Annotated in this window: 217 protein-coding genes, 1 tRNA gene, 1 other RNA gene, 6 pseudogenes, 1 riboswitch and 6 other annotated features (1 of these 232 running past the window's edge); of the genes and pseudogenes, 196 read left to right on the top strand and 29 right to left on the bottom strand. The window is 42.7% G+C overall.

Annotated elements, in window-relative coordinates; all coding sequences use genetic code 11:
* The first annotated feature begins 92 nt into the window (after window positions 1-92).
* Window positions 93-773, top strand: a complete 681-nt coding sequence (locus tag FNL97_RS03855; protein ID WP_062679236.1) for a metal-dependent hydrolase — start codon at window positions 93-95, stop codon at window positions 771-773.
* 128 nt (window positions 774-901) lie between these two features.
* A complete protein-coding gene (locus tag FNL97_RS03860; protein ID WP_062679264.1) occupies window positions 902-2,212 on the top strand; it encodes a CBS domain-containing protein in 1,311 nt (436 codons plus the stop codon).
* A 25-nt stretch (window positions 2,213-2,237) separates the two neighbouring features.
* On the opposite strand, the gene FNL97_RS03865 is transcribed toward FNL97_RS03860, so the two are convergent.
* Window positions 2,238-2,549, bottom strand: coding sequence for a YtpI family protein (locus FNL97_RS03865; protein ID WP_015864793.1), 312 nt, complete (start codon window positions 2,547-2,549; stop codon window positions 2,238-2,240).
* Between the two features lie 124 nt (window positions 2,550-2,673).
* Between FNL97_RS03865 and FNL97_RS03870 the strand changes: the two genes are divergently transcribed.
* A complete protein-coding gene (locus tag FNL97_RS03870; protein WP_015864792.1) occupies window positions 2,674-3,621 on the top strand; it encodes a DHH family phosphoesterase in 948 nt (315 codons plus the stop codon).
* Between the two features lie 45 nt (window positions 3,622-3,666).
* On the opposite strand, the gene ytrI is transcribed toward FNL97_RS03870, so the two are convergent.
* Window positions 3,667-4,176: a sporulation membrane protein YtrI gene (ytrI, locus tag FNL97_RS03875; protein ID WP_015864791.1), complete on the bottom strand. Its 510-nt coding sequence runs from the start codon at window positions 4,174-4,176 to the stop codon at window positions 3,667-3,669.
* Window positions 4,173-4,514 carry a sporulation membrane protein YtrH gene (gene ytrH, locus FNL97_RS03880; protein ID WP_062679235.1) on the bottom strand — a complete coding sequence of 114 codons (342 nt, stop codon included), beginning with the start codon at window positions 4,512-4,514 and terminating at the stop codon, window positions 4,173-4,175. Before ytrH ends, ytrI begins: the two co-directional genes overlap by 4 nt.
* A 108-nt stretch (window positions 4,515-4,622) precedes the next feature.
* Between ytrH and dnaE the strand changes: the two genes are divergently transcribed.
* From dnaE to FNL97_RS03915, 7 genes are all read left to right on the top strand, one after another.
* Window positions 4,623-7,934, top strand: a complete 3,312-nt coding sequence (gene dnaE / locus FNL97_RS03885) for a DNA polymerase III subunit alpha (protein WP_062679234.1) — start codon at window positions 4,623-4,625, stop codon at window positions 7,932-7,934.
* Window positions 7,935-8,102: 168 nt separating this feature from the next.
* A complete protein-coding gene (locus FNL97_RS03890) occupies window positions 8,103-8,699 on the top strand; it encodes a FadR/GntR family transcriptional regulator (protein ID WP_062679233.1) in 597 nt (198 codons plus the stop codon).
* Window positions 8,700-8,777: 78 nt separating this feature from the next.
* A complete protein-coding gene (accD, locus tag FNL97_RS03895) occupies window positions 8,778-9,650 on the top strand; it encodes an acetyl-CoA carboxylase, carboxyltransferase subunit beta (protein ID WP_015864788.1) in 873 nt (290 codons plus the stop codon).
* A complete protein-coding gene (gene accA / locus FNL97_RS03900) occupies window positions 9,635-10,612 on the top strand; it encodes an acetyl-CoA carboxylase carboxyl transferase subunit alpha (RefSeq protein ID WP_143415078.1) in 978 nt (325 codons plus the stop codon). Before accD ends, accA begins: the two co-directional genes overlap by 16 nt.
* A 191-nt stretch (window positions 10,613-10,803) precedes the next feature.
* Window positions 10,804-11,763 (top strand): 6-phosphofructokinase, encoded by a 960-nt coding sequence (pfkA, locus tag FNL97_RS03905; RefSeq protein WP_062679231.1) that lies wholly within the window; start codon window positions 10,804-10,806, stop codon window positions 11,761-11,763.
* 30 nt (window positions 11,764-11,793) lie between these two features.
* Entirely contained in the window at window positions 11,794-13,557 is a 1,764-nt protein-coding gene (gene pyk / locus FNL97_RS03910) for a pyruvate kinase (protein ID WP_143416285.1), read from the top strand.
* Between the two features lie 65 nt (window positions 13,558-13,622).
* Window positions 13,623-14,012, top strand: a complete 390-nt coding sequence (locus FNL97_RS03915) for an FxsA family protein (RefSeq protein WP_143415079.1) — start codon at window positions 13,623-13,625, stop codon at window positions 14,010-14,012.
* 48 nt (window positions 14,013-14,060) lie between these two features.
* Here FNL97_RS03915 and ytvI (FNL97_RS03920) read toward each other — a convergent pair whose 3' ends face one another.
* Complete coding sequence (ytvI, locus tag FNL97_RS03920) at window positions 14,061-15,179, bottom strand: sporulation integral membrane protein YtvI (protein WP_143415080.1); 1,119 nt, start codon at window positions 15,177-15,179, stop codon at window positions 14,061-14,063.
* Between the two features lie 113 nt (window positions 15,180-15,292).
* Here ytvI (FNL97_RS03920) and FNL97_RS03925 point away from each other — a divergent pair, with 113 nt between their 5' ends.
* From FNL97_RS03925 to FNL97_RS04040, 24 genes are all read left to right on the top strand, one after another.
* A complete protein-coding gene (locus FNL97_RS03925; protein WP_143415081.1) occupies window positions 15,293-15,748 on the top strand; it encodes a DUF441 domain-containing protein in 456 nt (151 codons plus the stop codon).
* A 292-nt stretch (window positions 15,749-16,040) separates the two neighbouring features.
* Window positions 16,041-17,159, top strand: a complete 1,119-nt coding sequence (gene citZ, locus FNL97_RS03930) for a citrate synthase (RefSeq protein ID WP_143415082.1) — start codon at window positions 16,041-16,043, stop codon at window positions 17,157-17,159.
* Window positions 17,160-17,233: 74 nt separating this feature from the next.
* Window positions 17,234-18,508, top strand: a complete 1,275-nt coding sequence (gene icd / locus FNL97_RS03935) for an NADP-dependent isocitrate dehydrogenase (protein ID WP_015864779.1) — start codon at window positions 17,234-17,236, stop codon at window positions 18,506-18,508.
* Between the two features lie 21 nt (window positions 18,509-18,529).
* A complete protein-coding gene (gene mdh / locus FNL97_RS03940; protein WP_015864778.1) occupies window positions 18,530-19,468 on the top strand; it encodes a malate dehydrogenase in 939 nt (312 codons plus the stop codon).
* An 83-nt stretch (window positions 19,469-19,551) separates the two neighbouring features.
* Window positions 19,552-20,022 carry a MaoC/PaaZ C-terminal domain-containing protein gene (locus FNL97_RS03945; RefSeq protein ID WP_015864777.1) on the top strand — a complete coding sequence of 157 codons (471 nt, stop codon included), beginning with the start codon at window positions 19,552-19,554 and terminating at the stop codon, window positions 20,020-20,022.
* A gap of 88 nt (window positions 20,023-20,110) precedes the next feature.
* Window positions 20,111-20,815 (top strand): response regulator transcription factor, encoded by a 705-nt coding sequence (locus FNL97_RS03950; protein ID WP_015864776.1) that lies wholly within the window; start codon window positions 20,111-20,113, stop codon window positions 20,813-20,815.
* Complete coding sequence (pnpS, locus tag FNL97_RS03955; protein ID WP_143415083.1) at window positions 20,808-22,565, top strand: two-component system histidine kinase PnpS; 1,758 nt, start codon at window positions 20,808-20,810, stop codon at window positions 22,563-22,565. Before FNL97_RS03950 ends, pnpS begins: the two co-directional genes overlap by 8 nt.
* A gap of 113 nt (window positions 22,566-22,678) precedes the next feature.
* Entirely contained in the window at window positions 22,679-25,315 is a 2,637-nt protein-coding gene (polA, locus tag FNL97_RS03960) for a DNA polymerase I (protein WP_143415084.1), read from the top strand.
* Between the two features lie 15 nt (window positions 25,316-25,330).
* Window positions 25,331-26,155 (top strand): DNA-formamidopyrimidine glycosylase, encoded by an 825-nt coding sequence (mutM, locus tag FNL97_RS03965; protein WP_062753172.1) that lies wholly within the window; start codon window positions 25,331-25,333, stop codon window positions 26,153-26,155.
* 105 nt (window positions 26,156-26,260) lie between these two features.
* Window positions 26,261-26,860 carry a dephospho-CoA kinase gene (coaE, locus tag FNL97_RS03970; protein ID WP_062753170.1) on the top strand — a complete coding sequence of 200 codons (600 nt, stop codon included), beginning with the start codon at window positions 26,261-26,263 and terminating at the stop codon, window positions 26,858-26,860.
* Between the two features lie 122 nt (window positions 26,861-26,982).
* On the top strand, window positions 26,983-28,011 hold the full coding sequence (locus tag FNL97_RS03975; protein ID WP_015864771.1) for a glyceraldehyde-3-phosphate dehydrogenase: 1,029 nt from the start codon (window positions 26,983-26,985) through the stop codon (window positions 28,009-28,011).
* A gap of 465 nt (window positions 28,012-28,476) precedes the next feature.
* Complete coding sequence (gene speD, locus FNL97_RS03980; protein WP_003248680.1) at window positions 28,477-28,851, top strand: adenosylmethionine decarboxylase; 375 nt, start codon at window positions 28,477-28,479, stop codon at window positions 28,849-28,851.
* A 135-nt stretch (window positions 28,852-28,986) separates the two neighbouring features.
* Window positions 28,987-29,385 (top strand): hypothetical protein, encoded by a 399-nt coding sequence (locus FNL97_RS03985; RefSeq protein ID WP_062679221.1) that lies wholly within the window; start codon window positions 28,987-28,989, stop codon window positions 29,383-29,385.
* A 69-nt stretch (window positions 29,386-29,454) separates the two neighbouring features.
* On the top strand, window positions 29,455-29,916 hold the full coding sequence (gene nrdR / locus FNL97_RS03990) for a transcriptional regulator NrdR (protein ID WP_015864769.1): 462 nt from the start codon (window positions 29,455-29,457) through the stop codon (window positions 29,914-29,916).
* Window positions 29,917-29,989: 73 nt separating this feature from the next.
* On the top strand, window positions 29,990-31,375 hold the full coding sequence (locus tag FNL97_RS03995; protein WP_062679220.1) for a replication initiation and membrane attachment family protein: 1,386 nt from the start codon (window positions 29,990-29,992) through the stop codon (window positions 31,373-31,375).
* A gap of 15 nt (window positions 31,376-31,390) precedes the next feature.
* Window positions 31,391-32,326: a primosomal protein DnaI gene (gene dnaI, locus FNL97_RS04000; RefSeq protein ID WP_041269723.1), complete on the top strand. Its 936-nt coding sequence runs from the start codon at window positions 31,391-31,393 to the stop codon at window positions 32,324-32,326.
* Window positions 32,327-32,424: 98 nt separating this feature from the next.
* Window positions 32,425-33,297, top strand: a complete 873-nt coding sequence (ytxC, locus tag FNL97_RS04005) for a putative sporulation protein YtxC (protein ID WP_015864766.1) — start codon at window positions 32,425-32,427, stop codon at window positions 33,295-33,297.
* Between the two features lie 349 nt (window positions 33,298-33,646).
* On the top strand, window positions 33,647-35,581 hold the full coding sequence (gene thrS / locus FNL97_RS04010; RefSeq protein ID WP_062679219.1) for a threonine--tRNA ligase: 1,935 nt from the start codon (window positions 33,647-33,649) through the stop codon (window positions 35,579-35,581).
* A gap of 167 nt (window positions 35,582-35,748) precedes the next feature.
* Window positions 35,749-35,882, top strand: a sequence feature (ribosomal protein L20 leader region).
* Between the two features lie 43 nt (window positions 35,883-35,925).
* Entirely contained in the window at window positions 35,926-36,498 is a 573-nt protein-coding gene (gene infC / locus FNL97_RS04015) for a translation initiation factor IF-3 (RefSeq protein WP_073967889.1), read from the top strand.
* Window positions 36,499-36,519: 21 nt separating this feature from the next.
* Entirely contained in the window at window positions 36,520-36,720 is a 201-nt protein-coding gene (rpmI, locus tag FNL97_RS04020) for a 50S ribosomal protein L35 (RefSeq protein ID WP_003248690.1), read from the top strand.
* A 25-nt stretch (window positions 36,721-36,745) separates the two neighbouring features.
* Window positions 36,746-37,102, top strand: coding sequence for a 50S ribosomal protein L20 (rplT, locus tag FNL97_RS04025; protein WP_062679218.1), 357 nt, complete (start codon window positions 36,746-36,748; stop codon window positions 37,100-37,102).
* A 64-nt stretch (window positions 37,103-37,166) separates the two neighbouring features.
* Window positions 37,167-37,418: a DUF1294 domain-containing protein gene (locus FNL97_RS04030; protein ID WP_062679217.1), complete on the top strand. Its 252-nt coding sequence runs from the start codon at window positions 37,167-37,169 to the stop codon at window positions 37,416-37,418.
* A 12-nt stretch (window positions 37,419-37,430) separates the two neighbouring features.
* Window positions 37,431-37,916, top strand: a complete 486-nt coding sequence (locus FNL97_RS04035; RefSeq protein WP_062753162.1) for a dUTP diphosphatase — start codon at window positions 37,431-37,433, stop codon at window positions 37,914-37,916.
* Between the two features lie 66 nt (window positions 37,917-37,982).
* Window positions 37,983-39,068 carry a M42 family metallopeptidase gene (locus FNL97_RS04040; protein WP_143415085.1) on the top strand — a complete coding sequence of 362 codons (1,086 nt, stop codon included), beginning with the start codon at window positions 37,983-37,985 and terminating at the stop codon, window positions 39,066-39,068.
* Window positions 39,069-39,345: 277 nt separating this feature from the next.
* On the opposite strand, the gene sspI is transcribed toward FNL97_RS04040, so the two are convergent.
* The gene (gene sspI, locus FNL97_RS04045) at window positions 39,346-39,561 is read right to left on the bottom strand and encodes a small acid-soluble spore protein SspI (protein WP_062679211.1); all 216 of its coding nucleotides are present in this window, start codon (window positions 39,559-39,561) and stop codon (window positions 39,346-39,348) included.
* A 180-nt stretch (window positions 39,562-39,741) separates the two neighbouring features.
* On the opposite strand from sspI, the gene msrA reads away from it, so the two are divergent.
* From msrA to FNL97_RS18295, 8 genes are all read left to right on the top strand, one after another.
* Window positions 39,742-40,269 carry a peptide-methionine (S)-S-oxide reductase MsrA gene (gene msrA, locus FNL97_RS04050; RefSeq protein WP_062679261.1) on the top strand — a complete coding sequence of 176 codons (528 nt, stop codon included), beginning with the start codon at window positions 39,742-39,744 and terminating at the stop codon, window positions 40,267-40,269.
* Window positions 40,270-40,272: 3 nt separating this feature from the next.
* Window positions 40,273-41,037 (top strand): TrmH family RNA methyltransferase, encoded by a 765-nt coding sequence (locus FNL97_RS04055; protein WP_143415086.1) that lies wholly within the window; start codon window positions 40,273-40,275, stop codon window positions 41,035-41,037.
* A gap of 119 nt (window positions 41,038-41,156) precedes the next feature.
* Window positions 41,157-41,393: a binding site (T-box leader), on the top strand.
* Between the two features lie 171 nt (window positions 41,394-41,564).
* On the top strand, window positions 41,565-42,647 hold the full coding sequence (locus FNL97_RS04060) for an RNA-guided endonuclease InsQ/TnpB family protein (RefSeq protein WP_143415087.1): 1,083 nt from the start codon (window positions 41,565-41,567) through the stop codon (window positions 42,645-42,647).
* Window positions 42,648-42,784: 137 nt separating this feature from the next.
* Complete coding sequence (gene pheS / locus FNL97_RS04065; protein WP_143415088.1) at window positions 42,785-43,819, top strand: phenylalanine--tRNA ligase subunit alpha; 1,035 nt, start codon at window positions 42,785-42,787, stop codon at window positions 43,817-43,819.
* A 16-nt stretch (window positions 43,820-43,835) separates the two neighbouring features.
* Window positions 43,836-46,250, top strand: coding sequence for a phenylalanine--tRNA ligase subunit beta (gene pheT / locus FNL97_RS04070; protein ID WP_143415089.1), 2,415 nt, complete (start codon window positions 43,836-43,838; stop codon window positions 46,248-46,250).
* A 427-nt stretch (window positions 46,251-46,677) separates the two neighbouring features.
* A complete protein-coding gene (locus FNL97_RS04075; protein ID WP_286173477.1) occupies window positions 46,678-47,292 on the top strand; it encodes an ABC transporter permease in 615 nt (204 codons plus the stop codon).
* A gap of 122 nt (window positions 47,293-47,414) precedes the next feature.
* A complete protein-coding gene (locus FNL97_RS04080; protein ID WP_143415090.1) occupies window positions 47,415-49,085 on the top strand; it encodes an IS200/IS605 family accessory protein TnpB-related protein in 1,671 nt (556 codons plus the stop codon).
* A gap of 585 nt (window positions 49,086-49,670) precedes the next feature.
* Window positions 49,671-49,970, top strand: a complete 300-nt coding sequence (locus FNL97_RS18295; RefSeq protein ID WP_286173478.1) for a DUF5946 family protein — start codon at window positions 49,671-49,673, stop codon at window positions 49,968-49,970.
* A 206-nt stretch (window positions 49,971-50,176) separates the two neighbouring features.
* Here the strand turns inward: FNL97_RS18295 and FNL97_RS04090 are convergent, their stop codons facing one another.
* Entirely contained in the window at window positions 50,177-50,743 is a 567-nt protein-coding gene (locus FNL97_RS04090; RefSeq protein WP_143415091.1) for a Uma2 family endonuclease, read from the bottom strand.
* Window positions 50,744-50,948: 205 nt separating this feature from the next.
* Here FNL97_RS04090 and FNL97_RS04095 point away from each other — a divergent pair, with 205 nt between their 5' ends.
* The 3 genes from FNL97_RS04095 (at window position 50,949) to FNL97_RS04105 (ending at window position 55,229) form a co-directional block, all read left to right on the top strand.
* A complete protein-coding gene (locus FNL97_RS04095) occupies window positions 50,949-51,341 on the top strand; it encodes a MarR family winged helix-turn-helix transcriptional regulator (RefSeq protein ID WP_502707807.1) in 393 nt (130 codons plus the stop codon).
* On the top strand, window positions 51,338-54,460 hold the full coding sequence (locus FNL97_RS04100) for an MMPL family transporter (protein ID WP_143415093.1): 3,123 nt from the start codon (window positions 51,338-51,340) through the stop codon (window positions 54,458-54,460). Before FNL97_RS04095 ends, FNL97_RS04100 begins: the two co-directional genes overlap by 4 nt.
* A gap of 106 nt (window positions 54,461-54,566) precedes the next feature.
* Window positions 54,567-55,229, top strand: a complete 663-nt coding sequence (locus tag FNL97_RS04105; RefSeq protein WP_062677851.1) for a type 1 glutamine amidotransferase domain-containing protein — start codon at window positions 54,567-54,569, stop codon at window positions 55,227-55,229.
* A gap of 49 nt (window positions 55,230-55,278) precedes the next feature.
* Here FNL97_RS04105 and rnhC read toward each other — a convergent pair whose 3' ends face one another.
* The gene (rnhC, locus tag FNL97_RS04110; RefSeq protein ID WP_143415094.1) at window positions 55,279-56,184 is read right to left on the bottom strand and encodes a ribonuclease HIII; all 906 of its coding nucleotides are present in this window, start codon (window positions 56,182-56,184) and stop codon (window positions 55,279-55,281) included.
* Between the two features lie 121 nt (window positions 56,185-56,305).
* Between rnhC and zapA the strand changes: the two genes are divergently transcribed.
* The 12 genes from zapA (at window position 56,306) to trxA (ending at window position 67,539) form a co-directional block, all read left to right on the top strand.
* Window positions 56,306-56,569, top strand: coding sequence for a cell division protein ZapA (zapA, locus tag FNL97_RS04115; protein ID WP_015864740.1), 264 nt, complete (start codon window positions 56,306-56,308; stop codon window positions 56,567-56,569).
* A 4-nt stretch (window positions 56,570-56,573) separates the two neighbouring features.
* On the top strand, window positions 56,574-57,113 hold the full coding sequence (locus tag FNL97_RS04120; protein ID WP_062677853.1) for a CvpA family protein: 540 nt from the start codon (window positions 56,574-56,576) through the stop codon (window positions 57,111-57,113).
* A gap of 96 nt (window positions 57,114-57,209) precedes the next feature.
* Window positions 57,210-58,928, top strand: a complete 1,719-nt coding sequence (polX, locus tag FNL97_RS04125; RefSeq protein WP_143415095.1) for a DNA polymerase/3'-5' exonuclease PolX — start codon at window positions 57,210-57,212, stop codon at window positions 58,926-58,928.
* Between the two features lie 52 nt (window positions 58,929-58,980).
* Window positions 58,981-61,335 carry an endonuclease MutS2 gene (locus tag FNL97_RS04130; protein ID WP_143415096.1) on the top strand — a complete coding sequence of 785 codons (2,355 nt, stop codon included), beginning with the start codon at window positions 58,981-58,983 and terminating at the stop codon, window positions 61,333-61,335.
* Between the two features lie 15 nt (window positions 61,336-61,350).
* A complete protein-coding gene (locus FNL97_RS04135) occupies window positions 61,351-61,758 on the top strand; it encodes a DUF350 domain-containing protein (RefSeq protein ID WP_015864736.1) in 408 nt (135 codons plus the stop codon).
* 13 nt (window positions 61,759-61,771) lie between these two features.
* Window positions 61,772-61,936: a hypothetical protein gene (locus FNL97_RS17900; RefSeq protein WP_167317814.1), complete on the top strand. Its 165-nt coding sequence runs from the start codon at window positions 61,772-61,774 to the stop codon at window positions 61,934-61,936.
* Between the two features lie 99 nt (window positions 61,937-62,035).
* On the top strand, window positions 62,036-63,709 hold the full coding sequence (locus FNL97_RS04140) for a long-chain-fatty-acid--CoA ligase (RefSeq protein WP_143415097.1): 1,674 nt from the start codon (window positions 62,036-62,038) through the stop codon (window positions 63,707-63,709).
* Between the two features lie 110 nt (window positions 63,710-63,819).
* Window positions 63,820-64,404 (top strand): fatty acid metabolism transcriptional regulator FadR, encoded by a 585-nt coding sequence (fadR, locus tag FNL97_RS04145; protein WP_062677886.1) that lies wholly within the window; start codon window positions 63,820-63,822, stop codon window positions 64,402-64,404.
* Window positions 64,405-64,438: 34 nt separating this feature from the next.
* Complete coding sequence (locus FNL97_RS04150) at window positions 64,439-65,212, top strand: enoyl-CoA hydratase (protein ID WP_143415098.1); 774 nt, start codon at window positions 64,439-64,441, stop codon at window positions 65,210-65,212.
* A 64-nt stretch (window positions 65,213-65,276) separates the two neighbouring features.
* Complete coding sequence (locus FNL97_RS04155) at window positions 65,277-66,050, top strand: electron transfer flavoprotein subunit beta/FixA family protein (protein ID WP_015864731.1); 774 nt, start codon at window positions 65,277-65,279, stop codon at window positions 66,048-66,050.
* 25 nt (window positions 66,051-66,075) lie between these two features.
* On the top strand, window positions 66,076-67,053 hold the full coding sequence (locus tag FNL97_RS04160; RefSeq protein ID WP_015864730.1) for an electron transfer flavoprotein subunit alpha/FixB family protein: 978 nt from the start codon (window positions 66,076-66,078) through the stop codon (window positions 67,051-67,053).
* 171 nt (window positions 67,054-67,224) lie between these two features.
* Window positions 67,225-67,539 carry a thioredoxin gene (gene trxA / locus FNL97_RS04165; protein ID WP_015864729.1) on the top strand — a complete coding sequence of 105 codons (315 nt, stop codon included), beginning with the start codon at window positions 67,225-67,227 and terminating at the stop codon, window positions 67,537-67,539.
* Window positions 67,540-67,667: 128 nt separating this feature from the next.
* On the opposite strand, the pseudogene FNL97_RS04170 reads toward trxA, so the two are convergent.
* Window positions 67,668-67,898: pseudogene (locus FNL97_RS04170) on the bottom strand (UPF0236 family transposase-like protein); the annotation flags it as partial.
* 198 nt (window positions 67,899-68,096) lie between these two features.
* Between FNL97_RS04170 and FNL97_RS04175 the strand changes: the two are divergent.
* The 3 genes and pseudogenes from FNL97_RS04175 to FNL97_RS04185 all read left to right on the top strand — a co-directional run.
* Window positions 68,097-68,648, top strand: a pseudogene (locus FNL97_RS04175) (nucleoporin-interacting protein); the annotation flags it as partial.
* A gap of 18 nt (window positions 68,649-68,666) precedes the next feature.
* A complete protein-coding gene (gene uvrC / locus FNL97_RS04180) occupies window positions 68,667-70,439 on the top strand; it encodes an excinuclease ABC subunit UvrC (protein WP_062677860.1) in 1,773 nt (590 codons plus the stop codon).
* A gap of 69 nt (window positions 70,440-70,508) precedes the next feature.
* A riboswitch (Lysine riboswitch) is annotated at window positions 70,509-70,689 on the top strand.
* Between the two features lie 113 nt (window positions 70,690-70,802).
* Complete coding sequence (locus tag FNL97_RS04185) at window positions 70,803-72,026, top strand: aspartate kinase (RefSeq protein WP_143415099.1); 1,224 nt, start codon at window positions 70,803-70,805, stop codon at window positions 72,024-72,026.
* A 29-nt stretch (window positions 72,027-72,055) separates the two neighbouring features.
* Here FNL97_RS04185 and FNL97_RS04190 read toward each other — a convergent pair whose 3' ends face one another.
* Window positions 72,056-72,511 (bottom strand): YslB family protein, encoded by a 456-nt coding sequence (locus tag FNL97_RS04190; RefSeq protein ID WP_062677862.1) that lies wholly within the window; start codon window positions 72,509-72,511, stop codon window positions 72,056-72,058.
* 272 nt (window positions 72,512-72,783) lie between these two features.
* On the opposite strand from FNL97_RS04190, the gene FNL97_RS04195 reads away from it, so the two are divergent.
* From FNL97_RS04195 to yihA, 25 genes and pseudogenes are all read left to right on the top strand, one after another.
* On the top strand, window positions 72,784-73,392 hold the full coding sequence (locus FNL97_RS04195) for a succinate dehydrogenase cytochrome b558 subunit (protein ID WP_143415100.1): 609 nt from the start codon (window positions 72,784-72,786) through the stop codon (window positions 73,390-73,392).
* Between the two features lie 35 nt (window positions 73,393-73,427).
* On the top strand, window positions 73,428-75,185 hold the full coding sequence (gene sdhA / locus FNL97_RS04200; RefSeq protein ID WP_015864711.1) for a succinate dehydrogenase flavoprotein subunit: 1,758 nt from the start codon (window positions 73,428-73,430) through the stop codon (window positions 75,183-75,185).
* Between the two features lie 3 nt (window positions 75,186-75,188).
* Window positions 75,189-75,950: a succinate dehydrogenase iron-sulfur subunit gene (gene sdhB / locus FNL97_RS04205; protein ID WP_015864710.1), complete on the top strand. Its 762-nt coding sequence runs from the start codon at window positions 75,189-75,191 to the stop codon at window positions 75,948-75,950.
* Window positions 75,951-76,266: 316 nt separating this feature from the next.
* A complete protein-coding gene (locus FNL97_RS04210) occupies window positions 76,267-76,491 on the top strand; it encodes a helix-turn-helix domain-containing protein (protein ID WP_003248783.1) in 225 nt (74 codons plus the stop codon).
* 221 nt (window positions 76,492-76,712) lie between these two features.
* Window positions 76,713-77,193: pseudogene (locus FNL97_RS18300) on the top strand (MarR family winged helix-turn-helix transcriptional regulator).
* Window positions 77,148-77,942, top strand: a complete 795-nt coding sequence (gene racE / locus FNL97_RS04220; RefSeq protein WP_062677864.1) for a glutamate racemase — start codon at window positions 77,148-77,150, stop codon at window positions 77,940-77,942. The pseudogene FNL97_RS18300 and the gene racE overlap by 46 nt, the downstream one beginning before the upstream one ends.
* 103 nt (window positions 77,943-78,045) lie before the next feature.
* Window positions 78,046-79,122 (top strand): GerMN domain-containing protein, encoded by a 1,077-nt coding sequence (locus FNL97_RS04225; protein WP_015864707.1) that lies wholly within the window; start codon window positions 78,046-78,048, stop codon window positions 79,120-79,122.
* A gap of 125 nt (window positions 79,123-79,247) precedes the next feature.
* Window positions 79,248-80,015, top strand: a complete 768-nt coding sequence (gene rph / locus FNL97_RS04230; RefSeq protein WP_015864706.1) for a ribonuclease PH — start codon at window positions 79,248-79,250, stop codon at window positions 80,013-80,015.
* Window positions 80,015-80,620, top strand: a complete 606-nt coding sequence (locus FNL97_RS04235; RefSeq protein ID WP_062677865.1) for an XTP/dITP diphosphatase — start codon at window positions 80,015-80,017, stop codon at window positions 80,618-80,620. Before rph ends, FNL97_RS04235 begins: the two co-directional genes overlap by 1 nt.
* Window positions 80,621-80,626: 6 nt before the next feature.
* A complete protein-coding gene (locus FNL97_RS04240; RefSeq protein WP_062677866.1) occupies window positions 80,627-81,136 on the top strand; it encodes a metallophosphoesterase family protein in 510 nt (169 codons plus the stop codon).
* 1,178 nt (window positions 81,137-82,314) lie between these two features.
* Window positions 82,315-82,388, top strand: a tRNA-Arg gene (locus tag FNL97_RS04245).
* A gap of 260 nt (window positions 82,389-82,648) precedes the next feature.
* Window positions 82,649-83,548 carry a branched-chain-amino-acid transaminase gene (ilvE, locus tag FNL97_RS04250; protein WP_143415101.1) on the top strand — a complete coding sequence of 300 codons (900 nt, stop codon included), beginning with the start codon at window positions 82,649-82,651 and terminating at the stop codon, window positions 83,546-83,548.
* Window positions 83,549-83,571: 23 nt separating this feature from the next.
* Window positions 83,572-83,841, top strand: a binding site (T-box leader).
* Between the two features lie 74 nt (window positions 83,842-83,915).
* Window positions 83,916-85,649 (top strand): acetolactate synthase large subunit, encoded by a 1,734-nt coding sequence (ilvB, locus tag FNL97_RS04260; RefSeq protein WP_015864702.1) that lies wholly within the window; start codon window positions 83,916-83,918, stop codon window positions 85,647-85,649.
* Window positions 85,628-86,146 (top strand): acetolactate synthase small subunit, encoded by a 519-nt coding sequence (gene ilvN, locus FNL97_RS04265; RefSeq protein WP_041269720.1) that lies wholly within the window; start codon window positions 85,628-85,630, stop codon window positions 86,144-86,146. The genes ilvB and ilvN overlap by 22 nt, the downstream gene beginning before the upstream one ends.
* 28 nt (window positions 86,147-86,174) lie before the next feature.
* Window positions 86,175-87,200 carry a ketol-acid reductoisomerase gene (gene ilvC, locus FNL97_RS04270; protein WP_015864700.1) on the top strand — a complete coding sequence of 342 codons (1,026 nt, stop codon included), beginning with the start codon at window positions 86,175-86,177 and terminating at the stop codon, window positions 87,198-87,200.
* Entirely contained in the window at window positions 87,187-88,734 is a 1,548-nt protein-coding gene (locus FNL97_RS04275) for a 2-isopropylmalate synthase (RefSeq protein ID WP_015864699.1), read from the top strand. The genes ilvC and FNL97_RS04275 overlap by 14 nt, the downstream gene beginning before the upstream one ends.
* Window positions 88,735-88,754: 20 nt before the next feature.
* Entirely contained in the window at window positions 88,755-89,870 is a 1,116-nt protein-coding gene (gene leuB, locus FNL97_RS04280) for a 3-isopropylmalate dehydrogenase (RefSeq protein WP_062677872.1), read from the top strand.
* 19 nt (window positions 89,871-89,889) lie between these two features.
* Complete coding sequence (gene leuC / locus FNL97_RS04285; protein WP_062677873.1) at window positions 89,890-91,305, top strand: 3-isopropylmalate dehydratase large subunit; 1,416 nt, start codon at window positions 89,890-89,892, stop codon at window positions 91,303-91,305.
* Window positions 91,306-91,317: 12 nt separating this feature from the next.
* Window positions 91,318-91,911 (top strand): 3-isopropylmalate dehydratase small subunit, encoded by a 594-nt coding sequence (gene leuD, locus FNL97_RS04290; RefSeq protein WP_015864696.1) that lies wholly within the window; start codon window positions 91,318-91,320, stop codon window positions 91,909-91,911.
* A 125-nt stretch (window positions 91,912-92,036) separates the two neighbouring features.
* On the top strand, window positions 92,037-93,017 hold the full coding sequence (locus tag FNL97_RS04295) for a tetratricopeptide repeat protein (RefSeq protein ID WP_205729483.1): 981 nt from the start codon (window positions 92,037-92,039) through the stop codon (window positions 93,015-93,017).
* Between the two features lie 179 nt (window positions 93,018-93,196).
* The gene (gene tig / locus FNL97_RS04300; RefSeq protein ID WP_015864694.1) at window positions 93,197-94,483 is read left to right on the top strand and encodes a trigger factor; all 1,287 of its coding nucleotides are present in this window, start codon (window positions 93,197-93,199) and stop codon (window positions 94,481-94,483) included.
* 224 nt (window positions 94,484-94,707) lie between these two features.
* A complete protein-coding gene (clpX, locus tag FNL97_RS04305) occupies window positions 94,708-95,973 on the top strand; it encodes an ATP-dependent protease ATP-binding subunit ClpX (protein ID WP_015864693.1) in 1,266 nt (421 codons plus the stop codon).
* A 111-nt stretch (window positions 95,974-96,084) separates the two neighbouring features.
* Window positions 96,085-97,755 carry an ATP-dependent protease LonB gene (gene lonB, locus FNL97_RS04310; protein WP_062677876.1) on the top strand — a complete coding sequence of 557 codons (1,671 nt, stop codon included), beginning with the start codon at window positions 96,085-96,087 and terminating at the stop codon, window positions 97,753-97,755.
* Between the two features lie 156 nt (window positions 97,756-97,911).
* Entirely contained in the window at window positions 97,912-100,248 is a 2,337-nt protein-coding gene (gene lon, locus FNL97_RS04315; protein ID WP_143415102.1) for an endopeptidase La, read from the top strand.
* Window positions 100,245-100,826: a ribosome biogenesis GTP-binding protein YihA/YsxC gene (yihA, locus tag FNL97_RS04320; protein WP_097354823.1), complete on the top strand. Its 582-nt coding sequence runs from the start codon at window positions 100,245-100,247 to the stop codon at window positions 100,824-100,826. The genes lon and yihA overlap by 4 nt, the downstream gene beginning before the upstream one ends.
* Window positions 100,827-100,872: 46 nt before the next feature.
* Here the strand turns inward: yihA and FNL97_RS04325 are convergent, their stop codons facing one another.
* Complete coding sequence (locus FNL97_RS04325; RefSeq protein WP_015864689.1) at window positions 100,873-101,358, bottom strand: LiaI-LiaF-like domain-containing protein; 486 nt, start codon at window positions 101,356-101,358, stop codon at window positions 100,873-100,875.
* A gap of 165 nt (window positions 101,359-101,523) precedes the next feature.
* Here FNL97_RS04325 and hemA point away from each other — a divergent pair, with 165 nt between their 5' ends.
* The 8 genes from hemA (at window position 101,524) to ysxE (ending at window position 110,149) form a co-directional block, all read left to right on the top strand.
* Window positions 101,524-102,855 (top strand): glutamyl-tRNA reductase, encoded by a 1,332-nt coding sequence (gene hemA / locus FNL97_RS04330; RefSeq protein ID WP_097354822.1) that lies wholly within the window; start codon window positions 101,524-101,526, stop codon window positions 102,853-102,855.
* A gap of 16 nt (window positions 102,856-102,871) precedes the next feature.
* A complete protein-coding gene (gene ccsA / locus FNL97_RS04335) occupies window positions 102,872-103,705 on the top strand; it encodes a cytochrome c biogenesis protein (protein WP_143415103.1) in 834 nt (277 codons plus the stop codon).
* A gap of 14 nt (window positions 103,706-103,719) precedes the next feature.
* Window positions 103,720-104,655, top strand: a complete 936-nt coding sequence (gene hemC, locus FNL97_RS04340) for a hydroxymethylbilane synthase (RefSeq protein ID WP_143415104.1) — start codon at window positions 103,720-103,722, stop codon at window positions 104,653-104,655.
* Window positions 104,652-105,452 (top strand): uroporphyrinogen-III synthase, encoded by an 801-nt coding sequence (locus tag FNL97_RS04345; RefSeq protein WP_062677881.1) that lies wholly within the window; start codon window positions 104,652-104,654, stop codon window positions 105,450-105,452. Before hemC ends, FNL97_RS04345 begins: the two co-directional genes overlap by 4 nt.
* Entirely contained in the window at window positions 105,433-106,410 is a 978-nt protein-coding gene (hemB, locus tag FNL97_RS04350) for a porphobilinogen synthase (RefSeq protein WP_143415105.1), read from the top strand. The genes FNL97_RS04345 and hemB overlap by 20 nt, the downstream gene beginning before the upstream one ends.
* A gap of 18 nt (window positions 106,411-106,428) precedes the next feature.
* Window positions 106,429-107,724: a glutamate-1-semialdehyde 2,1-aminomutase gene (gene hemL, locus FNL97_RS04355; protein WP_143416287.1), complete on the top strand. Its 1,296-nt coding sequence runs from the start codon at window positions 106,429-106,431 to the stop codon at window positions 107,722-107,724.
* Between the two features lie 127 nt (window positions 107,725-107,851).
* Complete coding sequence (gene spoVID, locus FNL97_RS04360) at window positions 107,852-109,069, top strand: stage VI sporulation protein D (protein ID WP_143415106.1); 1,218 nt, start codon at window positions 107,852-107,854, stop codon at window positions 109,067-109,069.
* 69 nt (window positions 109,070-109,138) lie between these two features.
* Window positions 109,139-110,149 (top strand): spore coat protein YsxE, encoded by a 1,011-nt coding sequence (ysxE, locus tag FNL97_RS04365; RefSeq protein WP_041269951.1) that lies wholly within the window; start codon window positions 109,139-109,141, stop codon window positions 110,147-110,149.
* On the opposite strand, the gene FNL97_RS04370 is transcribed toward ysxE, so the two are convergent.
* Entirely contained in the window at window positions 110,115-110,303 is a 189-nt protein-coding gene (locus FNL97_RS04370; RefSeq protein WP_015864680.1) for a YszA family small membrane protein, read from the bottom strand. The genes ysxE and FNL97_RS04370 overlap by 35 nt on opposite strands.
* Window positions 110,304-110,458: 155 nt before the next feature.
* Window positions 110,459-110,697, top strand: a binding site (T-box leader).
* A gap of 44 nt (window positions 110,698-110,741) precedes the next feature.
* Between FNL97_RS04370 and FNL97_RS04375 the strand changes: the two genes are divergently transcribed.
* The 3 genes from FNL97_RS04375 to FNL97_RS04385 all read left to right on the top strand — a co-directional run bounded on the left by FNL97_RS04375 (window position 110,742) and on the right by FNL97_RS04385 (window position 117,654).
* Window positions 110,742-113,384, top strand: coding sequence for a valine--tRNA ligase (locus tag FNL97_RS04375; RefSeq protein WP_143415107.1), 2,643 nt, complete (start codon window positions 110,742-110,744; stop codon window positions 113,382-113,384).
* 95 nt (window positions 113,385-113,479) lie between these two features.
* The gene (locus FNL97_RS04380) at window positions 113,480-114,772 is read left to right on the top strand and encodes a bifunctional folylpolyglutamate synthase/dihydrofolate synthase (protein ID WP_143416288.1); all 1,293 of its coding nucleotides are present in this window, start codon (window positions 113,480-113,482) and stop codon (window positions 114,770-114,772) included.
* Between the two features lie 83 nt (window positions 114,773-114,855).
* A complete protein-coding gene (locus FNL97_RS04385) occupies window positions 114,856-117,654 on the top strand; it encodes a VWA domain-containing protein (protein WP_143415108.1) in 2,799 nt (932 codons plus the stop codon).
* Window positions 117,655-117,728: 74 nt separating this feature from the next.
* Here the strand turns inward: FNL97_RS04385 and FNL97_RS04390 are convergent, their stop codons facing one another.
* From FNL97_RS04390 to FNL97_RS04400, 3 genes are read right to left on the bottom strand one after another with little or no spacing between them, the layout of a single operon-like run.
* Entirely contained in the window at window positions 117,729-119,438 is a 1,710-nt protein-coding gene (locus FNL97_RS04390) for a hypothetical protein (RefSeq protein WP_143415109.1), read from the bottom strand.
* A 13-nt stretch (window positions 119,439-119,451) separates the two neighbouring features.
* On the bottom strand, window positions 119,452-120,021 hold the full coding sequence (locus FNL97_RS04395) for a PulJ/GspJ family protein (protein ID WP_143415110.1): 570 nt from the start codon (window positions 120,019-120,021) through the stop codon (window positions 119,452-119,454).
* Window positions 120,005-120,658 carry a prepilin-type N-terminal cleavage/methylation domain-containing protein gene (locus FNL97_RS04400; protein WP_143415111.1) on the bottom strand — a complete coding sequence of 218 codons (654 nt, stop codon included), beginning with the start codon at window positions 120,656-120,658 and terminating at the stop codon, window positions 120,005-120,007. The genes FNL97_RS04395 and FNL97_RS04400 overlap by 17 nt, the downstream gene beginning before the upstream one ends.
* A 116-nt stretch (window positions 120,659-120,774) precedes the next feature.
* Here FNL97_RS04400 and FNL97_RS04405 point away from each other — a divergent pair, with 116 nt between their 5' ends.
* Genes FNL97_RS04405 through FNL97_RS04430 form a run of 6 tightly spaced genes read left to right on the top strand, consistent with a single transcriptional unit; the run spans window position 120,775 to window position 128,263 of the window.
* Window positions 120,775-122,145 (top strand): hypothetical protein, encoded by a 1,371-nt coding sequence (locus FNL97_RS04405; RefSeq protein WP_286173480.1) that lies wholly within the window; start codon window positions 120,775-120,777, stop codon window positions 122,143-122,145.
* A 13-nt stretch (window positions 122,146-122,158) separates the two neighbouring features.
* Window positions 122,159-122,941: a PRC-barrel domain-containing protein gene (locus FNL97_RS04410; protein ID WP_143415113.1), complete on the top strand. Its 783-nt coding sequence runs from the start codon at window positions 122,159-122,161 to the stop codon at window positions 122,939-122,941.
* Between the two features lie 21 nt (window positions 122,942-122,962).
* A complete protein-coding gene (locus FNL97_RS04415) occupies window positions 122,963-124,321 on the top strand; it encodes a VanW family protein (protein ID WP_143415114.1) in 1,359 nt (452 codons plus the stop codon).
* 3 nt (window positions 124,322-124,324) lie between these two features.
* Complete coding sequence (locus FNL97_RS04420; protein ID WP_143415115.1) at window positions 124,325-125,995, top strand: GspE/PulE family protein; 1,671 nt, start codon at window positions 124,325-124,327, stop codon at window positions 125,993-125,995.
* 11 nt (window positions 125,996-126,006) lie between these two features.
* Window positions 126,007-127,065 carry a type IV pilus twitching motility protein PilT gene (locus FNL97_RS04425; protein ID WP_143415116.1) on the top strand — a complete coding sequence of 353 codons (1,059 nt, stop codon included), beginning with the start codon at window positions 126,007-126,009 and terminating at the stop codon, window positions 127,063-127,065.
* Complete coding sequence (locus FNL97_RS04430) at window positions 127,052-128,263, top strand: type II secretion system F family protein (protein WP_143415117.1); 1,212 nt, start codon at window positions 127,052-127,054, stop codon at window positions 128,261-128,263. The genes FNL97_RS04425 and FNL97_RS04430 overlap by 14 nt, the downstream gene beginning before the upstream one ends.
* Before the next feature lie 332 nt (window positions 128,264-128,595).
* Here FNL97_RS04430 and FNL97_RS04435 read toward each other — a convergent pair whose 3' ends face one another.
* Window positions 128,596-130,269, bottom strand: coding sequence for an IS200/IS605 family accessory protein TnpB-related protein (locus FNL97_RS04435; RefSeq protein WP_015864666.1), 1,674 nt, complete (start codon window positions 130,267-130,269; stop codon window positions 128,596-128,598).
* A 263-nt stretch (window positions 130,270-130,532) separates the two neighbouring features.
* Between FNL97_RS04435 and FNL97_RS04440 the strand changes: the two genes are divergently transcribed.
* The 23 genes from FNL97_RS04440 to pheA all read left to right on the top strand — a co-directional run bounded on the left by FNL97_RS04440 (window position 130,533) and on the right by pheA (window position 148,700).
* Window positions 130,533-131,000: a pilus assembly FimT family protein gene (locus FNL97_RS04440; protein ID WP_143415118.1), complete on the top strand. Its 468-nt coding sequence runs from the start codon at window positions 130,533-130,535 to the stop codon at window positions 130,998-131,000.
* 10 nt (window positions 131,001-131,010) lie between these two features.
* A complete protein-coding gene (locus tag FNL97_RS04445) occupies window positions 131,011-131,757 on the top strand; it encodes a prepilin peptidase (protein ID WP_143416289.1) in 747 nt (248 codons plus the stop codon).
* 14 nt (window positions 131,758-131,771) lie between these two features.
* The gene (pilM, locus tag FNL97_RS04450; protein WP_143415119.1) at window positions 131,772-132,725 is read left to right on the top strand and encodes a type IV pilus biogenesis protein PilM; all 954 of its coding nucleotides are present in this window, start codon (window positions 131,772-131,774) and stop codon (window positions 132,723-132,725) included.
* Window positions 132,715-133,311 carry a PilN domain-containing protein gene (locus FNL97_RS04455; protein WP_062677141.1) on the top strand — a complete coding sequence of 199 codons (597 nt, stop codon included), beginning with the start codon at window positions 132,715-132,717 and terminating at the stop codon, window positions 133,309-133,311. Before pilM ends, FNL97_RS04455 begins: the two co-directional genes overlap by 11 nt.
* Window positions 133,308-134,030, top strand: coding sequence for a pilus assembly protein PilO (locus tag FNL97_RS04460; RefSeq protein ID WP_143415120.1), 723 nt, complete (start codon window positions 133,308-133,310; stop codon window positions 134,028-134,030). The genes FNL97_RS04455 and FNL97_RS04460 overlap by 4 nt, the downstream gene beginning before the upstream one ends.
* A gap of 199 nt (window positions 134,031-134,229) precedes the next feature.
* Complete coding sequence (locus FNL97_RS04465; protein WP_286173481.1) at window positions 134,230-135,168, top strand: stage II sporulation protein B; 939 nt, start codon at window positions 134,230-134,232, stop codon at window positions 135,166-135,168.
* Between the two features lie 115 nt (window positions 135,169-135,283).
* Window positions 135,284-135,844, top strand: coding sequence for a Maf family protein (locus tag FNL97_RS04470; RefSeq protein WP_062677144.1), 561 nt, complete (start codon window positions 135,284-135,286; stop codon window positions 135,842-135,844).
* A 47-nt stretch (window positions 135,845-135,891) separates the two neighbouring features.
* A complete protein-coding gene (radC, locus tag FNL97_RS04475; RefSeq protein ID WP_143415122.1) occupies window positions 135,892-136,572 on the top strand; it encodes a RadC family protein in 681 nt (226 codons plus the stop codon).
* A gap of 161 nt (window positions 136,573-136,733) precedes the next feature.
* Window positions 136,734-137,753, top strand: a complete 1,020-nt coding sequence (locus tag FNL97_RS04480) for a rod shape-determining protein (protein WP_143415123.1) — start codon at window positions 136,734-136,736, stop codon at window positions 137,751-137,753.
* Window positions 137,754-137,774: 21 nt separating this feature from the next.
* Complete coding sequence (mreC, locus tag FNL97_RS04485; protein WP_143415124.1) at window positions 137,775-138,641, top strand: rod shape-determining protein MreC; 867 nt, start codon at window positions 137,775-137,777, stop codon at window positions 138,639-138,641.
* A complete protein-coding gene (gene mreD / locus FNL97_RS04490; protein WP_062753055.1) occupies window positions 138,638-139,156 on the top strand; it encodes a rod shape-determining protein MreD in 519 nt (172 codons plus the stop codon). The genes mreC and mreD overlap by 4 nt, the downstream gene beginning before the upstream one ends.
* 13 nt (window positions 139,157-139,169) lie before the next feature.
* Window positions 139,170-139,886, top strand: coding sequence for a septum site-determining protein MinC (minC, locus tag FNL97_RS04495; RefSeq protein WP_143415125.1), 717 nt, complete (start codon window positions 139,170-139,172; stop codon window positions 139,884-139,886).
* 2 nt (window positions 139,887-139,888) lie between these two features.
* Entirely contained in the window at window positions 139,889-140,692 is an 804-nt protein-coding gene (gene minD / locus FNL97_RS04500; RefSeq protein ID WP_143415126.1) for a septum site-determining protein MinD, read from the top strand.
* Window positions 140,693-140,793: 101 nt separating this feature from the next.
* On the top strand, window positions 140,794-141,555 hold the full coding sequence (locus tag FNL97_RS04505; RefSeq protein WP_015864651.1) for a M23 family metallopeptidase: 762 nt from the start codon (window positions 140,794-140,796) through the stop codon (window positions 141,553-141,555).
* On the top strand, window positions 141,548-142,411 hold the full coding sequence (locus FNL97_RS04510) for a M50 family metallopeptidase (RefSeq protein ID WP_062677148.1): 864 nt from the start codon (window positions 141,548-141,550) through the stop codon (window positions 142,409-142,411). The genes FNL97_RS04505 and FNL97_RS04510 overlap by 8 nt, the downstream gene beginning before the upstream one ends.
* 173 nt (window positions 142,412-142,584) lie before the next feature.
* Window positions 142,585-142,667: a sequence feature (ribosomal protein L21 leader region), on the top strand.
* 15 nt (window positions 142,668-142,682) lie between these two features.
* Window positions 142,683-142,991: a 50S ribosomal protein L21 gene (gene rplU, locus FNL97_RS04515; RefSeq protein WP_015864649.1), complete on the top strand. Its 309-nt coding sequence runs from the start codon at window positions 142,683-142,685 to the stop codon at window positions 142,989-142,991.
* Window positions 142,992-143,002: 11 nt separating this feature from the next.
* Window positions 143,003-143,335, top strand: a complete 333-nt coding sequence (locus FNL97_RS04520; protein ID WP_015864648.1) for a ribosomal-processing cysteine protease Prp — start codon at window positions 143,003-143,005, stop codon at window positions 143,333-143,335.
* Between the two features lie 15 nt (window positions 143,336-143,350).
* The gene (rpmA, locus tag FNL97_RS04525; protein WP_015864647.1) at window positions 143,351-143,641 is read left to right on the top strand and encodes a 50S ribosomal protein L27; all 291 of its coding nucleotides are present in this window, start codon (window positions 143,351-143,353) and stop codon (window positions 143,639-143,641) included.
* Window positions 143,642-143,833: 192 nt separating this feature from the next.
* Window positions 143,834-144,373, top strand: coding sequence for a sporulation initiation phosphotransferase B (locus FNL97_RS04530; RefSeq protein WP_143415127.1), 540 nt, complete (start codon window positions 143,834-143,836; stop codon window positions 144,371-144,373).
* Between the two features lie 207 nt (window positions 144,374-144,580).
* Window positions 144,581-145,828, top strand: a complete 1,248-nt coding sequence (locus tag FNL97_RS04535; protein WP_012749019.1) for an RNA-guided endonuclease InsQ/TnpB family protein — start codon at window positions 144,581-144,583, stop codon at window positions 145,826-145,828.
* Window positions 145,829-146,070: 242 nt separating this feature from the next.
* A complete protein-coding gene (gene obgE, locus FNL97_RS04540; protein WP_143415128.1) occupies window positions 146,071-147,357 on the top strand; it encodes a GTPase ObgE in 1,287 nt (428 codons plus the stop codon).
* 29 nt (window positions 147,358-147,386) lie between these two features.
* Window positions 147,387-147,830 carry a transcriptional regulator ThrR gene (gene thrR, locus FNL97_RS04545; RefSeq protein WP_015864644.1) on the top strand — a complete coding sequence of 148 codons (444 nt, stop codon included), beginning with the start codon at window positions 147,387-147,389 and terminating at the stop codon, window positions 147,828-147,830.
* 21 nt (window positions 147,831-147,851) lie between these two features.
* Window positions 147,852-148,700: a prephenate dehydratase gene (pheA, locus tag FNL97_RS04550; RefSeq protein ID WP_015864643.1), complete on the top strand. Its 849-nt coding sequence runs from the start codon at window positions 147,852-147,854 to the stop codon at window positions 148,698-148,700.
* Between the two features lie 63 nt (window positions 148,701-148,763).
* Here the strand turns inward: pheA and FNL97_RS04555 are convergent, their stop codons facing one another.
* Genes FNL97_RS04555 through FNL97_RS04565 form a run of 3 tightly spaced genes read right to left on the bottom strand, consistent with a single transcriptional unit; the run spans window position 148,764 to window position 150,954 of the window.
* Window positions 148,764-149,225, bottom strand: coding sequence for an NUDIX hydrolase (locus FNL97_RS04555; RefSeq protein WP_143415129.1), 462 nt, complete (start codon window positions 149,223-149,225; stop codon window positions 148,764-148,766).
* A gap of 48 nt (window positions 149,226-149,273) precedes the next feature.
* On the bottom strand, window positions 149,274-149,813 hold the full coding sequence (locus FNL97_RS04560; RefSeq protein ID WP_015864641.1) for a transcription repressor NadR: 540 nt from the start codon (window positions 149,811-149,813) through the stop codon (window positions 149,274-149,276).
* Between the two features lies 1 nt (window position 149,814).
* Window positions 149,815-150,954: an IscS subfamily cysteine desulfurase gene (locus FNL97_RS04565; RefSeq protein ID WP_143415130.1), complete on the bottom strand. Its 1,140-nt coding sequence runs from the start codon at window positions 150,952-150,954 to the stop codon at window positions 149,815-149,817.
* Window positions 150,955-151,059: 105 nt separating this feature from the next.
* Between FNL97_RS04565 and nadB the strand changes: the two genes are divergently transcribed.
* The 18 genes from nadB (at window position 151,060) to yajC (ending at window position 168,620) form a co-directional block, all read left to right on the top strand.
* Window positions 151,060-152,610 (top strand): L-aspartate oxidase, encoded by a 1,551-nt coding sequence (nadB, locus tag FNL97_RS04570; RefSeq protein WP_108430392.1) that lies wholly within the window; start codon window positions 151,060-151,062, stop codon window positions 152,608-152,610.
* A gap of 28 nt (window positions 152,611-152,638) precedes the next feature.
* Entirely contained in the window at window positions 152,639-153,490 is an 852-nt protein-coding gene (gene nadC / locus FNL97_RS04575) for a carboxylating nicotinate-nucleotide diphosphorylase (RefSeq protein WP_143415131.1), read from the top strand.
* Window positions 153,490-154,593: a quinolinate synthase NadA gene (nadA, locus tag FNL97_RS04580; protein WP_143415132.1), complete on the top strand. Its 1,104-nt coding sequence runs from the start codon at window positions 153,490-153,492 to the stop codon at window positions 154,591-154,593. Before nadC ends, nadA begins: the two co-directional genes overlap by 1 nt.
* A 169-nt stretch (window positions 154,594-154,762) precedes the next feature.
* Window positions 154,763-156,061, top strand: a complete 1,299-nt coding sequence (safA, locus tag FNL97_RS04585) for a SafA/ExsA family spore coat assembly protein (RefSeq protein ID WP_143415133.1) — start codon at window positions 154,763-154,765, stop codon at window positions 156,059-156,061.
* Between the two features lie 299 nt (window positions 156,062-156,360).
* Window positions 156,361-157,641: an IS110 family RNA-guided transposase gene (locus FNL97_RS04590; protein ID WP_143415134.1), complete on the top strand. Its 1,281-nt coding sequence runs from the start codon at window positions 156,361-156,363 to the stop codon at window positions 157,639-157,641.
* A 398-nt stretch (window positions 157,642-158,039) separates the two neighbouring features.
* Entirely contained in the window at window positions 158,040-158,441 is a 402-nt protein-coding gene (gene tnpA, locus FNL97_RS04600; RefSeq protein ID WP_143415135.1) for an IS200/IS605 family transposase, read from the top strand.
* A gap of 14 nt (window positions 158,442-158,455) precedes the next feature.
* A complete protein-coding gene (locus FNL97_RS04605; protein WP_143415136.1) occupies window positions 158,456-159,913 on the top strand; it encodes a transposase in 1,458 nt (485 codons plus the stop codon).
* Window positions 159,914-160,076: 163 nt separating this feature from the next.
* Window positions 160,077-160,943, top strand: a complete 867-nt coding sequence (locus tag FNL97_RS04610; protein WP_286173482.1) for a phosphotransferase — start codon at window positions 160,077-160,079, stop codon at window positions 160,941-160,943.
* Between the two features lie 38 nt (window positions 160,944-160,981).
* Window positions 160,982-161,722, top strand: coding sequence for an NAD(+) synthase (nadE, locus tag FNL97_RS04615; protein WP_062677157.1), 741 nt, complete (start codon window positions 160,982-160,984; stop codon window positions 161,720-161,722).
* 111 nt (window positions 161,723-161,833) lie between these two features.
* Entirely contained in the window at window positions 161,834-162,562 is a 729-nt protein-coding gene (locus tag FNL97_RS04620) for a YhcN/YlaJ family sporulation lipoprotein (protein ID WP_062677158.1), read from the top strand.
* A gap of 190 nt (window positions 162,563-162,752) precedes the next feature.
* Window positions 162,753-163,493, top strand: a complete 741-nt coding sequence (locus FNL97_RS04625; protein WP_015864632.1) for a YebC/PmpR family DNA-binding transcriptional regulator — start codon at window positions 162,753-162,755, stop codon at window positions 163,491-163,493.
* A 175-nt stretch (window positions 163,494-163,668) separates the two neighbouring features.
* A complete protein-coding gene (locus FNL97_RS04630; protein WP_143415137.1) occupies window positions 163,669-164,154 on the top strand; it encodes an intercompartmental signaling factor BofC in 486 nt (161 codons plus the stop codon).
* Window positions 164,155-164,278: 124 nt separating this feature from the next.
* Entirely contained in the window at window positions 164,279-164,884 is a 606-nt protein-coding gene (ruvA, locus tag FNL97_RS04635; RefSeq protein WP_015864630.1) for a Holliday junction branch migration protein RuvA, read from the top strand.
* A gap of 13 nt (window positions 164,885-164,897) precedes the next feature.
* Complete coding sequence (ruvB, locus tag FNL97_RS04640; RefSeq protein WP_143415138.1) at window positions 164,898-165,899, top strand: Holliday junction branch migration DNA helicase RuvB; 1,002 nt, start codon at window positions 164,898-164,900, stop codon at window positions 165,897-165,899.
* The gene (locus FNL97_RS04645) at window positions 165,896-166,102 is read left to right on the top strand and encodes a DUF2905 domain-containing protein (RefSeq protein ID WP_062753030.1); all 207 of its coding nucleotides are present in this window, start codon (window positions 165,896-165,898) and stop codon (window positions 166,100-166,102) included. Before ruvB ends, FNL97_RS04645 begins: the two co-directional genes overlap by 4 nt.
* A gap of 23 nt (window positions 166,103-166,125) precedes the next feature.
* Window positions 166,126-167,154: a tRNA preQ1(34) S-adenosylmethionine ribosyltransferase-isomerase QueA gene (gene queA / locus FNL97_RS04650; protein ID WP_143415139.1), complete on the top strand. Its 1,029-nt coding sequence runs from the start codon at window positions 166,126-166,128 to the stop codon at window positions 167,152-167,154.
* A gap of 17 nt (window positions 167,155-167,171) precedes the next feature.
* Window positions 167,172-168,314 (top strand): tRNA guanosine(34) transglycosylase Tgt, encoded by a 1,143-nt coding sequence (gene tgt, locus FNL97_RS04655; protein WP_143415140.1) that lies wholly within the window; start codon window positions 167,172-167,174, stop codon window positions 168,312-168,314.
* A 30-nt stretch (window positions 168,315-168,344) separates the two neighbouring features.
* Window positions 168,345-168,620: a preprotein translocase subunit YajC gene (gene yajC, locus FNL97_RS04660; protein ID WP_143415141.1), complete on the top strand. Its 276-nt coding sequence runs from the start codon at window positions 168,345-168,347 to the stop codon at window positions 168,618-168,620.
* A 43-nt stretch (window positions 168,621-168,663) separates the two neighbouring features.
* On the opposite strand, the gene FNL97_RS04665 is transcribed toward yajC, so the two are convergent.
* A complete protein-coding gene (locus FNL97_RS04665; protein ID WP_081188776.1) occupies window positions 168,664-169,038 on the bottom strand; it encodes a TIGR04086 family membrane protein in 375 nt (124 codons plus the stop codon).
* A 168-nt stretch (window positions 169,039-169,206) separates the two neighbouring features.
* Between FNL97_RS04665 and FNL97_RS04670 the strand changes: the two genes are divergently transcribed.
* Window positions 169,207-170,643: a DDE-type integrase/transposase/recombinase gene (locus FNL97_RS04670; RefSeq protein WP_143415142.1), complete on the top strand. Its 1,437-nt coding sequence runs from the start codon at window positions 169,207-169,209 to the stop codon at window positions 170,641-170,643.
* A gap of 319 nt (window positions 170,644-170,962) precedes the next feature.
* On the opposite strand, the gene spoVB is transcribed toward FNL97_RS04670, so the two are convergent.
* Complete coding sequence (spoVB, locus tag FNL97_RS04675) at window positions 170,963-172,525, bottom strand: stage V sporulation protein B (protein ID WP_097354784.1); 1,563 nt, start codon at window positions 172,523-172,525, stop codon at window positions 170,963-170,965.
* Between the two features lie 103 nt (window positions 172,526-172,628).
* On the opposite strand from spoVB, the gene FNL97_RS04680 reads away from it, so the two are divergent.
* From FNL97_RS04680 to FNL97_RS04735, 13 genes and pseudogenes are all read left to right on the top strand, one after another.
* Complete coding sequence (locus FNL97_RS04680; RefSeq protein ID WP_015864622.1) at window positions 172,629-172,925, top strand: post-transcriptional regulator; 297 nt, start codon at window positions 172,629-172,631, stop codon at window positions 172,923-172,925.
* 194 nt (window positions 172,926-173,119) lie between these two features.
* Window positions 173,120-175,372: a protein translocase subunit SecDF gene (gene secDF, locus FNL97_RS04685; protein WP_143415143.1), complete on the top strand. Its 2,253-nt coding sequence runs from the start codon at window positions 173,120-173,122 to the stop codon at window positions 175,370-175,372.
* Window positions 175,373-175,547: 175 nt separating this feature from the next.
* Entirely contained in the window at window positions 175,548-177,905 is a 2,358-nt protein-coding gene (gene recJ, locus FNL97_RS04690; RefSeq protein WP_015864620.1) for a single-stranded-DNA-specific exonuclease RecJ, read from the top strand.
* Complete coding sequence (locus tag FNL97_RS04695) at window positions 177,905-178,417, top strand: adenine phosphoribosyltransferase (protein WP_015864619.1); 513 nt, start codon at window positions 177,905-177,907, stop codon at window positions 178,415-178,417. Before recJ ends, FNL97_RS04695 begins: the two co-directional genes overlap by 1 nt.
* 199 nt (window positions 178,418-178,616) lie before the next feature.
* Window positions 178,617-179,396: pseudogene (locus tag FNL97_RS04700) on the top strand (HD domain-containing protein); the annotation flags it as partial.
* A 99-nt stretch (window positions 179,397-179,495) separates the two neighbouring features.
* Window positions 179,496-180,374 carry an IS982 family transposase gene (locus FNL97_RS04705; RefSeq protein WP_143415144.1) on the top strand — a complete coding sequence of 293 codons (879 nt, stop codon included), beginning with the start codon at window positions 179,496-179,498 and terminating at the stop codon, window positions 180,372-180,374.
* A 23-nt stretch (window positions 180,375-180,397) separates the two neighbouring features.
* A pseudogene (locus FNL97_RS04710) lies at window positions 180,398-181,825 on the top strand (RelA/SpoT family protein); the annotation flags it as partial.
* Window positions 181,826-181,839: 14 nt separating this feature from the next.
* The gene (gene dtd / locus FNL97_RS04715) at window positions 181,840-182,298 is read left to right on the top strand and encodes a D-aminoacyl-tRNA deacylase (RefSeq protein ID WP_062677168.1); all 459 of its coding nucleotides are present in this window, start codon (window positions 181,840-181,842) and stop codon (window positions 182,296-182,298) included.
* A 109-nt stretch (window positions 182,299-182,407) separates the two neighbouring features.
* Window positions 182,408-182,584, top strand: a complete 177-nt coding sequence (locus FNL97_RS17905) for a hypothetical protein (RefSeq protein ID WP_015864616.1) — start codon at window positions 182,408-182,410, stop codon at window positions 182,582-182,584.
* A gap of 68 nt (window positions 182,585-182,652) precedes the next feature.
* Window positions 182,653-182,885, top strand: a binding site (T-box leader).
* Between the two features lie 51 nt (window positions 182,886-182,936).
* On the top strand, window positions 182,937-184,208 hold the full coding sequence (gene hisS, locus FNL97_RS04720; protein WP_062677169.1) for a histidine--tRNA ligase: 1,272 nt from the start codon (window positions 182,937-182,939) through the stop codon (window positions 184,206-184,208).
* Between the two features lie 13 nt (window positions 184,209-184,221).
* Window positions 184,222-186,006 carry an aspartate--tRNA ligase gene (gene aspS, locus FNL97_RS04725; protein WP_062753010.1) on the top strand — a complete coding sequence of 595 codons (1,785 nt, stop codon included), beginning with the start codon at window positions 184,222-184,224 and terminating at the stop codon, window positions 186,004-186,006.
* Between the two features lie 51 nt (window positions 186,007-186,057).
* Window positions 186,058-186,242, top strand: a non-coding RNA gene (gene ssrS / locus FNL97_RS04730) — 6S RNA.
* Between the two features lie 174 nt (window positions 186,243-186,416).
* On the top strand, window positions 186,417-187,181 hold the full coding sequence (locus FNL97_RS04735) for a tRNA threonylcarbamoyladenosine dehydratase (protein WP_062677171.1): 765 nt from the start codon (window positions 186,417-186,419) through the stop codon (window positions 187,179-187,181).
* 33 nt (window positions 187,182-187,214) lie between these two features.
* Here FNL97_RS04735 and FNL97_RS04740 read toward each other — a convergent pair whose 3' ends face one another.
* From FNL97_RS04740 to FNL97_RS04745, 3 genes are read right to left on the bottom strand one after another with little or no spacing between them, the layout of a single operon-like run.
* On the bottom strand, window positions 187,215-187,865 hold the full coding sequence (locus tag FNL97_RS04740; RefSeq protein ID WP_205729484.1) for an RsfA family transcriptional regulator: 651 nt from the start codon (window positions 187,863-187,865) through the stop codon (window positions 187,215-187,217).
* A gap of 44 nt (window positions 187,866-187,909) precedes the next feature.
* Window positions 187,910-188,080 (bottom strand): hypothetical protein, encoded by a 171-nt coding sequence (locus FNL97_RS17910; protein WP_155116375.1) that lies wholly within the window; start codon window positions 188,078-188,080, stop codon window positions 187,910-187,912.
* Window positions 188,081-188,083: 3 nt separating this feature from the next.
* Entirely contained in the window at window positions 188,084-191,305 is a 3,222-nt protein-coding gene (locus FNL97_RS04745; RefSeq protein WP_143415146.1) for an efflux RND transporter permease subunit, read from the bottom strand.
* A gap of 27 nt (window positions 191,306-191,332) precedes the next feature.
* Between FNL97_RS04745 and FNL97_RS04750 the strand changes: the two genes are divergently transcribed.
* From FNL97_RS04750 to FNL97_RS04865, 24 genes are all read left to right on the top strand, one after another.
* Window positions 191,333-191,839 (top strand): hypothetical protein, encoded by a 507-nt coding sequence (locus FNL97_RS04750; RefSeq protein WP_286173483.1) that lies wholly within the window; start codon window positions 191,333-191,335, stop codon window positions 191,837-191,839.
* A 613-nt stretch (window positions 191,840-192,452) separates the two neighbouring features.
* On the top strand, window positions 192,453-193,745 hold the full coding sequence (locus tag FNL97_RS04755; RefSeq protein WP_143415147.1) for a replication-associated recombination protein A: 1,293 nt from the start codon (window positions 192,453-192,455) through the stop codon (window positions 193,743-193,745).
* A 66-nt stretch (window positions 193,746-193,811) separates the two neighbouring features.
* Complete coding sequence (locus FNL97_RS04760; RefSeq protein ID WP_015864608.1) at window positions 193,812-194,468, top strand: YczE/YyaS/YitT family protein; 657 nt, start codon at window positions 193,812-193,814, stop codon at window positions 194,466-194,468.
* Window positions 194,469-194,486: 18 nt separating this feature from the next.
* Entirely contained in the window at window positions 194,487-194,903 is a 417-nt protein-coding gene (gene cymR / locus FNL97_RS04765; RefSeq protein WP_015864607.1) for a cysteine metabolism transcriptional regulator CymR, read from the top strand.
* A gap of 20 nt (window positions 194,904-194,923) precedes the next feature.
* Window positions 194,924-196,069, top strand: coding sequence for a cysteine desulfurase family protein (locus FNL97_RS04770; RefSeq protein WP_062677176.1), 1,146 nt, complete (start codon window positions 194,924-194,926; stop codon window positions 196,067-196,069).
* Window positions 196,070-196,086: 17 nt separating this feature from the next.
* Window positions 196,087-197,202, top strand: a complete 1,116-nt coding sequence (gene mnmA, locus FNL97_RS04775) for a tRNA 2-thiouridine(34) synthase MnmA (RefSeq protein ID WP_015864605.1) — start codon at window positions 196,087-196,089, stop codon at window positions 197,200-197,202.
* 168 nt (window positions 197,203-197,370) lie between these two features.
* Window positions 197,371-198,075, top strand: a complete 705-nt coding sequence (locus FNL97_RS04780; protein WP_143415148.1) for a tetratricopeptide repeat protein — start codon at window positions 197,371-197,373, stop codon at window positions 198,073-198,075.
* Window positions 198,048-200,402, top strand: a complete 2,355-nt coding sequence (recD2, locus tag FNL97_RS04785) for an SF1B family DNA helicase RecD2 (RefSeq protein WP_143415149.1) — start codon at window positions 198,048-198,050, stop codon at window positions 200,400-200,402. The genes FNL97_RS04780 and recD2 overlap by 28 nt, the downstream gene beginning before the upstream one ends.
* Before the next feature lie 35 nt (window positions 200,403-200,437).
* Window positions 200,438-200,911, top strand: a complete 474-nt coding sequence (locus FNL97_RS04790) for a PRC-barrel domain-containing protein (RefSeq protein ID WP_143415150.1) — start codon at window positions 200,438-200,440, stop codon at window positions 200,909-200,911.
* Window positions 200,912-200,926: 15 nt separating this feature from the next.
* Entirely contained in the window at window positions 200,927-201,118 is a 192-nt protein-coding gene (locus FNL97_RS04795) for a YrzR-like zinc ribbon domain (RefSeq protein WP_015864601.1), read from the top strand.
* A 12-nt stretch (window positions 201,119-201,130) separates the two neighbouring features.
* A complete protein-coding gene (locus FNL97_RS04800) occupies window positions 201,131-201,265 on the top strand; it encodes a YrzQ family protein (RefSeq protein WP_015864600.1) in 135 nt (44 codons plus the stop codon).
* A 102-nt stretch (window positions 201,266-201,367) separates the two neighbouring features.
* Window positions 201,368-202,429, top strand: a complete 1,062-nt coding sequence (locus FNL97_RS04805; protein WP_143415151.1) for an AI-2E family transporter — start codon at window positions 201,368-201,370, stop codon at window positions 202,427-202,429.
* A 328-nt stretch (window positions 202,430-202,757) separates the two neighbouring features.
* The gene (gene alaS / locus FNL97_RS04810) at window positions 202,758-205,391 is read left to right on the top strand and encodes an alanine--tRNA ligase (protein WP_097354777.1); all 2,634 of its coding nucleotides are present in this window, start codon (window positions 202,758-202,760) and stop codon (window positions 205,389-205,391) included.
* Window positions 205,392-205,458: 67 nt separating this feature from the next.
* The gene (locus tag FNL97_RS04815; RefSeq protein WP_015864597.1) at window positions 205,459-205,725 is read left to right on the top strand and encodes an IreB family regulatory phosphoprotein; all 267 of its coding nucleotides are present in this window, start codon (window positions 205,459-205,461) and stop codon (window positions 205,723-205,725) included.
* A gap of 3 nt (window positions 205,726-205,728) precedes the next feature.
* Window positions 205,729-206,145, top strand: coding sequence for a Holliday junction resolvase RuvX (gene ruvX, locus FNL97_RS04820; protein ID WP_015864596.1), 417 nt, complete (start codon window positions 205,729-205,731; stop codon window positions 206,143-206,145).
* Between the two features lie 14 nt (window positions 206,146-206,159).
* Window positions 206,160-206,447, top strand: coding sequence for a DUF1292 domain-containing protein (locus FNL97_RS04825; protein ID WP_015864595.1), 288 nt, complete (start codon window positions 206,160-206,162; stop codon window positions 206,445-206,447).
* A 117-nt stretch (window positions 206,448-206,564) separates the two neighbouring features.
* On the top strand, window positions 206,565-207,659 hold the full coding sequence (mltG, locus tag FNL97_RS04830) for an endolytic transglycosylase MltG (RefSeq protein ID WP_015864594.1): 1,095 nt from the start codon (window positions 206,565-206,567) through the stop codon (window positions 207,657-207,659).
* A 139-nt stretch (window positions 207,660-207,798) separates the two neighbouring features.
* The gene (locus FNL97_RS04835; RefSeq protein WP_143415152.1) at window positions 207,799-208,452 is read left to right on the top strand and encodes an O-methyltransferase; all 654 of its coding nucleotides are present in this window, start codon (window positions 207,799-207,801) and stop codon (window positions 208,450-208,452) included.
* Entirely contained in the window at window positions 208,449-209,378 is a 930-nt protein-coding gene (locus FNL97_RS04840; protein ID WP_062677182.1) for a peptidase U32 family protein, read from the top strand. The genes FNL97_RS04835 and FNL97_RS04840 overlap by 4 nt, the downstream gene beginning before the upstream one ends.
* Window positions 209,379-209,405: 27 nt before the next feature.
* A complete protein-coding gene (locus FNL97_RS04845; protein ID WP_015864591.1) occupies window positions 209,406-210,674 on the top strand; it encodes a peptidase U32 family protein in 1,269 nt (422 codons plus the stop codon).
* 1 nt (window position 210,675) lies between these two features.
* The gene (gene udk / locus FNL97_RS04850; protein ID WP_015864590.1) at window positions 210,676-211,311 is read left to right on the top strand and encodes a uridine kinase; all 636 of its coding nucleotides are present in this window, start codon (window positions 210,676-210,678) and stop codon (window positions 211,309-211,311) included.
* Between the two features lie 140 nt (window positions 211,312-211,451).
* Window positions 211,452-211,928 (top strand): transcription elongation factor GreA, encoded by a 477-nt coding sequence (greA, locus tag FNL97_RS04855; protein WP_041269715.1) that lies wholly within the window; start codon window positions 211,452-211,454, stop codon window positions 211,926-211,928.
* A gap of 48 nt (window positions 211,929-211,976) precedes the next feature.
* Window positions 211,977-213,755: a peptidoglycan D,D-transpeptidase FtsI family protein gene (locus FNL97_RS04860; protein WP_015864588.1), complete on the top strand. Its 1,779-nt coding sequence runs from the start codon at window positions 211,977-211,979 to the stop codon at window positions 213,753-213,755.
* Window positions 213,756-213,839: 84 nt separating this feature from the next.
* The gene (locus tag FNL97_RS04865) at window positions 213,840-214,448 is read left to right on the top strand and encodes a YrrS family protein (RefSeq protein ID WP_041269948.1); all 609 of its coding nucleotides are present in this window, start codon (window positions 213,840-213,842) and stop codon (window positions 214,446-214,448) included.
* Window positions 214,449-214,476: 28 nt separating this feature from the next.
* Here the strand turns inward: FNL97_RS04865 and FNL97_RS04870 are convergent, their stop codons facing one another.
* Window positions 214,477-214,683 (bottom strand): YrzA family protein, encoded by a 207-nt coding sequence (locus FNL97_RS04870; protein ID WP_062677210.1) that lies wholly within the window; start codon window positions 214,681-214,683, stop codon window positions 214,477-214,479.
* A gap of 434 nt (window positions 214,684-215,117) precedes the next feature.
* Between FNL97_RS04870 and FNL97_RS04875 the strand changes: the two genes are divergently transcribed.
* The 5 genes from FNL97_RS04875 to FNL97_RS04895 all read left to right on the top strand — a co-directional run bounded on the left by FNL97_RS04875 (window position 215,118) and on the right by FNL97_RS04895 (window position 218,892).
* Window positions 215,118-215,759 carry a class I SAM-dependent methyltransferase gene (locus FNL97_RS04875; RefSeq protein WP_015864585.1) on the top strand — a complete coding sequence of 214 codons (642 nt, stop codon included), beginning with the start codon at window positions 215,118-215,120 and terminating at the stop codon, window positions 215,757-215,759.
* 24 nt (window positions 215,760-215,783) lie between these two features.
* Window positions 215,784-216,482, top strand: coding sequence for a 5'-methylthioadenosine/S-adenosylhomocysteine nucleosidase (gene mtnN / locus FNL97_RS04880; protein ID WP_062677184.1), 699 nt, complete (start codon window positions 215,784-215,786; stop codon window positions 216,480-216,482).
* Window positions 216,483-216,537: 55 nt separating this feature from the next.
* The gene (locus FNL97_RS04885) at window positions 216,538-217,461 is read left to right on the top strand and encodes a PLP-dependent cysteine synthase family protein (protein WP_015864583.1); all 924 of its coding nucleotides are present in this window, start codon (window positions 216,538-216,540) and stop codon (window positions 217,459-217,461) included.
* On the top strand, window positions 217,462-218,598 hold the full coding sequence (locus FNL97_RS04890) for a bifunctional cystathionine gamma-lyase/homocysteine desulfhydrase (protein ID WP_015864582.1): 1,137 nt from the start codon (window positions 217,462-217,464) through the stop codon (window positions 218,596-218,598). It begins immediately after the preceding gene.
* Window positions 218,599-218,661: 63 nt separating this feature from the next.
* Complete coding sequence (locus FNL97_RS04895; RefSeq protein ID WP_143415153.1) at window positions 218,662-218,892, top strand: YrhC family protein; 231 nt, start codon at window positions 218,662-218,664, stop codon at window positions 218,890-218,892.
* A gap of 635 nt (window positions 218,893-219,527) precedes the next feature.
* On the opposite strand, the gene sigK is transcribed toward FNL97_RS04895, so the two are convergent.
* Window positions 219,528-220,238 (bottom strand): RNA polymerase sporulation sigma factor SigK, encoded by a 711-nt coding sequence (gene sigK / locus FNL97_RS04900; RefSeq protein WP_015864580.1) that lies wholly within the window; start codon window positions 220,236-220,238, stop codon window positions 219,528-219,530.
* A 205-nt stretch (window positions 220,239-220,443) separates the two neighbouring features.
* Here sigK and gltP point away from each other — a divergent pair, with 205 nt between their 5' ends.
* The 4 genes and pseudogenes from gltP (at window position 220,444) to ytvI (FNL97_RS04920) (ending at window position 223,913) form a co-directional block, all read left to right on the top strand.
* Window positions 220,444-221,709, top strand: a complete 1,266-nt coding sequence (gene gltP, locus FNL97_RS04905; protein ID WP_143415154.1) for a glutamate/aspartate:proton symporter GltP — start codon at window positions 220,444-220,446, stop codon at window positions 221,707-221,709.
* Window positions 221,710-221,859: 150 nt separating this feature from the next.
* Complete coding sequence (uptA, locus tag FNL97_RS04910) at window positions 221,860-222,453, top strand: undecaprenyl phosphate transporter UptA (protein ID WP_015864578.1); 594 nt, start codon at window positions 221,860-221,862, stop codon at window positions 222,451-222,453.
* A 33-nt stretch (window positions 222,454-222,486) separates the two neighbouring features.
* A pseudogene (locus FNL97_RS18825) lies at window positions 222,487-222,657 on the top strand (undecaprenyl-diphosphate phosphatase); the annotation flags it as partial.
* A gap of 230 nt (window positions 222,658-222,887) precedes the next feature.
* A complete protein-coding gene (ytvI, locus tag FNL97_RS04920; RefSeq protein WP_143415155.1) occupies window positions 222,888-223,913 on the top strand; it encodes a sporulation integral membrane protein YtvI in 1,026 nt (341 codons plus the stop codon).
* A 66-nt stretch (window positions 223,914-223,979) separates the two neighbouring features.
* Here the strand turns inward: ytvI (FNL97_RS04920) and motB are convergent, their stop codons facing one another.
* From motB to pssA, 3 genes are all read right to left on the bottom strand, one after another.
* Window positions 223,980-224,735: a flagellar motor protein MotB gene (motB, locus tag FNL97_RS04925; RefSeq protein WP_015864575.1), complete on the bottom strand. Its 756-nt coding sequence runs from the start codon at window positions 224,733-224,735 to the stop codon at window positions 223,980-223,982.
* Window positions 224,728-225,519 (bottom strand): flagellar motor stator protein MotA, encoded by a 792-nt coding sequence (gene motA / locus FNL97_RS04930; protein WP_015864574.1) that lies wholly within the window; start codon window positions 225,517-225,519, stop codon window positions 224,728-224,730. Before motA ends, motB begins: the two co-directional genes overlap by 8 nt.
* Before the next feature lie 187 nt (window positions 225,520-225,706).
* A complete protein-coding gene (pssA, locus tag FNL97_RS04935) occupies window positions 225,707-226,246 on the bottom strand; it encodes a CDP-diacylglycerol--serine O-phosphatidyltransferase (RefSeq protein ID WP_081188067.1) in 540 nt (179 codons plus the stop codon).
* Window positions 226,247-226,366: 120 nt separating this feature from the next.
* Between pssA and FNL97_RS04940 the strand changes: the two genes are divergently transcribed.
* Complete coding sequence (locus FNL97_RS04940) at window positions 226,367-227,146, top strand: phosphatidylserine decarboxylase (RefSeq protein ID WP_062677192.1); 780 nt, start codon at window positions 226,367-226,369, stop codon at window positions 227,144-227,146.
* 19 nt (window positions 227,147-227,165) lie between these two features.
* Here FNL97_RS04940 and FNL97_RS04945 read toward each other — a convergent pair whose 3' ends face one another.
* Window positions 227,166-227,306, bottom strand: coding sequence for a sporulation histidine kinase inhibitor Sda (locus tag FNL97_RS04945; RefSeq protein WP_062677193.1), 141 nt, complete (start codon window positions 227,304-227,306; stop codon window positions 227,166-227,168).
* A 351-nt stretch (window positions 227,307-227,657) separates the two neighbouring features.
* Here FNL97_RS04945 and FNL97_RS04950 point away from each other — a divergent pair, with 351 nt between their 5' ends.
* The 5 genes in view from FNL97_RS04950 to FNL97_RS04970 are tightly spaced (at most 40 nt apart) and all read left to right on the top strand, a layout consistent with a single transcriptional unit that may run on beyond the window.
* Complete coding sequence (locus FNL97_RS04950) at window positions 227,658-228,173, top strand: YqeG family HAD IIIA-type phosphatase (RefSeq protein ID WP_143415156.1); 516 nt, start codon at window positions 227,658-227,660, stop codon at window positions 228,171-228,173.
* A complete protein-coding gene (gene yqeH, locus FNL97_RS04955; RefSeq protein WP_216368231.1) occupies window positions 228,173-229,285 on the top strand; it encodes a ribosome biogenesis GTPase YqeH in 1,113 nt (370 codons plus the stop codon). Before FNL97_RS04950 ends, yqeH begins: the two co-directional genes overlap by 1 nt.
* 33 nt (window positions 229,286-229,318) lie before the next feature.
* Window positions 229,319-230,152, top strand: a complete 834-nt coding sequence (gene aroE, locus FNL97_RS04960; protein ID WP_062677195.1) for a shikimate dehydrogenase — start codon at window positions 229,319-229,321, stop codon at window positions 230,150-230,152.
* 8 nt (window positions 230,153-230,160) lie between these two features.
* Window positions 230,161-230,454, top strand: a complete 294-nt coding sequence (gene yhbY, locus FNL97_RS04965) for a ribosome assembly RNA-binding protein YhbY (RefSeq protein WP_015864567.1) — start codon at window positions 230,161-230,163, stop codon at window positions 230,452-230,454.
* Between the two features lie 40 nt (window positions 230,455-230,494).
* Window positions 230,495-230,686 carry the beginning of a nicotinate-nucleotide adenylyltransferase gene (locus FNL97_RS04970; protein ID WP_143415157.1) on the top strand. 399 nt of this gene lie beyond the right edge of the window, so only the first 192 of its 591 coding nucleotides appear in the window; it begins with the start codon at window positions 230,495-230,497; its stop codon lies off the right edge, out of view.

The following is a 230,686-nucleotide window of genomic DNA, read 5'->3' on the forward strand; positions in this document are numbered from 1 at the left end:
AGGAATATAAGAAAATGTAAATGTTTATAAGCGTATGGGCAGGGAAATGCATCCACCACCGCGAATAATAATGATGAAAGGAGAGGATGATCATGAAAGTAACATATCATGGACATTCCGTCGTAAAAATTGAAACAAACGGGAAAACGATTTTTATTGATCCATTTATTACAGGTAACGGCGCGACAGATTTAAAATTGGAAGATGTGAAAGCAGATGTCATTTTGCTTACTCATGGTCATGGCGACCATGTTGGGGATACAGTGCAGCTGGCTAAGAAAAATAACGCGCTCGTCGTTGCTCCTTTTGAATTAGCTACATATTTAGGATGGCAAGGAGTAAATACCCACCCGATGCATATCGGGGGAGCGCATCAATTTGATTTTGGAAAAGTGAAATTAACGCAAGCGTTCCATGGTTCCGGTTATGTGACAGAGGACAAGCAAATTATTTATTTGGGTATGCCGGCTGGAATTTTATTCACCGCCGAAGGCAAAACGATTTATCACGCTGGAGATACGGGGTTGTTTTCGGATATGAAACTGATCGGTGAGCGCAATTCTATTGATGTCGCATTTTTGCCGATCGGAGATAATTTCACAATGGGACCGGAAGATGCTGCGGTTGCGGCGGAATGGCTTCGCGCGAAAATAGTCGTGCCGATTCACTACAATACGTTCCCGGTCATCGCCCAAGATCCGCACCAATTTGTTGCGCTGCTTCCTGATGGCGTAGGACGTGTATTAAAACCAGGAGAAGGTATTGAATTATAAATGAAAAAGCGTCTCTTATGGAGGCGCTTTTTTTAGGAACAAGTGTGTTTGGTCGTTTCATTGAATTGAATTTGCTCCACCCGTATAATGAAAATAGGAGACTATGTAAAGGGTGAAGAAACTTGGCGATGACAAAACACGAACAAATTTTGCAATATATTCATAGTTTACCGGTCGGTGAAAAAATTTCTGTGCGGCAAATTGCGAAAGAAATGGGGGTAAGTGAAGGAACCGCCTATCGCGCCATTAAAGACGCGGAAAATAAAGGGTATGTGAGCACGATTGAACGGGTCGGTACAATTCGGATTGAAAAGAAGAGGAAAGAAAATATTGAAAAACTTACGTATGCAGAAGTGGTAAACATTGTTGATGGGCAAGTGTTAGGCGGGCGCGAAGGATTGCATAAAACGCTGAACCGGTTCGTTATTGGCGCGATGCAGCTGGAAGCGATGATGCGCTATACAGGCGCTGGCGATTTGTTGATTGTCGGAAACCGTACGAAAGCGCATGAACGGGCGCTCGAAGCCGGAGCAGCCGTATTAATCACCGGCGGATTTGATACAGAAGACCATGTAAAAAAATTAGCAGACGAATTACAGCTCCCGATTATTTCGACAAGCTACGATACGTTTACAGTAGCGACGATGATTAACCGAGCGATTTATGACCAGTTAATTAAAAAGGAAATTGTTCTTGTCGAAGATATTTTAATACCGCTTGAAAAAACAGCATATTTATATACGACCGATCCGATTGAACGTTGGTATGAGCTCAATCGTGAAACAAGACATAGCCGGTTTCCGGTTGTGGATCAGCAGTTAAAAGTGCAAGGAGTTGTTACTACAAAAGATGTGCTTGATTTTGACCGAAAATTGCCGATTGAAAAGGCGATGACAAAGCACCCGATCACGGTAAAAGGAAAGACATCGGTCGCCTCCGCTTCCCATATCATGGTATGGGAAGGCATCGAATTATTGCCAGTTGTTGACGAACATAACCGGCTTCAAGGAATTATTAGCCGCCAAGACGTATTAAAAGCGCTTCAGATGATTCAACGCCAGCCGCAAGTTGGTGAAACCATTGATGATATTATTACAAGCCAATTTCAGGAAGCCAATAGTGACGGGAAAGAGGAGATGTTTCGCTGCACGATTACTCCGCAAATGACGAATCATTTAGGAACACTATCGTATGGAGTATTTACAACGATTGTGACGGAAGCGGCTACGCGCGCGCTTCGGGCATATAAACGCGGAGATTTAGTGATTGAAAATATTACGATTTATTTTATTAAACCAGTGCAAATCGAAAGCACGATCGATGTGAAAGCGAAACTGCTAGAAATTGGACGGAAATTTGGAAAAGTCGATGTGGAAGTGTATAACGAAGGTGTCGTCGTTGGAAAAGCGCTAATGATGTGTCAATTAATTGACCGTTAGAAGTCGTATCAAAACGGGACGCGATTTACGCCCCGTTTTTTGCTGTTTGTTTTGCTTCTTCCAAAACGAGAGGCAAATAATGCTTATAGGCGCGATAGCCCGCCCACGCGCTTCCGGCGCCAATTAGCAAGAAAATAGTACCGATAATATAGGTGACGGTGGAAGAATGGAGAAAAAACTGATTTAATCCGAAAAAGAACACGAATAGACCGAGAGCAATGCTTGATTTGGCGGAAAGCCAACGTCGTTCCATCGGACGGTGGGAGCGAAAATACTTTATTTTATAATAGACGTAAAAAGAAAAGGAAAATATAATGAAAATCACGAGTGTTGGCATAAATAGCACCCTCCATTATTTCTTTCTACCTTATTGTACATAGAAATGAGGAAGAATTCTAGCAATGACCTTTCTTGTTCGCGTATAATGAAAAAAAATACAGCCGCAAAAAAGGGGAAGAAAGATGAAAGAGAAATGTTTGGAAATTTTAAGAGCGATCCATCAATTTGATACGATCATCATTCATCGCCACGTGCGCCCAGACCCTGATGCGTATGGGTCACAAGGAGGATTGGCGGAGATTTTGAAAGCCTCTTTTCCAGAAAAAACGGTGTATACGGTTGGGAAGGAAGAAGAGTCGTTGCAATTTTTACGGCGGATGGATGTCATTGAAGACAAAACATATGAAAATGCGCTCGTGATTGTTTGTGATACGGCAAATACAGATCGGATTTGCGATGATCGTTATCGGCTTGGCAAACAATTGATTAAAATTGACCATCATCCAAACGAAGACCCATATGGAGACATATTATGGGTAGATACAAACGCAAGTTCCACAAGCGAAATGATTTATGAATTTTATTTAGCTGGTAAAGAAGAAGGACTTGTGATGACAAAAGAAGCGGCACGTCTTATTTACGCGGGGATTGTCGGAGATACAGGCCGTTTCCTTTTCCCAAGAACGAGCGAAAAAACGTTTCGTTATGCAAGCGAACTGATTCAATATGGATTTTCATTGACGGAGCTATATGATGGATTGTATCGTACGAAGTTGAATGTGGCGCATTTAAGTGGATATGTGCTGCAAAATTTTACGGTATCGAAAGAAGGAGTGGCAGCGATAAAAATGCCGAAATCGCTGCTTGAGCAATATGGCGTTACTGCTTCCGAAGCATCGCAGTTAGTTGGCCTTCTTGGCAATATCGAAGGAGTTGTCGCATGGGTATTTTTTATCGAGGAAGAGAAAGAAATTCGCGTCCGCCTTCGTTCCAAAGGCCCAATTGTCAATGAAGTAGCGAAAAAATATCGTGGCGGCGGCCATCCGCTTGCCGCAGGCGCTTCGATTGATTCTTGGGATGATGCGGACCGCGTCATTGAAGATTTGAAAGCAGCGTGTCTTTCTCAATAAAATGAAGGAATGTCCCGGTATGGCAAGATCCGGGACATTTTCTCTTTATGAGGAAGGCAGCGGTTTTAATTTTAGTTCAATCGATAAAGTAGTAAAGACGAACATCTGATAAATTTCCAGCTTATACGGTTGCTCGTTGATGGTGTATGTTTTATTTTCAATAGCCCGCTTTAGCAACTCCCGGCTGTTATAAACGGTTTCGATATCTTTTGCTTTTAAGTGGGAAACATCCTCCTTTACGCTTTCTTCAATGCGAAACGTCGTATAAGAGTCAAGTTTATATTGCTCCGCGTTGACGAGGTGGACAGAAATTTCTTGTACCATCAATTTTTTTTTGTTTATTTTATTCTGTTTGACATAGTCTTCTTGCCAAATGCGGATTTCATCTTCCAAATCGGCAATTTTGTCTTGAAGTTCGATGATTTTTCGAACTTGTTTTTCTTGCAAGACGCCGAATAAATGTAAAAAAACAAACCAGCTGATGAGCGCTCCGATCGCAACGCCGGCAAAAAAACGCTGCCATGTTGGATAGTTGTAATGAGGCGGGATTCTCATGAAGAAATATGCTCCTGTGTCAGCCAAGTAATAATGGTAACGCCTGTCTGCGCGCCTCCCATCGCGGAAAGAATGAGAAGAAACTGTTTAATAATGTCGCGAGTTTCCCCAAAAAAGAATCCCCGTTCTACCATATAAAACGTATCGAACGTTCCTCCAATGGCAGCAACCACAGCCCAAATTCGCAAATCACCGGCAAATCGATACATTGCCGTAAGCGGCTGTTCTCCGCTTAAAAACGCGCCGAGCGCCCCGATCATCGCACCGCCTAACAGCACGCCGACAGCAATAAAATAACTTTGAATAAAAGCAGACAAAAATGGCATCTTTTCGCTCATACTCGTCCCACCCTTTCTTTTACTATGTATATGGATGATCGGGGAAGAGTATGTTTTGCAATGAAAAAGTTTTGTCCACTATAATGGAGGAAAAGGAGGGGGAGATTGTTGTCGTTTGTTCACCTTCACGTTCGCAGCTGTTACAGCCTGTTAACAAGCCCAGCGAAAATCAGCGATTTGGTAAAAAAGGCAAAAGACCTGCAATTTTCTGCACTGGCATTAACAGATGAAAACGTATTGTACGGAGCAATTCCTTTTTATATGGAATGTAAACGTTACGGCATTCGGCCGATTATTGGGATGATCACAGACATTGTGCTGGAGGGGGAAAGCACATATCCGCTCGTTTTATTAGCAAAAAACGAAACAGGCTATCAGCATTTAATAAAAATAAGCAGTACGATTCAAACGAAAACACAAGAAGGAATTCCAGAAAAATGGCTATGGCATTATCGTGGCGGATTAATTGCACTAACCCCAGGAAAAAGCGGGCAAATTGAAACATTGCTTGCCCATAACGAAATAACAAAGGCAAAGCAAGTGTTAGAACGATATAAGCAAATTTTTGGAGATGATTTTTACCTTTCCGTACAGCGAGGAGAAAATAAGCAGCAAGAACCGTATGAGCAGCAGTTGATTCATTTAAGCAACGAAACCAATACCCCGCTTGTGGCAACAAACGATGTTCAATATATTGAAAAAGAAGATGCGTTTGTGCAGCACTGTTTATTAGCGATCAAACAAGGCGCGGTGATAAAAACGGGGATGGCGACAGATGGAGAACGATATTTAACATCGCCAGAGGAAATGAAAAAGCGGTTTTCTGATTTGCCCGAGGCGGTGGAAAACAGCAGAAAAATCGCGGATCAATGCCATCTTCATATCAGCTTGGACACATTAAAGCTGCCGAAATACCCTGTTCCAGAAAAGGAAAACGCAGATCATTATTTGCGGCACCTTTGTCTGAAAGGACTATATGAACGAGTTTCGTCCCCTTCTGATGCTTACATCAAACGGCTTGAATATGAACTCGATGTCATTCAGCAAATGGATTTCAGCGATTATTTTCTTATCGTTTGGGATTTTATGAATTTCGCTCGAAAAAAAGGGATTGTTACGGGTCCAGGGCGAGGGTCGGCAGCAGGATCGCTTGTCGCGTATACACTTTATATTACAGACATCGATCCGATTCAATACGGGCTATTATTTGAGCGGTTTTTAAATCCAGAACGGGTGTCGATGCCGGATATTGATATTGATTTTCCCGATGACCGGCGTGAAGAAGTTATTCAATACGTCGCCAATAAGTATGGACAACAATATGTGGCGCAAATCATTACGTTCGGTACGTTTGGCGCTAAAGCGGCCCTCCGGGACATTGGCAAAGTGTTACAGATTGATTCGAAAGAGATGGAAAACATCATCAAGTATGTTCCTAACAAACATGGAATAACGATTCAAGAAGCATATCATCAATCATTTGCTTTTCGCCAAGCGGTTCAAGCTTCTTCCTTGTTGAAACAATGGATTGCAATCGCAATGAAGGTTGAAGGGCTTCCGCGCCATACTTCGACACATGCGGCGGGTGTGATTATTAGCAGTGAGCCGCTTTCCCAAATCGTTCCGTTGCAGCAAGGCCATGGTGAATTGTATTTAACGCAATACCCGATGGACGTGTTAGAGCGGCTAGGTCTATTAAAGATGGATTTTCTTGGTTTGCGCACGTTAACATTGCTTGAACATATATGCCGTCTTATTCAGCAGCAAACAGGGAAAACCATCGATGTGCGTTCCATTCCGCTTGATGACCGCAAAACATACGAGCTGGTCAGCAAGGGAGACACCAATGGAATTTTTCAGTTAGAGTCGGATGGGATGAAGCAGGTATTAAAGCAATTGAAGCCGTCACAATTTGAGGATATCGTGGCGGTGAACGCGTTATATCGGCCTGGACCGATCGATTACATTCCTTCGTATATAAAGAGAAAGCACGGAGAAGAAAACGTTTCTTATCTTCATCCAGATTTAGCGCCGATTTTAGCGCCGACATATGGTGTTCTTATTTATCAAGAACAAATTATGCAAATCGCTGCGAACATTGCCGGTTTTTCGCTAGGAAAAGCAGATTTATTGCGCCGGGCAGTCGCGAAAAAGAAAAAAGAAATTTTAGATCAACAGCGGAATGAGTTCGTACAAGGCTGTATCGACCAAGGTTATGACGAAGGGTTTGCAAATGATGTATATGATATGATTGTCCGTTTTGCTAATTATGGGTTTAACCGAAGTCATGCCGTTGCTTATAGCATGCTTTCCTACCAACTTGCTTATTTAAAAGCCCATTATCCGCTTTATTTTTATACAGCATTATTAACGAGCGTGATCGGAGACGAAGAAAAAGTATCTTTATATATTTATGAAGCAAGACGAAAACAGATTGAAATATTGCCGCCTTCGATTAATCAAAGCCGTTATTCTTTCTCAGTGGAGCATGAAAAGATTCGCTACAGTTTAGCCGCAATTAAACATGTTGGAATAGCGGCAGTCAAAGCGATTGTACAAGAGCGAAAAAAGGGGCCTTTTGCGGACTTTTTTGATTTTTGTGTTCGCTTATTCGGAAAAGGCATCAACCGAAAAACGATAGAATCTCTTATTTTGTCAGGCTGCTTTGATGAATTTGGAATCGAAAGAGCATCATTATTAGCAAGCATCGATGTTGCTTTAGAACATGCGCAGCTTGTTGGTCCGTATGTCGAAGAAGGATTATTTTCAGATATATCATTGAAGCCAAAATATGTAGAAGCACCTTCTTTGTCATTAGAGGAAAAGTTAATGTACGAAAAAGAATTGCTCGGTGTTTATGTTTCTCCTCACCCAACATCTGCTTATCGGAAGGTGTTCCGTTTGGATGGTGTCCGCTCAGTCATGAGTGTAATAAGGGAAAAAACGGACTTTCCTGTTAAAGTGGGTGTATATATTGTGGAAGAGAGAAAAACACGTACGAAAACAGGAGAGGAAATGGCTTTCTTTACGGTTAGTGATGAAAGCGGGGAAATGGATGTGGTTGCGTTTCCAGATGTATATCGTCGTTATTCTTCAGTTTTAAAAAAGGGAACAGTGCGGTTATTAGAAGGAAAAGTAGAGGTTCGTAAAGGGAAAGCGCAGCTAGTCATTCGCAAAGCAGACGTACCTGCGATGGAGGCGCTTTATGTAAAAATTCGTCCGGAACATATAGCGTCTGGAAAATTGTTTACGCTAAAAGAGCTGCTGCAAAAATATCATGGAAAAACGCCTGTCTTTCTATATTACGAGCAAGTGCAAAAGATGGTGAAGCTTACGGAAGAATATGATGTCGCTTTAACAGATGAATGTATCGCTTCATTGAAAGCGCTGCTAGGAGATGAACATATTGTAGTAAAATAATTTATTTCTTTACTATTTTTCAATTTTGTTATATCGTATAAGCATTAAGTGGTCAGACCAGTGATGGAAATTGGAGGAAAGAAATACATGATTTCGTTAGAATTTCCTGAACAATGCATAGAGCAAGCATGCAGGGAGGGGTAACAAGTAAAAGACGCAAAAGTATACATTGAAACGCTCGAACAAATCCGCCGGATCATTCGCGAAGACGGACTTGTCGCCGGCGATAAACTACCTTCTGAACGAGAATTATCAGAGCGTCTGCAAGTCGGTCGCTCTTCTGTGCGCGAGGCGTTAAGAGCGCTTGAATTTCTCGGCTTAATTGAAACGCGAAGAGGAGAAGGAACGTATATCAAAGAAGTTGGGAATCATCAGCTTATTAATTTACTCGGAATGTTTATTTTACAAGATGAGCGAGCAAAAGAGGATTTAGCGGAAACGAAAAGGCTTATAGAACAGCTTTGTTTGCAGCTTGCTTGTCAACGATGGACAGAACAGGAACTGGCTCAACTTGAAAAAAGCGTTCGACAAAAAACGATCAGTTATGAGCTTTTTTTCAAATGGGTGACAGTAGCTTCACAAAACTATTTGCTCGAACGGATTTGGCGCGTGCTCCATAACTTTTCGCAAACAATCTATGATGAGGATGCATTTCCAGATGAATTTTATGAACAGATGCTAAAAGCGTTTGCGAAGCGGGATGTTGCCGCTGTGGCGAAAATTTGGGAAACATATACGCAACATCGATTGTCGAAAGAAAGATGACACCGTTTTACAAAAAATATTACTCATTTCCGATACAGTAGTAATGATAGAGTGAAAAAGTGGAGGAGGGAGCACCTCATGTGGAAAGACTTATTTACAAAAAAGAAGAAATATGCATCGATTCCTTCCGAAAAAGTGAGAAGTGAAGTTCCAGAAGGAATTATGACAAAATGCCCCAAGTGCAAAAAAATTATGTATACGAAAGAACTGGTAAAAAATTTGAGGGTTTGCATGAGCTGCGGCTATCATCATACGATGCCGTCCCGTGAACGAATTAATAGCTTGTTAGACGAAGGAAGTTTTCATGAATATGATGCGGATATGGTGTCAGTGAATCCATTGCAGTTTCCAGGATATATAGAAAAACTCGAAGAAGACCGCCGCAAATCGAACCTAAACGAAGCGGTCATTACTGGCGAAGGAACGTTAAATGGATACCCGATTGTGATCGCTGTGATGGATTCGGCGTTTCGGATGGGAAGCATGGGTTCTGTTGTTGGTGAAAAAATTACGAGAGCGATTGAAAAAGCGAGAGAGCTCCATGTACCATTTCTTATTTTTACGGCTTCCGGCGGCGCGCGCATGCAGGAAGGAGTATTAAGTTTAATGCAAATGGCCAAAACAAGCGCCGCTTTAAAATTGTTCAGCGATGAGGGCGGTCTTATTATTTCGGTGATGACACATCCGACTACCGGAGGGGTATCCGCAAGTTTTGCCTCGCTGGGAGACTATAATTTTGCAGAACCAGGAGCGCTCATTGGCTTTGCGGGCCGACGCGTGATTCAACAAACGGTAAGGGAGGAACTTCCAGAAGACTTTCAAACGGCAGAGTTTTTATTAAAACACGGGCAGCTTGATGCCGTCATTCATCGCCATGATTTAAAAGATACATTAACGACCGTGCTTGATATTCATCAAGGAGGAGGGGGACACGGATGGTGGCAGAGTTAGAATTTGAAAAGCCGCTTATAGAATTGCGCAAAAAAATTAGTGAGTTAAAAGAATTTATGAAAAGCACAGATGTAGACCTTTCATCGGAAATTGAAAAATTGGAAGCGCGCCTTGCAAAATTGGAAAATGACATATATGCGAATTTAACTCCATGGGACCGCGTTCAAATTGCGCGTCACCCGAATCGTCCGACAACGCTTGATTACATTGAGCGGCTGTTTACTCATTTTTTGGAATGCCATGGTGACCGCTGTTTTGGAGATGATGAGGCAATTGTTGGAGGGATCGCCAAATATGACGGTCTGCCTGTGACAGTCATTGGTCATCAGCGCGGAAAAGACACGAAAGAAAATATTCGACGTAATTTTGGAATGCCGCATCCAGAAGGATATCGAAAAGCATTGCGTCTGATGAAACAGGCGGAAAAATTTCAACGGCCAATCATTTGTTTTATTGATACAAAAGGGGCATATCCCGGAAAAGCAGCGGAAGAGCGCGGGCAAAGCGAAGCGATTGCCAGAAATTTATTTGAGATGTCAGGACTTACGGTACCGATTGTTTGCATCGTTATTGGTGAAGGGGGAAGCGGCGGCGCGCTTGCGCTCGGCGTTGGCAATCATATTCATATGCTGGAAAACTCTACTTACTCTGTGATCTCTCCAGAAGGAGCCGCTGCGATTTTATGGAAAGATGCATCGCTTGCCCAACGCGCAGCGGAAACGATGAAAATTACAGCGAATGATTTAAAAGAACTTGGGGTGATTGATGAAATTATTCCGGAGGTCCGCGGCGGTGCCCATCGCGATGTGGACCAACAAGCGGCGGAAATTGATAAAGTGCTGAAACGATCGCTAAAGCAGCTCTTAAAGCTTGATGGGGAAACGCTTGTTCAACAGCGATATGAAAAGTTTAAGCAAATTGGGCAATTTACGTATTCTCATGATGGAGTTCGGGCAAGATAAAAGCAGGGCTGTCTCATTTTATGGGGCAGCTTTGTTGTATTGTAAGCCGTTTCAATAAAAAATATTTAACAGCTTGTCTATTGTGTTCTTTTATGCTTCGTGTTATGTTATAGAATGTTAATGGGTTTTAAAGGTATGAGGTCGGACATTTTTGAATCTTTTGTGAAACAATGAACGAATGAGGTGGCAATATGAAACGTATAGGTGTGTTAACAAGTGGCGGAGATTCACCAGGTATGAATGCAGCGATTCGCGCTGTCGTCCGTAAGGCGATTTACCACGGAGTAGAAGTATTTGGAATTTATCATGGGTATGCAGGCTTGATTGCTGGGAAAATTAAAAAATTAGAAGTGGGTGATGTCGGCGACATTATCCATCGTGGAGGAACAATTCTGTATACGGCGCGCTGTCCGGAATTTAAGACAGAAGAAGGGCAGTTAAAAGGGATTGAACAATTGAAAAAACACGGGATTGAAGGATTAGTCGTCATCGGTGGAGATGGTTCTTATCAAGGTGCCAAAAAATTAACAGAGCACGGATTTCCTTGTGTCGGGGTGCCAGGAACCATTGACAATGACATTCCTGGAACAGATTTTACGATTGGTTTCGATACGGCTTTAAACACGGTGATTGACGCGATTGACAAAATTCGTGATACTGCTACATCGCATGAACGAACATATGTGATTGAAGTAATGGGGCGTCATGCTGGGGATATTGCGTTATGGTCAGGGCTTGCTGGAGGTGCAGAAACGATTTTGATTCCAGAAGCCGATTACGATATGAATGATGTTATTGCACGGTTAAAGCGTGGTCATGAACGAGGCAAAAAACATAGTATTATTATCGTTGCTGAAGGTGTCGGAAGCGGAGTCGAGTTTGGAAAGAAAATTCAAGAAGCGACAGGATTTGAAACGCGCGTCACAGTGTTGGGACATGTTCAGCGCGGCGGTTCTCCAACCGCGTTTGACCGTGTGTTAGCCAGCCGCTTAGGTGCACGGGCAGTAGAGCTATTGTTAGAAGGCAAAGGCGGCCGCTGCGTCGGCATCCAAAATAATCAGCTTGTCGACCATGATATTGTGGAAGCATTAGCAAACAAACATACCGTTGACCAAAAAATGTATTTGTTATCGAAAGAGCTATCCATCTAGTATATTTCCTGTGGAAAGGAAGAAGAAATGATGATGCGGAAAACAAAAATCGTCTGTACGATCGGTCCTGCAAGCGAAAGTGTAGACAAGCTTGTGGAATTGATCCATGCCGGGATGAATGTAGCACGCTTAAATTTTTCCCACGGTGACCATGTTGAGCACGGGCGTCGCATTCAAAACATTCGGGAAGCGGCAAAACGAACGGGAAAAACGGTAGCGATTTTATTAGATACAAAAGGACCGGAAATCCGTACGCATAATATGGAAAACGGGGCAATTGAGCTAAAAGAAGGAGAACAGCTGATTATTTCGATGGAGGAAGTGCTTGGAACACCGGAAAAAATTTCGGTTACGTATGAAGGACTGGTCGATGACGTCACTTCTGGTGCAAAAATTCTCCTCGATGATGGTCTAATCGGATTAGAAGTGATTTCAGTCGATAAACAAGCGCGAGAAATCGTGACGAAAGTATTGAATGGCGGTGTATTGAAAAACAAAAAAGGAGTCAATGTGCCTGGTATCCGCGTCAATTTGCCAGGTATTACGGACAAAGATCGCCAAGATATTTTATTCGGTATTGAGCAAGGTGTTGATTTTATCGCTGCTTCCTTTGTGCGGCGCGCTTCCGATGTATTAGAAATCCGTGAATTGCTTGAGGCAAACAACGCGCTTCATATTCAAATCATTGCGAAAATCGAAAATCAAGAAGGCGTGGATAATATTGATGATATTTTAGAAGTTACAGATGGACTAATGGTGGCGCGCGGCGATCTTGGGGTGGAAATTCCAGCCGAAGAAGTGCCGCTTATCCAAAAAGCGCTTATTAAAAAATGCAATATGCTTGGTAAACCGGTTATTACAGCCACACAAATGTTAGATTCGATGCAGCGAAATCCGAGACCGACGCGGGCCGAGGCAAGCGATGTCGCGAATGCGATCTTTGATGGGACAGATGCGGTGATGTTATCTGGAGAAACAGCGGCAGGACAATATCCAGTAGAAGCAGTAAAAACCATGCATCAAATTGCTTTGCGTACAGAACAAGCATTGCAATACCGGGAAATATTAGCACAACGGACAAGAGAAAGCGCGACGACGATTACAGATGCAATTGGGCAGTCTGTTGCGCATACGGCATTAAATTTAGACGTGGCGGCAATCGTAACACCAACAGTAAGTGGAAAAACGGCATATATGGTGTCAAAATACCGTCCAAAAGCGCCGATCGTTGCAGTTACTGCCAGTGAATCTGTATCGCGCAAATTAGCGCTCGTATGGGGAGTATATTCGCAAGTTGCTCCAAAAGCGAACACAACCGATGAAATGCTTGATATTGCCGTGGAAGCTGCGATAAAATCAGGAGTAGTAAAACACGGTGATTTAGTCGTCATTACCGCGGGAGTCCCAGTTGGAGAAACGGGGTCGACGAACTTGATGAAAGTGCATGTCATCGGTGACATTATTGCAAAAGGACAAGGAATCGGCCGCAAGTCCGCGTTCGGAAAGGCCGTTATTGCGAAAACGGCAGAAGAAGCAATCAATAAAATGGTAGAAGGCGGAATTTTAGTGACATATAATACGGATGCAGACATGATGGAAGCATTGGAAAAAGCAGCAGCGATTATTACCGAGGAAGGCGGATTAACAAGCCACGCTGCAGTCGTCGGTTTAAGTCTCGGCATTCCTGTTATTGTCGGTGTAGAAAATGCTACATCGATTTTAAAAGATGGGCAGGAAATTACGGTCGACGCTGGATTTGGTGCTGTTTATCAAGGACATGCAAGCGTGTTATAGGGCATAAATAAAAACAGAGAAGCAATTCTCTGTTTTTATTCTTTTCTCTGAAAGGAAGAAGAAAGATGAGATGGTTTATCAGAATGTTGATCGTTATTCTTGCCCTGGAAATCGCGTTGTTTATTCTTTCTGGCAAACTTATTGGTGTTTGGTCAACGGTTGCGCTGATCATACTGACTGGAATAATAGGGGTGCATCTTGCGAAACAGCAAGGGCTGTCGGTTGTTGAAGATGCAAAACGGGAGCTTTTCTATGGACGCCTTCCAAGCGGAGCGATACTCGATGGCGTTTGTGTGCTCATCGGCGGAGTACTTTTAATAACACCAGGTTTTTTTACAGATATCGTTGGCGTTTTTCTTCTTCTTCCTGCTACCCGGTCCATGATTAAGCCGTATATCGCCCGTTGGTTAAAATCATTGTTTGATACAAAAATGTTTTTTCGCATTTATAGATGAAAAAAGAGCCTTTCCGTGTGTTGAAAGGCTCTTTCTCTTTGATTGTGTTTATGTTGTTGGCTTTCCGATAATAAAATTCCAAATATCACGAAATACGTTGGCGCTGTGCAACGTACGGATAATGACAAGTGTAACAGGTCCAATAATTAATCCTAGGAACCCAATTAATTTAAATCCGACAAATAATGCTACTAATGTAGCCAGCGGGTCAAGTCCGATCGATGATGATAATACTTTTGGCTCCATGATTTGCCGTTGAACGAGGACGACAATATAAAGTACACTTAGCCCGATTGCAAACGGTACATCACCGCTTACCGCCGCATAAATAATCCAAGGAACAAAGACAATTCCCGTTCCTAAGTATGGTAAAATATCCACAAGCCCGATAATAAGCGCAATGGTAATAGCATAGTTGACACGAAGAATTAACAATCCGATCAAAACAATGACCGTAGTGATCGAAATAAGCGTAGCCTGCGCTTTGATAAAGCCGAATAGCGCTTTCTTTAAATCGAGAAATACTCTTTTTCCGCTCTTGCGTGCTTTTGCTGGCAAAATTTTTTGGGCGATTCCAGTGAGTCGATACCAATCTTTGCTAATAAAAAACGTAGCTAATAGCGAAAAAATAAAGACGGTAGCAGCATTTGGAAGCCAAGCGAGCAGCTGAGGAATGTTCTGAAGCACATGCTGAATAAATTGCCCGACTGTTGTTGCTATTTGTGTACCTGCTGCTTGGATGTTATTCATAATCGTATCTTGCTGGCTAGCATCTAAATTTTTAAATAAAGCGGCTAAATCATTATAAAGAGGAATGATTTGTTGGGCAACTAATGTTTCCATATACGTAATTAATTTTTGGAAATTCTCTGGTACAACATTTGCCAAGTATTGTGTACCTGAAACAATTTCCGCAATCAGTAAAGTAACAAGACCGGCAACGATTGCGAATAGTACAATTAATGTTACAATCACTGCCAGCCATCTTGGCATTTTCGTTTTTGTTTCTAGAAAATCGACTAACGGATTGATCAAGAAAGCGATAAAAAACGCAATAATAAATGGATATGTAACGGTGGATACATAATAAAGAGCCATTGCTCCGAATACGACTACAGCGATCACCAACAAAAAGCGAATAAAGCTATATAAATGATGGCGGGACAATGTTTCACCTCCATAAATTTTTCCATAGTTATATATTACAGGTTTCATTACGTATACGCAAAGAAGAAGGTTTCATGCTCTGGATATTTTAATTAAAGAAAGGAAGAGAGTCAGTGAGTGAACCAATATTATTTTTACTTATTTTATTTATTATCGGATTTATTGCCAAAAACCAATCATTAATGATTGCGGTTGCTATTTTATTAATTATTAAAATGGTCGGGATGGGAGAAAAGTGGCTACCTATCGTCCATGAAAAAGGAATTCATTGGGGAGTTACGGTGATCACGATTGCTGTATTGGCGCCGATTGCTACGGGAGAGATTGGTTTTAAGCAATTAATCGCATCATTGCAGTCGCTTTCAGCTTGGATCGCGCTATTATCAGGAATTTTTGTTGCATTAGTCGCTAAAGGCGGAGTCAAATTATTGTCAACGGACCCACATATGACGGCTGCTCTCGTATTTGGGACGATTATTGCAGTGTCGCTTTTTCATGGCGTTGCTGTCGGTCCACTAATCGGTGCGGGGATTGCTTATATGGTGATGAAAGTGATAGAATATTTTTAAATAGTTATTTAAGCCGAATTTATTTTTTTGTAATAATATTTAAAGAATAAGAGGTTTTGGATTCACAAAAGTCAGATAATTGTTTATAATATAGACGTAAGCCTATTTAGCGGCATCCCCGCTGCCGCTTTTTATTCTAGCAAAAGGCGGCGGACAACAGGGAATATATTATAAAATGTAAGCACTTTCTACATTAAACTTTTTTTACTTTTATTTCGAGCAAGCGCTCGCTCTCATATCGTATAAATTGCAATTGAGAGAAGGGGAATTTTAAAGAAAAGGAGAGATCACGATGACAGTTACACGCGGTCTAGAAGGGGTTGTGGCAACCACGTCAAGCATTAGCTCGATTATTGATGACACGCTAACATACGTAGGCTACAACATCGATGATTTGGCAGAAAACGCTTCATTCGAAGAGGTTATTTATTTGCTTTGGCATCGTGAACTTCCGACGAGACAACAGTTGGAAGAGCTAAAACAGCAATTGGCGGAAAATGCGGCAATTCCGAAAGAAATTATTGAACATTTTAAACAGTATCCAATCGACAAAGTTCATCCGATGGCAGCATTGCGGACAGCGATTTCTATGTTAGGGCTATACGACGAAGAAGCGGATGTAATGACAAAAGAAGCAAACTACCGCAAAGCGATTCGTTTGCAAGCAAAAATTCCTACAGTTGTTACAGCATTCGCCCGCGTCCGCAAAGGGTTGGAGCCTGTCGAGCCAAGAAAAGATTTAGGATTTGCAGCTAACTTCCTTTACATGTTGACAGGCAAAGAACCAAATGAAACGGCTGTTGAAGCGTTTAACAAAGCGCTTGTTTTACATGCGGATCATGAATTAAACGCATCGACATTTACTGCGCGTGTTTGCGTAGCGACATTATCAGATGTTTACTCTGGTGTGACAGCGGCGATTGGAGCGTTGAAAGGACCGCTTCACGGCGGCGCAAATGAAGCAGTCATGAAAATGTTAAAAGAAATTGGAACGATTGATAATGTAGAATCATATATCTACAAAAAGTTAGAAAATAAAGAAAAAATCATGGGCTTTGGCCATCGCGTTTACCGAAAGGGCGATCCGCGTGCGAAACATTTGAAAAAGATGTCGGAAAAATTAACGAAGCTTGTTGGTGAACCACATTGGTATGAAATGTCAGCGAGAATTGAAGAAATTGTTACTTCCGAAAAATCACTGCCACCAAACGTTGATTTTTACTCGGCATCTGTTTATCACTGCTTAGGAATTGATCATGACTTATTTACGCCGATTTTTGCAGTAAGCCGTATGTCTGGATGGCTTGCCCATATTTTAGAACAATACGATAACAATCGTCTCATTCGTCCGCGCGCGGAATACACAGGTCCGGCAAAAAGGGCATATGTGCCGATTGAACAACGCGGCTGATTATGTTTATAGTTTATAAAAGGTGAGAAGATATAATTATTCTCACCTTTAACAAAATATATTTGGAGGTTGTTATGGTGGCGCAAGGTGAAAAAATTACTGTAACAAATGGTGTGTTAAATGTACCAAACAATCCAATTATTCCATTTATTGAAGGGGATGGGACAGGTCCAGACATTTGGGCTGCCGCATCTCGTGTGTTGGAAGCAGCAGTAGAAAAGGCGTATAAAGGGGAAAAGAAAATCGTTTGGAAAGAAGTTCTCGCAGGGGAAAAAGCGTACAAACAAACCGGCGAGTGGCTTCCACAAGAAACCATTGATGTTATTCGGGAATACATAATCGCGATCAAAGGTCCGCTGACGACTCCAGTCGGCGGGGGCATTCGTTCATTGAACGTAGCGCTTCGCCAAGAGTTGGATTTATTCGTTTGCTTGCGTCCGGTCCGCTATTTTAAAGGTGTTCCTTCTCCGGTAAAACGTCCAGAAGATACAGATATGGTCATTTTCCGTGAAAACACGGAAGATATTTATGCTGGAATTGAGTATGCCAAAGGGACACCAGAAGTGAAAAAAGTGATTGATTTCTTGCAAAATGAAATGGGCGTTCGCAAAATCCGCTTCCCAGAAACTTCTGGTATCGGCATTAAGCCAATTTCCGAACAAGGAACGAAACGGTTAGTGCGCGCTGCAATCAACTATGCGATTGAACACGGACGAAAATCGGTTACGCTTGTTCATAAAGGAAATATTATGAAATTTACGGAAGGCGCGTTTAAAAATTGGGGCTATGAATTAGCAGAAGAAGAATTCAGCGACAAAGTATTTACGTGGGCGCAATATGACCGCATTGTCGAAACAGAAGGAAAAGAAGCAGCGAACAAGGCGCTGGCGGAAGCAGAAGAAGCCGGAAAAATTATTATCAAAGACGTCATTGCCGATATTTTCTTACAACAAATTTTAACGCGTCCGCGCGAATTTGATGTGGTTGCAACGATGAACTTAAACGGCGACTATATTTCTGACGCGTTAGCAGCACAAGTTGGCGGCATTGGTATCGCTCCGGGAGCAAACATTAACTACGAAACAGGGCATGCCATTTTTGAAGCTACTCACGGAACGGCTCCGAAATATGCAGGATTGGATAAAGTGAACCCATCATCGGTCATTTTATCTGGTGTGATGATGTTTGAGCATCTCGGCTGGAACGAAGCGGCAAAACTCATTGTCAAAGCAATGGAAAAAACGATTGCTGCAAAAATCGTTACATACGATTTTGCTCGTCTCATGGAGGGCGCTACGGAAGTAAAATGTTCAGAATTCGCTGACGCACTCATCCGGAATATGGAATAAAACTGGGAGAGGATGGAAAAAATGACAATGAAACGCAAAAAAATCTCAGTGATCGGTGCGGGATTTACCGGAGCAACCACCGCATTTATTTTGGCGCAAAAAGAACTAGGAGACGTCGTTCTTGTCGATATTCCACAATTAGAAAATCCGACAAAAGGAAAAGCGTTGGACATGTTGGAATCAAGTCCAGTGCTAGGTTTTGATGCAAATATTATCGGCACTTCCGATTATGCGGATACTGCCGATTCCGATATTGTTGTTATTACAGCAGGGATCGCACGCAAACCGGGCATGAGCCGCGACGATCTTGTTACAACAAACCAAAAAATTATGAAACAAGTAACAAAAGAAGTCGTCAAATATTCGCCGAATTGCTATATTATCGTATTGACGAACCCTGTTGATGCGATGACATATACGGTATTTAAAGAATCTGGATTTCCGAAAAACCGGGTAATCGGTCAATCTGGCGTATTAGACACAGCTCGTTTTCGCACGTTTGTTGCACAAGAGTTGAATATTTCTGTGAAAGACGTTACTGGTTTTGTATTAGGAGGACATGGTGATGACATGGTGCCGCTCGTTCGTTACTCCTATGCTGGCGGCATTCCGCTCGAAAAATTAATTCCGAAAGACCGCCTAGACGCGATTGTGGAACGCACTCGCAAAGGCGGCGGTGAAATCGTGAACTTATTGGGCAATGGAAGTGCTTATTACGCTCCTGCTGCATCGCTTGCAGAAATGGTGGAAGCGATTATTAAAGATCAACGCCGCATTCTTCCAGCAATCGCTTATCTTGAAGGCGAATACGGTTACGAAGGCATTTACTTGGGTGTGCCGACGATTTTAGGCGGAAACGGCATTGAAAAAGTCATCGAACTAGAGCTTACTGAAGAAGAAAAAGCGGCGCTTGCCAAATCCGTCGAATCTGTCAAAAACGTGATGAGAGTATTAGAATAATGGCAAAGGCAAAAATTCGGGAATCCCCCGAATTTTTGCCACATATTTATTGAAAGCGCTTTCTAAACAAAGGGGTGTTTTAAGTGCTGAGAAAACGAAAACTAGGGAGAAATATATCAGAAATCACGGTCGGGGAAAAATTAGTAATTAACGCCAAAATGGAAGATAAAGATTTATTGCTTTATCTTGGATTAACAGATGATGCGAATCCGTTATACATTCAACACGATTACGCTTCACAGACACCGTTTAAAAAGCCGATTGTTCCAGCGGTGATGCTGACAGGTATGATCACATCGGCTATTTCGAAATATTTGCCGGGACCGGGAAGCCATATTACAAAGCAGGAAATTCATTTTCTGAAGCCGGTTTACCATTATGAACAATTGCAATTTTTGTTTGAAGTGACGGAAATAGATGAAGAATGCCATCATATTGCGATTGCTGTCGAAGCGATACGTCAAGAATCAGAAAAAGTGTTAGAAGGTACTTTATCCGTCTGTCCGCCGTATGCACTGCCAACATTGGATAGCTGGGCATTAGAAAATTTTTAAATGAAAAAACCGCCTTATTTGAGGCGGTTTTTTGCATGTTTATGGTATGATAAAAACGAATAATATTATTGATGTGGTGGGGGCGTATATGTGTAAAAAAGTATTAGTCGTTGATGATGAGCAATCGATTGTCACACTTTTAACATACAATTTGGAACAAGCGGGTTTTACGGTTTTGACCGCAAATGACGGCGAGGAAGCAATAGAAAAGGTAGCTTTCGAACAGCCAGCATTTATTATTCTTGATTTGATGCTGCCAAAGCTCGATGGGGTGGAAGTATGTAAACAATTGCGCCAGCAAAAAGTGATGACACCGATTTTAATGTTAACAGCGAAAGATGATGAATTTGATAAAGTGCTTGGGCTTGAACTCGGCGCTGATGATTATATGACAAAGCCGTTTAGTCCGCGTGAAGTAGTAGCGAGAGTAAAAGCGATTTTGCGGCGCACGCAGCTTTCTAATGGAGAAATGGAAACAAAAGAAATAGTCATCGGAGATTTAAAGATTCTTCCTGACAGCTATGAGGCATATTTTCGTGGGGAGCGGCTTGAGCTGACTCCAAAAGAATTTGAACTGCTTGTTTATTTAGCAAAACATAAAGGTCGAGTATTAACGAGGGATCAACTGCTAAGTTCGGTATGGAACTATGATTTTGCTGGGGATACTCGTATTGTCGATGTTCACATCAGCCATTTGCGTGAAAAAATTGAACAAGATACAAAAAAACCTATATATATTAAAACAATAAGAGGGCTTGGATATAAACTAGAGGGGCCAAAGCGGAATGACTAGCTTCCGATCGCGTCTATTGTTTGGGCTTGTGACATTAATTGTCACGGTATTGATTTGTCTCGGTATATTGCTTGGGCAGTTGTTTAAAGACTTTTATGTGGAAACTATGAATATACGAATGGAAAAGGAAGCAAAAGCAATTGCCATTTTATTAAAAAATGAATCACTTGATCGAATTCGCCAAGATTTACAAGAGATGAGCGAAGCGTTATCGTCACGTATTACCATATTAGATAACCATGAAAAAACGTTGTTTGATACAGGACATGTTGCTCATATTAGCGATGAAGACCATGAACAGATCATTCGCAATATTTTGCGGAGAAACCAATTAAATCAATTTTCCGTTATTGAAAAAACAGATGATGTCTATTACTATATCGTTCCTTTTACAAAAAACGGGAAAAACGCGGGATATGTCATTTTAAGCTCCCCGACCAATTCGTTAAAAAAAGTGACTCAGCAAATTTGGGGGGTATTAATTAGCAGTTTAGGTACAGCACTTATTGTCATTATTTTGTTAGGGCTAAAAATAGCTGATCAATATATGAAACCGATCGAAGCAGCAACAAAAGTGGCATTTGAATTGGCAAAAGGGAATTATAAAGCGAGAGTTCCGCATGTAAAAAATAATGAAACAGGAATGCTCGTCCATTCTATTAACCGGCTTGCCCGCAATTTGCAAGAGATAAGCAAGGCGCGGGAAATGGAAACAGACCGTTTGCATACACTGATTGAAAACGTCGGAATTGGGCTCATTTTGATCGATAGCCGGGGATATATCAATTTAATTAACCGCGCCTTTAAAGAGAGTTTCCATATTCATCCGGTTGATTATTTATACCGGCCGTATACAGAAGCGTTTGCCCATAAAGAGATTGTTCAACTTGTAAATGAAATTTTTATGAAAGAAACAAAAATTCGCAAACAGCTGTTGCTGACGATCGGGATTGATCGAAAGCATTTTGAAGTATACGGTGCCCCAATTATTGGAACGAATGATGAATGGAAAGGGATTGTTCTTGTTTTCCATGATATTACTGAACTGAAAAAACTAGAACAAATGCGCAAAGATTTTGTTGCGAACGTATCCCATGAATTAAAAACACCGATTACGTCGATTAAAGGGTTTGCAGAGACATTGCTTGATGGCGCGATGAAAGATGAACAAACGCTGGAGTATTTTTTGTCGATTATTTGGAAAGAAAGCGAACGATTGCAAACGTTAGTGCAAGATTTGCTCGATTTGTCGAAAATAGAGCAGCAAGGATTTCGACTTCATTTGGGAACGGTGGATCTTGCGGATCTTTTGCGTGAAATTGCCGTCATGTTTCAACAAAAGGCCGAAGAAAAAGGGATTGATTTTTATTTGCATGCGCCAAAATCGGTATATATGGAAGGAGATGCGAACCGCATTAAGCAAATATTTATTAATTTAATTACAAATGCTTTAACGTATACACCGAAAGGCGGAAAAGTGGAATTAATGATAGAGGAAAAAGAAAAAGAAATTCTCGTTCACGTAAAAGATACAGGGATCGGCATTGATGAACAGGAGATCCCGCGCATTTTTGAGCGGTTTTACCGTGTGGATAAGGCAAGAAGCCGCAATTCCGGCGGGACTGGTTTGGGACTTGCCATTGTAAAACATTTAGTGGAAGCACATCATGGTCATATTACAGTAAAAAGTCGAGTTGGAAAAGGAACGACATTTACGGTGCATTTTCCGAAACAAATGCAAAGCGAGTGATGTGTTCCGGTTATTGAATAAAGAAGCGAGGACGAAAAAACGTTCTCGTTTTTTTTTCTTTATATAACAAATCGTGTTACAATAAGAACAAGATTGTTGGAGGAGGGAATGTGTTGAAAAAGAAACTTGTACTTATTGACGGAAATAGCGTTGCGTACCGCGCTTTTTTTGCGCTGCCGCTTTTACATAACGATAAAGGAATTCATACGAATGCGGTGTATGGATTTACGATGATGTTAATGAAAATTTTAGAAGAGGAAAAGCCGACACATATGCTCGTTGCCTTTGATGCGGGAAAAACGACATTTCGCCACAAAACGTTTGAAGAATATAAAGGAGGACGGCAGCAAACGCCTCCGGAGTTATCAGAACAGTTTCCGCTGTTACGGGATCTGCTTGATGCGTACCGAATTCGTTCGTATGAGCTGGAAAATTATGAAGCGGACGATATTATTGGCACGCTATGTACGAAAGCAGAGAAAGAAGGTTTTGAAGTAAAAGTTATTTCCGGAGACCGGGATTTAACACAGCTTGCATCGGATCATGTAACGGTAGATATTACAAAAAAAGGTATTACCGATGTGGAATCCTATACTCCGGAAACAGTGCAAGAGAAATACGGATTAGCACCAGAGCAAATTATTGATTTAAAAGGTCTGATGGGAGATAAATCGGACAATATTCCAGGGGTGCCGGGAATTGGCGAAAAAACGGCATTAAAGCTGTTAAAAGAGTTTGGCACGATTGAAAACATATTAGACTCGATCGAGCAAGTCAGCGGAAATAAACTGAGAGAGAATTTGGCGAAATACCGCGACATTGCTCTGATGAGCAAACAGCTGGCAACCATTTTACGCGATGCTCCAGTTGATCTTTCGTTAGAGGATATAGAATATAACGGATATGATGTTGACAAAGTGATTGCTCTATTTAAAGAACTTGGTTTTAACTCGCTTCTTGAAAAAATGGCGGCCCCGCAAGGCGAAGAAGAAACGGAGGTTGCGCTATCGGACATCGATTATACGATCGTCGATGAGGTGACAGAATCCATTTTGTCAGATGAGGCGGCCCTCGTTGTCGAGGTATTGGAGTCAAATTATCATAAGGCGCCGATTTTAGGCTTTGCGATCGCCAATGAGCATGGAAACTTCTTTATTCGAACGGATACGGCGTTGTCGTCTTCTTTGTTTACGCAATGGCTTGAGGATGAATCGAAGAAAAAAAGCGTTTTTGACGGCAAGCGGGCCATCGTTTCTTTAAAATGGCAAGGAATACAGTTGCGCGGTGTTCAGTTTGACTTATTAATCGCTTCGTATTTGTTAAATCCATCGCAATCTACAGAAGATGTCGCTTCTATTGCAAAAACGAAGCAATATACAGACGTTCAGTCAGACGAAGCAATATATGGAAAAGGCGCGAAACAAAAAATTCCGGATGAACCAGTTTTAGCGGAACATCTCGTGCGTAAAGCAGCGGCGATACGCGCATTAGAGCAAGATTTTATTTGCGATTTACAGGAAAATGAGCAATATTCTTTATTCACTGATTTGGAATTGCCCCTATCTTCCATTCTTGCGGAGATGGAGTTTACCGGTGTGAAAATTGATGTCAAGCGGTTAAAAAAGATGGGCGAAGAATTGACGGAACAGCTAAAAGAAATAGAACAAGAAATTTACGAATTAGCTGGTCAAGAGTTCAACATCAATTCACCAAAACAGTTAGGTGTCATTTTGTTTGAAAAGCTGCAACTGCCTGTATTGAAAAAAACGAAAACAGGCTATTCCACATCGGCGGAAGTGCTCGAAAAACTTGCGCCACAACATGAAATTGTCGAGAAAATTTTGCATTACCGCCAATTAGGAAAACTGCAATCAACGTATATCGAAGGGTTATTAAAAGTGGTGCATCATGACACGAACAAAGTTCATACGATTTTTAACCAAGCGCTCACCCAGACAGGACGGTTGAGCTCTACGGAACCAAATTTGCAAAACATCCCGATTCGTTTAGAAGAAGGGCGAAAAATCCGACAAGCGTTCGTTCCATCAGAACCGGATTGGGTGATTTTTTCCGCGGATTATTCGCAAATTGAATTGCGTGTGCTTGCCCATATTGCAAATGATGAAAATTTAATTGATGCGTTTCGTCACGATTTAGATATTCATACGAAAACAGCAATGGATATTTTTCATGTGAACGAAGATGAAGTGACGCCAAACATGCGCCGGCAAGCGAAAGCGGTAAACTTTGGCATTGTTTACGGCATCAGCGACTATGGGCTGTCGCAAAACTTAAATATTACTAGGAAGGAAGCAAGTGAATTTATTAAACGATATTTCGAGATTTTTCCAGGGGTAAAGCAATATATGAAAGATATCGTCCAAGAGGCAAAACAAAAAGGTTATGTTACTACGCTTTTGCATCGTCGCCGCTATTTGCCGGACATTACAAGCCGAAACTTCAATTTGCGCAGCTTTGCGGAACGAACGGCGATGAACACACCGATTCAAGGAAGCGCTGCCGATATTATTAAAAAAGCGATGATCGATTTATCAAATCGGTTGAAAAAAGAAAACATGAAAGCACGAATGTTGCTGCAGGTGCATGACGAACTCATTTTGGAAGCGCCTAAAGAAGAAGTAGAACGATTGCAACAAATTGTTCCGGAAGTAATGGAAAATGCGGTGCAATTACGGGTACCGCTTAAAGTGGATTATCATTTTGGACCAACATGGTATGACGCAAAGTAAAGGAAGGGATTACGTATGCCAGAACTGCCGGAAGTCGAAATCATTCGTCGCACTCTTATTCCATTAACCGCCGGTAAAACCATTGCTGATATCCAAGTATTTTGGCCAAAAATCATTAAGTATCCGGCAGATGTTACCGAATTTATTGAAACAATGAAAGGACAAACAATTCGTGATATTCATAGACGGGGGAAATTTTTAAAATTTATTCTTGATGAACATGTGCTTATTTCTCATTTGCGTATGGAAGGACGTTATGCGGTTTGTAAAAAGGAAGATCCTATCGAACCGCATACGCATATTATTTTCCGATTTATAGACGGCACAGAACTTCGCTATCGCGACGTAAGAAAATTTGGAACGATGCATCTTTATCGAAAAGGAGAAGAAGAGGCGCGGCTGCCTTTGTCACAGTTAGGTCCTGAACCGTTTTCGGAAACATTTACTGCCAATTTTCTTGCACAGCGGCTGCGAAAAACGAACCGTACGATCAAAACGGCACTTCTTGACCAAACGGTTGTCGTTGGGCTCGGCAATATTTATGTAGATGAGTCACTATTCCGTGCTGGAATCCATCCTGAACGTATCTCGTCGTCATTAACTGACGAGGAAGTTGCTCGCTTACATCGCGAAATGGTGACAATATTACAAGAAGCGATTGAAAAAGGAGGAAGCACGGTAAGGTCATACGTTAACACAAATGGAGAAGCAGGAACGTTTCAACTGCAGTTATTTGTGTACGGACGAAAAGGAGAGCCGTGCCAACGCTGCGGGCAGCCGATTCAAAAAACGGTTGTTGCCGGTCGGGGGACTCATTATTGTGCATTTTGTCAGCATTAATATAAATGCGACTTGATATGGCTGACGTAGGCAAGTCAATGACTTGCCTACGTCCCGCAAAGCGCACACAAATTTATTATTCTGCACTTTTAGGGAGAGGAAAATATGACACTTACGATCGGATTAACAGGCGGCATCGCGAGCGGAAAAAGCACAGTAACGGAGATGATTCGCGGTCTTGGCATACCCGTTATTGATGCCGATCAAGTTGCTCGCGATGTCGTCAAAGTGGGAGAGGAAGCGTACGAACAAATTATTAAGACGTTTGGACAGGACATTTTGCAGGAAAATGGGGAAATTGACCGAGCGAAATTAGGAGCGATCGTTTTTTATAATGAGCAGGAACGAAAAAAGCTGAACGCCATCGTGCATCCGGCTGTCCGCCGGCGTATGCTTGCCGAAAAAGAAGCGTACGTTCAAAAAGGGGCAAAAACGATCGTTTTAGATATTCCGCTTTTATTTGAAAGCGAACTTACTCACTTGATTGATAAAATCATTGTTGTATATGTTGATAATGATATCCAGCTTGAGCGCTTGATGAAACGGAACGGTTTTTCCGAAGAGGAGGCGCTTGCAAGAATTCGATCGCAAATGCCGCTTCATGAAAAGGTGAAAAAAGCGGATGCGGTCATCAACAATAACGGAACAATTGAAGAAACCAAACAACAACTTTTACAAATTTTAAAAGAATGGAACGCCCTATAAAAAAAGGGCGTTTTTTTTTATTATTTTGATGATTTTTTTCTCCACATATCATAAAAATATGATATACTATTTATGTACAAATCGGTTAATTAGTATAACATATATATGAGAGGAGAACATAAATGAAAGCGAAAGTGGCGATTAATGGGTTCGGACGAATCGGGAGAATGGTATTCCGCAAGGCGATTTATTCCCCGGATCTGGATATCGTAGCGATTAATGCAAGTTACCCATCCGAAACGTTAGCGCATTTAATAAAATATGATTCGAATCATGGGAAATTTGATGGTGAAGTGGTCCCACTAGAAGATGGGCTTCTTGTCAACGGTAAAAAAGTTAAGCTGCTCAGTTCGCGCGATCCGAAAGAGTTGCCGTGGAAAGAGTTGGATATTGACATTGTGATCGAAGCAACAGGAAAATTTAATTCCCGGGAAAAAGCAAGCCTTCACCTAGAGGCAGGAGCCAAACGAGTGATTTTAACAGCACCTGGGAAAAATGAGGATGTAACGATTGTCGTTGGCGTAAACGAACATGTGCTTGACATTGACCAACACTTTATTATTTCCAACGCCTCTTGTACAACAAACTGCCTTGCTCCTGTTGTGAAAGTTCTTGATGAGGCGTTTGGAATTGAAAACGGTTTAATGACGACCGTTCATGCATATACGAACGACCAAAAAAATATTGATAATCCGCATAAAGATTTGCGCCGTGCGCGCTCTTGCGGGCAATCGATCATTCCAACAACGACCGGTGCGGCAAAAGCGTTAGGATTAGTACTGCCTCACTTAAAAGGAAAATTGCACGGAATGGCGCTCCGCGTTCCGACGCCAAACGTATCGTTAGTCGATTTAGTCGTGGATGTGAAAAAAGAGGTAACAGTAGAAGAAGTAAACGAGACGTTTATTCGCGCAGCAAACGGTCCGCTAAAAGGAATTCTTGATTTTACAATGGAACCGCTTGTTTCCATCGACTTCAACACGAATCCACACTCAGCGATTATTGATGGATTGTCCACGATGGTGATGGAAGGGCGCAAAATCAAGGTGTTAGCCTGGTACGATAATGAGTGGGGTTATTCTTGCCGCGTCGTCGATTTAGCGAATATGATAGCAAATAAAATGAAGGAAAAGTTAAGCGTAAACGTATAATAAAAAAGCTGGCCATTGCGGCCAGCTTTTAGCTTTGGTGCGCCCCGAATCAGTCTACAGGAAGGAAAGCACGGAATTCGTTTAACAGTGTCCGCTGTTTTTTCAACACGGTCAATCATATGCCGGTTTACACGGCGATTCATATTTCCCTGCTGGAAAATCATGCGTGATCATAATGACCCTTTGATATCATTATAAAATGTGTTCCGTTCGGAAACAGTAACATGTAGATGGCAAAAAATACTCTCTTAATAACGTAAAAATACAAAAAAGGATATTGAAAAAAATATGTAAACAAAGTATACTATGTCTCGTGAACTTCTTAAAGGCAACGGTAATGTGACTACTTAAAGGGTTAGGACCTCTTAGGACTAACTTTCCCCCGTGGTAGTTATACATGCCATATTGCAAAAGAGTTTCATGCTTTATTTTTTTAGAAAATTTGTTTGAAGGGGGATTAATGGAATGGACACAATGGGTCGTCACGTTATCTCAGAATTATGGGGATGCGATTTTGATAAGCTGAACGACATCGAATTTATTGAGAAAACGTTTGTTGATGCTGCGTTGAAATCTGGAGCAGAAATTCGCGAAGTCGCATTCCACAAGTTTGCGCCACAAGGTGTTAGTGGAGTTGTTATTATTTCTGAATCGCACTTGACTATTCATACGTTTCCAGAACATGGATATGCAAGTATCGATGTTTACACATGTGGACACTTAGATCCGACAATTGCGGCGGATTATATCGCCGATAAACTTGGAGCACAAACGCGCGAAACGATTGAACTTCCGCGTGGCATGCGTCCAATTGAAGTGAAAAAAGCACAAGCATTATAATTAACGAGCGAAATTAAAAGAGGTGCGAAAGACGCGCCTCTTTTTTACTTGTCTAATATACATCTTAGTCAAAAATGATGATATGATAATAGTAATTACGGAGCGTTATAAACAGAAAAATAAGGGGAAGTAATGATGAGTGTTTGGAAAAAGCTGAAATATGCGCTAACCAATCATTGTGAAACGAGAGAAAATCATGAGGACGAACAGTTGCGGAGCCGTTACTATAAGGCGACAAATAATACTGTAATCCAGACGGTAAAAGAATTGTTCACTTCTTCACCTGATTATGAATTATTATCTGTTTCTGAAGAAAGAGGAGAGTTCAGCGCGACAACTCGCCGTGGAAAAAAAGTATTCATTGTGGTTACTGTCATTTCCGTTCGCCCGCTAGAGACAGCGGTCGATTTTTCGGTCACAACGGAAACAACCTTTTTGCCATTTGATTTTGGGCGGAGTCGGCAGGTCATCATTGATTTATATCGAAAATTGGACCAACGCCTTCCATACATTGGGTCGGGAATGAACGCATAGCGAAACAACTTGCCCGCTGTTATTTGTTCCGTTATCATTAAAGATAAGAATAAAAACGGAGTTGGTTATATGAGATGCCCATCATGCCAGCATCACGGCACAAGAGTCCTTGATTCGCGTCCGGTGGATGAAGGACGTTCGATTCGGCGCAGACGGGAATGCGAACAATGCCACTATCGCTTTACAACATTTGAAAAAGTGGAAGAAATGCCGCTGATTGTCGTGAAAAAACAAGGAATGCGCGAAGAATTTAGCCGTGATAAAATTTTGCGCGGTTTAATTAAAGCGTGTGAAAAGCGTCCTGTTGCTTTAGAAGAACTCGAAAAAATTACGCAGGACATTGAAAGGGAGCTTCGCAATCAAGGAGTAGCGGAAGTGAAAAGCGAAACGATCGGCGAAATGGTGATGGAACGTTTATCGAAAGTGGACGAGGTTGCTTACGTCCGTTTTGCTTCCGTGTATCGCCAATTTAAAGATTTAAATGTATTTATTGAAGAACTAAAAGAGCTAATTAAAAAAGAACAACGTTAAAAAGGGCTTTTTGCGCAATAGATAATAAGCCCTTTTTTTCATCGTTAAAACTTAATACGGAAGGTCGAGAATAATGGAACATCATTGGAAAGAATTAATTCCTGTTGACCGTTATACGGTACGGAGCAATGGAGTGTTGCATGATTTTGACCGAAAAGTGCTCACTCTCCTTTATCAACCGCTAATAGGCCATCGGGCATTAAGTCTTTATATGACGTTATGGTGCGAGCAGGAGCTTCTTTCGGAAAAAGAAACGACCCATCATAGTTTAATGGTGCTTATGCAATGCAGTTTGCGAGAAATCTATGAAGAACGTTTAAAATTAGAAGGAATTGGGCTATTAAAGACGTATGTCAATAATGAAGAACCGAAATTGTTTATTTATGAGCTGCAGCCGCCGCTTACACCAGAGCAATTTTTCATGGATGGAATGCTTAACGTTTTCCTCTATAACCGTATCGGCAAACATAAGTTTCAAGAGCTGAAACAGTTCTTTTCCACCCCATCCATTGACCAAACGAAATTTTCTCCTATTACTCGCGCGTTTCATGATGTATTTGCGTCTGTGCATGTAGAACAAATGGTTGCTAATATGAATGAAGAAACGCAAGAAGATTTGCGGCTTGTTGATGGGTATGAGTATATCAGCAGAAAAGAGAATACGTACGAACTTAGCGATGATGTATTTGATTTCGAACTATTTTTTGCCGGTTTATCTAAACATATGGTGCCAAAGCGGGCGATTACGGCAAAGGTAAAAGAAGCGATAAAAAAATTAGCCTTTTTATACGGTGTTGGACCGCTTGACATGCAAAAAATTGTCATGAGTGTGATTGATCCGTCTAACCATATTGATATCGATGCATTGCGGAAAGCCGTTCATGAGTGGTATGAATTTGAACGCGGAGATTCTCCTCCTAACTTAAGTTCGCGAGTGCAGCCGCTTCCGTATCGTACGATGACGAATGTCGAACCAAAAACGAAAGAGGAACTGTTGATAAAGCAGCTTGAAACCATTTCCCCCCGCCAATTGTTAATAGAAATATCTGGCGGAGCCGAACCATCGATGAGCGATTTGCAGCTGATTGAGGACATTATGTTTCAACAAAAATTGCTTCCGGGTGTTGTGAACGTATTAATTTATTATGTGATGTTGCGTACAAATATGAAACTATCCAAAGCATATGTTGAAAAAATTGCCAGTCATTGGGCGCGGAAAAAAGTACGCACCGTCAAAGAGGCAATGGAGCTGGCAAAGCAAGAAGCAAAAACATATCAAAGCTGGGCAAATGAAAAAAGCAAAAGAACAAACAGAAAAGCAGTGCGAAAAGAATTGTTGCCAGAATGGCTTAATATGGATTATAGTCAAAACGATGATCAAGACAAAGAGGAAAATATCAATATCGAAGAAAAACGCCGGGAATTAGAGGAACGATTAAAAAAATACCGCAATGAATAATAGGATGTGGAAATGATGGAACGAATGGATCAACTGTTAAATCGACTGCTTCATAAAAAAGATTTTCAACAGCGCTATGAACAAATGAAACGACAAATTTTGTCACACCCAGAAGTACAAGCATTTTTACGTGAACACGAGCGGGAAATTACAAAAGAGATGATAGACCGCAGTTTAATGAAGCTGTATGAGTTTATGGAGCAAAGCAAAAACTGCGCACAATGCCCTAGTTTAGATCAATGCAAAAACTTTTTAAAAGGATATCATCCTCATCTTGTTATAAAAGGAACTGTCATTGATGTCGAGTATGACCGCTGTCCGGCAAAAATAAAATATGATGAACGAAAACGGCAGGAATCACTGATTCAAAGTTTGTTTGTTCCGCGTGAAATTTTGCAAGCTTCGCTGTCTGACATTGATCTTACCGATGAGGGACGAATGAAGGCGATTGAACTTGCCGATCGTTTTGTTTCGGAGTATGAGCCGGGAAAAAAGATGAAAGGACTTTATTTATACGGATCATTCGGCGTCGGAAAAACGTATATTCTTGGCGCGATCGCCAACGCGCTTGCGCAAAAAAACGTTTCGTCCCTTATCGTGTATGTGCCGGAATTTTTCCGTGAGTTAAAAAGCTCGCTGCAAGACCAAACGATTAATGAAAAACTCGATTATGTCAAAAAGGTGCCGATTTTAATGCTTGATGATATCGGCGCGGAATCAATGTCAAGCTGGGTGCGCGATGACTTATTAGGTCCTATTTTGCAATATCGGATGTTTGAAAACTTGCCGACATTTTTTACGTCGAACTTTGATTTACAGCAATTAGCGCATCATTTGACCTATTCGCAGCGCGGGGAAGAAGAGCAGATGAAAGCTGCGCGCATTATGGAGCGGATCCGTTATTTGGCACATCCAGTAGAAATAAAAGGAAGAAATCGCCGGCTTGAATAGGATATTTCCTTAGTGGAAATATCCTTTTTTATTCTAAACGACCGTTTGTCCCCATATATATAGAACAAGCATTTAACTCGTAAAAGGGGGGACAACGTTTGATTGAAATTTATTTTGAACAAGCCAATGATGCTGAAAAGTTGTTTTGTTTGCTGAAAGAAAGGCAGAAAAAAACAATGAATCTGCTCTTTCAAGCAACATACAATGGAGATTCCCTCGTCACGATTTACATATATGACAACACCGATCAGGTTATTTTATCAGATTTAATACCAGCAATGACAAAATTTATTCTTCGTTTTATCGAAGATCGGCTATTATTATCGATTATTTCTGGCACGTTTTATTTTCAAGATAAAGAAGAACAACATCAAATTTTACAGCTTGCCCATTCCTTTCTCGATGGGGAGCGATATGATTATCGAAAGGGAAAGCAATCTTCCATTTCACGGGAAACATTGATTGCGAACGCGCTACAGCACTTTTTAAAAGATGGTCTTTCCTTTTCCTTTTCATCCTTTATTACGTTTCGCCTGAAGCCATATATGGAACGGCTCCAACACTACGTCGAACTTGCTATTGATGAATATAAACTAGAGCAGGAATATCAAAATTTTGTGCAAATGTTGCGTGACTGTGTGGCATCCAAAAAGCCGAAATTATCCGTCATTCATTTAGTCCACAAGCCGCCATCTTTTCTTTTTTTTGATGAAAAGTTATGCGAAATAACAGCGAGTGAATTAAAACAAATGATCGACCGTAATTTGATCATCAGCCAGCCGATGTACATTGATTCTTCCATATTAGCACCGCTTGTGTCCATTGCACCGAACATCATTTATTTGTATACAGACGATATCGATGATGGGATGATTCAAACGATTCAAAATGTATTTCAAGAGCGGATCTTCCTCTGCAGCCAAAGCGATTTTGCAAAATATCGAGCCATCGGCGCAAAACAAGATAGATAAACTTGATTTTTTCCTATACTCATTCTATAATAACGTACATAAAAGAAATCCGGAAAAGTGATGATGAGGACACGGGTGTATTTTTACGGTTTCCAGAGAGGGAAGGCATCGGCTGCAACCTTCCTAACACGAAAAATACACTTACCACCTCGGAGCTGCGGCAGTGAACGACGTAAGTCTAGTAATTGTCGACGGTACGACCGTTATTCTATTCGAGCCATCGCCAGAGGCGAAGTATGTCTTTTTTGCCGGCGGTGGGAAGAAGGGTGGAACCACGAAACAAACTCGTCCCTTTGTTGAGGGAGGAGTTTTTTTATTTTCAACACGAAAGAAGGAGGAGGAAAAGTGTATGTCGGAAATGATTCGCATTACATTCCCTGATGGAGCGGTAAAGGAGTTTCCAAAAGGAACAACGACAGAACAAATCGCTGCATCGATTAGCCCGGGATTAAAGAAAAAAGCGATTGCCGGCAAACTAAACGATCGTTTTATTGATTTGCGCACACCGATTCAGGAAGATGGATCGATTTCGATCATTACGCAAGATATGCCAGAAGCGCTGGACATTTTGCGCCATAGTACTGCCCATTTAATGGCCCAAGCGATTAAGCGTCTGTATAAAAATGTAAAACTTGGCGTCGGTCCGGTCATTGAAAATGGTTTCTATTACGATATCGATATGGAAGAATCATTAACGCCGGAAGACTTGCCGAAAATTGAACAAGAAATGCGGAAAATTGTGAAAGAAAACTTGGAAATTGTCCGGAAAGAAGTGAGCCGCGAAGAAGCGATTCGCCTTTACGAAGAAATTGGCGATGATTTAAAACTGGAATTAATTAACGATATTCCAGAAGGAGAAACGATCTCCATTTACGAACAAGGCGAATTTTTTGACCTTTGCCGCGGTGTCCACGTTCCATCGACAGGAAAAATTAAAGAGTTTAAGTTGTTGAACATCTCAGGAGCGTACTGGCGCGGAGACAGCAATAATAAAATGCTGCAGCGCATTTACGGAACGGCGTTCTTCAAAAAAGAAGATTTAGATGAATATCTTCGCCAGTTGCAAGAAGCAAAAGAACGCGATCATCGCAAATTAGGAAAAGAGCTTGAATTGTTTATGACTTCGCAAAAAGTCGGACAAGGGCTGCCACTTTGGCTGCCAAAAGGGGCAACGATTCGCCGCATTATCGAGCGGTATATTGTGGACAAAGAAATTGAATTAGGTTATCAACATGTTTATACACCAGTGCTTGGTAGTGTCGAATTATATAAAACTTCCGGCCACTGGGATCATTACAAAGACAACATGTTCCCGCCGATGGAAATGGACAACGAACAGCTTGTGCTGCGCCCAATGAACTGTCCGCATCATATGATGATTTATAAAAACAAGATTCATAGCTATCGGGAGCTTCCAATTCGCATCGCCGAACTTGGAACGATGCATCGCTATGAAATGTCTGGAGCGCTTTCCGGCTTGCAGCGCGTCCGGGGCATGACATTAAACGATGCTCACATTTTTGTGCGTCCAGACCAAATTAAAGATGAGTTCAAACGCGTCGTTAACTTAATTTTAGAAGTATACAAAGACTTTGGCTTGGATGAATATTCGTTCCGGCTTTCTTACCGCGATCCACATGATAAAGAAAAATATTACGATGATGATGAAATGTGGGAAAAAGCGCAAAACATGCTGCGTGAAGCAATGGATGAATTGGGATTAGAGTATTATGAAGCCGAAGGGGAAGCGGCTTTTTATGGTCCGAAATTAGACGTGCAAGTGCGCACAGCCCTTGGAAAAGACGAAACATTGTCAACGGTGCAGCTTGATTTCTTATTGCCGGAACGCTTTGATTTAACATACATCGGCGAAGACGGCAAACCGCATCGCCCGGTTGTCATCCATCGCGGGGTTGTTTCCACGATGGAACGTTTCGTTGCGTTTCTGATTGAAGAATATAAAGGCGCGTTCCCAACTTGGCTTGCCCCAGTGCAAGTCGAAGTGATCCCTGTGTCGCCAGCAGCGCATCTCGACTATGCGTATAAAGTGAAAGAAGCGTTGCAATCGCAAGGATTCCGCGTCGAAGTCGACGAACGCGATGAAAAAATTGGCTACAAAATTCGTGAAGCGCAAATTCAAAAAATCCCTTACATGCTTGTCGTTGGTGACAAAGAAATGGCAGAAAATGCCGTCAACGTCCGTAAATACGGCGAACAAAAAAGCGAAACGATGTCTCTCGACGATTTTATTGCCGCTCTGAAAGCGGAAGTGCGTCGAAACTAGGCAATACGAAAACCGTGAAGTTCTTTCTTCACGGTTTTCGCATTTTCACTTGCCAAACTGCCAATGATTCGCTATAATGAAAGACGTTGTTTGTCAATCAAGAAAAGCGCCTTGACATGCCACTTCCAAGGTGATATATTGTATAGAGTGAATAGAATACTTGTTTGTGACTAAAGCAGAAGCACCCCGCTTCTCACCTGGTTGACGCCGGCATGGCTGTTGACAGGTCGTTACGGTTCGCGATATTGTTTTCGAACGTAAGTAGTGTGGGTGTCGTATGCATCCACACTTTTTTGTTAGCAGGAAAAGGCTGATGATCGGCTGTTTTTCCGGAACCGCTCAAGTTGGGTGTGCGATGCGACAAACAAGTAATTCGGAAAAAACCTTGGAGGTGGCTGGTTATTAGCAAAGATTTTATTATTAACGAAAATATTCGTGCACGCGAAGTCCGTTTAATTGACCCAAAAGGTGAACAATTAGGAATTAAATCTCGACAAGAGGCGCTTGAAATTGCTGCAAGATTAAATCTTGATTTAGTTCTTGTAGCACCAAATGCGAAACCGCCGGTATGCCGCATCATGGATTACGGCAAATTCCGCTTTGAACAGCAAAAGAAAGAAAAAGAAGCGCGTAAAAAACAAAAAGTCATCAACGTCAAAGAGATTCGCTTAAGTCCAACGATTGAGGAGCACGACTTCAATACAAAGCTCCGCAACGCGCGCAAGTTTCTTGAAAAAGGCGACAAAGTAAAAGCGACGATTCGCTTTAAAGGACGAGCGATTACGCATAAAGAAATCGGTCAACGCGTATTAGAGCGGTTCTCCGAAGCATGTTCGGATATCGGCGTTGTCGAAACTGCGCCAAAAATGGACGGACGCAGCATGTTTTTAGTACTGGCACCGAAAAATGACAAATAATCGAGTGAGGAGGAACACCCTATGCCAAAAATGAAAACTCATCGTGGCGCTGCAAAGCGTTTTAAAAAGACTGGTACTGGTAAATTAAAACGCGGTCATGCTTATACAAGCCACTTATTTGCAAGCAAAACGCAAAAACAAAAACGTAAACTTCGCAAAGCAACGCTTGTATCTCCTGGCGACTTTAAACGCATTCGTCAATTGCTTGACAACTTGAAATAATGGAGACATATAGGAGGGAATATATATGCCACGTGTTAAAGGTGGAACGGTAACGCGCAGACGTCGCAAAAAAGTGCTGAAATTAGCAAAAGGTTATTTCGGAGCGAAACATGCTTTATATAGAGTCGCAAACCAACAAGTAATGAAATCGTTAATGTACGCGTATCGCGACCGTCGTCAACGGAAACGCGATTTCCGCAAACTTTGGATTACGCGTATCAACGCAGCCGCACGCATGCACGGTCTTTCGTACAGCCGTTTTATGCACGGTTTGAAATTAGCGGGTGTAGAAGTAAACCGCAAAATGTTAGCGGACTTGGCGGTAAACGACCAAGCAGCGTTTGCACAACTTGCAGAACTTGCAAAAAGCAAACTTCAATAATGAATGAAGCAATGGCCATTCTCGCTTATGGGGATGGTCATTTTTTCATAGAAAGGAAATCAACATGGTACAATATATTGTGTTCATCAATCTCATCGGTTTTTTCACGATGGCAGCTGACAAATATAAAGCGAAGCATCGAAAATGGCGCATTGCCGAAAGTACGATCTGGTTCATTTCTATCATTGGCGGCGCGATCGGCACAACCGTTGGCATGCATTTGTTCCGCCACAAAACGAAACATCGTTCCTTTCGTTACAGATTGCCGCTTATTGCTGCCATCGAAGCAATGACATGTATTATTTTTTACTTATAGGAGGAGAAAAATATGGATTTATCGTCACTTTACTCGCTGCAGCGGCAGTTGGATGAGCGCATTGAAGCGCAACACAGATTACAGGAGGAAGATTTGTTTGATAAAAAAATACTTGCTTTACTTGTCGAAATTGGCGAACTTGCGAATGAAACACGCTGTTTCAAATTTTGGAGTGTGAAGCCGCCGTCTCCGCGAGAAAAGGTGCTCGAAGAATACGTCGATGGCCTTCATTTTATTTTATCGCTCGGCTTGGAGAGTGATTTTCTATATTCCGAGATTCCGCCGCAATTGGCTACTTTGCCGCTTGTCGAGCAATTTCTCGTTGTTTTTCGAGCGGCGGATGAGTTTAGAAAAACGAAATCACGGCAAAGCTATAACCGACTGTTTACCGAGTATTTGCTGCTTGGCGGACAGCTAGGCTTTTCTATGGAAGAAATCGAACAAGCCTATAAACAAAAAAATCAAGTTAATCATGAGCGGCAAAATCAGAATTATTAACCAATTTTGTACATTCCTGTTGTTTCGTGTATAATAATGAGGATGAAAAAGGAAAGGGGTTTCATAATGGCAAAGCTAGATGAAACATTAACGATGCTCAAAGAATTGACGGACGCGAAAGCCGTTCCAGGAAACGAACGGGAAGCGCGCGAAGTGATGAAAAAGTACATAGCTCCTTATGCCGATGAAGTAACGACAGACGGCCTTGGTAGCTTGATTGCGAAAAAGAAAGGCGATAGCGACAGCCCGAAAATTATGGTCGCTGGGCATTTAGACGAAGTTGGTTTCATGGTGACGCAAATCGATGAGAAAGGATTTATCCGCTTTCAAACGTTGGGCGGCTGGTGGGGACAAGTGATGCTGGCTCAACGCGTGACGATTTTAACGAAAAAAGGCGAAATTACAGGTGTGATTGGCTCGAAGCCGCCGCATATTTTGCCTCCGGAAGCGCGAAAAAAACCGGTTGAAATCAAAGATATGTTCATCGACATCGGAGCGACAAGCCGCGAAGAAGCAATGGAATGGGGCGTTCGCCCGGGTGATTCGATCGTTCCATATTTTGAATTTACCGTGTTGAATAACGAAAAAATGCTGATGGCGAAAGCATGGGACAACCGCATCGGCTGCGCGGTTGCGATTGACGTGTTAAAACAATTGAAAGATGCAGACCATCCAAACGTCGTGTACGGTGTCGGGACGGTACAAGAAGAAGTCGGTTTGCGCGGAGCGAGAACAGCAGCGCATTTCATTCAGCCAGATATCGCTTTTGCTGTGGACGTTGGCATTGCCGGCGATACGCCAGGGGTTTCAGAAAAAGAAGCGATGGGCAAGCTTGGTGCAGGACCGCACATCGTCTTATACGACGCAACAATGGTATCGCATCGCGGTTTGCGCGAATTTGTCATCGATGTTGCCGAAGAACTCGACATTCCGTATCATTTTGATGCAATGCCAGGAGGCGGCACCGACGCCGGCGCAATCCATTTGACGGCAAGCGGAGTTCCATCGCTGACGATTGCGATTCCAACGCGCTACATCCATTCTCATGCTGCGATTTTGCACCGCGATGACTATGAAAATACCGTGAAGCTGCTTGTCGAAGTCATCAAGCGTTTAGACGCGGAAAAAGTTAAACAAATTACATTCGAATGATCAGCGAAGAGAAGCCGGCAAATCAATGTCGGCTTTTCTTTTTAGCGAAGGGATTACAGAAGTGAAAGATAGAGATGCGGGAATGAAAAAACATATATTAGCATAACAAACTTAGGGGGAAGAGAAATTGGTTTCTGTGAATGTATGGAATGCGGATGCATATGATGAAAAGTTATCGTTTGTGTCTGAGTTAGGGATGGCGTATGGATTGCGGATTATAAACGGATTCGAATGATAGCGGTGAAGGAGAAAAGGGAAGCGGAATAAAGCTTCCCTTTTATGCTTGTTGTTTGACCGCTTGTTCAAGTGTCGCGAGCATTTCGTCTTTTTGCTGCTCGCTCGCATGATTCCAAATCGCCTCAAACAGCACGCCAAGACCCGGCAAATATTTTTCCTCGCCGCGTTGAATCGCGTCCTCGATCGTGTCTTCTAATTGTTCTTTTGTATTATTGGCGACATTTTGCATAATCGCATGGCGCAAGTTTAAATCCATTCCATTCACTCCTCTATATATAGTACAAGCTTATTTTTAACGGGAATTTTTCTGAATATGTATGAGAAATGCAAAAATGAAAACAAATTGTTTGTTGATTTGATTTGTTTTGTTTGGTGTTTGATCGCTGTAATTTTTGCTATAATGAAAAATACGATTTTACATGGAGGAGAGAGAAACATGGAAAAAGCAACATTTGCCGGAGGCTGTTTTTGGTGCATGGTCACTCCATTTGAAGAACTCGATGGAATATACGGCATTGTTTCCGGCTATACGGGCGGACATGTCGAAAACCCGACATATGAACAAGTGAAAACGGGAACGACAGGGCATTACGAAGCGGTGCAGATTACATTTGATCCAAATGTTTTTCCATACGAACGATTGCTTGAACTGTATTGGTGCCAAATTGATCCGACCGATGACGGCGGACAGTTTCATGACCGCGGCCCGCAATATCGGACAGCGATCTTTTACCATAATGAAGAGCAGCGGCAAAAAGCGGAAGCATCAAAATGGGCGCTTGAGGAAAGCGGGAAGTTTTCCAAGCCGATCGTCACGAAAATTTTGCCGGCAACAAAGTTTTATCCGGCCGAGGAATATCACCAAAACTACCATAAGAAAAACCCAAAGCATTATAAAGAAGACCGCGCCGCATCAGGACGCGATGAGTTTATTGCCAAGCATTGGGGCGTAAAGGGGAAGTGAACGTTGAAACGAATCCAGTCCACCAAAAATCCGCAAGTGAAAGAATGGAAAAAACTGCTCACGAAAAAAGGCCGGGAAAAAATAGGGTTATTTCTAATTGAAGGTTTTCATTTAGTCGAAGAAGCGCTAAAGAGCCATGCGCCTCTTGTTGAACTGATTGTTGACGAAAAAAAGGAGATTCCGCCAAGCTGGAATGCGGGCCACCTTCCTGTAACGATCGTGACGGAAGAAGTGATGAAAGCGATCAGTGATACGGAAACGCCGCAAGGCATCGCGGCCGTATGCGAACAGTTTTCCTATGGCGATATAGACTGGACGCAGGCGAATGTGCTTCTGATTGACGCCGTACAAGACCCGGGCAACATCGGCACAATGATCCGCACCGCCGATGCGGCTGGAATCGATGCCGTTATTCTTGGCGAAGGATGCGCTGACTTGTATAATCCGAAAGTCATCCGCGCTACCCAAGGTTCGCTTTTTCATCTGCCGATTATTCGCGGAAATCTCCGTGAATGGATCGAGCGTCTGCGCGAAAAAAATGTCGCGATTTACGGAACAGCGCTGGAAAATGGGGAAGATTATCGTCATATCAAACCGGTGCGTCCGTTTGCCTTGCTTGTCGGCAATGAAGGAAGCGGGGTTCATAAGAAATTGCTGCAAATGACGATGAAAAATTTATACATTCCGATTTATGGACAGGCCGAGTCGTTAAATGTTGCCGTCGCTGCCGGGATTTTGCTTTATCATTTACGGGACGCAAAAGCATAGGCTGTTTTCATATAGATTGTGTGTGTTGCGCGATGTTCGCCGTTTGCTTATAATATAATACAGCATTATTTATCTGAACATATGGGATATAAAGATAATATAAAAATAGGGAAATATAGAAAACAACGATGAAAGAGAAGAGTAGCTTGCCACTCGCCATCCAGGGAGAAAACGCCGTAGACTGGGAGCGTTTTTATGGTAGAAGCAAGTGAATTCACCTCTGGAGTTGACACCGGGACCATTCCGTGCTTGCGGAATGTAAAGGTGTTCCGGCCTATGCCGTTATCACAATGAAGCGAACAGCGCCTTTTTGCGCTGTTAACAAGGGTGGTACCGCGAGTGCACTCGTCCCTTATGGCAAGGGGCGAGTTTTTTTATGGAACATACTAGTGTGGATTTCACGAGAACATCCGCCGGAAGCCCACTGCTTTAGCTGTGAGAGGAAGGCGGGGTTTATATTTTCAGTATATATTGAATTTTTCGTTCAATATAAGTACACTGTATTTAGAAAGGTAGGTGAATCAAGAATGCTCTGCACTCTCAAGATTAAATTAATGCCAACTCTTGAACAGTTTCATGCGCTGCTGGAAACAATGAAACGGTTTAACCAAGCATGCAACTATATTAGCGAGATTGCTTTTCGCTCCAGAACCTTTTCCAAAACGAAAATCCAGCGGCTTTGCTACTATGACGTCAGGGAAAAATTTGGCCTCTCTGCCCAAATGACCGTTCGTGCCATCGGCAAAGTGTCGGAAAGCTATCGTTTGGATAAAAAAACCTTGCATAACTTTAAAGAAACCGGTGCCATCGTGTATGATGAAAGAATCCTGTCCTTTAAAGGGTTAGAGTATGCTTCCATCCTTACCTTGCAAGGAAGAATGGAAATCCCTATGGTCATTAGCCGCTACCATCAAGGTTTGCTGTGCGGCAACCGTGTTCGGGGTCAAGCCGATTTAGTCCTTCAAAACGGTATTTTTTATTTACTGCTCGTGGTGGACGTTCCCGAAGGCCAGTCCAATTCCGAAAACGGATTTATCGGTGTGGACCTTGGCATCACTAATATCGCTGTCGATAGCACCGGTGAGGTATTTTCCGGCTCGAAGGTCAACGTGCTGCGCCGCCGCCATGCGAAACTTCGCGCCAAACTCCAAAAGAAAGGCACCAAGTCAGCGAAACGCCTGCTTAAAAAGCGTTCCAAGAAGGAAAAACTATTTGCCCGTGATGTGAACCACTGCATTAGCAAGAAGATTGTTGAAAAGGCAAAGGCACTCGGATGCGGCATTGCCCTTGAAGATTTAAAGGGCATCCGCCAACGCACCGAGAAAACGGTTAAAAAGCAACAGCGTCGTCAACACTCTTCTTGGTCTTTTTATCAGTTGAGAAAGTTTATTGAGTATAAAGCAGCGATCGCTGGCGTGCCGGTGGTATTGGTTCATCCAAAAAATACTTCCCGCACCTGTCCGGTTTGCGGACATGTGGCCAAAGAAAACAGACCGTCAAGGGATCAGTTTTGTTGTCGAGCTTGTGGGTACGCTGCCCCTGCCGACAATGTGGCTGCGGAAAACATCCGCAGGGCTGCTGTCAACCAGCCGAACGCGGCAGCCAATTAGGCTAGTTGCAAGCCCACGGCTTTAGCCGTTGGGTAGTTGACGTAAAGATATTCGAAAAGTGTTGCTTCATGAGCATCAATCATGGGCAGTAGAAGAAGCATTTCGTTTATTTGATTGAAGAAAAGGAGGAATTTTCCATGAAAGAACGGTTGCAGCAGCTTCAACAAGAAGCGTTAGAAAAAATTGAACAAGCCAGTGACTTGAAAGCACTTAATGAGGTGCGCGTTGCTTATCTTGGCAAAAAAGGCCCGATTACCGAAGTGCTCCGCGGCATGGGGGCATTATCGCCAGAAGAGCGTCCGGTCATAGGCGCACTCGCCAACGAGGTACGCCAGGCGATTCAAAACGCGTTAGAAGCAAGGCAAGCGAAACTCGAACAAGAGGAAGTCGAGAAAAAATTAGCCGCAGAAGCCATTGATGTCACGCTTCCAGGCCGCCCGGTCCGAAGAGGAAATCACCATCCGCTCACACGCGTCATTGAAGAAATTGAAGATTTATTCATCGGCATGGGCTATACGATTGCTGAAGGGCCGGAAGTCGAGAAAGACTACTACAATTTTGAAGCGTTGAACTTGCCAAAAGGCCATCCGGCGCGCGATATGCAAGATTCGTTCTATATTACCGAAGAAATTTTGCTTCGCACCCATACGTCACCGGTGCAGGCGCGTACGATGGAAAAACATCAAGGGCGCGGCCCAGTGAAAATCATCTGCCCGGGAAAAGTGTACCGCCGCGACAATGATGACGCGACTCACTCGCATCAATTTACGCAAATCGAAGGGCTTGTTGTCGATGAAAACATCCGCATGAGCGACCTGAAAGGAACGCTGCGCGAGTTTGCCCGCAAAATGTTTGGCGAAGATCGCGAAATCCGCTTCCGTCCAAGCTTTTTCCCATTCACCGAGCCATCGGTTGAAGTCGATGTGTCCTGTTTCCATTGCGGCGGACATGGCTGCAGCGTATGTAAAGGGACAGGATGGATTGAAATTTTAGGCGCCGGCATGGTCCATCCAAACGTATTAGAAATGGCCGGATTTGATTCGAAAAAATATACTGGTTTCGCGTTTGGCATGGGACCAGAGCGCATCGCGATGCTCAAATACGGTATTGATGACATCCGCCATTTCTATCAAAATGACATTCGTTTCTTACAACAATTCCATCGTGTGTAAAAGGGAGGTTTGACTGATGTTTGTTTCTTATAAATGGCTGCAAGAATATGTAGACCTTACGGGAATAACGGCAAAAGAACTAGCCGACCTCGTCACCAAAAGCGGCATTGAAGTCGAAAGTGTGGAAGTATTGAATAAAGGGGCAAAAGGCGTTGTCGTTGGACATGTGCTTGAGCGCGAACAACATCCAAATGCCGATAAATTGAGCAAATGTCTCGTCGATATCGGAGAAGGCGAGCCGGTGCAAATTATTTGCGGCGCCCCAAATGTCGCCAAAGGGCAAAAAGTAGCGGTGGCGAAAGTCGGTGCGGTTTTGCCAGGCAATTTGAAAATTAAACGGGCAAAACTGCGCGGAGAAGAATCAAACGGCATGATTTGTTCCTTGCAAGAGCTCGGTGTTGAATCAAAATTAGTTCCGAAAGAGTACGCTGATGGCATTTTCGTCTTTCCAAGCGACGCACCGGTTGGCGCCGATGCATTGGAATTATTAAATTTAGACGATGAAGTGTTAGAACTTGGGCTTACGCCAAACCGCGCCGATTGCTTAAGCATGATTGGCGTCGCATATGAAGTGGCGGCGATTTTAGGGAGAGACGTGAAACTTCCAACCATTGAGCTTCAAGAAAATAACGAAAATGTCCATGATTATATTTCTGTGCGCGTCGATGCGCCCCAAGACAATCCATTATATGCAGGACGCATTGTGAAAAACGTGAAAATCGGCCCGTCGCCGCTTTGGATGCAGACGCGCTTAATGGCGGCAGGAATTCGTCCGCATAACAACGTTGTCGATATTACGAACTATATTTTGCTGGAGTACGGCCAGCCGCTTCATGCGTTTGACTATGACCGCCTTGGTTCGAAAGAGATTGTTGTGCGCCGCGCGAAAGCAGGCGAAACGATCGTGACATTAGATGATACGGAAAGAACGTTGACGGAGGATCATCTTGTCATTACGAACGGAAAGGAACCCGTCGCGCTTGCTGGCGTCATGGGGGGAGCCAACTCCGAAGTAAGAAACGACACGACGACCGTGTTTATCGAATCGGCTTACTTCACCAGCGCCGTCATTCGCAAAGCATCGAAAGATCATGGCTTGCGCAGTGAAGCAAGCACGCGCTTTGAAAAAGGCATTGATCCGGCGCGGACGAAAGAGGCGCTAGACCGTGCGGCTTCGTTAATGGCGAAATACGCTGGCGGCGAAGTCGTTGGCGGCATTGTCGAAGCCAATACGTTACAAGAACGAGAAGTGACGATTACCATTACGCTAGACCGCATTAACCGCGTGCTCGGCACGGCGATTACCAAAGACGAAGTTGCCACGATTTTAACAAACTTGCAATTTGCGTTTACTGAAGATAACGGAACATTTACGATTACCGTTCCATCACGCCGCCGTGACATTACGATTGAAGAAGATATTATTGAAGAAGTAGCGAGATTATATGGCTATGACCGATTGCCGGCAACATTGCCGGTCGCGGAAGCGAAGCCGGGCAAACTGACGCCGTATCAAGCAAAACGCCGGCAAGTGCGCCGTTACTTAGAAGACGTCGGCCTTTTCCAAGCGATTACGTATTCTCTTACAAGCGAGGAAAAAGCGACGATGTTCGCGTTAGAAACGGCGGAACCGATCCGCTTGGCGCTTCCGATGAGCGAAGAGCGCAGCGTCCTTCGCCAAAGTTTGCTGCCGCATTTGCTGGAAGTAGCGAGCTATAACCGCGCGCGCCAAGTCGAAAACGTCGCTGTCTATGAAACAGGCGCGGTATATCTCACAAGCGGCGAAAACGAACTGCCAAGCGAAAAAGAACGTCTCGCTGGAGTCGTAACAGGCGTATGGCATGCCCACTTATGGCAAGGCGAGAAAAAAGCGGTTGATTTCTATGTAGTCAAGGGCATTTTAGACGGATTGTTCGAGTTGCTGGGCTTAACGAATTGCGTTGAATATAAGCAGGCAAAGCGCGAGCATATGCATCCGGGGCGCACTGCTGATATTTTGCTAGATGGCAAGACGATCGGCTTTGTCGGCCAGCTCCATCCAGTCGTGCAAAAAGACTACGATTTAAAAGAAACATATGTCTTTGAACTTGCCTTGACCGAGTTGTTAAACGCGGAAGTCGAGGATATTCGCTACTCGCCAATTCCGCGCTTCCCATCGATTACGCGTGATATTGCCCTTGTTGTCGATGAAAACGTCGTCGCCGGCGAGCTGCAAAAAGCGATTATCGAAGCGGGCGGCGAGCTATTAAAAGAAGTATCCATTTTCGACGTATACAAAGGCGACCGACTCCCAGACGGCAAAAAATCGATCGCCTTCTCGCTCCGTTACTACGATCCAGAACGCACATTAACCGACGAAGAAGTAACCGCCGTTCACGAAAAAGTGATTCAAGCGGTGGAACAGCAATTCGGCGCGACATTGCGCGGATAAATAGAATCCCTCGTCTTATGCGGAAACATAAGGCGGGGGATTTTTTGCAAAGAGAGGAGTTTCATGCGGCAGCGAAGAAAATATACCTTATTGTTTTGTTATGATCGCTTATGGGAATAGCATGGAGGGAGAGGAAAGAAAATGTCCTATTTTATTGGCGAATCCAGGCCTAGACCATATTTATGGCAATTCCTTAGCGCCGCGGGCCTTCTTTACGGATATATTTTTTTGGCAAGTTTTCTCTTTGGCAATGTAGAGGAAAGCGGTGATCTCCTTTTCTATATTCCGTTTCGTACTTTTTCTTTCATCGGGTGGCCGTTCCTGTTTAGCTGGAGCATCACGCTATTTTACGTTCAAGAGGCTATGGCGCGTGCGTTTCCGCGGCTTCGTGGGAACAAGCCGTTTATTGTTTTGGCGCTAGTTACGGTTGTTTGTTTCGATATTTTTTATTTTCACACTGTTTACGATTATTGTGGCGGCAGGAAGCGTAGCCAGTGAATTTTCGTGGGGAACGATCAAGCTGCTTCTCATTCGTCCCGCCAGCCGCACGAAAATTTTGCTTTCGAAATACATTGCTGCCCTGTTGTTTGCGCTTTGTATGCTTTTATTGCTGTTTATTTTCTCGTCCGTCATCGCCGCGGTCGTTTTCGGAATCGAAAACATCCGCGAACCATATTTAGCGTACCAAAACGGAGCGGTTGTGGAGAAAAACATGCTTCTCTATGTGATGCAAGTATACGCACTTAATTGCGTTGATCTTGTTATGATGACGACCTTTGCGTTTATGATATCCGCGGTGTTTCGCAATCACTCGCTTGCGATTGGACTGGCGACTTTTGCTCTGTTTGTTGGTCCGCAGATTACGGTGTTTCTTGCCATGAAATTTGACTGGGCAAAATATTTATTATTTGCCAATACAAACTTAGCGCAATATATTGATGGAACGCCGCTTGTCGAAGGAATGACGATGACATTTTCCATGATGATGCTGCTTGTTTATCTTTTTTTGCCGAGAAGACCCTCACCTCTTAGCGAAGCGTAGGTGGGGGATGAATCGTCATTTTTTGTTTTTTTCATCATCATGATAGTTGAAAAACTGTCTTCTTTTGTCATAAAATATGAATAAATATATCGAACTTATGTTCCGTTAGAGGTGGAGAAAAGATGAAAAAAGCTTATTTTTCGAGAAGATTGTATAAATCAGAAATGGATATTCTTCATGTGACGGAAACATCTTATGCATTAGAGTTATTCCATCGTGCAAAGCGTTTCGCTTTTCAAACACTGGTCCGAGAAAAACGATGGGGACGAAAATTGTATCCAAGTCTGCATATTGCTGTGAAGAAAAAGTACGGACTGAACGATTATTTCGCCAACAGTGCAGTCCGAGAAGCCAATGCTCTTTTCTCCTCTCTAATGGAATTAAATAAAATACACGTTCAACAGACAGAAGAAAAAATAAAAGATGTGAAGAAAAAACTGAAAACAGAACGAACTAAACTTACGAAATTACGCAAAATCAAAGAGAGTTGTATCAAAGGAAACCTACAGTTTCCGAAAAATACAAACTTTGTTTTGCATAAAAGCGGAATCATTTCTCTTGAATTAAAAAACAAATCTTTGATTTGGATGAATTCCTATTTGTTTGAACATCGTTATTTAGATGTGAAAATGAAACGGACGAAAGCAAAAATCGGTCGTTTAAAACATCGTCTAGATAGATTAGAACAAAAGAAAATGAAATTAAAAGAACATATCCCAAGTGTCGTGTTCGGAGGCAAAAAGTTGTTTAAACAGCAATTTACGAAAGAAGAGTTTATAAAGGATCACGAAGCTTGGAGAAAGCGATTTTTCGCTGCGCGAAATAAAGAAATGATTATCTCCGGCCGGAAAGATGCCGGCTCTGGGAACTTTGTGTTTCACTATAATCCAATTACAAAAGAACTTCATATGAACTCGATAACAGGAAAAGTAGTCACCTTTCCGAGAGTAATATTCCCTTACGGCCAAGAAATGGTGAATAAAACGGTGACAGATCAAATCCAATGTAAAAATAAAAAAGAATACGGAAAACCAATCTCTTGGTCCGTGGAAGATCACGGGGAATACTATATCATCAAATGTTTAGTGGATGTAGAATCGAATCCATATATTAATTTTTCTACCTCTGGCGGAGTGATCGGAGTAGATTGCAACTACAATCACATTGCTTGGACGGATGTTTCGAAAGACGGAAACTTTTTGGAAAGTGGAAAACTTTTGTTTTCGATAGAAGGGAAAACTTCGGGCCAGATTACAAAAATCATTGAAGCAGAAGCCATTGCTTTAGTGGATATTGCGGTTCGAAAGAAAAAGCCTATGGTGTTGGAGAAGTTAGATACCACCTTATCAAAAACAGGCAATCAATACGGCAACAAGAAAGCAAACCGGATGAAAAGCATGTTCGCGTATCGAAAAATGATACAAGCGATCAAAAGCCGTGCCGATAAAATGGGAGTTGCTGTTATAGAAGTGAATCCGGCTTTTACTTCTGTCTCTGGAAAACTGAAATATATGCGCAAATTCGGTATCTCTATCCACCAAGCAGCTGCATTCACGATTGGCCGTCGAGGATTAGGATATAAAGAAAAAACTCCAAAGGTACTTAAAAAGTATGTCCCGAAAGATGCTTCTCATCATTGGAAGCATTGGTCTATTTTGGGTAAGAAGTTTTTGGTTCGTACACATACACTATACCATCTTTTTAATGTGAATCAACCACACCAAGGGATAGATGTTTCTCACTCATCGTTGTTAGAAGAAGAAAAACATCAATTAATAAAAGCTTTAGCGTAATCAACAACGAGAGTTCATTATCGCTTAGCGCTTTAAAATAAAAGAACGCATTGTACCAGTATCTTACTCTCGTCACCGGAGCAGATGGCGATTCTAGGAGCTGGGTGCATTGCAATGCGTTCTTTGGACGCCATACGAATGGAAGATGGTGTACCTTCTATATGTGCTTTCACAGGCATATAGCTGGTCGTCCCAAAAGGGACACTTCGGACATCTCGTATGGCTACTCCTCTCGTTGAACGGAGGGGGTTCTTGGGACCTTTGAGCAACTGCGGCCAGAGGAAACAAGAATCCCCCACTTCAACCGGCATTAGCTGGTAAGTGGGGGTAGTTCAATTTGTTATATTTAACGCACTGACATGGTTTATTTTCCGGAAGCGCGATATTGCAGCGTAATCGGTCCTATTCGTTTCCGGAAACGATCCTATCTTGGCCTTTGTTTTTTATCGTGGTGTGTGGCTTCCAAGGAGATACATTTTTATTTTGTAAAATGAAAAGGAGCGTGCGGAGGTACTTTCGAATGGGAAATCTTCTTGTAGAATGCCCAGGATGCAAATGGAAACTTCCCAGTAAAAATGTAGAGCCTTGCGACCGTTATCACGCATCTGCGAGTGCTGGGAGCTTTACGGAGAATTAACCGTATATAACATGTCAAAAAATGATCCTGACTTCATCCATCAACTAGCCGTCGACGCCTATGGCGCGCAACATTTAGGAGGAGTGACGCGCAGCATTACAACAGCATTTGCGCTTATCAGCTTATATTTATCTGTTGAATGCGGATACACAGGAAAACAAGTACAGAAAGCACACATGGAATTAGCCGAGCAGCGGCAGCTTCGCTTCGAACCGCCTCATCAAACATATTTCGCTGACGGTATTTGATATGTTGCGTGCGGAACCGGGCAAGAAAAGAGGCGAGACGCTTAAAGCTTGGGCAGAAGAGGTCTGGAAGAGCTGGGAACACTACCATGATTGGGTCAGAACGTTCTGCCATCAATGGCTCCATAGAAGCTTATTTGTATTTTCGACATTTGGCTGCGGTTTGTTTAGCGTGTTCTTACATAAAAAAGCATCGAAGTTTTCCATCTTTATTCCGTCGGGAAAAATATAGAACTAACTTCAACTGTCAAGTCAGGAAAAACGAATGACGTTAACTGTTGATCTTTGCCAAATACCTCTCTTTTTTTGAAAAAACCGTCTTCGAACCCAAATACTTCGATCGTTTGGTAAACCGGATCAACAATCCAGTATTCTTGGACGCCAAATTTTTCATATAGCTTGAATTTTTCGTTTCTGTCTTTTAATGCCGTTGATGGGGAAAGCACTTCGATAACTAGCGTTGGAGCGCCTAAACAGCCATTGTTCGTTAATTGATGTTTATGGCAAATAACAGAGATGTCGGGCTGAACGACATGGGGTGCCCGCTCGTAATCGCCATCGTTTGAAAATCGAACATCAAACGGAGCAATCGCTACATAGCAATTTTTATTTTGAAAATAGGAACGCAATATAAATGACAGCTCTACTATGGCGAATTGATGCTCCCACGTCGGAGATGGGCTCATATTATACGCTACGCCGTCAATGAGTTCCCAGCGCCCTTCCCACTGAAGGTAATCTTGATACGAATACGGTTCGGACGGTTCTCTTTTCATTTTCGATTCCTCCCGTACTTTCCTTCATTATATCATTGTTCATTGGAAAAAAGAAAATCTTCTCCGTTGACTTTTTTTCTAGGAGATTGTTACATTGTTAAATAGTTAAATAATTGAACTATTTTTTACAAAGAGGAGTGATAGCTTGCGGTGCGGGAACATTCACGATTTAGTAGAACGATATTTGTCCGTTTCCTTTATCGTGATGAGAAAAGCGGCGGCGCTTGTGAAATGCGAGCTCGATAAGGATATGACAAACGACCAATATTACCTGCTTCGCTACATAAAAAAGAAAGCGAAATGCACATCGACAGAACTTGCGTCCATGTTTGGCGTAAACAAAAGCGCGATTACGGCGATGACAAACCGTCTTGCCGAAAAAGGCTTGCTTCAGCGCGCGCGCGATAAAAATGATCGGCGGGTTATCTATTTAACGTTGACTAAAAAAGGAGATGAGTGGATTGCGAATGCGGAAGAAAAAATTCATAAATTAGTCGAATCGTTCATAACCAAATTTTCGGAGAGAGAAATTGAATCGTTTATTCAAACGTATGAAAAACTTGCCCGTATTTTGCAAGAGATGGAGGGAACATCGTGAGAGGAATCGTCAAAGGAAAGTGGTTCGTGCTGTTGGCGTGGATTGCCGCTCTTGTCGTGCTGATGGCGACGGCGCCGAACATGGCCGATCTTGTCCGCGAGAAAGGGCAGCTTAACGTGCCAAAAGGCTACTCGTCTTCGCTTGCGATCGATATTTTAAACGAAGTGCAAAAGAAGGAGAACAAAGGAAGCGAACTGTCAACAGCACTTGTGTTTTACCGCAAAGGAGGGCTGACGGCCAGCGATTGGAAGGAAGCGGAGCGCGCCGTTAAACAGTTGGAAGCGCAAAAAGAGAAACTCGGAATTACCGAGATTATCTCCCCGTTTAAAGAAAAGGAATTGAAAGATCAACTTGTTTCTAAAGATGGCACGACGATTTTAACGTCCGTGAAGCTGGAGCGGAACGGAAGAAGCGCGAAAGAAATAAGCAAGGCGCTTTACAAAGCGATTGATGACATTTCTGTCGAACATTATTACACGGGTGGCTGGATGATTGACGAAGACGTTGTCGTCAGCTCGCAGAAAGGGTTGAAAAAGACGGAAGGCATTACGGTTGTGTTTATTTTAGTGGTGTTGCTTGTCGTGTTCCGTTCGTTTGTCGCGCCACTCATTCCGCTTATCACCGTTGGGATGACGTATTTAGTATCACAGTCGATTGTCGCTTTTCTCGTGGATCAAGTGAATTTTCCGCTCTCTACGTTTACGCAAATCTTTTTAGTTGCCGTGCTGTTTGGAATCGGAACGGACTATTGTATTTTGCTGTTAAGCCGGTTTAAGGAAGAACTTTCGCAGCACGAAAACCGCACGGATGCGATTGTCGCCACGTACCGCACCGCTGGAAAAACGGTATTGTTCAGCGGAATTGCGGTGATGATCGGGTTTGCCGCAATTGGATTATCAACGTTTAAGTTATATCAATCGGCTGCCGCGGTGGCGGTTGGGGTAGCGGTGCTCCTCGTTGCGCTAATGACGTTGGTGCCGTTTTTTATGGCGGTGCTTGGTCCAAATTTGTTTTGGCCGGCGAAAGGAAATTTAGAGCATAAACAAAGCCGCTTATGGGATGCCGCGGGACGGTTTGCGTTTGCTAGACCGCTCATTGCGTTAGGCATCGTTGCGGTCATTACCGTTCCGGTGTTGGCGACGTATGATGGGGATTTGTCATTTGATTCCCTTGAGGAAATTGGTGATGACTATGCGTCCGTCAAAGCGTTCAACATTATCGCTAAAAATTTTAATCCTGGCGAAGCGATGCCAACACAAATCGTCATGAAAAACGATGAAGCGATGAACTCGCAAGAATATTTTGCCCTTATTGAAAAAATCAGCCGTGAAGTCGAAAAAATCGATGGTATCGACAAAGTGCGTTCTGTTACACGCCCGACTGGGGAGCCAATTGAACAATTGTTTGTCACCGAGCAAGCGAAAAGCTTAAAAGATGGTCTTGGACAAGGAAAAGAAGGGATTGAGAAAATCAGCTCTGGACTAAGTCAAGCGAGCAAACAGCTTTCCGCATCCGCGCCAAAATTAAAACAAGCGATAAACGGTATGGAAGAGCTTGCATCAGGAACAGAGCGGCTCAAAATGGGCGTTAGCGACCTTCAAAAAGGACTTGCGCAAATTGAACAAGGCATTCGCAGCGGTTCGATGGGAGCTGGCGAAATCAAAAAAGGATTGGCAACAATCAAGGATAATGCGAAAAAGTTAAAGCGAGGCGCTGAGCAGTTGCTGCAAGGATATGAAAAGGCGGGTGCCGGGCTCTCTTCGCTTATCAGCCAGTATGAACAGCTGCAAGACGGCATGAACACCCTATCGGAGCAATTATCCTCGGTGAGCGCATCGTTGAATCATATAGAGCAAACACATCCAGAGCTGCAGCAGGATCCAGAATATCAGCGAACAAAAATGATTGCGGCGGGATTAGCACAACGATCCCAGCAAATGACTGCAGGTTTTACGCAATTAAATACCGCACTCAAACAGGCAAGCGCTGGAGTCCGTCAAGCAAACGGCTCGTTTGCGCAGCTTATCAGCGGCCAAAAAGCGTTGGTTGATGGGATGACCAAACTGATCGCCGGGCTTGATGAACTGCAAAAAGGGATGGATAAAGCAGCAAATGGACAGCGTCAAGTAATCGGGCGTCTTCCGCAGCTGTCGAATGGATTAAGCGAAGTGAACGCTGGGCAAGAACAGCTGCTGCGAGGATTTTCCCAATTAGACGGGCAAATGAGTCAATTAATTACAGGGCTTGATCAAAGTGCCAACGGTCTTCGGAAAGTATCGAAAGGCCTAGGTTCCGCAGAAAGCTATTTATCCGAGCTTGCGTCTTCGCCAAACAAAGAAATGACAGGCTGGTATTTGCCGAAACAAGTGCTTGAAAGCAAAGAATTTGCCAAAGCGCAAGATGCGTATATGTCCAAAGACAAAAAAGTCGTGACGTTTGATGTGATTTTCGATGAAAACCCGTATTCCACATCGGCGTTGAACAAAATCGATGATATTAAACAAGCAGTTGAGCGTGTGGTGAAAGATACGAAACTCGAAAATGCAAAAGTTGCCGTTGGCGGAGTGACGAGCATTTATTCCGATTTGCACACGATTTCGTCGAATGACTACTCCCGCACCGTTGTGTTGATGCTTGCCGGCATTGCGCTTATTTTAATCGTTTTGCTTCGTTCGTTGATTATGCCGATGTATTTAATTTTATCGCTTATTTTGACATACTACACATCGATGGCAGTAACCGAGCTTATTTTTGTCAATGGGCTTGGCTACGCCGGTTTGAACTGGGCGGTATCGTTTTTCGCGTTTGTCATCTTAATCGCGCTTGGCATCGACTACAGCATTTTCTTGATGGACCGCTTCAACGAATATCGTGACAAACCGGTGCAGGAAGCGATGCTGTTGGCGATGCGCAATATGGGAACGGTTATTATTTCGGCCGCTGTTATTTTAGGCGGGACGTTTGCGGCGATGTATCCGTCCGGCGTCTTGTCGCTCTTGCAAATCGCGACGATTGTGCTGACTGGATTAATTTTATACGCGCTTGTTGTACTGCCGCTGTTCGTGCCGGTGATGGTTAAAACATTTGGCAAGGCAAACTGGTGGCCGTTTATGAAGTAAAGTCGGGATCTGGCAAGGATCCCGATTTTTTGAGCATATTTATTGGTGCTTTTGTGAAAGGTAATCTATGATAAAAGTACGAATTCGATAAAAGGAGGAATAACCAATGAGCAAGCGTGTGCTGATGGTGGTTACCAACCATACAACGATTACCGACGATCATAAAACGGGGCTTTGGCTTGAGGAGTTCGCCGTTCCATATCTTGTCTTTAAAGAAAAAGGATATGACGTGAAAGTGGCAAGCATCCAAGGCGGGGAAGTGCCGCTTGATCCGCGCAGCATTGAAGAAAAAGATCCAGCTTGGGCACAAGCGGAAAAAGAGTTGAAAAATACGGCCCGCTTAAGCGAAGACGATGCAACTGGATTTGATGCGATTTTCCTTCCTGGCGGTCATGGGACGATGTTCGATTTTCCAGATAATGAAACATTGCAATACGTCCTGCAGCAATTTGCCGAAGATGGAAGAATCATTGGCGCTGTGTGTCACGGTCCGTCCGGGCTTGTCAATGTAACATATAAAGACGGAACGCCGCTTGTCAAAGGAAAAACGGTAACGGCGTTTACGGATGAAGAAGAAAGAGAAGTGCAATTAGATGAATATATGCCGTTTTTGCTTGAGTCGACGTTGCGCTTAAGAGGCGCCAATTTTGTCCGCGGTGAAAAATGGACGGACTTTTCCGTGCGTGACGGCAATTTGATTACGGGACAAAACCCGCAATCAAGCAGAAGCACGGCGGAAAAAGTGGTGGAAGCGCTGGAAGAAAAATAAGGTATGTGGTGCTACCGCACAAAGGAAATTTCGTTTGTGCGGTAGTTTTTTATTGTTTCGCTAGCTGTGCCGCTTTTTTCGTATTGGCGAAATGAAGCTTCGCGCACATTTCGAGAATGGCAGGCCCATGCGTTTGGATAAGCTTGGCGGCGGCCTGATCGACTTGCGCTCCTGCTCCTTTTGGCAATGTCATGCCCACTTCTTTGCTTAACCGCTCCATTTCCTGCAAAAATACGTAGCGGGCGATCATTGACGCAGCGGCCACCGCAATATGAACCGTTTCTGCCTTCGGGTAGCAATACACATGATCGCGGACGACATTTGTTTCGTTTTCGAGGTAGCGAAAATATAAGTCCCGTTCAATAAATTGGTCAATAATAATCGCTTCCGGTTCTATAGGGGAAAGCTGTTTGACAAGCTTTCCAATCGCTTCATTATGCAGCAACGCTTTTATTTTCGTTTGCGGCATTCCGCTTCGTTGCCAATCATTATACATTGGATTGGACAGTATAACCGTTTGGTTCGGGATCATGTTCATAAGCGATGGGGCGAGCCGTCGGATGGCTTCATCCGTTAATAGTTTCGAATCTTTTATTCCCATTGCTGTGATCGCATCCATTTGGTCTTTGGCAACATATGCGGCGGCAACGACAACTGGTCCGAAATAATCTCCGGTTCCGACTTCATCGGAGCCGATTGCCGATGCGGCAGCCAAGGGGGGCTGGGGGACTGGCGCTTCCTTTTGATCCGATTCTTTCATCCATTTTGCCGCTTCTTGTTCTGCCTCTTTTCCTTGAAACAGCACTTTTCCCGTGCGGTAAGCGGTGATCGTGCAGCCGGACCGTTTGGCAACGAACAAAGCACCTGCAGGAAGGTGTCCGGTTATATCGGAAGCGTAATGATTCCGCATTTCTTCAAGCATCGTCGCTGTTGCCGTGATGACGTGATTTGCCATGGCCATTCACTCCTAATCACTATCGTTTTTTCTTTTGCATATCATAGTAGTCGTATCTTTTCATTATATCAGCATTCATGTTATGATAAACAATAGGATTTTGAGGAATGGGGGAAATCATTTGGCGGAGCAACAAAAAACGCGGGTGACAGTCGATATATACGGACAGCAATATACGATCGTTGGCACAGAAAGCTCAAGCCATATTCGTTTAGTGGCATCCATTGTCGATGATAAAATGCGGGAGATTAGCGAGAAAAATCCGACATTGGATATTAGTAAACTAGCGGTACTGACAGCCATTAACATCGTTCATGATTATATAAAATTAAAAGAAGAATATGATCGGCTTTTACAAAAACTACATAAAGAAAAGGATGAGTAACGGAATGGTCGATCTTCTTTTGCTCTTTATCCTTTTAATGGGGTTTATGATTGGTCTAAAACGGGGATTTATTTTGCAATTTATTCATATGGCCGGCTTTATCATCGCTTTTGTCGTCGCTTATCTTTATTATGAAAAATTAGTGCCGCCGCTGCGTCTGTGGATTCCGTATCCGACGTTCGGCGCCCCGGAGACGGCCAAACTGCTGTTTGAAAGCACGCATTTGGATGAAGCATACTATCGAGCGATCGCATTTGCGATTTTATTCTTCGCAACGAAAATTGTGCTGCAAATCATCGGTTCGATGCTTGATTTTGTGGCGCAATTGCCGATTCTTCGCAGCATTAACCGCTGGACTGGCGGAGCGTTGGGATTTATCGAAGTGTACTTAATCGTATTTTTACTTTTATACGTTGGTGCGCTTATCCCAATTGAAAGCATACAAACGAAGCTTCAACATTCTTTTATGGCAATGGTGATTGTGAAGCACACTCCGTTTTTGTCTGATATGTTGAAGCAAATGTGGATTCATTATATGGCATAGTAACTTCTCTATATTCATAGGGAAGTTTTTTTGTACTTTTTCATAAAAAACTTGTATTATGTTTCGTAGTGGGTTGTACGGATAGGTGGGGATAAAATGAAAGGAAATAAAAAAGATGTCATTCGTCTACTGGAGACGATTGCGTTATATATGGAAATCAAAGGAGAAAATCCGTTTAAAATTGCGGCGTTTCGCAAAGCGGCAAGCGCATTGGAAACTGATGAACGAAGCATTGCGGAAATAGACGATTTCACCGCGATTCCCGGCATCGGAAAGGGGACGGCAAGCGTCATTCATGAATTTTTGGAAACAGGAACGTCCAGCGTTCTTGAACAATTGAAACAGAAAATTCCAGAGAGCTTGCTCACCCTGCTTCGGCTTCCCGGACTTGGCGGCAAGAAAATCGCAAAGCTATATCAAGAACTGGGCATTGTGGATATTGCTTCATTGAAAGAAGCTTGCCTCGAGCAGAAAGTACAGCAGCTTCCAGGCTTCGGAAAGAAAACGGAAGAAAAGCTTTTAGCCGCCATTGAAGAAATCGGCTCTCGCCCGGAACGGCTTCCGTTAGCCTTTGTGCTGCCGATTGCCGAGGAAATAGAAAATCAGCTTAAAAATATGGAAGGAATCGTTCGTTTTTCTCGTGCCGGCAGTTTGCGGCGAATGAAGGAAACAGTGAAAGATTTAGATTTCATTATCGCAACGAACGATCCGCATCTTGTGCGGGAACAGTTATTGAAGCTAGCGAATGTCTCAGATGTGATTGCAAACGGTGATACGAAAGTGTCCCTAGAGCTTCGCTATGAGTATGAAATTGCTGTTGATTTTCGTTTAGTGACACCGGAGCAGTTCGCCACGACGCTCCATCATTTTACGGGATCGAAAGAACATAATGTCCGCATGCGGCAGCTGGCAAAAGAGCGCGGTGAAAAAATTAGTGAGTATGGAGTAGAGAATGTGAAAACGGGAGAAGTGAAAACATTTTCTGATGAACAAGCGTTTTTTGCCCATTTCCAGTTGCCGTTTATTCCGCCGGAACTAAGGGAAGATGGGACCGAAGTCGACCGCTATCGCGACGACTATTCGCTTCTTTGCCTTTCCCACATTCAAGGAGATTTGCATATGCACTCTACTTGGAGCGACGGAGCGTGCTCGATCGAGGAAATGGCGGAAGCATGCCGGAAAAAAGGCTACCGCTATATGGCGATTACCGATCATTCTCAATATTTAAAGGTCACCAACGGGCTGACGGTCGAACGGTTAAAGCGGCAGCGCGAAGAAATTGAACGGTTAAACGCGAAATATGATGATTTTACAATTTTGGCTGGAATAGAAATGGATATTTTGCCAGATGGGACGCTTGATTACGATGATGGCGTTCTCGAAGAACTTGACTTTGTCATCGCTGCGATTCATTCAAGTTTTTCCCAGTCGCGTGACGTGATTATGAAGCGTCTTGCTGCTGCGCTTCGCAATCGTCATGTTGATTTGATCGCTCATCCGACAGGGCGGTTAATCGGAAAGCGAGACGGATATGACGTAGATATAGACATGCTTATCGAATTGGCGCGGGAAACGAATACGGCGCTTGAGTTAAATGCGAATCCGAACCGTCTCGATTTGTCGTATTCCTATTTGAAAAAAGCGCAAGATGCTGGAGTAAAAATCGCGATTAATACAGATGCCCACCATTTGGACATGCTTGACCATATGGAAATAGGGGTCATAACCGCACGAAAAGGATGGATTCGCAAGGAAACGGTGATCAATACATGGTCTCTTGAAGAGTTGCGCAGCTTTTTGCAGCGCAATCGGTAAACGTATTCGGAATCGAATTGGTTGACAATTTTCAGATGGAGGTTTTTCATCCGTGCATACAAGAGTGCTTCACGTATTAGAATTTGATAAAGTAAAAGAGCAGTTATTAGAACATGTATCTTCGTCATTAGGAAAAGAAAAGGTAGAAAAACTATTTCCTTCTTCGCATTTTGCCGAGGTCACAAACTGGCAAGAAGAAACAGACGAGGCGGTAGCCGCGCTTCGTCTGCGCGGGCACGTTCCGCTCGGCGGCATTTTTGACATCCGAGCAAGCCTCAAGCGTGCGAAAATCGGCGGAACGCTTAGTCCGCATGAGCTTTTAGATATTGCGAGCACCATTTCTGCAAGCCGGCAATTGAAGCAGTTTATTGAATCGCTGCATGAAGAGAAAGAAGAGTTTCCTCATTTGGCAGGCTATGCGGAAAAACTTGCTGCGCTTCCGGAAGTGCAACAGGCCATTGAACGCTGTATTGATGATCATGGTGAAGTGATGGATCATGCGAGCGAACGGTTGCGTTCTATCCGCCAGCAGCTTCGAACAACTGAGGCGCGGGTGCGCGAAAAATTGGAGAATATCATTCGTTCGCAGTCGGCGCAAAAAATGTTATCTGATGCGATTATTACGATTCGCAACGACCGCTACGTCATTCCAGTAAAACAGGAGTATCGCGGTGTTTACGGCGGCATCGTCCATGATCAATCGGCTTCGGGAGCAACATTGTTTATTGAACCGCAAGCAGTGGTAGAATTAAATAACCAGCTCCAAGAAGCGCGTGTCAAAGAGAAACGAGAAATTGAGCGGATTTTAACGGAGTTGACAAGCATTGTAGCCGAACACGCGGAAGCATTGCTCGAAAATGTCGACATATTGGCACAGCTCGATTTTATTTTCGCCAAAGCAAAATATGCCAATAAATTGAAAGCGACAAAGCCTGTGATGAATGATCGCGGCTATATCCGGTTATTACAGGCGCGCCATCCGCTCATTGACCAGGACGTTGTTGTTCCGAATGACATTGAGCTTGGCAAAGACTATACAACGATCGTTATTACCGGTCCAAACACCGGCGGGAAAACAGTCACATTAAAAACGATCGGATTATTGACATTGATGGCGCAAGCAGGCTTATTTATTCCTGCGCTCGATGGTTCTGAATTAGCAGTATTCCGTTCCGTCTATGCGGATATCGGGGATGAGCAATCGATTGAACAAAGTTTAAGCACATTTTCTTCTCATATGGTCAATATCGTTGATATTTTACGCAACGTTGATCATGAAAGTCTCGTTTTATTCGATGAATTAGGTGCGGGAACCGATCCGCAAGAAGGCGCGGCGTTGGCGATCGCCATTTTAGATGAAGTGCACGGGCGCGGAGCACGTACGGTGGCGACCACCCATTATCCGGAGTTAAAAGCATACGGATACAATCGTGACGGCGTGATCAATGCAAGTGTCGAATTTGACACCGAAACGCTTCGTCCGACGTATAAGTTATTGATTGGCATCCCAGGGCGAAGCAATGCCTTTGAAATATCGAAGCGGCTTGGACTCGATGAGCGCATTATCGAACGGGCAAAATCGCATATTAGCGCAGAAAGCAACAAAGTGGAAAATATGATCGCTTCGCTAGAACAAAGCAAGAAGCGGGCGGAAGAGGAAGAGAAAAAAGCAAAAGAAGCGCGCATGGAAGCGGAAAAACTCCGCAGCGATTGGAAGCAAAAATGGGAAGAACTTCATGAAAAACGCGATGAAATAATAGAAGAAGCGAAACGGAAAGCAGCCGACATCGTCCGCGCTTCCCAGCAAGAGGCTGAGCGAATTATTCGCGAACTTCGCCGAATGCAAAAAGAAAAACAAGCGGAAATTAAAGAGCATGAACTGATTGAGGCGAAAAAACGCCTAGAAGAAGCGATTCCAACATTAGAGAAGAAGAAAAAAGAAAGAAAAAAACAGACGCAGCACGCCTTTCAGCCTGGCGATGAAGTAAAAGTGACAAGTTTAAATCAAAAAGGATATCTTGTGGAAAAGGTTTCTGATGATGAGTGGCAAGTACAGCTCGGCATTTTAAAGATGAAAATCAACGAACGGGATTTAGAATATATCGGCAGTGCGCCGAAAACGGAGACAAAACCGCTCGCTACCGTAAAAGGAAAAGACTATCATGTCGGATTGGAGCTTGACTTGCGCGGGGAACGGTACGAAGATGCGATAGTCCGTTTAGAAAAATATATTGATGATGCGCTTTTAGCGGGATATCCTCGCGTTTCGATCATTCACGGAAAAGGGACAGGAGCGCTTCGCAAAGGGGTGCAAGAATTTTTGAAAAAGCATCGCTCTGTGAAAAACTTCCATTTTGGTGAAGCAAATGAAGGAGGAACAGGGGTAACGATTGTCGAACTGAAATGACGAGGAGAGAACGTGATGAGTTCGTTTTGGGAAAACGAAATCGTAAAGATTGCCGCCAATTTTAGCGTGGCTGTTTTATGCATGGTCGTGTTTTTAACTATATTTGAGCTAGTGACAAAATATAAAAATTGGGAAGAGATTCAAAAAGGAAATGTCGCGGTGGCGATGGCAACAGGCGGGAAAATTTTTGGTATTGCCAATATTTTTCGCTATGCTCTTCGCCATCATGAATCACTGCTGGCGATGATCGGCTGGGGAGTGTATGGCTTTATTTTGCTACTCGTTGCGTATTTTATTTATGAGTTTCTTACTCCAAAGTTTAATATCGACGAAGAGATTGCGAAAGACAATCGGGCGGTTGGGCTGATTTCCATGGTTATTTCCATCGGCTTATCGTTTGTTATTGGAGAAGGAATTCGGTAAAGGGAGTTAAAAGATGGAGACATTAGTAAGAATGTTGCTTGTTTTATGTGGAATTTTTTTGATCATTGGCATCGTCTATTTAGCGTGGAAAAACAAAACGATGGAAACATTGGCAAAATTATTGTTTATACTATGTGTGTTTTTTGTTCTTATCGGCGTCATCTATTTGTTTTTTTAACGCCCTATGAGATAGGGCGTTTTTTTTGATGTAAAATTCAAAAAAGTGTAATAAAATAAAAATAAACCATCTGAAATTTTTTTGATAAGGGGGAGTACGATGGAAAAACCATGGCTTACTCATTATCCGCCGGAAATTCCGCATCACCTTGACTATCCTAATAAAACATTGCCTGATTACTTGCGGGAAACGGCGGCGGAATTTGGCGAGCATGATGCGATTTATTTCTTTGGGAAAACGCTTACATTTCGTGAAGTTTATGAACAGGCGCTCACATTGGCAAATTATTTGAAACAAATCGGACTGCAAAAAGGGGATCGTGTGTCGATTATGCTGCCAAACTGTCCACAAGCGGTTATCAGCTATTATGGTGTGCTGTTCGCGGGCGGCATTGTCGTGCAGACCAATCCGCTTTATACGGAGCACGAATTGGAATATCAGCTAAACGACAGCGGAGCAACGGTGCTCATCACATTAGATATGCTTTATCCAAAAGCAGCGAAAGTAAAAGCAAATACAAAAGTGAAACATCTTATTATTACGAGCATTAAAGACTATTTGCCAACGATAAAAAAATGGCTATATCCATTCATGCAGCGGAAGCAGCAGCCAGTGATTGTCAAAGTGGAAGAACGGAGCGACCAGCATCTATTTTCCAAAATAATAGCCCGTCCGAACGCAATGGAGCCAAACGTGGAGATCGACCCTGTTGAAGATGTCGCGTTATTGCAGTATACCGGAGGAACAACCGGCGTTCCAAAAGCGGCAATGCTTACGCACCGAAATTTAATCGCCAATACGTTGATGTGCGCTCATTGGATGTATCGATGCGGAAAAGGAACGGAGTCGATTTTGGGAGTTTTGCCGTTTTTCCATGTGTATGGCATGACAACGATCATGAATTTAGCGATTATGCAAGCGTATAAAATGATTCTTTTGCCGAAATTTGATGCGGAAACAACATTAAAAACGATTGAAAAACTAAGACCAACGTTGTTTCCTGGAGCGCCGACGATATATATTGCGCTTTTAAATCACCCGAATTTATCGCGCTATGATTTGTCATCGATCAAAGTATGCATTAGCGGATCAGCACCATTGCCGGTGGAAGTTCAGGAAAAATTTGAAAAATTGACTGGTGGAAAACTGATTGAAGGATATGGGTTAACGGAAGCATCGCCGGTTACTCACAGTAATTTTGTATGGGATGGAAAGCGGGTAAAAGGAAGCATCGGGGTGCCATGGCCAGATACGGAAGCGAAAATTATATCATTGGAAACAGGGGAAGAAGCAAAAGCCAATGAAATTGGTGAACTTATTATTCGCGGACCGCAAGTGATGAAAGGATACTGGAATCAGCCGCATGAAACAGAGAATGTTTTACGTGACGGATGGTTATATACGGGAGATGTTGGTTATATGGATGAGCGCGGTTATTTCTATATCGTCGACCGGAAAAAAGATATGATTATTGCAAGCGGCTACAACATTTATCCGCGTGAAGTGGAAGAAGTATTATATGAACATCCAAAAGTGCAGGAAGCAGTAGTTATTGGCGTTCCAGATGAATATCGTGGAGAAACGGTAAAAGCGTTTGTCGTTCTTAAACAAGGAGAGCAATGCACACAAGAGGAATTGGACCAATTTATGCGAAGCCGATTGGCGGCATATAAAGTGCCGCGAATGTACGAATTTCGCAAAGAACTTCCAAAAACAGCGGTTGGGAAAATTTTGCGAAGAGCATTGCTGGAGGAAGAAATGAAGAAAGGATGAAGATTGTTGAAGCTTTTTCAAAAGATCATCTTGACAAAATAAATAAGGAGTCCTTAAAATGAAAACATGAATGAACGATCATTCATGTTTTTTGTAAAGGAGAATGAATGTTGAGGAGAGATAAGCCAAAATTTAAACAAATTATCGATGCAGCGGTGGTAGTGATTGCTGAAAATGGATACCACCAGGCGCAAGTATCAAAAATCGCGAAACGAGCCGGGGTCGCAGACGGCACGATTTATCTTTATTTTAAAAATAAAGAAGACATTCTTATATCGGTGTTTGAGGAAAAAATGGGCTCCTTTATTGAGAAAATTGAACAAGAGATAGCAGGAATTTCGAGTCCTTTAGAGAAATTGTACGTATTAGTAAAGAAACATTTTGAATCACTGGCCGCAGATCATCATTTAGCCATCGTTACTCAACTGGAATTGCGTCAATCGAACAAAGAATTGCGACATCGCATTAACGATGTGTTAAAAAGATATTTGCGCATTATTGACGAAATTGTAAAAGAAGGAATCGAAAAAGGCGAGTTTCGCCGTGATTTAGATATTCGGCTTGCAAGGCAAATGATTTTTGGAGCGATTGACGAAACAGTGACGACATGGGTAATGAACGAGCAAAAGTATGATCTAGTCGCATTAGCAAATCCAGTGTATGAATTGTTAACAAAGGGTTGTGCATCTTCGTAAGACAGCATATTTGTTTAAAGGGGGAGAAGAGGAGATGGAATTTTTTCGTATCCATAAAGAAGAGTTTGTCGCGGACGTAACGTTTTCTCGTCCGCCGGCAAACGCTCTTTCATCCGCTGTATTGAAAGAGCTTTCAACCTTGCTCGATGAGCTGGAGGCGGATGATAACGTCCGTGTTGTGCTTCTTCACGGCGAAGGAAGATTTTTCTCCGCAGGAGCGGATATTAAAGAGTTTACTTCTATAGCGTCCAGCGATGAAGCGACAGCGCTGTCGCAAAATGGACAGCAAGTGTTGGAACGAATCGAGCGCTTTCCAAAGCCAGTGATTGCGGCCATCCATGGCGCAGCGCTAGGCGGTGGACTGGAGCTGGCGATGAGCTGCCATATCCGCATTGTTTCCGAAAACGCCAAACTCGGCCTGCCAGAGCTGCAGCTTGGCATCATACCTGGCTTTGCCGGCACGCAGCGGCTTCCTCGCTACGTCGGCTTCGGCAAAGCGGCTGAGATGATGTTGACGAGCGAGCCGATTACCGGAGCAGAAGCGGTGCAGTGGGGATTAGCAAACAAAGCGGTGCCAGAAGAACAATTGCTCGAGGAAGCAAAAAAACTGGCGAAAAAAATCGCGCAAAAAGGCCCGATTTCGGTTCGCGCTACATTGCAGCTTTTAAATTCTTTTAAAGAAAAACCATTCCAGGAAGCAGTGCGTGAGGAAGCGGAGCTGTTTGGAAGCATGTTCACAACAGAAGACGCGAAAGAAGGAGTGCAAGCGTTCATTGAAAAGCGTCCGCCGGTCTTTCATGGTAAATAATGTTTTTAATTGACGGAATCTTTAAAACTGAAGTAATGTTTAATCAAAACAAGGAGGGACTCACATGAACATTTTCGTCTTAATGAAGCGCACATTCGATACAGAAGAAAAAATTACGATTGCAGATGGCAGAGTAAACGAAGAAGGAGCAGAATTTATTATCAACCCGTACGATGAATACGCAATTGAGGAAGCGATTCAAGTACGCGACAAACATGGCGGTGAAGTAACAGTTGTAACGGTGGGCAATGAGGATGCGGAAAAAGAATTGCGTACGGCGCTAGCGATGGGCTGCGATAAGGCGGTGCTCATTAATATTGAAGAAGATGTTGAAGAACAAGATCAATACACAACGGCGAAAGTTCTTGCCGAATATTTAAAAGACAAAAACCCTGATTTGATTTTGGCAGGAAATGTCGCCATTGACGGCGGTTCGGGACAAGTTGGTCCGCGCGTAGCGGAATTGCTGGGAATCCCGTATGTGACGACAATTACGAAACTAGATATTGACGGCGATAAAGTAACGATCGTCCGCGATGTGGAAGGAGACGAAGAAGTGATCGAAACGTCGCTTCCACTGCTTGTGACAGCGCAACAAGGACTTAACGAGCCGCGCTATCCTTCGCTTCCAGGCATTATGAAGGCGAAAAAGAAACCGCTTGATGAATTGGAATTAGATGACTTGGATTTGGATGAAGACGATGTTGCGGCGAAAACGAAAACGATCGAAATATTCTTGCCGCCAAAAAGAGAAGCGGGAAAAATTCTTCAAGGTGAAATCGCTGATCAAGTAAAAGAGCTTGTTCAACTTTTACGTTCAGAAGCAAAAGTGGTGTAATTTTTCATAATAGGGGGACTGAAAGATGGCACGCAAAGTACTGACGTTAGCAGAAGTTCGTGATGGATCATTAAGAAACGTTTCGTTTGAGGCGATCGCAGCGGCAAAAACGATTGCCCAAGGCGGGGAAGTCGTATCCGTCCTTGTCGGTGAAAGCGTCCAATCGTATGCCAATGAGTTATTTTTCCACGGCGCCGACCGCGTCGTTGTGGTAGAGCATCCAAATTTAAAAAATTATACATCTGACGGCTATTCTCAAGCGCTGAAAGCAGTGATTGACGCGGAAAACCCAGAAGGGATCGTATTGGGCCATACCTCATTAGGAAAAGACTTATCGCCGAAATTAGCGGTCAAATTAAACTCTGGCCTTGTTTCCGACGTGGTGTCTGTGGAAGAAGCTGGGGGCAACCTTATCTTTACACGTCCGATTTACTCTGGAAAAGCGTTTGAAAAGAAAATCGTTACAGACGGCATCATTTTTGTCACTGTTCGTCCGAACAACATTCAACCGTTAGAACGTGATGAATCGCGTTCCGGAGAAGTATCGAACGTTTCTGTCGACATTAAAGATTTGCGTACAATTGTAAAAGAAGTCGTTCGTAAAACAGCGGAAGGAGTCGACCTATCTGAGGCGAAAGTCATTGTTGCCGGCGGACGCGGTGTGAAAAGCGCGGAAGGCTTTAAGCCGCTGCAAGAGCTTGCCGAAGTATTAGGCGGTGCTGTCGGTGCATCACGCGGTGCGTGCGATGCGGGATATTGCGATTATTCGCTTCAAATCGGCCAAACTGGGAAAGTCGTTACGCCAGACCTTTATATCGCCTGCGGGATTTCCGGAGCGATTCAACATTTAGCTGGTATGTCGAACTCGAAAGTCATCGTAGCGATTAACAAAGACCCAGAGGCAAACATTTTCAAAGTCGCTGATTACGGTATTGTCGGAGATTTGTTTGAAGTTGTTCCGTTGTTAACGGAAGAATTTAAAAAATTAAAAGTGCATTCATAAATTTTTTACGAAACGGGCAAAGCGAATTGCTTTGCTCGTTTTCTGCTGTCTGCTCGAAGGCATAATTCCTGCCAGAAAGCGAATATTAGAAACGAAGCAAAATATTCGCACTAAACTCCATTACGTGATATACTTTGCTTACAGTATCATAGCGAATAGGAGGAATTTAAAATGGCGATTGTAAATGCGACAGATCAAACATTTGCGGCAGAAACGAAAGAAGGCCTAACATTAGTCGATTTCTGGGCGCCATGGTGTGGACCTTGCCGCATGGTTGCGCCGGTTCTTGAAGAAGTAGATCAAGTAATGGGCGACAAAGTAAAAATCGTAAAAGTAAACGTCGACGAAAACCCAGAAACAGCGTCTAAGTTCGGCGTGATGAGCATTCCAACATTGCTTGTTTTCAAAAATGGCGAGCTTGTTGACAAAACGATCGGCTATCAGCCGAAAGAAGCGCTTGTTCAACTATTGGAAAAACACGTATAATTCATTTTTCTTCAAAGAGATTCAGGCAATATATTGTCTGAATCTCTTTTTTATTTCCAATACTTTATTTTATCCGGTTGCCCGCATTTAGAAGAAGCATACCGGGCAGCTGAACTTACCGTTAAATCATAGTAGTTTCGCTCAAAGGTGACTTCGCCAAACAGGGTTTGAATCGTGGTGCGTCGTTTGTCTTTCAAGTGGTATCGGCGCTTGTTCCGGGTTTCCGTCAATTGTCGGTCGATGTCCTCCAACAGAGCCGTAAACAGCTCGGCGAAGGCGTTTTGCAAGGCTCGAAACAAATCAAGTTCGATCTCTTTCCATGACAACGAATTTGTGATAAGATGTTGTTGAATATTCATGGGACTCTCTCCTCCTGTTTGATAGTGTGGTCAATGAATATCTTACCAGGGAGAGAGTCCTTTTTCATGTTTTGGACTTCGGATCCTACCGCGGCTTCGCTTGGTGGCCCCGATGAGAGAGATTGCGAACCTACGTTCCCAACCCCCTCATCGGGGAATTCTAAGAATTTCTCCCACAAACATTTTACTCACACCACGTTCCCGCGCTGGCTTCTTATTTCTGGATTCGTTTATTTTCTTTGGGGGTTATTTGCACAAAATATCGAAAAACCGCGCCATATTCTCCCGCTTGTTCATCTTGTTTTGTTGTACGGATGGATTTGCTTTCTCCGCAATCATATGTCTATGTACCGATGGAGCATAGCGCTGGCAGTGTTAGCCGCACAACTCGCAACGGGAACATGGCATATGCGCGAACAAGCATTACAGTTGCCAGCAACCTATCAATTAGCGTATGATTTACAAAATAGTAAAGAGAAATTTGTTCTGTATACAAGGGAAGAAACACGCGTGCTGCAATACCTCGATGTGGACTTTCCGCATAAAGACGTGCTGCATTTTTCATTTTTTTTACAAGACAAGAAGAACTATCGACATGTTAAAATTTATATGACAGATCATGTGGTCAAAGGCTTTCAAGCGCAAGGGATTTCCCTTTCCCGCCATGTGCGGAAAGTGAAAACATATCGTTCCAGCACACTCGCAGATCCAGTGTACGGAAACATTACGCTGTATGAATGGATGAATTAATTTGATGGAGTGATTATGATGCATGATCACTTAAAAGAAAAATTAGCTGTGCTCCCGGAGCAGCCGGGATGTTATTTGATGAAAGATAAAAACGGTACGGTCATATACGTCGGCAAAGCAAAAGTGCTGAAAAACCGCGTGCGTTCGTATTTCACCGGAACGCATGACGGAAAAACGCTGCGGCTTGTCAACGAAATTGCCGATTTCGAATATATTGTCACTTCTTCGAACATCGAAGCGCTCATTTTGGAAATGAACTTAATTAAAAAGTACGATCCAAAATATAACGTGATGCTTAAGGATGACAAAAGCTATCCGTTTATAAAAATTACCGCGGAGAAGCATCCTCGCCTAATCATTACGCGAAAAGTGAAAAAAGACGGCGGAAAATATTTCGGGCCGTATCCGCATGTACAGGCGGCAAACGAAACGAAGAAACTGTTAGACCGCATTTATCCGTTGCGCAAATGCTCGACCATGCCGAACCGTGTTTGTTTATATTATCATATGGGACAATGTCTTGCACCGTGCGTGCATCCGGTGTCCGAACAACAAAATAAAGAAATCGTTGAACAAATCGTCCGCTTTTTAAACGGCGGGTATAAAGAAGTAAAAGAAGAGCTTGCAGAAAAGATGATGAAAGCAGCCGAAGCGCTCGAATTCGAACGGGCAAAAGAATACCGTGATCAAATTGCCCATATTGAAGCAACGATGGAAAAGCAGAAGATGACCATGAACGATTTCGTTGATCGCGATGTGTTCGGTTATGCCTATGACAAAGGATGGATGTGCGTACAAGTATTTTTCATTCGTCAAGGAAAGTTGATCGAGCGAGATGTATCGATGTTTCCGATGTATCAAGACCCAGATGAGGAATTGCTGACGTTTTTAGGACAGTTTTATACCAAAGCGAACCACTTTAAGCCGAAAGAGGTCATTTTGCCTGCTGACATTGACGGCGAACTTGCCGAGCAGCTGCTGGAAGTAAAGGTTGTTCAGCCGAAAAAAGGAAAGAAAAAAGAACTGGTTGATTTAGCAAGCAAAAATGCGGCAATTGCTTTGAAAGAAAAATTTTACTTAATTGTGCGGGATGAAGAACGAACGATCAAAGCTGTGGAAAACTTAGGAAAAATATTAGGAATTCCGACCCCGCATCGCATTGAGGCGTTTGACAATTCCAATATTCATGGCGCGGATCCTGTTTCAGCCATGGTAGTTTTTATCGATGGAAAACCGGAGAAAAAAGAGTACCGCAAATATAAAGTCAAAACCGTAGAGGGACCGGATGACTATGAATCGATGCGCGAGGTGGTAAGAAGACGTTATACTCGCGTGCTCAAAGAAGGCCTCCCACTTCCCGATTTGATTATTATTGACGGAGGAAAAGGGCATTTAGCTGCGGTAAGGGATGTGCTTGAAAACGAATTAGGACTTGATATTCCGCTCGCTGGGCTTGCCAAAGACGACAAGCATCGCACATCCGAGTTAATCATGGGGGATCCGCCGCAAGTTGTTCCATTAGAAAGAAACAGCCAAGAGTTTTATTTATTGCAGCGCATCCAAGACGAAGTGCATCGGTTTGCGGTTGCCTTTCACCGGCAAACGCGTGGAAAAACGATGTTTCATTCTGTGTTAGATGACATCCCCGGCGTTGGGGAAAAGCGAAAAAAAGCGTTATTAAAGCATTTCGGATCCATTAAAAACATGAAAGAAGCAACGGTAGAAGAATTGCAAAAAGCAAACATTCCGCGCTCTGTTGCTGAAAAAATTTATAAGAAATTGCGAGAATAATATTGTCAACAATACGAAAGTTTGATATGATTGCAATAAATTTCATATTTATACACTTCCAAACGCCAAAGTGAAGATAGAGGTGCGAACTTCAAGAGTACACATTCGGAGGAAAATGAGTTCCGATGATGAGTGTGGAAAGGGGAGCGTCGCCGAAGTGGAAAAAGTCTCATTGCTTTTTCCGCTGGTCCTGCGTTTAAGAAATGTAGGACTGTCAAGATGTGATTCATCTTGGAGAGCTATCTCACTGTGCGGGGCGAATTCGCTTTTTTCGCTTTCGTGATGCACAGCAATGAGATTTCTCTCATTGCTGTTTTTATTTGCAAACAAATAAACGATATTCATGGTAAAGGGTGAGACGAATTGGGAATCATTGTACAAAAGTTTGGCGGAACGTCTGTTGGTTCCATCGAAAGAATTCAACATGTGGCGAATCGGGTCATTGAGGAAGCCCAAAAAGGAAATGAAGTTGTCGTTGTTGTTTCGGCAATGGGAAAAACGACTGATGAGCTTGTCAACTTAGCGAATCAAATTTCCAATCATCCTAGCAAACGGGAAATGGATATGCTTCTTTCGACAGGGGAACAAGTGAGCATCGCGCTTTTGGCAATGGCGCTTCACGAAAAAGGATATAAAGCTGTTTCATTGACAGGATGGCAAGCGGGAATTATGACGGAAGAAATGCACGGCAATGCCCGAATTATGAACATGGATACGACGAGAATCCACCGCCACCTTGATGAAGGGGCAATTGTGATCGTTGCGGGGTTTCAAGGAGTAACGGAAACAGGGGAAATCACCACGCTCGGCCGCGGCGGTTCCGATACAACAGCGGTGGCGCTAGCGGCAGCATTAAAAGCGGATAAATGCGATATTTATACAGACGTAACCGGCGTGTTTACAACAGACCCGCGTTATGTGAAAACAGCAAGAAAAATAAAAGAGATCTCCTATGATGAAATGCTTGAGTTGGCCAATTTAGGGGCAGGAGTATTGCATCCGCGCGCCGTGGAATTTGCGAAAAACTACGAAGTGCCGCTGGAAGTGCGTTCGAGCATGGAAAACGAAAGAGGAACGATGGTAAAGGAGGAAGTTTCGATGGAGCAGCATTTAATCGTACGAGGAATCGCGTTTGAAGATCAAGTAACGAGAGTAACGGTGGATGGAATCGAAAATAGTTTATATACATTGCCGACCATTTTTACGGCTCTTGCGAACCGTGGCATCAATGTAGATATTATTATTCAAAGCGCGACGAATTCCGAAACAACGTCTGTTTCTTTTTCGATTCGCACGGAAGATCTGCAAGAAACGATCCAAGTATTACAATCGTTAAAAGGAGCAAATGTGCAATATGAAACTGGTTTAGCAAAAGTATCGATTGTCGGCTCCGGTATGATTTCTAATCCGGGAGTAGCTGCGCAAATGTTTGAAGCGCTAGCGAATCAAGGCATTGAAATAAAAATGGTCAGCACGTCAGAAATTAAAATTTCCACGGTCATTGACGAAAAATATATGGTTTCGGCCGTCGAGGCGCTTCACGAAGCATTCGGGCTTGCCGAAGAAACCGTAGCGCTGCGCTCATAAAAATGACAAAAGCCTGCATTCGCAGGCTCTTAGCTATTTATTTCATCTTTGCGATCCCATTTAATGGTGATTAACACTTTATTAGCACGTTTCTTTTGTTGTTCGAACGCTTCGGCAACGCGGCGTTTTTGATGCTCAATTTGTTGGGCTAGAAATCCTGCTTCCAACTGAAATGTACAATTTTCGTGAAGAGCAAATCGCGCGGCGATGATCGGACCTGTCAACTCAACGTGAAGCTCGTCCTTTCCTTCTTCCAAAACGGAAAGGGTTCCCCATCCAGCTTTTTCAAAAAACGTGATGATATCGGATATCGTTTCTAGCGGATAATGGCGCGCCAAGCTTTTACCAGCCCAGTATAAAATGCTTGCTGTTTCTTTTCCGAGCAATTCAGGAAGAAGAATTTGCCGAATCAGTTCAGAGCCAAATGCGGAAATATGAATGTTTTCTAATGCTTTATATTGTTCTTCTAGCGATGGTAGTTTCACATGCTTCCCCTCTTTCTATCTACTCTAACATTATAGCGAAATGGAGGGGAGCATGCATTATCTTTCTTATGATTGGATGTTGTTTAAATATTCAAATGTTTGAACATTTTATGACTTTGTTTTCTTGACGCTTGTACAATGTGAGAGTACAATGAATGTGACACAATGATTATGGTAATGGAAGCAATTACATTCTATGAATCATTACCTTTTCATTTTTGTGGATGGGGAGCGCATTATTTTCATTGTTATTATTCAAAGGGGGTTTACATATGGCAGGAAATCGCGAATTTTATTACCGTCGGCTCCATTCGCTGTTAGGAGTCATTCCAGTAGGGATCTTTTTAGTACAACATTTAGTCGTAAACCATTTTGCGACAAGAGGGCCGGAAGCGTTTAACCGTGCTGCTTCCTTTATGGAGAATTTGCCATTCCGCTATTTTTTAGAAATATTCGTCATTTTTCTTCCGCTATTGTTCCATGCCATTTATGGGCTTTACATCGCTTTTACAGCGAAATTTAATGTGGGAAGTTACGGATATTTCCGCAACTGGATGTTTATGTTACAGCGGATCACTGGAATTATCACATTAATTTTTGTGACATGGCATGTGTGGGAAACTCGTGTTCAAGCTGCTTTTGGTGCGGAAGTAAACTATGAAATGATGGCTAATATCGTCGATAATCCGGCTATGCTTGCATTTTATATTGTCGGAATTTTATCAACAGTATTCCATTTTGCGAATGGTTTATGGTCTTTCTGTGTAAGCTGGGGTATAACAGTATCTCCTCGTTCACAGCAAGTTTTCACCTATGTGACAATGCTTATTTTTGTCGCGCTTTCCATCGTCGGCATTCGTGCTATTTTGGCATTCGCTTAATCTACAACTAGCAATCTTTTAGGGAGTGAGTAGCAATGAAAAAAGGAAAAATCATAGTAGTTGGTGGCGGTCTAGCTGGTCTAATGGCAACGATTAAAATCGCGGAAGCAGGCGTACCTGTAGAATTGTTCTCGCTCGTACCTGTTAAGCGGTCTCACTCTGTCTGTGCACAAGGTGGGATTAACGGTGCGGTAAATACGAAAGGGGAAGGCGACTCTCCTTGGGAACATTTCGATGATACCGTATATGGCGGTGACTTTTTAGCGAACCAGCCTCCGGTAAAAGCGATGTGTGAGGCAGCGCCAAGCATCATTTATATGCTTGACCGCATGGGAGTCATGTTCAACCGTACTCCTGAAGGGTTGCTTGATTTCCGCCGCTTCGGTGGAACGCAGCATCACCGTACTGCATACGCAGGGGCAACGACAGGCCAGCAGATATTATATGCGCTTGATGAACAAGTGCGCCGCCATGAAGTGGCTGGACTTGTCACAAAATATGAAGGATGGGAGTTTTTAGGCGTTGTTTTAGATGATGAACAAATTTGCCGAGGAATCGTTGCGCAAGATTTAAAAACAATGGAAATTAAAGCGTTTCCTGCGGACGCGGTCATTATGGCGACAGGCGGACCAGGAGTCATTTTTGGAAAATCGACGAACTCGATCATCAACACAGGTTCAGCAGCGTCTATCGTCTATCAACAAGGCGCGTACTATGCAAACGGGGAATTTATCCAAATTCACCCGACGGCGATTCCGGGAGACGATAAACTGCGTCTCATGAGTGAGTCAGCCCGAGGGGAAGGCGGAAGAGTCTGGACATATAAAGACGGAAAACCTTGGTATTTCCTTGAAGAAAAATATCCGGCTTACGGAAACCTTGTTCCTCGTGATATCGCGGCTCGTGAAATTTTCCACGTTTGCGTTGATTTGAAGCTCGGCATCAACGGCGAAAACATGGTATACCTTGATCTTTCTCATAAAGATCCGAAAGAACTAGATATCAAACTTGGCGGTATTATTGAAATTTACGAGAAATTTATGGGTGAAGACCCTCGCAAAGTGCCGATGAAAGTATTCCCAGCTGTTCACTATTCGATGGGCGGCTTATGGGTTGATTATGATCAAATGACAAACATTAAAGGATTGTTTGCCGCTGGCGAATGTGATTACTCGATCCATGGCGCAAACCGTCTAGGAGCTAACTCCTTATTATCAGCGATTTACGGCGGCATGGTTGCTGGACCAAATGCGGTTAGATACATTCGCGGTTTGGAAAAATCGGCAGACGCAATGCCATCATCGTTGTACGACCGCTATGTGAAGCAAGAAGAAGAGCGTTGGAACAACATCTTGTCCATGGATGGAACAGAAAACGCGTATGTGCTTCATAAAGAGTTGGGCGAATGGATGACAGCGAACGTTACAATCGTTCGTTACAACGATAAGTTGTTGAAAACAGACGAGAAAATCCAGGAATTGTTGGAACGCTATAAAAACATCAGTGTTACAGACACGTCGAAATGGAGCAACCAAGGCGCAACATTTATTCGTCAGTTATATAATATGCTTCAACTAGCGCGGGTAATTACGCTAGGCGCTTACAACCGCAACGAAAGCCGTGGTGCACACTATAAACCGGAGTTTCCAGAGCGCAATGACGAAGAGTGGCTCAAAACAACGATGGCACGCTATACCCCAGATGGACCGGCATTCCACTACGAAGATGTCGATGTATCGTTGATTAAGCCACGCAAACGCGACTACACGAAAAAGAAAGAGGAAGTGAAATAAACGATGAGCGAGAAAAAAACGGTTCGATTCATTATAACACGTCAAGATCGTCCTGATTCTGCGCCATACGAAGAAGAATTTGAAATTCCATATCGTCCGAATATGAACGTCATTTCTGCGCTGATGGAAATTCGCCGTAATCCGGTTAACGCGAAAGGGCAAAAAACAACCCCAGTTGTATGGGAAATGAACTGTTTGGAAGAAGTATGCGGCGCTTGCTCGATGGTTATTAACGGCAAACCGCGTCAAGCATGCACAGCATTAATTGATAAATTAGAACAGCCAATTCGTTTGGAACCAATGCGTACGTTCCCGGTAGTTCGCGACTTGCAAGTAGACCGCAGCCGTATGTTTGACTCGTTGAAAAAAGTAAAAGCATGGATCCCAATCGATGGAACGTATGACTTAGGTCCTGGTCCGCGTATGCCAGAACGAAAACGCCAATGGGCATACGAGCTTTCAAAATGTATGACATGCGGTGTATGTTTAGAAGCATGTCCAAACGTCAACAGCAAATCGAATTTCATCGGTCCAGCACCGCTTTCCCAAGTACGTCTATTTAATGCCCATCCAACAGGCGCGATGCATAAAGCGGAGCGGATGAAAGCGATTATGGGTGATGGCGGTTTAGCGAACTGTGGTAACTCGCAAAACTGTGTGCAATCTTGTCCAAAAGGAATTCCGTTAACCACTTCGATCGCTGCGCTAAACCGTGAAGCGACGATTCAAATGTTCCGCAACTTCTTCGGAAGTGACGAAGTATAATGATGAAAATCCTCTTCATGGCTTTCATGAAGAGGATTTTTATTAGGGGGATATGTAATGAAGCAGATTGATTACATTGATCAATGGGAACAATGGGAAAAGTCGTTTACCTTCTTTCAAAAAGCGTTCCTTGGAGCGATGAGATGAGACAAATGCTCCAACAGTCCCAAGCAGCGGCAATTGTTTAGAAAAAATACCTATTTTTCTATTAGATAAGCGAAATTCCGTCACCGTAACCCCTTCTTTCACATACTATATGGTGAATAATACCCATCCGGCAGTTCAGGTCTAGTGAAAGCAAGGAGGGTTACAATACTTGAAGGATAAATCATTTCAACCAAAGCCGTTGCTAACGAAAAGAGAGAGAGAAGTATTTGAATTATTAGTTCAAGATAAGACGACGAAAGAAATTGCCAGAGAACTGTTTATTAGTGAAAAAACGGTTCGCAACCACATTTCGAACGCAATGCAAAAACTTGGGGTAAAGGGGCGATCCCAAGCAGTTATTGAATTGCTTCGAATGGGAGAACTTGAACTATAAGAAATGCCGGCTCACCTTATTTTAAGGTAGCCGGTTTGTTATATTTTAAAGATGAAATTTAGTTTTAAAAATAAAAACGATTTACTCATTGATTATGTGGCAAAGTGGAGTAAAATGGAATATATCAAACATTGTCGAATAAAATAAAAAGTTGTAATTTTTGTTGCATTTTTGTAGAAAAACATTAAAAATAATAAATGCACCGTTGTAGAGGAGATTGTATGTCTTTTGTTGAAAAGACTGTTGCAGAGCTAGATCGATATATTGCCGCAAATTTAAAACAACGAGACCGTGAAATTTTAGCGTAGTATCCAATCACACCGCCGCAATTCGCCACACTAAAATAGCTATTGGAAGAAGAGGACTTGATGATCGGCGAATTATTGAACAAAATGTATCTGGCATGTAGCACAACATATTTAGTAGACAGAATGGAAAAATACGGGCTCGTTGCTAGAGTAAAAGATCGGCACGACTGACGAGTTGTACGCATTCGTCTTCTCGAAAAAGGGAAACGAATGGTCGAAGAAGTGATAAAAAGCGTCAACATGATTTGGTACAAGTGTTGCAAAATTTTTCTAATCAAGAAATTGTCTTTTTAGAAAATACTTACGAAAACTACATCAAGAAATGAAAAAAAGAATGAGGCGGATCAATTGGAAAGAGCAATTGGTGTTATTGACTCAGGAGTTGGTGGATTAACTGTTGCAAAAGAAATTATGCGACAGTTACCAAAAGAACGGATTGTTTATCTTGGGGATACAGCTCGTTGCCCATATGGGCCACGCCCTAAAGAGGAAATTCGTCAATTTACATGGGAAATGACGAATTATTTATTGCGGTATAATATTAAAATGCTTGTTATTGCTTGTAATACGGCAACAGCTGTCGTATTAGACGAAATTCGGGAACAGCTCGATATTCCGGTATTAGGAGTGATACATCCTGGAGCTCGCGCGGCGTTAAAAGCGACGAAAAACGGGCATATCGGTGTGATTGGTACAATTGGTACAGTAAAAAGCGGTGCGTATGAAAAGGCGCTAAAATCCATTAACCATCGAGTTCGTGTAGAAAGTTTAGCATGTCCAAAGTTTGTCCCGCTTGTAGAGAGCGGAAACTTCGAAGGAGAGGAAGCGAGAAAGATAGTCGCTGAATCGCTTGAACCGTTTAAATCGAGCAATATGGATGTCCTTATTTTAGGATGCACTCACTATCCTTTGTTAAGTCCTCTTATTAAAGAATATATGGGAAAACGCGTAAAACTAATTTGTTCCGGTGATGAAACCGCACGTGAAGTTAGTGCGATTTTGCATCATAGCCATCTTCTTTATACAGGGCAACGAGAGGCAGAACATTTATTCTTTACGACAGGATCAAAGGAGCTATTCCAAAAAATTGCTTCCAAATGGTTTGGAAAGCCAATTGAAAATGTTCAAACGATTGAATTATAAAAAAATCCTTTAGCGTAAAAGCTAAAGGATTTTTTTATTCTATTTTCAAAAAAGGCTCGTATACATAGATAGTAGTACAAACTATGAGTAGGAGGGAAAATTCATGTTTCATCGAGGAACGTGGAAACTAGCTGCATCCGTTGTTACATCGCTGTTATTACTTAGTGGTTGTGGGTTATTTGGAAAGGATGAAGCTGTTAAAGAAATTGACCCGCCACAGGATGTGAGCTATTTAAAAGATGGGCAATCATTACAAGAAACAACTGGAAAACAAGGGGGAGAAAAAGACGAGAAAAAAGCAACCGAAACAGTAAAACGCGAGCTTTACTTAATTGATAAAAATGGATTTGTCGTGCCGCAGACCGTAGAACTGCCGAAGACAGATGCTGTGGCAAAGCAAGTGCTCGAATATTTGGTGGAAGATGGCCCTGTTTCGGAATTGTTGCCAAACGGGTTTCGCGCTGTATTGCCAGCAGATACAAGGGTATTAGGAGTGAAGCTGGAGAAAGATGGCACCATTATTGCTGATTTCTCACCAGAATTTGCAAATTATAAACCAGAAGATGAAAAGAGAATTTTGCAAGCCATTACATGGACGCTGACACAGTTTGATAATGTGAAAAGAGTAAAAATTCGCATTAACGGTTATGATCAAGATGTCATGCCAGTCAATAAAACACCTATTCAAGACGGTGTCAGCCGCGCTGATGGAATTAATATTGATGCCAAAGGTGTTGCGGATATTACAAATACTCACCCAGTTACCGTTTATTTTGTCGCGCAACAAGGAAACGATACGTACTACGTTCCAGTAACGCGCCGCGTGTCTAATAAAGAAAAAGATGATATTGTCGCTGCGGTTAACGAATTAATTAAAGGACCAAGCTATGGCAGCGGTCTTGTAAGTGAGTTTCAGCCAGATACTCAGTTAGTTGGAAAACCAAAATATGAAGATGGAAAAGTGACATTAAACTTTAACGAAGCCATTTACGGCAGCAATAAGAAAAATGTCATTTCGGATCATGTATTAAATTCGCTTGTTCTCTCACTAACGGAGCAAAAGGGAATCGAGAGTGTCTCTATTATGGTAAATGGAAAAGCAAATCTTGTTAGAGAAGATGGAAAACCGTTATCCGAACCAGTGGCAAGACCAGAAAAAGTGAATACAGAAAGCTTTTAAGCGATTATTTTCGAAAATGACAATGCAACAACAGAGTAGCTAGCAGTTTGATGCGATATTATGATATAAAAAAGAGGTAGACGGTGTGCTACCTCTTTCTGTTTATGTAAAGGAGGATTTTTATTATGAGGATAGATGGCAGAGAAAACAAACAGCTGCGTCCTGTACATATGGAGAAACATTTTATTAAACATGCAGAAGGGTCGGTATTCATTACAGTTGGTGATACGAAAGTGATTTGCACAGCAAGCATCGATGACAAAGTGCCGCCGTTTATGCGTGGCGGCGGAAAAGGATGGATTACTGCGGAATATGCGATGCTGCCGAGAGCGACAGAACAGCGAAATGTGAGGGAATCTAGCAAAGGAAAATTATCAGGGCGAACAATGGAAATCCAACGTCTTATCGGAAGAGCGCTTCGTTCTGTCGTTAATTTGGACAAGTTAGGCGAGAAGACGGTATGGATTGATTGTGATGTGATTCAAGCGGACGGAGGAACGCGGACAGCGTCGATTACAGGAGCGTATGTAGCGATGGTGTTAGCATTCGCGAAATTGATGGAAGAAAAGAAACTCGATGAACTTCCTGTGAATGATTTTCTAGCTGCTACATCTGTTGGGATCGATCCAGAGCACGGAATTATTCTTGATTTAAACTATGCGGAAGACGCGCGGGCAGAAGTCGATATGAACATTGTGATGACAGGAGCTGGCCGCTTTGTGGAAATTCAAGGAACAGGAGAAGAAGCGACATTTTCGCGAGAACAATTAAATGAATTGCTAGATACAGCAGAAGTAGGGATTCGACAGCTTATCGACATTCAACGGAAAACGTTAGGAGAACTTGCAATGCAAATTGATATAAAGAGAAGCGAGGAAAGTGGGGATACATGATGAAACAAGTCATTATCGCGACGAAAAACGTTGGAAAGGCGCGAGAGTTTCAAGAACTCCTTGAAAAAAAAGGAATAGAAGTAAAATCGCTTCTAGATTTTCCGAATTGCCCAGATGTTGAGGAAACGGGAAGCACGTTTGCTGAAAACGCGGTATTAAAAGCGGAAGCGATGGCCCATTATTTTCATGCGATCGTGATCGCCGACGACTCCGGCCTATCGATTGACGCTTTAGATGGAAGACCAGGTGTATATTCCGCCCGATACGCTGGAGAAGAAAAGAACGATCAAAAAAACATTGCCAAAGTATTGGAAGAGTTGAAAGGAGTTCCTTTTGAAAAGCGAACGGCGCGTTTCCATTGCGCGCTTGCTGTCGCGGCTCCAGGGCGCCGCACAACCGTCGTTGAGGGAACGTGTGAAGGATACATTACAGAAGTGCCAAAGGGTGAAAACGGATTTGGGTATGATCCAATTTTTTATGTTCCGCAAAAAGGAAAAACGATGGCGGAATTATCCAAAGAAGAGAAAAATCAAATCAGCCATCGAGCAAAAGCGTTAGCGAAATTAGAAAAGCAGTGGGATGAAATCATTAACGATAAGGAGTAAAGAAACATGAAAGTGTTAATTGTTAGTGATAGCCATGGATTAACGAATGAACTAGAAGAAATCGTGGCGCGTCATCATCATGAAGCAAATGCGCTGATTCATTGCGGAGATTCTGAATTGCCTTTTGATCAAAAAGAAATTGCCCGTTTTTTGGTAGTGCGCGGAAATTGTGATTTCACCACGCAATTTCCTAATGAACGAACCGAAGAAATTGAAGGGGTTCGCTTTTTCATTACTCACGGTCACCTCTATAATGTGAAAACGTCGCTGATGAATCTTTACTATCGTGCGAAAGAAGTAGAGGCAAAAGTGGTATGTTTTGGTCATTCTCATATCGCTGGTGCTGAGATGATCGATGGTATTTTATTTATTAATCCGGGAAGCATTTTGTTGCCGAGAGCGCGGAAAGAAAAAACATACGCATTATTGCAAATAGAAGACGGAAAAGCAACGGTTCAATTTTATGAACTCGATGGAAAAGAAGTGGCATCACTTACGAAAACATTTACCCTATGAGCGAGATTTTTCTCGCTCTTTTTTATCTTGACTTTATCGAAAAGCTTTTCTATAATATAGACTGTCTTTGGAAAACGAGCAACACTCCCATGAATCAACTGCGAGTTGTCTCGACGCACTAAGCTTCCTTGAATCAGCTGGTAGAGGAAGAGACAGGATATCAAGGATGAAAATGTGAAATTGAATAGTGTGAAATACATGTCCCAGTAGCTCAGCGACGAGCCATACTTCCATGAAACAGCTGCGAGTTGTCTCGACGCACTAAGCTTCCTTGAATCAGCTGGTAGAGGAAGAGACAGGATATCAAGGATGAAAATGTGAAATTGAATAGTGTGAAATACATGTCCCAGTAGCTCAGCGACGAGCCACACTTCCATGAAACAGCTGCGAGTTGTCTCGACGCACTAAGCTTCCTTGAATCAGCTGGTAGAGGAAGAGACAGGATATCAAGGATGAAAATGTGAAATTGAATAGTGTGAAATACATGTCCCAGTAGCTCAGCGACGAGCCATACTTCCATGAAACAGCTGCGAGTTGTCTCGACGCACTAAGCTTCCTTGAATCAGCTGGTAGAGGAAGAGACAACGAAAATAAAATATAACGTGAATATTGCCATGTCCCAGTAGCTCAGCGACGAGCCATACTTCCATGAAACAGCTGCGAGTTGTCTCGACGCACTAAGCTTCCTTGAATCAGCTGGTAGAGGAAGAGACAGGATATCAAGGATGAAAATGTGAAATTAATATAGTGTGAAATACATGTCCCAGTAGCTCAGCGACGAGCCACACTTCCATGAAACAGCTGCGAGTTGTCTCGACGCACTAAGCTTCCTTGAATCAGCTGGTAGAGGAAGAGACAACGAAAATAAAATATAACGTGAATATTGCCATGTCCCAGTAGCTCAGCGACGAGCCATACTTCCATGAAACAGCTGCGAGTTGTCTCGACGCACTAAGCTTCCTTGAATCAGCTGGTAGAGGAAGAGACAGGATATCAAGGATGAAAATGTGAAATTAATATAGTGTGAAATACATGTCCCAGTAGCTCAGCGACGAGCCACACTTCCATGAAACAGCTGCGAGTTGTCTCGACGCACTAAGCTTCCTTGAATCAGCTGGTAGAGGAAGAGACAGGATATCAAGGATGAAAATGTGAAATTAATATAGTGTGAAATATATGTCCCAGTAGCTCAGCTGGATAGAGCAGCGGCCTTCTAAGCCGTCGGTCGGGAGTTCGAATCTCTCCTGGGACGCTAAAACCTCCTTTTCCGTTGTGGAAAAGGAGGTTTTTTATTGGGCAACGAAAAAATTTTTTTAACATGAAAATTCATTGATTCTATCAATATGTAAGCGTATACAAATAGTTTAATCAATCTAAATATTCAAAAAATAGTATTGACTCTCTTTTGTTTTAGGATTATTATAATTTTCAAATAAATCAAACGCATGAACAATAACAGCAATGATCAATACAAACGAGAGACTGTACCTACCAGGGAAGAGGGGAACAAAATTGAGTGAACAATGGATTTTTTTAAACGGTGAATTTGTGACAAAAGAAAATGCGAAAATCTCGGTATACGATCATGGTTTTTTATACGGCGATGGCGTATTTGAAGGGATTCGTGTCTATAGCGGCAACGTGTTTCGATTAAAAGAGCATATAGATCGTCTCTACAATTCAGCAAAATCGATTTTATTAACGATTCCTTATACAAAAGAAGAGATGACAAATTATGTTATTGAAACGATACGAAAAAATCAATATCAAGATGCATATATTCGTCTTGTTGTTTCACGCGGAGTCGGCGATTTAGGGCTTGATCCGTATAAATGCGAAAAGCCGCAAGTCGTTATTATTGTTGAGCCGTTAGCGCTTTTCCCTAAACATTTATATGAAACCGGGATTGAAGTGGTGACGGTTGCCACTCGAAGAAATCGTTCTGATGTCCTTAGCCCAAAAGTAAAGTCACTCAACTATTTAAATAACGTTCTTGTCAAAATTGAGGCACATCTCGCTAACGTAAGCGAGGCGTTGATTTTAAATGATCAAGGATATGTAGCCGAAGGATCGGGAGATAACGTCTTTATTATTAAAGACGAGGTAATATATACACCGCCTGGATATGTAGGAGCGCTGGAAGGAATTACGCGTCAAGCTATTATCGAAATTGCTCAAGAACTTGGGTATGTCGTAAAAGAAGAGCCGTTTACGCGCCACGATGTTTATGTTGCCGATGAAGTTTTTTTAACTGGAACAGCTGCTGAAGTGATTGCAGTGGTGAAGGTGGATGGACGCGTGATCGGTGAAGGCGTGCCAGGAAAGCATACAAAACGGCTGCTTGAAGAGTTTAGACGCCGTGTTGTTTCTGAAGGAGTAAAAGTATATCAAACCAACGCAAGTGTTAGATAATGCACAATGAAAGTTTTATATATGTGAAAGCGTTGACGAGGATAAGTAGTCAGCGGGGACAGCATCCACAGAGAGCCGGGGGAGCTGGGAACCGGTGATGCTGCCGCTTGACGAACTCACCTCTGAGCGCCAGCCTGAACGTCATATGGCTAGTAGGGTTGGACGGGTGGAGAACAATTGCTTCACTCGTTACTAAAAAGAGCGGTTGGCTGATTTGCCAATCGCTCATGAGGTGGTCGTAATGGCCACGAAGAAGGGTGGTACCGCGAAAAGTGAACCTTTTCGCCCCTTTGACCGAACCAAAGTAGGTCATTGTGGGTGAAAAGGTTTTTTTCATAGCGATGAAAAATGCGAGGGAGGATGGATGATGGCAAGGATGAAAGTAGAGGAAAAAACGTCCGAAAAAACGAAAATGAGCGGAGCGCTAATGTTAATTGAGGCGTTAAAGGCGGAAAAGGTAGAAGTTATTTTTGGATATCCGGGTGGAGCGGTGTTGCCGCTTTACGACAAGTTATATCAATCAGGAGTGTTTCACGTATTAACGCGGCATGAGCAAGGGGCCATTCATGCCGCAGAAGGATATGCGCGTATTTCTGGAAAGCCGGGCGTTGTGATCGCAACATCAGGGCCTGGAGCGACAAACATTGTGACAGGTTTAACAGATGCAATGATGGATTCGCTGCCGATCGTCGTATTTACAGGTCAAGTTGCAACGAGCGTCATCGGTTCAGATGCGTTTCAAGAAGCGGATGTTCTCGGAATTACGATGCCAATTACGAAACATAATTATCAAGTTCGTGATATAAGCGAGCTTCCGAAAATTATTAAAGAAGCGTTTCATATTGCCACAACAGGAAGACCTGGTCCTGTATTAATCGATATCCCAAAAGACATTACCATAGCGGAAGGAGAATTTGATTACGAACAAGAGGTTCATTTGCCAGGGTATCAACCGACCACTCACCCAAACCATTTGCAAATTCGCCGCCTTGTAGAAACGGTTAGCCAATCGAAAAGACCTGTCATTTTAGCGGGAGCAGGCGTATTACATGCGAACGCTTCAAATGAACTACGGCAATATGCTGAACAACAAAATATTCCAGTTGTTCATACGTTATTAGGCTTAGGCGGATTTCCAGCCGATCACCCATTATTTTTAGGAATGGCTGGCATGCACGGTACGTATACAGCAAACATGGCGCTATATGAATGTGATTTACTCATTAATATTGGGGCAAGATTCGATGATCGTGTTACAGGAAATTTAAAATACTTTGCACCAAAGGCAACGGTGGCACACATTGATATTGATCCGGCGGAAATCGGCAAAAATGTGCCTACGAAAATTCCGATTGTCAGCGATGCGAAAGCGGCCTTGCAAGAATTAATTCATCAGCAAGGAAAGCCAGCGGACACAAGCGCATGGCTTGCCCAGTTAAACGAATGGAAACGGCAATTTCCTCTTTATTACGAAGACGATGAACAAACGATTAAGCCGCAAAAGCTGGTGGAAATGATTTATGAATTAACGAACGGAGAAGCCATTATTACTACCGACGTTGGCCAGCATCAAATGTGGGCGGCGCAATATTACAAGTTTAATAGACCGCATCGCTGGGTTACTTCCGGCGGGCTTGGAACGATGGGATTCGGCCTCCCGGCGGCGATCGGAGCGCAGCTTGCGGATAGAAATGCTGCGGTCGTTTCCATTGTTGGTGATGGTGGCTTCCAAATGACATTCCAAGAGTTGTCTGTCATCCAAGAGCTTCAATTGCCGATTAAAGTGGTTATTGTGAATAACCAAGCGCTTGGTATGGTTCGTCAATGGCAGGAACTTTTCTACGAAAAACGATATTCCCATTCTCTCATTCCAAATCAGCCGGATTTTGTAAAACTAGCAGAAGCATACAATATTCCAGGCTTCCAGGCAAAAACGGAGGCGGAAGCGATGGAGGTACTAAAGAAAGCATTTGCGATCGACGGTCCGGTTTTACTTGATTTCCATGTAAAAGCGGATGAAAACGTCTATCCAATGGTTGCACCTGGAAAAGGATTACATGAAATGGTGGGGGTGAAACCGTGCGGCGAATTATCACAATGACAGTCAATAACCGTCCAGGCGTTCTCAACCGAATTACCGGGTTATTTACGAAACGGCATTATAACATTGAAAGCATCACAGTAGGACATACAGAAGTAGAAGGAGTTTCCCGAATGACATTTGTCGTCAATGTTGAAGATGAGCGGACGGCCGAGCAAATTATTAAACAGTTAAACAAGCAGATTGATGTGCTGAAAGTAAATGATATTACCGACCAAGCGATTGTTGCGCGGGAACTGGCGCTGGTGAAAGTATCCGTGACACCGGCGCTCCGCCAAGAGATCTATACGCTTATTGAGCCATTCCGCGCTTCGATTGTCGATGTAAGCAAAGATAGTCTTGTTATTCAAGTAACAGGCGAATCCGAAAAAGTAGAAGCGCTCATTGAGTTATTGCGGCCTTACGGAATTAAAGAAGTGGCGAGAACAGGCACAACAGCGTTTACACGCGGCTCGCAAAAAACAGCCGCTACACATAAAACTGCTTTCATTATCTAAAAGACTATGAGAAAAGGAGAGATGGATAATGGCAAAAGTTTACTATAACGGAGATGCAAATGAAAAATACTTACAATCAAAAACGGTGGCAATTATCGGTTACGGTTCACAAGGCCATGCACATGCACAAAACCTTCGCGACAGCGGCGTGAACGTTATTGTTGGGCTTCGTAAAGGAAAATCATGGGAACAAGCGGAAAAAGACGGTTTTGCCGTATATAGTGTTCGCGAAGCAACCAAACAAGCGGATATCGTCATGGTTCTTCTTCCAGATGAAAAACAACCAAATGTATATAAAGAAGAAATCGAACCAGAGCTTCAGCCAGGAAACGCATTAGTATTTGCCCATGGGTTTAATATCCACTTTAATCAGATTGTTCCTCCTGAACATGTCGATGTATTTTTAGTTGCACCGAAAGGTCCGGGGCATTTAGTGCGCCGCACGTATACAGAAGGAGCTGGCGTTCCTGCATTAATTGCAGTGTATCAAGATGTAACAGGGGAAGCAAAACAAACAGCGCTCGCGTATGCAAAAGCGATCGGTGCGACAAGAGCGGGAGTGCTGGAAACGACATTTAAAGAAGAAACAGAAACAGACTTATTCGGCGAACAAGCTGTATTATGCGGAGGATTAACATCGCTTATTAAAGCAGGATTTGAAACGCTTGTCGAAGCAGGGTATCAGCCGGAAGTAGCCTATTTCGAATGTTTGCATGAAATGAAGCTGATCGTTGATCTTCTGTATGAAGGCGGTCTTTCTTGGATGCGTCATTCGATTTCCGATACGGCGCAATGGGGAGATTTCATTTCTGGACCGCGCATTATCAATGACGCGGTGAAAGCAGAGATGAAAAAGGTTCTTCATGATATTCAAACAGGAAAATTTGCAAAAGGCTGGATTTTGGAAAACCAAGCAAACCGTCCGGAGTTTAATGCGATCAACCGCCGCGAAAATGAACACCTCATTGAGATTGTCGGCCGCGAATTGCGCAGCATGATGCCATTTGTGAAAGAAAAACAGAAAGAAGTGGTGGTCTCCAGTGCGAAAAATTAATATTTTTGATACGACGTTGCGCGACGGTGAACAGTCTGCTGGAATCAATTTGAATTTACAAGAAAAACTTGAAATTGCCCGCCAGCTTGAACGGCTCGGTGTAGATATTATTGAAGCAGGCTTTCCTGCCTCATCGAAAGGAGATTTCCAAGCGGTAAAACAAATTGCCGAAACGATCAAAACATGCTCTGTTACCGGGCTTGCTCGCTCGGTACAGAGCGATATTGACGCCGCATGGGAGGCGTTAAAAGGAGGAGCAGAGCCTCGTCTCCATTTATTCATCGCCACATCTCCGATCCATATGAAGTATAAATTGCAAATGACGCCGGAACAAGTCATTGAAACAGCGGTAGAGTCGGTCAAATATGCAAAACGCTATTTTCCAATTGTCCAATGGTCAGCGGAAGACGCCTGCCGCAGCGAACTTCCATTTTTGGCCAAGATTATTACAGAAGTGATTAAAGCGGGGGCGACGGTCATTAATATCCCAGATACAGTAGGGTATATTACCCCGAAAGAGTACGGGAATATTTTCACATTTTTAAGCAACAATGTTCCGAATATTGAAAAAGTTTCTCTTTCTGCCCATTGCCATGACGATTTAGGAATGGCGGTTGCAAATTCACTGGCAGCAATTGAGCATGGCGCAACACAAATCGAAGGGACGATTAACGGAATCGGCGAACGCGCGGGAAATGCGGCATTGGAAGAAATTGCTGTCGCGCTTTACATTCGCAAAGATTATTATCAGGCAGAAACACGCCTTAACCTTCAAGAAATTAAGCGAACGAGCAATTTAGTAAGCAAATTGACAGGTGTGGTTATTCCGCCAAACAAAGCGGTCATTGGCAAAAATGCCTTCGCTCATGAGTCAGGAATCCATCAAGATGGTGTATTAAAAGAAAAAACAACGTATGAAATTATTTCACCAGAACTTGTTGGTGTTCAATCAAACTCCATGGTGCTTGGAAAACATTCGGGACGGCATGCGCTGCGCAATCGTGTTGAAGAGCTTGGATACACATTATCAGATGAAGAAGTTAATAAATTATTTGTTCGATTTAAAGAGTTGGCAGATAAGAAAAAAGACATTACCGATGATGATTTAGTCGCGCTTATTTTTGAAGAAAAATTTGATCACTTTAAAGATTTTTATCAGTTATCCTCGCTTCAAGTTCAGTATGGCACAAACCAAATTCCGACCGCTGTTGTCGTCTTAAAAGACGGACAAGGAAATGAGATTCAAGAAGCGGCAACGGGAGCGGGAAGCGTCGAAGCATTGTATAACACGTTAGAGCGTTGCTTTAAGACATCTGTTACTCTTCTTGATTACCGTATTGAATCCGTGAGCGGTGGTCGTGACGCGCTTGCGCAAGTTTTCGTGAAAGTGCGTGTCAATGATATAGAAACTAGCGGTCGCGGTACGGCGCAGGACGTGCTGGAAGCATCCGCAAAAGCGTATATTAATGCAGTCAACCGCGTGTTTATGATTGAAACGATGCGTGCTGAGAATCAAAAAGTAGCGATGCAATAAAATCAATGGAGGGAAACAGCATGGGAAGTTATCGGATTGCCGTATTGCCGGGTGATGGAATCGGAAAAGAAGTGACGAGGGGAGCTGTTGAAATTCTAAAAACAATCGAAACCCGTTTTGGACATCAGTTTGAGTTCGAATTCGGGCTTATTGGTGGAGCGGCGATTGACCAAAAAGGTACGCCGCTCCCAGATGAAACGCTTGCCATCTGTCATGAAAGTGATGCGATATTGCTTGGGGCAGTCGGTGGTCCGAAATGGGATCGAAACCCTGCACATTTGCGTCCGGAAAAAGGGTTATTGCAAATTCGTAAAGAGATGAATTTGTTTGCCAATTTACGGCCAGTAAAGTTTTACGACAGTTTAATGGATTCGTCACCGCTGAAGAAGGAAGTGATTCAAGGTGTCGATTTGTTAATCGTTCGTGAATTAACAGGAGGACTATATTTTGGGAAACCGAGCGGACGAATGGTAGAAAACGGAGAAGAAAAAGCAGTAGATACGCTTCTATATAAAAAAGAAGAAATTAAGCGGATTGTGAAAGCAGCGTTTGAACTTGCGCGTAAACGGAAGAAAAAAGTGACATCTGTTGATAAGGCGAATGTGCTCGAATCAAGCAGAATGTGGCGGGAAATTGCTGAAGAAGTGGCGCAAGAGTTTCCTGATGTAACGCTTGAGCATATGCTTGTCGATAATGCGGCAATGCAGCTAATTCGCTCTCCGCAACAATTTGATGTCATTGTTACGGAAAACATGTTTGGCGACATTTTAAGTGATGAAGCTTCGATGTTGACCGGTTCGCTCGGGATGTTGCCATCCGCAAGTTTATCGACATCAGGGCCTAGTTTGTATGAGCCAATTCACGGTTCTGCGCCTGATATTGCGGGTCAAAATAAAGCAAATCCGATTGCAACGATTTTATCAGCGGCAATGATGCTTCGATTATCCTTTGGGCTTTCGGAAGAGGCAGATGCAATTGAAAAAGCGGTTCAGCAAGTATTGGCAGCTGGATTGCGAACAGCAGATATTGCACAAAAAGGACAACGAGTCGTTTCCACTGATGAAATGGTAAACGAAATTAAAGCGACGATTTTAGATAATGAAGCAATTTTCCATATTATGACTGTTTACTCATGAAAAATGAGAGGTGAAAGCAGTGAAACCGAAAACGATTATTGAAAAGATTTGGGAAAATCATGTCGTATATCGCGAAGATGGAAAACCAGATTTGCTCTATATCGACTTACATTTAGTGCACGAAGTCACCTCTCCGCAAGCGTTTGAAGGATTGCGGCAAAAGGGGCGGAAAGTGCGCCGCCCAGATTTAACATTTGCGACGATGGATCATAATGTTCCAACAGTAAACCGTTTTGTGATTGAGGACGAAGTGGCAAGAAATCAAATTGCCGCGTTGGAACGAAACTGTCGGGAATTTTCGATTCCGCTAGCTGATTTGCGTAGTGAAGAACAAGGAATTGTTCATGTGATTGGCCCAGAGCTTGGTTTAACACAACCTGGAAAAACGATTGTTTGCGGGGACAGCCATACGTCGACACATGGAGCATTTGGGGCGCTTGCGTTTGGAATCGGAACGAGCGAAGTGGAACATGTGCTTGCGACACAAACGTTATGGCAGCATAAACCAAAAACGCTGCAAATTCGCATTAACGGAAAATTAGGGGAAGGAGTTACCGCCAAAGACGTCATTTTGGCCATTATCGGCCGCTACGGGGTTGATGTTGGAACAGGATATATTATCGAATTTACTGGAGAAGTCATTCGTAACATGTCGATGGAAGAGAGAATGACGATTTGCAACATGTCGATTGAAGCAGGCGCACGTGCTGGTTTAGTAAGTCCAGATGAAACGACGTTTGCTTATTTGCGAGGGCGCAAATATGCGCCGAAGGGAGAAGAGTTTGAAAAAGCGGTAGAACGCTGGCGGGCTCTTGCGACAGATGAAGGCGCGGAATACGATAAAACGATTGAAATAGATGCGTCGACCATTGCCCCAATGGTGACATGGGGGACGAACCCATCGATGAGCACATCGATCGAAGGAACAGTGCCGTATCCAGAGGATTTTTCAAGCGAAACGGAACAAAAGGCAGTACGACGCGCTTTGGAATATATGGGATTAAAACCTGGCACTCCGATTACAGAAATTCCAGTGCAGCACGTTTTCATCGGTTCCTGTACGAACTCTCGTATTAGCGACTTGCGTGAAGCCGCGAAAATTGTCAAAGGAAAGAAAGTGGCAAAAGGTGTGCGTGCGCTTGTTGTCCCTGGATCGCAACAAGTGAAAAAACAAGCGGAAGAAGAAGGATTAGCACAAATTTTTATCGATGCGGGATTCGAATGGCGTGATTCCGGCTGCAGCGCATGTTTAGGAATGAATCCAGACATTATACCGGAAGGAGAACATTGCGCTTCCACATCGAATCGAAATTTTGAGGGACGACAAGGAAAAGGGGCAAGAACGCACTTAGTTAGCCCGGCGATGGCTGCCGCTGCTGCAATTTATGGGCATTTTGTTGATGTTCGACAATTGCAGAAAGAACCGGTCCATTAAGGGGGGAAACGAATGAAGCCATTTACTGTTCATAAAGGGAAAGTAGCGGGCATCGACCGCGCCAACATCGATACAGACCAAATTATTCCAAAACAGTTTTTAAAGAGAATCGAGCGTACGGGGTTTGGGAAGTTTCTGTTTTACGACTGGCGCTATATCGATGGAGAAAAACCAAATCCGGATTTTGAATTAAATCGACCTGAAAATGAAGGGGCAACCATTCTTGTCGCTAACGAAAATTTTGGCTGTGGATCATCGCGCGAACATGCCCCATGGGCCCTGCAAGATTACGGATTTCAAGCGATTATTGCCCCATCATTTGCAGATATTTTTTATAACAACTGCCTAAAAAATGGATTATTGCCAATTCGTTTAGCTAAGCAAGATGTCGAATATTTATTGAGAGAAAGCACGAAAGCAGATTATGAATTAACAATTTCTCTAGAAGATCAACGGGTGTATGATGATAGCGGATTTGAGCGGACGTTCGACATTGATCCATACCGAAAACAACTGCTTTTAAAAGGTTGGGATGAAATCGATTTAACGTTCGTTTATGAACCGTATATTGCAGAGTATGAAAAAAAACATTGCCCAATGTCGTAAGTGGAAAAAAAGCCGTTTCCGCCTCAAAATGCTGGAACGGCTTTTTCTTTTTTCTGCTTATTTTGCTTGTATTTTGGAGGAAAAATTGTTACACTTGTGTAAAAATTTTATTGGGGCGGGCGAACATGGAGCGAAAAAATAAAAATATTATTTTGTTTCCTCGTGTCAAAGAACGCCTTGTTGAAGAGGGAATGGAAGCACTGCAGGCAAAGCGGTACGATGAAGCGCTTCATTTTTTCCATGAAGCAGAACAGCTTGGTGAGAATAGTTTCCATGTAGCACTTAGCATTGCCGTTTGTCACTGCGAATTAGGTGATTTTCTTGAGGCTGAACGCCGTTTACGCATGTTGCTTCAAGAACATAGAGACGATATCGAACTTTTGCAAATGTATGTATCTATTTTGATGCAAATGCAACGATATGAGCAAGCAGAAATGGTGATACGTGATGCGTTGCACCGCCGCCATCTTTCTCCTTCGATGCGGGAGCAACTGTTGCGTCTGCTTCATTTCAATCAAAAAATGAGCAAAACTGCTTTGCCGCTTGCTGAACAAGATAGCATTCAGCAGCTGTTTGAGTCGGACGATATTACCGAGCATATGAAAGTGATCAAGCAGTTAGAAAATGAAGATATTGCTCCTGTTCTTTCCATTTTAAAACAATATTTAATGAACGAATCAAAAAACCCAATAACCAAAACAATGATTTTACGTTTGCTTACGTTAAAAAATGTAACCGATGTTGTCACAATCGAAAAGTTTGGAGAAAGAATGGAAGTAATACCGGCAAATCTAAACGAACAGGCACAAACGGCGTTTGCATTACACGTGTTATGGCAGTTAGAGAATACGTTAGCAAGCGAAAATCCAAGCTTATATGAAGTAGCTGTAGATATTTGGCTTCGTTATACGTACATTCTTTACCCGTTTTCACCAAAACCGGCTACATGTGAAGATTGGATTGCAGCGCTTCATTTCATTGCCTGTCAATTTCAAGGAATACCAGCGGCTTTAGAGAAAATTTCCCGCATGTATCATGTTCATGCCGAAAACATGGATTTTCTTTGCAAAAAGCTTTATGAAGTAGAGAAATTTTCCTATTTTTAATCATCTTATTCGTATTGAAACATCATTGTTGTATGTTATAATATAATGGTTGTATTGCGTATATGTTTTATACTTTTTATTACATATATGAGAATAATAAAAAGATAATGAAAAATGGAATCGTTTCATTATCTTCATCCTTAAATTATAATGAATGATTTTTAAGTGGAGGGAATATTATGTCAGTAAAATGGGAAAAGCTTGAAGGTAATGAAGGCGTTCTTACTGTTGAAGTGGACGCGGAAAAAGTAAATGAAGGATTGGATGCGGCGTTTAAAAAGGTAGTGAAAAACATTGCTATTCCAGGATTCCGCAAAGGAAAAGTACCGCGCGTCATTTTTGAAAAACGCTTTGGAGTAGAAGCGTTATATCAAGATGCACTTGATATTTTATTGCCAGAAGCTTATGCAAAAGCAGTAGAAGAAGCAGGAATCGAACCAGTAGATGTTCCAAAAATCGATATTGAACAAATGGAAAAAGGAAAAAGCCTTATTTTTACAGCAAAAGTTACCGTAAAACCAGAAGTAAAACTTGGGCAATATAAAGGATTAGAAGTGGAAAAAATGGATGATACTGTCACAGATGAAGATGTGGAAAACGAATTAAAACGTCTTCAAGAAAACTACGCGGAGCTTGTTGTAAAAGAAGACGGCAAAGTTGAAAACGGCGATACAGCAGTGATCGATTTCGAAGGTTTTGTTGACGGCGAGCCATTTGAAGGCGGAAAAGCGGAAAATTACTCGCTTGAAATCGGTTCAGGCACATTCATTCCAGGATTTGAAGATCAATTGATCGGCATGCAAGCAGGAGAAGAAAAAGAAATTGAAGTGACATTCCCTGAAGAATACCACGCAAAAGAATTAGCGGGCAAACCTGCGACATTCAAAGTAAAAGTACATGAAATAAAAGAAAAACGCCTTCCAGCATTAGATGATGAATTCGCAAAAGATGTAGACGATGAAGTGGAAACATTAGAACAATTAAAAGACAAAATCCGCAAAAGACTTGAAGAAATGAAAAAGAATGAAGCGGAAGCAGCACTTCGTGACGCGGTTGTTGAAAAAGCGGCAGAAAACGCGGAAATTGATATTCCAGAAGTAATGGTGAAAAACGAAACAGACCGCATGTTGCGTGAATTTGATCAACGTTTGCAAATGCAGGGACTTAATCTTGAGCTTTATTATCAATTCTCGGGCCAAGATGAAGCAGCATTGCGTGAACAAATGAAAGAAGATGCGGAAAAACGCGTTCGTGTTGCCTTAACAATAGAAGCGATTGCAAAGGCAGAAAATATTGAAGTAACAGAAGAAGAAATAAATGAAGAACTAGAAAAAATGGCGAAAGCATATAATTTAGAAGTGGAAAAACTAAAAGAGCTATTAGGAAATCTTGATGGTGTAAAAGAAGATTTGAAATGGCGGAAAACGATCGATTTCCTTGTAGAAAATAGCAAAGTTGCGGCATAATATATAAAGAGCAAGGCGCGAATGTTCGTGCCTTGTTCTTTCATACAAAAAATGAAGCGTGATAAAAAATTTTCTAATTTTTCTAACACATTACAATTTTTTTATTAGCTTTTCGGAGATCATTTATGATAAAATGACCAATACATACGTTTTGTCGTTGAAGTTTTGCGAGGAAAATAAAATACATATGAAGTTGTGCGATTTCGTGGCAAGGGGTGAAGTTGATGTTTAAATTTAATGATGAAAAAGGACAGTTAAAGTGTTCGTTTTGCGGAAAAACGCAAGACCAAGTCCGCAAGCTTGTTGCTGGTCCCGGTGTATACATATGTGATGAATGCATCGAGCTATGCACGGAGATCGTGGAAGAAGAGTTAGGAAACGAAGAGGAATTTGAATTTAAAGATATTCCAAAACCAAAAGAAATTCGGGAAATTTTAGATGAATATGTCATCGGCCAAGATGAAGCGAAAAAATCGTTAGCGGTTGCGGTTTATAATCATTATAAGCGGATTAATTCTGGCAGTAAAATCGATGATGTAGAATTATCGAAAAGCAATATTTTAATGATTGGACCGACGGGAAGCGGAAAAACGCTGCTGGCGCAAACATTAGCCCGCATTTTAAACGTGCCGTTTGCGATTGCGGATGCAACATCGCTTACGGAAGCTGGATACGTTGGTGAAGATGTAGAAAACATTTTGCTCAAGCTTATTCAGGCAGCCGACTATGATGTGGAACGGGCTGAAAAAGGAATTATTTATATCGATGAAATCGATAAAATCGCCCGCAAATCGGAAAACCCATCCATTACGCGCGATGTATCTGGTGAAGGAGTGCAACAGGCGTTATTAAAAATTTTAGAAGGAACGATTGCCAGCGTTCCGCCTCAAGGTGGCCGCAAGCATCCACATCAAGAATTTATCCAAATTGACACAACGAACATTTTATTTATTTGTGGCGGTGCGTTTGATGGGCTCGAACCGATTATTAAGCGCCGCTTAGGAAAAAAAGTAATCGGGTTCGGCGCCGATATTCAGCAGTCGGATGTAGATGAAAAGAATTTATTGTCAAAAGTGCTTCCGGAAGATTTATTAAAGTTTGGACTTATCCCAGAGTTTGTCGGTCGTCTTCCGGTCATTACGACTTTGGAGCCGCTTGATGAGCAAGCACTTGTCGATATATTAACAAAGCCGAAAAATGCGATTGTAAAACAATATCAAAAAATGCTTGAACTTGATGGGGTGGAGCTTGAATTTGAAGAAGAAGCGCTGCGGGAAATTGCGAAAAAAGCAATTGAACGAAAAACTGGAGCGCGCGGTCTTCGCTCGATTATTGAAGGAATTATGCTCGATGTCATGTTCGAGCTGCCATCTCGTGAAGATGTGCAAAAATGTATTATTACCGTAGAGACGGTTCGTGGCAATAAACCGCCAAAACTGATTCGCCACGACGGAACCGTGATAGAACAAGAGAGAAAAACATCAGCGTAATGTTTGTAAAACTGCCTTAGTCATAAGGCGGTTTCTTTTTTGTTTATTCCTGCCTTTTCACGGAGATACTATCATACTACATACTATTTGAAGGCAGGAGGATTTCAGAGAATGAATTGGGCAAATGCAGTACTATTGATACAACTATTTTTCGGGATTATTATTGGTCTTTATTTTTGGAATTTGCTTAAAAACCAACGGATCCAAAAAGTTTCGATCGATAAGGAATCCCGAAAAGAAATGGAACAGCTTCAGAAATTGCGATCCATTTCGTTAACCGAACCACTTGCGGAAAAAGTAAGACCGAAAAGTTTTGAAGATATTGTCGGTCAAGAAGACGGAATTAAAGCATTAAAAGCGGCGTTATGCGGTCCGAACCCTCAGCATGTCATTATTTACGGACCACCAGGCGTTGGGAAAACAGCGGCGGCTCGTCTAGTTTTAGAAGAGGCGAAAAAAAATCCGCTTTCTCCTTTTAAAAAGAATGCGGTATTTGTTGAATTAGACGCAACGACAGCACGGTTTGATGAACGTGGAATCGCCGATCCGTTAATTGGGTCTGTGCACGATCCAATTTATCAAGGGGCTGGAGCGATGGGACAAGCAGGCATTCCGCAGCCAAAGCAAGGCGCGGTAACGACTGCACATGGTGGAGTTTTATTTATTGATGAAATTGGAGAGCTTCATCCGATTCAAATGAATAAATTACTGAAAGTGCTCGAAGACCGTAAAGTGTTTTTTGAAAGTGCTTATTATAGCAAGGAAAACCCGCAAATTCCGAGTCATATCCATGACATTTTCCAAAATGGGCTTCCTGCAGATTTTCGCCTTGTTGGAGCGACAACGAGAACGCCAAACGAAATTCCTCCGGCTATTCGCTCGCGTTGTTTAGAAGTGTTTTTTCGTGAACTCGATCAGGATGAAATTGCGCTCATCGCAAAAAAAGCAGCGGAAAAAATACGTTTAAAAGTATCGGAAAGCGGAATTCGTATTCTTGCGTCTTATGCGAGAAACGGGCGGGAAGCAGTAAATATCATGCAAATTGCTGCGGGAATTGCTATTTCTGAAAAACGTGAAACGATTTTAGATAAAGATATTGAATGGGTCATCCACTCAAGTCAATTGTCGCCGCGATATGAAAAGAAAATCTCTCATGCATCGATGGTTGGTCTTGTGAATGGATTAGCTGTATACGGTCCGAACACCGGAGCGCTTTTGGAAATTGAAGTAACTGCTTTGCCAACAAAAGAAAAAGGAACCATTAATATTACTGGCATCGTTGAAGAAGAAAGTATTGGAAGCCGGGAAAAATCTATTCGCCGCAAAAGTATGGCAAGAGGTTCCATTGAAAATGTCATTACTGTATTGCGTGCAATGGGAGTTCCCGCTGATCGTTATGATATTCATATTAATTTCCCAGGAGGCATTCCAATCGATGGTCCGTCCGCAGGAATTGCGATAGCAACCGGAATTTATTCAGCGATTTATCAAATACCGGTTGATGGTACGGTAGCGATGACAGGAGAAATTAGTATTCACGGTTATGTCAAACCAGTGGGTGGAATTTTTCCAAAAGTAAAAGCGGCGAAACAGGCTGGGGCGAAAAAAGTGATCGTTCCGTTGGAAAACATGCAATCCCTTTTACGAGAGATCGATGGGATCGAGATTATTCCTGTCCAACGTTTAGAGGAAGTGTTTCCAGTTGTATTTGGAAAAGATTTTGCGCAACACGATAGCGCTATTCCAGCCGCTGCCGATCGCTCCGAAAAAAAATCAGTGTAGTAGCAAGCGATACGACTTCGACGAAAAAAGGATGTCGAAGTCGGTTTTTCTTTATATTATTCATAAGCAAGATATAAAAAACGTTTCCTTTGTCTGTATCATGTCATTTTACAAATCGTGCTACGGTGCTATACAATAGACGAATAGAAGTGAGATATGGAGGTGTTCGTGGTGAAGAAAAAAGAGCTTGTCGTTCCTCTTTTGCCACTAAGGGGGCTGCTTGTGTTTCCAACGATGGTCTTACATTTAGATGTGGGGCGGGAGAAATCGGTAAAAGCGCTTGAAACAGCAATGGTGGAAGATCACATCATTTTGTTGACATCGCAAAAAGATGTTTCCGTTGATGAACCTGATATGGATGATTTATATCAAATGGGGACACTTGCGCGCGTAAAACAGTTGCTTAAACTTCCGAACGGAACGTTTCGCGTGCTGGTGGAAGGAATCGCGCGTGCAATCATTACCGAGACAGTAAGTGAAGAACCGTATTTTATGGTAAAAGTAGAAAAGTTTGTAGATCGCACAACGAAAGATTTAGAGGACGAAGCGTTGAAACGGACGATGCTCGAATACTTTGAACAATACATAAATTTATCAAAAAGATTGTCAGCCGATATTTATGCTTCCATTGCAGATATCGATGAGCCGGGTCGAATGGCGGATATTATCGCTTCCCATTTGCCGCTTAAACTAGAGGAAAAACAGCGCATTCTCGAAACGATCGATGTGAAAGAACGCATCCATAAAATTATTCAAATCCTGCATAATGAAAAAGAAGTGCTGCAGCTTGAGAAAAAGATTAGCATGCGCGTCAAGCAATCGATGGAACGTACACAAAAAGAATATTACTTGCGCGAACAAATGAAGGCAATTCAAAAAGAACTTGGTGAAAAGGAAGGAAAAGCAGGAGAAGTCGAAACATTAAAAGAAAAAATCGAGGCAGCCGGCATGCCAAGTCATGTGAAAGAAACGGCGCTCAAAGAGCTTGACCGCTATGAAAAAATACCAGCGACCTCAGCGGAAAGCGCGGTGATTCGCAACTATTTAGACTGGCTCATTGCGCTACCTTGGTCAACGCAAACAGAAGATATTCATGATATCAAACGGGCGGAAGCGATATTAAATGAAGATCATTACGGTCTAGAAAAAGTAAAAGAACGGGTGCTGGAATTTTTATCTGTACAACAATTAACGAAATCATTAAAAGGTCCGATTCTTTGTTTAGCAGGACCTCCTGGAGTCGGGAAAACATCGCTTGCTCGTTCAATTGCCAAGTCGCTGAACCGCCGATTTGTTCGTATTTCGTTAGGTGGTGTTCGCGATGAATCAGAAATTCGCGGCCACCGTCGCACATATGTCGGCGCAATGCCTGGACGAATTATTCAAGGGATGAAAAAAGCAGGAACGATTAATCCGGTATTTTTATTAGATGAAATTGATAAAATGTCGAGTGATTTTCGCGGCGATCCGTCTGCGGCGCTTCTTGAAGTGTTGGATCCGGAACAAAACCATACGTTCAGCGACCATTATATTGAAGAACCGTATGATTTATCGAAAGTGATGTTTATTGCGACAGCAAATAACTTAGCAACGATTCCACAGCCGCTTTTGGATCGTATGGAAGTGATTACAATCCCAGGCTATACGGAAGTAGAAAAATTGCAAATCGCTAAACGTCATTTGCTTCCAAAACAATTAAAAGAGCATGGATTAAAAAAATCATCGTTGCAAGTACGTGATGACGCGATGATGAGTATTATTCGCTATTATACACGAGAAGCAGGTGTGCGCGAATTGGAGCGGCAGATCGCTGCGATTTGCCGAAAAGCAGCACGTCTCATCGTTTCTGAGGAGAAAAAACGCGTCATCATTACAGAGAAAAATATAGAAGAATTTTTAGGAAAAAGAAAATACCGTTACGGCCAAGCGGAATTGGAAGATCAAGTCGGCGTGGCGACAGGCCTTGCCTACACAGCGTTTGGCGGTGATACGCTATCCATTGAAGTATCGCTTGCACCGGGAAAAGGGAAGCTTGTGTTAACAGGAAAATTAGGCGATGTCATGAAAGAATCCGCACAAGCAGCATTTAGTTACGTGCGTTCTCGAGCTGAACAGCTTGGGATTGACTCTGAATTTCATGAAAAATACGATATTCATATTCACGTACCAGAAGGCGCCGTGCCAAAAGACGGACCATCTGCTGGGATCACGATTGCGACTGCGCTCATTTCCGCGCTAACAGGCCGGCCGGTAAACCGATTTGTTGGCATGACGGGAGAAATTACATTGCGCGGCCGCGTGCTTCCAATTGGCGGATTAAAAGAAAAAACGTTAAGCGCCCATCGCGCTGGTTTGAAAAAAGTAATTTTACCAAAGGACAATGAAAAAGATTTAGAAGATATTCCAGATGTGGTAAAAAATGATTTACAATTTGTGCTCGTTTCCCATTTAGATGAAGTACTACAACATGCATTGGTAGGGGATCAACAATGAACGTGACAAAAGCAGAAATCGCCGTCAGTGCGGTGAAACCGGAACAATATCCAGATGGTGCGCTGCCGGAATTTGCACTCGCCGGTCGTTCCAATGTTGGCAAATCTTCCTTTATTAATAAAATGATTAATCGAAAAAATTTAGCGCGCACTTCATCGAAACCAGGAAAAACGCAAACATTAAATTTTTACCTTATTAATGAATCGCTTTATTTTGTTGATGTGCCGGGATATGGATTTGCAAGGGTCTCAAAGAAAGAGCGGGAAGCATGGGGAAAAATGATGGAAACGTATTTTACGACAAGAGAACAGCTGCGCGCAGTTGTTCTGATCGTCGACTTGCGGCATCCGCCGACGAAAGATGATGTCATGATGTATGAGTTTTTAAAACATTATCAAATCCCGACGATTATCATTGCGACGAAAGCAGATAAAGTTCCGAAGGGAAAATGGCAAAAGCATTTAAAAGTTGTCCGTGAAACGTTGAACATCATAGAGGATGATAAACTTATTCTTTTTTCGGCAGAAACAGGACAAGGAAAAGAAGAAGCATGGGCAGCATTGGAGCGATTCCTATAATCGAAAAAACACCAGCATGAAACGAGGCTGGTGTTTTTTGTATGGATTATTTCCTCTTTACCAATAATATGTATATACCCGCAAGGATTAGCCCAAGCGGCCAAAACTTCCAAATCGATGCAATGCCTGTTTCGACAATATAAAACAGCGGCTGAAAATGTTCGGAAAACAGCATAATAAAGGCTAATGCTAAAAAAAAGATGCTTTGGCCAAGGCCGCTTTTTACTTTTCGGGAGCTAATGAAAAATGCTATCGCAATGATAAAGAAAAAGACGCCGATATGATTTGGCCATTGTTTGAACCAATGGACAAGTAAAATGTGAAGTCCGAATCCAAACAAAATGATGCCTGGAAATAGGTGTTGGTATTCACGGGCGGAATACGCCTGGCCGATCAGCGCCGCCCCGAGAATCATTAACAGTGCTGGCCAGTCTTGAAAAAGATGGGCAAATGAGGAGTGAAGCTGATTGGCAAAAAAGTAAACGCCCAGTCCAACAAGAATAATGCCAGAGAACGCAGCTTGTTTTTTCATCGGTTCCTCCCAGTTTTTCGACAAACTTTTTTATGATACACTTATACTGTATAAAGTTTATCATATGCTTTCTAGCATGTTCACACTTTTTTCATAAAGTAGAAAGACATATGTGCTATAATAAAAAAAGATATTTATGTACTTGATTAAGGGGGTATAAAGGAAGTGCATATTGTTGTTGTTGGCGTAAACTATAAAACGGCCCCTGTTGAAATCCGTGAAAAACTCACGTTTAGTGAGTCGGAATTGGTCGATGCAATGAAGCAATTGCAGCAGCAAAAAAGCATTTTAGAAAATGTGATTGTTTCTACATGCAATCGTACCGAAGTTTATGCAGTTGTTGATCAGCTGCATACCGGTCGTTATTATATAAAATCATTTTTGGCCAATTGGTTTCATATGGAAATCGATGCGCTTACACCTTATTTAAACATTATGGAAAATGAGGCAGCGGTCGAACATTTATTCCGTGTTGCTTCTGGTTTAGATTCGATGATTTTAGGAGAAACACAAATTTTAGGTCAAGTAAAATCAAGTTATCTTCTTGCTCAAGAACATGGAACGATTGGTACAATATTTAATCAGTTATTCAAGCAGGCGGTCACATTTGCAAAGCGCGCCCATTCCGAAACAGAAATCGGCGCAAACGCCGTGTCTGTAAGTTACGCGGCAGTAGAATTAGCGAAAAAGATTTTCGGGGATTTATCTTCGAAACATGTTTTAATTATCGGCGCTGGCAAAATGGGAGAATTGGCGGCGCAAAATTTATATGGAAGTGGCGTAGGAAAAGTAACCGTTGTCAACCGAACGCTCGAAAAAGCAGAGCAGCTGGCGAAAAAGTTTTCAGGTACGGCAAAATCGCTTTGTGAGCTATCCTGTGCGCTTCTGGAGGCGGACATTGTTATTAGCTCTACTGGAGCAAAAGATTATATCATCACGAAAGAAATGATGGTTCATGTAGAAAAAATGCGGAAAGGACGCCCGCTATTTATGGTCGATATCGCTGTTCCGCGAGATTTAGACCCAGCGCTTGCCGAGTTAGAAAGCGTCTTTTTATATGATATTGACGATTTAGAAGGAATCGTGCAAGCGAATTTAGAAGAGCGCAAAAAAGCGGCAGAGCAAATTGAACGTATGATCGGAACAGAGCTTGTTGCCTTCCAGCAATGGCTTCATACGCTCGGCGTTGTGCCTGTTATTGCGGCGCTTCGTGAAAAAGCGCTGGCGATTCAAGCGGAGACAATGCGGAGCATTGAACGGAAATTGCCGCATTTATCGGAACGTGACCGGAAAGTATTGAACAAACACACAAAAAGCATTATTAATCAATTGCTGCGCGATCCGATTTTACGCGCAAAAGAGTTGGCAGCTGAACCAAATGCCGAAGAAGCGTTGCAATTGTTTATGAAAATTTTTAATATCGAAGACGAAGTGAAAGCACAAAAGCAAGCAAAAACGGATGGTCAACGCGCCGCTATGCCGTCTCTACAGTCATAAGAGAGGATTTTGGCATATGTTAGAGATGACCATGACCCGGTTATACGAACTGTCTATTCTTTTGTACGTATTGTCTATACTTTTATATTTTATTGATTTTCTTCAACGTAACCGGAAGGCGAATCAAGTCGCTTTCTGGTTACTTTCTATTGTTTGGATGTTTCAAACGTTTTTTTTCTTGTTTCGCATCGTGCAGACAGGACGTTTTCCAATTTTAACGATGTCGGAAGGGCTTTATTTTTACGCATGGGTGCTCATTACGTTATCTCTTATCATTAACCGGTTGATGCGCGTTGATTTTATCGTCTTTTTTACGAACGTGCTAGCGTTTTTAATTTTGGCGATTCATACGTTTGCGCCGAATCCCCATCAATCACCGGCTGTTGCCGAAAAGCTGATTTCTGAATTGTTAATGATTCATATTACAATGGCATTATTAGCATATGCAGCGTTTTCGCTTTCGTTCATTTTTTCGGTATTGTACATGCTGCAATATAGCTTATTGAAACGGAAAAAATGGGGAGAACGGTTATGGCGGATGGCTGATTTAGCGAAATTAGATTTTATGTCTTATGTTTTAAATTTAATTGGATTGCCTATGTTGTTATTAGGATTAATTCTTGGGGTGATTTGGGCGTATATCAAAGTGGAGCATTTTCATTGGTATGATGTGAAAGTGTTGGGTTCGTTTTTGGTGCTTGCAGTGTACAGTATTTACTTTTATAAACGCGTTGTCCAGCAAGTGCAAGGAAAAACGATTGCACTATGGAATATCGGCTCGTTTTTATTTTTATTGGTAAACTTTCTCTTATTCGGTAGTTTATCGAAATTTCATTTTTGGTATTCGTAGTGGAGGAATGAAAGATGCGAAAAATCATCGTTGGATCACGCCGCAGCAAACTTGCGCTCACCCAGACGAACTGGGTCATCGAGCGGCTTCGGCAATTAGGAGCGCCGTTTGAATTTGAAGTAAAAGAAATTGTCACCAAAGGGGACAAAATTATTGATGTGACGTTATCCAAAGTCGGTGGCAAAGGATTGTTCGTAAAAGAAATTGAACATGCAATGCTAAACGGCGAAATTGATATGGCAGTACATAGCATGAAAGATATGCCCGCTGTTTTGCCTGATGGTCTTATCATTGGCTGCGTGCCGCCGCGTGAGGATCATCATGATGTGTTGATTAGTAAAAACAAAGAAACGTTTGCGAATCTTCCAAGTGGAGCGATCGTTGGGACAAGCAGTTTGCGCCGTTCTGCACAAATACTGGCAAAACGGCCGGATTTAAAGATCAAATGGATTCGCGGCAATATCGATACGAGACTTGCGAAGCTGCAAAACGAAGATTACAACGCCATTATTCTTGCGGCGGCCGGATTAGTGCGCATGGGTTGGGCAAGAGATGTCATTACGGAATATTTATCAACAGATGTATGTCTTCCTGCTGTTGGACAAGGAGCGCTGGCGGTGGAATGCCGCGAAAATGATGAAGAATTGCGGGAATGGCTGCAAAAATTAAACGATGTTCATACCGAGCGGGCTGTTTTGGCCGAACGTGTATTTTTACAACAAATGGAAGGCGGCTGTCAAGTGCCGATTGCGGGATATGCATATATTGACGATCGCGAGGATATCGTTTTAACCGCTCTTGTTGCTTCTCCAGACGGAAAAGAGATATATAAAGAAACGGTAAGCGGATCGAATCCGGAAGAAGTCGGAACGAACGCTGCGAAAATGTTAATAGAGCGTGGCGCGAAAGCATTAATTGATCGTATTAAAGAGGAGATGAATCGACAGTGAGCGGTCCGTTGTCGGGAAAAACGGTGCTTGTGACAAGAGGAAAAGAACAGGCGAAAGCGTTCTCTGAAAAACTGCGCAAAGCAGGAGCAACGCCGATTGAAATTCCGCTTATTTCGATTTCTCCTTCTTCCCATCGTGAAGAAATTGAACGATGTGTGCGCCAGCTTCCCAATTATGATTGGCTCATTTTTACAAGCGCAAATGGTGTCCGTTTTTTCTTCCCATTTGTCAAAAAGGAAACTCCGCTTCCAAAAGTGGCGGTAGTCGGAAAGAAAACGGCGGCGGCTTTAAAAACGTATGGCGTTTCTCCTGCTGCCATTCCTAGCGAATTTGTCGCCGAAGGGATGATCGAGGCGCTAAAACCGCTTGTTAAGCCGCGCGACCGCGTTCTTTTAGTGAAAGGAAATTTAGCAAGGCCGGTATTGCGTGATGCGCTGATCAATATGGGAGCAGACGTAACGGACCTTATTGTGTATGAAACGTTGATGAATGAATCAGGAAAAGAACAATTGTTATATCTGTTGCGGGAAAGAAAACTGGATGTGATCACGTTTACAAGTTCCTCTACCGTACAAAGCTTTATACGGATGATGGAAAAAGAAGATATCGCTTCACTACTTAGCGGCTGCGTGATCGCCTGCATCGGTCCGATTACGAAGGAAACAGCAGAAAAAGCGGGACTTGCCGTGCATATTTGTCCAGACGAGTATACGATTGATGATATGATAAAAGAAATGGAATTATATTTTGCAAAAAGGACGATGGAGGGAAAAATAAATGGCAACATTACAATTTGATCGCCATCGCCGCCTGCGGCAAACCGCGAATTTACGAGCGATGGTGAGAGAAACACATCTTCATGTAGACGATCTTATTTATCCGATTTTTGTCGTCGAAGAAAAAGGGGTAAAACGGGAAATACCATCCATGCCAGGGATCTATCAATTTTCTCTTGACCGTTTAAATGAGGAAATGGATGAAGTCGTCCAACTAGGCATTAAATCGGTAATCGTTTTCGGTGTGCCGGCAGAAAAAGATGAAGTCGGCTCACAAGCATATTGTGAGCATGGGATCGTTCAGGAGGCGATCCGCCAAATCAAAGCAAATTATCCAGATGTCGTTGTTATTGCGGATACATGTTTATGTGAATATACAAGCCATGGACATTGCGGTGTAGTCGAAAACGAGCAAGTGTTAAACGATCCGTCGCTTGAATTGCTTGTAAAAACAGCCGTCAGCCAAGCGAAAGCGGGCGCGGATATTATCGCACCTTCTAATATGATGGACGGTTTTGTTGCTGCGATTCGCCAAGGACTCGATGAAGCCGGATTTACGAATGTGCCGATTATGTCGTATGCGATTAAATATGCGTCCGCATTTTACGGTCCGTTTCGTGATGCTGCGGACAGCGCGCCGCAATTCGGCGACCGGAAAACATATCAAATGGATCCGGCCAATCGCCTCGAGGCGTTCCGCGAAGCGGAATCGGATGTGCGTGAAGGCGCTGACTTTTTAATGGTAAAACCAGCGCTCGCTTATATGGATATTATCCGTGACATTAAAAACCATTTCCATCTCCCGCTTGTCGCCTATAATGTCAGCGGTGAATATTCGATGGTCAAAGCAGCGGCGCAAAACGGATGGATTAACGAAAAAAAAATTGTCATGGAAATGCTTACCGGCATGAAGCGGGCAGGCGCCGATTTAATTATGACGTATTTTGCTAAAGATGCGGCTCGCTGGCTAAATGAATAGAAAGGAGAACCGTGAATGGTGCGAAGCTATGAACGTTCAAAAGCAGCGTATGAGGAAGCGGTCCGGCTGTTGCCAGGCGGTGTCAACAGCCCGGTGCGCGCGTTTAAATCCGTAAAAATGACGCCAATTTTTATGGCGCGCGGCAAAGGTTCGAAAATTTACGATATCGACGGCAATGAATATATTGATTATGTGTTGTCATGGGGTCCGCTTATTTTAGGTCATGCGAATCCTCGCGTTGTCGAAGCGCTAAAAAAAGTGACGGAAAACGGCACGAGTTTTGGCGCCCCGACATTGATTGAAAACGAGTTAGCGAAATTAGTGATTGAACGGGTGCCATCCATCGAAATTGTTCGCATGGTAAACTCCGGAACGGAAGCGACGATGAGCGCGCTTCGGCTGGCACGCGGCTACACTGGACGCAATAAAATTGTTAAATTTGAAGGATGCTATCACGGCCATGGCGACTCGTTGCTTATCAAAGCCGGTTCAGGAGTAGCGACGCTTGGGTTGCCGGATAGCCCTGGTGTTCCGGAAGCGGTGGCGCAAAATACGATTACTGTTCCTTATAATGATTTAGAAAGCGTTCGCTACGCATTTGAACGGTTTGGCGAAGATATCGCCGCTGTCATCGTTGAGCCGGTTGCGGGAAACATGGGTGTCGTTCCGCCGGTTCCAGGATTTTTGCAAGGGTTGCGAGATATAACAAAACAATATGGTGCCCTTCTTATTTTTGATGAAGTCATGACAGGCTTCCGCGTCGATTATCATTGTGCGCAAGGCTATTTTGGCATTGAACCGGATTTGACGTGTCTTGGAAAAGTCATCGGCGGCGGGCTTCCGGTCGGAGCGTATGGCGGAAAAGCGGAAATTATGGAAAAAGTCGCTCCTAGCGGCCCGATTTATCAAGCCGGCACCTTATCGGGAAACCCGCTCGCCATGACGGCCGGATATGAAACATTGATTCAGCTGACGCCGGAAACATACGATGAATTCCGCAAAAAAGCGGATCGATTGGAAGAAGGATTGCGCGAAGCGGCGGAAAAATACGAAATCCCGCATACGATTAACCGCGCTGGCTCCATGATTGGTTTCTTCTTTACGAATGAAGAAGTAACAAACTATGAAAAAGCGAAAACATCGAATTTAGAAATGTTCGCGACATATTATCGCGAAATGGCGGAACAAGGAATTTTCCTTCCTCCGTCGCAATTTGAAGGATTATTTTTGTCCACGGAACATACGGATGAAGATATTGAAAAAACAATCGCCGCTGCAGAGCGCGCGTTTGCGAAAATTCGCGAAGGGAAGTAAAAGAAAGGGTTGTCCATCTTTTGATGGGCAGCCCGATTTTTTTTATTCATATTGCTCGTTCGTCCTTCATACAATGGGTAATGTCATAGAAAATTTTGTTGGTAAGGGACGGAAGGAGGAGTTTGGATTGGAGCAATCGTATTTGCGGTTTTCCCTTGAGGAATCGATCTGGTTTAGAAAAGGACAGGAAGTCGCCGAATTTCTCTCTATTTCGCTGGACCCGATTGTTTCGGTTGATGAATATGAACAGTATATTACGATTCGCGGAGCGTTAGAATTAAGCGGAGAATATCGGATGGCGGAAGGGGAAGAAAGCAGCGCGGATCCTTTTGATTTTGCAAGCCATCGATTCGTTCAACATATTTCTACGCGCGAAGACGGCATTAGTGAATTATCGCATCGTTTTCCAATCGATATTACGATCCCGAAAAACCGCATTCAACATTTAGAAGATGTGTATGTGACGGTAGAATCGTTCGATTATGATTTAGATGAAAATGGAAGATTGCTAGTGACAGCGGATATTTCGATCAGCGGAATTAGCGAAGCGCCGCTTGATGAACCTTATGAACCTTCGTTAGTAGAGGAAGAAGACGAAGACCTGTTGTTTGAACCGTTTGAAGTTGTCGCGCGCAAAGAAGTATACGAGGAAGAACAAAGAAAGCAACAATCGGAAGAAGAGACATCTTCTATTTTCAACCATGCACTGCAGGAACAAAATGAAGACGAAGCACAAGAAATGACGGCTATCTATCGCGAAGAAACAAAACAGGAAGAAGAAACAGCCGTGCCGCTAAATAGCAATGAACAGCTAGAAGAAACAGTCGAGCGGCTAGAAAAAACGAAAGAAAAAGCTGCACAGCTAGAAAAACCAGAAGAAAAAGAAGAAAAATCCGCACAGCTAGAAAAACCAGAAGAAAAAGAAGAAACAGCCGCGCAGCTGGAAACACCGGAAGAAACAGCCGCACAACTAGAAGAAAAGGAAGCGGTGAAAGCAGAAGAAGAAAACGTTGCTCCACAACAAGAAGCAAAAGTATCGATTGGATCGATGAAAGAAAAAGATGCTGATGAAATGAAAGAAGAAATAGATGAAAACGAAAAACAAAAAGTAAAGAGTGAAAATGCATTGTACTTAACGAAACTATTTGCGAAGAATCAAGAAGAGGAATTTACGAAAGTAAAAATTTGCATCGTTCAGCAAGGAGATTCGTTGGACAAGATCGCCGAGCGGTACGATATAACCGTCCAGCAGCTGCTTCGTGTCAACCAATTGGAAAGCCCTGAGGAAATCCATGAAGGGCAATTGTTATATATACCGGCACTAGCGGGAAGCCGCTCTTCGTAGTGAGGGAAACATGATTCCTCACTTCTTTTTATGGAGGGGGTCGTTTCATTGAACAGAGAACGCATCGAAATGTATACGCCCATTTTACAGCAATACGGGTTAAAGCCGTTTCGCGTCGATGATTACGGGAAAGTAAAAAAAATCCATACGAACGCTGGTCTATTTGCTTTAAAAGAAATAACGAACGCCAGGGAAATGGCAGCCATTCAACAATCGTATATTTTTTATGGAAAACAATCTGTTCCTCTTTACTTGTCAAAACAAGGTTTTCCGTTTGTATCGTATGGCCGGCATTATTATTTAATGCCATGGATTTCATCCGATGAGAGAAAAGAAAAACGAGAACATGTCCGCTCTTTTTTTCGCGACCTTGCTTATTTACATCAAAAGTCACTCAAACAAATAGATATTAACGAAGAAGAGATAAGAAATTACTATGAGAATAAAAAAAGAGAATGGGAAAGGCAGCGCGCCTTTTTGCAATCATATGTGGAAAAGTGCGAAAATGCATGGTATATGTCTCCGTTTCAGCTGCAATGCTGCACGTATTTTCATGAAACAATGCAAGCGTATTGGTTTGCGGAAACGGAGCTAGAGAAATGGTATGAAAAAATGAAAGAAACAAAAAAATGGAGAATTGCCTGGATTCACGGAAAGGCACGGCTTTCACATTATATAGAGATGGAAAATGACAATCGTTATTTTTTTAGTTGGGAACGCGCCAGTTGGAACTCTCCGCTTTTCGATGTAATCATTGCGCTTCGTTATCATATGCGCACATTTCCGCCGATCGGTGATGAATGGGTGGAAGGGATGGAAGAATACGGAAAAACGTTGCCGATGTTAGAAGAGGAATGGTCCTTTCTTTTCAGCCATCTTGCGCAGCCGCATTTTTTATATCGCTGCATTTATGAGTATGAGATGAAGCGGCAAAACAGAAAAAGTGAACGGGAATATGTTTCCGAACTGCAGCGCCGTTACTTTACAATGAAAAATATGGAGTATGTCGTCATGCGCCTTGTCCAGCGAAAAGAAGCAGAAGAAGCTAAATCCACTCCAGATGAAACGCCACCGCAATAAGCACAAAAATGGCCAATAAGATGACATCAAACGTCGTGGGTAAAAAAATGGTGCGAATCGCTTGAAAAATCGTGATTGGAATAATCACTTGCGCACAAACGGCACGAATTTGCCGAAGCCATGGCGGCCATGAATAATAGTTAAATCGTTTCATCGAGCATTTCCTCCCTCGTGCATGTTACTATTAAAATATGATTGGATATTGTTTTTGTCACCAAAAACGAAGAAATGGAATAAATAAATAAAAACTAGGCAAAGATGATTGACGATGAAACAAGTTTTTCGTAGTATAATAAACAGAAAAATAATAAAAAAGCGAAGACAGGGAAGAGTACAACGAATAACGCCTTCAGAGAGGGAAATCAGTAGCTGCGAGATTTCCTAGGACGGTTATCGTTGGAAGGTCGCCCTGGAGCTGCTTCTTTGAACGGTGTTTGCCTAGTAGAGGAAGCCGGTCGCAGACCGTTATCGCAATGAAGTGCTTAAGCAAATTCTTTTTGCTTAAGAAAAAAGGTGGTACCGCGAAAGAGTCTCCTTTCGTCCTTTTTAGGATGAAAGGAGTTTTTTATTGATAAGAAGGAGGGAAAACAGAATGGAACAAAAAGATATTACAATGTCTACGAAATACGACCATAAAGCCGTAGAAGCCAATCGATATCAATGGTGGCTTGACGGAAAATTTTTTGAAGCGACGGGCGATCCTGATAAAAAGCCGTTTACGATTGTCATCCCACCGCCAAACGTAACAGGGAAACTCCATTTAGGACATGCGTGGGATACGACGCTGCAGGATATTATTACACGCATGAAGCGGATGCAAGGCTATGACGTTCTATGGCTTCCGGGAATGGACCATGCCGGAATCGCCACACAGGCAAAAGTAGAAGAAAAGCTTCGCAAGCAAGGACTTTCCCGCTATGATTTAGGACGGGAAAAGTTTCTTGAGGAAACGTGGAAATGGAAAGATGAATACGCGAGCCACATTCGCCAGCAATGGGCGAAATTAGGGCTTGGCCTCGATTATACGCGTGAGCGCTTTACGTTAGATGAAGGTTTATCGAAAGCGGTGCGCGAAGTGTTCGTATCGCTTTACCGAAAAGGGCTTATTTATCGCGGCGAATACATTATTAACTGGGATCCGGTAACAAAAACGGCGTTATCGGATATTGAAGTGATTTATAAAGAAGTAAAAGGCGCGCTTTATCATATGCGTTATCCGCTTGCCGACGGTTCCGGGTATATCGAAGTGGCAACGACCCGTCCGGAAACGATGCTCGGCGATACGGCAGTAGCCGTTCACCCAGATGATGAGCGCTATAAACATCTCATCGGCAAAACGGTCATTTTACCGATTGTCGGCCGCGAAATTCCGATTATTGCTGATGAGTATGTGGATATGGAATTTGGATCGGGTGCGGTGAAAATTACGCCGGCGCATGACCCGAACGACTTTGAAATCGGCAACCGCCACAACTTGCCGCGCATTCTCGTTATGAACGAAGACGGCACGATGAATGAAAACGCGATGCAATATCAAGGATTGGACCGTTTCGAATGCCGCAAGCAAATCGTCAAAGATTTGCAAGAACAAGGAGTGCTATTTAAAATCGAAGAACATGTGCATTCCGTTGGACATAGCGAACGCAGCGGCGCGGTTGTCGAGCCATATCTTTCGACACAATGGTTTGTCAAAATGAAACCACTCGCGGAAGCGGCCATTCAGCTGCAAAAAACGGAAGGAAAAGTACATTTCGTTCCGGAGCGGTTTGAAAAAACGTATTTGCATTGGTTGGAAAACATTCGCGACTGGTGTATTTCCCGTCAATTATGGTGGGGGCATCGCATTCCGGCTTGGTACCATAAAGAAACAGGAGAAATTTATGTCGATCATGAACCTCCGGCTGATATCGAAAACTGGGAACAAGACCCGGATGTGCTGGATACGTGGTTCAGCTCTGCCCTATGGCCGTTTTCAACGATGGGCTGGCCGGATACAGAGGCACCGGATTACAAACGCTATTATCCAACCGATGTGCTTGTCACTGGATATGACATCATTTTCTTCTGGGTATCGCGCATGATTTTCCAAGGTCTTGAATTTACTGGGGAAAGACCGTTTAAAGATGTATTAATCCATGGTCTTGTCCGTGACGCGCAAGGAAGAAAAATGAGCAAATCGCTCGGCAACGGGGTTGACCCGATGGATGTCATCGATCAATACGGCGCCGATTCGCTTCGCTTCTTCTTGGCTACTGGAAGCTCGCCTGGGCAAGATTTGCGCTTTAGTACGGAAAAAGTCGAAGCGACATGGAATTTTGCCAATAAAATTTGGAATGCATCCCGCTTCGCGCTGATGAACATGGGCGGAATGACGTACGACCAGCTTGATTTAAGCGGAGAAAAAACAGTGGCGGACCATTGGATTTTAACGCGTTTAAACGAAACGATTGAAACGGTGACAAAACTTGCCGAAAAATATGAATTCGGTGAGGTCGGCCGCGTGTTGTATAACTTCATTTGGGATGATTTATGCGATTGGTATATTGAAATGGCGAAGCTTCCGCTTTATGGGGATGATGAAGCAGCGAAGAAAACGACTCGTTCTGTATTGGCATATGTGCTTGACAATACAATGCGCCTGCTTCATCCGTTCATGCCGTTCATTACCGAGGAAATTTGGCAGCACCTTCCACATGAAGGAGAGTCAATTACGGTAGCGAAATGGCCGGAAGTTCGTCCAGAGCTTTCCAACCACGAAGCGGCGGAAGAAATGCGTTTGCTTGTGGACATTATCCGCGCGGTTCGCAACATTCGCGCCGAAGTGAACACACCGTTAAGCAAACCAATCAAGCTGCACATTAAAGCAAAAGACGAGCATATTCAAGCGACATTGGAAAAGAACCGCGTGTATTTAGAACGGTTCTGCAATCCGAGCGAACTGTTGATTGCAACTGACATCCCAGCTGCGGAAAAAGCGATGACAGCGGTCGTTACTGGTGCGGAATTAATCTTGCCGCTTGAAGGGCTTATTAACATCGAAGAAGAAATCAAACGGCTCGAAAAAGAACTTGAAAAACTCAACAAAGAAGTCGAGCGCGTGCAGAAGAAGTTAAGCAATGAAGGTTTCCTTACGAAAGCGCCTGCGCACGTGGTGGAAGAAGAACGGAAAAAAGAAAAAGACTACTTAGAAAAACGCGAAGCTGTTCGCGCGCGCCTTGCCGAATTAAAAAAATAGACAATGCATCGCCGCTTCTTTTATCATGAAGACGAATCCAAGCATTTGGATTCGTCTTTTCTCATCATCTTATGCTAGTAAGGGGGAGAAATATGATGATTCGTACATATGAAGAGGCGCTAGAGTGGATTCACGGCCGTTTGCGTTTAGGAATAAAACCAGGGCTAAAACGAATGGAATGGTTGATGGACAAGCTTGGACATCCAGAGCGCCTTGTTAGAGTGATTCACGTTGCTGGAACAAACGGAAAAGGGTCAACGGTAAGCTATTTGCGCCATATTTTACAAGCGGCAGGTTACTCTGTCGGAACGTTCACTTCCCCGTATGTGGAGCAATTTAATGAACGAATAAGCGTAAATGGAAACCCAATTCGTGACAAGGAAATCGTTGAACTCGTGCAAGTAATCCAACCGCTTGCAGAAGAATTGGAAAAAACAGAACTTGGCGCGCCAACGGAATTTGAAGTCATTACGGCGATGATGCTTTATTATTTTGGGAAAAAGAACATTCAAGATATCGTGATTATTGAGGCCGGACTTGGCGGCCGCTTCGATTCGACGAACGTGATTTATCCGATTCTTTCTATCATTACGAATATTGGTTACGATCATATGAACATTTTAGGAGAAACGTTAGAAAAAATCGCTTTTGAAAAAGCGGGCATCATTAAATCAGGCGTTCCGGTGATTACAGCGGTAAACCAGCCAGAAGCATGGACGGTTATTTCAGAAAAAGCGAAGTCGCTCAAAGCGAAAACATATCGATTAGAAGAAGACTTTTTTATTGTTCATCATGAGTCAACAGAGGATGGCGAACATTTTTCAATGGAAACAATATTTTCGCAATATCCCGATTTAAAAATAACGATGTTTGGAGAACATCAAGTGCAAAATGCGGCGCTCGCGGTGATGGCAGCGGAGTATTTGCGGATGTGCTATTCGTTTTTGATTGAAAAAGAGCATATTTATGAGGGAATAGAAAAAGCAAAGTGGATCGGACGATTTGAGCGGGTAAGCAATAAGCCGCTGATTATTATTGACGGCGCTCATAACGCGGCAGGTATTCATAGTCTTGTTAATACGGTACGTTCGCACTATCCAAACAAAGATGTTCATGTGTTATTTGCTGCGTTAGCGGATAAACCGCTTGATCAAATGATTCCACCGCTTGCCGAAATTGCCAAAACGATAACGTTTACTTCGTTCGATTTTCCGCGCGCAGCGTCGCCTGAGCAGCTTGCCGCCTTGTGCAACCATCCGCACAAAGCAACGACGGACGACTGGAAAGGCTGGGTCAAAGAAAAGAAAAAACAAAAACGAAGCGATGACCTTTTCTTGATTACCGGATCGCTTTACTTTATTGCGGAAGTAAGAAAGTTATTGATGTAAATGAAATTTTTGTATATTTCCGCTGAAAAGTCTTGCTATAATGAAAGTAGTAGGACTTTGGTAAGGGATAGGGGGAGAGGAGTGTGGCGGAGAAGAAAAAATTTTTATGGTTGTTGATGGCACTGCTTTTATGTGTCGCCTTTGGAAGCGTTCCTGCTGTAGCGTTTGGGGCGGATAATAGCTCTAGCACCGCTGCGTTGAATTTTACCATCACTTCTTCGCAAACTGAATACGCCAAGCCGCCTAATGCCGATGCCCAAGGGAGATTGGACATAACGTTGACTCCTCAAGGAAGGGTGGATAACATCATTCGCCCGCCGATCGATGTCGTGTTTGTGTTTGACGTGTCAGGGTCGATGACGCCTTTGAAGCTTCAAAGCGCAAAATATGCGCTTCAATCCGCCGTCGATTATTTCAAAGCGAACGCCAACCCGAATGATCGATTTGCCCTTGTTCCGTTTTCCGATACAGTAGTAGTCAATAAAGTAGTTCCTTTTTCTGTGCAGCAAGATGTCAAGGAACAATTAGATCTTATTTCCAGAACAGCGAACAGCCTCACTGCCGACGGAGGAACGAACTATACGCAGGCGCTGCAACAAGCTCAATCATTTTTTAATGACCCAACCCGGAAAAAATATATCATTTTTTTAACGGATGGGATGCCGACGGTGTCGATAGCAAAGGAACCGATTACGTATAAAGTTTGTGAAGGAATATTGTTCTGGAGAACGTGCAAACAAGTCACGGAAGATTTAGACGTACAATATATTTTATATTCCAATGGCATAACGGCAGCCCGAACGATCTATTATCCTGATGAACCAGAAACAAAGACATATTGGGACAGAACAAAATATAGAGAATTTGAAGAAAAAATCCGTTTACATGGAACGAATATTGCCAAAACCCTTGGCATGAACAATATAACTCTCTATTCTATCGGTTTTGGCAATAACCAAGAGGTGGATATGGGCTATTTAGAAAAGTTGTCATCAACAGCAGGCGGGCAGGCGAAGCAAGGAACACCGCAAAACTTAACGGAAATTTTCCAGCAGTTTTCGAAGCTCGCTAATGATCCGGTGTTAAGCGGAACGATAAAAATTCCGCTAACCTCGTTTGGCGAAAACGTGGAAATTGTCGAGACGGATCACGTTTGGCTCGATGATAAGAAAGAAAACGCCTATATCACGCTTTCGATTCCATATAAAGTAGGACAGCCGGCACCACCGTCGTTTACCGTTTCAATTCCGGTGCGTTTTAAAGCAAAAGGGGAGTATACGTTTACTGCGGAATTGGCGTATCGTGATGTATATGGAATAGAACAGGCACCGATTACGAAATCAGTTAAGGTCGTTGTCAAAGATGAGGTGCCGCCATCGTTTGACGGAACGGTGACGCTTGAAGGAATCACAAGGGACGTAGGCGACTTAGTGAAATTCGGCAATGCGGATGGTGATTCGAACCGATTCAAGGCACATTATTCGCTAACTGCCGTTGGCTATGTTGGAAACGCGTCCGGAAACATCAGCAACATTAAATTGATTCAGCCGCTTCCAGACGGGATTACGGTTGTTCCGTCGCCAAACGCGCCAAACGTGACCGTACACACGGAAAACGGTGTTCAGTATGCCGAGATTGCGTTTCCAAATACGGTCATCGACTATAAGCAACTTAATAACAACGAGATTACCGGTGAAATAACGCTTCAAGCAAACTGGGCGATGGAAAACGTGCAGCTGCCGCCAGCTGTCGTTTCGTTCCAAGATAGCAAATATGGCGCGCGGACATCGTCATTAAAGGCCCCTTCCCAACGGATTGGAATGAAAGTCCGCCTGCATGAATCGCCTGATATATATTACGAAGGAGACGAGCGCGGCCTTATTACGAAATGGCAAGCGTCAGCCAAGCTTGGAGAGACGAAACACCCGAGGCTTCCGGTGAAGGCGTTGCAATTCAAGGAAGACGACGTTCTTCTCGTCACATACAATAATGACGAGACGGTAGAGCTATATTTAAAACCGCGTGTGGCAATTGAGACTAAAGACGGTCAGCAAATCCCAAGCGGAGCGACTGTCACAGAACAGCCGATCGTAAAAATCACCGGTTTTGTCGCAGGGGAAGGCGTCACGTACGAATATAAAGTCGAAAATTCCAAGCAAAGTAGCGACTGGACGTCGCTTTCTTCACCGTACGAAATTCCGATTACTTCGGATGGAACATCGACGATATACGTAAAATCGAAAGGCGGATTAACAAAAGGGGACGGCATTACCACTGTATCGCTGACGTACATTAAGCTTATTCGCCAACTAACATTAGGCTATGAACAAACGATGGAAGTTGGCAAAACGCAGACAATTTCGGTAACGATCGAACCAAGCGATGCGACAAACAAAACATTGCAGTGGATTTCAAGCGATCCGGATGTCGCGGAGGTGGAGAACGGAGAAGTAATTGCCAAAAAGCCGGGAACAGTTGAGATTACGGTGCGGGCAATGGACGGAAGCAACGTTTCAGCAACAGCGACGATCAAGGTGCGTAATCCATATGTGCCATTAGAAGCGATCAATCTACCACCAATATATACGATGACAGTTGGAAAAAAAGAGGACATTTCCTCCATCTTGATGTTTATCCCAGATAACGCAACAAACAAAAACCTCCGCTCTGTCATATCGAGCGCTCCAGAATATGTGGAAGTGGAAAAAGAGCAAGGAAGATGGTATATCGTCGCTAAAGAGGTTGGATACTCGACTATTACCGTCACCGCGGAGGAGAAAAAGCAAGACGATCAAGACATTCAAGCTTCAATGACAGTCATCGTTCAGGAAAACACTGCCCCAGGCGGCAGTGACGAAGAAAACAGCAAGAACAAATGGTAAAACAAAAAAGGTGCCTAACCACTCGCTTAAGGCACCTTTTCTTTTTAACGAAGAGCAGCATCCCGCATCTTGTTTTATTTGACGGTTAACTTGTCAACGACAAGAGACAGCTTGTCTACAAACGGCAATCCGTCCACTCGGTCGATAAATACACGTGGTTCATAGCTGACGACAAAGCGTGACTGTTCAATACCGTCATCATCACCTTCTTTTGGCGGAGTGAAGTTAAGGGGATTTCCTGGTTTTAGTTGCTCAACCTGTCCGCGATAGGCGTTGATGACAAGTCCGGAGACGTCAAAGTCCGGCGCTGACGTGTCGCCGCGCGCGAACAAGCCGCCTTGAATATTGATATATGAGCCGACAGCATAGACAGTCGCGCTGCTTTCAGTATAAAAGTATCCTTTTAAGTTCGGCGGTTTCAGAGAAAGATTGTTTTCAAACTCATTGATTCGCGCGATTTCCAACGGCCCTCTCGAAAGAAGCACGACTACTTTATCATCTTTTTTATCTTTTTTATCATCTTTATCATCGGTAATGTTAATATTAGCGTTGTAAATCCATGTGCGCCCAGGAACGTCCGGTGAATTACGCGGCCCAAAGACGTAAACCGTCGAATCGAGCTTAACATCGCCACTGATACTCAAATGGCCAAATACAATAATATTGCCCCTCTTTATTGTTATCGGCTCGTTGATGCCATTTAAAAATAAATCGCCGTCAACAATCAGCCATCTGTCTCGTAAATTAAGCTCTTGCTCTTTGTCATTAGATTCTTCGCCTTCGCCGTCAAGGGAAATTTCCGAAGAGTCTTTAGGTCGAAGAATAATTGATCGATCGGTTGAATCGATTTTTTGTTGCAGTTCCGAAACGCTCTCAAAGTCAACATTGTCAAATTTATTTTCCAGTTTATCGAAAAGTTCGTTGATTCTTTTTTGGATATAATCATTATAATTTTGCTTTTGGTCAAATGTTCCTATTCCCGCTGCATTTAACAACTTATCTTTTACGGTCCATTCGAAATCCACATCAATAAATTCCTCGCGTTCTTTTTGAATGGAAAGATCTTGGGGTTGACGCTCGTCAGAATAATTTTCTTTACTCATTAAAAAACGTTCGCCAACAAACTCATAACAAGGGGCTTTTTCATGATTACAAGAATTATAACTTTCATTGACAAACAATACACTATTTTTGCTTGTTGGGAATGACGTTGGTTCCATGTATTCGTTATTATCGAAGTCGATGTAATTGGCGACATTTGTCATATAAGCGTTTTTTCCGGCGTAAATATTTCCCTCAATATATGCCCCGCCGTTTAAAACAACGTTTTCTCTCGAACCAAGGGCATATTTTAAAAAGCTTGGCGTACTCGTCACAATCACCTGTCTTTCCACCGTTTTGTATGTTTTTTGGCTATCTTTATCTTTGATATCATATGAAATAGTATAAACGCGGGTAAATAATAATTTTTTTTGATAGCTAGCATTGATATAATTGCTTGTCACATCTTCAATTTTCACACCGTAGCGGTTCTGCAACCCTTTGATATCCAGCTTACTATCTAAATCTTTTGTTGACATGTCAAAATCCTCTATCCTTGCTTTCATTTCCGCAATCGTTTCTTCGATCGCTTTTGTCGCTTCGTGAAACGATTCCACATCTTCCACGCGCACTTCTGTAAATCGCGCTTGGTAGATCGCAACAGACATAATAGTTAAGCCAAGAAGGAGAAAAATGGTGATAATCAGCATCGTGACTACTAAACTATGGCCTTTTTCGTTCATTAGCCTCCCTCCTTTAAAAGCCGAATTCCGTTTTTAATGTAAACGGTTTGACATGCAGCAAATCTCCTGGATCATGGTAGCGGTCTTGGACGGTAAGCTTAATGGTAACGACGCCGCTGCGGCAAATCTTTTTTTCTTCTTCTTCTTGTTGGGAGCAGGTGCAGGAAAACTCTGATTCTTCCGCAACAATTTTTAAACGATCCGAATGCAGCCGTTCGCCGTCGACGGCAATCGAGCCATCTTGCAAGGTGATGGTAAGCTTTTGAGTTGGTTCAGGTTTTTCATTAACAAAGCCGAGAGAATCAATATCTTTTCGTTTATCGTTTACAAATACGATTTGTGCATTTGTCGGTTGGTCCATCGCGATTCCGTCCGGCGCAAACTCGTAAAGTTTATTCATAATGGTGGCGACAATATAATCGGCTTCGCTGCGCAGTTGATTTTCAATAAAAATTCGCTTATATGCATTCAATCCGCTGAAAAACACGCCATAAATAGAAACAAGGATAAAAGAAGAAATGGCAATGGCGGCTAACAGTTCGGCAAGAGATAGTCCGTTCTCATTATTAACGTATCGTTTCATCAGCAATCACACCTTCAAGCCATTCCGAATCTTCAACACGATCTCCCCAGCGCACGATCACATAAATTTTGAGCAGATAGTTTTGCAAATCTGTGTTGATATTTTCTGCGCCTTCTCCGTCTTCTTCATCTTCGCGGCGAATCTTCCCGATTAATGATGCGGGGAATTGTTCTGGCGGATTTGCTTTCAGCTCGTCCCACGCTTTTTTGTCATACGGAACAAGGAATATATGAACGCGCGTTTTATAATCAATGTTATTGACGGCAGGTCCCAGAGCCCTTTCGCAGGTTTTTTGGTTAGTTTCTTTGTCGTCTTCGCCGCCGAGCAACGGAAAACCGTCGGCGGAGCAGTCAGAAGCATTCAGATAGACAAAAGACTGATTGTCCGTATTATTTATTTCGTTCTCAACATATTGTTTCAACTCCGTGAAATCAAGGCGCTCCATATAGGCTAATACGCCGCGGGCGATGTTGATGGCGACCGTTTTGTCTTGATTGTATGTCGTATATTGCATGGCGTTTGTGAAAAAGGAAAACATTCCTATTGCGACGATGGACAAAATGGTGATGGATGCTAGCACTTCCAATAAGGTGAAGCCTTTTGAAGAGCGGAGTGATAAAAAATTCTTTTCCTCCATTGGTCATGCCCTTCTTTCCAAATATTTAACTTTATTATACAATAAGTTAGAGCCGAGTTTGCGTTATTTTTAGGAAAATTGTCTTATATAATGGTGTGGGGAAACGGGGTGAAACATTGAAACACGTTATATTTGTGATCATCGCTTTTATCCTTGCCATTCCGATTTTGCTTATTCTTCCTATAGGATTAAGTTGGAGCGGGAAAATCGCAGCACTCATCATTGCCTTGTTTCTTTCTCTCCTTTCCTTAGTAGCAAAGTCCTTCTTTCCGATGTGGCAGCTTGCATTATTACTGGGACTGCTTATGATAGCGATGACCTATTTGCTTCATCGCCAATTTGCCCATGTCTTTTATGCTGCGAAAAAGCTGGATGAAGATGAATGGGAAGAGCCAGACGAACCGGCAGAGAAATCTTTTTCTTCCATTGCTAGCGGAAATGGAGCCGTTTTTCACCAGAAAGAAGCAGTGGGAGCCGAACAAATGCCATTAGAAACAGCACCACAACCGCCAGCGGAAAACAGCGTTTCACAGAAAAACATGGGGGATGGAGAACAGGATGAAATCATTGCAGTGGACGAGCTGCCATTAGAAATCGCTGCTGATGCAGAACGAGAGGAAACAATGGCGGAAAATGAATTTCCTTGGGAAAAGGACACAGAACAAAGCGAAATGATAGAAATGAGAGAGTTGCCGTTGGCAGCAGCGGCAGTGGAACGACAGATTGAAACTATCACGGAAAGCGAGTTTCCGTGGGAAACAATCGAAGATGGCAATGAGAATGAAGCAGCAAAGCTAAATGAATGGCCGGTGGAAATGGAAACAAATGAAGAATGGGGCACGGATCTGCCGGAAATGGAAGAAAACGTAGCCGCTATGCCTAATCATGCACAAGAAACAGCAGCGCGCGATGATGAAAAAGATCTGCCGCATATTTCACTGGAAAAATGGATGATATCAACGGATGACTTAGTGGATGAAGAGAGCGGCGTGGAATGGGATGACCTTCTTGCAGAAATGTCTCAGCCGCCGGTTGTATCAGATGAGGAAGAGGTTCTGCCGGAAGAAACGGATGCAGCGGTGCAACCGCATATAGACGAACTGTTGCAAGAGGAGCAAAGCGCCGGAAGCGGCGAAGAAGTTATGGAGGCGAAAGAAGACAATGCGGACGAAACAGAGCTCGCTTCTGTGATTTCGCCAGTCCATTCGGAAATTTTGCAAACCGTTGTTACCGAGCTTCAGTTAAACCGAAAATATATGAATCCATTACAATATGAACAGCGCATCATTCAATGTTTGCAAACCCCGTTACCCGATTATGATTACTACGTATTCGCGCGTTTGCTAATAGAACATTATTTATTGGAGAAACAATATGACAAACTTTCGCCATTGCTTGCACAGCTGCAAGAAAAATTCCAGTCATATCCTATCATAAAAGAAGAACTTCAATTTCTTGCACACATATTACAGAATTATAAAGAATAGGTGTGGTGAAAAGATGAAAAATAGTGCACAAATTGTTAATCTTCCAATTATTAGTATCTCTGATGGCACACAAATAGGGATTGTAAAAACATTAGTCATTAATCCAGAGAAAGGATCCGTTGATTTTCTTACTGTTGAGCAAGAAGACGTCCAGTTAAGCTTAAAAGCGATTCCGTTTAAAAAAGTGGTCGGCATCGGCGAATTTGCCGTAACGGTAGAAAGTTTCCACGATATTATTGATTTATCGGAAATTCCGATTGCCAACCAGCTTGTCAATAAACAAATCCGCATCAAAAACACGAAAGCGGTGACAAGAAAAGGGCAGCTGCTCGGAGAGGTGACCGAATTTTTTATCGACGAAGAAACGGGAGAAATTATTGGCATTGAACTGCTCGTCGGTGACCGGCAGGCAGTGTTATCATCGGAATTTATATTAACATATGGAAAAGATATTTTAGTCGTCCATGACAATGCCCCGTCTTCTTTGCTTGATGAGGCACATTTGCTCGTTCCGGCAGAAGGGCAGGATGGCGAAGAAACGGCGGAACATGCGGATGAGCAGCATTCCGGCGGCGAAGCAGTCATGGAAGGAGCGGAAAGCGAAGAAGCGCTTTATGCGCTGCGCGAAAAGCAAATCGAGCTTTTAAAAGGGAAACGGGTGACGAAAGATATTGTCGACAAAAACGGAAATACGTTTATTGAAGCTGGCACCATTTTGACAGAAGAACATATTCAGAAAGCGCAGGAAGAAGGGCCAAGCGTGATCGTTGATATATCAATGAACGTAGAGGCATAAGCAAAAGGGGGAAGGTAGGCGGTGAGACAGATTGCTGCGGTAAAGTTGTTTTTCGTCATAGCGGTTTGTACGATTTATTTGATCAGCTTTTCGCAAATTGGCGTTTTAGCCTACGAAACGTTTTTTAAAGAGACAGACCGCCTGCCCGCAGGAACGATGGTTGGGCCTATTTCTGTTGCGAATAAATCCAAACAAGAAGCGCTGGCGGAAATCGCGAAAAAAGTGAATGAATGGAAGGCAGATGCGACGATTCCCGTTGTGTATCAGGAAAAAAAAGGAGAGATTCCTACATCCCTGTTTACGTTCCAAATCGAACAAAGCGCAAGGCAAATAGTGTCAGGGCGGCCGTCCCAGCTTCTTGTCCAATTCGATGTGCAAGAATTTTCTAAAACAATAAAAACACTGCTTCCCCCGCCGCTCGCTTCTTCTATTAATCTCGAAAAATTGCAAAACGATGTCACAAATATTGCGGCTGGTTTGCAAATGCCGTCAGAACCGATTGACCTTGCAGCATATGTTTCCCGTTCCGATGAAACGGTACAGCAAGTGAGCGCGGCGACACTGAAATTGGCGAAAAGGCCAGCGCCATTGCTTGAATGGATTTCTGCCAATCCGGCCGTTGAAATTAAAGGAAAAAGCATCTTTTCGCTTGCGGCATATGTCAAAGAGACAAACGGGCCGCTTTCTTCCGAAGAGATGAGCATGATTGCTTCAGCGATTTACCAAACGATTTTGCCGACGAATTTTACGGTGTTGGAGCGGCATACAAGCCGCGAACTTCCTGATGGGATAACGGTTGGTTATGAAGCGAAAGTAGATGATCGCAATCGTGATTTGCAGTTTTACAATCCGAATACCACTGCTTACACGCTCAAGTTCCGGGTGGAAAACAACCGGTTGCATGTGGCGCTTTTCGGGCTGCCATTTACTTATAAGTATGTAGTGAAAGTTGGGGATATCGAATATTTCAAACCGAAGACCGTTGTGCAATATAGCCCTCTCCTTCGCCCTGGGGAACGCCAATTAAAGCAAAGTGGAAAAAGAGGAATACTCGCCAAAGTGAAGAGGGAAGCGTATAGCGGAAATCATCTTGTGCGTACGGAAACGATTGCCGAAGACTTTTATCCGCCATCGTACAACATTGAACTTCGTGGATTAGAACTTGGGGACAGCAATTCTGATGCAAATGAAACAGAACAGTCAACAGAGGATGAAAAACAAACAGATAATGAAAGTAAAAATGATGAGCAACCGAAAGAAAAGCAAGACGAAAATAACGGGCAATCTGAAGAAAAGCAGCCGGAAAAAGAAAAAGCGCCTTCCACAACAAATGATGCGGACGGCAAACAGAACAATGATGATAATGAAAAGCAGGGATGAACGATGAAGAAAAAACAAGAGCGGAAACGTTTAGGAGATTTATTAGTGGAAGCGGGGCTCATTACGGAGGAACAGCTGGAGGAAGCGTTAAGAGAAAAAGCTCCCGGCCAAAAGCTGGGCGATGTGCTCTTGCAACGTGGATATATTACGGAACAGCAATTAATTGAAGTGCTTGAATTTCAGTTAGGCATCCCGCATGTCAGTTTATATCGCTATCCGATCGATCCAAAGGTGACAAATCTCATTTCAAAAGAATTTGCCAAGCGGCATATGGTGATGCCTTTAAAAATTGAGGGAGAACGCTTGCTTGTGGCAATGGCCGATCCGATGGACTTTTTTGTCATCGATGATTTGCGCCTTTCGACAGGGTTCCATATTGAAACGGCGATTGCCTCGAAAGATGATATTTTGCGCGCCATTAATAAGTATTACGACATGGATGAATCGGTAGAAGATTTTTTGCAAATGGCCCCCGCCGCGGAAACAACGGTGGAAGAGGAACGGGCGATCGAAGAAGATTCCCCGATTGTCCGGCTTGTGAACCAAATTTTGCAGCTCGCCGTTGAACAGCGGGCAAGCGATGTCCACATCGACCCGCAGGAAACGAAAGTGCTTGTCCGTTATCGCATCGACGGTATATTGCGGACAGACCGCGCCCTTCCAAAACATATGCAAAGCATGCTGACCGCGAGAATTAAAATTTTAGCGAATATGGATATTACCGAACACCGCATTCCGCAAGATGGCCGGATTAAGATGAACATCGATTTTCATCCGGTCGATTTGCGCGTTTCTACATTGCCGACCATCTATGGCGAAAAAATCGTGATCCGCATTCTTGATTTAGGGACGGCGCTGAACGATATTCATAAGCTTGGGTTTAACCAGTTAAATTTGCGGCGCTTTATTGAACTTATTGAAAGGCCGAACGGAATCATTCTGATTACCGGGCCGACTGGGGCAGGGAAATCATCGACGCTATATGCGGCGCTGAACCATTTAAACAGTGAAGAAGTCAATATTATTACGATCGAAGACCCTGTCGAATATCAGATTGAAGGAGTCAATCAAATCCAAGTGAATCCGAATATCGGATTGACGTTTGCGCAAGGGCTGCGTTCGATTTTGCGGCAAGACCCAAACATTATTATGGTGGGAGAAATCCGCGACCGCGAAACGGCAGAAGTGGCGATCCGCGCGTCATTAACCGGTCATTTGGTGTTAAGTACTCTTCATACGAACGACGCGTTAAGTACGATCACCCGTTTAATTGACATGGGAATTGAGCCGTTTCTTGTGGCGACCTCTTTAGCCGGCGTCGTTTCCCAGCGGCTCGTCCGCCGCGTCTGCCGCGATTGCCAAGAAGAGCAGGAGCCGACAAAGCGGGAAATCGAGATTTTTGCCCGCCGCGGCATGAAAATTGACAAGCTGATCCGCGGCCGCGGCTGCCCGACATGCAATATGACAGGCTATAAAGGGCGGATTGCCATTCATGAGCTGCTTGTGATGACCGATGAAATGCGCCGCGTCATTTTAAATAAAGAGCCATTTTCGAAATTGCGCGAGCTTGCCATAAAAAACCGCATGATTTTTTTGATTGATGACGGATTGTTAAAAGTGAAACAAGGGTTAACGACGCTGGAAGAGGTATTGAAAGTGGCGATTTTAAGTTAAAGGTGGGGAACATGAAGCAAAGATTGGATGCTCTTTTATGTGCTGCGTTTGAAGTTAAAGCTTCCGACGTTCATTTGACGGTCGGCGTGCCGCCGATTTTTCGCATCAATGGCGAATTAAAAAAATACGGCCAAGACGTTTTGCGGCCGGAAGATACGGAAGGAATGGCAAAAGCGGTCATTCCGTATCATTTATGGCTGCGATTTCAGGAAAAAGGAGAATTAGATTTTTCCTACGGGATTCCCGGCGTTTCCCGCTTCCGCATCAATACGTATAAACAGCGGTCATGTGTGTCGCTGGCGATCCGCATCATTCCGACAAAAATTCCAACGATTGATGAACTGCGCCTTCCTGAAGTATTAAAACAAATTGCGCAAAAACCGCACGGGCTTGTGCTAGTGACAGGCCCGACGGGAAGCGGGAAGTCGACGACGCTTGCCGCGATGATTGACTATATGAACAAAACGATGCGGAAACATATTATTACGCTGGAGGATCCTATCGAATATTTGCACAAGCACGGCAGCTGCATTATTGACCAGCGCGAAGTCGGCTTTGATACGAACAATTTTGCCAACGGTTTGCGCGCGGCGCTTCGTCAAGATCCCGATGTTATTTTAGTCGGGGAAATGCGCGATTTGGAAACGATTCATACCGCCATTACGGCGGCGGAAACGGGGCATCTTGTTCTTGGCACATTACATACATCGAGCGCGCCGGCGACGATCGATCGGATTATTGACGTGTTTCCGCCTGCCCAACAATCGCAAATTCGCATTCAGCTCGCGTCCGTTCTTGTCGCGATTATTTCTCAGCGTCTTTTTCCAACACCGCAAAAAACAAGACGGGTCGCTGCTACGGAAGTTTTAATTAATAATGCGGCAGTCGCCAATTTAATTCGCAACGAAAAAGTCCATCAAATCATTAACGTTATGCAAACAAGCCGCTCCCTTGGCATGCATACGCTGGCGATGAGTATTAAAGAGTTAATGCAAGCCGGGCTGATCCTTCGCGATGCGGCTGAACCTTATCTTGCACAGGAGCGTGGCGATTCGTATGCCTCAGTTTAAATATGAAGGCCGGAATATAAAGGGGAGAAAGCAAACAGGAACGATTGTCAGCGAGTCCAAGCGGGATGCGGTCATGAAATTGCGGCAAAAAGGAATTAAAGTCATCGAAATTGCCGAAGTGCCGCAAACGTTACTCACCAAAGAAATAACATTTGGAAAAGCGGTAAAGCTGCAAGATTTTGTCATTTTTTTGCGCCAGTTCGCGACATTGATAAAGGCGGGGGTCTCGATTGTTGACTCCACCCGCATTTTAGCGGAACAAACCGAAAGCAAGGCGCTGAAAAAAGCGCTGATGGAAGTGGAAGAATCGCTCCGCGCCGGAAATCCGCTATCTGCTGCCGCGGCGAAGCATCCGCGCATCTTTCCGGCGATGTTTGTCAACATGGTCAAAGCCGGGGAAGCAGGCGGGAATATGGATGAAACGCTGGAACGGCTTGCGGACCATTTTGAAAAAATGCACCGCACAAGGCAAAAAATCGTTTCCGCGCTGACTTATCCTATCGCTGTCGCTATTATTGCCGTTGCGGTCGTCATTTTTTTGCTTGTTTCCGTCGTCCCGACATTTGTCGAGATGTTTGCCGACTTTCACGCGGAGCTTCCGGCGATCACCAAATTTGTGCTGCGCGCAAGCGAAGTGATGCAAACATATTGGTGGCTTGTCGCTATCGCGTTGATTGGAACATATGTCTTGTTTGCGTTGGCGAAGAGGGAAAAACGGACGAAATATTACTTGGATTATGCGGCAATGCGCATCCCGTTTTTCGGAAAGCTAATCCAAAAAGCGGCATTGGCGCGCATGACGCGGACATTAAGCTCACTGTTTTCCAGCTCTGTCCCGATTTTGCAGGCGCTGTCCATCACGGAAAATGTCGTCGAAAACGAAGTCATCAGCAAGGTGATAAGGCAGGCGCGCGATTCGCTTGAACGGGGCCAATCGCTTGCTGAACCGCTGAAAAAACATTGGGCGTTTCCGCCGCTTGTGACGCAAATGATTACGATCGGCGAAGAAACGGGATCACTCGATGCGATGCTTTCCAAAGTCGCCGACTTTTACGAAGCGGAAGTGGACGCCGGCGTCGAACGGCTGAAGTCGCTGATCGAACCAATCATGATCGTGCTTTTAGCAGGAGTCGTCGGGACGATTGTCACCTCGATTATCGTGCCGATGTACGATATTTTCAACCATATTCAACATTGAACTACCCCCACTTACCGGCTAATGCCGGTGGAAGTGGGGGATTCTTGTTTCCTCTGGCCATAGTTGCTCAAAGGTTCCAAGACCCCCCTCCGTTCAACGAGAGGAGTAGCCATACAAGATGTCCGAAGTATCCTTTCGGGACGACCAGCTATATGCCTATGAAAGCACATATAGAAGGTACACCATCTTCCATTCGTATGGCATCCAAAGAACGCATTGCAATGCACCCAGCTCCTAGAATCGCCATCTGCTCCGGTGACGAGAGTAAGAGACTGGTACAATGCGTTCTTCTGTTCTAAAACTTCAAGAAATAATGATATTCTAATAGTTTATTACGATAAAGCTTTTATTAATTGACGTTTTTCTTCTTCTAACAACGATGGGTGAAATACATCTATTCCTTGGTGTGGTTGGTTCACATTGAAAAGATGATACAGCGTATGTGTCCGAACAGAAAACTTTTTATCTAAAATAGACCAATGCTTCCAATGATGCGAAGTATTTTTCGGGATATATTTTTTCAGCACCTTTGGAGTTTTTTCTTTATATCCTAATCCTCGACGGCCAATCGTAAATGCAGCTGCTTGGTGGATAGAGATACCGAATTTGCGCATATATTTCAGTTTCCCAGAGACAGAAGTAAAAGCCGGATTCACTTCTATAACAGCAACTCCCATTTTGTCGGCACGGCTTTTGATCGCTTGTATCATTTTTCGATACGCGAACATACTCTTCATTCGATTTGCTTTTTTGTTGCCGTATCGATTCCCTGTTTTGGATAAGGTGGTATCCAACTTTTCCAAAACAATAGGTTTTTTCTTTCGAACCGCAATATCCACTAAAGCAATGGCTTCTGCTTCCATGATTTTTGTAATCTGGCCCGAAGTTTTCCCTTCTATCGAAAACGTTAATTTTCCACTTTCCAAAAAGTTTCCGTCTTTCGAAACATTTGTCCAAGCAATGTGATTGTAATTGCAATCTACTCCGATCACTCCGTCAGAGGTAGAAAAATGAATATATGGATTCGATTCTACATCCACCAAACATTTGATAATATAGTATTCCCCGTGATCTTCGATCGACCAAGAAATCGGTTTACCATACTCTTTTTTGTTTTTACATTGGATTTGATCTGTCACCGCTTTATTTACGCTCTCTTGCCCGTATGGAAACACCACTTCAGGAAAAGTGATTACCTTTCCTGTTACAGAGGTCATATGTAGTTCATTGGTTTCTCGATTATAATGGAATACAAAGTTTCCAGAACCGGCATCTTTCCGGCCGGAGATGATCATTTCTTTATTTCGCGCAGCTAAAAAGAGTTTTCTCCAAGATTCGTGGTCCTTTATAAATTCTTCTTTCGTAAATTGCTGTTTAAACAACTTTTTGCCTCCGAACACGACACTTGGGATATACTCTTTTAATTTCGTTTTCTTTTGTTCTAATCGATACAAACGATGGGTTAAACGGCCAATTTTGGCTTTGGTTCGTTTGATTTCTACATCGAGATAGCAATGTTCAAAAAGATATGTGTTCATCCAAATGAAAGAACGGTCTTTTAATCCTAAAGAAATGATTCCGCTTTTATGCAAAACAAAGTTTGTGTTTTTTGGAAAACGTAAGTTTCCTTTGATACAACTTTCTTTGATTTTGCGTAATTTCGTAAGTTTGGTTCGTTCTGTTTTCAGTTTTTTCTTCACATCTTTTATTTTTTCTTCTGTCTGTTGAACATGTATTTTATTTAATTCCATTAGAGAGGAGAAAAGAGCATTTGCTTCTCGGACGGCACTGTTGGCAAAATAGTCATTCAGTCCGTATTTTTTCTTCACAACGATATGCAGGCTTTCTTCATTTAATTTTCGTCCCCATCGCTTTTCCCGGATCAGTGTTTGAAAGGCGAAACGTTTCGCTTGATGGAATAACTCTAATGCATAAGATGTTTCCGTCACATGAAGAATATCCATTTCGGATTTATACAATCTTCTCGAAAAATAAGCTTTTTTCATCTTTTCTTCACCTCTAACAGAACATAAGTTCGGTATATTTATTTATATTTTATGACAGAAGAAGAACGTTTTTCAACTATTACGATTACTAAAAAACAAAAAATGCCGATTCATCCCCCACCTATGCTCCGCTTAGAGGTGAGGGTCTTCTCGGCAAAAAAGATAAATTGTAAGGAATATATTCTCATAGATCTATAAATCGTGGTAAAATAGTTAGGAAAAAAGTGTGATAAACACAAAAAAATAGGGAAAGGGGTATTACGATGATGAAACGATTTTTGAAAAACGAACGAGGGCTCACATTGATTGAATTGCTTGCTGTCGTCGTCATTTTGGGGATTATCGCAGCGATTGCAATTACGGCGATCGGCGCCATTATCGACAACTCGAAAAAGGATGCGCATATCGCGAATGCGAAGCAAATGGTAAGTGCAGCTAGAATGGCGGTGACAGCGGACAGAAACACAAAAACATCATATACGATGAAAGAATTATATGATGCCGGATATCTTGAAAATATTCCAAAATCTCCTGGGAAAAAATCGAAAGAGTATGATCCAAATGAAAGTAAAGTAACTATTTCTAAAGAAGATATACAGAAAGATGGCAAAAAAATTGGTGACAAGCTAGTGTATAAAGTAACATTAGTAGATTCAGATGGAAATTTTAAGTATATTGATGGCAGTAAAGATGTTAATGAATTAGAAAGAAGCGACGTAAAACTTGAATAGTTTTAAAGACATGATGTTGGTTATATTTTTATACTCCCTCCTCCTCGGCTCGTTTTTTAACGTTGTTGGTCTTCGCGTGCCGGTGGGAGAGTCGATTGTGTTTCCTCGTTCGCATTGCCCGCGCTGTAAGCGGCAGCTTACGGCGCGGGAACTTATTCCTGTTGTGTCATACGTGTGGCAAGGCGGAAAGTGCCGGGGATGCGGGGAGCGAATTTCTTTGCTTTATCCGTTTGTTGAGCTGTCGACAGCGATTCTTTTTACGATTTCGCCGCTTTTGGTGGGATGGTCAAAAGAATTGATCGTTTGTTGGACGCTCATTTCGTTGTTGATGATTATCTTGGTTTCCGATATTCGCTACATGATGATTCCCGATAAAGTGCTGCTTGTCTTTGCGGCAATATTTCTTCTCGAGCGGCTGTTTATTCCGTTCATACCATGGCGGGATGCGCTTGTTGGCGCGGCGGCTGGCTTTTTGCTGCTTTTTTTCATTGCCGTCATCAGCAAAGGCGGCATGGGCGGCGGCGATATTAAATTGTTTGCGCTGCTTGGATTTGTGCTTGGATGGAAAACGGTGTTGCTTGCGTTCTTTTTTTCCACGTTTTATGGAACCGTAATTGGGCTTATTGGCATGGCGCTTGGCAAAGTCCGGCGCCGGGAGCCGATGCCGTTCGGTCCGGCGATCGTTCTTGGGTCATTAACGGCCTATTTTTTTGGACAAGACATCGTCGAATGGTATAAGCAAATGATTTTCTTTTGATATGAGGGGAAAACATGAATATGTTTACGCTGTTTCAGCCAAGGCATAAAGTCGCGAATTTAGTCATCAAAGATCACGTCATTCGATATGTAGAGACAAAGCCAAACGACCCATTATCCGTTCATAAATGGGGAGAGCACCATCTTCCAAATGGAATTATTCATGACGGAAAAATCATGGACCGCGAGACATTAGAAATGATTTTAGAAGAATGTGTTGATGAATGGAAATTAAAAAAACGCCGCGTTCGTTTCATTGTGCCAGATCCTTTCGTGATTATCCGCCGGCTTCCGCTTCCTGCCGATTTGGAAGAAGAGGAAATTCGCGGTTATTTGTTTATGGAATTAGGAACAACGATTCCGTTGCCGTTTGATAATCCGGTGTTTGACTACGTTGTTTTGGAAAAGACGCAGGAAGCGACCGCTGTTTTGTTATTCGCTGCTCCAGAAGATTCGGTGTTAAGTTATGCGCAGCTTTTAGAAGATGTAAAACTTCGCCCGATCGCTGCTGATGTTTCTCCACTATGCGCATATCGTCTTTTTTATATGGCCGATCAAGTGAAGAAAGACGATCATATTTTGCTTATTCAGTTTGATCAATCTTCTGTCAATGTTAGCGCGTTTGACGAACATAAGCCTGTTTTTATGCGCCATCTTTTGCTGGAGCAGTATGAAGAAATAAATATGGAGAAAGATCAACAGCTCGTTGATCCGTTTGAAGATATATATAAAGAAATGGAACGGATGATGAGCTTCTATTCCTTTTCCATCCATCAAGGAACACAGCAAATCACCCGTGTATTTCTAATGGGGGATCATCCGCGTTTGTCCCATATTTATCAAGCGTTGCAAGAACGGCTGGACGTTCCTGTAGAACAGCTTTCGGCTGCGATGGCAAGTGCAGTGGATGCGCGCTATCATCTCGCATGGGGACTTGGATTAAAAGAGGGAAATGACGATGATCGTTGAGATAAATTTACTGCCAAAAAAAGAACCGAAAAATGTTGTCTTTCTTTTTATCACAGTGATCATAACTGCGATTGTCTTGATTGCCGCGGCTGTTTTTTATGTTCTTATCGACAGAGCGGAGACGCAAATCGACTCACTAGAAAAAGAGCTGAAACAGACGCAGGCGCTTCAAGCGATCGAACAGCAGAAGCTTGCGGATATGCAATCTGTAAAAGAAATAGAAGAATTAGATAAAACAGTGCAATGGGCGAAAGATTACCCGCTTAAAATGGTGCCTCTTTTGCGCAACATGACGAAATTGCTCCCAGAACGCGGATTTATCATGAACTTTTCCTATGCTGAGGATGGAACGGTAACGGTTTCGGTGCAATTTGATACAAGCGAGCAAGCGGCCTATTATTTAAAACGGCTGTCGGACGCAAAATTTATTGCCGATGTGCAACTGAAAAGTCTTACTGCGGTGAATGCAAACGAAAAAAGCGATGAACAAGGGACAACCGAAGAACAAGTAGTACCGCGTTATCTCGCGCAATATGAAATGCATATTCGCAAACAAGCGCTAGAAGAAAAGGAGAAACCATCATGACCGTACGTTTCTCAAAACGACAGCTTTTCGTTTTTGTTCTTTTGCTTATTTTTCTTGGCGCCGCGTTTTCAGGCCTTTATTTTTATATGCTTTATCCGCGTTACCAACAAATTGAAGAGTTAAACAATACGGTGGCAAGTGAGAAAAAAATATTGGCTGCTACAAGAGCAGAGATTGCCAAACAAAAGTCCAGTTTGCCGGAAAGTGTCGTGGAGCTTCAAAAAAAGATACCGGTCAAGCCGCTTACAGAACAGCTATTACTTGATCTGGAAAAAGCAGAAGTAGTTTCAGACAGCACGATTTCTAGCATGACTTTTAATGAAGAGGAAAATGCAACAGGAGAGCAGCAAAAAACGGATGCATCATCAAAGACAGAACAATCTTCTTCTAGGCTGCCGGACGGATTAAAAAAAGTGACGGTGCAATTGACGGTGCAATCCCCGTCATACTATCAGCTTGAGCGTTTTTTACAGACGCTTGAAAATCTTAACCGCATTGTGTCGATTGAATCGCTGTCTTTTACTGGAAATCCGGAATTGACATCGGTAGATACAGAAGTGAATCCGTTAACCTATTCGGTAACGGTCAGCGCATTTTATTATCCGAAATTAGCAAAATTGCAAAATATGCTGCCGCAAATAGACGTTCCCCCTCCGAGCAAAAAGCGGAATCCACTAACAGAAATCATTCCTGAGGGGCAACCGTCGCCGCAGCAGTAATGGATGGCGAACAGCTGTGCACTTATTCGGAGCAATCGCCGGAAGTTCCTGTCGAAGCATTGTCTGTTCAGCAAATACGTGACCGATAATAGCAAAATTTGCCGAAATTATCCGAGAACAAGACGACAAATGTCTTGTTCTTTTTTTCTTTGTTTATGATAAGATAGGCGAGAAATGAAAGAATAAGGATGGTGACATAATGGACAAGCATGGGCAAGAAATTACGGTGAAAATTAACGGAAAAGAGCAGCCGTTTACTACGGATAAGCCGAAACATATAGAGAGTGTTTTGGAAAAAGAAAAGGAGGCGGAGTCAGGGGCATTTGTTTCTTTCCAACCACAAAAGAAAAAGAAACGTAAACAGCGCTCGCCAATTACTGGCGCGTTCAACGCACGGGTTAAATCTGCTATTTTTTCAATCGCGATGGCGATCATTATTGGAACATGTTTTGGATTCATCGTATTAAATGTGATTCCAAAGCAAAAAACTCATTCACCGCAAACGATGGAAACGGCGCTGCCGATTCCGATAGAGTCCAAAACTTCGACAAATCCAGCCACGAAATCTGCTAATGAGACTGCTATTTCTCCATTTACGGTCAGCGTGATTCAAGCAGGAGTATTTACGGATCGAGAAGCAGCGGCTGCCTATGCCAAAAAACTCCAATCTTCCTCCATTCCTGTTGTAGCTGTTGGAGAAAAACCAGTTGCTTTGTTTATTGGTGTTGCAAATGATAAACAACAATTGCAAGCGGTAAATGAATTGTATAAACAGAAGGCACAAAGTACATACGTAAAATCGCTATCGTTTGTAAATAACAGCGACCAACGCAAGCCAGTAATAAAAGCAGGCGAAACGTTATACGCACAAATGGCTGCTATTTCCGCTATTTTGTTGGGAAAAGGAGATGTAAACACAGATGATTGGAAAAAGCTAGAGAATGATTATCAACAATTTATATCCCAAACGGTTCCTAACGACGATCATATAAAGCAATACGTTTCTCACATGAAAAAAGCATATTATTCATTAACTGTTTATAAAACAAGTAAACAAGAGGTGATGCTGCAGAAAACGCAACAAGAATTGTTAAAAGCGCTAAAATCGTATATTGCCATTTTCCCATTGCGAAGCTAGCGGGCTTCTTTTTTTTTCGCGTTTTTTCGACTTTGAGAAATTGTGTTGAATCGCAAAATTTGGTACGATACATGTGTATCTTCCGATTTGAAACGAATGCAAAAGGGTGATATGGATGAAACAGTTGATTTTAGCCTCAAGTTCCCCTCGTCGAAAACAGCTGCTTGAATTAGCTAACCTCCGCTTTCAAATCCTCGCTAGCCACATTGATGAGCAAATTCATGAAGCCAAGTCCCCGGAACAAGCCGTACAGCTGCTTGCCTATCGTAAAGCAAAAGCTGTTGCCGATCACTATCCTCATTCGTACGTCATCGGGGCGGATACGGTCGTCGTTTATCAAGATAACATTTTAGGAAAGCCGAAAACAGAAGAAGAAGCAGCGGCCATGCTGCGCATGTTGTCAGGCAATGAACACGATGTACTAACAGGAGTAGCCATTCTTTCCCCAAACGGTCAATCATTGTTTGTGGAAAAGACAAAGGTGTTTTTTTGGGATTTAACAGAAGAAGAAATTTTCGATTACATTGCGACGGGAGAACCGATGGACAAAGCGGGAGCGTACGGTATTCAGGGACGTGCTGCTTTATTTGTCAAACGTATTGAGGGAGATTATTTTAACGTTGTCGGGCTGCCGTTGTCACGGACAGTGCGTGAGCTGAAGCGCCTTGGCTGGTAACTTTTTTCGGTTGATAAAAAGAAAAAAAGGAGTGAATATAAAATACGATGACGTTTATGATTCGCGATGTGCCAAAGGATGCCCGCCCGCGTGAACGGCTTCTTTCTTCTGGTCCGGAAAGTTTAGCTGATCACGAGCTGCTTGCCATTTTGCTTCGGACAGGAACAAAGGAAGAATCGGTATTGCAGCTTGCTCATCGCTTGCTTAAGCATTTTGAAGGACTTCGGCTGTTAAAAGATGCTACGATTGAAGAAATAACAAGCATTAAAGGAATTGGGACAACGAAGGCGGTTCAAATTTTGGCGGCAATCGAGCTCGGCAGACGAATTAGCCGCCTTAGTTACAATGGGAGATATGTGATTCGTTCCCCAGAAGACGGAGCAAAATATGTCATGGAAGATATGCGTTTTTTGTCCCAAGAACATTTTGTCGCTATTTATTTAAATACAAAAAATCAAGTGATTCATCGAAAAACAATATTTATTGGCAGTTTAAACGCCTCTATCGTTCATCCGCGTGAAGTGTTTAAAGAAGCGATTAAGCGATCGGCTGCCTCGATTATTTGTGTGCATAATCATCCCTCCGGCGATCCAACTCCAAGTCGAGAAGATATTGATGTGACGAAACGCCTTGCCGAATGCGGTCGGATTATTGGGATTGAATTGTTAGACCACCTCATTATTGGTGATCAAAAATTCGTTAGTCTGAAAGAAAAAGGATATATGTAGTAGTTCTCATTTTTTGTCGAATAAGTTATAATAACAACTATGAGTTTTTATCATGTTTTGGGCGGTGTCGTACAAAACATTGAAACAAAAACATGAGTAAATTCGACAAATTTAGCGGATCGTTATAAAAGCATTTCGTTTCAGAAAGGAAGATATAGAGTATGTTTGGATTTGGGACAAGAGACCTTGGCATCGATTTAGGAACAGCAAATACGCTCGTGTATGTAAAAGGAAAAGGAATTGTTGTTAGAGAACCATCTGTTGTTGCGTTGCAAAAAGATACGAAACAAATTGTCGCTGTCGGTAATGAAGCGAAAAATATGATTGGTCGGACTCCTGGAAATGTCGTCGCACTTCGTCCGATGAAAGACGGGGTGATCGCTGACTACGAGACAACGGCGACGATGATGAAATATTACATTAAACAAGCGACAAATAAAGGATTTTTTGCAGGAAAACCGTACGTGATGGTATGTGTACCGTATGGGATTACCGCTGTAGAAGAGCGCGCTGTCATCGATGCGACGCGTCAGGCGGGAGCTCGTGATGCCTATACGATTGAAGAGCCGTTTGCTGCAGCGATCGGTGCAAACCTTCCGGTATGGGAACCGACGGGAAGCATGGTCGTTGACATCGGCGGTGGTACGACAGAAGTTGCGGTTATTTCTCTCGGCGGCATCGTCACGAGCCAATCGATTCGCATCGCTGGTGACGAGATGGATGAGGCAATTATTCACTATATCCGCAAAACGTATAATTTAATGATTGGCGAACGGACAGCGGAGGCGATTAAAGTCGAAATCGGCTCGGCAGGAAATGCGGAAGGAATCGGAAAAATGGAAATCCGTGGCCGTGACTTATTGACAGGACTTCCGAAGACCATTGAAATTAGCGCAGAAGAAATTGCGGAAGCATTGCATGATACGGTTTATGCGATTGTTGATTCCGTAAAAAATACGTTAGAAAAGACACCGCCGGAATTAGCTGCCGATATTATGGACCGCGGCATCGTGCTTACAGGCGGCGGCGCATTATTGCGCAATCTCGATAAAGTCATCAGCAAAGAAACGGATATGCCTGTCATTGTTGCCGAAAATCCGCTCGATTGTGTAGCAATTGGAACAGGAAAAGCGTTAGATCATATCGATTTATTTAAAAACAAAGCGAGAAGCCATCGCTGACGGTAAGAGGGTGTCAACATCATGCCACAGTTCTTTTTAAACAAACGGCTCATTTTATTGCTTGTCAGTATTATTATCCTCGTGGCATTGATTGGTTTTTCCTTAAAAGATCGCAATGAACTGACATGGTCTGAGCAGTTTTTAAAAGATACAACCGGTTTTGTCCAGCTAATTTTCCATAAGCCCGCACAACTTGTTGCGGGCTTCTTTGAGAATGTGAATGATATAAGAAATACATATAAAGAAAACAAGCTGTTAAAAGAACGCCTCGAGGAATATGTGTCCTTAGAAGCTCAAGTGCAAACATTGAAAAAAGAAAATGAAAGACTTCGTGCTCTTTTAAATAAAAAAGAAAGCTTGCGTGATTTTGTTCCAATTCAGGCGACTGTTATTGGAAGAAACCCAGACCGTTGGCAAGAAACGGTCATCGTCAATAAAGGCCAGCAGCACGGTGTAAAGAAAGATATGGCGGTGATTACACCAGAAGGGCTAGTAGGAAAAGTGCAGCATGCCGCCCAATTTACTTCCACGATTCAATTGTTGAGTGCATCGGATCAAAAAAATCGAATTTCTGCATATGTACAAGGAAAGGAAAATGTCTTTGGATTAATCGAAGGATATGATGAAAAACGAAGAGCGTTGTTGTTAAAAGAAATTCCTTTTGATTCAAAAATCAAGAAAAAACAAAAAGTGTTAACATCCGGCCTTGGCGGAATTTTCCCAAAAGGCCTTGTCATTGGCGAAGTGATGGAAGTAGTGCCAGATCAATACGGGCTGACAAAAATGGTTTACGTGAAACCAGCAGCTAATTTTTATGACATTGATGACGTGATTATTGTAAAAAGAAAAATTGATGAGACATTTGAGGAGAGGGAGGAAGCAAAATGAAAAAATGGGCGCTTCCTTTCCTTGCCGTTTTATGTTTTGTTAGTGAAAGCATTTTTGTTGATTTGTGGCCAAAGAACGAGCTGTATATGCATTATTTTTTTGTACCGCGCTTTTTTCTTGTTTTTCTTGTTTTTACCACTATTTATATAGGAAAAACGCGTGCGATGGTTTACGGGTTTATTTTTGGCGTGCTTTATGATTGTGTATATACGGAATTGCTTGGGGTTTATGCATTTGCATTTACCTTAATCGCTTACATAGTATCGAAAGCGATGAAAGTGTTTTATCAACATTGGTTAATCGCTTGTTTTCTTAGTCTTCTTTCTATCACCATTCTTGAATTATATGTATATGGAATTCAACTGCTCATTGGAAGAACCGATATGCCTTTTGAAGCATTTTGTTCTGAAAGATTATGGCCAACGTTGTTGTTAAATGCCGTGTTTCTTATTTTACTTTCATACCCATTGAAACAATGGTTAGTAAAAATCAAACGTTTTGAGCGGGAAGAGTAAAAAAGGAAAATGAATGTTTTTTGTAGAATTATTCGTTGAGGTGAACGTTGTGACGAAACCAAAACAATATATAACGATTAAAGGGACGAAAGATGGACTAACGTTGCATCTCGATGACACGTGTTCCTATGATGATCTATTAAAAGAACTGGAAGAAAAACTAACGGTAAGCGAAAAGGCAGAATCGGACGGTCCGCTCGTTTCTGTTCATCTCAAAGTTGGAAATCGTTATTTAACTCCGGAACAAGAAGAAGAATTGCGCACATTAATTCGCCGCAAAAAAAATTTGGTCGTCCAATCGATTGAAAGCAATGTGATAACGAAGAAAGAAGCGCTAGAGTGGAAACGGAAAACGGAAATTGTGTCAGTTTCAAAAATTGTTCGCTCGGGTCAAGTGTTGCACGTAGAAGGAGATCTTTTATTAATTGGCGACGTCAATCCAGGAGGAACCGTTATTGCTGGCGGAAATATTTTTATTCTCGGAGCATTGCGGGGAATTGCTCATGCCGGATATTACGGAAATAAAGAAGCGGTCATCGCCGCATCCATTATGAAGCCAACACAACTGCGAATCAGCGATGTGATGAATCGGGCGCCCGATTACAAAACGGATGAGCGGAATGAAATGGAATGCGCATATATCGATGATCATAATCAAATTGTTGTGGATCGCTTGCAGCTGCTTATGCATTTGAGGCCGAACTTGACGCGGTTAGAAGGGAGAGTGTAACAGTGGGAGAAGCTATCGTCATTACATCAGGCAAGGGTGGCGTCGGAAAAACGACAACAACTGCAAACGTTGGAACAGCGCTGGCCATACTTGGAAAGCGAGTTTGTCTTGTGGATACAGATATCGGGTTGCGTAACCTCGATGTTGTAATGGGGTTAGAAAACCGCATTATTTATGACCTGGTTGACGTTGTGGAAGGCCGTTGCACCGTGCAAAAAGCGTTAGTAAAAGATAAACGATTTGATGATCATCTCTATTTATTGCCTGCCGCGCAAACAAGCGATAAATCCGCGGTCACTCCAGAGCAGATGAAACAGTTGGTGGATGAGTTAAAGCAAGACTATGATTATGTGTTAATCGATTGCCCGGCAGGTATTGAGCGAGGTTATAGAAATGCCGTGGCGGGAGCGGATGAAGCAATTGTTGTAACAACGCCGGAAGTATCGGCAGTGCGTGATGCTGACCGGATTATTGGTTTACTAGAAAACGAGGAACATATAAAGCCACCAAGGCTTATCATTAACCGCATTCGCAGCCATATGGTAAAAAACGGAGACATGCTTGATGTCGATGAAATCGTCATGCACTTATCCATTGATTTATTAGGAATTATTGCCGATGATGAAAACGTCATCAAAGCTTCCAATAAAGGGGAGCCAATCGTTCTTGATCCGAACAGCAAAGCATCGATTGCGTATCGTAATATTGCGCGAAGAATTCTCGGGGAGTCAGTCCCGCTGCAGCCGCTGGAAGATGAGCAAAAAGGAATTTTCTCGAAAATTAAAAAATTATTTGGCGTACGTTAATCCCTGCTGATCAAAATAGCAGGGATTTTTTATTTATCATATCTTCCAAGGTTGTCTAATAAACTAGTACAAACTATGTTTGGAAGGGATGGTGAGGAATAATGAATCGACGCGCTCAAGAAATCCGTAAGCGAATTGAAAAACGGAGAAAAGAAAGGCAGCATTTTGGGACATCACATCAGGAATTGTGGGCGATCACAGATGAAGAACGATACGGTCAGCCAGTAGTGACGTATGATCGCTATCCATTTGATGAAGAGAAACATCCAATCTTTAACAAAGAAACGTTTATTTTGAAAATGCTTCTTTCCGCCTGTCTTGTTTTAGTAACAGCCATTTTATTTAAAAATCCATCTGATTCGTTAGAACCAGCCCGTCAGTTTGTGAAAAATACGATGGAGAAAGAATTTCAATTTGCTGCCGTTTCAAAATGGTATGAAAAGCAGTTCGGCGAGCCGCTTGCGCTAATTCCTACAGAAAAACAAACAAAAACAATGCCAAAACAATATGCCGTTCCTGCATCAGGACGAGTTCTGGAAAGTTTTAAGAAAAACGGTCAAGGGGTTATGGTAGAGACAGCTAGCAATGCGAAAGTGGAAGCGGTGAATGAAGGAATCGTTATATTTGCTGGCACCAAGGAGAAGCTTGGGAAAACCGTAATCATTCAACATGCAGATGGAAGCGAGTCATGGTATGGCAACTTAGGTACGATTGCCGTAAAACTGTACGATTTTGTAGAAACGGGCAAGGAAGTCGGAACAGCGATGACGAACAGCCATGATCAAACAAAGGCGGTATTTTATTTTGCCATTAAACAAGGAGATCATTTTATTGATCCGATTCAGGTGATTTCCTTTGAGTAAGTATGTCGCATTGTTTACAAAAATTCATATACATCCGCTATTATGGCTGTTTGGTGGTATTGCGGTGATCACCGCGCATTTTAAGCAATTGTTTCTTTTATTTCTTATCGTGTTGATTCATGAGCTTGGACACGCTGTTGCTGCTGCTTTTTTTTCATGGCGCATCAAACAAATTTTACTGCTTCCGTTTGGGGGGGTAGCCGAAGTAGAGGAACACGGAAATCGTCCGTTTCATGAAGAACTTATTGTAACGCTAGCTGGACCAGTGCAACACCTTTGGCTGATGGGTATTGCGTTTTTTTTATGGAAAGCGGGTGTTATGACGGACGAAGGATGGAGTTTATTTGCTCATTACAATGTCGCGCTTCTTTTTATTAATCTACTGCCTATTTGGCCGTTGGATGGGGGAAAGCTGCTATTCCTTGCATTGACCCGCTACTTTCCTTTTAGTGAAGCGCATAAAAAAATGATCATTCTGTCATTTGTAGCACTTATGTTGTTTTTCAGCAGTGTTCTATTGTTGCAGCCGCAGCAATTTGATTTGTGGATCATGATGATATTTCTCTTTATTTCGTTATGGAAAGAGTGGAGACATCGCCATTATGTGATGATGCGGTTTTTACTCGAGCGCTATTACGGAAAACGAGGAAGCTATGCGAAATTACGGACTATTCATGTTTCTGAGGAAGAGACGATTATTCAAGTGCTGCAAAACTTTTACCGTGGCCAGAAACATTCTATTGTTGTTACAAAGCGCAATCATGAGCGAGTAACATTAGATGAAAATGAGTTGCTTCATGTATTTTTTTCTGAAAAACAATCAAACGAGAAACTGGGAAATCTTGTTTATATATGAATGAATTTGATGAACCTCTCCCACCTCCATTCCTTTAGAGGTGGGAGATTTCATGGGAAAAATGTTAAATGTATTGACAGTTCTAGTTGTATTATGGTACTATTTCACGTGTTGTAGACAATTTTGTACCGTTCGCGAAAACGGACAAAAGACGGTGCAACGTATTTTTAGCACCCGTACTACAACCGCTCAGCGCGGGTTTATAAAGCGTTCGGCATCCCGAACCGCCTTGTCGCTGGCGAGTCTGAGTCTATATAGGGAGGTGCAATTCATGTACGCAATTATCGAAACTGGCGGTAAACAAATTAAAGTAGAAGAAGGACAAGAAATCTACATCGAAAAAATCGACGCCCAAGAAGGCGAAACGGTAACGTTTGACAAAGTATTATTCGTAGGCGGCGAAACAGTAAAAATCGGCAACCCTACAGTAGAAGGTGCAACGGTAACGGCGAAAGTACAAAAACACGGCCGTCAAAAGAAAATTATCGTTTTCAAATATAAGGCGAAAAAGAACTATCGTCGCAAACAAGGCCACCGTCAGCCTTACACAAAAGTAGTAATTGAAAAAATTAATGCATAAAGGCATTTGGGATGATTAAAGTAGAAATTGAGCGCACAAAGGAAGGCAAAATTCGCGCATTTACGATAAAAGGACATGCGAATTTTGCAAACCATGGGCAAGATATCGTTTGTGCTGGAGCATCTGCAGTGTCGTTTGGCGCGGTCAATTCGATCATCGCGTTAACGAACGTTCAACCGCATATTACACAAGGAGAAAATGGCGGCTATCTCCGCTGCGAGCTTCCTGTTATTGAAAATGAAGCAACGGCAGAGAAAGTTCAGCTTCTCCTTGAAGCGATGCTCGTTTCTTTACAAACGATAGAACGTGATTACGGAGAATATATTCGCGTTATTCAACGATAGCGGGAGGTGACATAGATGCTAAGACTAGATCTCCAATTTTTCGCATCGAAAAAAGGGGTAGGTTCGACAAAAAACGGACGTGACTCCATTGCGAAACGCCTTGGCGCAAAACGCGCTGACGGCCAATTCGTCACTGGCGGTTCGATTCTTTACCGTCAACGCGGTACGAAAATCCATCCAGGATTGAACGTTGGCCGCGGCGGCGATGATACGCTTTATGCGAAAATTGACGGCATCGTTCGTTTCGAACGTCTCGGCCGTGACCGCAAAAGAGTAAGCGTATATCCTGTTAGCAAAGAAGCATAAGCAAATGAGAAGGAAACTCTAACCTTGTCTTGGTTAGAGTTTTCTTTTTGTTTTTTCAGAAAAGCGTGAAAAAGCATTCACGTTTCTTGTAGAAAAATGCTATAGTAAAGATAAATGGACGATCGATCAAGTTGCGTGATTGATGAATAGAACGCTACGGATGGAAAAACAGTGGAGGATAGTGGAACACGAATGGAAAAGCAATGGAGAATAGTGGATGTATTGCGTCATTCCCGCCACGACTGGCTGAATAAAATTCAGCTTATTAAAGGGAATTTGACGCTAAATAAAATAGAGCGAGTTTACGAAATTATTGATGAAATTATTGGCGAGATGCAGCAGGAAACGAAGCTTACCAATTTAAAAGCGGTACAATTTGCGGAATGGATGATGACTTATAATTGGCAAACACGGTTTATTTCATTAGAATATGAAGTGCTTGGGGATGAATGTGATTTATCCTCTTATGACGAAGATTTAACAACATGGAGCAGCAATTTTTTGAATTTAATGGAACAACAAGCGGATACGCATGACGAAAATCATATGAGCATTTCCATTGAAGTGTTAAGCGAGGAAGTAAAGTTGTTTTTTGATTACAGCGGAACGATAAAAGATAAGGATATCATTGTTCAATGGCTTCGTGAGCATCGACAGCAAGCGGCGATCCATCTCGAATCTTTTGATATACATAATAATGAGATGACCGTACTTATAAAAATTATCCTTTGACGGCATTCGTGATGGAACAGGTGGCCGCGGTTTACTGAATAGATATAATAAAAGCTACTTATTTTTATCTTAATTAGGCGAGAAGACTCCCACTTCAACGAAGCGAAGCGGAGTAAGTGGGAGATGAATCGCCTTAACTATATTTTGCTGAAAATAGGATAGATTCAGTAAAATATAGTATCATATAGTTAGATGGGAGGTGAAAAAATGTATTTTTGTATCAAACAACAGCTAAATGGTTTGACCAAAGAAGAATACTTGACTCTTCGAGAACTGTGCCATATTGCCAAGAACATGTACAACGTCGGATTGTACAATGTCAGACAATACTATTTTGAACACAAGGAATTTCTTAATTATGAGAAAAACTATCATCTTGCCAAAACGAACGAAAACTATAAGCTGTTAAACAGCAACATGGCACAGCAAATTTTAAAAAAGGTTAATGAGGCTTTTAAATCTTTCTTTGGCTTAGTAAAACTAGCCAAACAAGGCAAATATGACTACAAGGCTATCAGTATCCCAAAATATCTTAAAAAAGATGGCTTTCATTCACTAATCATTGGTCAAATTCGTATAGACGGCAACAAATTTACGATACCGTATTCTCGCCTATTTAAAAAGACTCACAAGCCTATCACGATAACGATTCCGCCTGTGTTACTGGACAAAAAGATTAAGCAGATTGAAATCATTCCTAAACATCATGCCAGGTTCTTTGAGATTCAGTACAAATATGAAATGCCTGAAGATCAAAGAGAATTAAATGACCAAAAAGCACTGGCGATTGATTTAGGAGTGAATAATCTTGCCACTTGTGTCACATCAGACGGCAGATCGTTTATCATTGATGGGCGGAGATTAAAAAGTATTAATCAATGGTTTAACAAAGAAAATGCCAGACTTCAAAGCATAAAAGATAAGCAAAAAATCAAAGGTACAACCCGTAAACAAGCTTTGCTTGCTATGAATCGCAATAATAAAGTGAATGATTATATCAACAAGACTTGCCGTTACATCATAAACTACTGTATTGAAAATCAAATTGGCAAACTTGTCATTGGCTATGCGGAAACATTGCAGCGCAATATGAATCTAGGAAAAAAGACAAATCAAAACTTTGTCAATATTCCTCTCGGTAATATAAAAGAAAAACTAGAGTATCTTTGTAAATTTTACGGCATTAAATTCTTCAAACAGGAAGAGTCATATACGTCTAAAGCCAGCTTTTTTGACGGGGATGAGATTCCTGAATATAATGCCGACAATCCAAAAGAATATAAGTTCAGTGGCAAACGTATTAAGCGAGGTTTGTATCGAACAAAGTCCGGCAAACTAATCAATGCTGATGTAAATGGTGCATTAAACATCTTAAAGAAAAGTAAAGCTGTAGACCTGAGTGTCTTATGCTCTAGCGGCGAAGTGGACACGCCTCAAAGAATAAGGATTGCTTGAAGCAGTCAAACTTCTTTGGAAGCCCCCACTTCAAATTTTCGCTAGAAAATTAAGTGGGGGTAGTTCACTAGTGGATGGATGCAACATTTTTACTGAGAGCATCAAGCGTTTGCTTGCCGACCTTGTGCACTATTTTACATGAACAGAAACGATCGTGTTCCTATATAAGACACTATTATTTCTGGTTTTTGTGCAAAATAATAAACAGTCATGGCATCAAGAATAGATCGGAGGAAAACAAGATGTTTGTCGACCAAGTGAAAATTTACGTAAAAGGTGGCGACGGCGGCAACGGAATGGTTGCGTTTCGCCGTGAAAAATATGTTCCAAAAGGCGGACCTGCCGGCGGTGATGGCGGAAAAGGCGGAGACGTTGTCTTCGTTGTTGACGAAGGATTAAGGACGCTCATGGATTTTCGTTATCAGCGTCATTTTAAGGCGCCAAGAGGCGAAAATGGCATGTCGAAAAATCAGCACGGAAAAAACGGTGAAGATTTGATCGTCAAAGTACCGCCGGGGACGGTTGTCATCGATGCGGACACCAATCAAGTATTAGCGGATTTAACAGAAAACGGTCAACGATTTGTCGTCGCAAAAGGCGGACGCGGCGGACGAGGAAATACACGTTTTGCCACGCCGGCAAACCCTGCTCCGGAAATCGCGGAAAACGGGGAGCCGGGAGAAGAACGCAATGTCATTCTCGAATTAAAACTGCTCGCTGATGTCGGCTTAGTCGGTTTTCCGAGTGTTGGAAAATCAACGCTTCTGTCCGTCGTTTCTGCGGCGAAGCCAAAAATTGCCGAATATCATTTCACTACGCTTGTTCCTAATTTAGGCGTGGTCGAAACGGATGATGGCAGAAGCTTTGTCATGGCCGATTTGCCTGGGCTGATTGAAGGCGCCCATCAAGGCGTCGGATTAGGCCATCAATTTTTGCGCCATATCGAACGGACGCGCGTCATCGTCCATGTCATTGATATGGCGGCGACAGAAGGGCGGGATCCGTACGAAGATTACCTAGTGATCAACGAGGAGTTAAAACAATACAATTTGCGGTTAACGGAACGCCCGCAAATTATCGCTGCCAATAAAATGGATATGCCGAATGCCGAAGAAAATTTGCAAAAGTTTAGAGAAAAAATCGGGGACGATGTGCCGATCTTTCCGATTTCCGCGGTGACTAAACAAGGGGTGCGCGAACTGCTATTTGCAATCGCCGACCTTTTAGAAACGACGCCGGAATTCCCGCTTCACGAAGTGGAAGAGCCAGCGGTGCAGCGCGTCGTCTACAAGTATGAAAAAGAGGAGCCGCCATTTACGATTACAAGAGGCAGTGATGGAGCGTTTATTCTATCTGGAGAAAAAGTCGAAAAGTTATTTAAAATGACTGATTTTTCAAGAGAGGAATCCGTTCGCCGTTTCGCCCGACAGTTGCGGGCAATGGGGGTCGATGATGCGCTGCGTGAGCGCGGTGCGAAAGATGGAGACATTGTAAGGATTTTGGATTATGAATTTGAGTTTGTTGATTAACGCTTAAAGGGGCAGGGGAGGGAGGCACGATGGATAAAAAATTTTACTTAGTTCGTGAAGACGTATTGCCAGAAGCGATGCGAAAAGTGCTTTTAGCAAAAGAATTGCTAGAGCGAAAAAAAGTTGATTCTGTCGCGGAAGCAGTGCGGTTAGTGGATGTCAGCCGGAGCATATTTTATAAGTATCGTGACGCGGTATTTCCGTTTCAAGCGGTAGTGAAAGAAAGTATTGTTACATTATTTTTTCATTTAGAAGACCGCTCCGGCACCCTTTCCCAACTGCTTAGCGTTGTTGCGGCAGCAGGCTGCAACGTGCTGACGATTCATCAGACGATTCCGCTTCAAGGTCGTGCAAATGTTACTCTATCTATTAGCACAAACGAGATGAAAGAAGATATTGAGGAGCTGCTTGCGAAGTTGCGGCGGCTTGAATTTATCGAAAAAGTTGAAATTGTTGGCTCGGGAGCGTATTAAAGTAAGGGAGAGGCAATTAAAATGAAAATTGGTTATTTAGGGCCAAAAGCAACATTTACCGATTTAGCGGTAACAACGATGTTTCCTCGCGCAGAAAAAATTCCATACCATACCATTCCAGAATGCATTGATGCGGTAAGCAATGAAGAGATTGATGCTGGGGTAGTACCGCTTGAAAATGCGTTAGAAGGCTCGGTTAATTTAACGCTCGATTATTTAATTCATGAACAATTGCTTCCAATCGTTGGGGAAATTATCGCACCCATTCAACAGCATTTAATGGTCCACCCATACCATGCGCATCATTGGACGGAAGTGAAAGAAATTTATTCCCACTCACATGCGATTGCGCAATGTCACAAATTTTTGCACGCTAATTTAAAAAAAGCAAAGCACGTATATATGACATCGACAAGCGCAGCTGCGAAATTCGTCAGCGAACGTCCGCACCTTCCGATTGCGGCGATTGCCAACCGGCTGGCGGCCGAAGAATATGGGCTTACGATCGTGCAAGAAAATATTCACGATTATGATTATAATCATACCCGTTTTATTATCGTCCGCAAGCAAAACGAACCGCTGAAAATCGATTCGCCGCTGTATGCTGGGGATAAAACGACATTGATGGTGATGCTTCCGAAAGATCAGCCCGGCGCTCTTCACCAAGTGCTTTCCGCGTTTGCGTGGCGCAAATTAAACTTGACGAAAATCGAATCCCGCCCTGCGAAAACGGGATTAGGAAACTACTTTTTTATCATCGATATTGACCAAAAGATGGATGAAGTGTTAATTCCAGGTGCGATCGCTGAACTTGAAGCGCTCGATTGCACCGTGCAAGTATTAGGGAGTTATCCGTATTATATTATATAAACCTCTCTCCCTATATTTTCGCTTAGCGGAGGAGGCTGTGATAAAAAATAAGCCGTCCCTAACCTATAGCGGCGGGGATGGCTTTATATGTTTCTCTATGACGCGGCAATGGCTTTGGATCATTTGTTCTGGAAGCTCGTTAATTGGAAAAAACCTCACATCTAATGATTCCTCAGGATTTGCGCGGATTTCTCCGGAAAATTCATTCGTTTCATACACGATTGTAACGGCATAAAATTCATCTCCATTAGGAACTTTCACGTACGTGTCTGGTCCGGAAAGGACATCGAGGAGCCGGCAGCTTCCGATGGTGAGTCCTGTTTCTTCCCATACTTCCCGTCTTGCTGTTTCCTCGGCCGATTCCCCAAGCTCCATTAATCCGCCCGGGAGCCCCCAATATCCTTTAGGTTGTCTGCGCTTTTGCAGCAATACTTCGTTTTTTTCATTTTTGATGATCGCCAGTGCGCCAACTAAAATGACGGGGCGATGGCCGATAAGGGCGCGCAGTTCTTCAATGTAACCCATACCATTCTTCCTTTCAGTTGTTTCGAAATTATTGTAAGGGGCGAATCTCTACGACTCAATGAGAAACCCGGCTTTTTGGAGAGCATGACAGGCAGCGTCGAGCTTGGCGGTCGAATCCGCTTCAATCGTATGAAGATGAGTGCCATCTGTCAGCTGCAGCAAATACGATGCCTTCGTTTCTTCAATTTTTTGAATGAATTGATCGACTTCCAGCCGATTGCTGACCATCACGGAAGCGGTTAAATCCCCATATACGGGATGCTCGATTTTCACATCTTTGACAGTGACGCCGTGGTCAACGAGAATATATAATTCTTCTTTTGTTTGTTCAGGCGTATGAAAGCACGCGATGGTGCGCGTATATGTTTGTGCTGGAATGTTTGGCGGCAAGTATAAATATCCTTGGCTCGTGGCGATAATCGGTTCATTGCGCGCTTTTAATAGTGAAATATCTTGCACGATTACTTGGCGGCTGACGTTTGTTTTTGCGGCGAGCTCGGCGCCGGTGATCGGCCTTTTGCTTTCTTTTAGCCACTGCAAAATGAGCTGGCGCCGCTTTTCCCCGAGAATTTTTTTCTCTTCTTTCAATTTATTCAAACTCCTTTCTGTGCTGACTGATTCGCTCAAGGGAAGACACAAGTTGGTCAATGTCTTTTTCCATCGTCCATTTCCCGAATGAAACACGTATAAACTGTTTTGCTTCCTCTACAGATTTTCCAACTGCCAACATCGTCCGCGAAGGAGCTTGTTTTCCAATTTGACACGCACTTCCAGTGGAAATGGCGATGTTATCACGGTTGCATTCCAACATGACATATTGCCCTTCAATTCCATGAACGCAAAGCCCGATAATATGTGGCAGGCGAACGTTAGGATGCCCCTCTGCCGTAACAGGCAAGCCTTTTTCACGAATAAGCGCCAGCAAGTAACGGCGCAGCTGCTCGAAACGAGTTTGTTCGGCATCTATATTTTCGCAAATGTGCTGTGCCGCGGTGATAAAAGAAGCGATTCCAGGCACATTGACTGTTCCCGGGCGAAATCCGTATTCATGGGTGGCGTTAGGAAAGCATGGCTGCCAGTTGATGCGCGGGTCAATATATACCGCACCGACCCCTTTTGGTCCATAAATTTTATGGGCAGAAATCGAAAGGCTGTCCATAAACATCTTTTTCACATCAATTCGTATTTTACCAAAAGTTTGGACACAATCGCTATGAAAGATTACCCCATGACGCCGAAGCAGCCGTCCAATTTCGGCAATTGGCTGTATTGTTCCGATTTCTGAATTAGCGTGTTGAATGGAGGCGAGAATCGTTTTTGGTGTAATCGCCCGTTTTAAATCGCCGATATCAATTTGTCCAAAACGGTTAACCGGTAAATAAGTGACCTCAAATCCTTCTTTTTCTAATTGTTGGAATAGATGATAAAGGGAAGCGTGTTCAATCTCGGTTGTTATGAGATGATTTCCGCGGTGGCGATGCGCGTTAATAAGCGAACGAATAGCAAGAATATTGGATTCTGTTCCCCCGCTTGTAAAATAAATACCCCGTTCCTCGCCGCCAATAAGCGTCGCAAGTTCTTTTCGGCAAATGGTTAACAGTCGTTCGGCATTGCTTCCAATATCGTGTAAACTGCTTGCATTTCCAAAGTAAGCGTCAGCTGCTTCTACATAGGCATTTAGCGCTTCTTTGCTCATCGGTGTTGTAGCGGCATAGTCAAGATAAATCATCAAAATCATTCCTTTTGTTCACAAAATGTTAACAAAACTCTTGTCATTAGTTTAAATATATGTAAATATAGGTGTCAAGACAGTATGAAATTAGGAGGCAATTTTATGCCAGAAAATGGAGTTATTATCATCGGAAGCGGCATTGCGGCGTTAACCACTGCCTATTATTTGCATGAACATAAAAATGTGACGATTTTCACAAAAACAAAAAAAGAAGAAAGCAATTCATGGCTGGCACAAGGTGGTGTCGCTGCGTCCGTTTCACAGGAGGATGATTGGCGTTGTCATTTTGATGATACGATGACTGCTGGCTGTCATCATAATGACGAAAAGGCGGTTGAACTGCTCGTTCGTGAGGGGCCAAAACGAATTCGCGAATTAATAAATGCAGGATTATCATTCGATGTCAATCAGGATGGCATCCTACATCTTGGACAGGAAGGGGCGCATAGTAAACGGCGGATTTTGCATGCAGGAGGAGACCAAACAGGGAGAACCATCGTCTCGTTTTTGTTAGAAAAGTTAATGGGACGCGTGACGATCGTGGAGGGCGAGTATGTCATCGAACTGCTTGTTGAAAATGGCCGCTGCGTCGGAATTAAGACGAAAAATCAATTAGGAGAGATTTCGTGCTATTATGCAAGCGCCGTCGTGCTCGCAGCGGGAGGATGCGCGGGGATGTATGCTTTTTCTTCGAATGCTTCAACGGTTACAGGGGATGGGATTGCATTAGCTTATCGCGCCGGCGCGGTTATTGCCGACGTCGAATTTATCCAATTCCATCCGACGATGTTGTTTGTCGATGGGAAAGCGGTTGGCTTAATTTCAGAAGCAGTACGTGGCGAAGGTGCGGTGTTAGTGACAGAAGACGGGCGGAGAATGATGGAACATGTCCATCCACTAAAAGACTTGGCTCCCCGCGATATTGTAGCCCGTGCTATTCATGACGAAATGAGCAAGGGACATCGTGTCTATTTAGATATTTCAGCGATTCCGAGTTACCGCGAACGATTTCCGACGATGGCAAATCTATGCGCGGAACATGGTATTGATATGGAAACAGGCAGGCTTCCGATTGTGCCAGGCGCTCATTTTTTGATGGGCGGCGTTTTGGTTAATGATTGCGGACAGACTTCCATACAAGAGTTATATGCCGTCGGAGAGGTGGCATGTACAGGTGTTCACGGGGCAAATCGGTTGGCGAGCAATTCGCTGCTGGAGGGAATTGTGTTCGGAGCGCGCGCTGCAGAGGCGATCCGAAGAGAAACAGCGCCGCCGACACCATTACGTAAAAAAACAAATAATATACACAGTATCAAAAGGGGCGTGAACGATTTACCAGAAATACCAACCATTCAAACCATCATGTCAATATATGCGGGCATCGTTCGTCATGAACAAGGCCTGCAACGTGCAAAACAGTGGTTTGAACAATTTCCGTTGTCTGACTTTGCGAATGGTTCGCTTGATGATTTTTCCATCGAGGAAATTACGGTTATTCATATGCTGTTAACCGGCTGGCTTATAACAACATCGGCGCTAGAGCGTACAGAAAGCCGGGGCGGGCATTATCGCACCGATTATCCGTTTGAGAGAGAACAATGGAGACAACGGCGTATTCGGCGGACAAAAAAAGAGCTGACCGTAACGGTATAACAATTTGCTGGAAGAGCGGAGGGACACGATGAATACACTCAAATTGCAACAGCTATTGCAGCAATTTTTCATTGAAGATATTGGTGAACACGATATTACGAGCGAAATGATTTTTCCAGAGAATGAATGGGCGACAGGAACGTTTACGGCGAAGGAAAATGGGGTGTTAGCGGGGACAGATATTATTACTATAGGATATCGTCTATTGCATCCAGGCATCGATGTAACGCTTTATAAACGTGATGGCGAACAAGTAAAAAAAGAGGAGACGATTGCCGTTGTATCTGGGCCGGTTATTCCGCTATTGACAGGGGAGCGCGTTATATTAAATTTGCTGCAGCGAATGAGCGGCATCGCTACGTTAACACATCAAGCGGTAATGATACTAAACAGCAGTCATACGCGCATTTGTGACACGCGAAAAACAACGCCGGGCTTACGGATGTTAGAAAAGTACGCCGTTGTATGCGGAGGAGGATATAATCATCGTTTTGGTTTGTACGACGGTGTCATGATTAAAGATAATCATATCGCTTTTTGCGGTTCGATTACGAAAGCGGTACGGGCGGTGCGCGCAAAGCTTGGTCATATGGTCAAAATCGAAGTGGAAACAGAAACGAAAGAGCAAGTGTTAGAAGCAGTGGAGGCGGGGGCTGATGTCATTATGTTTGATAATCGTACTCCAGAGGAAGTGCGCGAGTTTGTCTCGCTAGTGCCAAAGCCGATTGTCACCGAGGCGTCTGGCGGGATTACATTAGAAAACCTCGCTGCGTACGGAACAACTGGCGTAGATTATATTTCGCTCGGTATGTTGACACATTCTGCTAAAGCGCTAGATATTAGTTTTCATTTGCAAGGATGGAATAGGGGGAGAAAATAATGAACGTGCTAGAAATAATGAAGCGGCTTGACGATATGCCGGAAAGTTATAAAACGATGAGCATGGAAGAGATGGAAGTACGTGTTCGGGCAATAAAAGAGCGATTTGGAAAAAGATTGTTTATCCCGGGACATCATTATCAAAAAGACGAAGTGATTCAATTTGCCGATGCGACAGGCGATTCGCTGCAGCTTGCGCAAGTAGCGGCGCAAAATAGTGAAGCGGAATACATTGTATTTTGTGGTGTACATTTTATGGCAGAAACGGCAGACATTTTAACGGGTGACCATCAAAAAGTCATTTTGCCGGATATGCGGGCCGGATGCTCGATGGCTGATATGGCGGACATTACACAAGTGGAGCGAGCGTGGCCGATATTGCAAGAGCTGTTTGGTGACACGATTTTGCCGTTAACATACGTGAATTCGACGGCGGCGATTAAAGCGTTCGTTGGACGCCGCGGCGGCGCGACCGTTACTTCCTCGAACGCGAAAAAGATGGTCGAATGGGCGTTTACGCAAAAAGAGAGAATTTTCTTTTTGCCAGATCAGCATTTAGGCAGAAATACAGCCTATGAGCTTGGAATTTCGTTAGACGAGATGGCGGTATGGGATCCGCATACGGATCGTTTAGAATACAAAGGCGATATAAAGAAAGTAAAAGTGATTCTTTGGAAAGGACATTGTTCCGTTCACGAAAACTTTACTGTCCGTCATATTGAATATATTCGTCGGACAAAGCCGGATATGAACATTATCGTTCATCCGGAGTGCAGCTGGGATGTTGTACAGCAAGCCGACTATGCTGGTTCCACGAAATACATTATTGAAACGATCCGAAACGCTCCTTCCGGAAGCAAATGGGCGATTGGCACGGAAATGAATTTGGTGAACCGCCTGATGCACGAACATCCAGATAAAGAAATTATTTCGCTAAATCCGTATATGTGCCCATGTCTCACGATGAACCGCATTGACTTGCCACATTTACTATGGGCGCTTGAATCGCTTGAAAGAGGGGAAATTGTTAACCAAATTACCGTTCCCCCGCTAATTGCAAAAGATGCGGCGCAGGCGCTTGCGCGGATGCTGGCGCTGGCGTAAAGGAAAAAGTGAACTAATCATCCTGTCAGACAGTGATATTCCGCTGGGCAGGATGATTTTTTTATCATAAAACAACGGCTTTTATCATAAATTGTGTTGAAGGATGATGGTGACAACAAGCGGAAGCTGAGATACAACGTTAATAGTTTCGGGTTAGGAGGGGAACGGAGTGAAAATCCATATTGTCCAAAAGGGCGATACGCTTTGGAAAATCGCGCAAAAGTATGGGGTCGATTTTGAGCAACTAAAGAAAATGAACGGTCATTTGAGCAATCCAGATATGATTATGCCGGGAATGAAAATTAAAGTACCGACTGCGGGAGTTCCGGTAAAAAAAGAAGCGCCGAAAAAAGAAACAAAAATTAATCTGGCTCCGAAAAAAGAAGAAAATATAGAGCACCCGTATGCCCATACAAAGCCGTTTGCATCGGTGAACATTGAGGCGGAGTTTTCGGAGCCTATAAAAGAAGAAAAGGTAAACAAGGCTCCCGAGGCAGTGGTGAACGAAGCGCCAAAGGCACCGATCAAGGAAGCGCCAAAAGCGCCGATCGAGGAAGCGCCAAAGGCACCGATCAAGGAAACGCCAAAAGCACCGATCGAGGAAGCGCCAAAAGCGCCGGTGAACGAAGGGACGAAATCAGATAATGCCGCACTAGGTTCTAAGGAAAAGCAGTTCAACATTCCACCGTTATCGCATACGATTCCACCAGTAACGCCAAACGTAAATATTAACTTTTCTAATGCGATTTCTAATGTTCCGCCGATTCCGCCAAAACCAGAAAATATTTTACCAGGAATCATGAAACAAGAATTAGAAAGCCCTGCTGAGGCGGTAGAAGAAAAAGAATTAGCAGCGGATGATGATACACCACCAGAACTTCCAAAAGCTCCATACGTTCCGATGATGCAGCAGCCATATGCGATGGGAGGAGCGCCTGTTGCACCAATGCCACCACAGCCGTGTGGCCCGGTAACTCCTATTTTACCAGGTGCGGGATATTATTTTCCGCCTATGCCAACCATGCCAGTTAACTATCCAACATATCTACAACCATCAACATATGGGGATGCGGAAAGTGGTTCTCATCCATTTCCTGGTATTGAAGAAAGCAGCGGTGAATCAGGTGAAGTGCCACTAATGCCAGGGCATACATCACCAACAGTAAATCCGGCATCGGCAAATATGCCACCATTTCCTTCATATTCACCTGCTTCTTCTTATCCGATTATGCCATGTGCACCGATTTTACCAGTAATGCAAGGATATGGATGGCATCCAGCGTTTTATCCATACATGCCGCCGGCGTCGTACGGCTACTATCCGCCAGCTGCACCTGCTCCTTATCCATATCCGGCGGCAGGGACGGCATATCCATTCACACAAGCACCAACCACTTCAGCGTTTCCTCGTACGGAAGAACAATTATTTACAGAACCGCATGACGAGGAGAGTAATGATTATTGGTGAACAATAAGCAAAAAAGAGACGATGTAGCAGGTCGTCTCTTTTTTCTTCTGCAAAACGAATACGGCTTACGAAAACTGCATTATGAAAGCCCATGACTTTAGTCATTGGGATGAAATAATGTGATATTAAAATTTTAAAAATATTTTCATTAGATACTTAATATCTAATAATTTGTATAATAGACATTAGATAGGAGCATTCCCGTTAGGAGCTTTTCCGGGGACTTGATCAAAAAAAGCCCTCTTGGTATGATGCAGGGGTGTCAACCACATCACTCACCATACCAAGGAGGACTTCAGATGAATTGTACACAAAACTATAAAATTGATCAAGTCACCGAACAAACGCTTGTCGTGGGTATTGATATCGCGAAACGAACCCACTACGCCTGCTTCGTGGATGACCGGGGGCGCGTGCTTCGCAAATCGTTCCCGATCTTCCAGTCGAAAGAGGGGTTTCAACAGCTGTATAAAGCGATTCAGGGGGCGATGCAAGCGTTCGGGAAGTCAGAGGTGATCGTCGCGGTGGAGCCGACCGGGCACTACTGGTTGAACCTGGCCTACTTCCTCGAGGAGCACGGGATCCCGTTGGTCATGGTCAACCCGGCGCATGTGTGCCGGTCGAAAGAACTCGATGACAACCTGCCGACGAAACACGACGCCAAAGACGCCCTGGTCATTGCCAGACTGGCAAAAGACGGACGATTCCTCGTTCCCCGGCTGCTGCACGAGATCGAAGCCGATTTGCGCGTGGGAAGCACGCTCAAAGAGAAGCTCCGCAAGGAACAGACGGCGGTGAAAAATGCGATCATCCGCTGGACCGACCGGTATTTTCCGGAGTTTTGGACGGTGTTTCGCGATCTGGGAAAAACGGCGCTTTCGGTGTTGGAGTGGACGCCGTTTCCGGCCGATATGGCGGGTCGGACCGCCGAGGAGCTCATCGAGGTGTACCGGCAAAGCGAAGGGCTGAAATGCCCGCAGAAGGCCAAAATTCAGGCGTTGATCAACGCCGCGAAGGACTCCATTGGGGTGACGGAAGGGACGACGATGGCCCGGTTTGAGATCGCCGCGCTCGTCCGCCGATACCGCCAATTGGAGGCGGAGATCGCCGCACTGGACGCCGAGTTGAAGGCATTGGTTCAAACGACGATGGAGTATCAATGGTTGAAAACGGTCGACGGGTTGGGAGACGCCACGATCATCGATCTGTTGGCGGAGATCGGCAGCTTCGCCCATTATCGGGACCCGCGCCAATTGGTGAAGTTGGCGGGCCTGACGCTCAAGGAGAACTCCTCCGGCCAGCGCAAAGGGCAAAAGCACATCTCCAAACGGGGACGGAAACGGCTGCGCTCGGTGCTGTTTCGGGCGATGATTCCGCTGATCCGGCACAACGAGGCGTTTCGCGAGCTGCATGAATATTACACGACCCGATCCGTCAACCCGCTGACCGGAAAGCAATCCATCGTCGCCTTGTGCCGGAAGCTGTTGAATGTGCTGTTTGCGATTTGTACGAAGAAACAAGCGTTTGACGCGGAGCGAATGAAGCAGGACGTCTTGTCCCAAGTGCAACGGGCGGCCTAAGGCCTCCCCCTGCGAACGGAAGAATCGTTGGACAACCAGATGACACCGGAGAAGCTGGCGTGATTTTATCCATTCGACCTTGAGTCCCCAAAGGAGCTTGGCCGGCCTCCGCCTGATGACGAGACCGAACGAGGGAATGTTGGCGCGAAGACGCCCGGAGACATGGGAGGGTTCGTCCTCATCAGCGACGCGGAGATCCAAAGGGTGCATCGAATACGCTTCTCCCCACGGAAGGAAAATATCCCCAGCCGTGGCCGCGAAGCGCACCCTAGGTCTGTAATATATCCACAAAACTGAAAAAAGATGTAAGGGATTTTGTCGAAAAATATTTTTTGGACACCCCTGAGGGGCCGAAAAGCCTTGATAAATCAACATTTCTAGAGGGAGGTAATTATCTAATGTCAAACGATAAATATACTCATAAGAAAGGAATTGTTTATTTAAATCAATATCATGTTATATTTTGTCCAAAATATAGACGTAAAGTATTAGTTGGAGATATTGAAAAAGATTTAAGAGAGATTTTGTATAAAGTAGCGAAAGAAAATGATGTTGAAATTAAAGCGTTAGAAATTATGCCAGATCATGTTCATATGTTTATTTCTTTTGATCCACGACAACATATCCATAAATTAATACAAGCATTCAAAGGGAGAAGTAGTCGAATATTAAGAGAAAAATACCCGTCATTAAAGAGTAGACTTCCTTCGCTTTGGACTAGAAGTTATTTTTGTTGTACAGTCGGTTATATTTCAGAAGAGGCAGTAATGAAATATATTGAAAATCAGAAAAATATTTAAGGAGGTGTGTTGCATTGGCTAAAACAAAATCTACAAGTTATGTATTAACATTAAAATTAAAAACTGAACCATGGCAAGAATATATTTTAGAAAAACGATTTGAAATAGGTAGACAGTTATATAATGCCTGTTTACATGAATTATTAAAACGTTATAAAAAATCGCAAAACGATAAAAATTACGGGGTACTTATAAAACAAGAAAAAACTAAAGAAAGAAATAAATTATTAAATATTTTACATAAAAAATATGGATTAAATGAATATGCTATGCATTCATTTGTTAAGCCAATGCAACAACACTTCAAGAAAAATATTGACTCATTTACAGCTCAAAAGATAGCAACAAGAGCATGGCAAGCAATAGAAAAATTAATATTTGATAATGCAGAAAAAGTAAGATTTAAAAAATATAATGAAATGGATTCATTAGAAGGTAAATCTAATAGTACAGGAATCCGTTTTAAAAATAGTAAATTACAATGGATTGGATTAAATATTCCAGTAATTATAAAGAAAAATGACATTTATGCTCATATGGCACTACAAGACAGAATAAAATATTGTCGTATTGTTCGTAAACTTATTAGAGGTAAGATTAAATACTATCTTCAATTGATTCTTGAAGGAGTACCACCAAAGAAAATTAATTCAAAAACAGGAGAAGTTAAGCATCCGCGAAATAAAGGTATTGTAGGAATTGATATTGGTACACAAACAATAGCTATATGCTCTGAAAAAGATGTTAAATTATTAGAACTTGCTCCAAGTGTTGATGATATTGAACGAGAAAAACGAATATTACAACGTAAGTTAGACCGTCAAAGACGCGCAAATAATCCGCATAAATATAATGAAAATAGAACAATTAAGAAAAATAATTTAAAATGGATTTGGAGCAAAAATTATATCAAAACGAAAAGTCAGTTAGCAGAATTACAAAGAAAATTAGCTGAAAAACGTAAACAAGATCATAATAAATTAGCTAATTGGATATTATCATTAGGAGATGATATTAAAGTGGAAACAATGAATTATAAAGCATTGCAAGCAAAAACAAAAGAAACTATTAAAGATAAAAATGGAAGATATAAAAGTAAAAAACGATTTGGTAAAAGTATAGCAAATAAAGCTCCGAGTATGTTTTTAACTATATTAGACAGAAAATTAAGTTATGAAAGTAAAAAGTTAAAATTTGTTGATACATTTTCTGTAAAAGCGAGCCAATATAATCATTTTACAGGCGTATATAATAAAAAGAAATTATCAGAACGTTGGAATGATTTTGGTGATTTTAAAATTCAACGAGATTTATATAGTGCATTTTTGATTATGAATGTAAAAGATAATTTAAAAGAGATTGATAGAGAAAGATGTTTTGTGGCATGGGAAAGATTTAAGCAGCTTCATGATAAAGAAATTGAACGATTAAGAAACAGCGGAAATAGATTATTAAGCAGTATGGGAATTTGAATAACAAAAAGCGTCTTGAACCGGGCGCACAGGGCGCTAAGCATCAGTAAGGTGTTTGCCCATGAAAGTCTTGTGGAACTAGAGTCAGTGTCCATGTGAAGGTATGGAAGAAGCTCTATAGTACACAAGAACCCCGTGGCTTTAGCCATCGGGAGGTTCAGGTGTGAAAAATATAAAAACAGTCAAACATAACGTATGGGTAGTTACAGCATACGAAGGATATTGGGTGATCAAACGGTATCGAACCTTTTTCGAAGCGATGAGACAAGCGCTATTTATGCAATCGTTAAGAAAGGAGGGGTTTGTTCATGTTCCTGCCATATATACCACTTTGGGACAAAATGGTGTATTTTTCTTTGAAGGCGCCTTTTGGGTGATGCAAACATATATTTCCGATGCAGAAAGATTATCATTCGCTCGTCAACAAGATATCGCCGATGGACTGGAATTGTTACAAACATATCATTCCATCGCCAGGCTGTTAATAAAAATTCCGTTGTTTCAAACGATTGTTCCGTACTACCATTTATATAGCATGTGGCAGCGCCGCTATTATGATTTTTATGCCCATCTATCATTAATCGAACGAATAATGGATAAAGAAGATATCGCTTGGACGATTCAGCATGCGGAATATTGTCTTGCCACATTCGCAAGCTATATGCCGTCGTTAGCAGCGGAGCCTGTTACGATTATTCATGGTGATGTTGCTTCCCATAATTTTTTACGGGCAAAAAAGGGAAAGGTATATTTAATCGACTATGATAATATTTCCATTGCTTCACCGGGCATTGATTATTTGCAGTACGCGAATCGTATTTTGCCCTATTTGCAATGGTCTTTTTCACAATTATATCGATTTCCTCTCTTTTCATTTTGGCTCACGAAACCGTGGTTTTTACACGCTCTTTTATTTCCGGCTGATATTATGCGTGAATGGCGCTTTGCGTTACAGCATAACAAGCAACTTTCTGTTGCCCGCAAAGAACGTAAACGGTTTGTCCGCGAAATTATCGATATGATAAAATGAATATACGGAATTTTTTCGTGAAAGGAAGCTGAAAAAAGATGAAGGAAAAAATTGAAAAACTTATTCAATGGCTGCGCGACCAAGTAGCGGATGCCGGATTAAATGGGGCAATTGTTGGAATTAGCGGCGGCATTGACTCAGCAGTTGTCGCCCACTTAATTAAACGTGCATTTCCGGACAACTCGCTCGGATTGATTATGCCATGTAAAAGCAATCCGAAAGATATGGAAGATGCATTAAAAGTGGTGGAAAGCTGCGGCATTAAACACTTGATCATTGATTTAACCGAAACGCATAACCTGTTATTTGGAGAAGTGGAAAAACAACTGAAAGAAAAAGGAGAATGGAATGAAGAAACAGCGCGTTTAGGTGATGCGAACACAAGAGCGCGCCTTCGCATGACAACATTATACGCGGTTGCCAATAATTACGGATATATGGTAGTCGGCACTGATAATGCAGCGGAATGGTATACAGGGTACTTTACCAAATATGGGGACGGCGGAGTCGATCTAGTGCCGCTCGTTCATTTTACGAAAGGAGAAGTGCGCGAGATGGCGCGCATTCTCGGCGTTCCGAACGAAATTATTACAAAAGCGCCAAGCGCAGGATTATGGGAAGGGCAAACAGATGAAAATGAAATGGGGACAACCTACGAGATGATTGATAAATATTTAAAAGGAGAAGAAGTTCCGGAAAAAGACCGGCAAATTATTGAGCGTTTGCACAAGCGTTCACAACATAAACGCCAGTTGGCGATTGCACCGCCAAAATTCTAATTCTACCGTTAACTGACAGCGATAAAACCCTCTTTCCTTCGCCAAGCTAATAATAAGGCCGGAATATGTTTTTTGGCCTGGTGCGAGCGAAGGAAAAAAGGGGGTTTTTCCATGAAAAACGCAATGAAAATCATCGGGGCTGTTTCTGTCTTGAGCGCGATGGCTGCATGCGCCAATTACGCGGACAACAATGATAGACGCTACAATGATGCGACGCGTCCGATCGGGTACTATTCCACGGAGCGTTTTGATGATGACTTCCGTTACGGACGCTATGGAACAAATGCGACTAACTATGATAACAACTATATATTAAGCCGTCGCGGACCAGCGGCCGATTTTTTCGATACAGACAATAACCGTGCACGTATTCCGGGAATTACCCGTTTTGATACGGATACGCCTGCGCTTCCGCTCGATGCTGATTTCAGTGATGCGGACCGCAACTACCATGGGCATTTAAATTCGATGGAAAGTAAAACAACTCCTTCTTACTATAGGAAGTATGACGGACGATTGGCGGAAACGATCTCCCGCCGCGCCGCTGCGGTAAGAGGAGTCAACGATGCCCGGACGCTTGTTTACCGTGATCATGTGCTTGTTGCGATTTCGACCAATTCCAAATACGCAGATCACGTGAAGCGTCTTGTCGCCCAAGCGGTTGCACCGCATACGAAAGGCAAACATGTGCGCATCGTTTCCAATCCTAGCATGTACAACCGCGTCCGTACGATCGACAACGACATCCGCCGCGGCCGGCCAATGGAAGAAATCGAACGTGATTTAAAAACGATTTTTATTGATGGAAAAATTAACGAACGTCCTGCAAATACACGTTAATGTGAAAAAGTGGGGACACCTAAAAAGGTGTTCCCACTTTTTTGTAAAACATAGCCGAGAAGGCTTCTTCTTCAACGAAGAAAATCGGCTGTGTAGGAGAAGAATCCGCCTATTTTTGTTATATGACATTTTCCTGTTTTTTTGGTATAGTAATATCGGAAATTTCGTTGCGATGAGAGGAGAAATTTCGATGGCTGGACATTCGAAGTGGAAGAACATTCAACGCCGTAAAAATGCGCAAGACGCAAAGCGCGGCAAATTGTTTATGAAATTGGCGAAAGAAATTTATGTAGCGGCTAAAACGGGCGGAGGTGATCCAGCATCCAATCCAGCCTTGCGCCTTGTTATTGAAAAAGCAAAGGCTGCGAACATGCCAAACGAAAATATTGAACGTGCAATAAAAAAGGCGACAGGAACACAAGAACATACGAACTACGAAGAAGTTCGCTATGAAGGATACGGACCTGGCGGCGTTGCCGTGATGGTCGTTTGCTTAACCGATAATAAAAACCGTACCGCTTCGAACGTGCGAGTAGCCTTTTCAAAAAATGGCGGCAATTTAGGGGAAACCGGCTGCGTTTCTTATTTGTTTGACCGAAAAGGACTTCTTGTCATTGCCCGCGAAGGACTTGACATCGATGAAGATGACATGCTTCTTCAAGCGATTGAAGCAGGAGCGGAAGAAATGGAAACAACCGAAGATTCGTTTGAAATTTATACAACACCGGAAGCATTTGAAGAAGTAAAAGAACAATTAGAGAAAAACGGCTTTACGTTTGCTAGCGCTGAAATTACAATGATTCCACAAACATATACGACGCTTGCTGGCGATGATCTAAAGAAAATGCTAAAACTGATCGATACCCTTGAAGATGACGACGACGTCCAAGAGGTGTACCACAATTTGGACGAATCGGTGTTGGAAGAGTAATAATTGAAATAATGCCCTATGCTGGCTGCATAGGGCATTATTTTTTGGCGTTTGTCACAATAATAACGGCGGAAAATATAGAAATGCGGAATCGGTGCAAAGGATAAAACTTCTCACATTGGTGAAAATAGAAATAAGCATATTGTTTATTTACCTAGAAAGAGAGGAAAAGGAGATGCGAATTCTTGCCACTTTCTTCATTATGATCGCTTCCTATGTATTGTTCATCCAGGCTGCTTTTGCTGCGCCATCTTCCGTAAAAATGACGATTATTTTAGAGCAGCAATATTTAGACGGAGAAGTGAGCCAAGAAACAAAAGAAGAAACCGTTGTTTCCATGAAAGATATATGGAAAAAATATAGAGACTGGCAGCTTGTGAATATGGATGATCAAACGATAGTATTTCGCAAAACAGTGAATGATATTTCCCCATTATTAAAGGCGAACGGTTATTTTGGAATCACCGAAGACGGAACATTATCTATTTTTGAAGGCAGCCCTGCTCATTCCACACGGGTTATTCAATCATTTTTCCAAATTGATGTAAAAAAACTCGAAAGCCGCCAGCATGAGCAACTGAAAAAAGGAATTCGCGTCGTCTCCAAGTCCCAATATAAAGATATTATCGAAACATATCGCCACTTTGCTTTAATACAATAGGAAAGACTTATCGCTAGGGTAAGTCTTTTTTGTTTTCTAAATAGGAATATACATTCGCTTTTTGTTATAATGTAATGGTATGGTACAATTGAAAGACAGGAAAGAAAAGGAGAGGAGTGCAGCGTTGATTGAATTTGTCCGCGGATACGTTGATTATGTTTGCCCTGAATATATTGTGATCGACAACAACGGCATTGGGTATCAAATCTTTACCCCCAATCCGTTTTCATTTCAAGAAAGCCGTGATACAATCGTAACGGTTTATACATACCAATACGTGCGTGAAGATACGCTTGCTTTGTACGGATTTCGCACCCGTGAAGAACGAACGTTGTTTGCGAAACTATTACAAGTTTCAGGAATTGGCCCAAAAGGCGGGCTAGCGATTTTAGCAGCGGGGCAGCCGGAGCAGCTTGTCGAAGCGATCGAACAAGAAAACGAAACGTTTTTATGCAAGTTTCCGGGGGTCGGGAAAAAAACAGCGCGACAAATGATTCTCGATTTAAAAGGAAAGCTCACAGCGGTTACTGCTAAAACATTTCCGGATTTATTCCATTTGCAAGAGGAATCCGCACGGCCGCATTTATCGGCTCTTGAGGAGGCGATCGAGGCGTTAAAAGCGCTCGGCTACGCTGAACGGGAAATTCAAAAGGTAGTACCGTCGTTAATGAAAGAAAACTTATCGACAGATCAATATGTGAAACGTGCGCTTCAGCAATTGTTAAAATAGGGAGGGGAGAAAAGTGGAAGAACGCCTTGTTTCCGGTGATGTCCACCGCGAAGACGTTTCGCTCGAATACAGTCTCCGCCCGAAGTTTTTGCATGAATATATTGGACAAGATAAAGTGAAAGATAATTTAAAAGTATTTATTGAAGCGGCGAAAATGCGTGAAGAAACGCTTGATCATGTGTTGTTGTACGGACCTCCCGGGTTAGGAAAGACAACGTTGGCAGCGATTATTGCGAATGAAATGGGAGTTCATCTTCGCACGACTTCCGGGCCGGCGATTGAGCGCCCAGGAGACTTAGCGGCAATTTTAACTTCTTTGGAGCCGGGCGATGTGTTGTTCATTGATGAAATTCATCGTCTGCACCGTTCTGTCGAAGAAGTGCTGTATCCGGCAATGGAAGATTATTGTTTAGATATCGTCATTGGAAAAGGACAAACTGCTCGCTCGATCCGTATTGATTTACCTCCGTTTACGCTTGTTGGTGCTACGACAAGAGCAGGTGCTTTATCAGCTCCGCTTCGTGACCGTTTTGGAGTGATTAGCCGATTAGAGTATTATACAACTGAACATCTTACGCAAATTGTGATGCGGACGGCAGAGATTTTGCATGTAGATATTACGGCGGAAGCTGCGGTGGAAATCGCGCGGCGCTCGCGTGGCACGCCGCGCATTGCGAATCGTCTTTTGAGACGCGTTCGCGATTTTGCTCAAGTGCGGGGAGACGGAACGATCACATTTTTGTTAGCGAAAGAGGCGCTAGAGCTATTGCAAGTCGATCGACTAGGACTTGATCATATCGATCATAAATTAATGAAAGCGATTATGGAAAAGTTTGCTGGTGGGCCGGTTGGCATTGATACGATTGCCGCAACGATCGGCGAAGAGGTGCAGACCATTGAAGATGTATATGAACCATATTTATTGCAAATTGGCTTTTTACAGCGCACCCCGCGCGGCCGTATCGTTACCCCTATTGCTTACGAATATTTTGGAATGGAGGTTCCAAAACAATGAATAGCCTGCCTAAGCTTATCATGACGATTGGAGTTGTTCTCATTATTGTCGGTTTTCTCATGCAGTTTATTAAACTAGGCCGGCTTCCGGGAGATATTATTATTCGGAAAGGGAATACAACTTTTTATTTTCCGGTTGTTACGTCTATTTTGCTAAGCATCGTGTTGTCGCTTATTTTTTATGTGCTTGGACGATTTCGTTAAACAATAAGGAAAGGTGAGAAAAATTGAAAATAGATTTGTTTGACTTTGACTTACCAGAAGAGTTAATTGCACAAACACCGCTGCCAAACCGCGATGCATCGCGGTTAATGGTGCTCGATAAAAAAACCGGCGAAATTCGCCATGAAACCTTTCGAAACATTTTATCGTATTTGCATGAAGGAGATTGTCTTGTTTTGAACGATACACGTGTGATGCCGGCGCGGCTTTATGGGGAAAAAGAAGATACCGGTGCCAATATTGAGGTGCTGTTGCTAAAACAACTGGAAGGAGATCGCTGGGAAACGTTAGTAAAGCCAGCAAAACGAGTGAAAATTGGGACAAACATTACTTTTGGCGATGGACGGCTGAAAGCGACATGTGTCGATACACTTGAGCACGGGGGGCGTATCTTGGAATTTTCTTATCAAGGCATCTTTTATGAAGTGCTTGAACAGCTTGGGGAAATGCCGCTTCCACCGTATATTAAAGAAAAATTGGATGACCCGGAGCGTTATCAGACTGTATATGCCCGTGAAGTGGGTTCAGCGGCGGCGCCGACAGCCGGCCTTCACTTTACGGAACAGCTTCTTGACGATATACGCGCCAAAGGAGTGCATATCGCATTTATTACTCTCCATGTTGGACTTGGTACATTCCGTCCAGTCAACGTCGAAAACATTGAAGAACATGATATGCATGCCGAATTTTATCAGATGACAGAAGAAACGGCGCGATTGCTGAACGAGGTGAGACAGCAAGGAGGACGCATTATTGCTGTCGGTACAACGTCCACGCGCACTTTGGAGACAATTGCGTCAAGAAATAACGGCGCATTTGTGGCGGAAAGCGGTTGGACGGATATTTTCATTTATCCAGGCTATGAATTTAAGGCAATCGATGGATTAGTGACGAACTTTCATTTGCCGAAATCAACGCTTATTATGCTTGTCAGCGCGCTTGCCGGCCGCGAAAATATTTTGCGGGCATACAATGCGGCGGTGAAAGAGCGCTATCGATTCTTTAGTTTTGGCGATGCAATGTTGATTATTTAAGAAAGGGGATCGTTGGATTGGCATCACCGATTCGTTTTGAGCTCATTAAAACATGTAAACAAACAGGTGCGCGGCTTGGGATTCTTCATACGCCGCACGGTTCGTTTGAAACGCCGATGTTTATGCCGGTTGGGACATTAGCAACTGTGAAAACATTATCGCCGGAAGAATTAAAAGAAATGGGTGCCGGCATTATTTTGAGCAATACGTATCATCTATGGCTGCGGCCGGGACATGAAATCGTAAAAGAAGCCGGCGGCCTTCATTCATTTATGAATTGGGACCGCGGCATTTTAACCGATTCCGGCGGTTTTCAAGTGTTTAGTTTAAGTGAATTTCGGAGAATTGAGGAAGAAGGCGTATACTTCCGAAATCATTTAAACGGAGATAAGCTATTTTTATCTCCGGAAAAGGCGATCGAAATACAAAATGCGCTTGGTTCAGACATTATGATGGCGTTCGATGAATGTCCCCCATATCCGGCAACATATGAATATATGAAACAGTCCGTGGAACGAACAAGCCGTTGGGCGGAGCGCTGTTTAAAAGCGCATAAGCGCCCGAATGAGCAAGGATTGTTCGGGATTGTGCAGGGCGGGGAATTCGAAGATCTTCGCAGACAAAGCGCGCAAGACTTAGTGTCGTTAGATTTTCCGGGATATGCTGTCGGCGGCTTATCTGTTGGTGAGCCGAAAGAAGTAATGAATCGTGTGCTCGAGTTTACGACCCCGCTTTTGCCGGCGAATAAACCGCGTTACTTGATGGGAGTCGGTTCGCCGGATTCGCTTATCGACGGGGCGATTCGCGGCATTGACATGTTTGACTGTGTGCTTCCAACACGTATTGGCCGCAATGGAACAGTAATGACGAGCCAGGGGCGTGTCGTCATTAAAAATGCACAGTACGCCCGCGATTTTTCGCCGCTTGATCCTAATTGTGACTGCTATACGTGCCGCAATTATACACGCGCATATATTCGCCATCTCATCAAATGTGATGAAACATTTGGAATTCGTTTAACTTCTTACCATAATGTCTATTTTTTGATAAAATTAATGGAGCAAGTGAGACAAGCGATTCGCGAAGACCGCCTTGGAGATTTTCGCAAGGAATTTTTTGAGCAATATGGCTTTAATAAACCAAATGCGAAAAACTTTTAAATAATATCACTTAGAAAGGGGGGGAAATAAATGTCAGCAGCGATTGTTAATTTGCTTCCAATTATTTTGTTTTTTGTCATTGTTTATTTCTTGCTGCTTCGGCCGCAGCAAAAACGGCAGCGTGCGATTCAGCAAATGCAGGCTAATTTAAAAAAAGGGGATAAAATCATCACCATTGGCGGACTGCATGGGATCATCGATTCGGTCGATGAAGATAAAATTGTCATTCGTGCAGGCGATGGCACGCGTCTTACATATGACCGCTCGGCGGTGCGCGAAGTGGTGACGGAAAAAGAGAATAAGTAAACGATGACGGCTACCTTTCCCAAGTAAAGGTAGCCGTCATCGTTTAATTGCGTGATGCGGCTAGGTTTACACCGACAATGCCGCCAAGCGCCGCTGCGACAAAAAAGATGAGATGATATAACCATTGTTCAATAGTGAATGCTTTTTCCAATCCCAAAAATTGAAATACTAATACGATGAATGTAAATAATAAACTTGTTCCCCCGCCAATGAGCCAGCCTCTTTCTTTTCCTTTTCCACCAGCTACAACCCCGCCAATGAACATGGAAAGAAGCGACCCGGCAAAAATAATCCATGTTAACGAAGGTTCTTGTACGTCTGTCCATTTCAGTATGAGAGATAAAAAGAAGCTAATGAGAGCCGCCAATAAGAAAATAGTTACAACCCCATAAACAATAGCTGTTCCCCATTTTGTCATCTCATTCCCCCCTGTCGCCCGATGGTATTGTCAAAAGTTTATCCTCCACACTCACTGTTTTTCATTGAGTTTCAACGGTTAGAATAAAAAAAGCTTGCCACCCCCGTTGTTTTAGGCCATCATTGAGGTAACCCCACACCCAACACCCAAAACAAAGGAGTGACAAGCTTGTTACCTCAATTATTAGCCTATTTGCTCGAAATAATCAAGTCCCAACATCAAATCATTGTCTATTTAATTGGTGCCTTATTAGGAAAATCCTTAAGCCGCAAAGACATGGACGAACCGGTTCGAAAACCGTACCGAAAACTTCAAGTCGATGACCTTCCCATCATCGATGTCCCAGAAACACTTGACTACCGGCAGCTTTTAGCCGACTACGAAGCCCGGCACGGCCGTCCGTTGCCGCCGATCCAACGCCGGGACAACGCTAAACACCGTGTTCCGGATTCGTTGACGTGTCCCCGTTGCCAGGCGCCGTCATCCTACCTGTACGCCAACAACGGCGGAAAAGGGCAGTACCAATGCAAAGTGTGCCAATGCCGGTTCAACCATCGAAATCGGTTCAAAAAGCAAGCGGTCTTTCGTTGCCCGCACTGCTTCCAAACGCTTGAGAAAATCAAAGAACGCAAGGACTACTACATCTACAAGTGCAAGAACAACGACTGCCCGTTTTACCAAAAGAACCTTCGCCGGATGAGCCAAAAGGAACGCCAACAATTCCAGCAGAACCCTCAAGCCTTCAAGGTGCGGTATCTGTTCCGTGAGTTTTTGTTTGACTTTCAACCATTGGCCCCATCGTCGCCGAAAAAGCCAAAGGTCGATTTGTCCCGTCTGGCGGTGTCGTCGCACACCCTCGGACTCGTGTTGACGTACTACGTTAACTATGGGATGTCCTCCAGACAGACAGCCGGAATCATGAAGGATGTGCATGGCGTGTCGATCTCCCATCAGACGGTGCTCAACTATGCCAATAGCGTCGCGCTCATGATTCAGCCATTTGTCGACCAGTTCCCGTACGAGCTGTCCGGCTCGTTCTGTGGGGACGAGACGTATATTCGCGTGAAAGGACGCTGGCATTACCTGTTTTTTATGTTTGATGCCGTGAAAAAAGTGGTGTTGTCGTATCGCGTCTCGCCCCACCGGGATGCGTTGTCGGCCATCCGGGCCATCGATGACGTCCTGCGAAAGCTGCCGTCCATCCCGGACGATTTGTCGTTCGTCGTCGACGGCAATCCCATTTACCTGCTGGCGCAGCACTTTTTTGCCCAGCACGGGATTCCGTTTGACGTCCGCCAAGTGATCGGACTGACCAATGAGGATCCGGTGTCCGAAGAGTTCCGCGCGCTCAAACAAATCATCGAGCGATTCAACCGGACGTTTAAAGGCAACTATCGGCCGACTCACGGATTTGGCGCGGAAGAAGGCTCGGTCTCCTTTGTCACGCTGTTTGTGGCGTATTTCAACTTCCTGCGCCCGCACGGTGCACTCGAAGGCCGGGTTCCTGTCGTCATCCCGGAGCTCGCCGACCTGCCCCATATGCCGGCCCGGTGGACGAAGCTGATCGCCATGGCTCAAGATTTCCTCCAACAAGAGGCAGCCTAACTTTTTTGTCCGCCGGAGCCCATGGATCAGAAGAACAGCCGGATTCGGCGAAGCGAACCCTTGACCAACCGAACCTCGTCAAAGGTAAAATTCGGTAAGGGCAAGGGCGGCTTTCCTATGCCCTCTTTTTTGTCCCCGTCGCCCTTGACGTCCCTTTCACACCTTTGGCGGGTGTTGGTCAAGGGCGAATCCGGCTCCAAGGATGCCTTACGATGCTCCATGGGATGGCGGATGTGGAGTTTTCATAAAACTTTTGACGCTACCCGCCCGATAAATAAGTTTCACCAAAATATATTCCTATTCGGACATGTTTAGAAGTTTATTTGCGATTTTTTTTCGCAAAAAAAGCACCAATTGCCGGAATATGTGCAAGCTCTTCTCGTTTGACCAATTGAAAAATAATCAGCAGAAGCAAGTAAACGATGGCGGTAACGGTAATAGAAGCCAACGTTCGTATAGGCAGTGGCAGCATGATGAAAGAATAGTGGAATGATACGTACCCAGCAACACCTGCTATAGTGATGGATAAACAAGCCTTGACATATTCGAGTGGATAAATAGAATAAGATACTACTTTTATAATCGTTGCAAAATGAAGCAATGTGACTAACACAGTGTTGATCGCAACGGCCAATGCTGCTCCCATAATTCCTAAGCTCGGTTGGGTTGCTAAGGCGAAAATACAGACAATTTTTACGGCTGCGCCAATTAAGCTATTTGTCATCGCTGCTTTCGCTAAATCAAGAGCCTGCAATACTGCCTGCAGCGGACCTTGAAAGTAATAAAATAGAAAAAATGGTGCCATCACTTTGACAAAAATAGTCGCTTCACTTGTACCGTACATCAGTTGCATGAGCGGTTCTGCAAATACATATAAGACGACGACAGAGAGCCCGCCTGTGACGAGAGAAAGACGCATTGCTTGCTGAATGCGATGTTCAACCAATAATGTTTGTTTTTGTGCCATTGCTTCACTGATTGCTGGAACAAGAGAGGTGGATAGTGAATACGTAATAAAAGACGGCAGCATTAATAATGGAAGAGCATAGCCAGTCAGCTGACCATATTGTTTTGTAGCTAGCGTTGTTGCGACTCCGGCCATTGCCAAGCTGTTTGCAACGACAATCGGCTCCAAAAACCAAGAAAGAGAGCCAATTAAACGGCTTCCTGTCGTTGGCAAAGCGATGCGCATTAAACTTGCAAACGTTTCTTTTCCTGCCTTGACATATTGAATAAACTTTGTTCGCAGCTTAATGGATTTTTTTAATTTAAACATGTAAAGCAAATATAATAATGACATGAATTCACCAATAACAGATGAAAACATCGCACCTGCAGCAGCATATTCAATGCCATACGGCAATAATGCTTTTGTACAATAGGCAATCAAACTAATGCGAACGATTTGTTCTAAAAGCTGTGAATATGCGTACGGCTTCATTTGCTGTTTTCCTTGGAAATAACCGCGTAACACGGAAGAAACCGCTATGATTGGGACGACAGGAGCAATAGCGATTAACGGATAATAAGTGCGTGGGTCAGTAAATAATGTTCGTGATAAAAATGGTGCAAGCAATATCATAGTAGGGAAGAAGATAACGCTAAGTATACTTGTAATCGTTAAAGAGACAACAAGAATTTTTTTCACTTTTTGTCGATCGCCAACCGCTTCGGCTTCTGCAACTAGTTTCGAAATGGCGACAGGGAGCCCCATTTGCGTGATCGTAATGGCTAACACAAGCGTTGGCATCGCCATCATGTACAATCCAACGCCTTCCTCGCCAATAACGCGGGCGACGACAATGCGGTTGACAAATCCAAGAATCCTTGTAATCAAACCAGCAACGATTAAAATCATCGTTCCCTGTAGAAATTTAGACATCTCGTCTCCCTACCTTCTCAAATGTCATGATCTTTTATACAATTAACTATATGCAATACATATAAACAAGCATGACAAGTTTTCAGAGGGAGAAGGCGAGAGAATGGAAAAGGAAAAACAAAAAGAACTGCGAGAACAGCTGATGCCCGCATTACAATGCAAGTATGATGAATTTCGCCTGCTTGGTTATAAACAGGTGACGATGGATCAAATATGGGATTATCTAGTTCAAAAGAAATGGAAAAATTTTAAAGAAGAAAGAAAGTTATTTGAGCTTGTCAACGATATTTTATCGTTACAAATCGGCGAGTACATGTCATTTATTACGATGCAATCATATAAAGAACAGCACTCTTCTGGAAATGATGATTTAGAAGCAGTGTTAAACGAATTATTATAGTGATGTAGAAAATTGACAGTTTCCGTTAACTGTTTCATAATTGGATTATTGAGAAAAACCAAGCGCTCGCAAGCATTGTTTTTCGGTGTAAGAGAAGTTTTCTTTTTTTCAAAATTAATCTAGTAAGTAATTCTAGCTGAGTGGCAATCACGAAAAGTAAGTGGTAAGACGAGTTGAAGGAGGACTTTTTTATTATGGTAAAACGCAGTCGCATTGTCGCGTTTTTCCTGTTGCTTTTGCTTTTTGCAGGAGTGATGGGGCCGACGATTCAAGGAATTTTACATAACATTAAATTAGGTCTTGATTTGCAAGGCGGCTTTGAAGTGCTGTATGAAGTAAAGCCAGCGAAAAAAGGCGATAAAATTGACAAAGAAACATTAAAAAGCACGGTGAGCGCGCTAAACAAACGGATTAACGTGCTCGGTGTGAGCGAGCCAAACATTCAAATAGAAGGAAAAAATCGGATTCGCGTGCAGCTTGCGGGGATAAAAGATCAAAATCAAGCGCGCGAGATTTTATCAACGCAGGCAAAATTAACGTTCCGCGACGTGCATGATAACGTGTTAATGGATGGAAGCGATCTTGTTCAAGGCGGAGCAAAGCTGTCCTTTGACGAAAACGGGAAACCGAGTGTTGCCATTAAATTAAAAGATGCGGATAAATTTAAACAAGTGACAGAAAAAGTATATAAAATGGGACCGCCAAATAACTTATTGGTCATTTGGCTGGACTTTAAAGAAGGAGAAGATTCCTACGCGAAAGAAGCGGGAAAAGCAGATCCAAAATTTATTTCCGCGGCAGCGGTAAACCAAGTATTTGCCCAAACAGATGTCTCCATCGTAGGCAATTTCACCGTTAAGGAGGCACAGCAATTAGCTGACCTGCTTAATGCTGGCGCGCTTCCAGTCGAGTTAAAAGAAATTTACTCGACATCGGTCGGGGCGCAGTTTGGCCAAAATGCCCTGCAAAAAACAATTTTTGCCGGCATTGTAGGGGTTGCAGCGATTTTCCTCTTTATGATTTTGTTTTATCGTTTGCCAGGGGTTATCGCTGTCATTACATTAACTGTTTATATTTACCTTATTTTGCTTATCTTTGATTGGATGAACGGCGTATTGACATTGCCGGGAATTGCTGCCCTTGTTTTAGGTGTCGGGATGGCGGTTGATGCCAATATTATTACGTATGAGCGGATTAAAGAGGAAATTAAGCTAGGCAAGTCGGTTATGTCGGCATTCCGTTCTGGGAATAGAGGATCGTTGGCGACAATTGTGGATGCGAACATTACGACGATGATTGCCGGTATTGTTCTCTTTATTTACGGGACAAGCTCAGTAAAAGGGTTCGCAACGATGCTGATCATCAGCATTTTAGCAAGCTTCATCACCGCGGTGTACGGCACGCGCCTGTTGCTTGGCCTGCTTGTCCATAGCCGCTGGCTGAACAATAAGCCAGGCTATTTCGGTGTAAAAAAATCGGAAATCTTAAATATCGCCGAAACAACGGATCATACGGAAGTACCGACAAAATTTGATCGTTTGGACTTCGTAAAACATAGTAAAAAGTTTTTCATTTTTTCTGGTTTGCTAACGGTGATCGGGATTATTGCCTTATTAACGCTGAAGCTTAATCTTGGCATCGATTTTACGAGCGGCACGCGCATAGAAGTAATGAGTGATAAACCAATTAATGTTCAGCAGTTAAAAGAAGAGTTTCAAAAGCTTGACTTAAAACCGGAGGACATCGTATTATCAGGCGAGCATAATAATATCGGTGTTGCTCGTTTGATCGGCGTGTTAAGCAAAAAAGAAATTGCGGAACTAAAAGCACACTTTAAACAGCAATATGGTTCAGAGCCGAACGTCAGCACGGTATCTCCGGTTATTGGAAAAGAATTGGCGCGTAACGCATTGATCGCTGTGCTCATTTCGTCCATTGGGATTATTATTTATGTGACGATTCGTTTTGAAATATATATGGCGCTTGCCGCGATCGTGGCGCTTCTTCACGATGCGTTTGTCATCGTCACCTTTTTCAGCTTGACTCGTTTAGAAGTTGACTTAACGTTTATTGCTGCGGTGTTAACGATTATCGGTTATTCGATTAACGATACGATCGTTACTTTTGACCGCATCCGTTATTTACTGAAAAAACGCAAAGTGAAAACGGTGGATGATTTAAAACATATCGTCAACAGAGCATTGCAACAAACGCTTACTCGTTCCATTAACACGGTGTTAACGGTCATCTTTACCGTTGTTGCTCTCTTGATCTTCGGCAGTGAAGCGATTCTCAACTTTAATATCGCCCTTTTCGTTGGTTTAATATGCGGGGTTTACTCTTCTTTATTCATCGCCGCGCAATTATGGATTGTTTGGAAAGGCAACCAATTGAAAAAAGGAAAGACGAAAAAACGTTCAGAAAAAGAATTGGAACCACAAGTATAACGAAAAGCGGAAGGCAAAAAATGCCCCATGTTTTTATGGGGCATTTTTGTTTTATGTCTTATATTATCGATTGGACGAATAAATGGTTAGCCCGCGTATCATTCAAAAAAAACAATAACTTCATTGCTCACCCTTTTTTCCTTTTTGTATAATAGGAAGAGTTGAGGTGGGATACATGTTAATAGCAAAAACACGTTGGGATGTGAAACGTCCTGACGAAAATATCGTAACGCATTTAGTAGAACAGTCGCATATGGATCCGTTGATTGCGAAGCTTCTTGTTCATCGTGGAGTTCGTACGGTAGAAGAGGCGAACGCGTTTTTATATCCGCTGAAACAACCGTTTCATGATCCGTTTTTGCTAGATGGGATGGAACGGGCAATTGAGCGGATTCAACGGGCGATACAACATGGAGAGCATATTTTGGTATATGGTGATTATGATGCTGACGGCGTAAGCAGCACGACGGTAATGGTTAGTGCTCTGAAGGAAGCTGGCGCCATTGTGGATTTTTACATTCCCAATCGATTTACCGAAGGATACGGTCCGAATGAGAATGCATTTCGTTGGGCAAAGGAGCAAGGATTTTCTCTGATTATCACGGTCGATAACGGCATTGCTGCAGTGAAGGAAGTGGCGCTTGCCAATGAGCTTGGTATGGATGTCATTATTACAGATCATCATGAAGTGGGACCGGCGTTGCCGGAAGCATATGAAATTATTCATCCGAAAAAGCCCGGCAGTACATACCCGTTTCGTGAATTAGCAGGCGTCGGAGTAGCATTTAAAGTTGCCCACGCATTGCTTGGGGATGTGCCGCGTCATTTTTTAGATGTCGTAGCAATTGGAACGATCGCTGATCTCGTTTCCCTTACCGGAGAAAATCGTCTGTTGGTTGCACAAGGGCTTGAACAGTTGCGAAATACGAAACGTATTGGATTGCGTGCATTGTGTAAACAATGTGGAATAGAAGCAAAAGAAATTAACGAACAGACGGTTGGGTTCGTTATTGCGCCGCGGATGAATGCAGTTGGCCGGTTGGGAGAAGCAACCCCTGCTGTCAGATTGTTAATGACGGAGAAAGAAGAGGAAGCACAAAGACTTGCGAAAGAAATGGATGATTTAAATCGGGAGCGGCAGCAGCTTGTCGCGAAAATAGCGGAGGAAGCGGCACAAATAGTAAATGAACAATTTCCGCCATCCGAAAATAAAGTGCTTGTGATCGCAAAAGAAGGATGGAATCCAGGGGTCATTGGCATTGTTGCTTCCCGATTGGTTGAACAATTTTACCGTCCGACGATTGTTTTGAGCATTGATTCCGAGAAAGGAATTGCAAAAGGTTCGGCGCGAAGCATTCATGGGTTTGATATGTTTTCAAGCTTATCGACATGTCGCGATATTTTGCCACATTTTGGCGGGCATCCAATGGCGGCGGGAATGACATTATCGGTTGATCATATTGATGAATTGCGTCAGCGTCTCAACGCACTTGCCGATGATATGTTGACAGCCGATGATTTTACCCCAATTACACCGATTGATGCAGTTTGTTCCGTATCTGATTTAACGCTTTCGGTAGCCGAACAGCTTGAAAAGTTTGCTCCGTTTGGTGTAGATAACGCAAAGCCTCTTTTTTTAATGGAAAATGTATCAGTGGAAACGATCCGACGCATCGGGGCTGACCAGTCGCATTTAAAGGCTGTTTTCGCCCAAAATGGCGCTGCGATTGATAGCGTCGGGTTCGGCTTTGGTTATTTGTGCGATGAAATCGCTCCAGATGCGAAAGTGTCCGTGGTTGGCGAGTTAATGGTGAATGAGTGGAACAATCTTCGCAAACCGCAGCTAATGATTTGCGATGTTGCGGTGCATGAATGTCAATTGTATGATATTCGCGGTATGCGCGATGTACGGCCACTGATTGCGTCTCTTCCGAAAGATAAGCGGATGTTGATTATGTTTCGGGAAGGTACGGCAGATGCATTAGGACTTGAAGCATATAAAGAAGAGATTTACTACACGGCCTCAGTGGAAGAAGCGTCGCGGCTTTGTTTAGATAACCGGTACGTTGTGCTGTTAGATATGCCAACGTCTTTGGAAATCATAAAAATGTTGTTACGTTCTAGTTTACCTGCGCGCATTTATGCGTTATTCTATCAAAGGGAGACTCATTTTTTTCGCACGTTGCCAACGCGTGATCATTTTAAATGGTTTTATGCGTTTTTGAGAAAAAAAGGTGTGTTTAACTTGGCTAAGTATGGTGGCGAGTTAGCACGTGCGCGTGGATGGACAGAAGAAACTGTCCGGTTTATGGCAAAAGTATTTCTCGAGCTGGAATTTATTACGCAACAGGATGGAGTTGTATCGCTTGTTCCTCAACCGGCTAAACGCGATTTAAGCGAATCGCCGACTTATCGCTTTAAACAAGCTCAGTTTGAGCTTGAAAATCTATTTTTGTATTCAACATATGAACAATTAAAGCGTTGTCTTTTCGAAATGAAAGGTTCGCAAACATACGAGGAGGCAAATGTGTAATGGACTTGAAACAATATGTTACAATTGTTCCAGATTTCCCTAAACCTGGGATTATGTTTAAAGATATTACCACATTGATGGATAAAGGCGAAGTATATAAATATGCGACAGATCAAATTGTGGAGTACGCGCGCGAAAAGAAAATTGATATTGTTGTTGGACCTGAAGCGCGAGGATTTATTATTGGCTGCCCTGTTGCGTATGCGCTTGGTGTAGGATTTGCTCCGGTGCGCAAGGAAGGAAAGCTTCCGCGCGAAGTAGTTCGTGTGGAATACGGATTAGAATATGGAAAAGATGTATTGACGATGCATAAAGATGCGATTAAACCGGGACAACGCGTGTTAATTACAGATGATTTATTGGCGACAGGCGGAACGATTCGCGCTACGATTCAACTTGTCGAACAGCTAGGCGGTGTGGTAGCTGGCATTGCCTTTTTAATAGAGCTTACCGAGCTTGAGGGACGCAAAAAATTAGAAGGTTATGATATTTTAGCACTTATGCAATTCTAACCATCGACATAGCTGTCATATTTCGTTACAATAAATAAAAAGGGCACTCTAGTGAGTGCTCTTTCTTATTAGTTTCTAATGGTGGTAATTGTTAACATGAGGCAGCAAGCGTTGCATAACTCTTTACATTATAAAAAATTTTCATGATAATATAGTAATCAATACATGATTTTATTATACGTAAAGGTGATTTGATCCTATGGCCAACGAACAGGTATTAACAGCGGAACAAGTCTTTGAGCAGGCAAGCTGCTATTTGTCTGAAAGAGATGTCGAATTTATTAAGAAGGCGTATGAATTTGCTAACCACGCTCATCGCGATCAATATCGCAAATCGGGAGAACCATACATTATTCATCCGATTCAAGTTGCCGGCATTTTAGTAGATTTAAAAATGGATCCTGCCACGATCGCAGCTGGATTTTTGCATGACGTTGTCGAAGATACGGAGGCAACGAAGGAAGATTTGGAACGGGAATTCGGTAGCGAAGTGGCGATGCTCGTAGACGGCGTGACAAAGTTAGGAAAAATTAAATATAAATCCCAAGAAGAACAGCAAGCGGAAAACCACCGGAAAATGTTTTTGGCAATGGCGCAAGACATTCGTGTCATTCTCATTAAATTAGCGGATCGCCTCCATAATATGCGGACACTGAAGCATTTGCCGATCGAAAAACAGCGGAGAATTGCAAATGAAACGTTAGAGATTTTTGCGCCATTGGCACACCGCCTTGGAATTTCCAAAATTAAGTGGGAACTGGAAGATACCGCCCTTCGCTACTTAAATCCGCAGCAATATTACCGCATCGTGAATTTAATGAAGAAAAAACGGGCCGAACGCGAACAATATTTGGAAGAAGTCATTCAAGAAGTGCGTGAACGGCTGAACGAAGTTTCTATTCCATGCGAAATTTCCGGAAGACCGAAACATATTTATAGCATCTATCGCAAAATGGTCATGCAAAATAAACAGTTTAACCCGTGGTGCTAGATAAACTCAAACAAGCATAAAAATAGCCCTTGCATGAGGATCCCCTTAAAATGAAAGTGCAACCAACCATTAAAAAGGAGGATTCCTATGCAAGAGCACTTTCATTTTACTACAGATCGGGCCAAGATTCAAAAGCAATATGCCGCCATTTTCGTTTTTGTTTCTGCTCAACTTTCATGCATTCAGGTGCATCTTCATCGTCGAAATCGCCATTTGGTCAAGCAAGAGGACGCTGTCATCATCGCCATTCATCTTTTAGGAAAGCTGCTCGGTTTTACTTCTGAACGGGCGTGGCATCGTTTTGTCACGGGAAATTTGTTCACAAACGGCTCGTTTCTCGAACGTTCCCGGTATAACCGCCGCTGCCGGGCGCTTGGCTTCGCTATCAAATGGATCCGCCATGAGCTGGCAAAACGCGGCCAACATCATGCCTATGCCGTCGTGGACAGCTTGCCGCTCCCATTGTGCCATACGGCAAGAATGCATCGCGTCAAACGGTTTCAAGAGATCGCCGACATCGGGTATTGCGCTTCCAAAAAGCAATGGTACTACGGGTTGAAGCTGCACCTTCAAGTGACCGATCAAGGGTTGCCAATGGGGTATGTGGTGACGGAAGCATCTTGCCACGATCGAATCGCAGCCGAAAGCGTGATGACTCAAATTCCTCATCCCTATAACTTTGGGGACAAAGGATTCATTAGCCGTGACTTGCAAAAAAGGCTGTACGAAGAATACCAAATGGCGCTTTGGACTCCGTCTCGAAAAAACCAGAAACATCGTGCGTCCGAGGCATGGGAGAAATGGATCCAACAAAAACGCAAAGTGATCGAGACGGTGTTCTCGGTTCTGGTTGACCACTATCGCATCACGGGGATCCGAGCCAATTCGATTATCGGATTTGAAGTGGCACTAGACGGTATATTGTTAGCTTATTCCCTGGTTACACTTGGGCTAGTTGAGCGCTAAAGCTCAACTAGCACCACGGGTAACAGTTTAATGAAATTTACGATCTGCTTGCTGTCCGCATTATTGTTAACAGCATTAAAGACTGCTATGCCGTATTGGGCATCATTCATACATGTTGGAAGCCGATGCCGGGGCGTTTCAAAGATTATATTGCGATGCCAAAACCGAATATGTATCAATCGCTTCACACAACGGTGATTGGTCCAAAAGGAGAACCGCTAGAGGTACAAATTCGCACGTTTGAGATGCATCAAATCGCTGAGTTCGGAATTGCCGCGCACTGGGCATATAAAGAAGGAAAGACGATTAAACCAAATTCGTTTGAAGAAAAATTATCATGGTTCCGTGAAATTTTAGAATGGCAAAACGATGCGAGCAACGCCGAAGAATTTATGGAATCGCTGAAGATGGATTTATTCTCCGATATGGTGTTTGTGTTTACGCCAAAAGGAGATGTCATCGAATTGCCGGCCGGTTCGGTGCCGATTGATTTCGCCTATCGCATCCATTCGGAAATTGGCAATAAAACGATCGGCGCCAAGGTCAACGGCAAAATGGTGCCGCTCGATTACAAGCTGCAGACAGGCGACATTGTCGAGATTCTGACTTCGAAGCACTCGTATGGGCCAAGTCAAGATTGGCTGAAGCTGGCGCAAACGTCCCATGCGAAAAATAAAATCCGTCAGTTTTTCAAAAAGCAAAGACGGGAAGAAAATATTGAAAAAGGAAGAGAGCTTGTCGAAAAAGAAGTCCGCAGCCTCGGATTTGATGTCAAAGAAATTTTAACGGCGGAAAACGTCAAGCGCGTTGCGGAGAAATTTAATTTTTCGAACGAAGAGGATATGTACGCCGCGGTCGGTTATCATGGGATTACCGCGGCGCAAATTGCTCACCGTTTAACAGACAAATGGCGAAAGCAGCGTGATTTGGAAGAACAACAGAAAAAATTGACAGAGACAATACCAGAAACGAAAATACCAACTGCAAAGAAACGTGATTACGGCATTCGTGTGCAAGGAATGGACAACTTGCTTATTCGTTTGTCGCGTTGCTGTAATCCAGTTCCTGGGGATGAAATCATCGGCTTTATTACAAGAGGACGCGGAATATCAGTTCATCGTGCTGATTGTCCAAATGTGCAGACAGAAGAGGCATTAGACCGCTTAATTTCGGTGGAATGGGAAAGTGATGTACAATCAAATCGCGAATATAACGTGGAAATTGAGATTACTGGTTTTGACCGCCGCGGGTTGTTAAACGAAGTGCTGCAAGCGGTAAATGAAACGAAAACGGACATTTCGGCTGTTTCAGGAAGATCCGATCACCGCAATAAAATCGCAACTATTCATATGACGATTGCCATTCGCAATATTAGTCATTTACAAAAAGTGGTCGATCGAATTAAACAAATACCAGATATTTACTCAGTACAGCGAATCATGAATAATTAGAAAGGAAAAGTGTGATGAGAGTAGTAGTACAACGGGCAAAACATGCAAAAGTGACAGTGAATGGGGAAGTTGTCGGTTCCATTGACCATGGTCTTGTTCTTCTGGTTGGCGTCACTCATAGCGATACGGTTGAGGATGCAGCGTTTATTGCAGATAAAATCGCACATTTGCGCATTTTCGAGGATGAATCCGGAAAAATGAATCTCTCCGTGCTGGACGTTGGCGGAGAAATTTTATCCGTATCGCAATTTACCTTGTATGGCGATTGCCGAAAAGGCCGGCGCCCGAACTTTATGGAAGCGGCGAAACCGGATCATGCATTGCCAATTTATGAAGCGATGAACGAAGCGCTTCGTCAAAAAGGCATCCGTGTTGAAACGGGAAAGTTTGGAGCGATGATGGAAGTGGAATTAATTAATGATGGTCCTGTCACTTTGATTGTAGAAAGTAAGGAAAAAGCGGGGAACAAATAATGTTCGCCCGCTTTTTTTTATCCTTTCAAAGCGGCCAAATTCTTTTTTATTTTTTATCTAAATGGGAAAAAATAAAAAAGAATATAGCACAGAGGAAGGATGAGCAAAATTGCGGCATAGCGCGAAAGGAGAGTTTGCGCATCGAAGAGCAAGTGAACTGTTTCATATTGATTTTCACGAATTTATGAGAAAAGAGGCGGAACATACAGCATTTGAATTAGCGTCAGAGTTTGGATTGACGCTAAGAGACGTACAAAAACTAAAAAAACAACTGTTTCGTTCTTGAAAAGTGTCATTTTCTCCTTGACAAAATGAATTTTCATTCGTAAGATAGGTTATAAAAATTGTATATAATAACAACCAATGACGGAGAAAAGTAGTTAAGAATACACATGGCCAGAGAGGAAATGCCTTAGGCTGGAAGCATTTCTCCATGATGACTTAACGAAAGACACTCCGTAGGTTTCCCTTTGAACGCGTCATTTGCGCCAGTAAAAGGGAACGCGAATCTCGCGTTATCGGTAATAAGTGGAAGCTTTTTGCTTCAATTAGGGTGGCACCACGGGAACAACGCTCTCGTCCCTATTTATAAGTAGGGAAGAAGGGCGTTTTTATTTTTGGAGAAGGAGGGTTTGTTTATGGCTTTTCAAATTCCGCGAGGAACGCAGGATATTTTGCCTGGTGAAGTAGAAAAGTGGCAATATGTTGAAAAAATAGCGCGTGATATTTGCAAACGTTACAATTACCATGAAATTCGCACTCCGATCTTTGAATATACCGAATTATTTTTGCGCGGTGTTGGCGATACGACGGATATTGTGCAAAAAGAAATGTATACGTTTGAAGACCGGGCAGGAAGAAGCATGACGCTTCGTCCGGAAGGGACTGCGCCGGTTGTGCGTTCGTTCGTTGAAAATAAAATGTACGGCAATCCAAATCAGCCAATTAAGTTATATTACATAGGTCCGATGTTCCGCTACGAACGGCCGCAGGCAGGGCGGTTCCGTCAATTTGTTCAATTTGGTGTGGAAGCGATTGGAAGCAATGATCCGGCGATTGACGCGGAAGTTATTGCAATGGCGATGGAATTGTATCGATCGTTAGGATTAAAAAAATTAAGACTGGTCATTAACAGCCTAGGGGATGTAGAAACCCGAAAAGCGCATCGTCAAGCGCTGATCGATCATTTTAAAAGCCGGATTCATGAACTTTGCGAAGATTGCCAGGTGCGTCTGGAAAAAAATCCGCTTCGCATTTTAGATTGCAAAAAAGACCGTGACCATGAATTAATGGCAACGGCGCCATCGATTCTCGATTATTTAAACGATGAATCGCGGCATTATTTTGAAAAAGTAAAAGCTTACTTAACGAAATTGGGAATTCCATTTGAAGTAGATCCTCGCCTCGTACGCGGATTAGATTATTATCATCATACGACGTTTGAAATTATGAGTGATGCAGAAGGATTTGGAGCGATTACAACGTTATGCGGTGGAGGTCGCTATAGCGGATTGGTGCAAGAAATAGGCGGGCCAGAAACACCTGGGATTGGATTTGCGCTAAGTATTGAGCGGTTGCTCGCCGCTTTAGAGGCAGAAGGGATTACATTGCCGATTAGCGAAGGCATTGATTGCTATGTTGTCGCTGTTGGCGAAAAAGCAAAAGATGAGTCCATATTACTTGTTCACAAGCTGCGAAAAGCTGGAATTGTCGCTGATAAAGATTATCAGGACCGGAAAATAAAAGCGCAATTAAAATCGGCAGACCGCTTGAACGCCAAGTTTGTGGCGATTCTCGGCGATGATGAACTCGCAAAAGAAGTAATCAATATAAAAGAGATGAGCACAGGAGAGCAAACAGAAGTACCGCTACATTCTGTCGTCGATTATTTAAAAGAAAGATTGTCATAGGAGGGATGAGAGCGTGTTTGGAAGGACATATTATTGCGGTGAAATCACCGAAAAAGCGATTGGGGAAAAAGTGGTTTTAAAAGGTTGGGTACAAAAACGCCGCGACCTTGGCGGGCTGATTTTCATCGACCTTCGTGACCGGACGGGAATCGTGCAAGTCGTGTTCAGTCCGGAAGTGTCAAAAGAAGCGCTGAATGTGGCAGAAAAAGTGCGGAATGAATACGTATTGAGTGTGGAAGGCACCGTTGTTGCCCGGGAGGAGGGAACGATCAATCCAAATCTTCCGACAGGAAAAATTGAAATTCAAGCAGAGCGTATAACCATCATTAACGAAGCAAAAACACCGCCGTTTGTCATCGCGGATCAAACGGACGTAGCTGAAGAAGTGCGTCTTAAATATCGTTATTTAGACTTGCGCCGCCCGGTTATGTTTCGTACTTTGCAATTGCGGCACCGAGTGACAAAGGCTATTCGCGACTTTTTAGACGGAGAAGGCTTTTTGGAAGTGGAAACGCCAATTTTAACGAAAAGCACGCCGGAAGGGGCGCGTGACTATTTAGTGCCAAGCCGCGTTCATCCAGGCGAGTTTTACGCGCTTCCGCAATCGCCGCAAATATTTAAGCAGCTCTTAATGGTAGCGGGATTCGAACGATATTATCAAATTGCTCGTTGTTTCCGTGACGAAGACTTACGTGCAGACCGTCAGCCAGAGTTTACCCAAATTGATATTGAAACATCGTTTATGAGCCAAGAAGAGATTATGCAGCTAACGGAACGAATGATGGCATATGTCATGAAAATGGCGAAAGGAATCGACATTTCCTTGCCATTCCCGCGCATGTCTTACGATGAGGCAATGAGCCGTTATGGTTCGGACAAGCCGGATACGCGCTTTGGTCTAGAACTTGTCGATGTATCGGAAATCGTGAAGAATTCTTCCTTCAAAGTATTTGCAGGCGCCATTGCAAACGGAGGACAAGTAAAGGCGATTAATGTAAAAGGAGCAGCAGATCAATATTCGCGCAAAGACATCGACGCGCTAGCTGAGTTTGTCGCGCGTTACGGGGCAAAAGGACTGGCGTGGTTGAAAGTGGAAGAAGATGGATTGAAAGGACCAATCGCTAAATTTTTCACAGAAGAAGAACAAAACGGACTGATTCGAACGCTTGAGGCAGAAGCCGGCGATTTATTGCTGTTTGTTGCCGATCATAAGACGGTGGTTGCCAATGCGCTTGGCGCGTTGCGTGTAAAACTTGGAAAAGATTTAAATTTAATTGATGAAACGAAATTTAATTTCCTTTGGATTACAGACTGGCCACTGTTAGAGTATGATGAAGAAGACGGGCGTTATTACGCGGCGCATCATCCGTTTACCATGCCAGTGCGTGAAGACTTGCCACAATTAGAGACAAATCCAGAAAAAGTACGGGCACAGGCATATGACCTTGTGTTAAACGGCTATGAACTCGGCGGCGGTTCGATGCGTATTTTTGAGCGGGAAGTTCAGGAAAAGATGTTTCGCGCCCTAGGATTTACGGAAGAAGAAGCGCGTAAGCAGTTTGGTTTCTTATTAGAAGCATTTGAATATGGCACCCCGCCGCATGGAGGGATTGCGCTAGGCTTGGACCGTCTTGTCATGTTGTTGGCAGGACGAACGAACTTGCGCGATACTATCGCATTTCCAAAAACAGCAAGTGCAAGCTGCTTGCTAACAGAGGCGCCAAGCCCAGTTAGTGAACAACAGCTAGAAGAATTACATTTAGTTGTTAACTCGGAAAAAAAGAGTGAGCAATATTAGTTGTTTCGTTGAAAAGATGTAAAATGTATGATAAAATCTAAATAAAGAAGCATAGTCCTGATGTGTTCGTCGTATAACCTATTGTTTTGACCGAACAATAAGTTATACGGGAGCCCGGAGTTTCCAAGCAGCGTACATGCCTTTGATAATGGAGGAAGTGCAAACCTTGGAACAGGGCACCCACCTGCTTGGAGCGGGTTCAAAACGAAGGCATCGACGGCACGATTGGGACTTATACGTTAGTTTATTGTTATATGTTATATATCGTTTGAAAAACTTCCCTATGTAAAGATTGCTCTTTACATAGGGATTTCTTTTGTTTTACCAAAAATTTAGATTGAAATTTAGGGGATTGTTATTGTAGGATAAAAAGCGTTATGGAAGCAATATTTATGTGACGGGGGATATACATGTTACACCAATTTTCGCGGAACGAATTAGCAATAGGAAAAGAAGGATTGGAAAAATTAAAAAATGCAACGGTTGCCGTTCTTGGCGTCGGCGGAGTCGGTTCCTTTGCTGTTGAGGCGTTGGCGCGTTCCGGCATCGGACGCCTTGTTCTTGTAGATCGGGATAATGTTGATATTACAAATATTAACCGGCAAATTCATGCGCTTCTTTCCACCATTGGCCGTCCGAAAGTGGAATTAATGAAAGAACGAATTGCTGATATCAATCCGGAATGTGAAGTCATCGCTTTGCAAATGTTTTATACAGAAGAAACATATGAGCAATTTTTTAGCTATGATCTTGATTTTGTTATTGATGCTTCCGATACGATCATATATAAAGTCCATTTAATGAAAGAATGTTTAAAGCGCAATATCCCGATTATTTCGAGCATGGGCGCAGCCAATAAAATGGATCCGACACGCTTCCGCATCGTGGATATTTCGAAAACCCATACGGACCCGATCGCAAAGATAATTCGCTCCAAATTGCGTAAAGAAGGGATTCGGAGCGGTATTCCAGTTGTGTTTTCTGATGAAAAGCCAATTATTATTCGCGAAGATGTCCGTAAAGTGGTAGGGAATGACCAATCTCCAATTCGCAAAGCGCAAATGCCGCCATCTTCGAATGCATTTGTTCCATCGGTAGCGGGGCTTATTATGGCTTCATACGTTGTACGTGAACTATTGAAAGATATTAAAATTTATCGGGTTGGCGAAGAATAAAAACGTCGCAGAAAACATTCTGCGACGTTTTTATCAGGATTGGGCGATGTGTTCTAGATTTCCGTTTTTATCCATTCGGAAAATATGGGCTGGATGTACACCATATTCTTCTTCTACGACCAGTTTACGAGCGCGTTCCATAATTTTTACTAATGCCTCGTAATCTTCTTTCATAGTGAATTGTTGTTCTTCAAGACGCTCTAATTTTTTTTGCAGTTCCTCGTTGCGCGTCCGCAATTGCGCATTTTCATTTTTTAACCGTTCATTTTCCATTTGGATCGTTTCGGAACGCTCATAATCAGATTTTAATGTCTGTAAAAAAGCAATGCATTGATCGAGCGTAATGGAAGGTGCTGTAAGAAAAGCGGATGTTTCTTGTTGGAAAGAGACGAAATTGGTAGAAAGCGGCTGTGCTTTATTTTCTGATCGCTGCATTTTTTTCGCTTGTTCTAATGCTCGCTTCCGTTCTTTTCGCTGTTTTTTTGCTAATTCAATTGCTTCCACGTATCGCTTTCGTACTTCAGCGTTCCAGCGGAATCCGCATGCTGCCGCTGTCCGATTCAGGCGATCTCCAACTTCTTCAAACGCAGCAAGTTGCGTTCCCCCTTCACGAATATACCGCAATACCGTTTCCGCCAATATAACGTCTTCTTCATGTGTCCAAGCATCTTGTCGTGTTTTCATTCCACTGCACCCCGCAATCGATGTTGATAGATGATATTCTTTCCTCATACTGGAAAATTTAAACTTTCTATATATTTTATCCAAGTCAAAAGTTTACTAATCATTTTTTTATGGATCTGCATCATGACAACTCGGGGATTTGCTGGTTGCTTAGAATATTCATTCCTGCCATCATCGAAAAAGGCACCAGATTTTTCACTGGTGCCTTTTTGCATGAATTATTCTTCTGTTTCTTGGAATTTCTTTCTTCTAAATCTGCTTAATGATTCATACACGATTGGGACAATTAACAGTGTCAGCAATGTGGAGCTTGTTAATCCGCCCATAACGGTCACCGCCATTCCTTTCGAAATCAATCCGCTGCCTTCCATTCCTACTGCTAGCGGTATTAATGCCCCAACTGTCGCGAGTGCTGTCATTAAGATTGGACGCAGGCGAGTTGCTCCGGCTTCGAGTAAAGCTTCTCTTGTGCTTAGTCCTTCTTTTTCTTTATGAATCACACGGTCGATTAATACGATCGCATTGGTCACGACAATACCGATCAGCATAAGAGCACCGATCATCGCTGAAACACTAATGGTCTCACCTGTTATGAAGAGAGCCAATAATGCCCCAATAATGGTAAACGGCAATGAGAATAGGATGACAAATGGCGTAAGTGCGCCGCCAAATGTGACAACAAGGACAAAATAGACGATCGCAACCGCTGCTATCATCGCTAATCCTAGTTGAGTAAATGTTTCGGTAATATCTTCGGTTACGCCGCCTGTTGATATTTCAACATTTTTAGGCAGCTTAATCTTATCCACTTCTTTTTGCAAGCTTGCCGCCACTTTGGATACGTCTTTTGTTTTTACTTGGGCGCTAACCTCTGCGTAAATTTTTCCATCCCGGTGGGTAATTGTATCGGACGTTTTCCCTTTCTTTACTTCCACTAACTCTTTAATTGGCACTTCAAATCCGAGTGGAGACTGAATCTTTTGATTGGTTAAATCATTGATACTTTCATGGTTTTGTTCTTCTATTTTAAAATACACATTCAATTCTTTTCCGTCTTTTTCAATTGTTGTTACAACTGGATTCTGTCTTGTTGGCATTAGTTCTAAGCCAATTTGTGCTGCTGTTAAGCCAAGTTTGCTTAATTTTTCATGATCAGCAACTAACGTAAATTCATCATAGGTTTCGGAAATACTGGAGTCGATTTTGGTTAAATCTTTTTCCTTTTTCATAAGGTCTTGGATTTTATTAACGATTGGCTCCAATTCTTCCCTGCTTTCCCCATACACATAGTATACTAGTTGATTACTGCCTGCATTACCGGAGAAATCTTGTTGCTGCCATTCTCCTTGTTTTACTTTTCCTTGAAGGTCTTTAATCACTTGTTCTTTTTCTTTTTCAAAATTTGGAGTGTCATCATCATAAGCAACGAACATCATTGCACTGTTTGTATCCCCAGGATTCATTGGGTTTTCGCTGCCAATTGAAAGCTGTACTGTTTTCACATTCTTTTTGTTTAAGAAATATTTTTCAGCCGCAAACGTATATTCTTTTACTTGCTCAAGCGTTTCGCCCGGAGCCGGTTTGTAGGTAATGACCATCATTTTTTCTTCATCAGCAGGCAAAAAGCTAACACCGATCACAGGGACGAGAAATACACTTGCAACAAGAAGGAATACGGCAATGAGGCTTGTTACAATTTTATGGTTTAATGACCAATTTAAGATTTTCTTATATTGCTCTGCAAGTTTTCCATGTTTTTCTTTTTTATGCTCACTTTGTCCTTTTAATTCTTTTTGAAATAAAGTGTGTCCCATTAAAGGAACAATCGTAATGGCAACAAGTAATGAAGCGAGCAAAGCAAAAACAATGGTTAATGCAAAAGGCAAAAATAATTCTCCGACCATCCCTTTAACCAGTCCGAGAGGAAGGAACACAACTATCGTGACAATGGTGGATGACATGATCGGAATAAACATTTCTTTTGTTGCTTCTCGGATTAACTGTTTTCCTTTTAATTTTTCCTCTTTTAAATGCAGTCTTCGATAAATATTTTCAATAACAACAATCGAATCGTCTATGACGCGGCCAATCGCAACCGTCATTGCGCCTAGCGTCATCATATTTAGTGTAATATCTAATTGCTTTAATACGAGTAAAGCAATTAAGACAGATAGTGGGATGGAAATCACGGCAATGAGAGTTGAGCGAATGTTTCTTAAGAATAAAAGGATAATGATCGCTGCAAATAGAGCACCAAATAACGCTTTATCGACCATTGTTTTGATCGATTCTTCGATTGGTGTTGCCATATCAAAACTTGTTATGATTTGTAATCCATCCATTTTATCTGCAAATTTATCTAATTCTTTTTTTATTTCATTGACGACCGTTACTGTGTTCGCATCTGCTGCTTTAACAATTTGAAGGCCGATCGCTTCCTTTCCATTCGTTCTTGAGATCGATTCCGCTTCTTCAACGACTTGAATATCAGCAATCTCACCTAATTTTACTGTAGGAAGGCCTTGTGCTTGCTGGCTTAAGCCATTTGCTTGGTTATTTCGCGCGATCGTTTGGTTGCCAGTGTTATGGTTTGGCGTGATTGCTGAATGGTTGGCATCGGGCGCCGGTTGGCCTCCTTGAAGATCCGGGCCTCCAGCATTTGCATTCATTCCATTATTTGGACTGCTGGCTTGTGGGATGATCGGGATTTCTAAATTCTTCAAATCTTCCAATGTTGTTATATTGCCATCTACGACAACGGATTGCTCTTTATCGTTAAACGTGTATAAACCGAGAGGAAAGGATACATCGGAACCTTTGATTACATTTTGCACCGTTTCTTTATTTAAACCGAGCTGTGCCAATTTTTTGTCATCCAAAGCGATTTGCACTTCTTCGATTTGTTGGCCAGAAATTTGCACCGAAGAAACGCCGTTAATTCTTTCCAATGATGGGACAATCTCGTCTTCCACCATTTTTGTAAGATCAGCTAGCGACGCCTTTTTATCCGAAATGCTTAAAGCCATTACCGGAATAGAATTAAAGCTTATTTTCGAAATCTTTGGTTTATCCACACCTTCAGGAAACTGTATCGACGTTAATGCTTCTTCTAATTCTTTTTTCGCTTCATCCATATCTTTTTCATAATCATATGTAATTTGTACAGATGAGGCATTTTGAAAAGAAGAGGAAGTAACAATATCTACCCCGTTTAAATTTTTTACAGCTTTTTCAATCGGTATCGTCACTTTATTTGCCACTTCTTCTGGGGTTGCTCCCGGATAGGCCGTCACGACACTAATCACTGGTGTGTTAATATTCGGTATGGTTTCAAGTTTCATCGTCATTCCTGAATATAAGCCTGCTGCCATAACAATGATGGTGAGCAGCCAAACAGCAAATTTGTTTTTTAAGGAAAAATGAATAATTCGGTCTAGCATTTTTTCAACCTCCCGCATAAAATGTATGTGGAAACCACACAATTTTATAAATTATCTTTAATGGACATTTACGGAAAGCAAATTGAACCATTTATCGGTGATTTAATCATCATTTTACATGGCATTTTTCAATCATATATGCATTGGACGTTATTTCAGAAAAAAAAGATCGATTATTATAAACTGGCAACATTTATTCTCCAACGGATGGATGATCTTGTTAAAGGTTTATTGAAAAACGGTAAAGAAGCAATCGTGCCATTTGAAGAGCTGGATCAAGGGTTCTTACATATTAACCAATTAACAAAAAAGCTCCATAAAAAGGATCTGCTTCACCAAATAAGAAAAATCAAAAAGCAGTATTCTCATTCCTCAGACCTCTATATAACACTAGACGTACTGGAGTCGGAAATCAGCAATGAAAAGCCAAGAATCCCGGTCATCCAAGGAATGCTCTCCAATTTAAAAGATATAGAAGATACCTTGCCTTTACAAAGGCAAATCAAAAAATATTTTCATTTAAAAGAAAAATAATATAATCAATTGTACCTTTTGCTTAGTTGATGTCCCCATCCTTTTCAGCAATGCTGACTTTCGCAGCCGGATCGCATCATCTTCGCATCCAAAGGCTTCCTGAAACCGGGAAGTCTTTTTTGCCCTTAAAATGGATATCTCGCGAATGATTCCATTTTCTCTCTGCTATCTGGCAGATAAGCAGCACCTTCCTTTGAATTCACCAGTTTGAAGCAAACTCACATCAGCTCAATCGGATGGCTTAAGCAAACAGCTATTGCCATAATTCAGCTTGCATGTCTGTTTCATGCCGATATGAAGGACGGCTCGTTTTACGAGCTCTCTTTTTCATTACGTTATAGTTGGCATAGTTGTTTCATTTTTTTTCAGAAAAAAATCCATTATAATAACAAGGAAAAGATATTGGAATATAGGCTGTATAAATAGTGGGGCAAAAAATCTTGCCGCATTGCTGCAGAAATTACCGGACAGTACAGAATGGTGAAAAGGCACAGCTTGAAAGGAAATCGAAAGTTGCTGTTTCTGTTTTTCATGAAGCGGTTTTGCCGAGATGAAGAGGGACAGAAGATGAATCAACAAATAGTAATGCTGTCAGACGAAATGAGGGATGCCTATGCTGTTTGCTTCAGAACCGCTTTCTGTTCGGATGAGACCGAGAAACATTGACGAGATTGTCGGGCAACAACATATTATCGGCCCGCATACCGCGCTATACAAAATGATTAAAAACGGCCACGTTCCTTCGCTGCTTTTATATGGAGAGCCGGGAGTGGGGAAGACGTCGTTGGCGCATGCGATTGCTGGGACGGTGCAGCGCGATTTTTTTGCCATTAATGCTACGGCTTCCGGAAAAAAAGAGCTGGAAGAAGTAGTGGAAACGGCGAAACTGACGGGAAACGTTATTTTATTTATTGATGAAATTCACCGTTTTAACAAGGCGCAGCAAGATTATTTGCTTCCCCACATCGAGCAAGGGCTGATTACGCTCATCGGCGCTACAACGGAAAATCCGTTTCATGAAGTGAACCCAGCCATCCGCAGCCGCTGCGGGCAAATAAAACAGTTAAAGCGTCTTGAGCCTGCCGATATTCTTATACTTTTACAGCGAGCTTTGCATGATCGTGACAGAGGATTAGGAAAACTTTCGATTGACATGGAGGAACGTTTGCTTTCCATGATTGCGGAATCGTCCGGTGGGGATGCCCGTTTAGCGTTGAATCTGTTAGAAGCAATTGTATATGCTTCGGAAAACGACGGTCAAATTCGTGTTCGTGAACAAACGGTAAGAGAATTTGTGGAAAATCGAGGATTTACCCATGATAAGAAAGGGGATGTGTATTATTCGCTTTTATCCGCGTTCCAAAAAAGTGTTCGCGGCAGTGACGTGGACGCGGCGCTGCATTATTTAGCTCGTTTGCTGGAAGGAGGGGATTTGGCGGCTGTTTGCCGGCGGCTTCTTGTTATTGCGTACGAAGATATTGGGCTGGCAAATCCGATGATGGGAGTGAAAGTACAAGTGGCGATTGAAGCGGTTGAACGATTAGGGCTTCCTGAAGCGAGAATTCCACTTGCTGTGGTTACGATCGAGTTATGTTTAAGCGCGAAATCGAATTCTGCCTATAAGGCGCTTGATGCCGCGATTGATGATGTACGCAATGGAAAAATCGGAGATATTCCTGATCATTTAAAAGATGCTCATTATAAAGGGGCAAGCGTGCTCGGACATGGAAAAGGGTATCAATATCCGCATGATTATCCAAATGGTTGGGTTTTTCAACAATATTTGCCAAATGAATTGGCAGGAGTGAAATATTACTCACCGAAGGAAAACGGAGAGGAAAAATATTATGCGAAAGTGTATGAACGGTTAGAACAGTTAAAACAACGAAATAAATTCCGGCAATGAAGGAAACGAAATTTTATGATATAATGACAATCGATTTGCTTATTTCATTTATGATGGGGTGAGAATATGGCCCATTCTCATCGCGAATATGCATCTATTTTCCGATGGGCTATTTATTTTATCGGGCTATTGATTATGTCGTTCGGCATCGTATTAACGATTAAAGCGAATGTCGGGTGCGCGCCATGGGATGTACTGCATATCGGATTATACCGGAATTTTGGATTGACGATTGGAACGTGGTCGATTATTGTCGGCCTTGTGGTTTTAACGATTTCTGCTTTACTTTTAAAACAACTTCCGAGAATTGGCGCTTTTCTCAATATGATTTTCGTTGGTATATTTATTGATTTGTATATGATGATTCCGTATTTACAAGTCCCAAATACATTAATCGGCAAGTTTGTTATGCTGCTTGTTGGGATTGTTATTACGGGTTATGGAATGGGAATATATATTTCAGCTAATATAGGAGCAGGTCCGCGTGACAGCTTAATGCTTGCATTGACGGAATTAACAGGGTGGAAAGTGCAATATATACGGATTGCGATGGAAGCATTTGTTCTTTTTATCGGCTGGATTTTAGGCGGGCCAGTATCGATTGGAACATTAATATTTTGCATTATGATTGGGTCTGTAGCCGGCGTTGCTTTGCCGCAATGCCAGCGTATGGCAGAATGGATATTAGTAAGACGAGTTGATATTGAAACACATGGTTTATAAATCATTAGGGGGAGTAAGATGAAGATTTCAACAAAAGGTAGATATGGATTAACGATTATGATTGAACTCGCAAAAAAGTATGGAGATCGCCCAATTTCGTTACGCTCCATTGCAAAGGCGAACAATTTATCTGAACATTATCTTGAACAGCTTGTTACACCGCTGAGGAATGCCGGGCTTGTCAAAAGTATCCGCGGAGCATATGGCGGGTACGTGCTTGCAGATCATCCGGCTAAAATTACTGCCGGGGACGTTATTCGTGTATTAGAAGGGCCAATTACTCCTGTGGAAGAGCTAGATGAGGAAGAACCGGCAAAACGCGAATTATGGATTCGCATTCGTAATGCCGTAGAGGAAGTGTTGGACAACACGACATTGGAAGATTTAGCGAAATATAGTGAAGGCGATGAGGGTGCATACATGTTTTATATTTAAAGTTGAAAGGAGAATGATCATTGGATCGAATTTATTTGGATCATGCTGCTACCTCTCCTGTTCATCCAGATGTAGTGGAGCGCATGATTCCGTTTATGACCGAAGTGTTTGGAAATCCGTCAAGCATTCATTATTTCGGAAGACAAAGCCGTCAGGCAGTCGATGAAGCAAGAACTGTAGTAGCAAAAAGCATCGGTGCGAAAGAATCAGAAATCATTTTCACAAGCGGAGGAACGGAAGCGGATAATATTGCGCTCATCGGAACGGCGATGGCGAATCGTCATCGAGGACGCCATATTATTACAACGATGATTGAGCATCATGCTGTATTGCGCGCATGTGAGTACTTAGAAAAACAAGGGTTTGAAGTAACTTATCTCCCTGTTGATGAAAAAGGGAACGTTTCATTGGCAGATGTAAAAGCAGCGCTCCGTGATGATACGATTCTTGTATCCATCATGTTTGCCAACAACGAAGTAGGCGTGCTGCAGCCTATTGGCGAGATTGGCGAATTATTAAAGGATCATCAAGCTTACTTTCATACAGACGCGGTGCAAGCGTATGGACTCGTTCCAATTAATGTGAACGATCATCATATTGATTTGTTGTCTGTTTCTTCCCATAAAATAAATGGTCCTAAAGGAATTGGCGCTTTATATGTCCGTGAAACGGTAAAACTGTCCCCGCTTTTTTATGGCGGAGAACAAGAGCGGAAGCGTCGCGCTGGAACCGAAAATGTAGCCGGCATCGTTGGATTTGCTAAAGCGGTGGAAATTGCCCAAGAGACAATGAACCATAAGCAACAGGAGTACCGTTCGATGAGAGAGGCGATGCTGTCTATTTTTGCGGAGTCAGGCATTTCTTATTATGTTAACGGAAATCAAGATCATTGTTTGCCACATATCGTCAATGTCGCATTTCCTGGAACGAACGTGGAATCCATGCTTGTCAATCTTGATTTGGCGGGGATAGCAGCTTCAAGCGGTTCTGCATGCACTGCTGGTTCGATCGATCCATCGCACGTGCTTGTGGCGATGTTTGGCAAGGAATCGGAACGCATTCGTTCTTCCGTTCGCTTTAGTTTTGGTTTAGGCAATACGAAAGAACAGATTGAACGTGCGGCATCGGAAACAGTAAAAATTGTGAAGAGATTAACAAATGAGTAGATAAGGTGGTGAATAAAATGAACAAAGCCCCAAAAGATACGCGCGTTGTTGTCGGCATGTCAGGCGGCGTTGATTCATCGGTAGCGGCGTTGCTTTTAAAACAACAAGGATACGATGTCATCGGGATTTTTATGAAAAACTGGGATGACACAGATGAAAACGGTGTTTGCACAGCGACAGAAGATTATGAAGATGTTGTACGCGTCTGCAATCAAATTGGAATCCCATATTACGCTGTTAATTTTGAAAAACAATATTGGGATAAAGTGTTTACGTATTTTTTGGATGAATATAAAGCTGGACGCACTCCGAATCCCGATGTCATGTGCAACAAAGAAATTAAGTTCAAAGCATTTTTAGAACATGCGCTATCGATCGGCGCTGACTACGTAGCGACCGGGCATTACGCGCGAGTGGAGTATCGCGACGGCGAATATAAAATGTTGCGCGGTGTTGACCAAAATAAAGATCAAACGTATTTTTTGAACCAATTAGGGCAGTCGGTACTATCGAAAGTGATGTTTCCGATCGGGCATCTCGAAAAAGCGCAAGTACGGCAAATTGCTAAAGATGCTGGGCTTGTCACAGCGACAAAAAAAGACAGCACGGGAATCTGCTTTATCGGCGAACGCGATTTTAAAGAGTTTTTAAGCAATTATTTGCCGGCGAAGCCAGGTATTATGCAAACACTGGACGGTGAAGTGAAAGGAAAGCATGACGGAGTGATGTATTATACAATCGGGCAGCGCCACGGTCTTGGCATTGGCGGAAGCGGCGAGCCATGGTTTGTCGTTGGCAAAAATGTAAAAGAAAATATTTTGTACGTTGCACAAGGATTCAACAATGAATATTTATATTCGACTTCGCTCATTGCGACAAATGTTAACTGGGTATCGGACCGCAAACCGACAAATTCATTCCAATGCACGGCAAAATTCCGTTATCGTCAGCCAGATACAGGTGTTACTGTTCATATTATCGACGATGACAAAGTAGAAGTCGTCTTTGATGAGCCGGTTCGCGCTGTTACGCCGGGACAAGCTGTTGTATTTTACAATGGTGAAGAATGTCTCGGCGGCGGAACGATAGACGAAGTATTCCGCAATGGAGAAAAACTTTGGTATGTTGCCTAGACAAACGAAAGGCGGTTTGTGCAGCTAAGAAAGCTGTGGACGAAGAAAATAGAAGCAATCCAAACAGCCAAAAAAAGCCTCAACTCTATTGTGGGTTGGGGTTTTTCTATAAATTGATAGAAAATTACGAACATATGTGCTATAATTGATATAAGGAGTGAACGGAAAATGGAAGATAAAAATCAAATAGGAATTTCCCATATGCAAAAAGGAAACTATGAAGAAGCGATAAAATGCTTTCATGATGCGATTGAGGAAAATCCGGATGACCCGATTGGCTACATTAATTTTGGAACAGTGTTAGCCAGTGCTGGAGAAGAGGAAAAAGCGCTCCATTTTTTCAAAAAAGCGATTGAGCTCGACAACAACGCGGCGACCGCATATTACGGGATAGGATCTGTATATTACAAGCGTCAACAATTTGCGCAGGCGAAGGATATGTTTGAACAAGCTATTCAAAAGGGGCTAAACGATGGAGACGCCTTTTTTATGCTTGGAATGTCGTTGATGCATTTAGAGGCACCGCGTCTTGCTCTTCCGTATTTACAGAGAGCGGTGGAGTTGAATGAACAAGATACCGAGGCGATATTTCAGCTTGGGCTATGTCTTGCTCAACTCGAATTTGTTGATGAAGCGATGAATTATTTTCAGAAAACGATTCAGTTAGATAGCAGACATGCAGATGCGTATTATAATTTAGGTGTTATATATGCTTATAAAGATGATATAAAGACAGCGATGGAAATGTTTACGACCGCTCTTCAGATTCAGCCGGACCATTTGTTGGCGGGATATGGGAAAAAGATGATGGAAAAAGCGTTAGGAAAAAGGGTAGGGGATTCCCATTGCAGCAACAAGAATCCTTTGTTTTAGGGGAAACATCGTTTATTAAAGGGTCATATATTTCTACGATTTTTCATAATGAAGCAAATTTATATTCCGTCGTTCGCGTTCGAGTGGTGGAAACGAACGAAGCATATGATGAACAAGAAGTTGTTGTAACTGGATATTTCCCCAAAATGAATGAGCATGATACGTATATTTTTTATGGAAAATTTCACGACCACCCGAAGTTCGGGCGGCAATATGTTGTGGAACATTTTCGGAAACAATTTCCAAACACAAAAGACGGAATCATTCATTACTTATCAAGCGATTTGTTTAAAGGAATTGGGAAAAAAACGGCAAAAGCGATCGTCGAAGCGCTCGGCGAAAATGCTATTTCGAAAATTTTAGCGGATCCTAGCGTATTGGACGATGTTCCGAAATTGTCAAAACAAAAAGCAAAAGAGTTGTATGATACGTTGCGTGCCCATGAAGGGTTAGAACAAACGATGATTGCTCTTTCTCAATTTGGTTTTGGTCCGCAATTGTCGATGAAAATTTACCAAGTATATCAAGATGAAACCCTTTCTGTTATCCAGCAAAATCCATACCAGCTTGTCGAAGATGTGGAAGGGATCGGATTTGGCCGCGCCGATGAATTAGGATACCGTCTTGGAATTTCCGGCAGCCATCCTGCGCGCATTCGTGCAGCTTGTTTGTTTGTGTTAGAGCGGGATTGTCTTCAAGAAGGGCATGTTTATGTGACGAAAGAACAGCTTATGACAAGCGCGAAACAGCTTTTGGAGGCGAAACGGAACGAAGCGATCAGTGAGGAAGCCATCGAGCAAATGCTGTTAATGCTTGCGGAGGAAGGAAAATTAATCAATGAAGAGGAAAAATTTTATATTCCATCCCTTTATTTTGCCGAAAAAGGAATCGTAACCAATGTAAAACGTCTTTTGCAACAAACAGAAGCAGTGATGACGTTTCCGGAATCGGAATTTTTATTAGCGATCGGAAGGCTGGAGGAACGTTTATCCGTTCAATATGCTCCCTTGCAAAAAGAAGCCATTCGACAAGCGATTTCTTCCCCGTTATTTATTTTGACGGGTGGTCCTGGCACAGGAAAAACGACGGTGATTAAAGGAATCGTAGAAATTTTCGCTGATTTGCACGGTCTTTCTCTCGATCCGAAAGATTACACGAAAGATCACCCATTTCCGATTTTGCTTGCCGCGCCGACAGGAAGAGCAGCAAAGAGAATGAGTGAAGCGACGGGATTGCCTGCTGTTACGATTCATCGTTTGCTTGGCTGGAATGGCGCGGAAGGCTTTACACATGATGAGGATGAGCCGATTCGCGGGAAGCTCTTAATTGTTGACGAAATGTCCATGGTCGATACGTGGCTGGCCAATCAGCTATTTAAGTCGATTCCGGACGGCATGCAAGTGATTCTCGTCGGCGACGAAGATCAGCTGCCATCCGTTGGACCTGGACAAGTGTTAAAGGATTTATTACAAGCGGGTGTCATCCCGACCATTCGGCTAACAGAAGTATATCGGCAAGCGGAAGGTTCATCGATTATTGAATTGGCGCACCAAATGAAAAATGGTGTCATCCCCCCGGATTTAACCGCACAAAAGGCGGATCGCTCATTCATTCGCTGTCAGACAGGGCAAATTGCTGAAGTCGTCCGGCAAATTGCTGATAATGCGCGAAGAAAAGGCTTTGCAGTAAAAGATATTCAAGTGCTTGCGCCAATGTATCGCGGTCCTGCCGGAATTGACCGCCTTAATCAAGTGTTGCAAGATTTGTTTAATCCAAAATCAGAGAAAAAGCGGGAACTTTCTGTCGGCGATGTAGTGTATCGGGTTGGCGATAAGGTGCTGCAGCTTGTCAATCAGCCTGATGACAATGTATTTAATGGTGATATCGGTGAAATTGTCTCCATTTTTTACGCAAAAGAAAATACGGAAAAACAAGATTTAGTCGTTGTTTCTTTTGATGGCATTGAGGTAACGTATTCGCGGCAAGATTTGTCGCAAATTACACATGCGTATTGTTGTTCCATTCATAAATCGCAAGGAAGCGAATTTCCAATTGTCATTTTGCCGGTTGTAAAAAGCTATTATCGCATGTTAAAGAGAAATTTATTATATACTGCGGTGACAAGAAGCAAACAGTTTTTAATTTTATGTGGGGAAGAAGAAGCGTTTAAGTTAGGCATTGCCCGCAGTGATGATGGGGCTCGGCAAACAACGTTAACGGAAAAGTTGCAAAGATCTCTTGCACCGATTACAGAAGGAGAACTGCCGATGGAGGATGCGAACATCGGAATGGAAAACGTTTCACCGTATGATTTTATGAACGACTAGCCAAGCTAAACATGTCTGGAAAGGTGGAGAGATCTTTGCGGACATTTTCACATCTAAAAGGTCTTCCCGTATATGAACAAAAAACGGGAAACACTGTTGGAAAAATAAGTGATATTTGTTTTACCAATATGGGGAAAGTTCAAGGATTTATCGTGGAAAGCAAAGGATGGCTTGCGCGCCATCGATATCTTCCGCTTGACGGCATCCAAGCGATCGGAGCGGATGGAGTTGTCGTTTATGATGCTGCGCTTTTACAATCGTTCTCCTCTTTCCAAAATGGCTACTCTCTTTACGGCGAGCGGGGAATTGCCGGAAAACCGGTGATTACCGCGGATGGGAAAAAACTCGGATTATTAGAAGATGTATATTTTCATGGGCAATTGGGCATAATCGGAGGATATGAGATCACAGACGGTTTTTTTGCCGATTTGACGGAAGGAAAAAAGCGAGTAGACGCTGTCCCTTTTACGGTAGGGGAAGAAGCGGTTATTGTAAACACGACCATGTAAGGAGAGTGGCTGTTTGTGCTCATTTGCCCAAATTGTAAAAGTAAAAATTTAGGGAAAATTGGTGTCAACCAATATTATTGTTGGGATTGCTTTATCGAGCTTTCTGTTTCGAAGGGAATTATTCATGCTCATCAAGTCGAGGAAGACGGAACGTTAAGCTCGCTAGATGACTTGTTTGATGAACATGAGCGCACGATCCAATTTTAGGAGGGAACGAGCATGAATCGCACAATGACCTCTCTGTTAGCGTTAGGATTAGGAGTTGCTGCTTACCAATTTGCACAACGCAACGGTTTGATGAACAATCGTGCCATGAAAAAAATGCGCCGCCGTGTGGCGAAAGCGATTCGTTAGCAAGAAGTACAAAGTGCCGATTCCCGATATTTCTTACGGGAGTCGGTGCTTTTTTGTATAATTCCGTTTTCTGCACCCACACTAACGATAGGGGGTGTTGCCATGGGAGAGAAGCAATGGCTGTCCATCATTCGTGTTGGCAAATGGCTGTTTGTTACGATCATTATTTATTTAGTTATTCGCATGAAAGAAGTATGGCTGCCGGTTGTTGATTTATTCGCTACTGCACTCATTCCGTTTTTCATTGCCGCGTTTATTACGTATTTATTGCATCCATTGGTGGAATACATTCATGAAAAAGGCATTCCGCGCTGGGCGGCTATTTTGTTCATTTATTTTCTTTTTTTCGGTGGAATTGGGTATGGGCTTTATAAAGGAATTCCGCTGTTTATTCAACAGCTAAAAGATTTAAGCGAAAGTTTGCCGGCATTGATAGAGACATATCGGAACTGGACAAAACAAATTCATAATCAAACATCGGCATGGCCAATGGAAATTCACACAAGAATTGAAGCAATGCTCATACAGCTGGAACAAACAGCAGCGAATGCGTTAACAATGGTGATCAATGGCGTAAAAGGGATTGTAAATTCCGCGATGTTGTTTTTGCTCATTCCGTTTATTGTTTTTTATATGCTCAAAGATATCGATCAATTGAAAAAAGCAGTATGGTACATTACTCCAAAACGATGGCGCGAACCAGGGATCGCATTTTTAAAAGATGTAGAAGAATCTCTTGGCAACTATATACGCGGACAATTGTTTGTAGGGTTATTAATTGGAAGTGTTGCCGCATTTCTTTTATGGATTGCTGGTATGGATTATCCGCTTTTACTTGGGTTTATTATTGGGGCAACGAATATTATTCCATATTTTGGACCAGTGATTGGGGCGATTCCCGCCGTGATTTTGGCAGCTACCGTTTCGCTAAAAATGGTGCTTATTGTCGCTGTCATTATTTTTCTTCTTCAATTTTTAGAAGGCAATATTTTATCGCCGCTCATCGTCGGAAAAAGTTTGCATATGCATCCGCTCGCGATTATGTTTGCTTTATTTTTTGGCGGGGAAATCGCAGGAGTGCTTGGCCTTATTGTTGCTGTTCCGCTTCTTGCCGTATTAAAAGTGGCTCTTCTTCATTGGAAAGAACATTATCAACCACATTGACAAATAAATGCAGCTTGTCTATAATCTTCAATGAAAAAGCGAATACATAACGCGATGACGGATCGAGTATGTTACAGTCCATCTTAAAGCGCGTGCTCGCGCACAGAGAGGAATTTCCGCGGCTGAAAGAAATTCCAGATGAAGGGTAACAGAACGCTAATCCGGAGCGCAGGCAAAACCTGACGTAATAGCCACGTTACGGCGTTTGAGGTGATGAACGGCTTGCCGTTCATAAACAGGGTGGTACCGCGAGCGTAACTCTCGTCCCTGAAGGGGATGAGAGTTTTTTATATTCAAGTTCAATACGGCGAAGAAAGGGAGGATCATGATGAAAAAGCTTACTTCCGCACAAGTAAGGAAAATGTTTTTAGATTTTTTCAAAGAAAAAGGCCATGCGGTTGAACCGAGTGCGTCGCTCATTCCTGTCGATGATCCGTCATTGTTGTGGATTAACAGCGGTGTTGCTACATTAAAGAAATATTTTGATGGCCGCGTAGTTCCGGATAATCCGCGCATTTGTAACGCACAAAAGTCCATCCGTACAAACGACATTGAAAATGTCGGAAAAACGGCACGCCACCACACATTTTTCGAAATGCTCGGAAACTTTTCGATTGGCGATTATTTTAAGCGAGAAGCAATTCATTGGGCGTGGGAATTTTTAACAAGCGAAAAATGGATTGGCTTTGATCCGGACCGGTTGTCTGTAACGATTCATCCGGAAGACGATGAAGCGTTTGAAATTTGGCATAAAGAAATCGGCCTTCCGGAAGAACGCATTATTCGTTTGGAAGGAAATTTCTGGGATATCGGAGAAGGACCGAGCGGACCGAATACAGAAATCTTCTATGATCGCGGCGAAGAGTTTGGAAATGACCCAAATGATCCAGAGTTGTATCCAGGCGGGGAAAATGACCGCTATCTAGAAGTCTGGAACTTGGTATTTTCGCAATTCAACCATAACCCAGACGGCACGTATACACCGCTTCCGAAGAAAAATATTGATACAGGCATGGGACTAGAGCGGATGTGTTCGATTTTGCAGGGAGTGCCAACCAACTTTGAAACAGATTTATTTATGCCAATCATTCGCGCGACAGAACAAATTTCCGGGGAAAAATACGGTGTCGATAAGGAAAAAGACGTAGCATTTAAAGTGATTGCCGACCATATTCGGGCGGTCACGTTTGCGATTGGCGATGGAGCGCTTCCATCTAATGAAGGCCGTGGATATGTATTGCGCCGTTTGTTGCGCCGCGCGGTTCGTTATGCAAAACAACTTCATATTGAACGTCCGTTTATGTATGAGTTGGTGCCAGTTGTTGGCGAAATTATGAATGACTTCTATCCAGAAGTAAAAGAAAAAGCGGCGTTTATCCAAAAAGTCATCAAAAATGAAGAAGAGCGTTTCCATGAAACGCTTCATGAAGGATTGGCGATTTTAGCAAGCGTCATCCAAAAAGAAAAAGAGCGCGGAAGCAATATCATTTCCGGAGAAGATGTGTTCCGCCTTTATGATACTTACGGCTTTCCAGTTGAACTAACGGAAGAATACGCGCATGAAGAAGGAATGGAAGTCGACCATGACGGATTTGAACGGGAAATGGAACGTCAACGCGAGCGCGCTCGCGCTGCTCGCCAAGATGTTGATTCGATGCAAGTACAAGGCGGTGTGCTTGGCGATATCAAAATAGAAAGCGAGTTTGTCGGTTACGATCAGCTTCATGCGCAATCTACTGTCGCCGTTATCGTAAAAGACGGCCAGCTTGTCAATGAGGTGAAAGAAGGAGAAGAAGCGCAAATTATATTGGATGTAACCCCGTTCTATGCGGAAAGCGGCGGTCAAATCGCTGACCAGGGATGGATTGAAAATGAAACGACAAAAGCGTTTGTAAAAGATGTCCAAAAAGCGCCAAACGGGCAGCATCTGCATCATATCATTGTCGAAAAAGGAACGTTGAAAAAAGGAGAAACATATACAGCGCAAATCGATGAGGCGAAACGGGCGAGCATTATTAAAAATCATACGGCGACCCATTTGTTGCATCAAGCGTTAAAAGACGTGCTCGGGCCACACGTCAACCAGGCAGGATCGCTAGTCGCCCCAGACCGCTTGCGCTTTGACTTCTCGCATTTCGGACAAGTAAAACCAGAGGAGTTAGAACGCATCGAAGCGATTGTCAATGAAAAAATTTGGCGCAGCATTCCTGTCGAGATTTTCTATAAGCCGCTTGCGGAAGCAAAAGCGATGGGGGCGATGGCTTTATTCGGCGAAAAATATGGGGATATCGTCCGTGTCGTGCAAGTAGGCGATTACAGTTTAGAGCTTTGCGGAGGCTGCCATGTGCCAAACACTTCGGCAATCGGTTTGTTTAAAATCGTTTCTGAATCGGGTATTGGCGCAGGCACTCGCCGGATTGAAGCCGTGACAGGCGAAGCGGCGTATCGCTTCATGAATGAACAAATCACCTTGTTGCAAGAAGTCGCACAAAAATTAAAAACGAATCCGAAAGAGATTGTTAACCGCATTGATGCGTTAATGAATGAGATCCGCCAATTGCAGCGTGAAAATGAATCACTTGCGGCACGCCTCGGAAACATGGAAGCAGCCAACCTTGTAAACAAAGTGAAAGAGGTAAACGGAATTCCTGTGCTCGCAAGCAAAGTAAATGCCAATGACATGAATCATTTGCGCACAATGGTGGATGAACTAAAACAAAAATTAGGATCGGCGATTATCGTATTAGCAGCTGTACAAGGGGAAAAAGTAAACTTGATCGCCGGAATTACAAATGATTTAATTGAAAAGGGATATCATGCCGGAAAATTGATTAAAGAAGTTGCCGTTCGCTGCGGAGGTGGAGGCGGCGGCCGCGCTGACATGGCGCAGGCAGGCGGAAAGGACCCAAGCAAAGTCGGAGAAGCCTTGCAATATGTCGAACAATGGATAAAATCCGTTTGATAATTGGCAAAGATAGTGTACAATGGATGTAAGATAGGGAGATGCCAGAACGGAGAGAGGTGGAACGGTGAGCTCATTTGACCAAACTATGCAGTTTCATTTTTCTGAAGAGCCGGCCGAAACGAATATTCGTGAAGTGTTGTTAACGGTGTATGACGCTCTTCAAGAAAAAGGGTACAATCCAATTAACCAAATTGTCGGTTATTTACTATCTGGCGACCCTGCTTACATCCCTCGTCATAAAGATGCCCGGACGTTAATTCGAAAAGTGGAGCGCGATGAATTAATTGAAGAATTAGTGAAATTTTATTTACAAGGACAGCGAAAGGATTAACGTATGCGTGTATTAGGACTTGATTTAGGAACAAAGACGCTTGGGGTGGCCGTTAGCGATGAATTAGGCTGGACTGCGCAAGGCATTGAAACGATTTCGATTGATGAGGAACGCGGAGAATATGGATTAAAACGGCTCCGGGAAATTATTGATGAATACGAAGTCGATACGATCGTCGTTGGATTTCCAAAAAATATGAATGGTACAGTCGGACCGCGCGCAGAGGCGAGTCAGCGCTTTGCCAAATTATTAGAGAGCGAATTTTCGCTTCCTGTTATATTGTGGGACGAACGTTTGTCCACAATGGCAGCGGAGCGGATGTTAATCACCGCTGACGTCAGCCGGAAAAAACGAAAGCAAGTCATCGATAAAATGGCGGCTGTCGTTATTTTACAGTCATATCTTGACAGCAAACAGTAAATGGAGGAGAAAATATGGAACACGGAGATCGACATATTACTGTTGTCGACGAAAACGGCAACGAACAATTGTGTGAAATATTGTTTACGTTTGAATCAGAGGATTTTGGAAAATCTTATGTGTTTTATTATCCGGTAGGCGCAGAATTTGAAGATGAGGAAGAAACGGAAATTCATGTGTCGGCATTTATTCCAGGAGAGGGAGAGCAAGAAGGAGAATTGTTGCCGATTGAATCAGAAGAAGAATGGGAAATGATTGAAGAGGTATGGAATACGTTCTGCGCCGAACAAGATGAAGAATAAGAAAATACAAAGATGGCCGATGATAGATGGGCCATCTTTTTTTGTAGAAAAAAGCAGGAGGATAGCGAAAAATGTGAAAGTTTGTAGTATAATATCACGAGTGAAAGGAGGTTTTCCATGTATAATGACCAATTTTTTCAAAAAGATGCACAAATTGTACGAAAGATTGTGTTGATTGTTTGCATCGCTGTTTTTATCGCATGCATCGCTATAGCAGGAGGAAGCTATTTCTATATAAAATCAGCGTTACAACCCGTCGATCCGGATGACCGCACTCCTGTTCATATATCGATACCGATCGGCTCTTCTGTTAATGATATTGCCAATATGTTAGAAGAAAAACAGCTAATTAAAAGCTCATTGGTGTTTCGCTATTACGTGAAGTTGAAAAACCATGTTGGTTTTCAAGCGGGAGAATACCGATTAAATCGATCCATGTCGATGGGAGATATTATTGCCGTCTTAAAAACGGGAAAAGTAACAGAAAAAAAGGGGTTAAAGCTGACTATTCCGGAAGGGACGCAAATTACGCAAATTGCTGCTATTATTGCGGAGAAAACAGGGTATAAGAAAGAAGAAGTGCTTCGACAATTAAATGACCGCAAATATATCGAAAATCTTATTCAAAAATACCCGTCCATTTTATCCAAAGATATTTTAAATAAAAATATACGCTACCCACTAGAAGGTTATTTGTTTCCTGCTACTTATTCCTTTCATGAAAAAAAGCCTTCTATTGCGGAGATTGTGGAAACGATGTTAAGAAAAACAGAAAAAGTATTAGCAAAGTATGAACGTGATAAGAAAGAAATGAACATGACGACACATCAGCTTTTAACCATGTCTTCCTTAATTGAAGAAGAAGCGACAGAAAAGGCAGATCGCGAAAAAATCGCGAGCGTGTTTTACAACCGTCTCCGTATAGGCATGCCGTTGCAGACAGACCCTACTGTCTTATATGCGCTTGGTAAACATAAAGATCGCGTCTATTATAAAGATTTAGAAGTGAAATCTCCTTATAATACGTATATTCATAAAGGACTTCCTCCCGGACCGATTGCGAACGCTGGGGAAATGTCGATTCGAGCGGCACTGAAACCTGCGAAAACCGATTATTTGTATTTTCTTGCCACACCAGCAGGGGATGTCATTTTTACAAAGACATTGGAAGAACATAATCGCGAGAAAGAAAAATACATTGGAAAACAATAGAATGATATGTGAATCGCTGGAGCAGGAGCAAAAATATTTCGCATTTCGCATGTTTTATGGTAGTATATATAAAGTTATCAATCACCACCCTGTAATAAGAGTCCTTATGTGACTCTTATTTTTACGAGGAGGGGCTCTTTTGATATTAAAAGAAGTAGCACATTATCTTGAACAGTTTATCCCTGAACGGGATGAGCAAATAAAAGAGATAGAGCGTTACGCCAAGCAGCATCATATTCCGATTATGGAGGTTGTCGGAATTGAAATGATGCTGCAATTATTAAAAATTGCTAAGCCGAAGCGTATTTTGGAAATCGGCGCTGCTATTGGCTATTCCGCCATTCGCATGGCAAAAGCGCTTCCTGATGCAAATATCGTGACCATTGAGCGGGATCAAGAGCGATATGAACGCGCGCTTTTTTATATAAACAAAACGGGGACAAGCGAGCAAATTCGCGTAATTTTCGGCGATGCGCTGAACGTATACAACGATGTCGCAAAATATGCCCCGTTTGATGTCATTTTTATCGATGCGGCGAAAGGGCAATATCAGCGTTTTTTTCAAATGTATGAGCCGCTATTGCAAGAAAACGGCCTAATCATTACGGATAACGTATTATTCAAGGGGCTTGTCGCAACCGAAGAACCGGTTGAAAATAAACGGATTCGCCAGTTAGTGTCGAAAATTCGCCGCTACAACGAATGGCTTATCGGGCGGTCTGATTACGAAACAGTCATTCTTCCGATCGGCGATGGGATCGCCATATCACGAAAAAGAGGTGAAAAGCTATGAAAAAACCAGAATTATTAGTGACGCCGACGAGCGTTTCTCATATACATGATTTAGCCAATGCCGGCGCTGATGCGGTGATGATCGGCCAGCAGCGTTACGGTCTGCGCCTAGCGGGAGAGTTTTCCCGTGCGGATGTGGCAGAGGCGGTGAAGATTGCCCGTTCATATGGCATGAAAGTATATGTTGCGATGAATGCAATTTTCCATAACGACAAGGTGGACGAACTTGGTGATTATATAAAGTTTCTCTCTGATACAGACGTGGATGCGATTGTTTTTGGCGACCCGGCGGTTTTAATGACTGTACGTGAAGTGGCCCCTCATATGAAATTGCATTGGAATCCAGAAACGACGGCAACAAACTGGTATACGTGCAATTATTGGGGACGGAAAGGAGCGAAACGTGCTGTCCTCGCCCGGGAATTAAATATGGATGCGATTTTAGAAATTAAAGAGCACGCCGAAGTAGAAATTGAAGTGCAAGTGCACGGGATGACTTGCATGTATCAATCTAAACGCTCTTTAATTGGAAACTATTTCGAATATCAAGGAAAAGTAATGGAAATCGAACGAAAAAAATATGAAAAAGGCATGTTTTTGTATGATAAAGAGCGCGATAGTAAATACCCGATTTTTGAAGACGAAAACGGCACACATATTATGAGCCCGAACGATATTTGCATTATTGATGAGCTTAGTGAGATGGTGGATGCAGGCATCGACAGCTTCAAAATTGATGGAGTATTGCATCAGCCAGACTATATTACGGAAGTGACAAAGCTATATCGCCGCGCCATTGATTTATGTGCCGAAAATCGGAAGCAATACGAGGAAGAAAAGGATGAGCTGCTGGCGAAAATCGAAGCGATCCAGCCAAAACATCGCCCGTTGGATACCGGATTTTTCTTTAAAGAAACGGTTTACTAATACAAACAGAAAAGGAGGAGCAGTCGGATGCTGTTAAAAAACGATAAAATTTCCGAGGTCATTAACGGCAAGCGCGTGATTGTGAAGAAGCCCGAGCTTCTCGCTCCAGCCGGCAACCTAGAAAAGCTAAAAATCGCCGTGCATTATGGAGCAGATGCGGTATTTATCGGCGGACAAGAATATAGCTTACGGGCCAACGCCGACAATTTTACGCTTGAAGAAATTGCGGAAGGAGTGCGCTTTGCAAACCAATATGGCGCAAAAGTGTATGTGACAGCGAACATTTATGCCCATAACGAAAACATTCCCGGGCTCGAAGAATATTTGCAGGCGCTAGAACAAGCAGGTGTTCACGGCATTATTGTCGCTGATCCGCTTATTATCGAAACGGCGCGTCGGGTGGCGCCGAAATTAGAAGTGCACTTGAGTACGCAGCAGTCGATGGCAAACTGGAAAGCAGTTCAATTTTGGAAAGAAGAAGGATTGGAACGCGTGGTGCTCGCACGCGAAACGACCGCGGAAGAAATTCGGGAAATTAAAGAAAAAGTCGATATTGAAATTGAAGCGTTTATTCATGGGGCGATGTGTTCCGCGTACTCCGGCCGCTGTGTATTAAGCAACCATATGACAGCACGCGACTCCAACCGCGGGGGATGCTGTCAATCATGCCGCTGGGATTACGATTTATACCAATTAGAAGGGGATAAAGAAATACCGTTGTTTGATGAAAATGATGCACCGTTCGCGATGAGCGCAAAAGATTTGAATTTAATTCGCGCGATTCCAACGATGATTGAATTAGGCGTTGACAGCTTGAAAATCGAGGGGCGGATGAAATCGATCCATTATGTGGCGACAGTCGTGAGTGTTTATCGCAAAGTAATCGATGCCTATTGCGCCGACCCAGACAATTTTGTCATTCGCGAAGAATGGATAAAAGAGTTGGATAAATGTGCCAACCGCGATACGGCTCCATCTTTCTTTGAAGGAATGCCGGGCTATACAGATCATATGTACGGTTCTCATAGCCGAAAAACAAGCCATGAATTTGCCGGTCTTGTACTGGATTATGATAAAGAAACGAAGATCGTCACATTACAACAACGCAACTTTTTTAAACCGGGAGATGAAGTCGAATTTTTTGGACCGGAAATTGAAAACTTCACACAAGTAGTGGAAAAAATTTGGGACGAAGATGGAAACGAGTTAGATGCTGCACGCCATCCATTGCAAATTGTCAAGTTTAAAGTAGAGCGAGAAGTCTTCCCATACAACATGATGAGAAAGGAGATCTAACATGGGGAAGAAGCCTGTTGTCATTGGTGTTGCTGGCGGGTCCGGATCGGGGAAAACGAGTGTGGCCAGGGCGATTTATGAGCATTTTGGCGATCGCTCGATTTTAGTGCTTGAGCAAGATTTTTACTATAAAGATCAAAGCCATCTCCCATTTGAAGAGCGGCTGCGGACGAATTATGACCATCCGCTTGCGTTCGATAACGATTTGTTGATCGAACATATTCACAAATTATTGCGGTATGAGCCGATCGAAAAGCCGGTTTATGATTACAAGCTTCATACGAGATCCGATAAAGTTATTCACGTTGAGCCAAAAGATGTTATTATTTTAGAAGGGATTCTTGTATTAGAGGATGAGCGATTGCGCAACTTAATGGATATTAAAGTATATGTGGATACGGATGCGGACATTCGCATTATTCGCCGTTTGCTCCGTGATATTAATGAGCGCGGCCGTACGCTGGAGTCGGTGATCGAACAGTACGTTTCCGTCGTTCGCCCAATGCATAATCAATTTGTGGAGCCGACGAAGCGTTATGCCGATATTATTATTCCAGAAGGCGGCCACAATCATGTAGCCATTGATTTAATGGTTACAAAAATTCGCACAATTCTTGAACAAAAATCGTTTTTATAATAACATAACATAAACAAAATAAATATTTATAATAACAAGTAAGCGTACGAGCAACTTTTTTTGTTGTTCGTACGTTTTACATAAACACATTTTTTGCATCATAACAACAATAAAGAAAGTATATAGAGGAGTGAAGCATGATGGCAAACGAAAAGCAATTTCCAATGACAAAAGAGGGAAAAGAGAAACTGGAACAGGAACTTGAGTATTTAAAAACAGTAAAGCGAAAAGAAGTAGTAGAACGCATTAAAATCGCCCGTGGATTTGGTGATTTATCGGAAAACTCCGAGTACGATGCGGCAAAAGATGAACAAGCATTTGTAGAAGCGCGAATTCAAACGCTTGAAAACATGATCCGCAATGCGGTTATTATCGAAGAGGACACCGAAAATCCAGATGTGGTTTCGCTAGGAAAATCGGTTACGTTTATCGAACTTCCAGATGGGGAAGAAGAAACATATACGATTGTCGGAAGCGCAGAAGCGGATCCGTTTGAAGGAAAAATTTCCAACGACTCTCCAATTGCAAAATCGCTTCTTGGCAGAAGAGTTGGGGAAGAAGTTACGGTACAAACGCCAGGAGGCGAAATGCTTGTCAAAATTGTTGCAGTAAAATAGGTTTTAAAACGAAACACCTCGTCGAAAATGAAGATGAGGTGTTTTTTTATGTGGAAAAAACGAACAATGGTTATACTTTCTATTATTCAAATTGGAATTTTTCTTTTTATCGGGCGGCTTGTTCAAATTCAACTGATTAGCACAGAGTCGTTTTCGAATAAAAAAGTCAACTTGATCGAAAAAAGCATCGAACAACGAACACAAGAAATGGTCATTGATAATGGAAGGGGAACGTTTATTGATCGGCACGGAAAGCCGCTTACGAATGAGTATATTCCTTCTCTTGTTTTGTTTCCTTTTTTAAAGAAGATGGAGTGGCCTGTCGAAAAATTAGCAGAAATCCTCCATATTTCTCCTCATATCATTATTGATCAACTAGAAAAGGCAAAAGAACCGTTTATTTTTACCATTGATGGCACTCCATTTGTGTTGAAAGAAGAACAAATGGAAAAAATTAATCAATTACATATTCCTGGTGTGTTTGCGGTTCAAAAACAGCATCCGCTTGAGAAAACATATGCACAACATTTAATTGGTTTTACCCGCACGGACACCCAGCTTTTGCGTTCCCGTTATCCAAAACGGAATCTTTCGCCACATACTGAAGTAGGAATTCATGGGTTGCAAAAGGCGTTTGACGAATTTTTAATCCCGGAGGGGGAAACGAAACTGTTGTATCATGTCGATGCGGAAGGCGGCCCTTTATTTGGGATTAATGTGAAGTATAGTGACCCTGGCAATCCATTTTATCCTGTTTCTGTTCAAACGACGATCGATCGTGATTTGCAGCAAATCGCTGAAACCATTGTTCGAAAGCATCATTTGAAAAAAGGCGGCATTGTATTGTTGGACATCGAAACGAATAGTGTGCTTGCCATGGTTAGCCGTCCTGATATGGATCCTCGAAATCCATATAAAAATCACGGAGCGGAAAATCAAATGATTTTGCCGCAAACCCCTGGATCGATATTTAAAACCGTTGTTGCGGCAGCAGCGCTAGAAAAAGGAATGGTTTCCAAACAAACAACGTTTGATTGCAGTAAAAAAATAGACGGAGTGACGCCTGATGATGCTCATTCTTACGGAATGCTAGGATTTGAAGAAAGTTTTGCCGCAAGCTGCAACAACGCCTTTGCGACACTTGGAAAAAAACTCGTTCAACAAGACCCTGACATTCTTGAAATATATGCAAAAAAGCTGGGATTATATCCGCTTTCAGGATGGCAAGGAGATGTATATCATGAGACCAATTTTGAGCAATTTCCAGAAGAACGAAAGGGAACGATCTGGCACGATGCCAAAGATAAGCGTATACCGCTTGCTGTGGCACAAACGTCGATCGGGCAAAAAGATGTACGTGTATCGCCGCTTGCGGTTGCCAATATGATGGCCACCATTGCGCGAAATGGCGAGGCAAAGCAAGTGAGAGCAGTAAGTAAAGTTTTATATAAAAACGGCACCACCTTTTTTACGTTTCCACAGCAGCCTTTTTCCGATGAACAGCCGATTTCTCCTGTCACTGCGAGTAAACTGCAGCAATTATTGAGAAAAGTGGTTGTTGATGAACGCGGTACAGGACGCCGATTTCAGTCACTTCCATATGCGGTAGCCGGAAAATCGGGTACAGCAGAAACAGGAAAAATGCTCCATAATGAGGAATTGATCAATAAATGGTTTGCTGGCTATTTTCCTGCTGACGCGCCGAGATATGCGCTCGTTGTCGTAGAGTTAGACTGCCCTGGCTCGCAGACAGTGACAAACGATGTATTTTATGATCTTGTACAAAAAATATATGAATTGGACAATTGGGACAAAAATTCGCAATAACAACGAAACAGTTTATTAGGGGAGCATCATCTGATACAATAAGAACAGCTATACGAAGGAGGGGTGAAACGGTTGGCAAACGAAATGGGCCAGCGTTTTGCACAGCGGGCAAAGCGCCGTAAAATCAATCGTATTCTCAATACAGCGATTGCCATAGTAGTTTTGTTCATTATCGTTATCGCATGGAATTTGTTTTCCGATGACGGCCGATCGAGCGAACAAGCAGCAAAGCCACAGCCAAAGACAGAAGTCAAAAAAGATAGTGACGAAAAAAAAGTGGAAGTAGAGATTAATGAACAACAAGAGAAAGACGAAGAAAGCGAGCAAACAGATCAGGAAGAAACGAGCGAAGAAGAGCAAGAAGTGATAGAAACTCCAGGGCCTCCTGGGTCGAATATAGAAACAGAAATTGTGAATCCTGCATGGCAGCCGATTGGTACGACGCAGTCTGAACCACATGTCACCCAGTTTAAGAAAGATTCTGTGGATTGGAAGGAAATGTTAGACGCCGTTAGCTATGCGACCGGCCTTTCCCAATCCGATATGATTGTTTGGTTTATCGGCAACAACGGACCGAATAAAGCTGTAGCAACGATCTCTACTAGAGATAAAGCACAGTATTACAAAGTATATATTGAATGGGTGGAAAACCAAGGATGGAAACCGACGAAAGTGCAGAAATTAAGAAAATAAGCGGATTTCCTTTTTACAGGAAATCCGCTTATTTTTTCGCCTTAAAGTGAACCACTGCGCTGTAAAACCGCTTTCCGTTTTCCGCTATATGCATTTGGTGGGAAACGTGGTGGACATGAAGCAATAGCGCTTTATTATGTTCAATTTGTTCGTTAATTTTTTTCTCTAGTGTCTGCAAATCATCTGCTTCAAAAAATTCGATTTTATCTTCAATGAGATCAAGGGAAATATTCATATCCATCATTCCTCCTTTCACCGCCAAGTGTAGCAAACTTCCGCAGCATTATCTATAAATTCTGCTTCTTGTGATCTATTTTTTTCGACTGTCGGTAACCGAACAACAACCCGTTATGCGGACAAATGTCATTTGTCCGCTACGGTGTTGTTCGGTCATCTGTCACGCTTATGCGTGACGAAGGCAAGTCATCGACTTGCCTCCGACAGTCGAAAAAACTTTTGATAAAAAATATATCGTTATTTAGAGGCAAATCCATCTTTTGCTTTTTCCCGTGCTGTTTTCGCATTTTAGGATAAAATGATGAATGAAAATGGATGAGAGGCAATTATTTTCATTGAAGAAAATAAAAACTTATGATACATTGAGAACAGATTTAGGATAAAAATCATAGTATATTTATAGGAATTATAAAAATTGTGGAGTGTGACATCATGGGTAGAGAATTTCTTGGGTTGTTTGAAGAATGGGCAGATTCATATGATCAATCTGTCGAAGGATATGATGAAGAATATCGTGAAGTGTTTGCGAATTATGAGGATATTTTAAATACAGTTGCCAGCAAAGCGGGAAGTGTTGTGCTTGAATTTGGCGTCGGCACGGGAAATTTAACGAAAAAGCTGCTGGAACAAGGAAAAACAGTATACGGCATTGAACCATCCGAACCGATGCGGAAAAAAGCGCGTGAAAAGCTTGGAGATAAAGTATTGATTGTCGACGGGGATTTTTTACAATTCCCGCTTCCTCCTAAACCGATTGATACCATTGTCAGCACTTATGCATTTCATCATCTTACCGACGAGGAAAAAGGGGAAGCAATCGCTAAGTATAGCCAGCTATTAAAAAAAGGTGATAAAATAGTGTTTGCTGATACGGCATTTCGCGATCGCCAAGCATTTCAGCGGGCGATAGAAGAGGCAAGGGAGCGCGGATTTCATCATTTAGCAGATGACTTAGGGCGTGAGTATTATACGACGCTGGATGTATTAACAAAACTATTTAAAGAAAATGGTTTTACCGTCACGTTTACGCAAAAGAATGCGTTTGTATGGGTGATGGAAGCAGTAAAACAGTAATACAAAGCAGAAAGAGGGAGACAAATGAAAATAGCGATTATCGGTGCAATGGAAGAAGAAGTAGCGATTTTGCGTGACAAAATCGAAGATCGGGAAGAAACAGTGATCGCCAATTGCGAGTTTTCGACAGGGCGATTAAATGGCGCCGATGTCATCTTATTAAAATCGGGAATCGGCAAAGTGAACGCAGCGATGGCAACAGCGATTTTATTGGAGCGATTCCGTCCGGATTATGTCATTAACACCGGTTCAGCAGGAGGCTTTTTATCTACGCTAAATGTTGGCGATGTTGTCATTTCCAATGAAGTAGTACATCATGATGTTGATGTGACGGCCTTTGGTTATGAGTATGGCCAAGTACCGGGAATGCCGGCGCGGTATAAAGCAGATGAAACATTAGTCAAGATCGCGGAGCAAAACGCGAAACAAATCAAGGATATTCAAGTAGTAACCGGACTCATTGCGACCGGCGATTCGTTTATGAACGATCCGGCGCGCGTGGAATTTGTCCGAAGCAAGTTTCCAGAGTTATGTGCAGCGGAAATGGAAGCGGCAGCGATTGCCCAAGTGTGCACGCAATTTGCCGTTCCGTTTGTGATTATTCGGGCGTTATCGGATATAGCTGGTAAAGAATCCAATGTGTCATTTGAGCAGTTTTTAGATACTGCTGCCAAACATTCAGCCGATTTAGTCCTATCCATCGTGTCATCGTTACAAAAATAATCGAGGAAGGAACTCCTTCCTCGTTCTCTATGTTTGGAAAGAATGGAGTGACAGTATGAGAGTAGCCAAAAGTGTACATGACTTAATTGGTCATACTCCAGTAATTGAAATAACCCAATTTCCATTGCCAAAAGGTGTTCGCGTATTTGCAAAATTGGAATATTTCAACCCGGGAGGCAGTATTAAAGACCGGCTTGGCCAGGAGTTATTGCGCGATGCGCTTGAGACAGGGAAGCTGAAAGAAGGCGGAACGATCATTGAGCCGACGGCGGGAAACACTGGCATTGGGCTGGCGTTAGCGGCAATCGGCAAAAATATTAATGTCATTTTTTGTGTTCCGGAAAAGTTCAGTGTGGAAAAACAACAAATTATGAAAGCACTAGGCGCAACAATCGTCCACACACCGACGAGCGAAGGAATGCAAGGAGCGATTCGCAAGGCGCAAGAGCTTGCCAAAAAAATCCCAAACTCGTATTGCCCGCAGCAATTCGCTAATCCAGCTAATCCAAGAACGTATTATAAGACGCTTGGTCCGGAACTTTGGGATGACCTTGACGGACAAATTGATATATTTGTTGCGGGAGCTGGCTCAGGCGGAACATTTATGGGAACGGCAACATTTTTAAAAGAAAAAAACCCGAACATCAAAACGGTCATTGTCGAACCAGAAGGGTCGATTTTAAACGGTGGAGAACCAGGGCCACATAAAACAGAAGGAATCGGAATGGAATTTTTGCCAGATTATATGGACCCAAGTTATTTTGATGCGATTCATACGATTCGCGATGAAGATGCGTTTAAGCGGGTAAAAGAACTTGCCAAAAAAGAGGGGCTGCTTGTCGGAAGCTCTTCAGGTGCTGCGTTTCATGCTGCATTGCTTGAGGCCAAAAAGGCGAAACCGGGAACAAATATTGTTGTTATTTTTCCGGATAGCAGCGAACGCTATTTAAGCAAAAATATTTATGAAGGTGGGATTTAAGTGAGACGAAAAACAAAACTAATTCACGGCGGCATCTCAGGTGATCCGCATACAGGAGCGGTTTCGGTTCCGATTTATCAAGTTAGCACGTATAAACAAGAAGGAATTGGCGGTCATAAAGGCTTTGAATATTCGCGTACTGGCAACCCGACTCGCCACGCATTGGAAGAACTTATTAAAGATTTAGAAGAAGGTTATGCCGGATTTGCGTTCAGCTCTGGAATGGCGGCGATTACGGCGGTCATGATGCTGTTTAACAGCGGGGATCACGTCATTTTAACGGACGATGTGTATGGCGGCACATATCGCGTCATGACGAAAGTGCTAAACCGCCTGGGGCTTGAATCGACTTTTATTGATACAAGCGACCTTTCAAACATCGAAAAACATATTCAGCCGAACACAAAAGCGCTTTACATTGAAACGCCAACCAATCCACTCTTAAAAATTACGGACATTCAAGCTGCTTCTGCCATCGCCAAAAAGCATGGCTTGCTTACGATCGTCGACAACACGTTCAGCACCCCGTATTGGCAAACGCCGATTGCCCTTGGCGCCGACATTGTTGTCCATAGCGCAACGAAATATTTAGGCGGCCATAGCGATGTGGTCGCTGGTTTAGCGGTGGTCAATTCGGAAGAGTTAGCAGAAAAACTACATTTTATTCAAAACTCTACCGGAGGAATTCTCGGTCCGCAAGATTCATGGCTTTTAATGCGCGGCATCAAGACGCTTGGTGTACGCATGGAGGAGCATGAAGAAAACACGAGGAAAATCGTTGAATTTTTAGTGAACCATCCAGCGGTCCAAAAAGTGTATTATCCAGGATTGGAAACACATCCAAACTATGAAATTGCCAAAAAACAAATGCGCGGATTTGGCGGCATGGTCTCCTTTGATGTCGGAAGCGCGGAGAAAGCCGATCGAGTGTTAAACCGTGTGCGCTACTTTACGCTCGCGGAAAGCTTGGGAGCAGTCGAAAGCTTAATTTCGTTGCCGGCGAAAATGACGCACGCATCCATTCCGAAAGAACGTCGTGAACAATTAGGCATTACTGATGGGTTGATCCGCATTTCCGTTGGATTGGAAGATGTGGAAGATTTACTTGAAGATTTAGCACAGGCATTGCATGGTTAAAATTACATCCCCATATTTTCTGTCCTATATGGTACAGTTAAGGATGGAAAGTGGGGGATAGCGATGGAACGGCAAAAACAACAGTGGAAGGAAAAAGCGGATGATTATAAAATGTTTGCTGGTGTATTGCTGTCATTAAGCGTCTTTTTGTATATTGGTACGCTTCTTCCTACAATTGCGCCAGAGAAAAAGGCGTATTTGCTTCCTTTCATTGTGATATTGTTAGTAGGCGCGTTTTCCTTTTTTCAACGAGCGATTAAATATCTCCGCTTATTGCGGGAGACAGACGAATAAACCTGCCTTTTCTTGGTGAAGAGGCAGGTTTTTTGCTTTTTATAAAAGCCGTTTGCAAACATGTTGTGCGTTTTGCTATTGACGATTGAATTTTCATCAATTGTTCAAAACCATGCGCAGAAACCGATGGTTCCTCCGTGTAAAATAAAGATGAAGAACTTGCAAGGAGGGGACAAGGGATGTTCGCAATGGTGATGGGGATTGTGATTGCTGCATCGATCGCATTGATTATAACGGCGGAAGTAAGTGTAGAAGCACAAAATTAATCTGTAATATCAGGCAGTTGGGTTATCCGGGAATATCTACAGACTATATTTACTATTTAAGGAACGCGACCATGGAATAGCACGATTTGCCTAGCAAGTGTTGAACTCTAGTATACGAAAGAATCCATTTTAAAGCACAGATAACCTGTTAGATGAGAATATGAGTATAAATTTTTTAGTTTTTTAATATTTGCATTATTGTTTGGGAGAACCATTCAATATTACACAACTGCGAATCGACATGATGCGGCTGTTGTACTCGAATTATTTCCGACTATAAAGGAATGGGATATTGTGTTTGCACTTGGATTAAACAGAAAAAGGAGCAATCACGTAACATTGCTCCTTTTATCTTGCGAAGGCATGAGGCTATCTCCGCTTTTCTTTTTCATTCCGATAAAACTCATGAAACATTTTCATTAATGCGCGTTTTTCGATGCGCGATACATAACTTCTCGAGATGCCAAGTTCTTTTGCGATCTCCCGCTGTGTTTTTTCCTGCTGCATATCAAGGCCGAAGCGGCTGATAATCACTTCTTTTTCCCGTTCATCGAGCACATCGATATATTTTTTCACTTGTTCGAGTTCCATATTTAGCTGAATTTCATCGATGATATCGTTTCCTTCCGATTTCAAGACGTCGATCAGGCTGATTTCATTTCCTTCCTTATCTTGCCCGATCGGTTCGTGTAGTGAGACATCTTTTCGTGTTTTTTTTAATGAGCGCAAATGCATTAAAATTTCGTTTTCAATGCAGCGAGCTGCATATGTCGCTAATTTTGTCCCTTTGCCAGGAGAGTAACTCTCGATTGCTTTAATAAGACCGATGGTGCCAATGGAAATTAAGTCCTCTGCATCTTCGCCGGTATTTTCAAATTTTTTTACAATATGTGCAACGAGGCGTAAATTATGTTCAATTAAAATATTACGGGCTTGTTCATCTCCTTTCGCCATAAGCTGTAAGTATTTTTCTTCTTCTTTGGCGCTTAACGGTTGGGGAAATGCATTGTTTTTAATGTATGATACTAAAAACACTAATTCCTTAATGAGGAATGTGAACGCAGATAAAATGCCTGACATCGTGTTACCCCCACCTTTATTGTTTTAGGCGATTGCCTATTACTTATGTATATGATGAAGCGGGGTTGTACGTGTTTGGACACAAAAAAGAAATTGGAATTCAATGACAATATTATATGAATATTCTTGACATAACGAAAATATGATAGTAGAATAGTTTTGTCTCTTTTTGTCTAAAAATGTCATAAAAGAAAGGGGCGAATGAATGAGAAAAATTGGATTAGCTTGGCAAATTTTTATTGGTCTCATTCTAGGGATTATCGTGGGAGCCATTTTTTACGGAAATCCGAAGGTTGCCACTTATTTACAGCCTATTGGAGATATTTTCCTTCGTTTAATCAAAATGATTGTCATTCCGATTGTTATTTCTAGCCTTGTAGTTGGAGTCGCCAGCGTTGGGGATTTGAAGAAGCTTGGAAAATTAGGCGGCAAAACGATTATTTATTTCGAGATTATCACAACGATCGCGATTGTCGTCGGTTTATTGGCAGCGAATATTTTTCAGCCAGGGACCGGCGTTAATATGAAATCATTAGAAAAAACCGATATTCAAAGCTATGTTGATACAACAAACGAAGTGCAGCATCATTCGATGGTAGAAACTTTTGTTAATATTGTTCCAAAAAATATTTTTGAATCGCTAACCAAAGGGGATATGCTGCCGATCATTTTCTTCTCTGTTATGTTCGGTTTAGGAGTAGCGGCGATTGGCGAAAAAGGAAAGCCAGTTCTTCAATTTTTCCAAAGTACAGCAGAAGCGATGTTTTATGTAACAAACCAAATTATGAAGTTTGCGCCGTTCGGCGTGTTTGCGCTGATTGGTGTAACCGTTTCTAAGTTTGGAGTAGAGTCGCTTATTCCGCTCAGCAAGCTCGTCATTGTTGTTTACGCAACAATGGTGTTCTTTATCTTTGTCGTGCTTGGCGGTGTTGCTAAGTTATTTGGCATAAATATTTTTCATATTATAAAAATTTTGAAAGATGAGTTAATTCTTGCTTATAGTACAGCAAGTTCGGAAACTGTTCTTCCGAAAATTATGGAGAAAATGGAGAATTTCGGTTGTCCAAAAGCGATTACATCCTTTGTCATTCCGATAGGGTATTCCTTTAACTTAGACGGTTCTACGTTATATCAGTCGTTGGCAGCCATTTTTATCGCGCAGTTGTACGGTATTGACATGCCGATTTCTCAACAAATCTCGCTTTTGCTTGTGTTAATGGTGACTTCGAAAGGAATCGCTGGGGTGCCGGGTGTATCCTTTGTCGTGCTGCTTGCTACGTTAGGCACGGTTGGGATTCCGATAGAAGGATTAGCATTTATCGCTGGAATCGACCGTATTTTAGATATGGCGCGCACAGCAGTGAATGTTATTGGCAACTCGTTAGCAGCGATCATTATGTCAAAATGGGAAGGCCAATATAACGAAGAAAAAGGAAAACAATACATCGCGCAATTGCAGCAAAGTGCATAAATGCTGAAAAAGCTGTCCTGCTAGAAAAGGACAGCTTTTTCAGTATAAGGACTTATTTTTTTCTTCCACGTAGTATAGTATAATTTGGTGCTGAATAAGGTTGTAATGAGATGCTTGGCTAAGAGTACATAATACATAGGAGGAAGAACCATGCACGAATTCATACAAAGTATTTTTACATTTTTAGCGGATTTAGGATATATCGGAATTGCCTTAGCATTAATGATTGAGGTGATTCCAAGTGAAATTGTGCTGGCATATGCGGGGTATTTAGTATCACGTGAGGAAATATCATTTGTTGGAGCGGTGATAGCTGGAACCATCGGCGGAACGATCGCCCAGCTTTTTCTATATTGGATGGGATACTACGGGGGAAGACCGTTTCTTGATAAGTATGGAAAATATTTATTGATTAAAAAGAAACATCTCGATTTATCAGAGCAATGGTTTGAAAAATACGGCTCGGGCGTCATTTTTACCGCGCGCTTTATTCCGGTTGTGCGCCATGCCATTTCTATTCCAGCTGGTATCGCAAAAATGTCATGGAAGAAATTTACCTTTTATACAACATGTGCGGTTATCCCATGGTCTATTTTCTTTATTTTTTTAGGGGAACGGCTAGGAAGCCACTGGCAGGAAATTGATGAGATTGCCCGGCCTTATTTGCGGCCGGTGATCATCGTTGCGATTGTGGTTACTGTCATTTATATTGTGCTTCAAGTTTATCGTCGAAAACGAACATAATTGTTTTTAAGGGGAATGTTGGGGGAGAGAACGATAACAAAAATAGAGGCGTTTATTTTAGGAATGATTCAAGGGCTTACGGAGTTTTTGCCAATCAGCAGTACGGGACATTTATATTTGGGGAGACATTTGTTTGGGCTTGATGAGGCGGGGTTATTCCTTGATACTATGCTTCATATCGGCACCCTGTTAGATGCGTTTGTGATCGGGACGGTTTCTTCGGCGTTATTTGGCTATATTGCAGTGCGCTGGATGATTAACTATTGAAAGCGTCATTCATTAAAAGGATTTGCGATGTATGTATGGTTTCTTGGGATGATTGTTCTCGTTTTCCAAATAGCAGGGAGATTTTAATGTTGTTGATTGTCTTTACTCCATTCGCTATATTTATAATAGAAGTTGCGAAGTAAAATCAAATTGAATGGGGTATGATAGTGAAAAAGTTTATTATTATTGCCTTCGTGATTGCAATAGGTTTATTTTTGCTGCCGTATAGCTTGCCGCTTGTCTTTGCATTAGCGACAGCATTATTATTAGAGCCAGCAGTAAAAAATTTGCAGAACAATTACCGGCTGAAACGGGTGCATGCAGTAACGACGGTTTTTTCGTTATTTCTTATTATCGTTGGCTTTGCGTTTTATTTTCTTATTGTCATACTTGTGCAGCAAATTATGACATTTTCGCAAAAACTGCCACATTTTTTGAGTGAAGCGACAGAAGTTTTTAATAAGTTTATTCAAACATGGGAATCATATTCGAGTTCGATTCCAAAAGAGATTATCGCTTCGTTGGAAAACAGCGTCGAAACGATACAACGTTTGCTTTTGGAATTTGCGACGAATTCGACGCAGTCGATTGTTCATTTTATCACGCTTATTCCCAGCTTTCTTATTCATTTTTTAGTATATTTAGTAGCTCTGTTTTTAATTAGTTTAGATTTGCCAAAGTTAAAAAAGAGGCTCAAAAAATATTTGTCTGAACGTACACATCAGCGGTTAGCGATGATTGTGACGCAATTAAGCAAAGCTGGCATCGGGTTTATTAAAGCGCAATTTTTGTTAAGTCTCATCACTTTTTTCCTTGCATTGGCCGGTTTATTGTTGTTGAAAGTGGATTATGCGGTTATTATGGTACTGCTAATTGTTGTTGTGGATATTTTGCCGATTTTAGGGACTGGCTCGGTGTTAGTGCCATGGGGGATAATAAGTATTGCGAATGGCAATAGCGGCCTAGGGATCGGTCTCATTGTATTATTTGTGATTATTACGGTAGTGCGTCGTATTATTGAGCCGAAAGTTTTCTCAACCAATTTAGGCATTTCCCCTTTGGCTGCATTAGTGAGCGTTTATTTAGGATTTCAACTGTTAGGTTTTATCGGGCTGTTTATTGGTCCAGCATTTGTGATTTTGGTGGAAACAATGGTAAAAGCAGGAGTGATTAAATTTTCTATTAAGCTTTAGCATAAAAAGGCTGGCAAACATCTGCCAGCCTTTTTCATCAATAGGGAGAGAGATGGAAACGTCAAATTATTGACGGGAAGCTTCGGTTTTTGGCAAAATTAAGATTTCAACGCGCCGGTTTTTCATCCGCCCTTCAGGAGTATTATTGGGCGCTACTGGTTTAAATTCTCCGTATCCTTTCGCGCTAAACCAACGCGGGTCGAGCTCGGGATTTTCCAATAATATTTTCATAAAATTTATAGCACGCATGACGCTTAGCTCCCAGTTTGAAGCAAATTGCGCATTGTGAATCGGTACGTTATCGGTATGCCCGCTAATAATAATATTTCGCGGCGGATTCATGACAAGCAGTTGGGAAATCTCTTTAGCTAGCTTTCGATCTTTTGGTCGTACTTCTGCACTTCCGGAATCAAATAAAATATCATTTAATATCGTAATCGCCAGCCCCTCATCTGTTAAAGAAGTTTGTAATTTCCCATTTAAATGCTTTTCCGCGATATATGTATCAATTTTTTCTTGTACGGCATGCAACTCTTCTTTATCTTCTTTATTTGAATTTTTTTGTTGCTGTTTATGTTCTTGTTTTGATGGCGAAGGCGGGGTTTCCGGTTCGATTGGGCTTTCAAAATCAAGCACACCTGTTCCGCCAGCCAATGCTGTATTAAATGACCGGGCGATTTGCTGGAATTTTTTTTGATCGATTTGGCTGCTTGCAAACAAAACGATAAAAAGAGCGAGTAATAACGTTAATAAATCAGAGTACGGAATAAGCCATGACTCGTTAATATGCTCTTCTTGTTTTTGTTTTTTTTTCTTACTCATTTCTTTTTTCTCCCTGTTCTACAATTTTCTTGCGTTCAGTTTCCGGAAGATAGGAAGCAAGTTTTTGTTCAATTGTCCGCGGTGCTTGTCCTTCTAGAATGGAAAGGACCCCTTCAATCATGACTCGCCGTATTTTCGCCTCTTCTTTTGATTTTCTTCTTAATTTATTGGCAAATGGATGCCATAACACGTACCCAGTGAAAATTCCCAGCAGTGTTGCGACGAATGCCGCGCTAATTGCTTTGCCGAGCTCGCTAATGTTATCGATATTGCCTAATGCCGAAATTAGCCCGATGACCGCTCCTAGCACCCCAAGTGTTGGCGCGTATGTACCTGCTTGCGAAAAAATGGCTGCATTCGCTTCATGCCGTTCTTCCATCGCTTCAATTTCCTCTGTCATTACATCGCGAATAAAATCTTGTGTCTGCCCATCAATTGCCATGCTCAAACCATTTCGTAAAAATGGATCATCAATTTCGTCTAATTTTGCTTCCAGTGCGAGCAATCCTTCCCGTCGAGCCACGTTCGCCCAATCGACGAACAATGGAATTAATTCTTCGATGGTTGGGATGTTTTGTTCTTTAAAAAGCACGCCGAACAGTTTTGGCACTTTTTTAATTTCGCGAGTTGGAAAAGCGATGGTAACAGAAGCGATAGTTCCAACGATAATAATTAAAATCGCTGCAGGGTTAATTAATACGCTTGGATTGACACCTTTAAAGTACATTCCAACACCTACAGCGATAATACCAAGAAGAATGCCGATAATGGATGTTTTGTCCAAATGAAATCCCCCCGTTATTTCTTAAAACACCATATTCATATGTTATTTGTACTTTATAATGAATTCACATTTATCATATAATTAATAATAAGGATTGAAAAGAGAAAATGGTGTGAATAGAAAATAAAAAAGGCTGCCCAATCCATTATGACTTCATTTTGGAAAGGACAGTCTTCCTATGTTTGTTTTATATTTTTTTCAATTTAAATGTTCCAACCATTAAAAACGACAATGTAATCATAAGGAAAATGAAAAATTGCGGAGGAAAATAATGAATCGTTAAATAGCTTAATGTTAGCAGTACTCCCGCAGCTGTAATTGGAAGTCCCGAAAAATAGCCGTTGTTTTCTGTAATGTTAAAACGAGCAAGACGAAAGGCGCCGCAGCCGATGTATAAAATCGTAAAAAACGCACCAGGCGCGCCAAATTCATGCAGCAGGCTTTGATAAATTAACAACGCAGGAGCTACTCCAAATGATATAATATCACTCATGGAGTCCAATTGTTTTCCGAGTTCTGATTCAATATTTAATTTGCGGGCAACAGCTCCATCAAAGCGGTCGACTAAGGCTGCTAAAAAAACGAGAAGCAAACTGACATTAAGCTGCCCTTTTAACGTCGTTAAGACGGAAAAACCACCTAGTGATAAATTGGTCATCGTTAAAATATTTGCCATATTTGCTTTTAGCTTTTTTAATGTGTAATCTAAATAATCCAATAAAAACATTCTCCTCACTCCTTTTCGCTCTAAAACGCGGCAAACAAAGTCTACTACAATTATACTCATTTTATTTATAATATGAAAAGTAGTAAAAAACATGACCGCCATAAATTGGAGGGAATATATTTGTTAAAATGGTTGTATCGTCTTATGATTGAATTGACGAATCATTCACTTTCATCAAAAATGATCGCAATTTTTACGAAGTCCCGCTTAAGTGCATTACTTATTCCATCGTATGCAAAAATTTATGATATTAATCAGGAAGAAATGGAAAAAAACTTAAAAAATTATGAAACGTTGCAGCAACTATTTATTCGCAAGCTAAAAGCGGGGACAAGACCGATTGATCAAACGAAAAACAGTGTTATTAGCCCTGTTGATGCGATTATTGAAGATATCGGTGTGATCCGTGAAAATAGCGAAATCGTCGTTAAGGGCAAGACATATTCGATTGCAGAAATGCTTGGAAGCGGCGAAGCGGCAAAAAAATATTTAAACGGATTATTCATTATTTTGTATTTAAGCCCAAGCCATTATCATCGCATCCATAGCCCAATATCTGGAGTTGTGCAAAAACAATGGGCTCTTGGAAAAAAATCGTACCCTGTCAACCGCCTTGGCTTAAAATATGGAAAGCGGCCGTTATCGAAAAACTATCGCATGATTACAGAAGTAGCTGCAAACGGAAAACATATCGCGATTGTAAAAATAGGTGCGATGTTTGTCAACAGCATTGAGCTTACCCATGTGAGCAAGCATCTTACGAAAGGGCAAGAAATTGCCTATTTTTCTTTTGGATCTACCGTCGTTTTATTGTTTGAAAAAGACAGTGTTGAGCTTGATGAACGAATTGTGGTGCCAATGGGAGTGAAAGTAGGGGAACGGATTGGCTATTTAAAATAAAAAAAAGCCCTGGAGGCTATTATGATGAAAGATTAATTTTATGTTCTAACGAACGGTGGCGAATTTCTCTTTCAATTAATTCAATAAACTCCGGGCTTAATTTTAATTCTTTTGCTTTATAATATGATTCGATTAATAGCTCGTCGGATAGATATTTCATGCTGAAAACCTCCTTCAGCAATGGAATATGATTTGCAGTCAATACATATAATGGTAAGTTACTTTAACTGTACCATGATTTCCGATGTAGAACAACCGTTCTGTTATCCACAACAACAAGTGGATAACATGTGGAAAACATGTTTATAAGGTTGTCGGGATCTGATTTTATGCTTGTGAATGATGTGGACAAAACTTATCCACAATTTTGGGGATAACGAACTTTGTCGAAAAAATTTTTGTGATTGTATATATTTGTCAAAGTTTGTTTTGAAAGACTAGTGAAAATTAGGTATGATGGTTAAAGGCAGAAAAGCCGAAAGTCAGTGCCTAAAAAGGTAAGGTGATGGATATGCTTCATTATTTTTTGCCAAGCCAGTTTGTCAAACGTGTACTGGATATTACTCCTAGTGAGTTAAAAGAAAAAGGAATTAAAGGAATCATTACAGATTTAGATAATACGCTTGTCGAGTGGGATCGTCCAAGCGCCCCTCCGGAGCTAATGGAGTGGTTTGAGAATATGAAGCAAGAGGGCATTAAGGTGATCATCGTATCGAATAATAATAAAAAGCGGGTGCAATCTTTCGCGGAACCGCTTGGCATTCCGTTTATTTTCGAAGCACGGAAGCCGCTGACAAGCGCTTTCCAAAAAGCGTTATCGATGATGCAATTGAGGAAAGATGAAGTTGTTGTCATCGGTGATCAATTGCTAACCGATGTGTTTGGAGGAAACCGGTTAGGATTAAATACCATTTTAGTTGTACCGGTTGCGCAGACAGATGGGCTTTGGACTCGATTGAACCGAAAGATAGAACGGATAATTTTAAATATGATGCGTAAAAAAGGCATGATTTATTGGGAGGAATGATGGTGGAACAACAAATTCGCTGCATTGGCTGTGGAGCGCTAATTCAATCGGAAGATGAGACAAAACCTGGGTATGCACCAAAAAGCGTTTTAGAAAAAGAAAAAGAAGAAGTCATTTGTCAACGCTGCTTTCGCTTAAAGCACTATAACGAAGTGCAAGATGTAGCACTGACAGATGATGACTTTTTAAAAATTTTACACCGCATCGGACAGTCGGAAGCACTTGTCGTAAAAATTGTGGATATTTTTGATTTCAATGGAAGCTGGCTTCCAGGATTGCATCGGTTTGTTGCGAACAACCCGATTTTGCTCGTTGGCAATAAAGTGGACTTGCTTCCAAAATCGGTGAAATATCCAAAGCTTATTCATTGGATGAAACAATCGGCAAGCGATCTCGGCTTGAAGCCAATTGACATATGTTTAGTGAGCGCTGTCAAAGGAATCGGAATGGCGAAAGTAATGGAGGCGATTGAAAAATATCGGTTTGGGAAAGACGTTTATGTGGTTGGCTGTACGAATGTTGGAAAATCAACGTTTATTAATCGTATTATTCAAGAGGCAACGGGGAAAGGAAATGTAATTACAACATCCTATTTTCCGGGAACGACGTTGGATATGATCGAAATTCCATTAGATGATGGAGCGGCGATTTATGATACGCCGGGAATTATTAATCACCATCAAATGGCGCACTTTGTGGACAAAAAAGATTTAAAAATCATCACTCCAAAGCGAGAAATCCATCCGAAAGTGTATCAGCTGAATGAACAACAAACGTTATTTTTCGGGGGGCTCGCCCGGCTTGATTATATAAAAGGGGGAAGACGGTCTTTTGTATGTTATTTCTCCAATGAGCTGCTCATTCATCGGACGAAGTTAGAAAAAGCGGATGCGTTATATGCCAATCAATTAGGTGAACTTCTTTCTCCTCCGCGCAAACATTATATCGACCAATTCCCGCCATTAGAGGCGCATACATTCACCATAAAAGAAAGAAAGACAGACATTGTATTTTCCGGACTTGGTTGGGTGACATGCAACGAACCAGGAGCGCAAGTGGTTGCGTATGCACCAAAGGGAGTCGACATCTTAATAAGGAAATCATTGATTTAATTCTTTTGTAAGTAAAATAGGGGAGAAGAGAAAATGGAAAAATTATATGCGTTATTTGGTTGCCCTGTTCACCATTCCCTATCGCCAATTATGCATAATGATGCATTTCAAAACATGAACATTGCCGCACACTACCATGCATTTCATGTAGAGCCGGAACGCTTGAAGGATGCTATTGCCGGGGTAAGGGCCCTTGGCATTTCGGGGGTAAATGTAACGATTCCTCATAAAACAGCGGTGATGCCATTGCTCGATGAGGTGGATCCAACAGCGCGCCGCATCGGTGCGGTCAATACGATCGTGAATAGAAATGGACGATTGATCGGCTATAATACAGATGGTCCTGGATATGTTCGGGCGCTAGAGGAAGAAATAAACGTCGATATAAAAGAAAAGCGCATTTTGCTTATTGGAGCTGGTGGAGCAGCAAGAGGCATTTACGTTTCTCTTGCCGATCGCGGTGCAAAACAAATCGATATTTGCAATCGAACGGTATCCAAAGCAAAACAGCTTATTGATGAATGTAATGCTTCTGTTTCATCAGTTGTATACTCGTTAAATGAAGCGGAAGAGCGTTTAGGAGAATATGATATTCTCATTAATACGACGTCTGTTGGAATGTACCCTAATATGGAAGAAATGCCGCTTTCTCTTGCAAATATGAAAGAAGGAACGATCGTTTCTGATATTATTTACAATCCATTAGAGACAAAATGGTTGAAGGAAGCACGAAAAAGAAATGGAATTATCCAAAATGGAGTCGGGATGTTTGTATATCAAGGGGCGTTAGCATTTGAAAAATGGACAGGAATATTCCCGGATGTCCAACGTATGAAAAAAATAGTGATCGAACAGCTTAGGGGGTAACATAACATATGTTAACAGGAAAACAAAAACGTTTTTTGCGGGCGAAAGCCCATCATTTGAAACCAATTTTTCAAGTTGGAAAAGGCGGAGTTAATGAAAATATGATTAAGCAAATTATCGATGCGCTCGAAGCGCGTGAGCTTATTAAAGTGAGCGTGCTGCAAAATTGTGAGGAAGATCGCCATGTTGTCGCCGAGCAACTTGCACAAGGAGCGGGCGCGGAACTTGTACAAGTAATTGGGAATACCATTGTATTGTATAAGGAGTCAAAAGAAAATAAGCAAATTGTGTTACCGCGCTAAACGGCAAAGTTGCGCATATGCATGGCGGAGGGAAGAAAATATGAGAAAAATCGGGATTTTTGGAGGGACATTTGATCCACCGCATTACGGGCATTTATTAATGGCGAATGAAGTGCTGCATGCTCTTCAGTTGTCAGAAATTTGGTTTATGCCGAACCGCATCCCTCCACATAAACAACATGAACAAGTGACAAAAAGCGAAGATCGCTTGCGCATGCTTGAATTAGCAATT

The organism is Geobacillus sp. E263 (assembly GCF_007197795.1).
GTDB classification, from domain to species: Bacteria; Bacillota; Bacilli; order Bacillales; family Anoxybacillaceae; genus Parageobacillus_B; species Parageobacillus_B toebii.

Coding starts and splice junctions, on each gene's coding strand:
- FNL97_RS03855 (WP_062679236.1), top strand. CDS start 93: ATGAAAGTAACATATCATGGACATTCCGTCGTAAAAATTGAAACAAAC.
- FNL97_RS03860 (WP_062679264.1), top strand. CDS start 902: ATGACAAAACACGAACAAATTTTGCAATATATTCATAGTTTACCGGTC.
- FNL97_RS03865 (WP_015864793.1), bottom strand. CDS start 2,549: ATGCCAACACTCGTGATTTTCATTATATTTTCCTTTTCTTTTTACGTC.
- FNL97_RS03870 (WP_015864792.1), top strand. CDS start 2,674: ATGAAAGAGAAATGTTTGGAAATTTTAAGAGCGATCCATCAATTTGAT.
- ytrI (WP_015864791.1), bottom strand. CDS start 4,176: ATGAGAATCCCGCCTCATTACAACTATCCAACATGGCAGCGTTTTTTT.
- ytrH (WP_062679235.1), bottom strand. CDS start 4,514: ATGAGCGAAAAGATGCCATTTTTGTCTGCTTTTATTCAAAGTTATTTT.
- accD (WP_015864788.1), top strand. CDS start 8,778: ATGTGGAAAGACTTATTTACAAAAAAGAAGAAATATGCATCGATTCCT.
- accA (WP_143415078.1), top strand. CDS start 9,635: ATGGTGGCAGAGTTAGAATTTGAAAAGCCGCTTATAGAATTGCGCAAA.
- pfkA (WP_062679231.1), top strand. CDS start 10,804: ATGAAACGTATAGGTGTGTTAACAAGTGGCGGAGATTCACCAGGTATG.
- pyk (WP_143416285.1), top strand. CDS start 11,794: ATGATGCGGAAAACAAAAATCGTCTGTACGATCGGTCCTGCAAGCGAA.
- FNL97_RS03915 (WP_143415079.1), top strand. CDS start 13,623: ATGAGATGGTTTATCAGAATGTTGATCGTTATTCTTGCCCTGGAAATC.
- citZ (WP_143415082.1), top strand. CDS start 16,041: ATGACAGTTACACGCGGTCTAGAAGGGGTTGTGGCAACCACGTCAAGC.
- icd (WP_015864779.1), top strand. CDS start 17,234: ATGGTGGCGCAAGGTGAAAAAATTACTGTAACAAATGGTGTGTTAAAT.
- mdh (WP_015864778.1), top strand. CDS start 18,530: ATGACAATGAAACGCAAAAAAATCTCAGTGATCGGTGCGGGATTTACC.
- FNL97_RS03950 (WP_015864776.1), top strand. CDS start 20,111: ATGTGTAAAAAAGTATTAGTCGTTGATGATGAGCAATCGATTGTCACA.
- pnpS (WP_143415083.1), top strand. CDS start 20,808: ATGACTAGCTTCCGATCGCGTCTATTGTTTGGGCTTGTGACATTAATT.
- mutM (WP_062753172.1), top strand. CDS start 25,331: ATGCCAGAACTGCCGGAAGTCGAAATCATTCGTCGCACTCTTATTCCA.
- coaE (WP_062753170.1), top strand. CDS start 26,261: ATGACACTTACGATCGGATTAACAGGCGGCATCGCGAGCGGAAAAAGC.
- FNL97_RS03975 (WP_015864771.1), top strand. CDS start 26,983: ATGAAAGCGAAAGTGGCGATTAATGGGTTCGGACGAATCGGGAGAATG.
- speD (WP_003248680.1), top strand. CDS start 28,477: ATGGACACAATGGGTCGTCACGTTATCTCAGAATTATGGGGATGCGAT.
- FNL97_RS03985 (WP_062679221.1), top strand. CDS start 28,987: ATGAGTGTTTGGAAAAAGCTGAAATATGCGCTAACCAATCATTGTGAA.
- nrdR (WP_015864769.1), top strand. CDS start 29,455: ATGAGATGCCCATCATGCCAGCATCACGGCACAAGAGTCCTTGATTCG.
- FNL97_RS03995 (WP_062679220.1), top strand. CDS start 29,990: ATGGAACATCATTGGAAAGAATTAATTCCTGTTGACCGTTATACGGTA.
- dnaI (WP_041269723.1), top strand. CDS start 31,391: ATGGAACGAATGGATCAACTGTTAAATCGACTGCTTCATAAAAAAGAT.
- thrS (WP_062679219.1), top strand. CDS start 33,647: ATGTCGGAAATGATTCGCATTACATTCCCTGATGGAGCGGTAAAGGAG.
- rpmI (WP_003248690.1), top strand. CDS start 36,520: ATGCCAAAAATGAAAACTCATCGTGGCGCTGCAAAGCGTTTTAAAAAG.
- rplT (WP_062679218.1), top strand. CDS start 36,746: ATGCCACGTGTTAAAGGTGGAACGGTAACGCGCAGACGTCGCAAAAAA.
- FNL97_RS04030 (WP_062679217.1), top strand. CDS start 37,167: ATGGTACAATATATTGTGTTCATCAATCTCATCGGTTTTTTCACGATG.
- FNL97_RS04035 (WP_062753162.1), top strand. CDS start 37,431: ATGGATTTATCGTCACTTTACTCGCTGCAGCGGCAGTTGGATGAGCGC.
- FNL97_RS04040 (WP_143415085.1), top strand. CDS start 37,983: ATGGCAAAGCTAGATGAAACATTAACGATGCTCAAAGAATTGACGGAC.
- sspI (WP_062679211.1), bottom strand. CDS start 39,561: ATGGATTTAAACTTGCGCCATGCGATTATGCAAAATGTCGCCAATAAT.
- msrA (WP_062679261.1), top strand. CDS start 39,742: ATGGAAAAAGCAACATTTGCCGGAGGCTGTTTTTGGTGCATGGTCACT.
- FNL97_RS04060 (WP_143415087.1), top strand. CDS start 41,565: ATGCTCTGCACTCTCAAGATTAAATTAATGCCAACTCTTGAACAGTTT.
- pheS (WP_143415088.1), top strand. CDS start 42,785: ATGAAAGAACGGTTGCAGCAGCTTCAACAAGAAGCGTTAGAAAAAATT.
- pheT (WP_143415089.1), top strand. CDS start 43,836: ATGTTTGTTTCTTATAAATGGCTGCAAGAATATGTAGACCTTACGGGA.
- FNL97_RS04080 (WP_143415090.1), top strand. CDS start 47,415: ATGAAAAAAGCTTATTTTTCGAGAAGATTGTATAAATCAGAAATGGAT.
- FNL97_RS04090 (WP_143415091.1), bottom strand. CDS start 50,743: ATGAAAAGAGAACCGTCCGAACCGTATTCGTATCAAGATTACCTTCAG.
- FNL97_RS04095 (WP_502707807.1), top strand. CDS start 50,949: ATGAGAAAAGCGGCGGCGCTTGTGAAATGCGAGCTCGATAAGGATATG.
- FNL97_RS04105 (WP_062677851.1), top strand. CDS start 54,567: ATGAGCAAGCGTGTGCTGATGGTGGTTACCAACCATACAACGATTACC.
- rnhC (WP_143415094.1), bottom strand. CDS start 56,184: ATGGCAAATCACGTCATCACGGCAACAGCGACGATGCTTGAAGAAATG.
- FNL97_RS04120 (WP_062677853.1), top strand. CDS start 56,574: ATGGTCGATCTTCTTTTGCTCTTTATCCTTTTAATGGGGTTTATGATT.
- polX (WP_143415095.1), top strand. CDS start 57,210: ATGAAAGGAAATAAAAAAGATGTCATTCGTCTACTGGAGACGATTGCG.
- FNL97_RS04135 (WP_015864736.1), top strand. CDS start 61,351: ATGAGTTCGTTTTGGGAAAACGAAATCGTAAAGATTGCCGCCAATTTT.
- FNL97_RS17900 (WP_167317814.1), top strand. CDS start 61,772: ATGGAGACATTAGTAAGAATGTTGCTTGTTTTATGTGGAATTTTTTTG.
- FNL97_RS04140 (WP_143415097.1), top strand. CDS start 62,036: ATGGAAAAACCATGGCTTACTCATTATCCGCCGGAAATTCCGCATCAC.
- FNL97_RS04150 (WP_143415098.1), top strand. CDS start 64,439: ATGGAATTTTTTCGTATCCATAAAGAAGAGTTTGTCGCGGACGTAACG.
- FNL97_RS04155 (WP_015864731.1), top strand. CDS start 65,277: ATGAACATTTTCGTCTTAATGAAGCGCACATTCGATACAGAAGAAAAA.
- FNL97_RS04160 (WP_015864730.1), top strand. CDS start 66,076: ATGGCACGCAAAGTACTGACGTTAGCAGAAGTTCGTGATGGATCATTA.
- trxA (WP_015864729.1), top strand. CDS start 67,225: ATGGCGATTGTAAATGCGACAGATCAAACATTTGCGGCAGAAACGAAA.
- uvrC (WP_062677860.1), top strand. CDS start 68,667: ATGCATGATCACTTAAAAGAAAAATTAGCTGTGCTCCCGGAGCAGCCG.
- FNL97_RS04195 (WP_143415100.1), top strand. CDS start 72,784: ATGGCAGGAAATCGCGAATTTTATTACCGTCGGCTCCATTCGCTGTTA.
- sdhA (WP_015864711.1), top strand. CDS start 73,428: ATGAAAAAAGGAAAAATCATAGTAGTTGGTGGCGGTCTAGCTGGTCTA.
- sdhB (WP_015864710.1), top strand. CDS start 75,189: ATGAGCGAGAAAAAAACGGTTCGATTCATTATAACACGTCAAGATCGT.
- FNL97_RS04225 (WP_015864707.1), top strand. CDS start 78,046: ATGTTTCATCGAGGAACGTGGAAACTAGCTGCATCCGTTGTTACATCG.
- rph (WP_015864706.1), top strand. CDS start 79,248: ATGAGGATAGATGGCAGAGAAAACAAACAGCTGCGTCCTGTACATATG.
- FNL97_RS04235 (WP_062677865.1), top strand. CDS start 80,015: ATGAAACAAGTCATTATCGCGACGAAAAACGTTGGAAAGGCGCGAGAG.
- FNL97_RS04240 (WP_062677866.1), top strand. CDS start 80,627: ATGAAAGTGTTAATTGTTAGTGATAGCCATGGATTAACGAATGAACTA.
- ilvB (WP_015864702.1), top strand. CDS start 83,916: ATGGCAAGGATGAAAGTAGAGGAAAAAACGTCCGAAAAAACGAAAATG.
- ilvC (WP_015864700.1), top strand. CDS start 86,175: ATGGCAAAAGTTTACTATAACGGAGATGCAAATGAAAAATACTTACAA.
- leuB (WP_062677872.1), top strand. CDS start 88,755: ATGGGAAGTTATCGGATTGCCGTATTGCCGGGTGATGGAATCGGAAAA.
- leuD (WP_015864696.1), top strand. CDS start 91,318: ATGAAGCCATTTACTGTTCATAAAGGGAAAGTAGCGGGCATCGACCGC.
- FNL97_RS04295 (WP_205729483.1), top strand. CDS start 92,037: ATGGAGCGAAAAAATAAAAATATTATTTTGTTTCCTCGTGTCAAAGAA.
- tig (WP_015864694.1), top strand. CDS start 93,197: ATGTCAGTAAAATGGGAAAAGCTTGAAGGTAATGAAGGCGTTCTTACT.
- clpX (WP_015864693.1), top strand. CDS start 94,708: ATGTTTAAATTTAATGATGAAAAAGGACAGTTAAAGTGTTCGTTTTGC.
- lonB (WP_062677876.1), top strand. CDS start 96,085: ATGAATTGGGCAAATGCAGTACTATTGATACAACTATTTTTCGGGATT.
- lon (WP_143415102.1), top strand. CDS start 97,912: ATGGAGGTGTTCGTGGTGAAGAAAAAAGAGCTTGTCGTTCCTCTTTTG.
- yihA (WP_097354823.1), top strand. CDS start 100,245: ATGAACGTGACAAAAGCAGAAATCGCCGTCAGTGCGGTGAAACCGGAA.
- FNL97_RS04325 (WP_015864689.1), bottom strand. CDS start 101,358: ATGAAAAAACAAGCTGCGTTCTCTGGCATTATTCTTGTTGGACTGGGC.
- ccsA (WP_143415103.1), top strand. CDS start 102,872: ATGTTAGAGATGACCATGACCCGGTTATACGAACTGTCTATTCTTTTG.
- hemC (WP_143415104.1), top strand. CDS start 103,720: ATGCGAAAAATCATCGTTGGATCACGCCGCAGCAAACTTGCGCTCACC.
- hemB (WP_143415105.1), top strand. CDS start 105,433: ATGGCAACATTACAATTTGATCGCCATCGCCGCCTGCGGCAAACCGCG.
- ysxE (WP_041269951.1), top strand. CDS start 109,139: ATGTATACGCCCATTTTACAGCAATACGGGTTAAAGCCGTTTCGCGTC.
- FNL97_RS04370 (WP_015864680.1), bottom strand. CDS start 110,303: ATGAAACGATTTAACTATTATTCATGGCCGCCATGGCTTCGGCAAATT.
- FNL97_RS04375 (WP_143415107.1), top strand. CDS start 110,742: ATGGAACAAAAAGATATTACAATGTCTACGAAATACGACCATAAAGCC.
- FNL97_RS04380 (WP_143416288.1), top strand. CDS start 113,480: ATGATTCGTACATATGAAGAGGCGCTAGAGTGGATTCACGGCCGTTTG.
- FNL97_RS04390 (WP_143415109.1), bottom strand. CDS start 119,438: ATGAACGAAAAAGGCCATAGTTTAGTAGTCACGATGCTGATTATCACC.
- FNL97_RS04395 (WP_143415110.1), bottom strand. CDS start 120,021: ATGAAACGATACGTTAATAATGAGAACGGACTATCTCTTGCCGAACTG.
- FNL97_RS04400 (WP_143415111.1), bottom strand. CDS start 120,658: ATGGAGGAAAAGAATTTTTTATCACTCCGCTCTTCAAAAGGCTTCACC.
- FNL97_RS04410 (WP_143415113.1), top strand. CDS start 122,159: ATGAAAAATAGTGCACAAATTGTTAATCTTCCAATTATTAGTATCTCT.
- FNL97_RS04420 (WP_143415115.1), top strand. CDS start 124,325: ATGAAGAAAAAACAAGAGCGGAAACGTTTAGGAGATTTATTAGTGGAA.
- FNL97_RS04425 (WP_143415116.1), top strand. CDS start 126,007: ATGAAGCAAAGATTGGATGCTCTTTTATGTGCTGCGTTTGAAGTTAAA.
- FNL97_RS04430 (WP_143415117.1), top strand. CDS start 127,052: ATGCCTCAGTTTAAATATGAAGGCCGGAATATAAAGGGGAGAAAGCAA.
- FNL97_RS04435 (WP_015864666.1), bottom strand. CDS start 130,269: ATGAAAAAAGCTTATTTTTCGAGAAGATTGTATAAATCCGAAATGGAT.
- FNL97_RS04440 (WP_143415118.1), top strand. CDS start 130,533: ATGATGAAACGATTTTTGAAAAACGAACGAGGGCTCACATTGATTGAA.
- FNL97_RS04445 (WP_143416289.1), top strand. CDS start 131,011: ATGATGTTGGTTATATTTTTATACTCCCTCCTCCTCGGCTCGTTTTTT.
- pilM (WP_143415119.1), top strand. CDS start 131,772: ATGAATATGTTTACGCTGTTTCAGCCAAGGCATAAAGTCGCGAATTTA.
- FNL97_RS04455 (WP_062677141.1), top strand. CDS start 132,715: ATGATCGTTGAGATAAATTTACTGCCAAAAAAAGAACCGAAAAATGTT.
- FNL97_RS04460 (WP_143415120.1), top strand. CDS start 133,308: ATGACCGTACGTTTCTCAAAACGACAGCTTTTCGTTTTTGTTCTTTTG.
- FNL97_RS04465 (WP_286173481.1), top strand. CDS start 134,230: ATGGACAAGCATGGGCAAGAAATTACGGTGAAAATTAACGGAAAAGAG.
- FNL97_RS04470 (WP_062677144.1), top strand. CDS start 135,284: ATGAAACAGTTGATTTTAGCCTCAAGTTCCCCTCGTCGAAAACAGCTG.
- radC (WP_143415122.1), top strand. CDS start 135,892: ATGACGTTTATGATTCGCGATGTGCCAAAGGATGCCCGCCCGCGTGAA.
- FNL97_RS04480 (WP_143415123.1), top strand. CDS start 136,734: ATGTTTGGATTTGGGACAAGAGACCTTGGCATCGATTTAGGAACAGCA.
- mreC (WP_143415124.1), top strand. CDS start 137,775: ATGCCACAGTTCTTTTTAAACAAACGGCTCATTTTATTGCTTGTCAGT.
- mreD (WP_062753055.1), top strand. CDS start 138,638: ATGAAAAAATGGGCGCTTCCTTTCCTTGCCGTTTTATGTTTTGTTAGT.
- minC (WP_143415125.1), top strand. CDS start 139,170: ATGTTTTTTGTAGAATTATTCGTTGAGGTGAACGTTGTGACGAAACCA.
- FNL97_RS04505 (WP_015864651.1), top strand. CDS start 140,794: ATGAATCGACGCGCTCAAGAAATCCGTAAGCGAATTGAAAAACGGAGA.
- rplU (WP_015864649.1), top strand. CDS start 142,683: ATGTACGCAATTATCGAAACTGGCGGTAAACAAATTAAAGTAGAAGAA.
- FNL97_RS04520 (WP_015864648.1), top strand. CDS start 143,003: ATGATTAAAGTAGAAATTGAGCGCACAAAGGAAGGCAAAATTCGCGCA.
- rpmA (WP_015864647.1), top strand. CDS start 143,351: ATGCTAAGACTAGATCTCCAATTTTTCGCATCGAAAAAAGGGGTAGGT.
- FNL97_RS04530 (WP_143415127.1), top strand. CDS start 143,834: ATGGAAAAGCAATGGAGAATAGTGGATGTATTGCGTCATTCCCGCCAC.
- FNL97_RS04535 (WP_012749019.1), top strand. CDS start 144,581: ATGTATTTTTGTATCAAACAACAGCTAAATGGTTTGACCAAAGAAGAA.
- obgE (WP_143415128.1), top strand. CDS start 146,071: ATGTTTGTCGACCAAGTGAAAATTTACGTAAAAGGTGGCGACGGCGGC.
- thrR (WP_015864644.1), top strand. CDS start 147,387: ATGGATAAAAAATTTTACTTAGTTCGTGAAGACGTATTGCCAGAAGCG.
- pheA (WP_015864643.1), top strand. CDS start 147,852: ATGAAAATTGGTTATTTAGGGCCAAAAGCAACATTTACCGATTTAGCG.
- FNL97_RS04555 (WP_143415129.1), bottom strand. CDS start 149,225: ATGGGTTACATTGAAGAACTGCGCGCCCTTATCGGCCATCGCCCCGTC.
- FNL97_RS04565 (WP_143415130.1), bottom strand. CDS start 150,954: ATGATTTATCTTGACTATGCCGCTACAACACCGATGAGCAAAGAAGCG.
- nadB (WP_108430392.1), top strand. CDS start 151,060: ATGCCAGAAAATGGAGTTATTATCATCGGAAGCGGCATTGCGGCGTTA.
- nadC (WP_143415131.1), top strand. CDS start 152,639: ATGAATACACTCAAATTGCAACAGCTATTGCAGCAATTTTTCATTGAA.
- nadA (WP_143415132.1), top strand. CDS start 153,490: ATGAACGTGCTAGAAATAATGAAGCGGCTTGACGATATGCCGGAAAGT.
- FNL97_RS04590 (WP_143415134.1), top strand. CDS start 156,361: ATGAATTGTACACAAAACTATAAAATTGATCAAGTCACCGAACAAACG.
- tnpA (WP_143415135.1), top strand. CDS start 158,040: ATGTCAAACGATAAATATACTCATAAGAAAGGAATTGTTTATTTAAAT.
- nadE (WP_062677157.1), top strand. CDS start 160,982: ATGAAGGAAAAAATTGAAAAACTTATTCAATGGCTGCGCGACCAAGTA.
- FNL97_RS04620 (WP_062677158.1), top strand. CDS start 161,834: ATGAAAAACGCAATGAAAATCATCGGGGCTGTTTCTGTCTTGAGCGCG.
- FNL97_RS04625 (WP_015864632.1), top strand. CDS start 162,753: ATGGCTGGACATTCGAAGTGGAAGAACATTCAACGCCGTAAAAATGCG.
- FNL97_RS04630 (WP_143415137.1), top strand. CDS start 163,669: ATGCGAATTCTTGCCACTTTCTTCATTATGATCGCTTCCTATGTATTG.
- FNL97_RS04645 (WP_062753030.1), top strand. CDS start 165,896: ATGAATAGCCTGCCTAAGCTTATCATGACGATTGGAGTTGTTCTCATT.
- yajC (WP_143415141.1), top strand. CDS start 168,345: ATGTCAGCAGCGATTGTTAATTTGCTTCCAATTATTTTGTTTTTTGTC.
- FNL97_RS04665 (WP_081188776.1), bottom strand. CDS start 169,038: ATGACAAAATGGGGAACAGCTATTGTTTATGGGGTTGTAACTATTTTC.
- spoVB (WP_097354784.1), bottom strand. CDS start 172,525: ATGTCTAAATTTCTACAGGGAACGATGATTTTAATCGTTGCTGGTTTG.
- FNL97_RS04680 (WP_015864622.1), top strand. CDS start 172,629: ATGGAAAAGGAAAAACAAAAAGAACTGCGAGAACAGCTGATGCCCGCA.
- secDF (WP_143415143.1), top strand. CDS start 173,120: ATGGTAAAACGCAGTCGCATTGTCGCGTTTTTCCTGTTGCTTTTGCTT.
- recJ (WP_015864620.1), top strand. CDS start 175,548: ATGTTAATAGCAAAAACACGTTGGGATGTGAAACGTCCTGACGAAAAT.
- FNL97_RS04695 (WP_015864619.1), top strand. CDS start 177,905: ATGGACTTGAAACAATATGTTACAATTGTTCCAGATTTCCCTAAACCT.
- FNL97_RS04705 (WP_143415144.1), top strand. CDS start 179,496: ATGCAAGAGCACTTTCATTTTACTACAGATCGGGCCAAGATTCAAAAG.
- dtd (WP_062677168.1), top strand. CDS start 181,840: ATGAGAGTAGTAGTACAACGGGCAAAACATGCAAAAGTGACAGTGAAT.
- hisS (WP_062677169.1), top strand. CDS start 182,937: ATGGCTTTTCAAATTCCGCGAGGAACGCAGGATATTTTGCCTGGTGAA.
- FNL97_RS04735 (WP_062677171.1), top strand. CDS start 186,417: ATGTTACACCAATTTTCGCGGAACGAATTAGCAATAGGAAAAGAAGGA.
- FNL97_RS04740 (WP_205729484.1), bottom strand. CDS start 187,865: ATGAAAACACGACAAGATGCTTGGACACATGAAGAAGACGTTATATTG.
- FNL97_RS17910 (WP_155116375.1), bottom strand. CDS start 188,080: ATGCAAAAAGGCACCAGTGAAAAATCTGGTGCCTTTTTCGATGATGGC.
- FNL97_RS04745 (WP_143415146.1), bottom strand. CDS start 191,305: ATGCTAGACCGAATTATTCATTTTTCCTTAAAAAACAAATTTGCTGTT.
- FNL97_RS04755 (WP_143415147.1), top strand. CDS start 192,453: ATGCTGTTTGCTTCAGAACCGCTTTCTGTTCGGATGAGACCGAGAAAC.
- FNL97_RS04760 (WP_015864608.1), top strand. CDS start 193,812: ATGGCCCATTCTCATCGCGAATATGCATCTATTTTCCGATGGGCTATT.
- cymR (WP_015864607.1), top strand. CDS start 194,487: ATGAAGATTTCAACAAAAGGTAGATATGGATTAACGATTATGATTGAA.
- mnmA (WP_015864605.1), top strand. CDS start 196,087: ATGAACAAAGCCCCAAAAGATACGCGCGTTGTTGTCGGCATGTCAGGC.
- FNL97_RS04780 (WP_143415148.1), top strand. CDS start 197,371: ATGGAAGATAAAAATCAAATAGGAATTTCCCATATGCAAAAAGGAAAC.
- FNL97_RS04800 (WP_015864600.1), top strand. CDS start 201,131: ATGAATCGCACAATGACCTCTCTGTTAGCGTTAGGATTAGGAGTTGCT.
- FNL97_RS04805 (WP_143415151.1), top strand. CDS start 201,368: ATGGGAGAGAAGCAATGGCTGTCCATCATTCGTGTTGGCAAATGGCTG.
- alaS (WP_097354777.1), top strand. CDS start 202,758: ATGAAAAAGCTTACTTCCGCACAAGTAAGGAAAATGTTTTTAGATTTT.
- ruvX (WP_015864596.1), top strand. CDS start 205,729: ATGCGTGTATTAGGACTTGATTTAGGAACAAAGACGCTTGGGGTGGCC.
- FNL97_RS04825 (WP_015864595.1), top strand. CDS start 206,160: ATGGAACACGGAGATCGACATATTACTGTTGTCGACGAAAACGGCAAC.
- mltG (WP_015864594.1), top strand. CDS start 206,565: ATGTATAATGACCAATTTTTTCAAAAAGATGCACAAATTGTACGAAAG.
- FNL97_RS04840 (WP_062677182.1), top strand. CDS start 208,449: ATGAAAAAACCAGAATTATTAGTGACGCCGACGAGCGTTTCTCATATA.
- FNL97_RS04845 (WP_015864591.1), top strand. CDS start 209,406: ATGCTGTTAAAAAACGATAAAATTTCCGAGGTCATTAACGGCAAGCGC.
- udk (WP_015864590.1), top strand. CDS start 210,676: ATGGGGAAGAAGCCTGTTGTCATTGGTGTTGCTGGCGGGTCCGGATCG.
- greA (WP_041269715.1), top strand. CDS start 211,452: ATGGCAAACGAAAAGCAATTTCCAATGACAAAAGAGGGAAAAGAGAAA.
- FNL97_RS04860 (WP_015864588.1), top strand. CDS start 211,977: ATGTGGAAAAAACGAACAATGGTTATACTTTCTATTATTCAAATTGGA.
- FNL97_RS04865 (WP_041269948.1), top strand. CDS start 213,840: ATGGGCCAGCGTTTTGCACAGCGGGCAAAGCGCCGTAAAATCAATCGT.
- FNL97_RS04870 (WP_062677210.1), bottom strand. CDS start 214,683: ATGAATATTTCCCTTGATCTCATTGAAGATAAAATCGAATTTTTTGAA.
- FNL97_RS04875 (WP_015864585.1), top strand. CDS start 215,118: ATGGGTAGAGAATTTCTTGGGTTGTTTGAAGAATGGGCAGATTCATAT.
- mtnN (WP_062677184.1), top strand. CDS start 215,784: ATGAAAATAGCGATTATCGGTGCAATGGAAGAAGAAGTAGCGATTTTG.
- FNL97_RS04885 (WP_015864583.1), top strand. CDS start 216,538: ATGAGAGTAGCCAAAAGTGTACATGACTTAATTGGTCATACTCCAGTA.
- FNL97_RS04895 (WP_143415153.1), top strand. CDS start 218,662: ATGGAACGGCAAAAACAACAGTGGAAGGAAAAAGCGGATGATTATAAA.
- sigK (WP_015864580.1), bottom strand. CDS start 220,238: ATGTCAGGCATTTTATCTGCGTTCACATTCCTCATTAAGGAATTAGTG.
- gltP (WP_143415154.1), top strand. CDS start 220,444: ATGAGAAAAATTGGATTAGCTTGGCAAATTTTTATTGGTCTCATTCTA.
- uptA (WP_015864578.1), top strand. CDS start 221,860: ATGCACGAATTCATACAAAGTATTTTTACATTTTTAGCGGATTTAGGA.
- motB (WP_015864575.1), bottom strand. CDS start 224,735: ATGAGTAAGAAAAAAAAACAAAAACAAGAAGAGCATATTAACGAGTCA.
- pssA (WP_081188067.1), bottom strand. CDS start 226,246: ATGTTTTTATTGGATTATTTAGATTACACATTAAAAAAGCTAAAAGCA.
- FNL97_RS04945 (WP_062677193.1), bottom strand. CDS start 227,306: ATGAAATATCTATCCGACGAGCTATTAATCGAATCATATTATAAAGCA.
- FNL97_RS04950 (WP_143415156.1), top strand. CDS start 227,658: ATGCTTCATTATTTTTTGCCAAGCCAGTTTGTCAAACGTGTACTGGAT.
- yqeH (WP_216368231.1), top strand. CDS start 228,173: ATGGTGGAACAACAAATTCGCTGCATTGGCTGTGGAGCGCTAATTCAA.
- aroE (WP_062677195.1), top strand. CDS start 229,319: ATGGAAAAATTATATGCGTTATTTGGTTGCCCTGTTCACCATTCCCTA.
- yhbY (WP_015864567.1), top strand. CDS start 230,161: ATGTTAACAGGAAAACAAAAACGTTTTTTGCGGGCGAAAGCCCATCAT.